General features: G+C 59.3%; 216 protein-coding genes, 1 pseudogene, 2 riboswitches and 1 other annotated feature. Of the genes and pseudogenes, 169 read left to right on the top strand and 48 right to left on the bottom strand.

Features of this window, described 5'->3' with window-relative positions:
* Nucleotides 1-131 precede the first annotated feature (131 nt).
* Both PV407_RS01085 and PV407_RS01080 read left to right on the top strand, forming a co-directional pair.
* Nucleotides 132-1,427 (top strand): amidohydrolase, encoded by a 1,296-nt coding sequence (locus PV407_RS01085; protein WP_332088001.1) that lies wholly within the window; start codon nucleotides 132-134, stop codon nucleotides 1,425-1,427.
* A 34-nt stretch (nucleotides 1,428-1,461) separates the two neighbouring features.
* Nucleotides 1,462-1,947: a cell wall elongation regulator TseB-like domain-containing protein gene (locus PV407_RS01080; RefSeq protein WP_332088000.1), complete on the top strand. Its 486-nt coding sequence runs from the start codon at nucleotides 1,462-1,464 to the stop codon at nucleotides 1,945-1,947.
* 59 nt (nucleotides 1,948-2,006) lie between these two features.
* On the opposite strand, the gene PV407_RS01075 is transcribed toward PV407_RS01080, so the two are convergent.
* Nucleotides 2,007-2,381, bottom strand: a complete 375-nt coding sequence (locus tag PV407_RS01075) for a cytochrome-c oxidase (protein ID WP_332087999.1) — start codon at nucleotides 2,379-2,381, stop codon at nucleotides 2,007-2,009.
* Between the two features lie 229 nt (nucleotides 2,382-2,610).
* Between PV407_RS01075 and PV407_RS01070 the strand changes: the two genes are divergently transcribed.
* The 6 genes from PV407_RS01070 to PV407_RS01045 all read left to right on the top strand — a co-directional run bounded on the left by PV407_RS01070 (nucleotide 2,611) and on the right by PV407_RS01045 (nucleotide 8,990).
* Complete coding sequence (locus tag PV407_RS01070) at nucleotides 2,611-3,144, top strand: hypothetical protein (RefSeq protein WP_332087998.1); 534 nt, start codon at nucleotides 2,611-2,613, stop codon at nucleotides 3,142-3,144.
* Nucleotides 3,137-4,645 carry an AAA family ATPase gene (locus PV407_RS01065; RefSeq protein WP_332087997.1) on the top strand — a complete coding sequence of 503 codons (1,509 nt, stop codon included), beginning with the start codon at nucleotides 3,137-3,139 and terminating at the stop codon, nucleotides 4,643-4,645. Before PV407_RS01070 ends, PV407_RS01065 begins: the two co-directional genes overlap by 8 nt.
* Nucleotides 4,646-4,845: 200 nt before the next feature.
* On the top strand, nucleotides 4,846-5,715 hold the full coding sequence (locus PV407_RS01060) for a 3-hydroxyacyl-CoA dehydrogenase family protein (protein WP_332087996.1): 870 nt from the start codon (nucleotides 4,846-4,848) through the stop codon (nucleotides 5,713-5,715).
* Entirely contained in the window at nucleotides 5,712-6,932 is a 1,221-nt protein-coding gene (locus tag PV407_RS01055; RefSeq protein ID WP_332087995.1) for an acetate/propionate family kinase, read from the top strand. Before PV407_RS01060 ends, PV407_RS01055 begins: the two co-directional genes overlap by 4 nt.
* A 62-nt stretch (nucleotides 6,933-6,994) precedes the next feature.
* On the top strand, nucleotides 6,995-8,287 hold the full coding sequence (gene asnS, locus PV407_RS01050) for an asparagine--tRNA ligase (protein WP_332087994.1): 1,293 nt from the start codon (nucleotides 6,995-6,997) through the stop codon (nucleotides 8,285-8,287).
* Between the two features lie 19 nt (nucleotides 8,288-8,306).
* Nucleotides 8,307-8,990, top strand: a complete 684-nt coding sequence (locus PV407_RS01045) for a DnaD domain-containing protein (RefSeq protein WP_332087993.1) — start codon at nucleotides 8,307-8,309, stop codon at nucleotides 8,988-8,990.
* 145 nt (nucleotides 8,991-9,135) lie between these two features.
* Here the strand turns inward: PV407_RS01045 and PV407_RS01040 are convergent, their stop codons facing one another.
* From PV407_RS01040 to PV407_RS01000, 9 genes are all read right to left on the bottom strand, one after another.
* Complete coding sequence (locus PV407_RS01040) at nucleotides 9,136-9,780, bottom strand: methylthioribulose 1-phosphate dehydratase (RefSeq protein ID WP_332087992.1); 645 nt, start codon at nucleotides 9,778-9,780, stop codon at nucleotides 9,136-9,138.
* A gap of 3 nt (nucleotides 9,781-9,783) precedes the next feature.
* Nucleotides 9,784-10,446, bottom strand: coding sequence for a 2-hydroxy-3-keto-5-methylthiopentenyl-1-phosphate phosphatase (locus PV407_RS01035; protein WP_332087991.1), 663 nt, complete (start codon nucleotides 10,444-10,446; stop codon nucleotides 9,784-9,786).
* Nucleotides 10,443-11,732 (bottom strand): 2,3-diketo-5-methylthiopentyl-1-phosphate enolase, encoded by a 1,290-nt coding sequence (locus PV407_RS01030; protein ID WP_332087990.1) that lies wholly within the window; start codon nucleotides 11,730-11,732, stop codon nucleotides 10,443-10,445. The genes PV407_RS01035 and PV407_RS01030 overlap by 4 nt, the downstream gene beginning before the upstream one ends.
* Before the next feature lie 4 nt (nucleotides 11,733-11,736).
* Complete coding sequence (proC, locus tag PV407_RS01025; protein ID WP_332087989.1) at nucleotides 11,737-12,609, bottom strand: pyrroline-5-carboxylate reductase; 873 nt, start codon at nucleotides 12,607-12,609, stop codon at nucleotides 11,737-11,739.
* Nucleotides 12,610-12,677: 68 nt separating this feature from the next.
* Entirely contained in the window at nucleotides 12,678-13,925 is a 1,248-nt protein-coding gene (locus PV407_RS01020; protein WP_332087988.1) for a glutamate-5-semialdehyde dehydrogenase, read from the bottom strand.
* 44 nt (nucleotides 13,926-13,969) lie between these two features.
* Nucleotides 13,970-15,691: a proline--tRNA ligase gene (locus tag PV407_RS01015; RefSeq protein WP_332087987.1), complete on the bottom strand. Its 1,722-nt coding sequence runs from the start codon at nucleotides 15,689-15,691 to the stop codon at nucleotides 13,970-13,972.
* 6 nt (nucleotides 15,692-15,697) lie between these two features.
* Nucleotides 15,698-16,804 (bottom strand): glutamate 5-kinase, encoded by a 1,107-nt coding sequence (gene proB / locus PV407_RS01010; protein ID WP_332087986.1) that lies wholly within the window; start codon nucleotides 16,802-16,804, stop codon nucleotides 15,698-15,700.
* A gap of 704 nt (nucleotides 16,805-17,508) precedes the next feature.
* Nucleotides 17,509-19,311 carry a glycosyl hydrolase family 28-related protein gene (locus tag PV407_RS01005; RefSeq protein WP_332087985.1) on the bottom strand — a complete coding sequence of 601 codons (1,803 nt, stop codon included), beginning with the start codon at nucleotides 19,309-19,311 and terminating at the stop codon, nucleotides 17,509-17,511.
* 485 nt (nucleotides 19,312-19,796) lie between these two features.
* A complete protein-coding gene (locus tag PV407_RS01000) occupies nucleotides 19,797-20,999 on the bottom strand; it encodes a pyridoxal phosphate-dependent aminotransferase (RefSeq protein ID WP_332087984.1) in 1,203 nt (400 codons plus the stop codon).
* Between the two features lie 160 nt (nucleotides 21,000-21,159).
* On the opposite strand from PV407_RS01000, the gene PV407_RS00995 reads away from it, so the two are divergent.
* The 5 genes from PV407_RS00995 to PV407_RS00975 all read left to right on the top strand — a co-directional run bounded on the left by PV407_RS00995 (nucleotide 21,160) and on the right by PV407_RS00975 (nucleotide 25,648).
* Complete coding sequence (locus PV407_RS00995) at nucleotides 21,160-21,960, top strand: carbon-nitrogen family hydrolase (RefSeq protein ID WP_332087983.1); 801 nt, start codon at nucleotides 21,160-21,162, stop codon at nucleotides 21,958-21,960.
* A 212-nt stretch (nucleotides 21,961-22,172) separates the two neighbouring features.
* A complete protein-coding gene (locus PV407_RS00990; protein ID WP_332087982.1) occupies nucleotides 22,173-23,393 on the top strand; it encodes an aminotransferase class III-fold pyridoxal phosphate-dependent enzyme in 1,221 nt (406 codons plus the stop codon).
* Nucleotides 23,394-23,435: 42 nt separating this feature from the next.
* A complete protein-coding gene (locus PV407_RS00985; RefSeq protein ID WP_332087981.1) occupies nucleotides 23,436-24,185 on the top strand; it encodes an amidohydrolase family protein in 750 nt (249 codons plus the stop codon).
* A 35-nt stretch (nucleotides 24,186-24,220) separates the two neighbouring features.
* The gene (locus PV407_RS00980) at nucleotides 24,221-24,985 is read left to right on the top strand and encodes an amidohydrolase family protein (protein WP_332087980.1); all 765 of its coding nucleotides are present in this window, start codon (nucleotides 24,221-24,223) and stop codon (nucleotides 24,983-24,985) included.
* Between the two features lie 231 nt (nucleotides 24,986-25,216).
* Nucleotides 25,217-25,648 (top strand): methylglyoxal synthase, encoded by a 432-nt coding sequence (locus tag PV407_RS00975; RefSeq protein WP_332087979.1) that lies wholly within the window; start codon nucleotides 25,217-25,219, stop codon nucleotides 25,646-25,648.
* A gap of 72 nt (nucleotides 25,649-25,720) precedes the next feature.
* Here the strand turns inward: PV407_RS00975 and PV407_RS00970 are convergent, their stop codons facing one another.
* Nucleotides 25,721-26,497 (bottom strand): MBL fold metallo-hydrolase, encoded by a 777-nt coding sequence (locus PV407_RS00970; RefSeq protein WP_332087978.1) that lies wholly within the window; start codon nucleotides 26,495-26,497, stop codon nucleotides 25,721-25,723.
* A 5-nt stretch (nucleotides 26,498-26,502) separates the two neighbouring features.
* Entirely contained in the window at nucleotides 26,503-27,417 is a 915-nt protein-coding gene (locus tag PV407_RS00965; RefSeq protein ID WP_332087977.1) for a LysR family transcriptional regulator, read from the bottom strand.
* Between the two features lie 362 nt (nucleotides 27,418-27,779).
* On the opposite strand from PV407_RS00965, the gene leuC reads away from it, so the two are divergent.
* Nucleotides 27,780-29,201, top strand: coding sequence for a 3-isopropylmalate dehydratase large subunit (gene leuC, locus PV407_RS00960; protein ID WP_332087976.1), 1,422 nt, complete (start codon nucleotides 27,780-27,782; stop codon nucleotides 29,199-29,201).
* Nucleotides 29,202-29,237: 36 nt separating this feature from the next.
* Nucleotides 29,238-29,837 (top strand): 3-isopropylmalate dehydratase small subunit, encoded by a 600-nt coding sequence (gene leuD / locus PV407_RS00955; protein ID WP_332087975.1) that lies wholly within the window; start codon nucleotides 29,238-29,240, stop codon nucleotides 29,835-29,837.
* Between the two features lie 108 nt (nucleotides 29,838-29,945).
* On the opposite strand, the gene PV407_RS00950 is transcribed toward leuD, so the two are convergent.
* Nucleotides 29,946-30,731 (bottom strand): aminoglycoside 3'-phosphotransferase, encoded by a 786-nt coding sequence (locus PV407_RS00950; protein ID WP_332087974.1) that lies wholly within the window; start codon nucleotides 30,729-30,731, stop codon nucleotides 29,946-29,948.
* Nucleotides 30,732-31,193: 462 nt separating this feature from the next.
* Here PV407_RS00950 and PV407_RS00945 point away from each other — a divergent pair, with 462 nt between their 5' ends.
* From PV407_RS00945 to PV407_RS00870, 16 genes are all read left to right on the top strand, one after another.
* A complete protein-coding gene (locus tag PV407_RS00945; protein ID WP_332087973.1) occupies nucleotides 31,194-33,071 on the top strand; it encodes an N-acetylmuramoyl-L-alanine amidase family protein in 1,878 nt (625 codons plus the stop codon).
* An 80-nt stretch (nucleotides 33,072-33,151) separates the two neighbouring features.
* A complete protein-coding gene (locus tag PV407_RS00940) occupies nucleotides 33,152-33,691 on the top strand; it encodes a GerMN domain-containing protein (protein ID WP_332087972.1) in 540 nt (179 codons plus the stop codon).
* A gap of 128 nt (nucleotides 33,692-33,819) precedes the next feature.
* Complete coding sequence (locus PV407_RS00935; RefSeq protein WP_332087971.1) at nucleotides 33,820-36,564, top strand: S-layer homology domain-containing protein; 2,745 nt, start codon at nucleotides 33,820-33,822, stop codon at nucleotides 36,562-36,564.
* 111 nt (nucleotides 36,565-36,675) lie between these two features.
* Complete coding sequence (gene nth, locus PV407_RS00930) at nucleotides 36,676-37,338, top strand: endonuclease III (protein ID WP_332087970.1); 663 nt, start codon at nucleotides 36,676-36,678, stop codon at nucleotides 37,336-37,338.
* Nucleotides 37,339-37,358: 20 nt separating this feature from the next.
* On the top strand, nucleotides 37,359-37,631 hold the full coding sequence (locus PV407_RS00925; protein ID WP_332087969.1) for an NAD/NADP transhydrogenase alpha subunit: 273 nt from the start codon (nucleotides 37,359-37,361) through the stop codon (nucleotides 37,629-37,631).
* A 132-nt stretch (nucleotides 37,632-37,763) separates the two neighbouring features.
* Entirely contained in the window at nucleotides 37,764-41,432 is a 3,669-nt protein-coding gene (locus PV407_RS00920; protein ID WP_332087968.1) for a dynamin family protein, read from the top strand.
* A 136-nt stretch (nucleotides 41,433-41,568) separates the two neighbouring features.
* Complete coding sequence (locus PV407_RS00915) at nucleotides 41,569-42,633, top strand: hypothetical protein (protein ID WP_332087967.1); 1,065 nt, start codon at nucleotides 41,569-41,571, stop codon at nucleotides 42,631-42,633.
* A 317-nt stretch (nucleotides 42,634-42,950) separates the two neighbouring features.
* Nucleotides 42,951-44,723 carry an ABC transporter ATP-binding protein gene (locus PV407_RS00910; protein ID WP_332087966.1) on the top strand — a complete coding sequence of 591 codons (1,773 nt, stop codon included), beginning with the start codon at nucleotides 42,951-42,953 and terminating at the stop codon, nucleotides 44,721-44,723.
* On the top strand, nucleotides 44,720-46,579 hold the full coding sequence (locus PV407_RS00905; RefSeq protein WP_332087965.1) for an ABC transporter ATP-binding protein: 1,860 nt from the start codon (nucleotides 44,720-44,722) through the stop codon (nucleotides 46,577-46,579). Before PV407_RS00910 ends, PV407_RS00905 begins: the two co-directional genes overlap by 4 nt.
* A gap of 164 nt (nucleotides 46,580-46,743) precedes the next feature.
* Entirely contained in the window at nucleotides 46,744-48,027 is a 1,284-nt protein-coding gene (locus PV407_RS00900; protein ID WP_332087964.1) for a glycoside hydrolase family 18 protein, read from the top strand.
* A 158-nt stretch (nucleotides 48,028-48,185) separates the two neighbouring features.
* A complete protein-coding gene (locus tag PV407_RS00895) occupies nucleotides 48,186-48,986 on the top strand; it encodes a GDSL-type esterase/lipase family protein (protein WP_332087963.1) in 801 nt (266 codons plus the stop codon).
* A gap of 14 nt (nucleotides 48,987-49,000) precedes the next feature.
* The gene (locus PV407_RS00890) at nucleotides 49,001-49,978 is read left to right on the top strand and encodes an ABC transporter ATP-binding protein (RefSeq protein WP_332087962.1); all 978 of its coding nucleotides are present in this window, start codon (nucleotides 49,001-49,003) and stop codon (nucleotides 49,976-49,978) included.
* A complete protein-coding gene (locus PV407_RS00885) occupies nucleotides 49,971-50,972 on the top strand; it encodes an ABC transporter permease (RefSeq protein WP_332087961.1) in 1,002 nt (333 codons plus the stop codon). Before PV407_RS00890 ends, PV407_RS00885 begins: the two co-directional genes overlap by 8 nt.
* Before the next feature lie 133 nt (nucleotides 50,973-51,105).
* Nucleotides 51,106-53,181 carry a DNA topoisomerase IV subunit B gene (gene parE, locus PV407_RS00880; protein ID WP_332087960.1) on the top strand — a complete coding sequence of 692 codons (2,076 nt, stop codon included), beginning with the start codon at nucleotides 51,106-51,108 and terminating at the stop codon, nucleotides 53,179-53,181.
* Nucleotides 53,182-53,224: 43 nt separating this feature from the next.
* The gene (gyrA, locus tag PV407_RS00875) at nucleotides 53,225-55,669 is read left to right on the top strand and encodes a DNA gyrase subunit A (RefSeq protein WP_332087959.1); all 2,445 of its coding nucleotides are present in this window, start codon (nucleotides 53,225-53,227) and stop codon (nucleotides 55,667-55,669) included.
* A 404-nt stretch (nucleotides 55,670-56,073) separates the two neighbouring features.
* Nucleotides 56,074-56,478, top strand: a complete 405-nt coding sequence (locus PV407_RS00870) for a MarR family winged helix-turn-helix transcriptional regulator (RefSeq protein WP_332087958.1) — start codon at nucleotides 56,074-56,076, stop codon at nucleotides 56,476-56,478.
* A 66-nt stretch (nucleotides 56,479-56,544) separates the two neighbouring features.
* Here the strand turns inward: PV407_RS00870 and PV407_RS00865 are convergent, their stop codons facing one another.
* Nucleotides 56,545-57,411, bottom strand: coding sequence for a class I SAM-dependent methyltransferase (locus PV407_RS00865; protein WP_332088204.1), 867 nt, complete (start codon nucleotides 57,409-57,411; stop codon nucleotides 56,545-56,547).
* A gap of 146 nt (nucleotides 57,412-57,557) precedes the next feature.
* Between PV407_RS00865 and PV407_RS00860 the strand changes: the two genes are divergently transcribed.
* From PV407_RS00860 to PV407_RS00850, 3 genes are all read left to right on the top strand, one after another.
* On the top strand, nucleotides 57,558-58,178 hold the full coding sequence (locus PV407_RS00860; protein ID WP_332087957.1) for a phosphatase PAP2 family protein: 621 nt from the start codon (nucleotides 57,558-57,560) through the stop codon (nucleotides 58,176-58,178).
* A 102-nt stretch (nucleotides 58,179-58,280) separates the two neighbouring features.
* Nucleotides 58,281-58,985 carry a response regulator transcription factor gene (locus PV407_RS00855; protein ID WP_332087956.1) on the top strand — a complete coding sequence of 235 codons (705 nt, stop codon included), beginning with the start codon at nucleotides 58,281-58,283 and terminating at the stop codon, nucleotides 58,983-58,985.
* Complete coding sequence (locus tag PV407_RS00850) at nucleotides 58,982-60,361, top strand: sensor histidine kinase (RefSeq protein WP_332087955.1); 1,380 nt, start codon at nucleotides 58,982-58,984, stop codon at nucleotides 60,359-60,361. The genes PV407_RS00855 and PV407_RS00850 overlap by 4 nt, the downstream gene beginning before the upstream one ends.
* 85 nt (nucleotides 60,362-60,446) lie before the next feature.
* On the opposite strand, the gene PV407_RS00845 is transcribed toward PV407_RS00850, so the two are convergent.
* Nucleotides 60,447-60,950 carry a C40 family peptidase gene (locus tag PV407_RS00845; protein WP_442951613.1) on the bottom strand — a complete coding sequence of 168 codons (504 nt, stop codon included), beginning with the start codon at nucleotides 60,948-60,950 and terminating at the stop codon, nucleotides 60,447-60,449.
* 215 nt (nucleotides 60,951-61,165) lie between these two features.
* Here PV407_RS00845 and PV407_RS00840 point away from each other — a divergent pair, with 215 nt between their 5' ends.
* The 7 genes from PV407_RS00840 to PV407_RS00810 all read left to right on the top strand — a co-directional run bounded on the left by PV407_RS00840 (nucleotide 61,166) and on the right by PV407_RS00810 (nucleotide 69,411).
* Complete coding sequence (locus PV407_RS00840) at nucleotides 61,166-61,789, top strand: serine/threonine protein kinase (RefSeq protein WP_332087953.1); 624 nt, start codon at nucleotides 61,166-61,168, stop codon at nucleotides 61,787-61,789.
* 55 nt (nucleotides 61,790-61,844) lie between these two features.
* Nucleotides 61,845-62,597 (top strand): type I methionyl aminopeptidase, encoded by a 753-nt coding sequence (gene map / locus PV407_RS00835; RefSeq protein WP_332087952.1) that lies wholly within the window; start codon nucleotides 61,845-61,847, stop codon nucleotides 62,595-62,597.
* A gap of 142 nt (nucleotides 62,598-62,739) precedes the next feature.
* Entirely contained in the window at nucleotides 62,740-63,528 is a 789-nt protein-coding gene (locus PV407_RS00830; RefSeq protein ID WP_332087951.1) for a DUF4184 family protein, read from the top strand.
* A gap of 304 nt (nucleotides 63,529-63,832) precedes the next feature.
* On the top strand, nucleotides 63,833-64,933 hold the full coding sequence (locus PV407_RS00825) for an alcohol dehydrogenase catalytic domain-containing protein (protein WP_332087950.1): 1,101 nt from the start codon (nucleotides 63,833-63,835) through the stop codon (nucleotides 64,931-64,933).
* A gap of 49 nt (nucleotides 64,934-64,982) precedes the next feature.
* Nucleotides 64,983-65,825 (top strand): glycerophosphodiester phosphodiesterase, encoded by an 843-nt coding sequence (locus PV407_RS00820; RefSeq protein ID WP_332087949.1) that lies wholly within the window; start codon nucleotides 64,983-64,985, stop codon nucleotides 65,823-65,825.
* Between the two features lie 316 nt (nucleotides 65,826-66,141).
* Nucleotides 66,142-67,485, top strand: a complete 1,344-nt coding sequence (locus PV407_RS00815) for an ABC transporter substrate-binding protein (protein ID WP_332087948.1) — start codon at nucleotides 66,142-66,144, stop codon at nucleotides 67,483-67,485.
* A 57-nt stretch (nucleotides 67,486-67,542) separates the two neighbouring features.
* Nucleotides 67,543-69,411, top strand: a complete 1,869-nt coding sequence (locus PV407_RS00810) for a discoidin domain-containing protein (protein WP_332087947.1) — start codon at nucleotides 67,543-67,545, stop codon at nucleotides 69,409-69,411.
* A gap of 161 nt (nucleotides 69,412-69,572) precedes the next feature.
* Here PV407_RS00810 and PV407_RS00805 read toward each other — a convergent pair whose 3' ends face one another.
* A complete protein-coding gene (locus PV407_RS00805; RefSeq protein ID WP_332087946.1) occupies nucleotides 69,573-70,295 on the bottom strand; it encodes an SOS response-associated peptidase in 723 nt (240 codons plus the stop codon).
* Nucleotides 70,296-70,515: 220 nt separating this feature from the next.
* Between PV407_RS00805 and PV407_RS00800 the strand changes: the two genes are divergently transcribed.
* Nucleotides 70,516-70,728, top strand: coding sequence for a WYL domain-containing protein (locus PV407_RS00800; protein WP_332087945.1), 213 nt, complete (start codon nucleotides 70,516-70,518; stop codon nucleotides 70,726-70,728).
* A 151-nt stretch (nucleotides 70,729-70,879) separates the two neighbouring features.
* Nucleotides 70,880-71,215, top strand: coding sequence for a YolD-like family protein (locus tag PV407_RS00795; RefSeq protein ID WP_332087944.1), 336 nt, complete (start codon nucleotides 70,880-70,882; stop codon nucleotides 71,213-71,215).
* A 1,187-nt stretch (nucleotides 71,216-72,402) separates the two neighbouring features.
* Here the strand turns inward: PV407_RS00795 and yqeK are convergent.
* Entirely contained in the window at nucleotides 72,403-73,065 is a 663-nt protein-coding gene (gene yqeK / locus PV407_RS00790) for a bis(5'-nucleosyl)-tetraphosphatase (symmetrical) YqeK (protein WP_332087943.1), read from the bottom strand.
* Nucleotides 73,066-73,285: 220 nt separating this feature from the next.
* Here yqeK and PV407_RS00785 point away from each other — a divergent pair, with 220 nt between their 5' ends.
* The 9 genes from PV407_RS00785 (at nucleotide 73,286) to PV407_RS00745 (ending at nucleotide 80,585) form a co-directional block, all read left to right on the top strand.
* Nucleotides 73,286-74,590, top strand: coding sequence for an arsenic transporter (locus tag PV407_RS00785; RefSeq protein ID WP_332087942.1), 1,305 nt, complete (start codon nucleotides 73,286-73,288; stop codon nucleotides 74,588-74,590).
* Between the two features lie 166 nt (nucleotides 74,591-74,756).
* Nucleotides 74,757-75,617: an aminoglycoside phosphotransferase family protein gene (locus PV407_RS00780; protein ID WP_332087941.1), complete on the top strand. Its 861-nt coding sequence runs from the start codon at nucleotides 74,757-74,759 to the stop codon at nucleotides 75,615-75,617.
* A gap of 28 nt (nucleotides 75,618-75,645) precedes the next feature.
* Nucleotides 75,646-75,978, top strand: a complete 333-nt coding sequence (locus PV407_RS00775) for a DUF3024 domain-containing protein (protein ID WP_332087940.1) — start codon at nucleotides 75,646-75,648, stop codon at nucleotides 75,976-75,978.
* 43 nt (nucleotides 75,979-76,021) lie between these two features.
* The gene (locus PV407_RS00770) at nucleotides 76,022-76,447 is read left to right on the top strand and encodes a GNAT family N-acetyltransferase (RefSeq protein ID WP_332087939.1); all 426 of its coding nucleotides are present in this window, start codon (nucleotides 76,022-76,024) and stop codon (nucleotides 76,445-76,447) included.
* 403 nt (nucleotides 76,448-76,850) lie between these two features.
* Nucleotides 76,851-77,459, top strand: a complete 609-nt coding sequence (locus PV407_RS00765) for a transglutaminase-like domain-containing protein (protein WP_332087938.1) — start codon at nucleotides 76,851-76,853, stop codon at nucleotides 77,457-77,459.
* A 93-nt stretch (nucleotides 77,460-77,552) separates the two neighbouring features.
* Complete coding sequence (locus PV407_RS00760) at nucleotides 77,553-77,978, top strand: MarR family winged helix-turn-helix transcriptional regulator (RefSeq protein WP_332087937.1); 426 nt, start codon at nucleotides 77,553-77,555, stop codon at nucleotides 77,976-77,978.
* 189 nt (nucleotides 77,979-78,167) lie between these two features.
* Entirely contained in the window at nucleotides 78,168-79,538 is a 1,371-nt protein-coding gene (locus PV407_RS00755) for an MFS transporter (protein WP_332087936.1), read from the top strand.
* A gap of 253 nt (nucleotides 79,539-79,791) precedes the next feature.
* Nucleotides 79,792-80,109 (top strand): thioredoxin, encoded by a 318-nt coding sequence (gene trxA, locus PV407_RS00750; protein ID WP_332087935.1) that lies wholly within the window; start codon nucleotides 79,792-79,794, stop codon nucleotides 80,107-80,109.
* A gap of 74 nt (nucleotides 80,110-80,183) precedes the next feature.
* The gene (locus PV407_RS00745; RefSeq protein WP_332087934.1) at nucleotides 80,184-80,585 is read left to right on the top strand and encodes an Rrf2 family transcriptional regulator; all 402 of its coding nucleotides are present in this window, start codon (nucleotides 80,184-80,186) and stop codon (nucleotides 80,583-80,585) included.
* A gap of 121 nt (nucleotides 80,586-80,706) precedes the next feature.
* On the opposite strand, the gene PV407_RS00740 is transcribed toward PV407_RS00745, so the two are convergent.
* Nucleotides 80,707-81,471, bottom strand: a complete 765-nt coding sequence (locus tag PV407_RS00740; RefSeq protein WP_332087933.1) for an exodeoxyribonuclease III — start codon at nucleotides 81,469-81,471, stop codon at nucleotides 80,707-80,709.
* 127 nt (nucleotides 81,472-81,598) lie between these two features.
* Here PV407_RS00740 and PV407_RS00735 point away from each other — a divergent pair, with 127 nt between their 5' ends.
* The 13 genes from PV407_RS00735 (at nucleotide 81,599) to PV407_RS00675 (ending at nucleotide 90,274) form a co-directional block, all read left to right on the top strand.
* Nucleotides 81,599-82,384: a sugar phosphate isomerase/epimerase family protein gene (locus PV407_RS00735; protein WP_332087932.1), complete on the top strand. Its 786-nt coding sequence runs from the start codon at nucleotides 81,599-81,601 to the stop codon at nucleotides 82,382-82,384.
* Between the two features lie 513 nt (nucleotides 82,385-82,897).
* Nucleotides 82,898-83,032 carry a hypothetical protein gene (locus PV407_RS00730; RefSeq protein ID WP_332087931.1) on the top strand — a complete coding sequence of 45 codons (135 nt, stop codon included), beginning with the start codon at nucleotides 82,898-82,900 and terminating at the stop codon, nucleotides 83,030-83,032.
* Nucleotides 83,033-83,056: 24 nt separating this feature from the next.
* Nucleotides 83,057-83,644: a hypothetical protein gene (locus tag PV407_RS00725; protein WP_332087930.1), complete on the top strand. Its 588-nt coding sequence runs from the start codon at nucleotides 83,057-83,059 to the stop codon at nucleotides 83,642-83,644.
* On the top strand, nucleotides 83,641-84,369 hold the full coding sequence (locus PV407_RS00720) for a nucleotidyltransferase domain-containing protein (RefSeq protein ID WP_332087929.1): 729 nt from the start codon (nucleotides 83,641-83,643) through the stop codon (nucleotides 84,367-84,369). Before PV407_RS00725 ends, PV407_RS00720 begins: the two co-directional genes overlap by 4 nt.
* A 29-nt stretch (nucleotides 84,370-84,398) precedes the next feature.
* Nucleotides 84,399-84,833 carry a GNAT family N-acetyltransferase gene (locus PV407_RS00715; protein WP_332087928.1) on the top strand — a complete coding sequence of 145 codons (435 nt, stop codon included), beginning with the start codon at nucleotides 84,399-84,401 and terminating at the stop codon, nucleotides 84,831-84,833.
* Nucleotides 84,834-84,894: 61 nt separating this feature from the next.
* Nucleotides 84,895-85,602 (top strand): class I SAM-dependent methyltransferase, encoded by a 708-nt coding sequence (locus PV407_RS00710; RefSeq protein ID WP_332087927.1) that lies wholly within the window; start codon nucleotides 84,895-84,897, stop codon nucleotides 85,600-85,602.
* Between the two features lie 40 nt (nucleotides 85,603-85,642).
* Entirely contained in the window at nucleotides 85,643-86,182 is a 540-nt protein-coding gene (locus tag PV407_RS00705) for a DUF402 domain-containing protein (RefSeq protein ID WP_332087926.1), read from the top strand.
* Nucleotides 86,183-86,213: 31 nt separating this feature from the next.
* Entirely contained in the window at nucleotides 86,214-86,735 is a 522-nt protein-coding gene (locus tag PV407_RS00700) for an NUDIX hydrolase (RefSeq protein ID WP_332087925.1), read from the top strand.
* Nucleotides 86,736-86,775: 40 nt separating this feature from the next.
* Nucleotides 86,776-87,372 carry a GyrI-like domain-containing protein gene (locus PV407_RS00695; protein ID WP_332087924.1) on the top strand — a complete coding sequence of 199 codons (597 nt, stop codon included), beginning with the start codon at nucleotides 86,776-86,778 and terminating at the stop codon, nucleotides 87,370-87,372.
* 231 nt (nucleotides 87,373-87,603) lie between these two features.
* Nucleotides 87,604-88,227 carry a hypothetical protein gene (locus PV407_RS00690; RefSeq protein ID WP_332087923.1) on the top strand — a complete coding sequence of 208 codons (624 nt, stop codon included), beginning with the start codon at nucleotides 87,604-87,606 and terminating at the stop codon, nucleotides 88,225-88,227.
* A gap of 4 nt (nucleotides 88,228-88,231) precedes the next feature.
* A complete protein-coding gene (locus PV407_RS00685) occupies nucleotides 88,232-89,179 on the top strand; it encodes a phosphotransferase family protein (protein ID WP_332087922.1) in 948 nt (315 codons plus the stop codon).
* Nucleotides 89,180-89,308: 129 nt separating this feature from the next.
* Nucleotides 89,309-89,794, top strand: a complete 486-nt coding sequence (locus PV407_RS00680) for an NUDIX domain-containing protein (protein ID WP_332087921.1) — start codon at nucleotides 89,309-89,311, stop codon at nucleotides 89,792-89,794.
* A 48-nt stretch (nucleotides 89,795-89,842) separates the two neighbouring features.
* A complete protein-coding gene (locus PV407_RS00675) occupies nucleotides 89,843-90,274 on the top strand; it encodes an NUDIX hydrolase (protein ID WP_332087920.1) in 432 nt (143 codons plus the stop codon).
* A 360-nt stretch (nucleotides 90,275-90,634) separates the two neighbouring features.
* Here the strand turns inward: PV407_RS00675 and PV407_RS00670 are convergent.
* Nucleotides 90,635-90,808 (bottom strand): annotated as a pseudogene (locus PV407_RS00670) (GNAT family N-acetyltransferase); the annotation flags it as partial.
* Between the two features lie 87 nt (nucleotides 90,809-90,895).
* Between PV407_RS00670 and PV407_RS00665 the strand changes: the two are divergent.
* Complete coding sequence (locus PV407_RS00665; RefSeq protein WP_332087919.1) at nucleotides 90,896-91,435, top strand: hypothetical protein; 540 nt, start codon at nucleotides 90,896-90,898, stop codon at nucleotides 91,433-91,435.
* Nucleotides 91,436-91,490: 55 nt separating this feature from the next.
* Nucleotides 91,491-92,030: an AAA family ATPase gene (locus PV407_RS00660; protein ID WP_332087918.1), complete on the top strand. Its 540-nt coding sequence runs from the start codon at nucleotides 91,491-91,493 to the stop codon at nucleotides 92,028-92,030.
* A gap of 4 nt (nucleotides 92,031-92,034) precedes the next feature.
* Here the strand turns inward: PV407_RS00660 and PV407_RS00655 are convergent, their stop codons facing one another.
* On the bottom strand, nucleotides 92,035-92,436 hold the full coding sequence (locus PV407_RS00655) for a YmaF family protein (RefSeq protein ID WP_332087917.1): 402 nt from the start codon (nucleotides 92,434-92,436) through the stop codon (nucleotides 92,035-92,037).
* 167 nt (nucleotides 92,437-92,603) lie between these two features.
* Between PV407_RS00655 and PV407_RS00650 the strand changes: the two genes are divergently transcribed.
* The 8 genes from PV407_RS00650 (at nucleotide 92,604) to PV407_RS00615 (ending at nucleotide 100,931) form a co-directional block, all read left to right on the top strand.
* Entirely contained in the window at nucleotides 92,604-93,335 is a 732-nt protein-coding gene (locus tag PV407_RS00650) for an ABC transporter ATP-binding protein (protein WP_332087916.1), read from the top strand.
* Nucleotides 93,319-94,341, top strand: coding sequence for an efflux RND transporter periplasmic adaptor subunit (locus PV407_RS00645; RefSeq protein WP_332087915.1), 1,023 nt, complete (start codon nucleotides 93,319-93,321; stop codon nucleotides 94,339-94,341). The genes PV407_RS00650 and PV407_RS00645 overlap by 17 nt, the downstream gene beginning before the upstream one ends.
* A gap of 87 nt (nucleotides 94,342-94,428) precedes the next feature.
* Nucleotides 94,429-97,323, top strand: a complete 2,895-nt coding sequence (locus tag PV407_RS00640) for an ABC transporter permease (RefSeq protein WP_332087914.1) — start codon at nucleotides 94,429-94,431, stop codon at nucleotides 97,321-97,323.
* 2 nt (nucleotides 97,324-97,325) lie between these two features.
* Nucleotides 97,326-98,219 carry an ABC transporter ATP-binding protein gene (locus tag PV407_RS00635; RefSeq protein ID WP_332087913.1) on the top strand — a complete coding sequence of 298 codons (894 nt, stop codon included), beginning with the start codon at nucleotides 97,326-97,328 and terminating at the stop codon, nucleotides 98,217-98,219.
* 138 nt (nucleotides 98,220-98,357) lie between these two features.
* Nucleotides 98,358-98,996 (top strand): peptidylprolyl isomerase, encoded by a 639-nt coding sequence (locus PV407_RS00630; RefSeq protein ID WP_332087912.1) that lies wholly within the window; start codon nucleotides 98,358-98,360, stop codon nucleotides 98,994-98,996.
* A 43-nt stretch (nucleotides 98,997-99,039) separates the two neighbouring features.
* Nucleotides 99,040-99,576, top strand: coding sequence for a DUF402 domain-containing protein (locus PV407_RS00625; RefSeq protein WP_332087911.1), 537 nt, complete (start codon nucleotides 99,040-99,042; stop codon nucleotides 99,574-99,576).
* A 20-nt stretch (nucleotides 99,577-99,596) separates the two neighbouring features.
* Nucleotides 99,597-100,274: an alpha/beta hydrolase gene (locus PV407_RS00620; protein ID WP_332087910.1), complete on the top strand. Its 678-nt coding sequence runs from the start codon at nucleotides 99,597-99,599 to the stop codon at nucleotides 100,272-100,274.
* A gap of 12 nt (nucleotides 100,275-100,286) precedes the next feature.
* Nucleotides 100,287-100,931, top strand: coding sequence for a YdcF family protein (locus tag PV407_RS00615; protein ID WP_332087909.1), 645 nt, complete (start codon nucleotides 100,287-100,289; stop codon nucleotides 100,929-100,931).
* A 104-nt stretch (nucleotides 100,932-101,035) separates the two neighbouring features.
* Here the strand turns inward: PV407_RS00615 and PV407_RS00610 are convergent, their stop codons facing one another.
* Complete coding sequence (locus tag PV407_RS00610; RefSeq protein WP_332087908.1) at nucleotides 101,036-102,322, bottom strand: polysaccharide deacetylase family protein; 1,287 nt, start codon at nucleotides 102,320-102,322, stop codon at nucleotides 101,036-101,038.
* Between the two features lie 240 nt (nucleotides 102,323-102,562).
* On the opposite strand from PV407_RS00610, the gene PV407_RS00605 reads away from it, so the two are divergent.
* From PV407_RS00605 to glnA, 8 genes are all read left to right on the top strand, one after another.
* Nucleotides 102,563-103,519, top strand: coding sequence for an AAA family ATPase (locus PV407_RS00605; protein WP_332087907.1), 957 nt, complete (start codon nucleotides 102,563-102,565; stop codon nucleotides 103,517-103,519).
* A gap of 149 nt (nucleotides 103,520-103,668) precedes the next feature.
* Nucleotides 103,669-104,352, top strand: a complete 684-nt coding sequence (locus tag PV407_RS00600) for an HAD family hydrolase (protein ID WP_332087906.1) — start codon at nucleotides 103,669-103,671, stop codon at nucleotides 104,350-104,352.
* On the top strand, nucleotides 104,349-105,188 hold the full coding sequence (locus PV407_RS00595; RefSeq protein WP_332087905.1) for an SPL family radical SAM protein: 840 nt from the start codon (nucleotides 104,349-104,351) through the stop codon (nucleotides 105,186-105,188). Before PV407_RS00600 ends, PV407_RS00595 begins: the two co-directional genes overlap by 4 nt.
* Before the next feature lie 115 nt (nucleotides 105,189-105,303).
* A riboswitch (cyclic di-GMP riboswitch) is annotated at nucleotides 105,304-105,390 on the top strand.
* A gap of 215 nt (nucleotides 105,391-105,605) precedes the next feature.
* A complete protein-coding gene (locus PV407_RS00590) occupies nucleotides 105,606-107,603 on the top strand; it encodes an ATP-binding protein (protein WP_332087904.1) in 1,998 nt (665 codons plus the stop codon).
* 114 nt (nucleotides 107,604-107,717) lie between these two features.
* Nucleotides 107,718-109,034: a GTPase HflX gene (gene hflX / locus PV407_RS00585; protein ID WP_332087903.1), complete on the top strand. Its 1,317-nt coding sequence runs from the start codon at nucleotides 107,718-107,720 to the stop codon at nucleotides 109,032-109,034.
* A gap of 1 nt (nucleotide 109,035) precedes the next feature.
* A complete protein-coding gene (locus PV407_RS00580; RefSeq protein ID WP_332087902.1) occupies nucleotides 109,036-110,289 on the top strand; it encodes a methionine gamma-lyase family protein in 1,254 nt (417 codons plus the stop codon).
* A 78-nt stretch (nucleotides 110,290-110,367) separates the two neighbouring features.
* Entirely contained in the window at nucleotides 110,368-110,781 is a 414-nt protein-coding gene (locus PV407_RS00575) for a MerR family transcriptional regulator (RefSeq protein WP_332087901.1), read from the top strand.
* 20 nt (nucleotides 110,782-110,801) lie between these two features.
* Entirely contained in the window at nucleotides 110,802-112,139 is a 1,338-nt protein-coding gene (gene glnA, locus PV407_RS00570; RefSeq protein WP_332087900.1) for a type I glutamate--ammonia ligase, read from the top strand.
* Nucleotides 112,140-112,220: 81 nt separating this feature from the next.
* On the opposite strand, the gene PV407_RS00565 is transcribed toward glnA, so the two are convergent.
* Together PV407_RS00565 and lexA are read right to left on the bottom strand one after the other, a co-directional pair.
* On the bottom strand, nucleotides 112,221-113,354 hold the full coding sequence (locus tag PV407_RS00565; protein WP_332087899.1) for an RCC1 domain-containing protein: 1,134 nt from the start codon (nucleotides 113,352-113,354) through the stop codon (nucleotides 112,221-112,223).
* Nucleotides 113,355-113,536: 182 nt separating this feature from the next.
* Complete coding sequence (gene lexA / locus PV407_RS00560; protein WP_332087898.1) at nucleotides 113,537-114,157, bottom strand: transcriptional repressor LexA; 621 nt, start codon at nucleotides 114,155-114,157, stop codon at nucleotides 113,537-113,539.
* Nucleotides 114,158-114,362: 205 nt separating this feature from the next.
* Here lexA and PV407_RS00555 point away from each other — a divergent pair, with 205 nt between their 5' ends.
* From PV407_RS00555 to PV407_RS00540, 4 genes are all read left to right on the top strand, one after another.
* A complete protein-coding gene (locus PV407_RS00555; RefSeq protein ID WP_332087897.1) occupies nucleotides 114,363-114,776 on the top strand; it encodes a LysM peptidoglycan-binding domain-containing protein in 414 nt (137 codons plus the stop codon).
* A gap of 185 nt (nucleotides 114,777-114,961) precedes the next feature.
* Nucleotides 114,962-115,168 carry a DUF896 domain-containing protein gene (locus PV407_RS00550; RefSeq protein WP_332087896.1) on the top strand — a complete coding sequence of 69 codons (207 nt, stop codon included), beginning with the start codon at nucleotides 114,962-114,964 and terminating at the stop codon, nucleotides 115,166-115,168.
* A gap of 16 nt (nucleotides 115,169-115,184) precedes the next feature.
* Nucleotides 115,185-115,589, top strand: coding sequence for a hypothetical protein (locus PV407_RS00545; RefSeq protein ID WP_332087895.1), 405 nt, complete (start codon nucleotides 115,185-115,187; stop codon nucleotides 115,587-115,589).
* A 133-nt stretch (nucleotides 115,590-115,722) separates the two neighbouring features.
* Nucleotides 115,723-116,511, top strand: a complete 789-nt coding sequence (locus tag PV407_RS00540) for an HAD family hydrolase (protein ID WP_332087894.1) — start codon at nucleotides 115,723-115,725, stop codon at nucleotides 116,509-116,511.
* Between the two features lie 80 nt (nucleotides 116,512-116,591).
* Here PV407_RS00540 and PV407_RS00535 read toward each other — a convergent pair whose 3' ends face one another.
* Complete coding sequence (locus PV407_RS00535; RefSeq protein ID WP_332087893.1) at nucleotides 116,592-117,134, bottom strand: 1,2-dihydroxy-3-keto-5-methylthiopentene dioxygenase; 543 nt, start codon at nucleotides 117,132-117,134, stop codon at nucleotides 116,592-116,594.
* 206 nt (nucleotides 117,135-117,340) lie between these two features.
* Between PV407_RS00535 and metH the strand changes: the two genes are divergently transcribed.
* Together metH and rnz are read left to right on the top strand one after the other, a co-directional pair.
* Nucleotides 117,341-120,781 carry a methionine synthase gene (metH, locus tag PV407_RS00530; RefSeq protein WP_332087892.1) on the top strand — a complete coding sequence of 1,147 codons (3,441 nt, stop codon included), beginning with the start codon at nucleotides 117,341-117,343 and terminating at the stop codon, nucleotides 120,779-120,781.
* Between the two features lie 65 nt (nucleotides 120,782-120,846).
* Nucleotides 120,847-121,764: a ribonuclease Z gene (gene rnz / locus PV407_RS00525; protein WP_332087891.1), complete on the top strand. Its 918-nt coding sequence runs from the start codon at nucleotides 120,847-120,849 to the stop codon at nucleotides 121,762-121,764.
* Between the two features lie 119 nt (nucleotides 121,765-121,883).
* Here the strand turns inward: rnz and tlp are convergent, their stop codons facing one another.
* A complete protein-coding gene (gene tlp / locus PV407_RS00520; protein ID WP_332087890.1) occupies nucleotides 121,884-122,105 on the bottom strand; it encodes a small acid-soluble spore protein Tlp in 222 nt (73 codons plus the stop codon).
* A gap of 234 nt (nucleotides 122,106-122,339) precedes the next feature.
* On the opposite strand from tlp, the gene murC reads away from it, so the two are divergent.
* The 4 genes from murC to PV407_RS00500 all read left to right on the top strand — a co-directional run bounded on the left by murC (nucleotide 122,340) and on the right by PV407_RS00500 (nucleotide 125,870).
* Nucleotides 122,340-123,635, top strand: coding sequence for a UDP-N-acetylmuramate--L-alanine ligase (murC, locus tag PV407_RS00515; RefSeq protein WP_332087889.1), 1,296 nt, complete (start codon nucleotides 122,340-122,342; stop codon nucleotides 123,633-123,635).
* A gap of 202 nt (nucleotides 123,636-123,837) precedes the next feature.
* A complete protein-coding gene (locus PV407_RS00510; RefSeq protein ID WP_332087888.1) occupies nucleotides 123,838-124,611 on the top strand; it encodes a methyltransferase domain-containing protein in 774 nt (257 codons plus the stop codon).
* Nucleotides 124,608-125,552 (top strand): hypothetical protein, encoded by a 945-nt coding sequence (locus tag PV407_RS00505; protein WP_332087887.1) that lies wholly within the window; start codon nucleotides 124,608-124,610, stop codon nucleotides 125,550-125,552. The genes PV407_RS00510 and PV407_RS00505 overlap by 4 nt, the downstream gene beginning before the upstream one ends.
* A 75-nt stretch (nucleotides 125,553-125,627) precedes the next feature.
* A complete protein-coding gene (locus PV407_RS00500) occupies nucleotides 125,628-125,870 on the top strand; it encodes an NHLP leader peptide family RiPP precursor (protein WP_332087886.1) in 243 nt (80 codons plus the stop codon).
* Nucleotides 125,871-125,874: 4 nt separating this feature from the next.
* Here PV407_RS00500 and PV407_RS00495 read toward each other — a convergent pair whose 3' ends face one another.
* Nucleotides 125,875-127,752 (bottom strand): ATP-binding protein, encoded by a 1,878-nt coding sequence (locus PV407_RS00495; protein WP_332087885.1) that lies wholly within the window; start codon nucleotides 127,750-127,752, stop codon nucleotides 125,875-125,877.
* A gap of 247 nt (nucleotides 127,753-127,999) precedes the next feature.
* Nucleotides 128,000-128,314, bottom strand: a complete 315-nt coding sequence (locus PV407_RS00490) for a heavy metal-binding domain-containing protein (protein WP_332087884.1) — start codon at nucleotides 128,312-128,314, stop codon at nucleotides 128,000-128,002.
* 105 nt (nucleotides 128,315-128,419) lie between these two features.
* Between PV407_RS00490 and PV407_RS00485 the strand changes: the two genes are divergently transcribed.
* Together PV407_RS00485 and PV407_RS00480 are read left to right on the top strand one after the other, a co-directional pair.
* Nucleotides 128,420-128,788 (top strand): CidA/LrgA family protein, encoded by a 369-nt coding sequence (locus tag PV407_RS00485; RefSeq protein ID WP_332087883.1) that lies wholly within the window; start codon nucleotides 128,420-128,422, stop codon nucleotides 128,786-128,788.
* Nucleotides 128,763-129,455, top strand: coding sequence for an LrgB family protein (locus tag PV407_RS00480; RefSeq protein ID WP_332087882.1), 693 nt, complete (start codon nucleotides 128,763-128,765; stop codon nucleotides 129,453-129,455). The genes PV407_RS00485 and PV407_RS00480 overlap by 26 nt, the downstream gene beginning before the upstream one ends.
* A gap of 79 nt (nucleotides 129,456-129,534) precedes the next feature.
* Here PV407_RS00480 and sufU read toward each other — a convergent pair whose 3' ends face one another.
* On the bottom strand, nucleotides 129,535-129,969 hold the full coding sequence (gene sufU, locus PV407_RS00475; protein ID WP_332087881.1) for a Fe-S cluster assembly sulfur transfer protein SufU: 435 nt from the start codon (nucleotides 129,967-129,969) through the stop codon (nucleotides 129,535-129,537).
* A 426-nt stretch (nucleotides 129,970-130,395) separates the two neighbouring features.
* Between sufU and PV407_RS00470 the strand changes: the two genes are divergently transcribed.
* The 10 genes from PV407_RS00470 to PV407_RS00425 all read left to right on the top strand — a co-directional run bounded on the left by PV407_RS00470 (nucleotide 130,396) and on the right by PV407_RS00425 (nucleotide 141,658).
* Nucleotides 130,396-132,684: a DEAD/DEAH box helicase gene (locus PV407_RS00470; protein ID WP_332087880.1), complete on the top strand. Its 2,289-nt coding sequence runs from the start codon at nucleotides 130,396-130,398 to the stop codon at nucleotides 132,682-132,684.
* 7 nt (nucleotides 132,685-132,691) lie between these two features.
* Complete coding sequence (locus PV407_RS00465; RefSeq protein ID WP_332087879.1) at nucleotides 132,692-134,197, top strand: ribonuclease H-like domain-containing protein; 1,506 nt, start codon at nucleotides 132,692-132,694, stop codon at nucleotides 134,195-134,197.
* Nucleotides 134,194-135,003 carry an HAD-IIA family hydrolase gene (locus tag PV407_RS00460; protein ID WP_332087878.1) on the top strand — a complete coding sequence of 270 codons (810 nt, stop codon included), beginning with the start codon at nucleotides 134,194-134,196 and terminating at the stop codon, nucleotides 135,001-135,003. The genes PV407_RS00465 and PV407_RS00460 overlap by 4 nt, the downstream gene beginning before the upstream one ends.
* 86 nt (nucleotides 135,004-135,089) lie before the next feature.
* Nucleotides 135,090-135,899, top strand: a complete 810-nt coding sequence (locus PV407_RS00455; protein ID WP_332087877.1) for an Fpg/Nei family DNA glycosylase — start codon at nucleotides 135,090-135,092, stop codon at nucleotides 135,897-135,899.
* 22 nt (nucleotides 135,900-135,921) lie between these two features.
* Nucleotides 135,922-136,761, top strand: a complete 840-nt coding sequence (locus tag PV407_RS00450; RefSeq protein WP_332088203.1) for a deoxyribonuclease IV — start codon at nucleotides 135,922-135,924, stop codon at nucleotides 136,759-136,761.
* Nucleotides 136,758-137,129, top strand: coding sequence for a cyclic-phosphate processing receiver domain-containing protein (locus tag PV407_RS00445; RefSeq protein WP_332087876.1), 372 nt, complete (start codon nucleotides 136,758-136,760; stop codon nucleotides 137,127-137,129). Before PV407_RS00450 ends, PV407_RS00445 begins: the two co-directional genes overlap by 4 nt.
* Nucleotides 137,130-137,175: 46 nt before the next feature.
* The gene (locus PV407_RS00440) at nucleotides 137,176-137,940 is read left to right on the top strand and encodes an ABC transporter ATP-binding protein (protein WP_332087875.1); all 765 of its coding nucleotides are present in this window, start codon (nucleotides 137,176-137,178) and stop codon (nucleotides 137,938-137,940) included.
* A gap of 45 nt (nucleotides 137,941-137,985) precedes the next feature.
* A complete protein-coding gene (locus tag PV407_RS00435) occupies nucleotides 137,986-139,032 on the top strand; it encodes an SAM-dependent methyltransferase (protein ID WP_332087874.1) in 1,047 nt (348 codons plus the stop codon).
* Nucleotides 139,033-139,074: 42 nt separating this feature from the next.
* Nucleotides 139,075-139,338 (top strand) — a binding site (T-box leader).
* A 95-nt stretch (nucleotides 139,339-139,433) separates the two neighbouring features.
* The gene (ilvA, locus tag PV407_RS00430; protein ID WP_332087873.1) at nucleotides 139,434-140,366 is read left to right on the top strand and encodes a threonine ammonia-lyase; all 933 of its coding nucleotides are present in this window, start codon (nucleotides 139,434-139,436) and stop codon (nucleotides 140,364-140,366) included.
* 77 nt (nucleotides 140,367-140,443) lie between these two features.
* Nucleotides 140,444-141,658: a C40 family peptidase gene (locus tag PV407_RS00425; protein WP_332087872.1), complete on the top strand. Its 1,215-nt coding sequence runs from the start codon at nucleotides 140,444-140,446 to the stop codon at nucleotides 141,656-141,658.
* 534 nt (nucleotides 141,659-142,192) lie between these two features.
* On the opposite strand, the gene PV407_RS00420 is transcribed toward PV407_RS00425, so the two are convergent.
* Nucleotides 142,193-143,386, bottom strand: a complete 1,194-nt coding sequence (locus tag PV407_RS00420) for an oxalate decarboxylase family bicupin (protein WP_332087871.1) — start codon at nucleotides 143,384-143,386, stop codon at nucleotides 142,193-142,195.
* Between the two features lie 201 nt (nucleotides 143,387-143,587).
* On the opposite strand from PV407_RS00420, the gene PV407_RS00415 reads away from it, so the two are divergent.
* From PV407_RS00415 to PV407_RS00365, 11 genes are all read left to right on the top strand, one after another.
* Complete coding sequence (locus PV407_RS00415) at nucleotides 143,588-145,246, top strand: serine/threonine protein kinase (protein ID WP_332087870.1); 1,659 nt, start codon at nucleotides 143,588-143,590, stop codon at nucleotides 145,244-145,246.
* A gap of 251 nt (nucleotides 145,247-145,497) precedes the next feature.
* Nucleotides 145,498-146,673 carry a nucleotide-binding protein gene (locus tag PV407_RS00410; protein WP_332087869.1) on the top strand — a complete coding sequence of 392 codons (1,176 nt, stop codon included), beginning with the start codon at nucleotides 145,498-145,500 and terminating at the stop codon, nucleotides 146,671-146,673.
* Nucleotides 146,627-147,850 (top strand): CpaF family protein, encoded by a 1,224-nt coding sequence (locus PV407_RS00405; protein ID WP_332087868.1) that lies wholly within the window; start codon nucleotides 146,627-146,629, stop codon nucleotides 147,848-147,850. The genes PV407_RS00410 and PV407_RS00405 overlap by 47 nt, the downstream gene beginning before the upstream one ends.
* Before the next feature lie 37 nt (nucleotides 147,851-147,887).
* Nucleotides 147,888-148,787 carry a type II secretion system F family protein gene (locus PV407_RS00400; RefSeq protein WP_332087867.1) on the top strand — a complete coding sequence of 300 codons (900 nt, stop codon included), beginning with the start codon at nucleotides 147,888-147,890 and terminating at the stop codon, nucleotides 148,785-148,787.
* Between the two features lie 10 nt (nucleotides 148,788-148,797).
* Nucleotides 148,798-149,559 carry a type II secretion system F family protein gene (locus tag PV407_RS00395; RefSeq protein ID WP_332087866.1) on the top strand — a complete coding sequence of 254 codons (762 nt, stop codon included), beginning with the start codon at nucleotides 148,798-148,800 and terminating at the stop codon, nucleotides 149,557-149,559.
* 18 nt (nucleotides 149,560-149,577) lie between these two features.
* The gene (locus tag PV407_RS00390) at nucleotides 149,578-149,808 is read left to right on the top strand and encodes a Flp1 family type IVb pilin (protein WP_332087865.1); all 231 of its coding nucleotides are present in this window, start codon (nucleotides 149,578-149,580) and stop codon (nucleotides 149,806-149,808) included.
* The gene (locus tag PV407_RS00385; protein ID WP_332087864.1) at nucleotides 149,805-150,863 is read left to right on the top strand and encodes a hypothetical protein; all 1,059 of its coding nucleotides are present in this window, start codon (nucleotides 149,805-149,807) and stop codon (nucleotides 150,861-150,863) included. The genes PV407_RS00390 and PV407_RS00385 overlap by 4 nt, the downstream gene beginning before the upstream one ends.
* 64 nt (nucleotides 150,864-150,927) lie before the next feature.
* Nucleotides 150,928-153,162 (top strand): hypothetical protein, encoded by a 2,235-nt coding sequence (locus PV407_RS00380; RefSeq protein ID WP_332087863.1) that lies wholly within the window; start codon nucleotides 150,928-150,930, stop codon nucleotides 153,160-153,162.
* 42 nt (nucleotides 153,163-153,204) lie between these two features.
* Nucleotides 153,205-153,942 (top strand): TadE/TadG family type IV pilus assembly protein, encoded by a 738-nt coding sequence (locus PV407_RS00375; RefSeq protein WP_332087862.1) that lies wholly within the window; start codon nucleotides 153,205-153,207, stop codon nucleotides 153,940-153,942.
* A gap of 71 nt (nucleotides 153,943-154,013) precedes the next feature.
* Nucleotides 154,014-154,529, top strand: a complete 516-nt coding sequence (locus tag PV407_RS00370) for an A24 family peptidase (protein WP_332087861.1) — start codon at nucleotides 154,014-154,016, stop codon at nucleotides 154,527-154,529.
* A gap of 10 nt (nucleotides 154,530-154,539) precedes the next feature.
* A complete protein-coding gene (locus PV407_RS00365; protein ID WP_332087860.1) occupies nucleotides 154,540-156,399 on the top strand; it encodes a DUF6382 domain-containing protein in 1,860 nt (619 codons plus the stop codon).
* A 72-nt stretch (nucleotides 156,400-156,471) separates the two neighbouring features.
* Here the strand turns inward: PV407_RS00365 and PV407_RS00360 are convergent, their stop codons facing one another.
* Nucleotides 156,472-157,902 carry an NAD-dependent malic enzyme gene (locus PV407_RS00360; RefSeq protein WP_332087859.1) on the bottom strand — a complete coding sequence of 477 codons (1,431 nt, stop codon included), beginning with the start codon at nucleotides 157,900-157,902 and terminating at the stop codon, nucleotides 156,472-156,474.
* 195 nt (nucleotides 157,903-158,097) lie between these two features.
* Here PV407_RS00360 and PV407_RS00355 point away from each other — a divergent pair, with 195 nt between their 5' ends.
* The 6 genes from PV407_RS00355 (at nucleotide 158,098) to PV407_RS00330 (ending at nucleotide 162,363) form a co-directional block, all read left to right on the top strand.
* Nucleotides 158,098-159,714, top strand: a complete 1,617-nt coding sequence (locus PV407_RS00355) for an ABC-F family ATP-binding cassette domain-containing protein (protein WP_332087858.1) — start codon at nucleotides 158,098-158,100, stop codon at nucleotides 159,712-159,714.
* A gap of 144 nt (nucleotides 159,715-159,858) precedes the next feature.
* Nucleotides 159,859-160,380: a hypothetical protein gene (locus PV407_RS00350; protein ID WP_332087857.1), complete on the top strand. Its 522-nt coding sequence runs from the start codon at nucleotides 159,859-159,861 to the stop codon at nucleotides 160,378-160,380.
* Nucleotides 160,381-160,382: 2 nt separating this feature from the next.
* Complete coding sequence (locus tag PV407_RS00345; RefSeq protein ID WP_332087856.1) at nucleotides 160,383-160,721, top strand: thioredoxin family protein; 339 nt, start codon at nucleotides 160,383-160,385, stop codon at nucleotides 160,719-160,721.
* A complete protein-coding gene (gene kapB, locus PV407_RS00340) occupies nucleotides 160,718-161,134 on the top strand; it encodes a sporulation phosphorelay system protein KapB (RefSeq protein ID WP_332087855.1) in 417 nt (138 codons plus the stop codon). The genes PV407_RS00345 and kapB overlap by 4 nt, the downstream gene beginning before the upstream one ends.
* A gap of 91 nt (nucleotides 161,135-161,225) precedes the next feature.
* On the top strand, nucleotides 161,226-161,840 hold the full coding sequence (gene udk, locus PV407_RS00335) for a uridine kinase (protein ID WP_332087854.1): 615 nt from the start codon (nucleotides 161,226-161,228) through the stop codon (nucleotides 161,838-161,840).
* Between the two features lie 34 nt (nucleotides 161,841-161,874).
* Nucleotides 161,875-162,363, top strand: coding sequence for a hypothetical protein (locus tag PV407_RS00330; protein WP_332087853.1), 489 nt, complete (start codon nucleotides 161,875-161,877; stop codon nucleotides 162,361-162,363).
* A gap of 85 nt (nucleotides 162,364-162,448) precedes the next feature.
* On the opposite strand, the gene PV407_RS00325 is transcribed toward PV407_RS00330, so the two are convergent.
* Nucleotides 162,449-164,200, bottom strand: a complete 1,752-nt coding sequence (locus PV407_RS00325; protein WP_332087852.1) for a sensor histidine kinase — start codon at nucleotides 164,198-164,200, stop codon at nucleotides 162,449-162,451.
* A gap of 273 nt (nucleotides 164,201-164,473) precedes the next feature.
* Here PV407_RS00325 and PV407_RS00320 point away from each other — a divergent pair, with 273 nt between their 5' ends.
* Nucleotides 164,474-166,156 carry a long-chain-fatty-acid--CoA ligase gene (locus PV407_RS00320; RefSeq protein WP_332087851.1) on the top strand — a complete coding sequence of 561 codons (1,683 nt, stop codon included), beginning with the start codon at nucleotides 164,474-164,476 and terminating at the stop codon, nucleotides 166,154-166,156.
* A gap of 73 nt (nucleotides 166,157-166,229) precedes the next feature.
* Here the strand turns inward: PV407_RS00320 and PV407_RS00315 are convergent, their stop codons facing one another.
* Nucleotides 166,230-166,463, bottom strand: a complete 234-nt coding sequence (locus PV407_RS00315; RefSeq protein ID WP_332087850.1) for a hypothetical protein — start codon at nucleotides 166,461-166,463, stop codon at nucleotides 166,230-166,232.
* A gap of 249 nt (nucleotides 166,464-166,712) precedes the next feature.
* Here PV407_RS00315 and PV407_RS00310 point away from each other — a divergent pair, with 249 nt between their 5' ends.
* Entirely contained in the window at nucleotides 166,713-167,984 is a 1,272-nt protein-coding gene (locus PV407_RS00310; protein WP_332087849.1) for an MFS transporter, read from the top strand.
* 71 nt (nucleotides 167,985-168,055) lie between these two features.
* On the opposite strand, the gene PV407_RS00305 is transcribed toward PV407_RS00310, so the two are convergent.
* The 3 genes from PV407_RS00305 to PV407_RS00295 all read right to left on the bottom strand — a co-directional run bounded on the left by PV407_RS00305 (nucleotide 168,056) and on the right by PV407_RS00295 (nucleotide 170,772).
* On the bottom strand, nucleotides 168,056-168,751 hold the full coding sequence (locus tag PV407_RS00305) for a DUF2238 domain-containing protein (protein ID WP_332087848.1): 696 nt from the start codon (nucleotides 168,749-168,751) through the stop codon (nucleotides 168,056-168,058).
* A gap of 152 nt (nucleotides 168,752-168,903) precedes the next feature.
* The gene (locus tag PV407_RS00300; RefSeq protein ID WP_332087847.1) at nucleotides 168,904-169,854 is read right to left on the bottom strand and encodes a zinc dependent phospholipase C family protein; all 951 of its coding nucleotides are present in this window, start codon (nucleotides 169,852-169,854) and stop codon (nucleotides 168,904-168,906) included.
* A 51-nt stretch (nucleotides 169,855-169,905) separates the two neighbouring features.
* Nucleotides 169,906-170,772, bottom strand: a complete 867-nt coding sequence (locus tag PV407_RS00295) for an amidohydrolase family protein (RefSeq protein ID WP_332087845.1) — start codon at nucleotides 170,770-170,772, stop codon at nucleotides 169,906-169,908.
* A gap of 351 nt (nucleotides 170,773-171,123) precedes the next feature.
* On the opposite strand from PV407_RS00295, the gene PV407_RS00290 reads away from it, so the two are divergent.
* The 3 genes from PV407_RS00290 (at nucleotide 171,124) to PV407_RS00280 (ending at nucleotide 173,286) form a co-directional block, all read left to right on the top strand.
* A complete protein-coding gene (locus PV407_RS00290; protein WP_332087844.1) occupies nucleotides 171,124-171,792 on the top strand; it encodes a nitroreductase family protein in 669 nt (222 codons plus the stop codon).
* Between the two features lie 127 nt (nucleotides 171,793-171,919).
* Nucleotides 171,920-172,351, top strand: a complete 432-nt coding sequence (locus tag PV407_RS00285; protein WP_332087843.1) for an RrF2 family transcriptional regulator — start codon at nucleotides 171,920-171,922, stop codon at nucleotides 172,349-172,351.
* A gap of 182 nt (nucleotides 172,352-172,533) precedes the next feature.
* Nucleotides 172,534-173,286, top strand: coding sequence for an alpha/beta hydrolase (locus PV407_RS00280; RefSeq protein ID WP_332087842.1), 753 nt, complete (start codon nucleotides 172,534-172,536; stop codon nucleotides 173,284-173,286).
* Nucleotides 173,287-173,347: 61 nt separating this feature from the next.
* On the opposite strand, the gene PV407_RS00275 is transcribed toward PV407_RS00280, so the two are convergent.
* A complete protein-coding gene (locus PV407_RS00275) occupies nucleotides 173,348-173,500 on the bottom strand; it encodes a hypothetical protein (protein WP_332087841.1) in 153 nt (50 codons plus the stop codon).
* 226 nt (nucleotides 173,501-173,726) lie between these two features.
* On the opposite strand from PV407_RS00275, the gene PV407_RS00270 reads away from it, so the two are divergent.
* Nucleotides 173,727-174,761: a M42 family metallopeptidase gene (locus PV407_RS00270; RefSeq protein WP_332087840.1), complete on the top strand. Its 1,035-nt coding sequence runs from the start codon at nucleotides 173,727-173,729 to the stop codon at nucleotides 174,759-174,761.
* Nucleotides 174,762-174,788: 27 nt separating this feature from the next.
* On the opposite strand, the gene PV407_RS00265 is transcribed toward PV407_RS00270, so the two are convergent.
* Nucleotides 174,789-175,952: a M20 family metallopeptidase gene (locus PV407_RS00265; protein ID WP_332087839.1), complete on the bottom strand. Its 1,164-nt coding sequence runs from the start codon at nucleotides 175,950-175,952 to the stop codon at nucleotides 174,789-174,791.
* Between the two features lie 160 nt (nucleotides 175,953-176,112).
* Between PV407_RS00265 and PV407_RS00260 the strand changes: the two genes are divergently transcribed.
* Nucleotides 176,113-176,742 (top strand): GDSL-type esterase/lipase family protein, encoded by a 630-nt coding sequence (locus PV407_RS00260; RefSeq protein WP_332087838.1) that lies wholly within the window; start codon nucleotides 176,113-176,115, stop codon nucleotides 176,740-176,742.
* On the opposite strand, the gene PV407_RS00255 is transcribed toward PV407_RS00260, so the two are convergent.
* Both PV407_RS00255 and PV407_RS00250 read right to left on the bottom strand, forming a co-directional pair.
* Nucleotides 176,731-177,735 (bottom strand): electron transfer flavoprotein subunit alpha/FixB family protein, encoded by a 1,005-nt coding sequence (locus PV407_RS00255; protein WP_332087837.1) that lies wholly within the window; start codon nucleotides 177,733-177,735, stop codon nucleotides 176,731-176,733. The two genes, PV407_RS00260 and PV407_RS00255, sit on opposite strands and share 12 nt — an antisense overlap.
* 200 nt (nucleotides 177,736-177,935) lie before the next feature.
* Nucleotides 177,936-178,715, bottom strand: coding sequence for an electron transfer flavoprotein subunit beta/FixA family protein (locus PV407_RS00250; RefSeq protein WP_332087836.1), 780 nt, complete (start codon nucleotides 178,713-178,715; stop codon nucleotides 177,936-177,938).
* A gap of 180 nt (nucleotides 178,716-178,895) precedes the next feature.
* Here PV407_RS00250 and PV407_RS00245 point away from each other — a divergent pair, with 180 nt between their 5' ends.
* The 18 genes from PV407_RS00245 to PV407_RS00160 all read left to right on the top strand — a co-directional run bounded on the left by PV407_RS00245 (nucleotide 178,896) and on the right by PV407_RS00160 (nucleotide 201,535).
* A complete protein-coding gene (locus PV407_RS00245; RefSeq protein ID WP_332088202.1) occupies nucleotides 178,896-181,076 on the top strand; it encodes a (Fe-S)-binding protein in 2,181 nt (726 codons plus the stop codon).
* Between the two features lie 16 nt (nucleotides 181,077-181,092).
* On the top strand, nucleotides 181,093-183,486 hold the full coding sequence (locus PV407_RS00240; protein WP_332087835.1) for a 3-hydroxyacyl-CoA dehydrogenase/enoyl-CoA hydratase family protein: 2,394 nt from the start codon (nucleotides 181,093-181,095) through the stop codon (nucleotides 183,484-183,486).
* 12 nt (nucleotides 183,487-183,498) lie between these two features.
* A complete protein-coding gene (locus tag PV407_RS00235) occupies nucleotides 183,499-184,683 on the top strand; it encodes an acetyl-CoA C-acyltransferase (RefSeq protein ID WP_332087834.1) in 1,185 nt (394 codons plus the stop codon).
* A 16-nt stretch (nucleotides 184,684-184,699) separates the two neighbouring features.
* Nucleotides 184,700-186,475 (top strand): acyl-CoA dehydrogenase family protein, encoded by a 1,776-nt coding sequence (locus tag PV407_RS00230; protein WP_332087833.1) that lies wholly within the window; start codon nucleotides 184,700-184,702, stop codon nucleotides 186,473-186,475.
* 43 nt (nucleotides 186,476-186,518) lie between these two features.
* Nucleotides 186,519-186,944: a PaaI family thioesterase gene (locus PV407_RS00225; RefSeq protein WP_332087832.1), complete on the top strand. Its 426-nt coding sequence runs from the start codon at nucleotides 186,519-186,521 to the stop codon at nucleotides 186,942-186,944.
* A gap of 1,000 nt (nucleotides 186,945-187,944) precedes the next feature.
* Entirely contained in the window at nucleotides 187,945-188,124 is a 180-nt protein-coding gene (yhfH, locus tag PV407_RS00220) for a protein YhfH (RefSeq protein ID WP_332087831.1), read from the top strand.
* A 723-nt stretch (nucleotides 188,125-188,847) separates the two neighbouring features.
* Nucleotides 188,848-190,545: a hypothetical protein gene (locus PV407_RS00215; RefSeq protein WP_332087830.1), complete on the top strand. Its 1,698-nt coding sequence runs from the start codon at nucleotides 188,848-188,850 to the stop codon at nucleotides 190,543-190,545.
* A gap of 169 nt (nucleotides 190,546-190,714) precedes the next feature.
* Entirely contained in the window at nucleotides 190,715-191,674 is a 960-nt protein-coding gene (locus PV407_RS00210) for an ABC transporter permease (RefSeq protein WP_332087829.1), read from the top strand.
* A 12-nt stretch (nucleotides 191,675-191,686) separates the two neighbouring features.
* A complete protein-coding gene (locus PV407_RS00205) occupies nucleotides 191,687-192,574 on the top strand; it encodes a carbohydrate ABC transporter permease (RefSeq protein ID WP_332087827.1) in 888 nt (295 codons plus the stop codon).
* 147 nt (nucleotides 192,575-192,721) lie between these two features.
* Nucleotides 192,722-193,891 (top strand): alanine racemase, encoded by a 1,170-nt coding sequence (locus tag PV407_RS00200; RefSeq protein WP_332087826.1) that lies wholly within the window; start codon nucleotides 192,722-192,724, stop codon nucleotides 193,889-193,891.
* A gap of 39 nt (nucleotides 193,892-193,930) precedes the next feature.
* On the top strand, nucleotides 193,931-194,323 hold the full coding sequence (locus PV407_RS00195; RefSeq protein WP_332087825.1) for a RidA family protein: 393 nt from the start codon (nucleotides 193,931-193,933) through the stop codon (nucleotides 194,321-194,323).
* Between the two features lie 4 nt (nucleotides 194,324-194,327).
* Entirely contained in the window at nucleotides 194,328-195,644 is a 1,317-nt protein-coding gene (locus PV407_RS00190; RefSeq protein ID WP_332087824.1) for a M20 family metallopeptidase, read from the top strand.
* 3 nt (nucleotides 195,645-195,647) lie between these two features.
* Nucleotides 195,648-197,126, top strand: a complete 1,479-nt coding sequence (locus tag PV407_RS00185; protein ID WP_332087823.1) for a M81 family metallopeptidase — start codon at nucleotides 195,648-195,650, stop codon at nucleotides 197,124-197,126.
* A 39-nt stretch (nucleotides 197,127-197,165) separates the two neighbouring features.
* Entirely contained in the window at nucleotides 197,166-198,488 is a 1,323-nt protein-coding gene (locus PV407_RS00180) for an aspartate aminotransferase family protein (RefSeq protein ID WP_332087822.1), read from the top strand.
* A complete protein-coding gene (locus PV407_RS00175; RefSeq protein WP_332087821.1) occupies nucleotides 198,485-199,243 on the top strand; it encodes an SDR family NAD(P)-dependent oxidoreductase in 759 nt (252 codons plus the stop codon). Before PV407_RS00180 ends, PV407_RS00175 begins: the two co-directional genes overlap by 4 nt.
* 70 nt (nucleotides 199,244-199,313) lie before the next feature.
* Nucleotides 199,314-200,093: an IclR family transcriptional regulator gene (locus PV407_RS00170; protein ID WP_332087820.1), complete on the top strand. Its 780-nt coding sequence runs from the start codon at nucleotides 199,314-199,316 to the stop codon at nucleotides 200,091-200,093.
* Nucleotides 200,094-200,349: 256 nt separating this feature from the next.
* On the top strand, nucleotides 200,350-201,243 hold the full coding sequence (locus PV407_RS00165; RefSeq protein WP_332087819.1) for a fumarylacetoacetate hydrolase family protein: 894 nt from the start codon (nucleotides 200,350-200,352) through the stop codon (nucleotides 201,241-201,243).
* 127 nt (nucleotides 201,244-201,370) lie between these two features.
* A complete protein-coding gene (locus tag PV407_RS00160; protein ID WP_332087818.1) occupies nucleotides 201,371-201,535 on the top strand; it encodes a hypothetical protein in 165 nt (54 codons plus the stop codon).
* Nucleotides 201,536-201,740: 205 nt separating this feature from the next.
* Here PV407_RS00160 and trhA read toward each other — a convergent pair whose 3' ends face one another.
* Nucleotides 201,741-202,388, bottom strand: coding sequence for a PAQR family membrane homeostasis protein TrhA (trhA, locus tag PV407_RS00155; RefSeq protein WP_332087817.1), 648 nt, complete (start codon nucleotides 202,386-202,388; stop codon nucleotides 201,741-201,743).
* Between the two features lie 131 nt (nucleotides 202,389-202,519).
* Nucleotides 202,520-204,730, bottom strand: a complete 2,211-nt coding sequence (locus tag PV407_RS00150; RefSeq protein ID WP_442951609.1) for a HelD family protein — start codon at nucleotides 204,728-204,730, stop codon at nucleotides 202,520-202,522.
* Nucleotides 204,731-204,886: 156 nt separating this feature from the next.
* Here PV407_RS00150 and PV407_RS00145 point away from each other — a divergent pair, with 156 nt between their 5' ends.
* The 4 genes from PV407_RS00145 to PV407_RS00130 all read left to right on the top strand — a co-directional run bounded on the left by PV407_RS00145 (nucleotide 204,887) and on the right by PV407_RS00130 (nucleotide 208,863).
* A complete protein-coding gene (locus PV407_RS00145; protein WP_332087814.1) occupies nucleotides 204,887-206,155 on the top strand; it encodes an MFS transporter in 1,269 nt (422 codons plus the stop codon).
* A 102-nt stretch (nucleotides 206,156-206,257) separates the two neighbouring features.
* Nucleotides 206,258-207,121 carry a sugar phosphate isomerase/epimerase family protein gene (locus tag PV407_RS00140; protein WP_332087813.1) on the top strand — a complete coding sequence of 288 codons (864 nt, stop codon included), beginning with the start codon at nucleotides 206,258-206,260 and terminating at the stop codon, nucleotides 207,119-207,121.
* 18 nt (nucleotides 207,122-207,139) lie between these two features.
* A complete protein-coding gene (locus PV407_RS00135; protein ID WP_332087812.1) occupies nucleotides 207,140-208,006 on the top strand; it encodes a MurR/RpiR family transcriptional regulator in 867 nt (288 codons plus the stop codon).
* Between the two features lie 398 nt (nucleotides 208,007-208,404).
* Complete coding sequence (locus PV407_RS00130) at nucleotides 208,405-208,863, top strand: hypothetical protein (RefSeq protein ID WP_332087811.1); 459 nt, start codon at nucleotides 208,405-208,407, stop codon at nucleotides 208,861-208,863.
* Nucleotides 208,864-208,870: 7 nt separating this feature from the next.
* Here PV407_RS00130 and PV407_RS00125 read toward each other — a convergent pair whose 3' ends face one another.
* Entirely contained in the window at nucleotides 208,871-209,812 is a 942-nt protein-coding gene (locus PV407_RS00125; protein ID WP_332087810.1) for a helix-turn-helix transcriptional regulator, read from the bottom strand.
* Between the two features lie 179 nt (nucleotides 209,813-209,991).
* Here PV407_RS00125 and PV407_RS00120 point away from each other — a divergent pair, with 179 nt between their 5' ends.
* The 3 genes from PV407_RS00120 to PV407_RS00110 all read left to right on the top strand — a co-directional run bounded on the left by PV407_RS00120 (nucleotide 209,992) and on the right by PV407_RS00110 (nucleotide 211,763).
* Complete coding sequence (locus tag PV407_RS00120) at nucleotides 209,992-211,326, top strand: DegT/DnrJ/EryC1/StrS family aminotransferase (RefSeq protein WP_332087809.1); 1,335 nt, start codon at nucleotides 209,992-209,994, stop codon at nucleotides 211,324-211,326.
* A gap of 151 nt (nucleotides 211,327-211,477) precedes the next feature.
* Complete coding sequence (locus PV407_RS00115; protein ID WP_332087808.1) at nucleotides 211,478-211,603, top strand: DUF4023 domain-containing protein; 126 nt, start codon at nucleotides 211,478-211,480, stop codon at nucleotides 211,601-211,603.
* A gap of 25 nt (nucleotides 211,604-211,628) precedes the next feature.
* The gene (locus tag PV407_RS00110) at nucleotides 211,629-211,763 is read left to right on the top strand and encodes a hypothetical protein (RefSeq protein WP_332087807.1); all 135 of its coding nucleotides are present in this window, start codon (nucleotides 211,629-211,631) and stop codon (nucleotides 211,761-211,763) included.
* Nucleotides 211,764-211,861: 98 nt separating this feature from the next.
* Here the strand turns inward: PV407_RS00110 and PV407_RS00105 are convergent, their stop codons facing one another.
* Nucleotides 211,862-211,981, bottom strand: coding sequence for a DUF6254 family protein (locus PV407_RS00105; RefSeq protein ID WP_332087806.1), 120 nt, complete (start codon nucleotides 211,979-211,981; stop codon nucleotides 211,862-211,864).
* 100 nt (nucleotides 211,982-212,081) lie between these two features.
* Here PV407_RS00105 and PV407_RS00100 point away from each other — a divergent pair, with 100 nt between their 5' ends.
* The 9 genes from PV407_RS00100 (at nucleotide 212,082) to nrdF (ending at nucleotide 221,112) form a co-directional block, all read left to right on the top strand.
* Entirely contained in the window at nucleotides 212,082-212,765 is a 684-nt protein-coding gene (locus PV407_RS00100) for a metal-dependent hydrolase (protein WP_332087805.1), read from the top strand.
* 170 nt (nucleotides 212,766-212,935) lie between these two features.
* Nucleotides 212,936-214,027, top strand: a complete 1,092-nt coding sequence (locus PV407_RS00095) for a Gfo/Idh/MocA family protein (RefSeq protein ID WP_332087804.1) — start codon at nucleotides 212,936-212,938, stop codon at nucleotides 214,025-214,027.
* A 175-nt stretch (nucleotides 214,028-214,202) separates the two neighbouring features.
* Nucleotides 214,203-214,934: a phosphonate ABC transporter ATP-binding protein gene (locus PV407_RS00090; protein ID WP_332087803.1), complete on the top strand. Its 732-nt coding sequence runs from the start codon at nucleotides 214,203-214,205 to the stop codon at nucleotides 214,932-214,934.
* Nucleotides 214,935-214,964: 30 nt separating this feature from the next.
* A complete protein-coding gene (locus PV407_RS00085; RefSeq protein WP_332087802.1) occupies nucleotides 214,965-215,753 on the top strand; it encodes an SDR family oxidoreductase in 789 nt (262 codons plus the stop codon).
* A gap of 100 nt (nucleotides 215,754-215,853) precedes the next feature.
* A complete protein-coding gene (locus PV407_RS00080) occupies nucleotides 215,854-216,510 on the top strand; it encodes a hypothetical protein (RefSeq protein ID WP_332087801.1) in 657 nt (218 codons plus the stop codon).
* A 94-nt stretch (nucleotides 216,511-216,604) separates the two neighbouring features.
* Nucleotides 216,605-217,099, top strand: coding sequence for a cysteine dioxygenase (locus PV407_RS00075; RefSeq protein WP_332087800.1), 495 nt, complete (start codon nucleotides 216,605-216,607; stop codon nucleotides 217,097-217,099).
* Nucleotides 217,100-217,301: 202 nt separating this feature from the next.
* A riboswitch (cobalamin riboswitch) is annotated at nucleotides 217,302-217,501 on the top strand.
* A gap of 168 nt (nucleotides 217,502-217,669) precedes the next feature.
* Complete coding sequence (nrdI, locus tag PV407_RS00070; protein WP_332087799.1) at nucleotides 217,670-218,029, top strand: class Ib ribonucleoside-diphosphate reductase assembly flavoprotein NrdI; 360 nt, start codon at nucleotides 217,670-217,672, stop codon at nucleotides 218,027-218,029.
* Nucleotides 218,016-220,100, top strand: coding sequence for a class 1b ribonucleoside-diphosphate reductase subunit alpha (gene nrdE / locus PV407_RS00065; protein ID WP_332087798.1), 2,085 nt, complete (start codon nucleotides 218,016-218,018; stop codon nucleotides 220,098-220,100). The genes nrdI and nrdE overlap by 14 nt, the downstream gene beginning before the upstream one ends.
* 37 nt (nucleotides 220,101-220,137) lie before the next feature.
* Entirely contained in the window at nucleotides 220,138-221,112 is a 975-nt protein-coding gene (gene nrdF, locus PV407_RS00060; protein ID WP_332087797.1) for a class 1b ribonucleoside-diphosphate reductase subunit beta, read from the top strand.
* A 79-nt stretch (nucleotides 221,113-221,191) separates the two neighbouring features.
* On the opposite strand, the gene PV407_RS00055 is transcribed toward nrdF, so the two are convergent.
* Together PV407_RS00055 and PV407_RS00050 are read right to left on the bottom strand one after the other, a co-directional pair.
* A complete protein-coding gene (locus PV407_RS00055) occupies nucleotides 221,192-221,497 on the bottom strand; it encodes a TFIIB-type zinc ribbon-containing protein (RefSeq protein WP_332087796.1) in 306 nt (101 codons plus the stop codon).
* Nucleotides 221,498-221,586: 89 nt separating this feature from the next.
* Nucleotides 221,587-222,015 carry a CBS domain-containing protein gene (locus PV407_RS00050; protein WP_332087795.1) on the bottom strand — a complete coding sequence of 143 codons (429 nt, stop codon included), beginning with the start codon at nucleotides 222,013-222,015 and terminating at the stop codon, nucleotides 221,587-221,589.
* 140 nt (nucleotides 222,016-222,155) lie between these two features.
* Here PV407_RS00050 and PV407_RS00045 point away from each other — a divergent pair, with 140 nt between their 5' ends.
* The 5 genes from PV407_RS00045 (at nucleotide 222,156) to PV407_RS00025 (ending at nucleotide 226,406) form a co-directional block, all read left to right on the top strand.
* On the top strand, nucleotides 222,156-222,449 hold the full coding sequence (locus PV407_RS00045) for an alpha/beta-type small acid-soluble spore protein (RefSeq protein ID WP_332087794.1): 294 nt from the start codon (nucleotides 222,156-222,158) through the stop codon (nucleotides 222,447-222,449).
* Nucleotides 222,450-222,664: 215 nt separating this feature from the next.
* Complete coding sequence (locus tag PV407_RS00040) at nucleotides 222,665-223,876, top strand: DegT/DnrJ/EryC1/StrS family aminotransferase (protein WP_332087793.1); 1,212 nt, start codon at nucleotides 222,665-222,667, stop codon at nucleotides 223,874-223,876.
* Nucleotides 223,877-224,047: 171 nt separating this feature from the next.
* Nucleotides 224,048-224,923, top strand: coding sequence for a sugar phosphate isomerase/epimerase family protein (locus PV407_RS00035; RefSeq protein WP_332087792.1), 876 nt, complete (start codon nucleotides 224,048-224,050; stop codon nucleotides 224,921-224,923).
* 116 nt (nucleotides 224,924-225,039) lie between these two features.
* Nucleotides 225,040-226,044, top strand: a complete 1,005-nt coding sequence (locus PV407_RS00030; protein ID WP_332087791.1) for a LacI family DNA-binding transcriptional regulator — start codon at nucleotides 225,040-225,042, stop codon at nucleotides 226,042-226,044.
* 53 nt (nucleotides 226,045-226,097) lie between these two features.
* Nucleotides 226,098-226,406 (top strand): hypothetical protein, encoded by a 309-nt coding sequence (locus PV407_RS00025; RefSeq protein WP_332087790.1) that lies wholly within the window; start codon nucleotides 226,098-226,100, stop codon nucleotides 226,404-226,406.
* 3 nt (nucleotides 226,407-226,409) lie between these two features.
* On the opposite strand, the gene PV407_RS00020 is transcribed toward PV407_RS00025, so the two are convergent.
* The 3 genes from PV407_RS00020 to PV407_RS00010 form a co-directional block, all read right to left on the bottom strand.
* Entirely contained in the window at nucleotides 226,410-228,080 is a 1,671-nt protein-coding gene (locus PV407_RS00020) for an ABC1 kinase family protein (protein ID WP_332087789.1), read from the bottom strand.
* 33 nt (nucleotides 228,081-228,113) lie between these two features.
* A complete protein-coding gene (locus PV407_RS00015) occupies nucleotides 228,114-228,407 on the bottom strand; it encodes a phasin family protein (RefSeq protein ID WP_332087788.1) in 294 nt (97 codons plus the stop codon).
* Between the two features lie 143 nt (nucleotides 228,408-228,550).
* The gene (locus PV407_RS00010) at nucleotides 228,551-229,021 is read right to left on the bottom strand and encodes a PilZ domain-containing protein (protein ID WP_332087787.1); all 471 of its coding nucleotides are present in this window, start codon (nucleotides 229,019-229,021) and stop codon (nucleotides 228,551-228,553) included.
* Between the two features lie 179 nt (nucleotides 229,022-229,200).
* Between PV407_RS00010 and hrpB the strand changes: the two genes are divergently transcribed.
* Nucleotides 229,201-230,686: ATP-dependent helicase HrpB (gene hrpB / locus PV407_RS00005; protein ID WP_332087786.1), on the top strand; the 1,486-nt coding region annotated here is incomplete at its 3' end.

Below are 230,686 nucleotides of genomic sequence, written 5' to 3'. Positions count from 1 at the left end.
ACGAAAATCGCGCGGCGGCTCTCGCCGATTTCGACCCGCGGACCTTCGCCAAGCTTGATTTTGTGCGAACGACGCGGTACTATTTGAAACGAACGCTATGATTCGAATTATAATCGGAAAGGCTGATAGCCATGGCAAAACTGTTAATCCGGAACGGCACGTTCGTCACCGTTACCGAGGAAGCCCCGATCGTCCGCGGATATATGGCGATCGAAAACGATACAATCGCTTATATCGGAACGGAACAACCGGAGCCGTCCGAATCGTACGATACTATTATGGACGGAACGAACAAATTGTATATGCCGGGCTTGGTCAACACGCATTGCCATGCCGCCATGTCGCTGCTTCGCGGATACGGGGACGATTTGGCGCTTCAGGTGTGGCTTCAGGAAAAAATGTGGCCGAACGAAGCGAAGTTTACCGGCGAAGACGTCCAGTGGGGGACGCTGCTTTCGATTCTCGAAATGATCAAAGGCGGCACGACCAGCTTCGTGGACATGTACGACCATATGGACGAAGTCGCGCAGGCGGTCGAGCAATCCGGAATGCGCGGCTGCCTGACCCGCGGTGCGATCGGACTTTGTCCGCCCGACGTGCAGCGGCAGAAGCTGCAGGAGGCGATCCAATTCGCCAAAGATTGGCACGGCAAAGCGGACGGCCGCATTACGACGATGATGTCACCGCATGCGCCGTATACGTGTCCGCCCGATTTTATCGAAAAATTCGTGCAAGCCGCGCACGACCTGGACTTGCCGATGCATACCCATATGTCCGAAACGCTGCACGAGGTGCTGGAAAACGAGAAGCAGTACGGCCTGCGTCCGGTCGACCATTTGGCGAAGCTCGGTCTGTTTTCGCGGCCGTCGCTCGTCGCTCACGCCGTTCATTTGACCGACGCCGAAATCGAAACGCTTCGCGCGCATAACGTGCACGTATCGCATAACCCGGGCAGCAACCTGAAGCTGGCCAGCGGCGTCGCGCGCGTGCCGGACCTGCTGAAGGCGGGCGTGCTCGTATCGCTCGGCACGGACAGCTCGGCCAGCAACAACAATCTCGACATGTTCGAGGAGATGCGTCTTGCGGCGCTCATTCATAAAGGGGTATCCGGCGATCCGCTGGCGGTTCCGGCCAAGGAAGCGCTGAAGCTGGGCACCGTAAACGGCGCGAAATCGATATGGCTGGACCGCGTCGGAACGCTCGCGCCAGGCATGAAAGCCGATTTTATCGCGCTTAACGTCGATCAGGCGCACTTTTTGCCGAAGAGCGATTACGTGTCGCATATCGTCTATTCCGCTTCGGCCGCTGACGTGAGCGACGTGTTCGTCGACGGCAAACAGCTCGTCAGGGACAAACAATGCTTGACGCTTGACGAGGAGCGGATCAAATTCGAAGCCCAGCGCCGCTTCGAGCTTCTGACGAATTGAGCGAAAGCATCGGACGGAGGGAGAGAAAACGGCGATGGCCAAAAAAATCGGTTACGGCTTGGCGGCGGCGCTGGTGCTAATCGCGGCCGCGCTCGTTCTTCTCTACCGGACGATTCACGGCGAAGAGTGGGACAAGCGGGCCGACGCGGTGACTACCGTTACGTACAGCACGTACATACGGACCGTGGACCGGGTCGAAACGTTCGTCGGCGACGCCCCTTACCGGATCGTTTTCGGCAAAGACGCCGAGGGCAGGCCGGCGATCGCCTGGGTCGGCGATGACGGAACGCATATGGAATACGAAAGCGCCGGCGTCTCGGAGGCCGCCATTCGCGAGAAGGTGATGGCGCAAAACGCGGACAACGACATATTGCGCATCCTGCCGGGCGTGCTGGACGGTACGTACGTCTGGGAGGCGCTGTATAAGCGGAAGGAAGAGGACGGTACCCGCTATTATTACGGGTATTACCGGTTCGACAACGGCGCCGAAATCGATACGTGGCGCATGACCAAACGATAGCGCAAAAAAAGCCGGTTCCAGGCAAAGCTTCGGAACCGGCTTTTTTTGTTTTTTGCATGTCACGCGCGCGCCTTTACGTTCCGGAACGCGTTGATCAGAAACAGGACGACCGACGCGATCACGAGCAGCCCGCCGATCGAAGCAAGCGGAATGCCGACGCCGATCACCCCGTTCGCAAACAAAATCATGCTGACGATCAGCAGCGGAAGGCCGATATTGTGCAGCCAAAACTGCGCGTTCGCAAGCTTCGTTTTGCCCGCTTCCGGATAAATCGAATAAATGACCCCGACAATCGCCAAAGACGCCCAACCGAGCAAGTTGATGTGGGCGTGCGCGGACGTATATTGAAAAGCTTCCGCGATTCCCATGACGAGCCCGACGACGACTCCGATCAAAAAGTAAACGGCCGATACTTGAATAAAGCGAGCGCCCATTTGCGTCTCTCCTCCTCGAATCATTCGACAAAATCCACTACGATATACCTATTCGCCAAGACCCATAATATTCCCTTTTTATTCCTGCCAATCAAATAACGGGTGCGAATCGCGCAGCCGTGGCAGCTTTTCCACACATTGCATCGGAATTGAGGCTGCGCTATGTGATATACTTGAATATATCAAACGGATTATACAAATTTTATATATATGAAAGGGGGACGTCCGAGTGAAATTGCGTCTCTTGCCGATCGTAACGAGCGTAATCGTATCTTCGGCCGTATTGTTCGGCGGTTGGTTTCTATACGACAGCCTGGCGATGGAAAATCCTCTTTCCCGTATCGTACAGGAGCAGGCCGGCGTCGATCATTCGCAGATCAGCATCGGCAGCTCGAAAGTGACGATTGAAATTACGCCGAAGCCGGATGCGAGCTTGCGCGAAATTTATAAATCGATTACGGAACAAGGCGGTTCGATTATCGGCAATCGCGAGGTCGAACTGGTCGTGAAAGATACGAGCACGCCGGAGCTGGACCGCTGGTGGTCGGACGCGCTGTTCGACGTGGCGGAAGCGATGGAAAGCAAACGTTACGCCGCCATTCCGATGGCGCTGGAAGCGAAAAAGGCGGCATTTCCGGGCTTGCAGGTCACGACGGAAATGGACGAACGGTACGTGTACGTTCATATGACCGACGGCACCAACCACAAGTTCAAGCTGCTGCCCCGCACCTCGCCGAAGATGGGGGTGTGGCCGAATGAGTAAGCTGGGCAAAGAAATGCTCGTTGGCTTCGTGCCGGTACTGATCGTTTTTTTGATCTTTTTGGGCGTGAACGTCGTTCCGGTCGTCCTGGCCGGCGTCATTTTGTTCTCGCTGCTATATTTGACCCGCATGCGCGGCAATTTGGGGGTGTCCTCCTCCGAGCGCAAAGGAAAAAACCGGGCGCCGTCTTATTTGACGTTCGACGACATCGGCGGCCAGGAGCGGGCGAAAAACGAGCTGATCGAAGCGCTCGATTTTTTGATCAAGCATGAAGAAATAAGCAAATTCGGCATTCGTCCGCTGAAAGGCATCCTGCTGACGGGGCCTCCGGGAACGGGGAAAACGCTCATGGCGAAGGCGGCGGCCCATTACACGAATTCGGCGTTCGTCTCCGCCTCCGGTAGCGAATTCGTCGAAATGTACGTGGGCGTCGGCGCCAGCCGCGTGCGCGATCTGTTCAAGGAAGCGCGCAGTCGCGCCGCGAAGGACGGCAAAGACAGCGCGATTATTTTTATCGACGAAATCGACGTCATCGGCGGCAAGCGGGAGGGCGGCCAGCATCGCGAGTACGATCAGACGCTCAACCAGCTGCTGACCGAGATGGACGGCATCCATACGGCCGACACGCCGCGCATTTTGATGGTCGCGGCCACGAACCGCAAAGAAATGCTGGACAGCGCGCTGCTCCGTCCGGGACGGTTCGACCGGCACATTCAAGTCGATTTGCCCGACAAAAAAGGGCGCATGCACATCCTGCAAATTCACGCCAAAAACAAGCCCGTTGCGGACGAAGTCAGTCTGGAGCGGGTCGCCGGCGAAACGTTCGGCTTTTCCGGCGCCCAGCTGGAAAGCGTCATGAACGAGGCGGCCATATACGCGATGCGGGACGGCCGGCCGGATATCGGGCAGCATCATTTTTCGCAGGCGATCGATAAAGTGATGATGGGCGAAAAAACGGACCGCGAGGCGACGATGGAGGAGCGGAAGCGCGTCGCGCTTCACGAGCTCGGACACGCCATCGCGGCGGAGAAGGTAAGGCCCGGCACGGTGTCGATGGTGTCGCTCAGCCCGCGCGGACAAGCGCTCGGCTACGTGCGGCACAACCCGCAGCAGGATCAGTATTTGTATACGAGAGCGGAGCTCGAGCAGCAAATCATGATCGCGCTCGGCGGCGCCGTCGCGGAGGAAATGTTTTACGGCGGACGGAGCACCGGCTCGCGCAACGACTTCGAGCAGGCGCTTCAGCTCGTGCGCACGATGATGGACTCCGGCCTTACCGCGCTCGGCATTATCGACCGCCAAATGGTGACGAAAGAAGAGCTGATGAAAGAAAATTCGGCCATTTTGGACGAGCTGCATGCGAAAACGCGGGATATGCTGGAGGCATATCGGCCCGCGTTCGAGCAATCGCTCGACATTTTGATCCAGGAAGAGGTGCTGACGGGGGATCAGTTCCGCGCGCTGCTCGCATCCGTCGAAACGACGGCGCAGACTTCGGCGTAGCTTGCTCGGGCGATTCGCGCTGCGCGCCGATCATGCACGAATGGAAGAGGCTATCCGGCCGGGCTTTGGACGCCCGGGGGGTAGCTTTTTTTGTTTTGCGACCTTTTTGTGACGGCGGATGAAATCTTTCGCCGTTCGGTGTATCATTTGTAGTAGACAGTTCAGTCATCAACAGGTTTAGGCCGCAAAGGAGAAGGACCGTGCAAATTGCGAAAATCGGGGTCGTCGGCGCCGGCACGATGGGGCAGGGCATCGCCGAAATGCTCGCCGCCAAAGGCATCGACGTGCTGCTGCTGGAAGCCGGCCCGGAGCAGCTGGAGCACGCCTGGCGGAGCATCGAGCTCAGCCTGCTCAAGCAGCTCGAGAAATGGGCGATAACGGAAGCCGAGCGGCGGCAAACGCTCAGCAAAATTCATAAAACGCTCGCGATCGAGCAATTGGCTTCCTGCGATATGGTCATCGAAACGGTAACGGAAGATTTGGACGTCAAAAAAGCGGTGTTCGCGCGGCTCGACGCCGTTTGTCCCGACGCCATATTGGCGAGCAACACGTCGACGCTGAGCCTGACCGAGCTGGCCGGGGAAACGAGCCGCCCGGAACGGGTGATCGGGCTCCATTTTACGTATCCGGCCGGCAAAAGCCCGCTCGTCGAAATCGTGCGCGGGTTGAAAACGTCCGCCGAAACGTACGACATCGTGCGCCGGTTCGTCGAGCAAACGATTCAAAAAACGGGCATCATGGTATACGAATCGCCCGGCTTCGTGACGACCCGGCTCATCTGCACCCTGATCAATGAAGCGATGCACGCGCTGTCCGAAGGCGTCGCCTCCGCCGAAGACATCGACACGGCGATGCGGGTCGGCTACGAGTTTCGTTACGGTCCGTTCGAGATGGCCGACCGGTTCGGACTGGACGCGGTGCTGGCGGCGATGGAGCGGATGTTCCGGGAATACGGCGACCTGAAATACCGGCCGTCGTTTATGCTGAGGCAGATGGTGCGCGCCGGCCATCTCGGCGTCAAAACGGGCGAAGGCTTTTTTCAATACGACGAGGACGGCGACAGATTATGAACATACTGGTCATCAACGCAGGAAGCTCGTCGCTCAAATACCAGCTGTTCGACATGGTGCGGGAACGCGTCCTGGCCAAAGGGAAGGTCGAGCGCATCGGCATGGAGACGGCCATGCTGACGCACGAGCCGGCGGATCGGCCGGAGCTGCGCGAGGTGAGCGAAATTTTGGACCATACGGCGGCGATCCGCAAAGTGCTGCGCATTTTGACCGATCCGAAGGAGGGCGTCCTCCGGTCGATCGACGACGTTCACGCGGCGGGCCATCGCGTCGTGCACGGCGGCGAGACGTTCTCGGGCTCGGTGCGGATCGACGACGACGTGAAGCGGGAAATACGCCGTTTGTACGATTTGGCGCCGCTGCATAATCCGGGAGCGCTGACGGGCATTCTAGCGGTAGAAGCCAACCTGCCGCACATTCCGCAGGTGGCGGTGTTCGATACGGCGTTTCATCAGACGATGCCGCCGGCGTCGTTTCGGTATGCGATTCCGCACGTCTTTTACAAAAAGCACGGCGTCCGGCGTTACGGGTTTCACGGCACGTCCCACCAATACGTAAGCGAGCGGGCCGCGGAGCTGAGCGGGAAACGGCCCGACGAGCTGAAAATCGTTTCGTGCCATATCGGCAACGGGGCGAGCGTAACGGCGATCCGCTGCGGGAAGTCGTTCGATACGAGCATGGGGATGACTCCGCTCGAAGGATTGATGATGGGGACGAGAAGCGGGGACATCGACCCGGCCATCGTGCCGTTTGCGATGGACAAGGAAGATTTGTCGGTCAGCGAAGTGAATTCGATGCTGAACAAGCACAGCGGGCTGTTCGCCGTCTCCGGGGGACTCGGCGACATGCGCGAAGTGCTGGAAGCCGTTCAGGACGGAGACCGCAGGGCGAAGCTCGCGTTCGACATGTACGAATACCGGCTCCGCAAATATATCGGGGCCTATGCGGCCGCCATGAACGGCTTCGATACGCTGATCTTTACGGCCGGCGTCGGGGAAAACAGCGCGCTGCTGCGCAAAACGGTTTGCGAGGGGCTGACCTTCCTCGGCCTGAGGCTGGATGCGGAAGCGAACGAGCGAGGCGGGGGCGGGGAACGGAAAATATCGACCGCCGATTCGGCCGTCGACGTCTGGGTCATCCCGACGAACGAGGAGCTGATGATCGCGCGGGATACGTTCCGCATAAGCGGAGGCCGTCCGTTGCAAGAAAACCCGTAAACCGTCCGCCGGGCACGGCGGCGAAGGCGGCAACGATCATTATTCGACAGGGAGGAACGAGGATGGAGCTGACTACGATTCGGGAAGTAAGCCGGCATGTCGGTCAAACGGTACGGATCGGCTGCTGGCTGCACAACAAACGGTCGAGCGGTAAAATTCAGTTTATGCAGCTGCGCGACGGAACCGGATTCATCCAGGGCGTCGTCGTCAAAAACGAAGTCGCCGAACCGGTATGGGACGAGGCGTCCAAGCTGACGCAGGAAAGCTCGCTCTACGTCACCGGAACGGTGCGGGAGGACGCCCGCAGCCAAAGCGGCTACGAGCTGACCGTAACCGGCGTCGAACCGATTCAGGTGGCGGTCGATTACCCGATTACGCCGAAGGAGCACGGCGTCGATTATTTGATGGACCATCGCCATTTGTGGCTTCGTTCCCCGCGGCAGCGGGCGATCATGGTCGTCCGCTCGCACATCATTCGCGCCGTGCAGCAATTTTTCGACGAGAACGGCTTCTATCTCGTCGACCCGCCGATTTTGACGCCTTCGTCGTGCGAAGGGACGACGAATTTGTTCCATACGAAATATTTCGACGAGGACGCCTATTTGACGCAAAGCGGCCAGCTTTACATGGAAGCGGCGGCGATGGCGCTCGGCAAGGTGTATTCGTTCGGCCCGACGTTCCGCGCCGAAAAATCGAAGACGCGCCGCCATCTGATCGAGTTTTGGATGATCGAGCCGGAAATGGCGTTCGTCGATCACGAGCAAAATTTGATCGTGCAGGAGCGTTTCGTTTCGTTCGTCGTACAATCGGTCTTGGCGAACTGCCGCAAGGAGCTCGAAACGCTCGGCCGCGATCTTTCGAAGCTGGAAAACGTCAAGGCGCCGTTCCCGCGCATCACGTACGACGAAACGATCCGGCGGCTGCAGGAAAGCGGTCACGAGATCGCCTGGGGCGAAGACTTCGGAGCGCCGCACGAGACGGAAATCGCGCGGCAGTTCGACAAGCCGGTATTTATCACCCATTACCCGACGGACATTAAAGCGTTCTACATGAAGCCCGATCCGAACCGGCCGGAAGTCGTTCTGTGCGCGGATATGATCGCGCCGGAAGGCTACGGGGAAATTATCGGGGGCAGCCAGCGGATCGACGACCCGGACTTGATGCAAGAGCGCTTTGCGCAGCACGAGCTGGGCGAGGAAGCGTACCGCTGGTACTTGGATTTGCGCAAATACGGCACGGTGCCCCATTCCGGCTTCGGACTCGGGCTGGAGCGGACGGTCGCCTGGATTTGCGGGCTGGAGCACGTCCGGGAAACGATCCCGTTTCCGCGGCTGCTGAATCGGCTGTATCCATAATTGCGAAAGGGGCGTTTGCATGGCGAGAGGGGAACAACGCGGGCCGCTCGAAAGCGAGCTGGCGGCGGCGCTGCAAGCCGGCAGCGCATCCGTTTCGATGCTGCTGCTGCGGCTGTACAAGCGGCTGGACATTTCCGATACGGAAGCGATGCTGCTCATTCATCTGATCGCGTTCAAGGAGAAGGAAGGGAAGGAGTTTCCGACTCCCCAGGAGCTGCAGAGCCGCATGTCGGCGCCTCCGGAGGCGGTCATCAAGGCGCTGCAGCGGCTGCTGAAGGAGGAGCTGCTGCAAATCGACGAGGCGATCGATCCGTCGACGGGCGTGCTCAGCGAAACGTACAATTTGTCGCATTTGTACCGGAGGCTGGCGGGCGCATGGCTTGAGGAGACGGGCGCAGCGGGGAAGGCGCCGGCCGCGGCGAAAGCGGCTCCGGCCAAGGCGGGCGAAAGCGACATTTTCACCATGTTCGAGAAAGAATTCGCCCGGCCGCTCACCCCGATGGAATGCGAAAACATATCGCAGTGGCTCGACCGCGACCGGTATCCGGAGGAGCTCATTTTGCTGGCGCTGAAGGAGGCGGTATTCGCCGGCGTCGTCCATTTCCGGTATATCGACCGCATCCTCCTCGAATGGAGCCGCAACCGGGTGCAGACGCCGGAGCAGGCGAAGCAGTATACGCAAAAGTTCAGAGGGGCCCGTTAGCCAATCGCGGGCCGAAACAAAATAGCGGACTTTGGGACTTCTTTCTTTCGCGAATCGAACCCGACAAACGGTCGGATCGAGCGTGCGAAAGAAAAGCGTCCCATCGTCCGCTATTTTTGCATCCGCTCCGTAAGCGGATTGACGGTCAAAGGCGCAGCGCTTTCCAGCGGTACGCGTACTCGAACAAAAATTCGAAAGCTTCCAAATGCCGCTTCGCCTCGAACACGTTCGCTCCCCAGGCGTATATGCCGTGATTGCGCAGCACGATGCCCGGAACGTCCGGCCGGAGCCGCTCCTCGACAAGGGCGGCGATCCGCGGAATTTCCGCGTAGTTGGGCAATATCGGCACTTCGATCCGCGCGTTTTCTTCCCATATGTTGAACGCTTTGATCAGCTCGACTCCCTGGAACGGCACGCTGCCCTGCTCCGCGTACAGCTCCGAGACGATGTTGTTGAAAACGGTGTGGACGTGAAAGACGGCGCCGCAGCCGGTCAGCCGGTATAGTTCGCAATGGATGAGCGTTTCGGCCGAAGGCTTCAGCTTCGTCGGCTCGATCGGGCGGCCGGCGCCGTCGACGATCAAATAATCGTCCGGCGTATGCTTCGATTTGTCTTTGCCGCTCGACGTGACCGCGAAGGCGAATCGGTCCGCCGCGAAGGCGCCGACGCGAACGGACAAGTTGCCGCTCGTCGCGGGAAACCAGCCGCGCGCCGCCAGCTCGGCTTTCGCTTCGCGCAGCTCGGCGAACGCTTGCTGGCGCTGCTCCAGCGTATAGATCGGATCGTTCAAAAGTTACACCCTTTCCTGGATCGTTTGCAAATGGCGGACAACGTCGAGGAACGTTTCGAACGGGACGAACGGCAAGCCGAGCTGCTCGCATTTCGCGATCAGATGCGACCTGGCGAATACGAGGTCGGCCAGCTGCGCCCCGGCGAAGTCGGTGACGCTGTCGCCGATCAAAATGCGGAAATAATCCGTTTGCGGGTAACGGCGAATAATCGTCGTCTTGCACATGCCGCAATCGTTCGCGCAATGTTCGTCGCACCGATGCGGCCAGACGATGCGGATGCGTTCCCCGGAAAAGTCGCTCGCGTTGCAGTAAATGCGGCCCGGATCGATCGGAAACGGCGCCAGCAGCGGCAGCAGGAAAAAGTCGATGCCGCCGCTCGTGACGAGAAACTCGATGTCCCGCTCCCGGCAAAACTGCAGCAGCTCCGGAAAGCCGGGTCGAATGTTCGCGGTCCCGAAGACGAATTGCGCCACTTCTTCCTTGCTCGAAGACGGGAGAAGCTCGAACATGCGGCCTACGCCTTCCCGGATGCTGATCTTGTTCGTAACGACCTGTTCGACGAGCGGCTCCCAGCCCGGCGGATCGAAATGCTTCATGATCGCGACGATATTGTCGCTCTCCGTAATCGTCCCGTCGAAATCGCAGAAGATGACAGGCCGTTTCATTGCTTCGCCCCCCATAGCCGGATCGCATCGGCGAGCTCCGGATGCGTTTCCGCGTAATCGGCCAGCGTCCGGCCGCCCATGACCGCGTCGATCGCCTGGCGGAACGCTTGTCCGCCCGCGGCCGTGCCTTGCGGGTGACCGTGTATGCCGCCGCCGGCGTTGACGACGACGTCGACGCCGAAGTCGCGCACGATCCAGGGGACGAGCCCCGGGTGAATGCCGGCGGACGGAACGGGGAAGCTTTCGCGCAGCGCGAACGGCGCCGGCGTCTCGCCGCCCTCCGATGCATCCGGCCCCCTGTACACATAGTCGTCCTCCAGCCGATCGGTGACGAGGGCGCGGCGGATCGCCATGTTTTCCTCCTTCGGCATGACGACGGAGCCGTACGGGGAAGGGAACAGGACGAGATCGGCGCCGCACAGCCGCATCAGCTTGCCGAGCAGCACGGAGGCGGCGATGCCGTAATGCGGCGACGGGTACATCGCGCCGGACAGCGCGGGATGCGCCGCGATCGGGACGCCGATCTCCGGATCGGCGCTCAGCTCGCGCAGCGTATCGAAGCCGTAGGCGAGCACGTTGAACAGAAGCGCGTTCGCTCCGGCATCGATCGCCTTCTTCGCCTGCTCGGCCAGCTTGGACGCCGGCCCCGTCACGTTGACGGCATAGAGCAGCTTTTGCCCGGTCCGTTGTTTTGCGCGTCCGGCCGCCTTCATGCAAGTTTCGACCCGCTTCTCGATCGGGGTGAGCGGATTTTCGAACAAAATTTCGTCGTCCTTGATCAGATCGACCCCGCCCGCGGCCTGTCCGTAAAACTGCTCGCCCAGCTCGTCCAGATCGTGCCCGACGACCGATTTGAAAATGCTCATGAGCAGCGGGCGGTCGTGAACGCCGAGCCAGTCGCGCACGCCCCGGATGCCGAACTTCGGACCGGCGAAGCCGCTTAAGAAGGCGGGCGAAAATTGCAGGTCGATCAGCTTGATTTTGCCGTCCATCGACAGCTTGCCGAACACGGTGACGAGCAGCGCCGGAATATCCCGGCTGAAGTTGATGTCCGGATAGGCGATGCGGATATCGGCGTACCGATCGCCGGAAGCTCCGGCGGTTTCGGACGGTTCGTGCACTTCGACGGAGAGGACGACGCCGAGGTGCTTCTCCATCTGCTTCTGCTTCGCCGCCGGCAGCTCGGTCCAGCTGCCGACCGTCAAGCCGATGGCGATCGACTGCGCCTTCTTATGAAAATCCGCTTTCTCGTCATGACAGCGGTATGTGGCGACGCAATAACTCATGGGGCTACACCTGCTTTCCGCTTGCAATCGTTTGTTCGGCCAAATCCCGGCCGATTTCGCGCGCGCGCTCGGCGGCGCGCAGCACCGCGCGGCCGATATGATCGCCGACGCCGTTTGCCTCCAACAGCTCGATCGCGGCCTGCGTCGTGCCGTTCGGCGACGTCACTTTCCGCCGCAGCGCTTGCGGCGTTTCGTTCGTCGCTTTGACCATCTGCGCCGCTCCGAGCACTGTTTGCACCGTCAGCGCCCGGGCCGTTTCCTCGGTCAAGCCGCCTTGGACGCCGGCGGCGATCATTGCTTCCATGACGTAATAAATGTAAGCCGGACCGCTGCCCGACACGCCCGTCACGATGTCGAGCCGGTCTTCGTCGACGACGCTCGCTTCGCCGATCGCCCGGAACAGGCTCAGCGCCGATTCGCGCTGCGAAGGCGCGACGCCGTCCGAGAAGCTGACGCCCGCAGCCCCGAGCCCGATCGCGCTGGACGTGTTCGGCATCGTGCGGGCGACGGGGAACGAGCCGCCGAGCAAGCGGCGAATCGTCGCGACGGATAGTCCGGCGATCACCGAAACGATAAGCTGCTCCGGACGCAGCAGATGACGGTAGTCCGCGACGGCGGCCGCGGCATCTTTCGGCTTCATGTTCAGAACGACGATCGCCGCGCCGCGAATCGCCTCGTCCCGTTCCTCCGGCATGCGCGACGCGCGGATGCCGTATTTGCCGCGCAAATAGGCGAGCCGCTCGTCGTTTTGCCCGTTGACGGCGAATATTTGCTCGGGCGAGGCGATGCTTTTTTCGATCATGCCGCCGATCAACGCTTCGGCGATCGAGCCGGCGCCGATAAAGGCGATCGTCCCGTTTATTTTCGTATCCTGCATGTTCGGTCACTCCTTGCCGAGCGGTTCGGGTACGCCCGCTTGCTTAAAGGCAAGCGGGGCGCGCCGGTTCAACCGCGAATTTGTCCGCTTCCGCAGACGACGAATTTGGTCGAGGTAAGCGCCGGCAGCCCCATCGGGCCGCGCGCGTGCAGCTTTTGCGTGCTGATGCCGATTTCGGCGCCGTAGCCGAATTCGAACCCGTCGGTAAAGCGGGTCGAGGCGTTATGGTAAACGGCCGCGGCGTCGACTTCGCGCAGAAACCGTTCGGCGCGGTCCCCGTTTTCGGTGACGATGCATTCCGAATGAAGCGTGCCGTATGCGGCGATATGCTCAAGCGCTTCGTCCAGGCCGCCGACGACTTTGACGGACAAAATGAGGTCGTTGTATTCGGTGCGCCAATCGTCTTCCGTCGCTTCCGCCATCCAAGGCACGAGCGACCGGCTCCGTTCGCAGCCGCGCAGCTCGACGCCGAGCTCTTTCAATTTGTCCGCCAGCGGGGCCAGGCGAGTTTCCGCATAACGCTCGTGCACGAGCATCGTTTCCATCGCGTTGCAGACGGAAGGACGCTGCACTTTGGCGTTGATGACGATCGCTTCGGCTTTCTCCGGATCCGCTTCGTCGTCCAGGTACGTATGGCAAACGCCTTCTCCGGTTTCGATGACCGGCACCGTCGCGTTTTGGACGACGTTTTGGATGAGGGAGCGGCCTCCCCGCGGGATGATGACGTCCAGCAGCCCGTTCAGCTTGAGCATTTCGTCGACCGACGACCGGTCCACGCTTTCGATCAGCTGCAGGCCGTCGACCGGCAGGGCGGTGCGGGACAGCGCCTCGTGCATGATGCGCACGATCGCTTTGTTCGACTCCAGCGCGGCCGACCCTCCGCGCAGCACGACGGCGTTGCCGCTTTTCAGGCACAAGCCGGCCGCGTCGACGGTGACGTTCGGCCGCGCCTCGTACACGATGCCGACGACGCCGAGCGGAACGCTGTATTTGCGGATGACGAGCCCGTTCGGGCGCGTCGTTTCGTCCAGCAGCAGGCCGGTCGGGTCCGGCAGCTCGATAATTTGGCGCAGTCCTTCTGCGATCGCGCCGATCCGTTTGTCGGTAAGCGCCAGCCGGTCGAGCAGCGACTCGGAGGTGCCGTTTTGCCTGCCGTTCGCCAAATCGATCGCGTTCGCCTCCAGGATGGCGGAGCTTTCGGCGACAAGCCGGTCGGCCATCAAGGCGAGCGCTTCGTTTTTTTGCCCGGTCGTCACGCGGTTCATCGCCCGCGCGGCTTCCTTCGCCCGGGCCGCTTTTTCGCGAACTTCACTCATGTCAATTCCTCCCTCGGGGCGATCTGTATTTGTGAAAACCTTCTTCATGCATTCCGCACGAAATCGTACAGCTTCCCGGCTTCCAGCTCGAACGAATCCGGTTCGCTGCGCAGCCTGCATTCGACGATGCCGTCCGCCGCCCGCTTGCCGACGGTGACCCGGATCGGCAGCCCGATCAGATCGGCGTCGGCGAATTTGGCGCCGGCCCGCTCGTCGCGGTCGTCGAACAGCACGTCGACGCCGCTGCGGCGCAGGTCGCGGTACAGCTTCTCCGCCAGCTCCGCTTGAACCGGATCCTTTTTCTGGATGACGATCAAATGAACGCGATAAGGCGAAAGCTCCGCCGGCCATACGATCCCGGCATCGTCGCAGTGCTGCTCGACGACGGCGGCCACCAGGCGGGAGACGCCGATGCCGTAGCATCCCATGACGTACGGCAGCGACCGCCCGGTATCGTCCAGAAACGTCGCGCGCATCGAATCGCTGTATTTCGTGCCGAGCTTGAACACGTGTCCGATTTCGATGCCTTTGTCGAACGAAAGCGGCTCGCCGCAGCGCGTGCAGCGGTCTCCTTCGGCGGCGGAACGAATGTCGCCCCAAACGTCGACCCGGAAATCGCGCTCCGGCCTGACGCCGGTCCGATGACGGTCGGCGGCGCCGGCACCGACGACGGCGTGCGGCATGCCGCGAATTTCTTCGTCGGCTGCGATCGCGACGTTCCCCGGAAGACCGACGGGGCCGATGTATCCGGCGACCGAGCCGAGCTTTTCGGCGACGTCGGTTTCCGTCATCATATCCAAGCTATCGGCGCCCAGCAGCCGTTTCAGCTTCGTCTCGTTCAACTCGCGGTCGCCGCGCACGAGGGCGACGACCGGGCGCCCGTCCGCGACGAGCGCGATCGATTTGACGATTCGCCGCGATTCGACGCCGAGAAAACGCGTCAGCTCGGCGATCGTCCGCACGTTCGGCGTCTCGATCTCGCGGACGACGGGCGGGGCGCCTTCGCCGCTATCCGCGGCACCGGCCGGCGACGGAGACCCTTCGCCGCCGAGCGATACGGCAAGCTCCATATTGGCCGCGTAGCCGCATCCGCGGCAGTGGACGATCGTATCTTCGCCGACGTCGGACAGCGCCATGAATTCATGCGTGTCGGTGCCGCCGATCGAGCCGGAGTCGGCTTCGACCGCCCGGAACGTCAGCCCGCAGCGGGCGAAGATGGCGGCGTAGGCGTCGTACATCCGCTTATAGCTGCGGTCCAGCCCTTCCGCCGACGCGTCGAACGAATACGCGTCCTTCATTATAAATTCGCGTCCGCGCATCAGCCCGTACCGCGGCCTTCGTTCGTCGCGGAACTTCGTCTGGATTTGGTACAGCGTGAGCGGCAGCTTTTTGTACGACTTGACCTCGTCGCCGACGAGCGACGTGATCGCTTCCTCGTGGGTCGCTCCGAGCGCGAACGGCCGGCCGTGCCGGTCTTTCAGCCGCATCAGCTCGTCGCCGTACGCGTCCCATCGTCCGCTTCGCTGCCACAGCTCGGCCGGGTGCAGCGACGGCAGCAGCGCTTCGACGGCGCCGGCGTTATCCATTTCCTCGCGGATGATGCGTTCGACGTTGCGCAGAACGCGCAGGCCGAGCGGAAGGTACGAGTAGACGCCCGCGGCCAGCTGCCGGATGAGACCGGCGCGCAGCATGAAGCGGTGGCTGTTCGTCTCGGCGTCCGAAGGGTCGTCGCGCAGCGTCGGAATCAGCGTATCGTTCCATCGCATGCCCCGTCACCTCCCCGCAAATACGATCCATTCGTCGCGATGGACGACTTCGATGCGCGGCACGTCCACGCGCTTGCGCACTTCCTCGGTCGACAGACCGGCTACCGCTTTCAGCTGCCAGGAAGCATAGTTCACGACGCCCCGCCCGAGCGTACGGCCGTCGGCATCGGTCACTTCGACGACGTCGCCGGGATGGAAGTCGCCGTCGACCTCGGTGACGCCGGCGGGCAGCAAGCTTTTGCCGCCGTCGACCAGCGCCCGCTCCGCCCCGGCGTCGACCTTCACCTTGCCCTGCGGATCGGAATGGAAACCGATCCACTGCTTTTTCGTCGACAGCGTATGCGCGCTCGTATCGAAATACGTGCCTTTGCCTTCGCCCCGGACGGCGTGCAGCAAATCGTCCGGCTCGCTCGCCCTGCCGATGAATACCGGCACGCCGCAGCTCGTGGCGATGCGCGCCGCCTCGATTTTCGAGCGCATGCCGCCCGTGCCGACGGAAGAGCCCGAGCCGCCGGCGATCCGATAAATGTCCTCGCTGATTTCTTCGACCCGCTCGATGCGCCGCGCGCCGCTGTTTTTGCGCGGATCGTCGGTATACAGCCCGTCGGTGTCGGTCAATATGACCAGCTTTTGCGCCTTCAGCAAATTGGCGACGAGCGCGGAGAGGGTATCGTTCTCGCTGAACTTCAATTCGTCGACGGCGACCGTGTCGTTCTCGTTGATGATCGGAATCACGCCGCGGCTGATCAGCTCCTGCAGCGTCATGAGCGCATTATGGTTGCGCTGGCGGCTACGGAAATCGGAGCGGGTGAGCAATATTTGCGCGACCGTCAGCCCGTGCCGGGCGAACGCTTCGTTGTAGCGCTGCATGAGCAGCGCCTGCCCGACCGCGGCCGACGCTTGCTTCTCGTGCAGCGCCTTCGGCCGTCTGGCGTAGCCGATTTGGCGGAAGCCGGCGGCGACGGCGCCGGAGGTGACGAGCACGACGTTCCAGCCGGCGTGCTGAAGCCGGGACAGCTCTGCGGCGAAATATTCGATTTTGGCTCGGTTCAGGCCGCCTTCGTCGGACGTAAGCGAGCTGCTGCCGATTTTGACTACGATTGTTTGTTGCACGGTTGATCCCACCTTGCTTTCGCATAATGACGTCCGCCGGCGCTTCGCGCATAAAACAAAAAAGACTCTCATCCTTGTTAAGGACGAAAGTCCGGCTTCCGCGGTACCACCTTAATTAACGGGCGCGGGTAAAACGGCGCGCGCCGCCATCTTCAGTCCCTGGTAACAGCAGGGTGCTGTCCAACTCGTCGTTGGCCGTTCGGGGGTGGGGTTCGGCTCAGCCGCCTGCGGCGAATTCTCGCAGCCATCGGAATTCGCTCTCTGATCGCGCGGGCTGTGCGTACTGGTCCCGTCATCACGTTAAGTTCGAAATTGTTACTAACTAGAATAGCATCCCGCGTCGCGTTTGTAAAGACGTCGGCACGACGGCGAGTCGCTTTCGCCTCGGTGCGGACCGCCGCGCCGCATGTATAGTGCGCTTAGGAGCGCTAAAGCGGCCTAAACGTCGGGCTGTACGCGCGGATAACGCTCTTTTGCGCATTAACCGCCTGCATTCGCCATGATGCGGACGCCGCGCCGCATGTATAGTGCGCTTAGGTCCGCTTTAGCGGCTCAAACGTCGGGTCGTACGCGCGGATAACGCTCTTTTGCGCATTAACCGCCCGCATTCGCTTGAAGCGGGAGCCGCGCCGCAAGCATCCCGCCGGTCGGCGGAAGCGGTGCTCCCGATCCGAATCCGTCTCCGATCGCGGATCGGCGGCGGGCTATTTGGCCGCCCAGCCCGTATTGCCGACGCCGCTTTCCTTCACATACAACGTGGAGCCGGGACTCCCGTCGGCACGCAGGTAAAGCGATCCTACCGGTGCCGTTACGACTCCTTCCGGGCTGCCGGAACCGTGAAATAGGCCTTTGTTGTCGGCGCCGAGCATAAGGCGGTCGACTTTCAGCGGACCGATGCCGGCTCCTTTATAGACGGCCAGCGATTGCCCGTCCGCTCCAAGGCTTGGCGCGCTCGTATCGGCGCCGAAATATTCGCGTCCGTTTTTCAGGAACCAGCGGGTATGGCCGGTCGCCGTATCGACAGCCGTAATCGCATTGTAAGAGGGGACGCACTTGATTTTGGCCGCGCCCGTTTCGATGCCGAGCGGGGAATTGTTGATGAAAGTCTGCTTGCGTTCCGACTGGTCGTCGATCAGCGCGACGCCGGCGGTTCCGGACGGCTGGCGCACGCCGTCGATTGAAGTCAGCGGCAGGATGCCCGTTATTTTTACGGCGCTGCGCACGTTTCCGAATATTTGCACATTTCGGACGGAGCACAGTTTAATATTGGTGGAAACGACATCGATGGCGGTTTCTCCTTTGGCGGTGCCGTAATGAACGCCGTCGATCGTGACGGTCGTGCACGGGTCGGACAACGCCCATACGGCGCCGCAGCCGACGTTCGGCTTTTCGATATACGTATTTAAAAACGTCCATGCGCTGCCGCCGGACAATACGATCATCCCGGACGGACTGCCGCACCACTGGATGACATTGCCCGAGAAAAGAAGCGCCGCCGAGTTTGCCGCCTGCACGCCGCACGTAATTCCTTCGGCCTCGTGACCGCTGATGTAATTGCCGATAAACCGTCCGGCATACACATGATTGCCGATTTTGATGCCCTGCTTGCTGTTCCAAAATTCGCAGCCGATTACGGTCGGCGTCCATGCGGAAACGCGAAGAGCGGGTCCGGAGCCGATTCCCGTTACGCGAATGCCTTCGAGGATGCACGCTCGCGAAGCGCTTCCCCAAGTCGCAACATCGTCCAATATGCCGAGCAGACCGATTCCTTCCGCAGTTGACGGATTGCCCTCCAACGAGAAATCCCGGGCCGTGCATGATAACGCATAGCCGGTTGCCGCGCTGTCGGTCAGATCGCCGAAGTGCAGCAGCGGTTTTGCATTGGCCGAATTTTTGATCGTAGTACGAAAGCGTCCCGCTCCGCGGATCATTTGGCCGTTCTCCTTCAGACGCAGCGTATCCGTCACCTTGTACGTTCCGGCCGGCAAAAACACCGCTTGTCCCGTGTCAAGCGCCGCCTGAATGGCGGCGGTATCGTCCGTCGCCGAGTCGCCGGAAGCGCCGAACCATTTCACATTCAGCTCTCCCTGCACGATCCGTTCGAATCGGGCACCGCTCGCGGACACGATCACCGTTCCGGCATTGTCGGGCGCAGCCGTATCCGCAGGGTCGTATACAAAAAATCCTTCCCGTCCCGGATCCGAAACGAAATAGACGGTCGTCTCGCTCGGATTCGTAACGTTTCGCAGCTCCGCAATGGATATTCGGGTAACGCGGCAATTTTCTCCAAAAAGCTTTGAAGGAATATCCGGATGTCCTTTCTTGGCGCCATAAACGGCATCCGCTGCGGAAGCTTCGGCAATCGGATCTGCCAGAAACGCTCCTCCGGCAAAAAGGGCGGTGCCCGCAAAGCCGATGGTAGCCAGCATTTCTCTTCTGCTGAGCGGTTTTGCGTCTTTGCCGACTTCCGTTTCCTCCGGATCGTAACCGTTTTCATTTTGATCCATGAACAACTCCTCCTTATGGTTATACCTTTGTGATGGGCAGGATGATCGATTGTGTCGGCGGGACGAGCGGGTCAAGGCATAGCTGAAGGCAGCGGACGAGATCGAGGCGGCGGTTGTTGTTTATGAAGCGTCCGGATGATGAGCATGAACTTTAGTTCTTTATTGTAGAACGATGTTCTATAGATTGTCGACTCTATTATACAAACCCCGTTCGCGTTCAGTCAACACCGTATCGAAGGGGGCGGCCGATCCGTGTGAAAAAAGCTTTCCAAAGCAAATAAGCGACGGCTCGATCCGTCGCTTTGTCCATATCCCCGGGTAACGCTCTCTCGTACCGAGCAAGAGGGGGTGGCAACGGCAGGATGTATAGGAAGGCGACAGGCGAAGCGCCTGCCGGAAAACGACGAGCTGTAGGAGCGCATATCGCCCTTTCGCGCACGAACCGCCCGCATTCGCCTCGAAGCGGGCGGCGCGCGCCATATCGCCTAACCGAACAAGTTCAGCCGCCCGATGCGCCGCACCGCTTCCTCCAGCCGTTCCTCGGACGAGAGGAGCCCGACGCGGACGTAGCCTTCGCCGTGCGTGCCGAACCCGATTCCCGGCGCGACCATGACGTGGGCCTCGGTCAGCAGCAAGTCCGCGAATTCGGCGGACGTATACCGCTTCGGCACCGGCAGCCAGGCGAAAAACGAGCCCGCTGACGGCTTCGCTTCCCAGCCGATGCGGGAGAGGGCGCCGAATAAGGCGTTGCGGCGGCTTTCGTAGACGGCGTTCAGCTCCCGGACGCAATCCTGCGGTCCGGTCAACGCATGCGCCGCGGCCGCCTGTATGCCGCCGAACAAGCTGACGTAATAGTGGTCCTGGATCAAGTTGATGAGCCGCACGACCTCGGCGTTGCCGAGCGCGAAGCCGACGCGCCAGCCGGCCATATTGTACGTTTTCGACATCGTGTAAAACTCGACGCCGACTTCCTTCGCCCCCGGACGCTGCAGAAAGCTGACCGGCCGTTTGCCGTCGAAGCCGATCGCCCCGTACGCGAAATCGCTCGCCACCACGATGCCGTTCGCGGCGGCGAACCGGATCGTATCGTCGTAAAACGATTCGGGCGCGCAGGCGGCCGTCGGATTGTTCGGATAATTGACGAACATCAGCTTCGCCTTGTTCACGTCGTCCGGCGACAGGGCGGAATAGTCGGGAAGGAAGGCGTTGTCCTCCTTGAGCGGCATGAACGCCATGCGTCCGCCGGCCAGCTCGACGCCCGACCAGTAGTCGGGATAGCCGGGGTCGGGGACGAGGCAGACGTCGCCGGCGTTCAGCAGGCAGCCGCTGATTTCGACGAGACCCGTCTTGCCGCCGAACAGGATGGCGACTTCGGTTTCCGGATCGAGCCGGACGCCGTAATCTTCCCGATAACGGCTCGCGATCGCTTCCTTCAAAAACGAAAACCCGCTGAACGGGGAATATTTATGGTAGGCCGGGTCCGGCGCAGCCTCCTGAAGGGCGGTAACGATATGCCCGGGCGTCGGCCGGTCGGGGTTGCCCTGACCGAGATTGATCACGTCGTGCCCCATGGCGATTTGCCGGTTCACTTTGCTGACGAGAGAAGCGAAAAACTGCGTCGGCAGCCGCTTCAGCCGGTCGGCGGCTTCGATCGGGAAGGCGGACGCCTTCTGTGTCGGTAAATTCATCGTATTTCACTCCGAATGGTAGACTTATTTGACGATTACACTTGATTATACCTGTCGCGAGCGGCTTTTTCCATCGCATTTTTGCCGGAAGCCGTCGTTGCTTGGCGCCGTTCGATCGACTATGATAAATAGGAACCCAACGAAGCGGAGTGAAACGACCATGTCAGACGGACAAAAGCTGAACGTCGCCGTATTGCAGATGGACATCGCGATCGGCGAGCCGGAAACGAATTTCGCCAAGCTGGCGCAGCTCCTGGAACGAGCCGTGTCGGGGCCGCGCAAACCGGATCTGATCGTGTTTCCGGAAATGTGGAACACCGGCTATGCGCTGGACCGCATTCGCGACATCGCGGACCGCGAAGGGGAAAGGACGCGGGAGTTCGTATCCGCCTTTTGCCGCAAGCACGGGGTGAACGTCGTCGCCGGTTCGGTCGCCGAGCTGAACGGCGATCGAGTCCGCAACACGATTTACGCCTTCGACCGCGCGGGAACGAGGATCGGCGACTATTCGAAAATCCACCTGTTCCGGCTCATGGACGAAGAAAAATATTTGCACGCCGGCGACCGTGTCGGAGAGCTGAGCGTGGACGGCGTTCCGGCCGGCATGATGATCTGCTACGACATCCGATTCCCGGAGCTGACGCGCAAGCTCGCGCTCGGCGGCGCCAAGCTGCTGATCGTGCCGGCCGAATGGCCGCATCCGCGGCTGCACCATTGGCGCACGCTGCTGACGGCCCGGGCGATCGAAAATCAAATGTACGTCGTGGCGTGCAACCGGGTCGGCACGAGCGGAACGACGTCGTTTTTCGGCCATTCGATGGTCGTCGATCCGTGGGGCGAAATCGTCGCCGAGGGCGGCGAGGAGGAGGCGATTTTGACGGCGGAGCTCGATATGGCGGTCGTCGACCAAGTGCGCCGGACGATCCCCGTATTCGCCGACCGCAGGCCGGAGCTGTACTGAAGCGACGGCGCAACGAACATGCGTCTGCCCGGGCGGACGCATGTTTCGTTTTCGCTGCGCCTATCCCCGATATCGAAAGAGAACCGGAGCGACAGCGTCATTGGCGGCCGAAAAGGGAGCGTGACGCGCCTTGCCGGGAACGATCGGATATGATTGAATTTAGACAGGTCGTCAACATGTATGCAAATCGGACGAACGGGGGAAATGCGCGGATGACAACTTCCATGCAATGGCACGAACGGCTCGAAAAGGCGATCCCATGGGGATCGAGCACCTGCTCGAAGGCGCCTTCGCTGCTGCCGGAGGAACCGGCCGTCATCGTAAAAGGAAAAGGGTGCCGGGTATGGGATGCCGACGGCAACGAATATATCGATTTTCGCAACGGCCTCGGTCCGATTACGTTAGGCTACCAATATCCCGAAGTCGACGAGGCGATTCGCCGCCAGCTCGAATGCGGCATCGTCTTCGGCCAGCCCCATCCGCTCGAGGCGGAGGTGGCGGAGCGGCTGTGCGAGCTGATTCCATGCGCCGATCGGGCGCGATTTTTGAAAACGGGCGGAGAGGCGATCGCCGCCGCCATCCGGATCGCGCGCGCTTATACGGGACGCGACCGAATCATCCAGATCGGCTATAACGGCTGGGTGAACAGCTTGTCCGCAGGCGGCCAGACGCTGCCGGGGCAAGCCGTTTCGGGCCAAAAGGCGGCGGGCGTTCCCGCCGCGATGTCCGAGCTGCACCTGTCGCTGCCGTGGAACGACATCGCCACGCTGGAGCGGTGGTTCGACCATTGCGGGGACGAAATCGCCGCCGTCGTCATCGCCGCCGATTACGCCCGGATGGAGGAAGGCCGGACGTTTTACCCGGCCGTTCGGGAATTGACCCGGAAGCGCGGGGCGCTGCTTGTTTACGACGAAATCGTCACCGGCTTCCGCATCGCCGTCGGCGGCGCGCAGCAATATTTCGGCGCGGTTCCCGATCTCGCCGTTTTCAGCAAAGGAATCGCCAACGGCATGCCGCTTTCGGCCTATGTCGGAGCGAAGGAAGTGATGGACGCTTGCGATCGCGGCGGCACGGTCATCTCGAGCACGTTCGGCGGGGAAACGCTTTCGCTTGCCGCCTCGAAGGCGACGATCGAGGTTTACAAGCGGCACGACGTCGTCGGGCATTTGTGGCGGCAAGGGGAGAAGCTGTGGGGCGGACTGAACGCCGTCTTCCGCCGGACCGGCGTGCCGCTCGAGCTGAAAGGCTTTTGGCCGTGCCCGACGTTTACGCTCGCGCCGGGCGCGAAAGCCGAAATCCGCGAGCGCTTTTTCCGGCTCGCTTACCGCAACGGCGTTTCGCTGTACAACGTTTCATATGTCAATTTCAGCCACGGGGACGACGATGTCGCCGAGGCGCTGGAGCGGCTTGCCCGCGCGTGCGAACAGCTGTAAGCGCGCTGCAAGGCGGCCGATCCGATAGGAGGCGAACCTACGATGATTATTGACGCGCATACGCACATATGGGGCGGCGATTACGACGGCAGCGTGGAGACGCTTTTGCGCGCCTGCGACGTGTTCGGCATATCGAAGCTGCACGTGTCCGGGTTGAAGTCGCACTATCCCGACGAAGCCGAAATCGCCGCTCTCAACAAAGACGTATACCGTTTCATGAAGGAGCAGCCGGGGCTCGTCGAAGGGTATTGTTACGTCAATCCGGCGCACGGAAACGCCCTCGACGTCCTGAAGCGGGGCATCGAGCAGTACGGCATGAGCGGGATGAAGCTGTGGGTCGCCACGTTTTGCGACGATCCGCGCGTGTTCCCGCTCGTCGAGACGTGCATCGGCGCCGGCATTCCGATTTTGATCCATTCGTTTTACAAGGCGGTCGACCAGCTGCCGTACGAAACGACGGGCGTTCACGTCGCCCGGCTGGCGAAGCGCTACCCGCAGGCGAAGCTGCTTATGGCGCATTTCGGCGGAAACTGCTACCACGGCATCAAGGCGGTGCGCGATTGCCGCAACGTCTGGCACGACTTTTCCGGTTCGCCGTTTCGACGCGACGATCTCGATTATGCGGTCGAACGCGTCGGCGCGGACCGGATCGTCTTCGGCTCCGACATGCCGATTACGTACGTCGTCAATTACGGACAAGTCGAGGAGGCCGATCTGACGGCCGAGCAGAAGGAGCGCATTTACTATAAAAACGCGCTCGAGCTGTTCGATCGCAGCTTTACGATCGGGTGACGACGCCGATTTCGGCGTGCGAAGGAGGGGGACGCATGCATTTCGATGTGAACGCGCTGCTCGGCCATTGGCCGTTTCGAAAAATCCGCAAAAACACGCTCGACCATCTGCGTGCGGTACATCGCGACAACGGGATAACGGGAGGCTACGTCGCGTCGCTGAACAGCATTTTTTACAACGACCCGTTCGAAGGCGACGAGGAGCTGCACGAGACGATCGCAGGCACGGAATACAAGCATGTGCTGACCGTGAATCCGACGCTGCCGGGCTGGCGGCGCGACATCGAGGAGGGACTCGCCCGGTTCGATATTCGCGGGGTGCGCATTTACCCGACGTATCACGACTACGACCTGGCGAGCGAGCCGGTCGCCGAGCTTTGCGGCGTCTTGAAGCGGCACGGGCTTCCGCTGTTCGTGACGAAGCGGATGGAGGACGAACGGCTCGATTATATGATGAAGCCGAAGCCGCTCGATGTCGGCCGGCTGCGGGCGTTCGCGAACGCTCATCCGGATTTGGACATCGTCGTGCTCAATATCCGGTTCAATGAAATCGCCGCGATGAAGAACGAGGCGAACCGGCTGCCGCGTCTGTTTTTCGACACATGCGGGCTGAAGGACAAGGTGTTCGCCCTGGAGGAGCTGCTTCGGATCGTTCCGGCGAGCAAGTTTTTATACGGCTCCCAGCATCCGCTGTACTGCTTGAAAAGCTCCTACGGCATTGTGGCCATGACGGGGCTGCCGGAACGAACGATTCGGGACATTTTGGCCGAAAACGTCAAAGTTTTGTCAAAGGTTGAGTAGCTCCGGGGAGCGCTCGATGGTTTATAATGTAAACGAGAGGCTGCCTCCGAATGAGGGACAGTCTCTTTGTGTTATTTTATATAACAATAAGTGTTGTGTTTAAAAAATATTCGTGAGTTTGCGTCATAAAACATGACATAACTATTGCGTTCTCGGCGATCGTGGTGTAATATTCAGTCATAACCTAATTTGTACGTTATTAAATCTAACATTAATAAGGAGATGGTCCTGATGAACATCGCGTTAATCGCCCATGACGTGAAGAAGGATGAACTGGTCAATCTGGTGATCGCCTATCATAACGTGTTTTCGCAGCACACGCTGTTCGCGACGGGCTCGACCGGGCAAAAAATCGCCGAGGAAGCGAAGCTGACCGTCGTGAAGCTGAGATCGGGCCCGCTCGGCGGCGATCAGCAAATCGGCGCGCTCGTCGCGCAAAACGAAATCGACGCCGTCATTTTTCTCCGCGATCCGCTCGTCGCCCTCGCGCACGAACCGGACGTCACCGCGCTGCTCCGCCTGTGCGACGTTCAATGCGTGCCGGTCGCGACGAACGTGGCGACCGCCGAGCTGCTCGTCAAGTCGCTCGAACGCCACGATTTGGCTTGGCGGAACGTCGTGCACCGCTACCGGATGGAGCTTAGAAGCGGCACCGAAGGCTGAACCGGGCCGGCGATGTCCGACTCCGGCAATTCCGTAGGAGCGGACGGCGTTTCAAAACGGCGCATGCACGGCTCATCGGGCGCAAAGCGCAACGACATCGCCGTGCCGGGCCAGCTTTACGTTCCCGGGAAGCCCGTAATCGGCGTCGATGTCGACTCCGTGCGACATGTGCGTGAAATACGCCATGTCCGGCTTCACCTCCCGCAGAAGCTCGAACGCCTCCGTCATATCGTAGACGGAACGCGATTCCGGCTTCGCCTCCTCTTTGTAAAAATTCGTGCCGAGCACCAGCATGTTCAAGCCGTGAAGCGGCTTTTTTTGTTGCTCCGTAAGCCGGATCGCGTCGGAGCAGTACGCCCAGCGAAAGCCCGGCTTTTCGAACCGGTAGGCGAACGACGTGCCGTTCCGGCCGTGGCACACTTCCCACGGCGTGATCGACCAGCCGCCGAACGCGAACCCGCCGTCGTTACTCAGAAACGCGAGCCGCCTTTCCAGCCACGGATATTGCCTGCGGATCGTTTCGAACACGACGGCCGGCGCATGGACGGCGCCTTTCGTCTCCGTCCACCGGCAGGCGTCGAACCATTCGGGCAGTCCCGCGATATGATCGTGATGCGGATGCGTGACGAGCGCCCGCTCGACCGAGCGGACGCCGAGCAGCTCCATCTGGGCGACCCAGTCCGGTCCGCAGTCCAGCAGCAAATCGCCGGCTTCGGTATGGACGATCGCCGACGAGCGGTACCTGCGGTTGCGGCCGGACGCGCGCGCCTCTTCGCAGACGCGGCATTCGCAATATACGCGGGGAACGCCCATCGAATCTCCGGTCCCCAAAAACGTAAGCCGATCCATTCGTCTCATCCCCCCGTCTTCGGCGTTTTGCCCAGCAGCTCCAGCGCGGTGGCGATGAACGCCTCCGCCGCCTTCGAAACGTAGCGGCCTTTCCGCCTGGCGATGACGATCGTCCGGGTCGGCCTGCTGTCGATCGACAAATAGGCCGGCGCCAGCTCGCTCCATTTGCCCCGTTCGACCATCGCGGGCACGAACGCGCAGCCCATGCCGGCGGCGACGAGCGACTGGACCGTCTCGATATTGCTGCTTTCGAACACGATGCGCGGAGAAAAGCCGGCGTGAAGGCAAAAGTCGATCGCCGTCTGGCGCAAGCCTTGTCCTTTTTTCAGCACGATGAACGGCTCGTCCTTGAACCGGGCCAAATCGACGGTGCCGCCGCGGTCCGCGCTGCGCGCCTCGGGGTGGCCGGGCGGGACGGCCAGCCGTATCTCCTCCTCGATCAGCACGTCGTACTCCAGCGCCGACTCCTGCTGCGGAAGCGACAGGACGCTCAGATCGGTGCGGCCCTCCGCGGTGAGCTGCGTCAAGATGGCGGACGTTTCTTCGACGAGCACGATTTCGATTTCGGGATACCGTTCCCGGAACACGGGAAGTACGGACGGCAGCATATGGGCGCCGGTAATCGGCATGCTTCCGATAATGAGCCGGCCTTTGCGCAACTGCGAAATATCGTCCATTTCCTGGCGGATTTCGCCGACCATGTCGACGATTTGCTGCGCCTTTTCGACGAACAGGCTGCCCGCATGGGTCAATTCGACCGAGTTCGTATTGCGGTGAAACAATAGCACGCCGAGCTCCTTTTCCAGCTTGGACAATTGCTGGCTGAGCGAAGGCTGGGCGATATGAAGCTTCTCCGCCGCGCGCGAGAAGTTTTTTTCGGCCGCGATTTGGATGGCGTATTGAAGCTGTCTGAATTCCATGCGGGGTGATCCTCCTAATTGACCGCTTATGTTTGGCTCCATTATACGGCATATGATACGAAAGCTCACGCGGGATCGCATAAAGCCTCGTTTGCTTTCGTTATACGGATCGTTCCGCGAACCGGTACGCCGTTCGGGCTGCGGGCGCCGCCCGCGAACGAAGCGGCTGCCGCTGCATCCGAGCGACGTTTGCCGCGGGCTGCCGTTCCGAGGCGCGCAGCGGACAAGCGCATCGGCCCGCTCGCCGAGCGTCGGACGCGCTTTGGTCATAGCCGCAGCCTATCGCGTTTATAGAAATTATATCTTGGAGCAATGACGACAGCCGTGGTATGATTGTACCAAAGATCGGAGAGGTGAATGATATGGCAAAGAGAACGATGTTCGAAAAAATTTGGGATAATCACGTCATTTATCAAGAGCAAGGCAAGCCGAGCATTATTTACATCGACCTTCACCTGGTCCACGAGGTTACGTCGCCGCAGGCGTTCGAAGGGCTTCGCCTGGCGAACCGCAAAGTGCGCCGTCCGGACCTTACGTTCGCCACGATGGACCACAACGTGCCGACGAAGGACCGGTTCAATATCGCGGACCCGATTTCCAAGCAGCAGATCGATACGCTGTCGAAAAACTGCGCCGATTTCGGCGTCAAGCTGTTCGACCTGAACCATGTCGACCAAGGCGTCGTGCACGTCATGGGGCCTGAAGTCGGCCTTACGCACCCCGGCAAAACGATCGTTTGCGGCGACAGCCATACGTCCACGCACGGCGCGTTCGGCGCGCTCGCGTTCGGCATCGGCACGAGCGAGGTCGAACACGTGCTCGCGACGCAATGCTTGCAGCAGGCGAAGCCGAAAACGATGGAAGTGCGCGTCGTCGGCAAGCTGAAAGCCGGCATTACGGCCAAAGATTTGATTCTCGGCATCATCGCCAAATACGGCACCGATTTCGCGACGGGCTACGTCATCGAATATACGGGCGAAGCGATCCGGGCCCTCACGATGGAAGAGCGGATGACCGTCTGCAACATGTCGATCGAAGCGGGCGCGAGAGCGGGCATGATCGCTCCGGACCAAACGACGTTCGACTATTTGCGCGGCCGCGATTACGTGCCGCAGGGCGAAGCGTTCGACCGCGCCGTCGAAGAGTGGAAGCAGCTCGTCACCGACGAGGGCGCGGCATACGATACGGTCGTCGAATTCGACGCCGAATCGCTGATCCCGCAAGTGACTTGGGGCACGAGCCCGGGCATGGGCACCGACGTTACGGCGAACGTGCCGGACCCGGCCAGCTTCGCGACCGAAAACGAACGGAAAGCGGCCGAGAAGGCGCTTGAATATATGGGACTTACTCCCGGCACGCCGATGACCGAGCTGAAGGTCGACCGCGTCTTCATCGGTTCGTGCACGAACGGGCGGATCGAAGATTTGCGCGCGGCGGCGGAGGTGGCCAAAGGCTACAAAGTCGCGTCCCACGTGAACGCGATCGTCGTTCCGGGCTCCGGGCGGGTGAAGCTGCAGGCGGAGAAGGAAGGACTGGACAAAATTTTCACCGAAGCGGGCTTCGAATGGCGCGACGCCGGCTGCAGCATGTGCCTCGCCATGAACCCGGACGTGCTCAGCCCGGGCGAGCGCTGCGCGTCGACGTCGAACCGGAACTTCGAAGGCCGTCAAGGCCGCGGCGGACGGACGCATCTCGTCTCTCCGGCGATGGCCGCGGCCGCTGCGATCGCGGGACGTTTCGTCGACGTTCGCGACTGGAAATTCAAAGTCGAAGCGGGCGTTTAATTAGCGGAAGCGAGAAACGATAGGGAGAGGATTACGATGCAACCATTTAAAAAGCATACCGGTCTCGTAGGTCCCGTGGACCGGGTTAACGTGGATACGGACGCGATTATTCCGAAACAATTTTTGAAGCGGATCGAACGAACCGGCTTCGGACAATTTCTGTTCTACGAATGGAGATTCGACGAGCAGGGCAACGTCAATCCCGCCTTCGATCTGAACAAGCCGCGCTACCAAGGCGCCTCGATCTTGATTTCCCGCGCCAACTTCGGCTGCGGCTCGTCGCGGGAGCACGCTCCGTGGGCGATTATGGACTACGGCTTCCAAGTCGTCATCGCACCGTCGTTCGCCGACATTTTTTACAACAACTGCTTCAAAAACGGCATTTTGCCGATCAAGCTGAGCGAGGAGCAGGTCGAAGAGCTGTTCCGGCGCACGGCGGCGAACGAAGGCTACAAGCTGACCGTCGATCTGGAAAACAAAATGATCGCGGACGACAAAGGGCTGACCATCTCGTTCGACCTCGACGAGCATCGCCGCCAGTTTTTGCTGCTCGGTCTGGACGACATCGGCCTTACGCTGCAGCATGAAGATTTGATCTCCGCTTATGAAGCGAAGCAGGCGGCCCGCCTCGGCTGACAGCCGGCGATGGAACGCCTGATAAGCCCCGGAGCGGCCGGCAAGCGCGATGCTTGCCGGTACCGCCGCCGGGGCTTTTTTGATGCGCCATAGCGGGCGATTCGCGCCTCAATAGGCGAAATGCTCGAGGAGATCGTACAGCCGGAGCTTTCCTTCGTCCGGCTCGATCCCGTATTCGGCGTAAAACAGCGGCACATACGTTTCGCCGAAATTGCGGACGATGCTGCGGTGCGCCGCGGCGAAATCGCGATACGGGTCCGAACAGCCCGCGTCGGCCAAGTCGATAAATCCGCCGATCGCCTCGCCGTCGATCGTTATGTTCGGCACGCTGTAGTCGCCGTGGCAGAAGACGAGACGTTCCTCGTATTCGGCTATGCCCCTGCACAGCTCCTCGTACAGCAGCTCCATCCGTTCCCCGAAGCGCCGCTCCACGCTTTCGCGGTCGACCGCCCCTTCGGACAGCCGCCGCTCGATACGCCGCATTTGGACGGCAAGCGAGCAGTCGAACGGACAATGTTCGATGCCGACGCCGTGAATGCGTTTCAGCCCGTGCGCGAGCAGCGAGACCGTCCGTCCCGCGTCTTCCCGGAACGATTCGTGGGTGGCGTCCAGCCCTGGCGATTCTGTCATGTGCAAATATTCGTAGTCGCCGTCGGCCCCGTAAAACAGGACGGCCGGCACCGGCAGCTTGCCCCGCAGCCAGTCCAGCTTGTCGCGGTACGGGCGCAGCGGCTCGCCGCGGCCGATCGGCAATATTTTCAAATAGGATGCCCCTCGTTCCGCCTGAATATGATACGTAAACGCTCCCGAATACGGCGCGTCGACGAGACGATGCCGCGCGAAGGCAATCGACTCCCGCAGCCGTCCGGGCAGCGGAAATTGCTCCAGGTTCATGTCCGGTCCCCGCTTTTCGAATGATCTTTTTCCCGTATCGTAGCATAGTCCGGGCTCTCCCGCATTCGTAACGTTTGCTTAAAACCGATTTATCCGTTCTCCCGCTGTCATTTGCTGTGAAAATTGGCGAAAAAACGATCAAATGGCGGACGACTGCATTCTATCGCCGCCTTTGTTCGACTTTTTGTCAAATAGATATAGATTTTAGAACTTTTTTCGCAACTTTTGGTGCTTTTTCGGCGTCTAACCGTATGTCTGATGCTGGCAAATGTATGCAATGCGGCGTCCCTTTCTATCGAAAATTGCTGGAAACGAAATCCGGGCTTCGACTCGGGCATAAGGGTTGTCCGCGGGCCGATCGCCGATTCGGAATCGCCGGACTTTGCCGGCTGGAAAGGGACCGCGGCGGCTGCGTTTGCCGGAGCGGCTCTCCAAATTCGAAATGAAGCTCAGAGGTGTACGATGAAGTTCTTAAAACTGTTGCTGCCGGCCTTATGGATCGCCTTGATGCTGCTCGTGCCGAACGGTGCGTTCGCCGCGGAGGACGACATTCAGCTGTTCCTGAACGACAAGAAGCTGTCGCCCGAAGTGCCGCCTCGTATCGTAGGCGAAGGAACGACGATCGTTCCGGTACGGATCATTTCCGAAGAGTTGAAAGCGAAAGTGTCGTGGGACGAGAAGGAACGAAAGGTGAAAATCGAGCAGGACCGAACGACGATCGAGATGAAAATCGACGATCCGATCGCGACGGTAAACGGCAAGGCGCTGCCGAAGCTCGACGCGGCGCCGACGATCGTGGACGGCAGCACGCTCGTGCCGATCCGTTTCGTCGCGGAGCAGTTCGGTTTGAAAGTCGGGTGGGACGGAACGTCCCGGTCGGTGCTGCTGTATAAAATGGCGCAGGATTCGGCGACGGCGGGCGACGGCGGCGGACAAGCCGGCAACGGGACGAACGGCGCCGGAACGAACGGTTCGACGAACGGAAGCGGGAATACCGGCAAGCCGCCGGAATCGGGCGCCTCGGCGGGGAACGGCGGCAGCGCGGGCTCCGGCGGCGGCAAGCCGGGCGGAACCGACGGGAACGCCACCGGCGGCGGGGTCGGGTCGGGAACCGGCTCGGGCGCGACCGGCCAGCCGGGGAACGGGGCGGGCCAGACCGGAAGCGGCACAAGCCGGCCGGGCGGCGCGGCCGCCGGCGACAAGACGCTGCCGGCTCTGACGAAGCTCGAGGTCGCAGGCGAGGAGATCGTAATCCGGACATCGGCGGACGTCACGCCGAAGACGTCCACGCTGAACAATCCGTTCCGGATCGTAATCGATCTGCCCAATGCGACGCTCGGCGCCTTCGCCAAGCCGGGCAACGCGGGCTTGGGAGGGGAAATCGCGGTTCAACATCCGCGAGTCGAAAAAATCCGGTATGCGCTGTATACCGACAACCCTTCCACCGTACGCATCGTGCTCGATATGAAGCAAAAATCGGATTATCATTTAACGGAAACGAAATCGCTCAAGCAATGGTCGGTATCGCTGGCGGACAAGAAGTTTACGGTCGTGATCGACGCCGGACACGGAGGATCGGATCCCGGGGCCGGCTCCATAAGTTCGCGCAAGGAAAAGGATTTTACGCTCCCCGTGGCGAATAAAGTGTACAAGCTGCTGCAGAAGGAGCCGTCCGTCCGCACGCTCATGACGCGCACGGACGATACATATCCGACGCTCGACGAGCGCGTGGCGCTCGCGAACGACGCGAACGCGGACTTGTTCGTATCGATTCACGGCAATTCGTTCAAGCCTTCGATCAGCGGGACGGAGACGTATTACAGCCGGACGGACAGTCTGCCTTTCGCCAAGCTGATGCATAAATGGCTCGTTCAGGCGACGATGCTTCCGGACCGGAACGTTCGTCAATCGGACTTTAAGGTCATTCGCGAGACGACGATGCCGGCCGTTTTGCTCGAGGTCGGGTATTTGAGCAACGCGAACGACGAAGCCCAAATGTATACCGAGCCGTTCCAGGATCGGGTGGCGAACGCGATCGTGAACGCGATCAAGGAGCAGCTGCAAATCGCCGGCAATCCGGCGGCCCAAACGCCGCAAACGCCGCAAACGCCGCAAACGCCGTCACAATCGAAGACGCAAACGCAAACGCAAACCCAGTCGGAGCAGACGTCCAAGCAAACGGCGGCCCAGCCGGACAAAACGTCGGGCGCCGGTTCGGTAACGACGGCTTCGGAAGCCGCGAAGCCGGCCGGCACGATTTCGCCCTCGCAGACGCAGACGGCGGACGGCGCCAAGCAAGCCGGAACGGGAACGGACAAAACCGTCCAACAGGCGAAATAAGGTGCCTTTGCCTTCGGCAAAGTTCGGCAGTGCTTACGAAGTAAACTTTGCCTTCGGCAAAGTTCTTAGGAGTGATTACGATGGAGCGAAAGTTCGGTTACAGGCAACTACTTCTCGGTGTGACGCTCGCCCTTGCGGTGACCGGCTGCGCGAAAGCAAAAACTCCCGATTCCGCGGCGAACGGCTCGGGATCCGGAACCGGACCCGGAGCGCAAACGGAAGCGCCGTCGGTCAAGCAGCTCAAAGTGAAGACGTATTACGCCGACGACAATCTCGACAAGCTGATCGAACGCGAAGCGACGGTATCGATCAAGGACGACGCCGATAAATACGCCGCGGCGCTGAACGCCTCGAAAACGCCCCCCGAAGCGACGTTGTCGTCGCTCAGCAAAGGGATTACGTACCGTACCGTCAAGTACGACGGCGGCGGCGTCACGCTCGACATTTCGATCGCCGACTCCGGGCGTCTCGGCGCGCCGGGCGAAGACTTGCTCGTGCAGTCGATCCGCAAGTCGCTGTTCCAGTTCAGCGAAGTCCAGTCGATCGAGGTGCTCGTCGACGGCAAGAAGACGGAAAGCCTGATGGGCCACGTAAGTCTTCCGCATCCGATGAAACGATAACCGACGACTTAGCGAGGATGACGGCGAAGCCGAACCGGTCCGGGATCGATCGTCCGACCGGCTCGTTTCGCCGGACATGCTCCTGCAGGCGACCAAGACCACTATAGGAATGGCGGGGGAGAATCGGAATGAAACGAAAGATGAGAAAAACTTTGAAGCTGGCCGCAACGTATTCGCTCGTATCCACGATGCTGCTTGCCGCGCCGGTTTATGCGGAGCCGACGGGAGGAACGGGGACGTCCGGCTCGAATACGTCCGGGACGTCGCAAACGGCGTCGAACGTGCGCGTTTCGTTCCCCGACGTTCCGGCCGCTCACTGGGCCGTCAAGCATATTACGCGGCTGGCCGTCGAGGGCATCGTCCAAGGGGACGATCTGGGACGGTACAACCCGGACAGCTCGGTCAGCCAGCAGGACGTCATCATTATGGCGATCCGCATGATGGGGCTGGAAAACGCGGCGCTGCAAAGCAAGACGAACGTCGCGCTGCCGTTCGGCGAGGACGACGTCCGGAAGGACGCGCGCCCGTACGTCGCCTACGCGATCGATCAAGGGCTGATCGACCTGCAGGAAGAGTATACGGCCGGCAAAAAATGGGGGACGAAGGAAGCGCCGCGCGAATGGGTTGCCAAAGTCGTCGTCCGCGCGATCGGCAAAAAGCAGGAGGCCCAAAACCGGGCGGGGACGCCGTCGTCGTTCGCCGACAACGGCAAAATCACGCCGTCGGCCGTAGGCTATGTCAATGCCGCCGTCGCCCTCGGCCTCGTCAACGGCTTCGAGGACAACACGTTCCGTCCCGACGGCAGCGTAACGAGAGCGCAAATGGCAACGTTTTGGAGCCGCGCCGAGAAATATTTGGCCAATCCGTCCAGCCGCATTTTGAAAGGGACGGTCATGGCGCAAAACGGCAACAAGCTGACGATCCGCGACGCCGGCGGCGCGACGAAGGACGTCCAGCTGAGTGCGAACGCCTTGTTTTTCACCTACAAGGACGATACGACGCGGTTGTCGCCGTCGGACATCAAGCTGTACAACGAAGTGTACGTGCTGCAAAATCAAGGCGTCGCCTATTTCGTCGAAGTGACGAACGACGAAATTCCGATGAAGAGCATCGAAGGGACGCTCGTCAGCGTGAACGTCAACGACTTGACCGCGTCGGTTCAAGTCGACGGCAAATATTATACATACGAACTGTCCTCCAACGTATCGGTGCTGGATGTGAACGGAGGCGGCCTCAGTCTCGGCTCGCTGGCCGAAAACTCGATCGTGGAGCTGCGGAAGCACGCGATGATCGAGGATGCCAAAGTGTCGCAAATTATCGTCAAAAAAGCGCCGGTCAACAAGACGGTAACCGCCGCCTTCCAATCGTTCGACATCGCGGCGCTGACCGTGGCGGTGAAGGACCGGGAGACAGGGGCCGTCGAAACGTATCCGATTACCGACAAGTCCGTCTTTAAGCAGGGCGGCAACTATTTCGACCCGGCCAATTTGTTCGAGGGCGATATCGTGCGCGTCGTCGTCAAAAACGACAAGGTGACGGAAATCGAAGTCGTCCAGCAAATCGTCGAGAAGCGCGACTCCGGCAAGCTGCTCTCCATCAGCGACGACAAAACGATCATTACGATCCAGAAGGCGGGAGACGAGCTTTCCTCGTACCGCGTATCCGAGAAGCTGCTCGTCGTCCTCGGCGACAACCAGTACGGCTCGGTTCGCGACCTGATGCCCGGCGACGAAGTGAAGCTCGAAATCAACCAGAACAAAGTCGACAAAGTGACGGTCGGCAGCCGTACGATCGAAAATTTGACGCTGGCGACGATCGAAGATTTCAACGCCGAGAAAAAGTATTTGATTTTGAAGGACGATTTGGGCAAGCTGAAAATTTATACGATCACCGATACGACGACGCTCAAATACGACGACAACGCCCTTCCGTACGACTCGTTCAAAAGCTATTTGGTCAAAGGCAAGCGCGTCAACGTCGTCGCCTCGCAGGACAAGTTGATTTCGGTGCAATATGCGTCTAAAATGGAAGGAACGATCGTTTCCGTCAGTACGACGACCGGCGAAGTGACGATCAAAACGGCTAGCGGCGTGAACCAAACGTACAAGACGGCAAGCAGCGTCTACGTGAGCCGATACAGCCAATCGATCGGAAAGCTGGCCGATCTGAAGGCCGGCGATTACATTCGCGGGTTTTTCGACGGCTCCCAGGACACCGTCATTTCGATTTCGGTCCGCGAGACGCAGCTCGTCCATACGACGGGGATCGACGCGTCGACGAACACGATCACGGTGCAGGACTTGGCGGGCGCCAGCCGCTCGTTCTCGCTGTCGTCAATGCCGGTGCACAAGAACGGCACCGCGGTCGGGATCGGAAGCATCCAGCTGGACGAGCCGCTGTTCGTGACGTTCGTCGGCAGCTCGCAGGAAAGCGTGCAGGTCGTCGACGCGGTTCGCGGCAAAGTGTCCTCGGTCGATGCCGCGACCGGCAAAATTACCGTCGTCGATTACTCGAACAACAGTCAGACGATCGAGACGGGCAACAAAGTGACCGTCAAGAGCGGGACGACGACGCTCGCGTCGATTGCGGTGCTCAACCCCGAAGACCGGGTCGAAATCGCGAAGGACGCAAGCGGCCATACGACCGTGCTCGTACTCGCAGCCGAAAAATGGTCGTATTTGTCTTACGACGCGAATCTCAAGGAAATTACGTTCATGCGCCGCACGATCGCCGACAAGCCGAACTATTTGCTGCACAGCAAAGCGTACGTGCATCAAGGGACGCAAACGGTGGCGCCGAACTCGTTTGCGCAAGGCGAAGAGCTGACCGTCTATTTCTTGAATGGCAAAGTGTTGGAAATCGTAAAGCCGTAGCGTGCAATACCCATACGTTCGGTTTATCGTCGCCGGTGCAGCAACTCGCTGCCCCGGCGACATTTTTGCGCGACTAACCGACAGACGAATCGCTGACGCGAGGTGACCCCCATGACTGCGAAAAGAACGCGGCGCATTCTCGACACGATCGCCGAGATGTTCCCGGACGCCCATTGCGAGCTGAACCATTCGAATCCGTTCGAGCTGACGATCGCCGTGCTGCTGTCGGCGCAATGCACGGACGAAACGGTCAATAAGGTGACGGCCGATCTGTTCCGCAAATACAAGACGCCGGACGATTACTTGTCCGTCCCGCTCGAGGAGCTCGAGCAGGACATTCGCCGCATCGGCCTGTTTCGCAATAAAGCGAAAAACATTCAAAGCTTGTGCCGCATTTTGCTCGACAAGCACGGCGGACAAGTGCCGGACAAGCACGAGCTGCTTACCGAGCTGCCGGGCGTCGGCCGCAAGACGGCGAACGTCGTCGTCTCGAACGCTTTCGGCGTTCCGGCCATCGCCGTCGACACGCACGTGGAGCGGGTATCGAAGCGTCTCGGCCTGGCCGGCGAGGACGACACGGTGCTGCAGGTCGAGCAGAAGCTGATGAAGCAGGTGCCGAAGGACGAATGGACGCAGACACATCACCGGCTCATCTTTTTCGGAAGATACCACTGCAAGGCGCAAAACCCGCAGTGCGTCGTTTGCCCGCTCGCGGACGTGTGCAAGGAAGGCAAGCAACGTATGAAAATGCCCAAAAAGAGGAAATCTGTATAAAAACGAAGGTGGGGATCAGCATGAAATGCATAGCCGTCTATACGAACGATTTCGAATTGTTTTCCGACATTTACGAGAAAGTGCTCAGCACGCCGCTCGCCGACAACGAAGAAACCGAAATCGAAGGCGTCACGATCAGCGAATCCGGCGACGTGCCGGAGCATTACATCGAGCGGATGCGGGTCAAGCCCGACGTCGTCGTCATGAAAGTAAAAGAACAAAACATTACGATTTTGCAGCACGGCGAAGTGTTCGAAATATTTATACCTGAAAATGAAAATGTGTTACACTAGAAACCGGAGAAATTCGGTTTTTTTCTTTTTATCCGATCGGGAAGCGGGGAACTTCCCGTACGGGACGGTTCGGAATATACTGAACATCATCCATCGTTTTCATCATCATCAGATATGGGGAGAGCTTTGTTCATGACTACGACGCAAACCCGGGGACCTGCCGACGCCAAAGAAGCGATCGCTTCGGTCGGACGGTCGGTAGCCGAGACCGGGGATCATAAACACGCGGTGAAGCTGGCGCAGCTGGCCGAGAAGGCGGGCGAGCCCGTGCTGAACGTCGCGTTTTGCGGCCATTTTTCCGCGGGAAAATCGAGTTTGATCAATCGGCTGTGCGGGCATCCGCTGCTGCCTTCGAGTCCGATCCCGACGAGCGCCAACGTCGTGACGATCCGCAGCGGTCCGGCCGGGGCGATCGTCCGTTCGGCGCATCGCGAGCCGGGCAAGCCGGCCGCTGCCGAGGTGCCCCTCGATCGTCTGGACGAATATTGCAAAAACGGCGAAGAGATCGAATCGGTTTCCATCCGCTACCCGATTCCGCTGCTCGATCGCGGAGTGGCGCTGCTCGATACGCCGGGCATCGATTCGACCGACGACGCACATATGATGGCGACGGAATCGGCGCTGCATATGGCCGACGTCGTGTTTTACGTGATGGATTACAACCATGTGCAGTCGGAAATCAATTTCGCGTTTACGAAGCGGCTCCAGGATTGGGGCAAGCCGCTTTATCTCATCGTCAACATGATCGACAAGCACCGGGAGCGCGAGCTTTCGTTCGCCGAATACCGCGAAAGCGTGCGCCGCTCGTTCGCGAGCTGGCATATCGAGCCGGACGGCATTTTATTTACGTCGGTAAAGCATCCCGAGCTGCCCGAAAGCGATTGGGAGAAGCTGCCGGAGCTGATCCGGCGTCTGGCGGACATGGCGAAGCCGCTCACCCGGAACAGTCTGGTCCGGTCGGTCGAGCATTTGCTCCGCGAGCATGCGGCCTGGGCGGCCGAACAGAACGAGGAAGAGAAGGCGCGCCTGCGCGCCCGCATCGAGCAGGAGGGCGGCGCCGACCTGCCCGAGCGGTACGAAGCCTTGGTCGCCCGGATCGAAGAGCGGAAGCGGGCCGCCGACCGGCTGCCGGACGAATGGCGAAGCGAGGCGGTCAAGCTGCTCGACAATGCGAACATAACGCCCGCTTCTACGCGCGATTTGGCCGATCACTATTTGCAAAGCCGCAAGCCGGGCTTCAAAGTCGGGCTGTTCGCGCGCGCGGCGGCGACGGCGAAAGAATCGGCGAACCGGCTGTCCGCGTTCGCGGCCGATTACGCCGAGAAGGTGGAGGCGAATATCGTCTGGCATTTGCGCGCGCAGCTGATGAAGGCGGCGGAAAGCTGCGGAGCGGATACGGCGCCGATCGACGAAGCGCTGTCGCGGACGCTGGGCCGGGTCGGCGGGGAGTGGCTGGCCGAGCAAGTGCAGAACGGGGCCGTCGTTTCGGGCGAATATACGTTGAACTATTCGAAGCTAATTGCGGCCGAGACGAAAAGCATGTTTCGCCGGACCGCGTTCGAGCTGATCGATTCGATCGCAACCGTCGCCGGCGCCGCCGCGGATCGCGAAGTGGCGGAGCTGATCCGCGAGAAGGAGACGATGGCCGGGCGGCTCGGCGCCTATCGCGAGCTGCAGTCGATCGAACAGGAGGAGAAGCGAAGCGAGCGGGAGCTGCGCTCGCAGTTTCCGTTCGAAGCGCCCGACTTGGCGGGCAAGCTTCCCGATCCGGACCGGATTGACGCGCGCAAGGATACGGGCGCCGCCCGCGATGCGGACGAAGCCGCGCCGGCCAAGCCGTCCGCGGGGTTGCCGTTCTCGCTCGGCGTTTCGGACCGGGACGCCGATGGGGCGGACGCAGCGCGGCCTTCCAGCTTCCGCTCGACGATGTCGAAAACGGCGGCGAAGCTGGAGGACGCCTGCGGGCTGCTCGCGCCGATTCCGTCGATGCAGCAGATCGTCCGCTCGATGCAGGACAAGGCGCAGCGGCTCGCGCAAAGCCGGTTCACGATCGCGCTGTTCGGGGCGTTCAGCGCCGGCAAGTCGTCTTTCGCGAACGCGCTGATGGGCGAATCCGTCCTGCCCGTATCCCCGAATCCGACGACGGCGGCGATCAACAAAATCATGCCGCCAACGGACGAATGGCCGCACGGCTCGGTGAAAGTGAAAATGAAAACGGCCGAAGCGATTCAAAGCGACGTCCTGTACTCGCTGGACGCGCTTGGCGACCGGGCGACGGACATCGAAGCGGCGCTCGGCTTCATCGAGAAGCTGACGCCGGAGCGCGTCGGCCCGAGCGGCAAGCCGCATTACGCCTTTTTGAAAGCCGTGCGCAAAGGATGGGACGACGCGAAAGACGTCCTGGGCCGCGAGCTGCGGGTCGATATCGAGCTGTTCCGCGGCTTCGCGGCGGAGGAAAGCAAGTCGTGCTTCGTCGAATATATCGAGCTGTATTACCGGTGTCCGTTAACGGAGCAGGGAATGATTTTGGTCGATACGCCGGGAGCGGATTCGATCAACGCGAGACATACGGGAGTGGCGTTCAACTATATGAAGAGCGCCGACGCCATTTTGTTCGTTACGTATTACAACCACGCCTTTTCCCAGGCGGACCGCGAATTTTTGCTGCAGCTCGGCCGGGTGAAGGACAGCTTCGAGCTCGATAAAATGTTTTTCCTCGTCAATGCGGCCGATTTGGCGGCGAGCCGCGAAGAGCTGGACGGCGTCACCCGTCACGTCGAAGCCAATTTGCTGAAATTCGGCATTCGCCGTCCGCGCATTTATCCGGTGTCGAGCTTGCTGGCGCTGGACGGCAAGTCGAGGCGGGACGGGACGCTGGTCGAACAGAGCGGCATCGCCGGCTTCGAACGCGATTTCGTCCGGTTCGCCGTCGACGAATTGGCGGGCATCGCCGTCCGGTCGGCCGGCCAGGAGCTGGAACGGTCGGCGGCGCTGCTGAACCGGTGGATCGCCGGATCGCAGGACAGCGAGGAGCAGCGCAAGCGGAACGTGCTCGCCGTACGGGAAGCGCGCGGGCAAGCGGAAGCGCTGCTGCGGGATACGGATACGTCGGCGGACGAGCGGGAGGCGGACAAAGAAATACGCGAGCTGCTTTATTACGTGAAGCAGCGAATCGGCTACCGGTTCGGCGAGCTGTTCCAGTATGCTTTCAATCCGGCGCAGCTTCGCGAGGACGCGGGAACGATCCGCGGCTCGATGCGCGCCGCCTGGTTCGAGCTGATCCGTCTGATCTCCTACGATTTGTCGCAGGAGCTGTACGCGACGACGCTGCGCGTCGAAAACGCGCTGAACCGTCTCGCCGGCGAGCGGTACGAGGAGAAGCAGCGAGCGATCGGACGGCTGCTCGACGGCTTCGAAGCCGGAGCTTACGAGCCGGAGCCGTTCCGCACGCCGGCCGTCTCCGAAACGATCGAGGCGCCGGTCGACGACAAATGGCTCGCTTCGTTTTACAAAAACGGCAAACATTTTTTCGAAGGCCCCGGCAAAAACCAGCTGAAGGAAGCGGTGGAAAAAACGCTTCACGAGCCGATCGCCGAATACGTCGAACGGCATTCCGCCTCGTTCGTCGCGGAATATACGGCCGGCTACCGGGAGCGCGTTTCCGCTTTGCATGAAAAGCTGCATCGCCGCATGGCCGAGCACGCGGACGGCATGCTGGCCGCTCTCGAAATGAAGGTCGATCTCGGGCAGCTCGCCGCCACGCGCGAGAAGCTGCAGGCGTTGATCGGCGATGCTTCGTAAAACATTGCGACAGGTTCAGGGCGATCGGGACGTTCTTCGCTTCAGGCGGGGAGCGTCCGTTTTTTTCGTGAAACGCTGACGAAAATTCGCAACAATTGCCGATTTTTTCCGTCTAATGATTGGGAGGAGAAAGTCGATGATTCGTGAATGGTACGTACGGGTCGGCACCGTTTCGACACTCGCGGCCGTGCTTGCGGCCGGCTTTTTCGGATATTACAATTGGAACCCGGATGCGTTCGCCGCTTCGCCTTCACCGGCGCAGGCCGCCCCGCTCGCGCCGCCCGAGCGCGACCAGCTGTTCGATCCGGGAGCGGTCCGCCCCGGGGACGTCGTCGCCGGCATGTCGGCCGCGAGCGTCTCCGCAGGCACGCACGGCGTTCGATCGGTGACGGTCCGGTTCGAAGGCGCGAAGACGGTCAGCGGCCGGTTCGAGGTGATGGGCCGGGAGACGGAGCCGTACAATCCCGGCGACGTTATTTTTACGGTCGACGACAGGTCGGCTTCGCTGCTGCCGAAAGCGAAAACGTTCCACGAAGTGCCGAACCGGTTCTCGCTCCGCTTCGCGAATCCGGACGACAGGGCGAAATTCGGCGACGCGGGCTCGACCGGAACCGGCTCGATCGTCGTAACCGACTATACGGCCGTTTATGCGGACATCCTCGAAGGAACGTCGGATACGGCGACGCTCGGCGAGATCAGAACGCTGCACGTCATACCGCCGAAAAGCCCGGAGGAGAACAATCCGGACTTCGACAAGGCGATGCTGCCGTTTCCCGCGCTGAAGCTCGAGCCGAAACGGGCGGTCGCGAATCCGCTCGCCGTTTACGAATGGCTCGAAAGCGTGGAGAAGTCGTTTTACGGGCTCGCGTACAACGGCAAACCGATCAGCGCCGCGCAGCGCGACAAAGTTCGCCTCTGGCTGCTCGGAGCGTTTACCGAAAGCCGGGCCGAACGGCTGCTGCTCTCGCACGTCCCCGAGACGGAGGGAGGCTATCTGATCAACGGAGCTTCCTCGGGGCTCATTCCGCCCGTTATCGTGAAGGATGTCGCCGAGCCGAAGCTGACGGCCGCCGCGGACGGGACGTACGAATTCGCGGTTACGCTCGTCGTATCCGGCACCCGGGACGCGAAGCTGACGTGCACGCTGCAGTACGGCAAGAACGGATGGAAAATCGACGATTACGCATACGTGATGATGTAACAACCGGACCGCGGGTCCGGTTGTTTTTTTTGCGGTTTTCGCCTTCCGTTTCCATTTTCAGGAGATCGGACGGCGCTTCCAATCCCGCTCCTGTCAAGGGTTGTCACCCAATTTTCATAAGTTTCGTGAAAACGCATCCATGGCCGGGTAATTTGATGATTTGGAAGAATCGCATGGATTCCTTCCCGTTTTCGTCTTATTTTGTGTGTATTAGCGGGATATTGAACGTTTCTCCCGATTCGCCCGATTGCTCGAACCAGGGGATGGTGATAAGATTCATTAAGAAAATTGGAAAGCAGCCGGCTAGGAGGGCGACAATGAACGTTTTAAAGCAGTTGAAGCAATTTTACTGGAAAGACCGGTATTTGCTGTTCATCTCGATTGTCTGTTTGATGTGTTCCACCGCACTCGGGCTCGTGTACCCGCACTTGCTCCGCTTCCTCATCGACGACGTCATCAAGGAGGAACAATTCGAATGGGTGCCCTATCTAGCGCTGCTTGTCGTCGGAATCGTAGCGGTTAAAGCGTCGTTCGCGTATACGCACGGGTTTACGGGGGGCCGGCTCGGCAACCGGGTCGCCTTCAATATGAGGGGCGCCCTGTACGAGAAGCTGCAATATTTATCGTTTCAGTATTACGACCGGGCCAAAACGGGCGACCTCATGTCCCGACTGACCGCGGACCTCGAAGGCATCCGGCAGTTTATCGGCTTCGGCTTCGCCCAGCTGCTCAACGTATTTCTCATGTTCATCTTCGGCTCGATCATGATGTTTACGATGAACTGGAAGCTGACGCTCGTCACGTTCGTCACGATGCCGTTTCTGGTCGTCACGGCGATGAGGCTGGAGCGGAAAATTCACCCCGGCTTCCGTTCGGTTCGCCAGGCGAACAGCAACTTGACGACGGCGGTGCAGGAAAATATCAACGGCGTGCGGACCGTCAAGGCGTTCGCGCGGGAACCGTTCGAAATCGAGAAATTCGCGGTCCGAAGCGCGGAGTTCAAAGAAAGCAACATCAGCTTGTCCTACACATGGTCCCGCTTTTTCCCGACGCTCGAGCTGCTCTCGTCCGTTTGCGTGGCGATTTTGCTGGCGACCGGCGGCATGTTCGTCATCAACGGGTCGATGAAGCTCGGCGAGCTGGTCGCGTTTTTCAGCTTCATCTGGTACATTATCGCGCCGATGCGGGATATCGGCTTCCATATTAACAACTACACGCAATCGAAAGCGTCCGGCGAGCGCGTGCTGGAAATATTGAACCAATACGTACACGTAAAAGACAAGGATGGCGCGGTCGCGCTGCAGCGCAGCGACGTGCGCGGCTCGGTCCGCTTCGAAAACGTCACGTTCGCTTATCCGGAAAAGCAGCCGGCGCTTCGCGAGTTCAATCTGGACGCTCCGGCGGGCTCGGTCATCGGGCTGCTCGGGGGAACCGGCTCCGGCAAGTCGACCGTCATCCAGCTTTTGCTGCGCGCCTACAATATCAAGGAAGGCCGGATCACGCTCGACGGCAAAGACATTCGCGACATCAAGCTCGAAAGCTTGCGGCAGCAAATCGCGCTCGTCTTTCAGGAAACGTTCCTGTTCTCCTCGACGATTCGCAACAACATTTCGTACGGGCGCAAAGACGTGACGGACGAAGAAATCGTTCGCGCCGCCAAGCTGGCCAAAGCCCACGACTTCATCATGGAGCTGCCGCTCGGCTACGATACGATCGTCGGCGAACGCGGCATGGGGCTGTCCGGCGGACAGAAGCAGCGGATCGCCATCGCCCGCGCGCTGATCAAAGATCCGAAAATATTGATTTTGGACGACGCCACGAGCGCGGTCGACATGGAGACGGAGCACGAAATTCAGGCCGGCTTCCGGGAGCTGATGAAAGGACGGACGACGTTCATTATCGCGCACCGCATCTCGTCGCTGAAGCATGCCGACGAAATTCTCGTTCTGGAAGGCGGACGCATCATTCAACGCGGCACGCACGAAGAGCTGCTCCGCCAGCCCGGCCATTATTACGATACGTATAAAATCCAGTATTCGGATCATCCCGATTTCGCGCAGCATCAGGAAGAACGGAGGGTGGTAGGATGAGCCGGTCCGACAAAATGTCCGAGAAGGACCAGAGAAGCAACCAGGCCGGAGAAGCGGCCAAATCGCAGGAGCGTTTCGTCTACCAGGACGACGACAAAATGGAGAAATCGTTCGACTGGGGGCAGGTCAGGCGGATGGGCTCGTACTTGAAGCCTTACCGCAAGCAGCTGCTGCCGATCATTCTCGCCACGATGCTGCTCGGCACGTTTTCCAAGCTGGCGATCCCGTTCTTGATCGCCAAAGCGATCGACGAGGCGATTTTCAAGGGCGACGGCGACCTGCTGATCATTTACGCGTCGACGATGCTGGCGCTGTACATTTTGCAGTGGCTCGTCAACAATTACCGGATTCGCTATATTAACGTCATCGGCCAAAAGGTGCTGTACGATTTGCGTTACGCGCTGTTCAGCCACATTCAGCAGCTGTCGTTCCGCTTTTTCGACAAACGTCCGGCCGGTTCGGTGCTGGTGCGCATTACGAACGACGTCAACTCGCTGCAGGACTTGTTCACGAACGGCGTCGTCAACCTGATGATCGACTGCGTGCAGCTGATCGGGATCGTCGTCATCCTGCTGTCGCTCAATCCGAAGCTCGGCCTCGCCATTATTGTTACGGTACCGCTCATGTTTATCGTTTCGGGCTCGCTGCGGAAACGGATCCGCATCGCCTGGCAGGACGTCCGGATGAAGCAGTCGCGCATCAACTCGCATTTGGCCGAATGCATTCAGGGCATTCGCGTGACGCAAGCGTTCACGCAGGAGAAAGAAAACATCAACTATTTCGAAGGCATGAACACGATCAACAAAAAATCGTGGGACAAGGCGTCCGCGCTCAACCAATCGTTCGGACCGATCATCGAGCTGACCGGGGCGGTCGGCACGTGCATTTTGTTCTGGTACGGGGCGCATCTGATCGAGAGCAAGGAGCTGACGGTCGGGATGCTCGTCGCCTTCGCGAACTACATCGGCAACTTCTGGGAGCCGATCAACCGGCTCGGCCAAATGTACAACCAAATGTTGGTGGCGATGGCGTCGTCCGAGCGCATCTTCGAATTTCTCGACGAGAAGCCGACCGTCAGCGAGAAGGAGAAGCCGGAGACGCTGCCGCCGATCCAGGGCCACGTCCGCTTCGACAACATCGTGTTCGAATACGAGAAGGACCGCCCGGCGCTGAAAGGAATCAGCCTGGAAGCGAAAGCCGGAGAATCGATCGCGCTCGTCGGCCATACCGGCTCGGGCAAAAGCACGATCATCAACCTGCTGTGCCGGTTTTACGATCCGGTCGAAGGCCGCGTGCTCGTCGACGGCTACGACATCCGCGACGTGACGCTGCAAAGCTTGCGGTCGCAGGTCGGCATCGTGCTGCAGGATACGTTCATTTTCTCCGGCTCGATCCGCGACAATATCCGCTTCGGCCGTCTGGACGCGACGGACGAAGAAATCGAAGCGGCCGCCAAGGCGGTTCACGCGCACGACTTCATCGTGGCGCTGCCGGACGGGTACGACACGCAGGTCGAGGAGCGGGGCAGCATGCTGTCGATGGGGCAAAGGCAGCTGCTGTCGTTCGCCCGGGCGCTGCTCGCCAACCCGCGGGTGCTGATCCTGGACGAAGCGACGGCCAGCATCGATACGGAGACGGAGCAAAAAATCCAGCAGGCGCTCAAAACGCTGCTCGTCGGCCGCACGTCGTTCATGATCGCGCACCGGCTGTCGACGATCCGCAATGCCGACAAAATCGTCGTCCTCGACCACGGCAACATTATGGAGACGGGAACGCACGACGAGCTGATGCGCCTTGGCGGCATTTATCACGGCCTGGTCGAAGCGCAGTACAAATTTTTAAGCGAAGCGGTTTAATCGGTTTTTATCGGAAAGCTTTTCCGGCGCCTTCGGGCGTCCGAAAGGCTTTCTTTTTTTACGGGGGATTTTTGGGCGGGACTGGCAACTAACGGGGAATGGGCGAATACGCTTGGAACGAGGAACGCATAGGCTTCAAGCCTTGTGCGGGAAGGAGGACAGCGATGCAAATCGAGGTGGTGCAACCCGGCGATTCGCTATGGGCGATCGCGAGACGATACGGCGTTGCGGTCGACGATATCGTGCGCATCAACGAAATCGACGAGCCGACGCGGCTCGCGGTCGGTCAGGCGATCGTCATTCCGACGGCCGATACGACGCATATCGTTCGCCCGGGCGAGTCGCTCTGGTCGATCGCGCGCCGATACGGAGTGACGGTGGAGCAAATCGCGCAGGCGAACGGCCTTGCCGATCCGTCCAGACTGTACGTCGGCCAGAGGCTGCGCATTCCGCGGCAAGGGGAGAGGCCGACGATCGAGGCGAACGGCTATTTGCAGCCGGGAACGGCCGAGGCGGATCGCGAAATCGTCCGCGATACGGCGGCCTATTTGACTTATTTCAGCATTTTCCAATACATCGCCCGGCGGGACGGCTCCTTGCAGCCGCCGCAGGACGAAGCCGCGCTCGAGGCGATCCGGAACACCGACGCGGTGCCGATGATGGTCGTCACCAATTTCGAAAACGGGACGTTTTCGTCGGAAGTCGCCCGCGCCGTATTCGACAACGCCGAAGCAAGGGCCCGTTTGATCGACAATATCGTCGCGACTTTGCGCGACAAAGGCTTTTACGCGCTGAACGTCGACTTCGAGCACGTGTTTCCGGAGGACCGGGAAAAGTACAACGCCTTTTTGCGCGACTTGACGGCACGCGTCCATGCGGAAGGGAAGCTCATCTCGACCGCGCTCGCGCCGAAGACGAGCGGCACCCAGGCCGGTCGTTGGTACGAAGCGCACGACTACCCGGCTCACGGCGAAATCGTCGATTTCGTCATTATTATGACGTACGAATGGGGCTGGTCCGGAGGGCCGCCGATGGCCGTCGCGCCGATTCCGCAGGTGCGGCAGGTGCTCGACTACGCCGTATCGGTCATTCCGCCGCAAAAAATATTGATGGGCGCGCCCTTGTACGGCTACAACTGGACTTTGCCGTACGTGAAAGGCGGAAAATTCGCCCCGACGCTCAGCCCGAAGGCGGCCGTCGAGCTGGCCCGCGACGTCGGCGCGTATATCCGGTTCGATCCGACGTCGCAGGCGCCGAACTTTTCGTATTTCGATCACGAAGGCAGGGAGCATATCGTCTGGTTCGAGGATGCGCGCAGCATGCAGGCGAAGTTCGATCTCATCAAAGAGTACGGCCTGCGCGGCATCAGCTATTGGGTGCTCGGACAAAGCTTTCCGCAAAACTGGGCGCTGCTCGAGGCGAATTTCACGATCAAAAAGCTGAAATGAACGAACGCCGCGCTCGGACCGCAGAACGAATCCGTTCCGAGTCGGGCGTTTCTTTTTTTTGCCTTCGTCCCGCGGCCTTGCGGCTTCCGCGTATTTGCAAATTGCGGGCCGAACCTTTACTCTAGAATTAGATACGATGCCTAGGGGGCGCTCTTTCGGTGAAATCGACTCGAACGTTATGGAGGACGGTCGGAGGGGCGGCGCTGCTCGCGACGCTGCTGCTTATCGTCGGACTCGTCTACGCGGTCGCCGACGTGATCAATCCGAAGCCGGCCGAATGGGCCCGGCCGCCCGATACTCCGCCCGCGGAACAAACGAAGTCGTCGATCGACATCGTCGCGCTCGGCGATTCGCTGACGGTCGGAACGGGCGACGTGACCGGCAAAGGGTACGTGCAGCGCGTGCGGGAGAAGCTGGCGGCTTTGACGAAGAAGCAGGTGAACGTCATCGGCAATTATGCCGTTAACGGAAACCGTACCGACGGGCTGCTCGCGGCTCTGCAAAACAAAAGCGGAATTCCGTACGGGATCGAGAAGGCGGACGTCGTGCTGTTCACGATGGGCGGCAACGATTTGTTCGCGATCGGACAAGACGTCATGAACTCGCAGTCGGAGCAGCTCGATCCGGCGATGGTGCGGGTGCGGCTGCCGGAGCCGCTCAAGCGGCTCGAGCAAATTATGGCGAAGCTGGCCGAATTGAACCCGCGGGCGAAAATCGTCTACGTGGGCGTTTACAATCCGTTTTACGATATTCCGGACATGCGCCCGGCTACCGTTTACGTGCAGGAATGGAACGACGAAGCGTTCCGCATCGCAAGCCGCTATCCGAATATGGCGGTCGTGCCGACGATCGATTTGTTCCAGCTCAATATCGGGAAATACATGTACAGCGACCATTTCCATCCGAACGGGGAAGGGTACGAGCGGATCGCCGATCGCGTCGTTCAGGCGCTTGAATAAGGGAGGGTGCGAGCTTGACCGCACATTCGAACATCGTCTTGTCCGTCCGCGACGTGAAAAAGAAGATTAAGGACCGGCTCATCATCAAAGGCGTTTCGTTCGACGTGCGCCGCGGCGAAATATTCGGCTTTCTCGGCCCGAACGGCTCCGGCAAAACGACGACGATCCGCATGCTCGTCGGCCTCGTCAAACCGACGGAAGGCACGATCACGCTCGGCGGGCACGACATCGCCAAGAAGCCGAACGAGGCGCTTCGCCATGTCGGCTGCATCGTGGAAAACCCGGAGCTGTACTCGTACTTGACCGGCTGGGAAAATCTCGAGCATTTCGCGCGGATGATTCCCGGCGTCGGCGAGCGGCGCATACGCGAAGTGACGGAAATCGTCGGACTCGGACAGCGCATTTTCGACAAAGTGAAGACGTATTCGCTCGGCATGCGGCAGCGGCTCGGCATCGCGCAGGCGCTGCTCGGCAGCCCGAGCCTGCTCATTCTCGACGAGCCGACGAACGGGCTCGATCCGCAGGGCATCAAAGAGATGCGCGATTTTATCCGGAGGCTGGCGTCGGAAGGGTTAAGCTTGTTCGTGTCCAGCCATCTGCTCAGCGAAATTCAGCAAATGTGCGACCGGGTGGCGATCATCAGCCACGGCACCGTCATCGCCGTCGGCGAGGTGGACGAGCTGCTGCGGGAAGCGGGCGGCATCGTCAAATGGAGCGTGGAGCCGTACGACCGCGCCAAGGAGCTGCTCTCCCGGACGGAAGGCGTGCGGCTTCTCGATCCCGCCGAGGACGGTTCCGGCGAGGATGCGGCCATAAAGGCCGGGACGGAGGCGGGCGGACGGACGATCGCCGTCCGGATGGAGCGGGAGGCGATTCCCGGGCTGAACGAGCGGCTGGTGGCGGCCGGCATTCGCGTATACGGCGTCCAGACCGTCAATCCGACGCTCGAGGAGCTGTTTTTGCGCGTGACGGAGGGGGAAACCATTGAATAACAGCGTCGGCCTCTATCCATTGGTGCAAAACGAAACGATCAAAATATGGAAGAAGAAACGGTTTCTCGTCATTTTGCTCATCCTGGCCGCCTTGATTCCGATGTTCACGTACGCGCAGCTGAAGGTGGCGCAAAACAACAAGAAGCAGTTCGGCACGCAGGACTGGCGGCTGGAAACGCAGCAGCAGATCAACGATTACACGAACCGGCTGGCGAGCAACCGGGTGCCCGAAGAGTGGAAAAAAGTGATGCGCGTCCAGGTGAAGGTGCTGCAATATTATTTGGACCAAAACGTCGATCCGAAAGCGCCGAACGGGGTTACGTTCACGAGAACGTTCATGGCGAACGCGATCGGCCTGTTCATTCCGCTCATGGTGATGGTCATCGCCTCCGACCTCGTGTCGTCCGAGCATTCGACGGGCACGATCAAGCTGCTGCTGACGCGGCCCGTTCGGCGCTGGAAAGTGCTGGCAAGCAAATATATCGCGCTGCTGTTCTACATATCGCTCACCGTCGTCGCGACGACGGCGCTCGCCTACTTGATATCCGGACTCGTGTTCGGCTACGGAGGCTGGACGCTGCCGGCTTTTACCGGCTTCAAGATCGTCGGCTCCGAGGTCGACCTGACGTACGTCCACCCCGTTCCGCAATGGCTCTATTTGCTCATGGAGCTCGGCCTCGTCTGGTTCGCCGCGCTGATCGTCGGGCTCATGTCGCTCATGGTGTCGGTGCTCGTGCGGAGCACGGCGGCCGGCATGGGCATCATGCTCGCGGTCATTATCGCCGGCACCATTTTGACGAACATGGTGTCGTCGTGGCAGACGGCCAAATATTTGTTCATGGTCAACTTGACGCTGACCGACTATTTGTCGGGGCGGCTGCCGCCGATCGAAGGGATGAACCTCGCCTTCTCGATGACCGTTTTGGCCGTATGGGGACTCGCTTCGCTCGTCGTTTCGTTCGTCGTCTTTACGAGGAAGGACATCCTTCAATAGCTTCGCCCGGCGCCGCACGGCGGACCGGCATTTCTGACGGGGCATGGTAAAAACAGACCGCATTGAGTATAATGCTAGATAGTTGTGGGCAGTTTGATTTACAAATTCGTTTTCGTAACAGGGGGCACGCGGATTGGCAGAGCAGCTGGACTTGTTTTCGGGACCTTCCTTATCAGACGGCAAAAAAACGGCGAGTCCGCCATCCGGTGGCAAAGGGGCCGGCGCCGGGACCGGCGAACGGCAGGCGGCCGCTTCGGCGCAGCCGAGCGGCGGAACGGCGGCCGGGTACGGCGCCGACGACATTCAAGTACTGGAAGGCTTGACGGCCGTCCGCAAACGGCCGGGCATGTATATCGGCAGCACGAGCGCATCGGGCCTTCATCACCTCGTCTGGGAAATCGTCGACAACGCGGTCGACGAGCATCTCGCCAAATATTGCACGAAAATCGACGTCATCATACATAAAGACCAATCGATCACCGTTCGCGACAACGGCCGGGGAATACCTACCGGGATGCACAAGACGGGCGTTCCGACTCCCCAGGTCGTCTTCACGATGCTCCACGCCGGAGGCAAGTTCGGCGGAAACGGGTACAAAAAATCGGGCGGCCTGCACGGCGTCGGCGCCTCGGTAACGAACGCCTTGTCGGAGTGGCTCGAGGTGGAAATATGGCAGGACGGCAAGACGCACCGGCAGCGGTTCGAATATTGGGTGGACGCGGACGGCAAGGAGCATGTCGGCGAGCCGGTGACCGGGCTCGAAGTGCTCGGCAACACGAACCGGACCGGCTCGCGCATTACGTTCAAGCCGGACAAGCGCGTGTTCCAGAGCGGCACGACGATCAACTACGATACGCTGTCGGAACGGCTGCAGGAAATCGCCTTCCTCAACTCGGGGCTGAAAATTACGCTCAAGGACGAGCGCTCGGACAACGAAGAAACGTTCGAGTACGAAGGCGGCACGAAGCAGTTCGTCCAGTTTTTGAACGAAGACAAGACGGTGCTGCACGACGTCATCCACTTTATCGCGGAGAAAGACGACATCGAGGTCGAGGTGGCGTTCCAATATAACGACGGCTATACCGAGACGATCGCCTCGTTCGTCAACTCGATTCCGACCCGCGGAGGCGGAACCCACGAAACGGGGTTTAAGACCGCTTACACGCGCGTGATGAACGAATACGCGCGCAAAGCCGGCCTGCTCAAGGAAAAAGACAAAAACCTCGAAGGCGTCGATTTGCGCGAAGGCATGATGACCGTCATCAACATTAAAATGGGCGATGTCGAATTCGTCGGCCAAACGAAAGACCAGCTCGGCAGCGCCTCGGCGCGCAGCGCGGTCGACGCGGTCGTCTCCGAGAAAATGTCCGTCTTTCTCGAAGAAAATCCGCAGGTCGCGCAATTGCTGCTGAAAAAGGCGGTACAGTCGGCGAAAGCGCGCGAAGCGGCCCGCAAGGCGCGCGAAGAAGTGCGCAACGGCAAAAAAGGGAAGAGCGAAAGCTCGAACCTCGGCGGCAAGCTGACGCCGGCGCAGTCGAAAGATTATATGCGCAACGAGCTGTTCATCGTCGAAGGCGACTCGGCGGGAGGCTCGGCCAAGCAGGGGCGCGATTCGCGCCACCAGGCGATTTTGCCGCTGAAAGGGAAGCCGATGAACCCGGAGAAGGCGAAGCTCGCCGACATTTTGAAAAACGACGAGTATAAAGCGATCATCACCGCGATCGGAGCGGGGGTCGGCTCGGAGTTCGAAATCGACGAAATCAATTACGGCAAAGTGATCATCATGACCGACGCCGACACGGACGGCGCGCACATTCAGGTGCTGCTGCTGACGTTTTTTTACCGGTACATGAAGCCGCTCATCGATGCGGGCCGCGTCTATATCGCCCAGCCGCCGCTTTACAAGGTGACGAAAAAATCGGGCAAAAATACGACGGTCAAATACGCCTTCTCCGACGAGCAGCTCGGCGCGATCATGAAGGAGCTGGGCAAATCGGTCGAGCTGCAGCGCTACAAAGGGCTCGGCGAAATGAACCCCGAGCAGCTGTGGGAAACGACGATGGACCCCGAGGCGCGCGTGCTGCTGCAGGTGCAGATCGAGGACGCCGCCAAGGCGGAACGGCGGGTTTCGACGCTGATGGGCGACAAAGTCGATCCGCGCAAACGGTGGATTATCGAGAACGTCGATTTTACGGAGCTCGCGGAGTAGCTCGTACCCGCGAGTCCGAACCCTATACTGAGGTGACTTGAGCTTGAGCGTATCGGAGCAGCATTTGCCTGCGTTTCTGGAAGAAGTGGTGGGAGACCGATTCGGACGCTATTCCAAATATATTATCCAAGACCGGGCGATCCCCGACGTCCGCGACGGCCTTAAGCCGGTGCAGCGCCGCATATTGTACGCGATGTACGAATCCGGCAACACGCCGGATAAGCCGTACCGCAAGTCGGCGAAGACGGTCGGGGACGTCATGGGCAATTACCATCCGCACGGCGACGCTTCGATTTACGACGGCATGGTGCGGATGGCCCAGCCGTGGAAAATGGCGCACGTCCTCATCGACGGACACGGCAACTGGGGCTCGATGGACGACGACCCGCCCGCGGCGATGCGGTATACGGAAGCGAAGCTGTCGAGCATCGCGATGGAGCTGCTGCGGGACATCGACAAGCGGACCGTGCTGTTCAAGGACAACTTCGACAATACGGCGAAGGAGCCGGTCGTTCTTCCGTCGCGCTACCCGAATTTGCTCGTCAACGGCGTCAGCGGCATCAGCGCCGGCTTCGCGACCGAAATTCCGCCGCATAATTTGCGCGAAGTGATCGATGCGTGCATCGCCCTGATCGACAACGCGGACATTACGGTCGAGCAGCTGATGCAGGTCGTCAAAGGGCCGGATTTCCCGACCGGCGGCATCATCATGGGCGAGGAAGGCATCCGCGAAGCGTACCGGACCGGCAAAGGCCGCATTTATTTGCGCGCCCGGACGGCCATCGAGGACATGAAGGGCGGCCGCCAGCAAATCGTCATCAGCGAAATCCCGTACCAGGTCGTCAAGTCGAAGCTGGTGACGGCGATCGAGATGATCCGCATCGAGAAGAAGGTCGAAGGCATCGCGGAAGTGCGCGACGAAAGCGGCCGCGGCGGACTGCGCATCGTGATCGAGCTGAAGAAGGACGCCGACGCGCAGGGCATTTTGACGTATTTGCTGAAAAAGACCGACATGCAGGTGGCGTACAGCTTCAACATGGTCGCCATCGTCAACAAGACGCCGAAGCAGTTCGGCATCAAAGGGCTGCTGGAGGCGTACGTCGAGCATCAGAAAGACGTCGTCACCCGCCGCTCGCAGTACGAGCTGGAGAAGGCGGAGGATCGCGCCCACATTTTGGAAGGGCTCGCGAAGGCGCTGAATATTTTGGACGAAGTGATCGCCACGATCAAGGCGTCGAAAAACCGCCAGGACGCGCAAAAAAACCTCGTCGACCGATTCGGCTTTACGGAACGGCAGGCCGACGCGATCTTGACGCTTCAGCTGTACCGGCTGACGAACCTGGAAATTACGTCGATCGAGAAAGAATTGAAGGACATCCGGAAAACGATCGCCTATTTGCGCGGCATTTTGTCCAGCCAGGCGAAGCTGATGGGCGTCATCAAGGAAGAAATGCGCGACATCCGCGACCGGTTCGGCATCGACCGGCGATCGACGATCCAGGAGGAAGTCGAAGAGCTGAAGGTGAACCTGGAAGTGATGGTCACGCCGGAGGACGTGCTCGTCACGCTGTCGCACGACGGCTATTTGAAGCGGACGAGCATGCTGTCGTACACCCGCTCGGGAGGCGAGATCGAAAGCTCCGGCGTGAAGGAGAACGACTTTATCCGGCATCTGCTCGAGGTGAACACGATCGACAACCTGCTTCTGTTTACGCAGAAAGGTTTGTCGTTCCTGCTTCCCGTCCACCAAATTCCGGAGTTCAAATGGAAAGAGAACGGAACGCCGATCGTCAACGTCATCCCGATCGCCAAGGAAGACCGCATCGTCAGCGTCATCCCGATCAAAACGTTCGACGAGCCCGGCAAGTCGCTCGTTTTCGTGACGAAGCGCGGCCAGGTGAAGCGGACCGAGCTGAAGGAGTACCAGACGAACCGGTCGACGGGGCTTGTCGCGATCAAGCTCGGCGACCAGGACGATGTGGTCGACGTTCGCCTGAGCGACAACACGAAAGAAATTTTGCTCGTTACGAAGCTCGGGATGAGCATCCGGTTCAAGGAAATGGAAGTGAACCCGATGGGCCGGGCGGCCGGGGGCGTACGGGGCATTCAGCTGCGGGACGAGGACGAGGTGGTCGCCGCCGAGTGGGTCGAAGGCGAGGAAGGCGAAGTTTGGGTCGTTTCCGATTACGGCTATGCGAAAAGCTCGCTGCTGCTCGATTATCCGGTGCAGGGGCGCGGCGGCAAAGGGATCATCACGTTCGAATTCAAGGAAGGCAAGCGCGTCAAGCCGAACGGAACGGCGCTGCAGGAAGCGTTTTTCGTCAAGCATGCGCTGCGCCTGACCGCCGTCATGAAGAGCGGCGCGCAGCATACGTTCACGACGGAGGAAGCGCCGATCGAAGACCGCAAATCGCCGGGCAAGCCGATCGTCCCGCTGGCGAAAGGCGATACCGTCCTCGCGATCGTCAAGCGGCCCGCACCGGTTTAAGGGGCCGGCGCGGTTGATCGCCATAAGATACACGCCCGCCGCGGCGCCGCAGGCCGGTCCGAACCCGGCCCGCTCAGCCGCGCGGGCTTTTTTGCTTGCGCCGGTACGATCAGGCTGGCTGCTGCACTGGCTGGCTCCGCATCCTCCGCGGCTGCACGTTGGCTGCGGATTGGGTTTCTTAGCGGTCTTCGCGCCCTGTCGTCAACTTCCGCACAGGCTGTTTTGCAATTTATGTTGAAACGTATCGGATCGTTAAACCGGCCCCCGCATTGTGTTGCAAAATATTAATAGGATTAACCTTTAATCCGACATGCGCGATTGTTATAATAGAAACCAAGAGCGACGCTCGTCTCAGGGCAACGATGCCCGTTTGGTTCCAAAGCTTTTTACGGGAGGTGATCGGGTTGTATTCCAATCAATTCGCGAAACTGTGGAGCAAAATCAGCAAAGATTTGAAGTCGCACATGGAATCGGAGCTTGCGCCCGCGTTGACGGAAGGGCAGCTCAACGTGCTGGAGCTATTGTCGACGCAGGACCGGATGAAGCCTTCGGACTTGCTCGAATTTCTGAATACGACGCCTGCGGCGGTAACGACGCTGCTCGACCGGATGGAAAAAAACGAGCTGATCGTGCGGCAGCGCGACGAGAACGACCGCCGCATCGTCTGGATCATTCCGACGGAGAAAGGGAAAGCGGAGTGCGAGCGGGGCGTCGCGATTCGCGAAGCGTTCATCCATTCGCAACTGGACCGCATTTCTTCGCACAATCAGCAGCTGCTCCTCTACCTGCTCGGCAAAGTGGCGGGCTGACCGCCCGGTCTACATAAAAACGAAGCGCAGAGATCGCTCTCTGCGCTTCGTTTTGGCTTCGGCCGCTTATTCGCTTTCCCAGCGGCTCAATATGCCGGCGGGCAGAAACAATCCCGAGGACGTTATCGGCAGGCCGATTTCGCCGCACGTAATCGTGCCGCCGTATTTGCGTCCGATCGTCATCGCCAACAGGTTGTGCATCACCGTAGGCGACAATCCGGTCGTATACGAATTGATCAGCATAAACAAAGGGTTGTCCGTCAAAATGCCGGCGCAAAACTCGACGAACGGGTACAAATTCGTTTCCAGCTTCCACGTTTCCCCGTTCGGTCCGCGTCCGTACGAAGGCGGGTCCATAATGATGGCGTCGTACTTGTTGCCGCGCCGCTGCTCGCGCTGGACGAACTTGAACACGTCGTCGGTGATGAACCGGACGGGCCGGCTTCCGAGCCCGGACAGCTGCAAGTTTTCTTTCGCCCACTGAACGACGCCCTTCGACGCGTCGACGTGGCATACTTCGGCTCCGCTGCTGGCGCAAGCGACCGTGGCGCCTCCCGTGTAGGCGAACAGATTGAGCACTTTGACCGGCCGGCCGGCCGCGGCGATTTTGTCCATCATCCACCGCCAATTGACCGCCTGCTCGGGAAACAGTCCGGTATGCTTGAAGCCGGTCGGCTTGATATAAAACGACAGCTTGTCGTAGCCGATCACCCAGCGCTCGGGCAGCTCCCGCTTCATTTCCCAATGTCCGCCACCCGACGAGCTGCGGTGATAATGCGCGGCCGCCTGCTTCCAAGCTCCCGTTTCTTTGCGGATCGGCCATATGATTTGCGGGTCGGGCCGCCGCAGAACGACGTCTCCCCATCGTTCCAGCTTGTCGCCGTCTCCGGTATCGATCAATTCGTAGTCTTTCCAGTCGCTGGCGTAAAACATTCGCTCTAATCCTTCCTTCGTGTCGGTATCCATTCTATTCTACATGCTCCCGCACCGGATATCCACTTTTATGCAACGAAATGTATTCAACCGTTCCGGTTTATGGTAGCATAAATTTGGCATGATTCGTCGGGAGGGGCTGTATGATGCGAAAGTTACCATATGCAGCGGGCGTCGTCGCGCTGCTCGCCGCATTCGCCTGGCTGGCTTGGACGGTCAAAGGCGGCGGACCGACCGCCTTCGACGACGCGGTCGGGAGCCGGCTGCGAGGGCTGCGCTCGGACGGGCTGACAGCCTTTTTCGAGGCGCTGTCGCCGCTCGTGTCGACGACCGTTTTCGCCGTTTTGCTCGTGCTGTTCGCGGCGCTGTTCGCCTTCGTTTTCAAAAAGCGGCTCGAGCCGCTGCTGCTGATCCTGAACCTGGCCGTCGCCTTCGGCTTGTACAAAGGGCTGAAAAGCGTCTTCGAGCGTCCGCGTCCGAGCGCCGACGCGCTTATCCACGCGAGCGGCTCCAGCTTTCCGAGCGGCAATGCGCTCATGTCGGCTTCGTTTTACGGCCTGGTCGCGTATTTGCTGTACCGCCAGCTGAAAAGAAGCGCTCCCGGACTCGCTTGGACGATCGCCCTGCTCGGGATCGCGCTCGTACTGCTGATCGGCGTAAGCCGCGTTTATTTGGGCGTTCATTATCCGACCGACATTTTGGCCGGGTACGCCGTGGGCGGAGCCTGGACGATCGTTTGCGCCGCGCTGGCCGCCAAACGCGCTTGATCGGAGCGGCGCCGCGCCGCGAATGAGGACCATAAGCGACGGGCTATACTAAAAGGGTACCCCAAACGAATTTTACTTACGATTTCCGTCGCGGAGGACCTAATGAGCGGTAAAGTGCTGCTGGTGGAGGACGAGCGCAAAATCGCCCGCGTACTCGAGCTGGAGCTTCGCCACGAAGGCTACGAGGTGACGCTCGCCGAGAACGGTCCGGACGGACTGGAGCTTGCGCTCGGGGACGACTGGGACGTCATTCTGCTTAACATTATGCTGCCCGGGATAACGGGACTCGAAGTGCTGCGGCGAATCCGCGAGACGAACCGGACGGTCCCGATCATTTTGTTGACCGCGCGCGATACGGTTCCCGACAAAGTGACCGGGCTCGACCTCGGCGCCAACGATTATTTGACGAAGCCGTTCGCGATCGAAGAGCTGATGGCGCGCATACGCGGTTTGATTCGCACGTCCAAGCTGCTGTCCGGCGACGACGAAAGCGTATACCAGGTCGACGATCTGAAGCTGGACGCCAAATCGCGTTCCGTCGAGCGGGAAGGCGTTGCGATCGACCTGACGCCGCGCGAATTCGAGCTGCTGCTCTTCTTCATGAAGCATCCCGGCGTCGTGCTGTCGCGGGAGCAAATTTTGTCCGACGTCTGGGGCTACGATTTTGCCGGCGATACGAACCTGGTCGACGTGTACGTCCGGTATTTGCGCCAAAAAATCGACGAAGGGTTCAAGACGAAGCTGATTCAGACGAGCCGGGGCGTCGGCTACTACTTGAAAGGGATCGCCGGAGACAAGCCGACATGAGCTTGCGCATCCGTCTTATGGCGCTGTCCTCGGCATGGCTCGTCTTTATCCTCGTCTTGTTCAGCACGCTGCTTTACTCGTTTATCGCCTCCACGACCGTCAAAAGCGAAAAAGAGCTTCTGTTCGGCAAGGCGCAGTCGATACTCGAGAACAAAAAAGTTCATAACCCCCGCAGCTGGAGCGATACGGACCTGCTTGACGAATTTCTCGTCAGCGACGAAATGATCCGCATCATCGGCATGGACGGCCTGGTCAAGCTGGAGCTGCAGAGCAACGAAATATTGGTCGTCGAGCCGCCGCACATTACGACCCGCGAAAGCTATTCGATCAAACGAATCGATCAGACGCGCTACTTGTACGTGCAGGTGCCGATTATGGCCGGCAGCGATCAGATCGGCGTGCTCGAAATCGCCCGCAAGCTGACGAAATGGAGCTTGTACATCAACGTCCTGACGACGGCGCTCGTGCTCATGTCGATCGGGGCGGTCGTCATTTCGGCGCTCGGCAGCCTGTTTTATTCCAACTTCCTGTTCCAGCCGCTGCGCCAGCTCAATTCGACGATGCAGCTCATTCAGCAAAGCGGGACGTTCCGCAAGCTCGATGACGCATTCACGGCGAGAGGCGACGAGCTGGGCAAGCTCGGCGTCACGTTCAACGAGATGATTTCCCGGTTGGAGGAAATGGTTCGGAAGCAGAAACGGTTCGTGGCCGACGCGTCGCACGAGCTGCGGACGCCGCTGACGATTATCGAAAGCTATGCCGGCATGCTGAAACGGTGGGGGAGCGAAGACCCGGAGCTGCGAAAAGAAGCGATCGAGGCGATTATGGAGGAGTCGAACCGGTTAAAAGGTCTTGTAGGCTCGCTCATGCAGCTTGCGGAGTCGGAGCAGGAGGATTGGCTGAAAACGGATCCGGTCGAGCTCATGGCCATCATCCGCTCGGCGGCCTCGCAAATGCAAGTCGCCTTCAACCGGACGATCCGCGTCGAAAGCCGGCACGATGCCGTTCCGATTACCGGCGACACCGAGAAGCTGAAGCAGCTGCTCATCATTTTGCTCGACAATGCGATCAAATACAGCTCCAAGCCGATCCGCATTCGCGTCGGCGTTCAGGACGATTTGGTTCGGGTGAAGGTGATCGACCAGGGCATCGGCATGGAGGAGAGCACGCTTCCGTTTTTGTTCGACCGGTTTTTCCGCACCGACCTGGCCCGCACGCGGCAAACCGGCGGGTTCGGACTCGGGCTGTCGATCGCGAAGAGCATCGTCGAGCGGCACGGGGGCGCCATCCGGATCGAAAGCCGCGAAGGGCGGGGCACGACCGTCATCGTTACGCTGCCGCGTTCGTCCGACTCGCCGCTGGATGAAAAAGGATGAAACATTTTCGCGCCGAAAAGCGTATGATAGGCAAACAGCCCTTCCTTTCGGAAGGGCGCTGCAAACTGTATGGAGCCGGCTCTCGTTACAGGACGCGGCGAGCCGTCATATAGTGGGATTTCCAGTACGACGAGTTCAGGTTGGACGTCGTGACGCCGATTCCTTTTTTGTACGTGTGCAAAATTTTGCCGTTGCCCATGTAGATCGCTACATGTCCGACGTTGCCTTTGCCCGTACGGCTTGTCCAGAAAAAGACGAGATCGCCCTTTTTCAAATTGCTTTTGGAGACGTACGTGCCGACTTTGGCTTGCTGTCTGGACGTGCGAGGCAGCGAAATGCCTTGCTTTTTGTACAAATATTGGACGAAGGAAGAGCAGTCGAACGCGCTCGTTCGTCCCGACTTCGCCCCGAACACGTACGGGGTGCCCCGGTACTTGAGACCCGTCGAAATGATTTTGTCCGCGCGCGTAGCGGATATGGAAACGGTTTCGGCATGAGCCGGCGTCGACATGAAGCCGAGGTTACCGGACAGCGCGATCGTCAGTGCAACCGTAGCGCCGATAACGGGCTTGTACCATTTGGTTTTCAGTTGTTTCAACATTAGAACCTCCTGATGTCTGATCTGGGTTGATTTGGCGTCTGCCTACAAACAAGTATAGCAGAGTAAAATATGGATATTAATTACAGAAAACGGGCAAAGCCTACAGCCGCAACGGTTGCGGCGCTTTTATTAAAATAACATTAAAAAATGTCGGCAACGCGCGTCCGGCGCGGCTGGAAGTGGGTGGCGGGGTGCAATCCTACATGAAAAGGGTGCGCGGCGAGCTGCTGCCGCACCTTGCGATTCAAAGCGAAGACCCGCACGAGCCCGTGAAAGTGCTGCACGTTCCGAAGCCGTGGAAGCTGATCGGTGCCGGGAACTACGCGGCCGTCGTCATGCACCCGGACGAACCCGACAAAGTGGTGAAAGTGTACGCGGAAGGCAGGCCGGGGCTGGAGGACGAGATCGCGGTATACCGCAGGCTGGGGCGGCATCCGGCTTTTTCGGAATGCTACGGGAGCGGGGATTCGTTTCTCGTGCTGAAGCGGCTCGCCGGCGTTACGATTTACGAATGCTTACGGCGGGGCATACGCATCCCCGAACGGGTGATCGAAGATATCGACGGAGCGCTGAAGTACGCCCGGGAGCGGGGGCTCAACCCGCACGACGTACACGGCAAAAACGTCATGATGATCGACGGGCGCGGCGTCGTCGTGGACGTCTCCGACTTTTTGAAAAACGAGCCGTGCTGCATGTGGGACGATTTCAAAAAATCGTATTACGCGCTGTACAAGCCGGTGCTGCTGCGGTTCACGTTCCCGATCCCGAACGCGCTGCTCAACCTGATGCGCAAAGCGTACCGGCTCGTGCGAAAAAGAGAGTCGTAACCGCGGCTGCTTCGCCGCTATCGAATCATTGGAGAGAAGAAGGAGGACGGAAAGCTTGACGATCGAAAACGAAAAAGATTGGGAAGGGCTGCGCCGGATCGGCCGGATCGTGGCGCAGGCGCGGGATACGATGATTCGCCGCCTCGAGGCGGGAATGACGACGAAGGAGCTGGACGAAATCGGGGAAGCGGTGCTTCGCGAACACGGAGCGATCCCGGCGCCGAGCAAGGAGTACGGGTTTCCGGGAGCAACGTGCATCAGCATCAACGATGTCGCCGCGCACGGCATTCCGGGCGGCCGGAAAATTCGTCCCGGCGATATCGTCAACGTCGACGTGTCCGCCGAGCTGGACGGCTACTATGCCGATACCGGCGCAACCGTCTTCGTGGAAGGCGGCACGAAGGATGCGGAGCTGAAGCGGCGGCTCGTGGACAGCTCGCGCAAGGCGCTCGCGGCGGGCATTGCCGAAGCGCGCAGCGGAGCCAAGCTGAACCGGATCGGCAAAGCGATCGAGCGGGAAGCCCGCTCGTGCGGATTCGCGGTCATTCGCAATTTGGCGGGCCACGGCATCGGCAGGAAGCTGCACGAAGAACCCGGCGACATTACGAATTTCGAAAACAAGCGGGATTCCCGGCTGCTCCGTAACGGAGCGGTGCTTGCGATCGAATCGTTTTTGTCGACGGGCGCCGAGTATGTCGACGAGGAGGCGGACGGATGGACGATTCGAACGCCGGACCGCAGCCTGGTTGCGCAATTCGAGCATACGGTCGTCGTGACGAAAGAAGGCCCGGTCGTTTTGACCGTTTGACAAACGGAATCGTCCGCTGATACAATTTGTATCGGCGGATCTTTTTTTGCGCCGAAACCGTTCGCCCGGCACGAAGGCGGACCGAACGCGCTTGAACGACGAACAAGCTGCCGCATAAAGGGGTCTCGATTGGAGGTGACCTGTGCCCTATACGCCCGCACACCCGATTACGGCGATCGCTCTGATCAAGCTGTTTCCGAACAAATTCAACAAAACCGGTCTCGTGCTCGGCACGATGGCCCCCGATTTGCAAAATTTCGTCGCGCTTCGCCCGACCGATACCGATTTCGGCCATTCCGCGCTCGGCATGCTCACGCTCGGACTTCCCGCCTCGATCTTGCTCGCGTTCGCTTTTCACCGTCTCGCGCTGCCGGCTTTCGCCGCCTATGCGCCCGCGCCGCTGAATCGGATCGCCGGCAAGTACGCGCGGCGAGGCTGGCGCGTGTCCGGCTTCCGGGGATGGGCGACGCTCCTCGTCTCGATCGGACTCGGCATGTACAGCCACCTGTTTCTGGACGGGTTCTCGCATCGGGGCGGCTTGATGTACCCGTTCGCGACCGGAGCGGTCGGGTGGCTGTTCCCCGGCGTTCGCTCGCCCGCCGCGCTGCTGCAATTCGGCCTGTCGATCGTCGGGATCGCCGTCGAGCTGGCCATGCTGGCCGTTTTGGCGTACCGCGGACGAACGGAGCCTGCGGAATCGCAGGGCGAGCCGGCGTTCGCCAAAGGGACGTTTTGGCTGATCGTCGCGGCCGCGGCCGTTACGGTAACGGCGCTCGGTCTGCTGATGCACCGGTTTCCCCATTATCGCTACACCCTTTTCGTTATCCCGGTCGCTCCGATTTCGGGAGCCGTCGCAGGGCTGCTCGCCGCGTCTGCGCTTCATGCGGTTTGCCTGCGCGTCAAAAAACGGGCGGCCGCGAAAACGCGATAGCCGTCTTGCTTTGCGAAGGTGCGTACGGAAAACGCGCCGGTTGCTGTCCCCGCTGCCGCGGCTGCGCGGCAGTCGGGGGCTTTTTTTTTCGCCTGCCGGACGTTTGTGCGGCAAATGCGCATGATGCCTATAAAATCGGACAAGCGAATTCAAAATATTTTTATTATATGTTCGTATTGACAACGATTTCGTCGTGGTCGATAATAAAAACGAACGCAAACGAGCGAAAATGAACATACGTATGCCGCATTTCGGGCGTTCGCCGACATCTTGCGTACTTTACCGGGAAGGGTGTGCCCTAACATTGAAAGCGGAAGCATCGACGTACACGGTCGGCTCCAGAAATTACAGGCTGCTTCGGCCGCGCGAATTGACCGATGTCGTTCTGGAACGCGACGTTCGGGAAGGCGAGGTCGTCGTGGAGCCGACGCTGGCCAGCATTTGCCACGCGGATTTGCGCTACTATACGGGTCAGCGGCGAGCGGAGGCGCTGGCGCGCAAACTGCCGCTCACGCTTATTCACGAAGGGATCGGCCGAATCGTGTCGAGCCGGTCGGCGGAAATCGGGCCGGGGGCGCGCGTTACGATCGTCCCGAACATTCCGGGCTTTTTGCGGGATCGCGTGCCTCCCGAGCAATGCTGCCCGGCTTGCCGCGGCGAGCCCGGGGAAAATTATTGCCATAACGGCCGGTTTCTCGGCAGCAGCATGGACGGCATCGCCCAGCACCGGCTGGTCGTTCCGGCGGAATGCGCCCTTCCGATTCCGGACGGGGTGCCGGACGAGATCGCCGTCTTGGCGGAGCTGTGCTCGGTCTCGTACCGGGCGATATCCGGCGTCCGGGACCGTATCGACGCCGGCGCGAGCGTCGCCGTTTTCGGCGACGGGCCGGTCGGCTATTTCACGGCGGCCGTGCTTCACCACGTTTTCGGTCTGCAGCGCGACCGGCTGCTCGTCTTCGGGGCGATTGCCGACAAGCTCGGCCAGTTCGAGTTCGCGAGCCGGGCGTTGGTGCACGATTACGATTTCGCGTCCGCCGACGGAACGGACATCGCGATCGAATGCACGGGCGGCCGGTTCAGCGAGAGCGCGATCAACCAGGCGATCGATCTGCTGAAGCCGGGAGGAGCTTTGATTTTGATGGGCGTGACCGAGGAACGTGTCCCGATCAATACGAGGGACGTGCTGGAGAAAGGCGCGACGCTGCTCGGCTCGAGCCGCAGCTCCCGGTCCGATTTCGCCGCCGTGCTGCAAGCGATGAAAGCGCCCGCCTTCCAGCAAACGCTGCGGCGCATATTGCCCGACCGCCTTACGCCCGTCCGTTCGGTCGAGGATTACCGGGCGGCGCTCGAGGAAACGGCGGAGCATCGCGGGTGGAAGAAGACGGTCATGCAATTTCATTGGTAGGCGGCTGCCTGCGCGCACTTATCATTCTTTTCGACGGGAGAGGGCTAAGTTGGCGAAACGAAGCGACAACATTTATTGGCAAGCGCATCGCGGCGGCGGCGCGTACGAAGCGCCGGACAACACGATGGGCGCGAACCGGTACGCCTGGAGCCTGGGCGGCATTCCGGAAGCGGACATCCGGACGACCCGGGACGGCGTCATCGTCTGTCTGCACGACAGCACGCCGGCAAGAACGACGACCGCTCCCGACGCGGTGAAGGACCGGCCGATCTCCGATTTCGACTTCGCGGAAACCGCCGAATGGGACGCGGGCGTCAAGTTCGACGCCAAATTCGCCGGCGAGCGGATTCCGTCCGTCGAGCAGCTGTTCGCCGACATGCAGGGGCGGCCGGAGCGTTTGGTTTATTTGGATTTGAAAAGCGTCGATTTGGAGCAGCTCGGCCGATTGATCGACCGGTACGGCGTGAACGGGCAAGTCATTTTCACGCACAACGTTCAGGCGAATTGCCGGCAGATGAAGTCGATCGCCGCCGGCGTGAGGAGCATGCTGTGGATCGGCGGCAGCGCCGAGCGGATCAAGCGGACGTACGCGGAGCAAGCCCGCGATCTGCGCTTCGACGGGCTCGATCAGGTGCAGCTGCATCTGAACGGCAAACGCGGCGATCCGAACGGCGACGAATGGCCGTACGACCTCGACCCGGAATTCGTGAAGCAGGCGCTCGCCGAGACGAGCGATGCGGGCGTCGACCTGGAAGTGCTGCCGTTTTCGTTCGACGACCGATCGATCCACATGCTGCTCGACTTGGGCGTTCGCTGGTTCGCGACCGACGAGCCGGCGCGTTTTTTGAGCTGCATCCGGTCGTGGCCGTCTTCGAAGGAAACGGTCCGATAGTTGGAATGTCATCGGAAACAAGGAGCCGGAGCGAATCGCGCGTTCCGGTTCCTTGTCGCGTTTTCCGCCGGCTTCGTTCGGTCGGATGATTGCACGTATTTGTTCGATATAGTCGATGTCTTTTTTATTTATGTAAATATATTTACAGATTTAGGAGGCGAGTATACAATATCTAAAGGAATATCGTACATATTCGAGCTGAATAATAAAGGGGCGTGTTGACAAACGAGCATGAATGAACATGGTGATCGCGGAGAAGTCGGTTAGTCGATTTTCGATTTTTGCCTCAAATTCCGATTGGAAAGGAACTGGTGTAATGAACAAGTATCGTTACGCAAAAGTCGGCTTGACCGTTATGGTTGCGCTTTCAATGGCCGCCTGCGGCAAGAGCTGCGGACAGCCGGCCCCGAGCGGCGCCAACGCGCCGGCGGCCGATAGCGTGGACAGCTTCACCAAGGAGCCGGTCAAGCTCACGATCGTCAACCATGGAGCGGGCATCAATCACGAAACGGATTTGGAGAACGTCATTTTGAAGCCGATCCGGACGATGTACCCGAATATTTCGATCGAGTTGATCAAAGGAAAGTCGCTGAACGACATTATCGCGGCCGGGGATACGCCGGATTTGATCGCGACGAGCAACTTTTATTTGGACCTGCTGCTCGGCATGGGACTGGCGACCGACTTGAACGAATTCGTCAAAACGTTCAAAATCGACCTGACCCGTCTCGAGCCGGAAACGATCGCCACGCTGAGCCGGTACGGGAAAAAAGGCGAGCTGTACGGGATGCCCTATTCGATGAACTACGGCATTATGGCGTACAACAAAGACATTTTCGACAAGTTCGGCGTAGCGTATCCGAAGGACGGCATGAACTGGGACGAAGTGATCGAATTGGCCAAAAAGCTCACCCGCAAGTCGGATTCGACCCAGTATCTCGGCATCGACCCGGGACTGCCGCAGGTGATGACCCGTCCTTATTCGCTGCCGGTAACGGATGCGAGCGGGGAGAAGGCGGCGCTGACGACCGACGGCTACAAGATGGTATTTTCGAAGCTGCGGGCCATTTACGACATTCCCGGCATGATCGATCCGAAGACGAACTACCTGAAGGACAATATCGATTTCTTCCTGAAAGATCAGCGCGTCGCGATGGAGCCTTACTGGATTTCCGCCTTGTCGACCCGCGTTCTGCCGCTGGCGCAGCAGGGACAAAATTTCAACTGGGACCTCGTGTCGTTCCCCAGCTATCCGGACAAGCCCGGTCTCGGGCGGGAAGTCGACTTTCATCTGCTGATGGTGACGCCGTCGAGCAAAAACAAAGATGCGGCGTACCGCGTTCTTCAAGCGCTGCAAAGCACCGAGGCGCAAGTGGTCATGAACAAGGGCGGGCGGCTAACCGCTCTGAAGGATCCGGCGATCCGCAAAGACTTCGCGGTCGACCTGAACATTTTCGAGGGCAAAAATTTGGCGGGGGTGTTTTCCGTCAAGCCGGCTCCGGCTCCGCGAAGCAGCATGTACGACTCCAAAGGGTACTCGTACTTGAACGAAGCGCTGAAAAGCATGATTTTGTCGAGTACGGACATCAATACGGCGCTGCGGGAAGCCGAGGAGAAAACGAACAAATATATCGAGGAAGAAAAGCAGAAGCAAAAGTGAGCGTAACCGCATGCCCGGGTACTGCGGCATCGCAACCATCGAAGGAGGATTACGCCGATGTTGGAATGGATACGTTGCTTCGCCGTCCGCTTGACGGCGGCCGCTCTGCTGTTCGGAGGACTGGCTTGGGATGGCCGGATCGTCGACGCCGAAGCCGGCAAAGGGCGCGGGGAGAAGGGGACGGTCACGTTTTCCGCGTATGCGTTCGGCGACGACGCTCCGCGCGAGCCCCGGATTCGGCTGGAACTGTCGTGCGGGAACGAGGCGGTTGCCGAAGCTTCCCTGAAGCCGGACCCGAAGGATGCGAAGACGCTCCCGTATCGCGCGGACGAAGGCGAACGCTGCGAGGTTCGGGCAAGCGGGTGGAAGGGGGCTTCGATCGGCGCGGAAGTCGTTTTGACGATTCGCCATGGAGATGACGTTTTGGGTCGGCGCATCGCGCATCCGGGCGAAGGCGCGGCCGTTTCGGCCGAATTCCATGCTCCGGCCGGAGCGCTGGACGTCGAGGTGACTCAGGAATTCACGCGGCAGCCTCTCGGAACCCGCTTGCGGGTCATGGAATGGAACATATGGGGCGGCGGCCGGGAAGCCGGCGGGGCGCAAAACGTCGACTACCTGATCGAAGCGATTCGGCATCACGATCCCGACATTTTATTCGTGGTCGAGACGTACGCGTCGGGCGAAACAATCGCGAACGGACTGAACGCCGGCCTGCCCGAACACCGGCGGTACGAGGCGATCAAAGTGAGCGTCGACCCGGCGCATTTGCCGGACAAGGACAATTTGTGGATTTTCAGCCGGTACCCGATGGTCAAGCGCTACCCCGTCATCAAACATTCCGGTTTGATGGGAGACTTTCACTTCGGCGGAGCGAAGGTGCGCCTTCCGGACGGTCAAGAGGTGAACGTATTCGATACTTGGCTGTACCATGAAGGCGGGGCGTGGGGATCGGTGAACCGGACGGTCGGGGAAGCGACTTACGGATTGCCGCGCACGTTTACCGACGCCGAGCTGTTGGCCACGGACCTGGTACGACGGCTTCAGATGACCCGAAAAATTGTGGACTACAATCTTCCGACCCTTCTGCGGGGAGACGATTCGCCGATCATCATGGCGGGAGATTTCAATACGCTTTCGAACGAAGACTGGAGCGCCCGGTTTGCGGATGCGCCCGGACACGGCGGTCTCGCTTTGCAATGGCCGGTGACGCAGCTGATTCGGGAAGCCGGATTTACCGATACGTACCGATGGGCCAACCCGGATGCCGGCCGACATCCGGGCAGCACCTGGAGCCCTTATTACGGATACGGCATGGCGCCGGGTCGCATCGACTATATTTGGACAAAAGGCGAGCAGATGCGCGTACTCGGATCGTTTACGTTCGACCGGAGGTTGCCCGGACACGAAATTCCGGGACATCCGTTCTATTCCGACCATGCGGCCGTCATCACGGATTTGATGGTCCGCAGCGCCGCCAGCTGGCCGGCGAAGCCAAAACCGGCGGAGCTGGTCGTGCCGGCAAGCGGCGTCAAAGCGGTCTCGACGAGCCAGCATGCCGGCTACGAGGCTTCCAAAGCGACGGACGGCAGCTTGCAGACGATGTGGCATTCGGAATGGGCTCCGCTCGCTCCGCTGCCCCAATCGATAACGCTTGATCTCGGCGCGGCTTACGACGTGGTCGGACTCGATTACCAAACCCGGACCGATTTCAAGCCGGACGGACTGATTACGTCGTACAGCGTATACGCCAGCTCCGACGGGGCGAAATTCGTCAAAGTCGCGGACGGAAACTGGGAGCGGGACTATTACCGGAAATCGGCGAATTTTCGCGCGCCGGCTGCCCGCTATATCAAGCTGGAGGCGACGGCCGGCAGCGGCGGGGTCGCATCGGCCGCGGAAATCGCGATCCGTTACGCCCCGCGGTAAGACGAGCCGGAATCGCCGCCGAACCGAGCCGGATTTGCAAACGAAAGACGCCTCCATTTCCGCTTGGCACGGCGATGCCGGAGGCGTCTTTGTTCGGGTTCGGGCGGGCGCCTCCCGGGAGTCCGTTCCCGTTTCCGTTTCGGATCGAAGCGGCCTGCCGTTTATTCGCCGGTTTCCGGAACGGCTCCGAACGACGGCGCTGCGCCGACGGCGACTTCGCGCACCAATTCCGGACCGTCGTTGTTGACGTTGCCTACGCCGGGGGCGACCGGATACGCCCTCATCAGCTCGGCCGGAAACGGCTTCAGCATGTCCAGCAGCAGGGCGGCGTCGCGGGTGCCGCGGTCGAGCCAAACCGCCTCGTGCTCCGGCCGCAAAATGACCGGCATCCGGTCGTGAATATCGGCCATCAGCCGGTTCGGCGTCGTCGTAATGATCGTGCACGTGCTCACTTTTCGCCCGTCCGGAGCCGTCCACGTATCGTACAGGCCGGCCATGGCGAACGGCGCCTCGTCCTTTCGCGTAATGCGCATCGGCTGCTTGCTCTTGCCGCCGTTCGTCTTCTTCCATTCGTAAAATCCGTCCGCCGGGACGAGGCACCGTTTGCGTTCGAACGGAAGCCGGTAAGCCGGCTTCTCGGCGACCGTCTCGGCGCGGGCGTTGATCATTTTCGCCGCGCCCGATTCGTCCTTGGCCCACGACGGGACGAGCCCCCATCTCAGCTCGCCGATCCGGTTGCGCCGCCCGTCGTGAATGACGGCCGGGATGAGCTGCCCCGGCGCGACATTATACCGGGGGCGATGGTACAGCGTAAATTCGCCGTCGATATGAAAACGGAGCAGCAGCTCCTCGATCGAAATGGTGATCGTATATCGCCCGCACATATGCGTTCCTCCCCGTGCGCTCAACGTTTCTCTCAGCTCCATTGTACGCTTTTCCGGCCGGCGATTCCACCGGGGAGCGGGCCGGCCGCTTCCCGGCATCCCGCCGGGCGGAGCGCACGCATGGAGGCAGCAAAATTTTACCTCTTGAAACAGGAATATATGTTCGCTTATTGTATATACTATTAGGGAACAAATGTTCCTATATCGGGGAGGGGTGCATATGGCGTCGGGCATGGAGCGATACGTAGGCCGGACCGTCGAGATCATTTATATGGACGGAAGCGGCCTGTTCACGCAGCGCACGATCGTGCCGCTGGCCGTTCGGGGCGATGCGGCTTACGCCTATTGCTGCCGGAAACGGGCGCCGCGTCTGTTTAAGCTCGATCGCATCCTGGCCGTCGCGCCTGCGTCGGGCGGGCGAACGACCGGATGAACGGCGGCGGCCCGACGTCGAACGCCGCGTTTTCGCGCCGACTCCGCGGACATCGTCTGCGACATACGCGGCCTCGCCGTCGATCGCGGAGGCTCCGCGTGCGGCGCGCGCGCGTAAAACCGGGCGGATGAACAAGATCGGAGGTGCGTATATGGGCAAGAAGCTGGAAGGGAACGGTCTGTTCGAATCTTCGCGGATGATGCTGCCGGAACATCGGGAGCAATTGGTGCGCAGGCGGGACGAGAGCGGCTGCAGGCGGCGTCCGTCGCTGGACGACCAGCTGCTGGAGCAGTTCGCGCTGCTGCTGCTCGAATCGCTCGAAGGACATGGGGAAGTGGCCGTCGGCGTATTCGATCCGGTGCGCGACGACGTCGTTCGGGGGCGCGTCGTCCAAATCGATTTTACGCTTCGGCGGATCAAAATGGCGAACGATACGGAGACGGTGTCGATCCGGTTCGCCGACATCGTCAACGTGGCGCGGGTGTGAACCGCGCTTTTTTTGTCCCATGGTCCGATGCAGGCGGATCTTTTTCTTTCGTTTCTCTGCGGAAGCGCGTCATACAGGGGATCCGCGGCAACCGGGCGGATCCGGGCGGATCCGGGACCGGTTGCTAACGAATCGTACGATGCTTATTGGCGGAAAAACGATCGTTTTTCAAGGCTAACGAACCCATGTATCGTTATCGAGCCGAAAAGGGACAAAATCGATCCGAATCGCGGGTATTAACGTTACTAGAGTTCGTTACAATTTCAAACCGCCGCATTCGGCTCCGATAACGATCGCTCGATTCGCTAGATTGCGTTGGAGCCTAATCCCCGTTCCCTCCCCATGGCCAGGCGTATCGGTTTGCGCGCCAAAGATTTTTTGATTATCTCGCGGTATGGATGCGAGCCTTTTGAACGCTAAAGCATGGGGCGGGCAGCGCCTTTCGTTTCCACGTCCGGCGTATCCGAATCCTGCGGAGCCATTTGGAATAAAACCGAACGGGAAAACCTCCTGTTAACTCGCTCTCCTATAGGCGTCGTTTCGAAATACCGGGAGAAGCTCCCGGTAAAATGGCGTCGAATCGGCAAAAAGCGCGGTTTGGATGAATGTAGCGGGATGTTTTCCCGTTTGTTTTGCCCGGAAACGGGAATCGACCGAAAATAGCGGGAACATTTCCATCTCGTTCCCCGCTCCGCTGCCGTTTCGGCACAGCCAACAAGGTTCGGTGTGCGCAGAAAAAATCGTCCGTCCCGACCTTCGCTAAGCCGGAGCGGGTTTCCTGCTGCCGGCGGAGGGAGATGGCGATACCGGCTGTATGACCTGCGCCGGCGTCGTCGAGAGCTGGAACGGGGGGGGCGAGCATGGGGCGGCGGGACGGGCCTCAAGTTCCAAGCGTCTAACGGACATGGCGGCCGCTAATGAGCCTCATTTCAGCTTATTTGTTTTGTAACGGACACAGGCGCAGCTATTTGGCGAAAAGCCCCCTTTTGGACGGCGGTTCGGAGCAAATAAGCGCAGGTGGTGTCCGTTACGCTTGGAAAACGGCCGATTTTCGCGAAATAAGCGCCGTGGCGTCCGTTACGTTTCGGAGGCCGGCTGTTTTCGCGCATCCTTGAGATACGTCGATAGACGGTTTTCCGAATCGCGCGACGGGACAGGGCGCCGCGGAGGCCGGAGCGCGAACGCCGTCAGCGATCCGTTTCGGAAGCGGGCCGAACCGGTGCCGTAACCGCCGAGCGCTCGATCGCCTGAAGCAAATCGGCGCGAGCGTCCGCCAGCCAAGGGTGAACGACTTTGAGCGTCTCTTTGCGCTCCCACAAGTAACCGATGTACGCCATGGCTCCGTGCTCCAGCGACCGCTCCAGCTGCGCATTCAAATCGGACAAATACGGCGGCGTCCCCGGCTGATCCCACGCCACCTTGTCCGCGACGAAGACGACCCGGTCCAGCAGCGTGGAAGGCGCCTTCAGCGTCGTATGGCAGCCGATGGCGTCCAGCACGTCCCGCTGCCCGATGCCGAACCGATGCCGGGCAATTTCCACGGACAGCTTCTGGTGGACGATCATCGGAAACGTTTCTTCCTCCGGCAGCACGTCGACGCCAAGCTCGCGGGCGACGCGTATGCGCTCGGCGTTCGGGTAAATCGCGCTGATGTCGTGCAGCCAGCCGGCGATTTCCGCTTTGTCCGGATCGGCGCCGAAGCGGATCGCCAGCGCGCGCGCCTCGGCGCCGACGGCCATGCAGTGCTCCGCCGTTTTCGGGCAGCCGCGCTCGACGAGAAAACGGCGAACGTCCGCGGCCAAATTTCCGCCGGGGCGGAACGCAGATTCGTTTGCAAACGATGGATGCATAATCGGCATCTCCTTAAGGGGGCTGTATACTACGGACATTCGATTCCATTATAACCGGCCGGCTTTTCGGAAGATAGACGAAGTGCATTCGACCGAGTACGCTTGATTCCTCTTTACGCGGCGGCTCTTTGAACTTATAGTAGAAGTTGCGAAAAAATCGTGCCTGTCAGCGCAGCTTGCAAAACGACTGCCGCTGCAGGATTCGGGGGGACTTGCCGAAGTGGTCGCGACGATATCGGCCCTGGCGCTTTTTTTGTTTACGATGACGCTCGTCATATGGCAGCCGAAGCGGCTCGGCATCGGTTGGTCGGCGTCGGCGGGCGCCCTGCTCGCGCTGCTGCTCGGCGTCGTCGGCTGGCACGACGTGGCGACGGTAGCCGGCATGGTTTGGAACGCGACATTGACCTTCGTCGCGCTCATTATCATTTCCGTCATCTTGGACGAGATCGGATTTTTCGAATGGGCCGCGCTGCATATGGTCCGGCTCGCCGGCGGGGACGGCCGGCGGATGTTCGTCTATATCGTGCTGCTCGGGGCGGGCGTATCGGCCTTGTTCGCCAACGACGGGGCGGCGCTGATTTTGACGCCGATCGTGCTGGCCCAGGTGCGGGCGCTCGGGCTGCAGGAAGCGCGCCTGCTGCCGTTCGTCATGGCGAGCGGCTTTATCGCGGATACGACGTCGCTGCCGTTTATTATCAGCAACTTGACGAACATCGTGACGGCGGACTATTTCGGCATCGGCTTCGTGGAGTATGCGACCCGGATGTTCGTCGTCAATTTGTTTTCGCTGGCGGCGAGCTTGGCCGTGCTTTACGTCGTGTTTCGGCGTAGCGTTCCCGACCGGTACGACATCGCCGGAGCGCGACCGCCGGCCGAGGCGATCCGCGACGCGAAGCTGTTCCGGCTTTCGTGGGCGATATTGGGCATTTTGCTGGCGGCGTACTTGCTTAGCGAATGGATCGTCGTGCCGGTATCGTTCGTCGCCGGCGGGGTGGCGCTGCTGTTTTTGCTCGCGGCGCGCGGCAGCCCGGTCGTTCGGGCGAAAAAAGTGATCGTCGAGGCGCCCTGGTCGATCGTCGTCTTTTCGCTCGGCATGTACGTGGTCGTATACGGACTGCGCAACGCGGGGCTGACGGAGCTGCTGGGCGCCGCGCTGGAGCGGCTCGCCTCCGCCGGCTTGTTCGCGGCGACGATGGGCATGGGCGTGATCGTCGCGGTGCTTTCCTCGATCATGAATAACTTGCCGACCGTGATGATCGGCGCGCTCGCGATCGACGAGACGACGACCGACGGCATCATGCGGGAAGCGCTCATTTATGCGAACGTCGTCGGCACCGACCTCGGGCCGAAGATGACCCCGATCGGCTCGCTGGCGACGCTGCTTTGGCTGCATATTTTGTCGCGTAAAGGGGTCCGCATCACGTGGGGCTACTATTTCAAAATCGGCGTTCTGCTGACGGTGCCGACGCTGCTCGTCACGCTCGGAGGGCTGTACGTCTGGCTTCGGGCGCTTTATGGCGGATGAAAGGCGAGCCGGACGGCCCGCAAGATTTGCAAACAAGGAAGGCGGCAGAGGCGGTTCTCCGAACGGAGGCCGCCTTTCTTTTTTTGCGGGAAGCAGGTATTGCCGGGGCGATATAGAACTTAGTGGTAGGGCCGGCGCGCACCGCGAGCGAAAGGTAGATTTCCTTATGATCCATCCTGTCACGGAAATAAACTGGAGAGAGAAAAGCGAAGCGATCGATCTTCTTTTGGATAATAGCGGTTCCGTAACCGTCGTTCCGCTCGATTCGGGGCTTGAAGCGGAGGTTGCGAAAATCGGTCTGCAAGAAACTAGCTTCGCGCTCAAAGTTTGGAATAAAGCTTCCAAGCCGCATGTGGAAAGTCAATATAAGCTGCTGAAGGCGTTGTACGATAAAGGGCTGCCCGTTTCGCAGCCTTTGGGGTGGGGAACGGATCGGGAGGCGAATCCGGTATTGCTCACAAGCTTCGACGGAACGCCGGTGACGAAAGTCGATCGGTCGGTGCTCGCTTTGCTGGCGAAGACGTTATCCGAAATTCACAGGTTTCCGACGGAGCCATTGGACGGTTCCATACTTCGCCAATACGACTTTATCGATTACTTTTATCCGAATATGGAGCGGCATGAAGATCTGCACAGGCTGCTTGCCCGGCTTGTCGCTCTTGGCGATATGCGGCAAACCAAGCTCATTCACGGCGACTTCAACCTGGGCAATGTTTTGGAAGCGGAAGGAACGTACACGGTTATCGATTGGACGAACGGACAATACGGCGATCCGAGGTACGATATCGCCTGGTCGATCGTATTGGTCCGGATTTACGTCGGTCCGAAGTACGGCGATATGTATAAGGCCGCGTTTTTGTCGGAACACCCTTATACGCCGGACGAACTCGAATTATTCGAGGCTATCGCTTGTTTGCGATGGATTTTGCTGAACCGAATCGCCGATCTGCCCAAAGGCAAGCAAACAATCGCGAGAGTAACAAGCATCTTGAAAAGCAACATCCATTTGCACGAGAAGCTGCTTTAAAACCATACATCCGAAGGAGTGACGCGACGTGCTGGACGCGTTTACGAAAAAAAGAGTTGAGAAAATCATGAGCGATTACACCGAGCAAAAAATACCGAAGCATCTTAAAAACCAGATCAAACTAAACTACAAGATCCGAGGCAACAATGTAACCCTGGTTGAAGAAAGGCCGGCCTTTCGGGGCGATCAATGGGTCCAGCTGGACATCGCCCAATTCCGCATGGAGGAAAACAAGTGGAAGGTGTACTGGCGCGACAGCAAAGAGAAATGGCATTTCGTCGAAGACATCGTTCCCGACGAAGACTTTGTCAAACAGCTGAAAATCGTCGATGAAGACAAACGAGGGCTTTTCTGGGGATGAGCGCGGTTCGGCCGAACTTGACTAACGGAGCGGAGCGGATAGTATGACGGCAAATACGGATCAGGAACTAATTATCAGCGACGATAAATCGTTACTCGACCTGGATACGATTTTCGAATTTTTGTCGAAAAGCTATTGGGCGAATAAACGCTCCAAAGAAACGATCGAGAAATCGATACGAAATTCGATTTGTTACGGGGCATACTTTCAAAACAAGCAGGTCGGCTTCGCGCGCGTCGTAACGGACGGGGCGACCATGTATTGGCTCTGTGACGTATTTATCGACGAAACGTGCAGAGGCAAAGGAATCGGAAAGAAACTGGTCGAAACGATCGTGAATTCGGAGCCGCTGCGAAACTTGACGGGATTGCTGGGGACGAAGGATGCGCACGGTCTGTACGAACAATTCGGCTTTCAGTCGGATCGGGAAAAAATGATGAGACGGCTGCCCGATTTTTTAAGGAAATGAACGGAGGGGGGCCGGCAGATGAAGAGCCCGGAATGGGACGCGGCTCGTTACCCGATCGGTCATTTTGCGCCGATCCCTCGGCTGTCGCCCGACGAGCGCAATCGTTTCATCGAGCAAATCCCGGACTTTGCCACAAGGAGCGCTCGTCGATCATCTTAGTCCGGCTCGGCTGCAAACCCCGTATCGTCCGGAAGGCTGGACGATTCAGCAAGTGGTGCACCCTATCGCGGATAACGATATGAATGCCTGCATCTCCGGTTGAAAGCGGATGGGATGGACATAGGGGGCGGCGCCGGACGACGATCGTCAGCACGCGCGAAGAAACGAGCTGAAAAAAACGATTGATTTAACATACAACATGATGCATTATAATACATAAATCGATAAAGCGGAGCGATGCATCATGATAGGGACGATCGAGTCGAACGATCTTGGCGACTATTTGCACGAAACGGAAGAATTGGATTTCGGCCATCCGGTCATTCAACGGAAGGCGGCCGAACTGAAAGCTAAATCGCTGCCGGACATCCAGCTCATCAAAGAAGCGTTCGAATACGTACGCGACGAAATATCCCATTCTTGGGATATTCAGAGCAAGCGAATAACAAGAAAAGCTTCGGAAGCGTTGATACATAAAGAAGGAATTTGCTACGCGAAATCCAACTTATTGGCCGCTCTGCTTCGCTGCCTCGGAATTCCGACGGGCTTCTGCTACCAGCGGCTGACGATCGGCGATCACCCGGATACGGGGTATTGCATTCATGCGTTGAACGCCGTGTACGTACCGAGCCTGGCCAGATGGATCCGTCTTGATGCGCGAGGCAATAAAGCGGGAGTGGACGCGCAATTTTCCGTCGATGAAGAGCGGCTCGCTTTTCCGGTGCGGGATTATTACGGCGAAATCGATTATCCGACCGTGTATTCCAGTCCGAATCCGAAAACGATGCGGGTGTTACGGGAGCATACGGATTGCTTGGCGATGTACCGCCATGGTTTGCCGACGGAGCTATAACCGCCGGGCAAATGCGGGAATTGACAACGGAAAAAGATGCGAATATAATGGCCGTAGCAACTATAATCATGTCAATTATAAGGGAGTACGGCCTTGGAATTAGAAAAATATATCGGCGTCAATGTGCAGCGCGCGGCTCTTAAGCTGAATAACTATTACCAAAAAGTGGTGAATCCGTTCGATATTACAGTGGATCAGTGGGAGATCCTGGTCGTCCTGTGGGAAAAGGAAGGGATTACCCAGAAGGAGCTTGCCGAAAGGCTGCACAAGGATCAGACGAACATTGCGCGAATGTTGTTCAAATTGGAGAAGAAAGGGTTTATTTATCGCGTGATCCATGAAACGGATCGCAGGTCTTTGCGCGTCTATTTGACTCCCAAAGGCCGCGAAATGAAGGACGAAATCCTTGCTCCGTCCATCGAGGCGTACAAAAATACAATCAAAGGCTTGACGGAAGAGGAGGTAGAAACGTTTCGGAGAGTTCTTACGGTCATGTATAACAATGTCAAAGACTTATAGCCGGTTGGAAAAGGAAATCCGGGGAAGCGAAAGGTCGGACTCCCTGCAAACGGGCGGGATATATAGTTGCTGCGACCATTATGGTCAAGACTGTTTAATAAATGCTTTATTTAAGAAAGCAAATGCAATAACGGCCCATATACTTGCTGTGACAAGTAATGTCATGGCAAATAATTAGGAGGATGCACCATGGACAGATCCGAGCAAAAGTTCGGAATTTTTCACGCCCCGTACCGAGCGTTGACCGTCGGGATCATTCTGGCCGTGACGACCGTGGCGTTCGAGGGATTGGCGATCACCACTATCGCGCCGAGTTTGGCGCAAAAGCTGCAAGGGCTGCATATGTACGGATGGATATTCAGCGCTTTTCTTTTGGCGCAAATCGTCGGAACGATGGTCATCGGTCAACGGATCGGCAAAAACGGCGTGTTTGCATCGTTTGTGGCGTCGATTGTTTTTTTCGTGATCGGCATCGTTATTGCGGCCGCTTCCGTGAACATGGGGATGCTGATCGCGGGGAGAGCGCTTCAAGGGTTTGGCGCGGGGGCCATCGTTACTTGCGTTTATTACAGCATTACTGCGGGCTATCCCGATCGTTTGAGAACGAAAATACTTGCCATGTTTTCAGGCGCCTATATTTTGCCTGCGTTAATCGGTCCTTATGTTGCCGGGCTTTTGGCCGAGTCCTTGTCCTGGCGGTTCGTTTTTTGGCTCGTGCTTCCTTTCATCGGCCTGGCTGTCGTGCTGACGCTTCCCGCTTTTCGCAAATTTTCGGCGCAAGGGAAAGGCAGCGCCGGAAACGGCGGCAAAGAAGGATATGCGGTGCTGCTGGCCGTCGGAACGGGCATGCTGCTGACCGGATTAAGCTGGATTACCGAATGGAAAGGGATGGCGCTTACGGCGGCAGGAGCGGTGATTATGGTTCGGCCTTTGCGCAAGCTTCTGCCCGAGGGCACTTTCGGCGCCAGAAAAGGCTTGCCCGCGACCATCGCTTCAAGAGGTTTGTTTGTCGCATGCTACAGCGCCACCGAAAGCCATGTGGTTCTGGCATTGACGGAAGTGAAGAAGCTGCCTGCGGATTTGGCCGGGCTTATTGTGGCCGCGGGGGCGTTAAGCTGGTCGACGGCGGCTTGGCTTCAGTCGAAACTTGACGCCAAAGACCGCGGGGCGGGCCGACGCAAACGGGTGATGGCCGGTATCGGTTTCATGATCGTCGGTGTTGCGGCGGTAATGCTGGCCGTAGGTATTCCCGAGGGCGGAATCGTATTGGCGATTAGTTCGCAGCTATTCACCGGGTTCGGTATCGGCCTGGCACATCCGACTACCGGAGCGATTGCGCTGCAGCATGCGAATGCGGGCGAAGAAGGAGAAATATCGGCGAGCCTTCAGTTTACGGATGCGTTCAGTCCGGGGTTAAGCATCGGGATCGGCGGCGCTTTCATTGCCGTAAGCGAAACGTTGGGCCCGGGATTGCTGACGGGAATCGTATCGGCTTTGTCTCTGCAGTTGCTTTTCGTGATTCAGAGCATCGCGATTTCGTTTCGCATCCGTCAAGCATAAGTACGGATGCCTGCGAAACGATGATCGCCCAACCGCCTTCCTTGAACGTCGGGGACTTGACTCCGGCCAAATTGGTCGCTATTATAGATATGTAAAGTCTTTTATTGAATCGGTTATTTTTTTTTTGTTCAATCACAGACACTGAATGTCTTTAATATCTTTTAATGAACGAGGAAGGAGGAATGTCGGTGCAGCGCAGCTAGCGAAATGTATTGTAAATAGCCGTTATCCAATCAAAAAGGAGAAGATACCGATGACCGTTTGCCATTCGTCAGACAGCACGTTCCGGCACGATATGCGAAAGGAAGGATACACGATCGTCAACTTTTGGGCGCCTTGGTGCAGTCCTTGCCAACTGTTTGCCCCCGTGCTCGAAGCCTACGACTCGGATCGGCGGGACGATGTGAGAATTGTGAAAATAAACGTGGATGAGAACGCGGAAACCGCGTCCTTCTTCGGAGTGATGTCTCTTCCAACGACTCTTTTATTCAAAGACGGAAAGCCCGTCGATAAGAAAATCGGCTATATGTCCAAAGAAGCCTTGACAAAGTGGGTTTCCGCAAACCGTTGAGACGGCGGCCGCTTGACTGCGGCACGTTCATGCCTGTATCATGGATATAAGGAGTCTATGATAGAGGTGAAACAATGAAATTTTCCAAGGCCACCAACTACGCTCTCCACACGATGCTCTTCTTGGTTGCCGAAGCGCCGAACAAGCCGGTAGGCGTACAATATTTGGCGGAGAAGCAGGGCGTATCCCCCGCTTATTTATCGAAAATATTGACGAAGCTGGTGAAGGCCGGGCTGATCGATTCGATATCCGGAGCAAACGGCGGTTATACGCTCGGGGCGCATAAAAAGGAGATATCGTTTTTGGACGTCATTCATGCGATCGAAGGGACAGCCTCTTTGTTCAATTGCTGTCTGGACGGCGAAACGGAATGTTTGATTCAGAAGGCAATGGTTTCCGCCGAGCAGGCGATGGAGGAAACATTGAAGAAGCAAAAGCTGGCAGATCTTGCGGACCAAATCGCGGTGAAAAAGTAACGGTTTGCTCTCGTTGGAAGGCGATGCGAAGGCCGATGAAGGGACGGCCATACGCATCGCGCACGAATGTCCGCTTCCCGGGAAGCGGACATTCGCTTTTTTTTGCGCGGAACCTAAGACGTCAGCCGTCCAACCCGGCCATCTCGAGCGTGATCGGGCAATGGTCGCTGCCCAATACCGCGTCTTCGATGCCCGCATCGGTCACGCAGTCGGCCAGTCTTTCGGAAACGAGGAAGTAGTCGATCCGCCATCCGATATTACGCTCCCTGACCTTGGGCATATAGGACCACCACGTATAAGCGTCCGTCCGGTCCGGGTAGCGATGCCGGAACGTATCGATGAAGCCGGCGTCCAGCAGCCGGGTCATTTTCTCCCGTTCTTCGTCGGTAAAGCCGGAGTTGCCGCGATTGCTCTTGGCGTTTTTCAGATCGATGTCCCGATGTGCCACGTTCAGGTCGCCGCAGGCGATCACGGGCTTGTCCCGGTCCAGCCGCTGCAAATAGTCGCGGAACCGTTCCTCCCATTCCAGGCGATAGCCGAGCCGGGACAAATCCCGTCTGGCGTTCGGCGTATAGACGTTGACGAGATGGAACGCTTCGTATTCCAGCGTAAGGATTCTGCCTTCGGGCTCCCGGTCTTCCTCCATTCCGTACCGTACCGACAGCGGCTCGATTTTCGTAAATACGGCCGTGCCGGAGTACCCTTTCTTCTCCGCGTAATTCCAATATTGCGCATACGCTTCCCCGTGCTCGAGAACGAGCTGTCCTTCCTGAAGCTTCGTCTCCTGAACGCAAAAAATATCGGCTTCCGCTTCTTTGAAATAGTCCATAAATCCTTTGTTCACGCAGGCTCTCAAGCCGTTTACGTTCCATGACACCAGCTTCATGACGATATATGTTCCCCTCTCCTTCGATCGACTCTATTATAGCAAGCCGATACGGGAAATGGACAGAGCCGGTTGCTCCGGCAAACGGCGGCGGTTATCCTTAAGGAGGAGGAGGGCGAATCGCGCCATGAAGCTGGGAATGCCGACTTTGGTCGAATATGAAGCCGTCGAGAACCATATCGCGTTATGCAAGGAGCTCGGGCTCGATTTTATCGAGCTGAATATGAATTTGCCCTTTTGCACGCCGGAAGTATGGAACGGCCGGGATTTGGCGCGGCTGAAGGAGCGGCACGGCATCGATTTCACCGTTCATTTGCCCGAGGAGCTGGACTTGTCTTCGTTTCATCCGTCCATCCGGCGAGGTCATCTCGAACGGTGCAAAGAGACGATGGAATGGGCCAAGGAGGCCGGGATCGCCACGATCAACATGCATCTGAACAACGGCATTTATTTCACGCTGCCGGACGCCAAAGTATGGATCAACGAAGCGTACAAGGAGCGGTTTACGGAGCTGCTGCTCGACTCGTACGAAGAGCTGTACCGGCTGGCGTCGGCATATCGTATCGAATTATGCATCGAGAATACCTGCAACTTTCATTTGCCGTTTGTTCAGGAAGCTTTGGCGAAGCTGGACAGCCGGTTTCGCCAATTTTACTTGACGTGGGACGCCGGCCACGATGCGAAAGCCGGGTTCCGGGAAGAGCCGGTGCTGATGAGATACGCGGAGCGGATCAAGCCTATGCATGTGCACGACTATAACGGCAAATCCGATCATCAGCCGCCGGGCAGCGGGCTTGTGCCGATCCGGGAAAGACTGCGGTTCGCGCGCGAGCGCCGCCTGTCCGTCGTCATCGAAGTCAAGACAAGCGAATCGCTGCGGCATTCGCTGCGCAGCTTGCGGACGTTTCTCTGATTTTCGAAACTCGCGAAATCGGGAGGCGGCAGGACGGGGACGGCGCAGAGAACGGAAGCGATCCGCAGCTATTTCAAAAGCTCAACCGTCAGGACGATTTGAACTGCTTCCTGGCTGTTTTGGTGGGCGACGGCTAACGAACCGTATCGTTCTTATTGGCGGATATCCGATCGTTTTTCCAATCTTACGAATCGGTGTATCGTTATCGAGCCGAAAATGGAAAAAAAGCGATCCGATTTGCCGGAAATAACGATATGGGAGTTCGTTACGAATTCAGAACCTCCGTATTCGGCCCCGATAACGATTGCAGGGTTCGTTACCCGTATAATCGTCCGTCGGTTTTGCTCAAGCGTTCGCCCCCTTTTCGTCTGGCGCCGATTCCAATTAAACTAATAGAAACCATATCCGGGAATCTATGAAACCGTACCCTGTTGGTCTCGAGCTTGCGGTTTGACAAAATTCGGAAAACGAATGACAATGGTTTCACGATCCATAAGGTTGAGGGCGAAAAGAATGGCCGAACCGATTGCCGACCGGTTTCTGCGGGCGGCCGGCTTGCTGGCGGTTATCCCGTCGGACCGTCTGCCGGAAATCGGTTGCGGACGCGGAGATAAGGGGATTCAGCAGCAGCGACAGCTGCGAGCATAAGGAAAAAAACGATGCGAGGTGCCGATGGACGTCCAGCGCTTGTACCACTACTACGAACGGAAAACCGGGCCGTTCAAAAACTTGTCGGATTTAAGCTTGGAAGAGGCCGCGATCATCCAAAACCGGTTGAAGCATGAACAAGTATTTGCCGGCAAACGGTCCGACGACTATTTGCTTATCCGCGCCGAATTGGAAAGCAAGGCAAGAGAGCTGTTCGTCCGCAAAGGAGGAAAGCCGGTTCGGAAGCGGCCGCATTACATGACGTTGGGGGAATGCCCGTGGATCAAAAGCTGGTACAGGAACGGCTGCGAGCTGAGTATCCCAATCGATCGTTTTGATCCCGCCGCAATAAGCTTTACGTACGGCGATTTGTTCCCGACGATGCGGGTCGATGACGGAACCATTTACAGAGGGCAAGTTTACACGAAAAGCGAAATATTGGAGCTGATACATACGTTCGGAATGCCGCAGCAATGGAACAAGGACGGGAGCCAAGGACCGGAGCGTTATATTGAAGCGCAAATTTGGGACGATAAGCCGCTGAGCCCCTATATCGGACGGAAAGATGCATCATTCCAGCATATGCCGGCGGATGGCGGGGGAGGATCATGACGATTTCCAAAGAAGAAGCGCTACGGATCGTAAACGAATTCGCCGAAGAAGCCGTAACGCTGCTGCCGAATCGCATCATAGCCGTATTCCTGGTCGGTTCCTTGGCAACGGAAGAATATGTTCCCGGTCGAAGCGATATCGATACGATTCTCATGGTGAGCCGTCGCATCCGGCAGGAGGAAAAAACGCTTATAAAAGAAATCGCGCGAAAGTATCGGATGAAGTATCGGATCCCGAAAGGGTTCGGAAGCGTCCTTCTGACGGAAGACGACGTGGCGGGACGCGGAGAAAACGGAGATCCCGAGCTTGTTCCCGAGCTCATGCGTCTTCAAAAACAAGGCGTTTTGGTTTGGGGAAGCTGTGACGTTTCGAGCGTACAAGAACCGACCCGCGAAGCGTTTTTGCGGTATGCGAAGCAGTTCCATAGCTGGCTGCGAGAAAACTACATCGATATTCAGCCGGAAACGATGACGTTCGACGCGAAAGTGAATACGCTTTTATACGAGATCAGGCTGTACGTCTGGTCGAAAACGGGAGACTATTTATTTTCGAAAAGAAAGGCGCTCCATCGCTTTATCGAAATAGCCGAATTCGGAAGCCGAACGGAACTGCTCGAAATGGCCGCTTACTTGGAGGCCGGCAGCTGCGACCGTTCCCTGGATATCGGAGCCCTGCTGAAGGACGTGTCCGATTACGTAAGGAACGCAATCGACCTGGATCGATGACGGAAGGAAGTAGGGAGGGAGCGACTGGCATGAACGATAACGAGATCATCATTCGTCATGCGGAGCCGGACGATATCGCCGGGATGTGGCCCATCATCGAGTCTGACTCGGACCGGAACGAACGGCTGTTTATAAAGCGAGTGGCGGAAAAGCGGCTGCTGAGCGATCATTTCATTCCCGTCGCTCGGCTACGTTCGGAGGTGCTGGGCTATGCGTGGGTGCACGACTATGGTCCGCACATACGCGTCGGACATCGGACGGCGCGGCTGAACGATTTATTCGTTAGCGAACGGCACAGAAGATCGGGAATAGGCAGACTGCTGTTCATGGCGGTTACGAGCTGGTGCGAAGCCCGAAACGTCAGATGGCTGCAGTGGCAGTCGAGCGAGAAAGCGATCCAAGTTCTACGAAAGCTTCGGGCTCAAGGGCGAGCGGTGTCCGGATCCCGGTCATCCGTTTTTTGAAATCGATTTCGGCGAGAAGAAGACGCAATAGCCGCAGGTTGGAGATAGGGAGGCGGTCGATATGGATACGTCCGAGGAACGCCGTTTTTTGCTCGAATCCGTCAAAAGCTGGTTTCAACGCGACGAGCAGGTTCGGCATTATGCGAACGAGTGCGGAGAAGGACCGACGGCGGCCGAGCGCTATTTGCTCGACGCATTGCCGGCTGGCGTCTCCGTGTTGGATGCAGGCTGCGGCGCGGGAAGAATCAGCGTCGTTTTGGCCGAAAAAGGGTACCGGGTAACCGGCATCGATGTGAGCGAACCGCTGCTGGACGCCGCCCGGGCATGGTCCGAGAAGCGAAAACAGGACGTGCGTTTTGTTCGCGCGGACGGACTCGCGCTGCCGTTTCGGGACGAGCAGTTCGACATCGTCGTTGCGTTCAAGCTATTAAGCTACATCCCGACGGAGCGGCTGCGCAACGAGTATTTGGCGGAGCTTCACCGCGTGCTCAAACGCGGCGGGACTTGTATCATGACCCAGCATACCGTGCCTGACGAATGGATCGACGACGCCGAAGACGAGCATTTCTTCGGCAGTCCTGCGTCGCAATTCGGCATTGTGGAGAAAGGCGATACGTTTCCTTCCGGGGTCGGTTACGCGCATTGGTTTACGGCGCGGGCGTTGGCGGACGAACTGGGGCGTACGGCGTTTGAAATCGAACTGTTCGCGGACGACTCGGACCATGGAGGTGCGGGGCTGATCCGCCTGATCAAGCTGAAAAAGAGATAAATACATTTGCCAAGGTCCGCAAATCGGGGAGTGCGTAGAGATGAAACGGAAAATCGCCGATCGTCCGAACTGGACCCGTATCGTCCGAAAACGATATTACCAGGAAGACGTGCGGGATGATGTATTTGAAGGGAAGCTGGCTTTGCTCCGTCTTGACGAAGTCAGGGAGCCCTTATACGTAACGTACGGGGAGCACCGGGTTTGCATTGTCGACCATGGCCATGCCTGGCTGATGTTTTTCCCGGAGCATGGCCGATACAGTTTGACGGTGATGCTCGACCGGAACAATAACGTGCTGCAATCGTATTTCGATATCGTGCGCTCGATTCAAACGACGGAGGATGGAATCCCCGTAATCGAGGACTTGTACCTGGACTTGGTCGTCTTGCCGTCTGGACAATATTTCATTTTGGACGAGGACGAGCTGGCGGCGGCTTTGGCGGAAGGCGCAATCGACGAGCAGCTGTTTCATAGGGCGACGAACGAGCTGGAAATGCTGAGAGTAAGCATCGCTGGAGGCGAACATGAATTAATCGCGAATATGCGGCGATATTTACGCTTTGTCGAGAAATACAAATGAACGAAAATTGCGCGAAAAGGATGATGCGGACATGTTCTTTGTAAATGCGAGAGCGATCGTCGAACGGGAGCGTGACGGGAAAATCGAGATTGTCGTCCAAACGCGAAACAAACCGAACGAACCGGCCCGGCTCGAGCTTCCCGGGGGGAGAATCGAACCGTTCGAGTCGCTCACGGCCGCGCTGCGACGGGAGGTCAAGGAAGAAACCGGACTGGATGTCACCTATATCGAGGGGGAAGAGACACGACTCGATACGGCCGGTTCCAACCCCGATTTCGTCGTGGAATGCGTCCGGCCTTTCGCCGCTTACCAAACGATCAAAGGTTCGTTCGATTCCGTAGGGTACTACTTTATATGCAAAGCCGAGGGGAACTTGTTGCAGGAAGGGGACGGTACGATAGGCATTCAGTGGATCGAGATCGGCAAGCTGGCGGACATGATGCGGGAAGATCCGCTTCAGTTCATAAATGTCGATCGCGCGGGCATCATGTTCTATTTGAAGCACCGGGGATGGTTGCAGGTCATTCCGACACAAACCATCGAACCGGAATGAAGCGCCGAACCAAATCAATGAGGAAAGCTATGGTGAGATTATGCCTATCGTCGACAATCGCAAATCGTACGGTTCCGTTTACCGGATGAAGCCGGACGCCATCGAAGTGGTGCAAGTGCCTCCGATGCAATTTATCGTGCACGAGGGTAAAGGCAGGCTGAGCGGAACGGGGCGTCCCGAACAAGATTGCTGGGCGATCTGGAAGACGGTCAATCAGCTCAAGCGAATATCGAAAGAACGGGACGGCTACCAGTTTATGCTGATGCCGCATGAGATCGTATGGCATGAACAAATCGGCGACGACGAATGGACGTTCACGGAAATGATGCATGTCCCCGATCGGATCACGATCGACATGTATGAAGAAGCGAGAAGGAACGTCGAGAAACGGTATCGGAACGAAATCGTGCCCGACACCCGATTCGTCTCCATCAATCAAGGCTTGTGCATCCAGAAGCTGCATGTCGGACATTACCGCGAGTCGGCCAGAACGGTCGAGCAGTTGTACCGGTTTGCGGAAACGGGGGGCTACAAAATAACCGGCGACAGAAGAGAAGTGTACGTAAATCCTCCGTTATGTTACCCGACTCCCGACAGGTGGGAGACGATCGTCCGGCTTCAGGTCAGCGAAGCTTAGTTTGGAATATGCGGATCGAAGAAATCGAACGGCTCAAACGCGAAGGTTCGGAGTCGAACAAAACGTTACAGGACCAAGCAAACCGGATCGGCATTATCGATCAAACGAAGAACGAGCATCGGTTAAAACTATTTTTCAGCATAGACGATGTCGACAATGTGGAGTTCGGCAAATACGGAATTCCGGAATCATGGAAATCCAAGTGCAGCAGCGCAGATTCGGAGGAAACGAGTGGGAACGAAATTTGGAAACGTTCATGTAAAATCGGATGATCTGAACGAAATAACGTCGGCATTGCGGGAAATCGCCTCGGCTCGCGTGAAGGAAGGAACTCCCAAGCACGATTTGACCGGATTCGAGTCAATCGTTCAGCGAGCCCGCCAACTGGAAAACGTGTTTTACATCGGCGAATGGGGGAACGGGTGGATCAGCATTCTTAACGATTGTTTCGGCTGGGGGAAAGCCGAGTCGTTCGGGGAAGTTCTCTCCGGTATGATATCGTCCCCGGTTTTCACAGTCTCCTGTTTCGATGACGATGTGTTGGAGATGAACGTATACAGGAATGGCGAGGAGGTCACGGGACATGTATGGTGTTCCGGTTACGTCCGGGCGGATTACGGTCTCGACGAGAAGGAGGCGGATATAAGCGTTCTCTCCCGACTGTTAGGCCACGAGCATACCGCGACACTAATATCCATTCTGGATACCGAAGATCGGGAAAAGGCCGTCGAAGAAATGGAGTCCGTTATGGGAGTGCCGCTCCGAATCCATTCCGATTGGTTCGGGGAAATGGGGGACGACCCGTTCATACGTAACTATGTGAAGTACGACTTTAATCAGGATTCGAGAGGCTAACCCATTGACCCCCAAAAATGCTCCGCATATCGATGCAGTCGCACAAATCGTAAGCAAGTGTCTCCATACGTCCGCTTTTCAAATCGAGAGAGTGTTAAGCGGCGTATCTACTTACGTATATCGAATACGGTTATACCGAGATATCCTCTATGTTCGCATCCTGCCGGAACAAGGCAAAAGCCTCGGCGTGGAAGCGCGCGTCCATTCGCTTTTGAGACAACAAGGCGTTCGGGTGCCGGAAGTCGTATATTTTGAACATGTTAACGAAGCTACAGGGTTGTCGTTGATGATCGTGAACGAAATCCCCGGCTCCGATGCTGGTCGCTGTTCGTCGATGAACGAATACGGGAATATTGTTGCGGAGGCGGGGAAACAAATTGCAATCGTGAACCAAGTAGCGGTTAACGGCTTCGGTTGGATCAAAAGAGAAAAGGAAGAAAGCGGTTCGGACCTGCAGGGCGAGAAAAGTTCGTTGCACGATTGCATAAATGAATGTTTGGAGCAGGACTTGCTCGCATTATCGGAATATCGCTTTACCGGAGAAGAAACGACTCGGATCCTTAGGATCCTGGATGCCGGAGTTCCTTTGATGGCGAGACATCGAGCCCGCTTGGTCCACGGGGATTTCGACGACTCGCACATTTTTCAGCATGACGGAAGCTACACGGGCATGATCGATTTCGGTGAAATGCAGGGGAGCAGTCCCTTGTACGATTTGGGACATTTCAAACTGCATGACGGCCAGCGTTTCATTGGTTTTCCTTCGTTAGCCAGGGGATATAACGAAGTGAGGGACCTTTCCGACGAGGACCGTATTGAAATCGATCTTTGGGCATTATGGATCGGCATAAGAAGGCTCGGAATGATAAGCAAAAGGATGCGGGGGCCCTATCATGAACATTTGGTTCGAACAGTAAAGACGGAGTTGGATGTATTGAATCGAAGCCTGTAAGGAATTCGACAATCGACGCCTTTTTGCGTTCCATAGGAAATCCCGATCAAGTCGATCGATAATCGGTATTGGCCCGATTTTCCCTATATATGGTATCGTTGCTGTAATCATGTATAGGGGGGAAGCAGCGTGAATCAAGTTACGATGAGCGTCGGCGCGGTTTATTTTCGGCACGATGAAGCGCTGTTGGTCCAAGTCGGGTATGGCGCCAACCGCGGCATGTGGATGATCCCGGGCGGACTCGTGGAACCGGGCGAATCGTTGGAGCAAGCCGTTTCAAGAGAATTGCGGGAAGAAACCGGGCTGATTGCGGAGCCGACCCGAATCGTCGGCTTGCGATCCGGAACGCATCGGTCTTATGAGGGGACGCAAACGTCCGTTTACGTCGCGTATGAAATGGAATACCGGTCCGGCGTCCTGCAAAAAGACGATAGCGAGATTACGGATATCCGGTATTGGAGCCTGGACGATCTCGCACTCGCCCAAGACGTCGTCGAGCTGAGCCGAGAGCTCGTGATGGCTGCGGCGTCGGCCAAGGAAGGCGGACTTTATCCGGGAAATTCGATTCGGACGAATACGAAGTACCTCTCTTACCATTATTATGCGGCCAAGTGAACGGGGAGCGGGAACGAGCGCGTTTGGGACTCGAAAAGGAGGAGAGCTATGCAGCGAGGGCAAGATGCGTCGGGCGTCATCGTGATCAATGAGCAAAATCGAGTTTTGCTCGTTCATCAAACCTACGGGAAACAAGTATGGGCGCTGCCCGGCGGCATGGTCGAGGACGGCGAATCGGCTTGGGAGGCGGCGTCGCGGGAGCTTCAGGAAGAAGCGAGCATTAGCGCACCCGGAATGGATCTGGCGGGGTTGTACTACCAGCCGCATAAAAAACGATATATTTTCACGTTTAAGGCTCGTGGCTATGAAGGCCGGATCGAAGTGGACAACAAAGAAATCGACCGGTACGGCTTTTTTGACTTGGAGCATCTGCCCAAGCCGATATCCAGCTTTACGGTTCAGCGAATCGTCGATGCTTTGACCCATTCGGGTACCGTTTATAAAGAGGAAACGTTGGATCGTTATCGCATTATCGTGTAAACGTTCGGGGCGAAGGGCAATCGCGCTGGACTTTTGAAGCAGTATCGGCGAAAACCTGCTGCAGACGGGAAGAACGAGCGGGAAAACCTCCCGGTAATGATGATGAAATATCGCTATAGGGGCATTTTGGAGGGAAAACCTCCCGGTAATTTGCCCGGACCGCGCTTTTTCGCCTCGGCGCAGCTGATTTATCGGGAGCTTTTCCGCTTATTTCCAATCGCAGCCTGGACAGGAGCAGAGTAACGGGAGGAATTCCTGTAAAAAACGTATACCCAGGATCGCTCTCATGCGATTGCCATGGATCGGGGCGGAGGAGGACTTCCGCCCTATTCTAATTTCTGGTAATGTTAGCGTAAGAAAGATATATCCGAGCGAACGATACAGCGAATTGGAAGGGGCGCCGGCTCTCGTATCGAGCACCAGCAAGCTTCTCCCTTCCGATCGCGCCGTCCGCTCCGCTTGCCGCATAAGCATCGTCGCGATCCCATTTCTCCGTTCTCCCGGGCCCACCATCAGCTTGGCCATTTCCGGGCGAGATATGACGGGAGCGACGGCGGCTTATGGACATCAAGGCGCTTTTTGTCCTGAAAGAAACGCGGATCGAAAGGAGGCGGACCGATAATGATCGATATGGACAGCTTGCTCGCTTTTGCGGCGCCGTACTATGCGGACAAAGATATTATGCACGATTTAAGCCATATCGAGCGAATGCTCCGATCGGCTAACAAGCTGCTGCAATATTATCCGGAAATGGCCGACCGGGATTTGATCGTATACGGATGTTACTTTCACGGCTTTATTTATATCGAAGAAGACGGAATTCGGCGCTATTTGGAAGGGCAAGGCTTAAGCCGCGATTATATCGACAAAGCGATTCGGGTAGCGTGGGAGTCGCAGAAGGACGAGGTTCCGTCGACGCTGGAAGGGAAGCTGCTGCACGACGCCCATATGATCGAGGGCGGCAAAACGTACTTGATCGTCAAATCGCTTTGTACCGGAACGGCGAGAGGGCAGACGCTGGAGCAGACGCTGGATTATTTCGAAGCCTACGTGCTCGGGAAAGGCGAATGCTATTTGCCCGAAGCGAAGACCGTGTATAAGGAGATGCAGCAGTTCGCCGAGCAGTTTGTAAAAGAGCTGAGGGCGGGACTCGGAGATTAGCCCGATGGTTCGCCCGATCGTTCAAGCGCGCGAAAGAGAAAGAGGGAGGGGCACCATGTTTTTTTTGCAAATGGCCGGGTACCCGGGTTCGGGAAAATCTACGCTCGCCAGGCGGATCGCCAAGCGGACGGGCGCCGTCGTCATCGATCACGATATCGTCAAATCGGCGCTCGTGGAAGGCTGGGAAGGCCCTATCGACTCGAAGGCGGCCGGCAAACTGTCCTACCATATCGAATGGTCCCTGATCGATTTCCATTTGTCGCAGGGTCACAGCGTCATTTTGGACAGCCCGTGCCTGTATACGGAGCTCGTTCGGAACGGAACCGCTCTGGCGAGCAAGCATAAAGCCCGTTACAAGTATGTGGAATGCTATGCGAACGATGCGGACGTCATCAACGAACGGCTGCGGACGCGCGAGCGAAAGCCGACGCAGATTCAAGAAATTCCTTCGATGGAATCGTTTTTGAAGCTGGTCGACGGCAGCCAAAAGCCCGCCGGCGTCGATTGTCTCGTCGTCGACTCGACGAAGCCGCCGGACAGCTACATTGACGAAGTGATCGAATACATTCGCCGCGGATCGGCCGAGTCGGAATAATCCGTTACCAGCCCGGAGGCTCGTAGCCGATCCCGGTGCCGGTCGGTCCCGAGAACGAATGGGGATGGCGCGGAATGGTCAATACCGTCTTGTAGCTGCCGCCTTCGAATTGAAACGGCTCGTCGTTCAAACTTCCTTCGACGAGATGGTAATGAGAGCCGTCGGGCAGTGGGACGGCCGGACCGGTTTCGCCGACGATGCGATGAAAATGGCTTTGGGTCCCGTAATTCGCCACCCGGCTCACGCCCTGGTAATCGTGGGTATGGCCGTCGGTGGCGGTTCCGTTTACCGGATAGGTGAAAAAGTCGACGATATGCGAATGCCCCGCAACGGACGACGTCCGGTACGCCGCATAATGCGCGTGGGACGGTCCGCGAATTTGGCAAGCCTGGTCGAATGGCTTCAAGGCGTTCCCCTCCTCGATGCTAGCGTATGCGTCGCGCACCGTTCGTACGACCGGCGCTCTCGCGATCGAACAAATCCCCCCCTTTTTCTAACAAAAAGGCTCTATTCGAATGACTTGAAACCGATTACAGTAGTACCATCGACGCTTGTGTTAAATGGGGTGGAAAGATGGAGACGATTCGCAAATCCGACCTGGCTTTGTACGACCCGACCCGCGAAAGCGAACCGATCTTGAAGGCGGTCGGGATCAAGCGGGTGTTCGGACGAGGCGGGGCTGCCGTTCATGCGCTGAAGGGAGCCAATTTATCGATTCCGTACGGCCGCTTGGTAGCGCTGAAAGGCCGGTCCGGCTCCGGGAAAACGACGCTGATCAACCTGCTCGGGGCGCTCGACGTGCCGACCGAAGGCGCGATTTATTTTTGCGGGCAAGAAATTACGACACTGGGGGAAAAGAAGCGCAACGAGCTGCGGCGCATCCAAATGGGCTTCATTTTTCAGTCGTTCGCCCTAATGCCGCTGATGTCCGCTTACGAAAACGTGGAATTCGGCCTGCGCATCGCCGGCGTGCCGACGAAAAAGCATAAAGAGCTGGCCGAGCGGGCGCTCGAAAGCGTCGGTCTCAAGGCGCGGATGAATCACCGCCCGTTCGAGCTGTCGGGGGGCGAACAGCAGCGCACCGCCATCGCCAGAGCGATCGCCCACAGGCCGAAGCTGCTGCTCGCCGACGAACCGACGGCCGAGCTGGACAGCAAAATGGGGCTGCAAATCATTAAAATTTTCAAAGACTTGGTCCAGCAGGAAGGGATGACGATCGTCATTACGACGCACGACCCGGCGATCATGGAAATCGTCGACCAAGTATACGCATTGGAGGATGGGCAAATTGTCGATCAAGGGTAAACCGCTTGCCGCTCGCGCGCTAATCGCCGCTCTTCTCGTCGCCGGTACGGGCTGCTCGCTCCTCCCGAAGGAAGACGAGGCGCTGAAGCCTCCGCTTGTCAAACCGGTCAAGGAAAATTACGAAATCGCCGAGGTGAAGGTCGGATCGGCGACGAAAGCGATCAAGGGCGTGGCGACCGTCGAATCGACGAACGTGAAAAACCACGAATTCACGGGCACGACCGGCAAAATTCAGGAAGTGCTCGCCGTCAAAAACACGGCGGTCAAAAAGGGCGACCCGCTCATCATTTTGGACGCCGGCGATTCCGCGATCGTGCTCAAGGAGAAGCAGCGGGACTACGAGCAGGCGAAATACAATCTCGACCAGGCGAAGCTGACGCAGGACCCGAACAAAATGAAAATCCGCATCATGGAGCTGGAAATCGCGCAGCTTCGGCTGAACGACGCCCAGAAGGCGCTCGAAGGGAAAACGATGCGGGCGCAAATGGACGGCATCGTCACGTTCGTCGAAAACGTCAAGCCGGGCGATACGATCCAGCAAAACAAAACGTACGTTATCATCTCCGATCCGCAGTCGTTCCAGCTCACCTACAGCTCCGGCAATACGAGCGATTTGCTCGAGGTGCAGGTCGGCGTACCGGTCGATATTACGGCGAAAGGGAAGAAGCTGACCGGAAAAGTGGTGCAGTCCCCTTCCAACACGCCCGCGACCGACAACAAGCAGCTCGCGGACAAATACGCGAAGACGGTATATATCTCGGTGGACAATCCGATACCGGAAATGACGCTCGGGTCGACGGCCGACATCAATATCGTGACGAGGAAAAAGGACAACGTGCTGATCATTCCGCAGCGCGCGCTGTCCCAATATTTGGGCCGAAATTACGTCAAAGTGCTGGAAGGCGACAGCATCAAGGAAGTCGACGTGGAGAAAGGGCTGGAAACGGCGGACGGCGTCGAGATCGTGAAAGGCCTGAAGGAAGGGCAGAAGCTGATCCTGCAATAAGCCCGCGATCGCCGATCGTCCGTTCGGGCAACCGACGGAAGCGAACACCATTCATTGCCGATCTCCTCGAAAGGAGGAACCGTATTCGTGGCCATTCTAGTGATGATTTTTCGCAAAATGCTGAAAAATAAATGGCTGGAGCTCAGCCTGCTGTTCGGGCTCGTCCTTTCCGTCGCGCTCGTGAGCAGCATGCCGATCTACACCGAAGCGATTTTGCAGCGCATGCTCGTCAAGGAGCTGGAAAACTACCAAGTGACGTCCGGCGCTTACCCGCTTACGCACCGCACCGGCATATTCCTGACCGGCGAAACGGCCAAGGAAAACGGGGACAGCGCCCGCAGCGTCGACCAGTTCATGCAGTCGATCGCCGGCCGGTTCGATTTGCCGATCCGCGAATACGTTCAGGAGCGGGGAACCGATACGTTCAACTTCACTCCGAAAGACAAAGAACGGGTCGACGCGACCGTCAAGCGCAACGTGGACATCGTGGCGCTGTCGAATTTGGAGCAGCACGTCAAGCTGGTCGACGGCGCGATGCCCGCCAAGGAGCCGGTGAACGGCGTTTTCGAGGTGCTCGTCGTCGAAAGCGCTTTGACGCAGCTGAAAATGGTGCTCGGCAACGAGTTCGTCATCGAGGACGAACGGGTGAAAAATCCGATCACGGTCAAACCGGTCGGGGTCATCAATCCGAACGACGAGCACGACCTGTTCTGGAATACGCCGCTGGAAAGCTACGGCCGATCGTTCATCATGAACTACGACACGTTCGAGACATACATTACCGGCGGCGCCGACATCACCGTCCGTGCCGGCTTCTGGTATTTCGCGATGGATTATTCGCGGATGAACATGTCATCGATCGAGTCGTTCATTCGGACGCACCAGCGGATCGAAAATTTCGTCTCGAACACGTTTACGAGCCAGGCGATCAAAGCACCCGCATTGGGCGTCATCTCGAAATATTTGGACAGACAGGAGCAGCTGCGCGTCATGCTGTGGTCGCTCAACGTGCCGGTAATGATCATGCTCGGCTTCTACCTGTTCATGGTTTCGAACCTGATCGTCGACCGGCAAAAAACCGAAATCGCCGTGCTCCGGAGCCGCGGCGCCAGCCGGCTGCAGGTGCTGCTCAGCTACGTAATCGAAGGGCTCATGCTCGGGGCGGTCGCCTACGCGATCGGACCGTTCGCGGGCAAGCTGCTGACGAACATGCTCGGCGCATCGAACGGCTTTCTGGAATTCGTGCAGCGGTCCGCGCTCATCGTCGAAGTGAACGCCACCGCTTACAAGTACGCGCTGTACGCGGTCGCCTTTTCGCTCGTCATGACGTTAATCCCGGCGTTCCTCGCCACGCGCACGTCGATCGTCGGACATAAGCAGCAAATGGCGCGCATGGCGAAAATGTCGTTCTGGCACAAATATTTCATCGACGTGCTGCTGCTCGGCGTGGCGATCTACGGGCTGCAAAGCTTCAAGCGGCGCATGTCCGACCTGCAGTCGCTCGGACTCGACTCGGCCAACTTCAAGGTCGATCCGCTGCTGTTTCTCGTGCCGGCGCTGTTCACGCTCGGTCTCGGCTTGCTTCTGCTGCGGGTATATCCGCTGTTCATCCGGCTCGTGTACTGGCTCGGTCGCAAGCTGTGGCCGCCGTCGCTCTATTCGACGCTGATCCAGGTCGGGCGCTCCAGCAACCAGTACAGCTTTCTGATGGTGTTTCTGATGATTACGCTCGCCACCGGCTTGTTCAGCGCAAGCGCGGCGCGGACGATGAACAGCAATACGCTGGAAAAAGTGAAGTACAAAAACGGCACGGACATCATCCTCAACGTCAAATGGGAAAACGACGCTCCGCCTCCGATGATGGGCGGCGGGGAAGAGATGGGCGGCGAGGAAGAGGAGGAGCCGTCCGCAGCGCCGGTGCTGCCGATCGCCGGGCCGAAGCGGATTCAATATACGGAGCCTCCGTTCCAGCTGTACAGCGAGCTTCCGGGCGTCGCCCACGCCGCCAAAGTGTTCGTGAAGGACGACGCGGTGGCGCAAATCGGGAAAACGTCGTCGAAAATCAAGCTGATGGGCATCGATACCGACGAATTCGGCCGGACCGCTTATTTCAAAGACCGGCTGCTCGAACATCATTTCTACGACTATTTGAATTTGATTTCGACCGAGCCGTCCGCCGTGCTCATCTCGAGGACGATGGCCGACGAGATGGGACTGAAGGAAGGGGACTCGATCAACGTCGGCTGGAACAACGTCTCCTACAAGCCGTTTACGATCTACGGCATCGTCGATTATTGGCCGACGTTCAATCCGAACCCGCAGCAGCCGCCGAGCGGCAACAAAAAACCGGATTTGCCGAAGCTGGTCGTCGGGCATTTGAGCTACATTCAAAGCGCCATCGCGCTCGAGCCGTACCAGGTCTGGATCGACCTGAAAGACGAGCCGACGGCGAAGCAGACGTTCAACGACGCTTTGAACGCGAAGGAGCTGCCGATCGAAAGCTTCGTCGATACCGGCTACGAGCTGACGCAGGCGAAAAACGACCCGTTCCAGATGGCGATCAACGGCGTCATGACGCTCGGGTTTTTGATCAGCGTCGTCATCAGCTTTTTCGGATTTTTGTTGTATTGGGTGCTTTCGCTGAACGGCCGGGTGCTCCAGTACGGCATTTTGCGCGCGGTCGGCATCTCGTTCGCGCAGCTGATCGGAATGCTCGTTACGGAACAGGTGCTGACGTCGGGAGCCGCCTTTTTGCTCGGGGCCGGCATCGGCAACGTCACAAGCCTGCTGTACGTTCCGCTGTTCCAGCTGTCGTTCAATCCGACGACGCAAGTGCCGCCGTTCCAGGTTACGTTCGATCCGGCCGATTCGCTGCGCCTGTACGCCATCGTCACGGTAATGATCTTGATCGGCTTGTGCATCCTCGGCTATCTTCTCTCGCGCATCAAAATTCATCAAGCGGTCAAGCTCGGGGAGGACTAACGATGATCCATTGCGACAATTTGGTGAAAATTTATAAGGTGGCCGATTTGGAAGTAGTGGCGCTGCAAGGGCTCGATCTGCACGTCGAGCCCGGCGAGCTGATGGCGATCATCGGCAACAGCGGCAGCGGGAAATCGACGCTGCTCAATATGCTCGGCGGTCTCGATCGTCCGTCCGCGGGCAATCTGGTCGTGGACGGCAAAGATTTGCTGAAATTTACGGAGAAGGACATCGTCAAGTACAAGCGGGAGACGGTCGGATTCGTCTGGCAAAACAACGCGCGCAACTTGATTCCGTATTTGACCGCGCTGGAAAACGTCGAGCTGCCGATCCTGCTGCAGGGCCGCCGAAAACGGCAGCGCGCGCTCGAGCTGCTGGAGGCGGTCGGTCTCGGCCATCGCACCCGCAACAAGCTGAACCAGCTGTCAGGGGGCGAGCAGCAGCGCGTCGCGATCGCGATCGCGCTGGCGAACCATCCGCGCCTGCTGCTGGCCGACGAACCGACGGGCTCGCTCGATACGAAAATGTCGAACCAAATATTGGACCTGTTCCGCGAGCTGAACCGCTCGCTCGGGCTGACGGTCGTCATCGTCACGCACGATCCGCTGCTCGCCAAAAAAGTCGACCGCGTCGTCGCCATCCGCGACGGCAAAACGTCGTCGGAATTTATCCGCAGCAAGTCGTACGCCGACGAGCTGGCGGAGCTGGCGCAAGGGATGGCGGCCGAAGAGGAGACGCATGTCGAATACGCGATATTGGACAAAGCGGGGCGGCTGCAAATTCCGTCCAACTTTCTCGACGCGGTCGGCATGAAAAATTCGAACAAAATGGTCGTCACCGTCGAAGACGGCAAAATTATACTGCTGCCGCCGGAAGCGGAGAAAGTCGCCAAATAACGGTTTGCCCTCGCACCGGAACCCCGCCTCGGCGGGGTTTTATGCGTTCGGACGCGGCGCGGGCCGGTTCATTTGATCGCCGCGGCGAACGGGTGGTATAATTTGGCGAGAAAAAAGGAAGCGAGGGGGAAGTTCGGTATGAAGCGGCAGTGGCATAAATCGGTATGCGCGCTGGCGGTCGCGACGGCGGTTGCGCTCTCTCTGGCGGGCTGCGGAAGCGCGCCCGGGAAAACAGGCGACAAGAGCTGGAGCGCCCCGCCGCCGATGCAGCTGAAGGCGGACAAAGCGTACGAAGCGGTGTTCGATACGACCGAAGGCAAGTTCACCGTCCATTTGTTCAAAGATTTGGCGCCGAAGACGGTCAACAATTTCGTCTTTTTGTCCCGGCAAGGCTACTACGACAACGTCGTGTTTCACCGGATTATGAAGACGTTCATGATCCAGACGGGCGATCCGACGGGAACCGGCATGGGCGGACCGGGTTACACGATCGAGGACGAGCTGACGACGAAATACAAATACGATCCGGGCATCGTCGCCATGGCGAATACGGGAGCGAAAAATTCGGGAGGCAGCCAGTTTTTCATCTGCACCGGCCCCGACTGCGCGGCGAGCTTGAACAAAAATCCGTTCTACACGATTTTCGGACAAGTATCCTCGGGCATGGACGTCGTACAGAAGATCGCGGCAACGCCGGTCAAGCAGGACGCCAGGGGAGAGCCGAGCTCTCCGCTCAAAGAAGTGAAAATCAATAAAATCGAAATCGCGGAAAAATAGAGATGCGTCGTTCATCGAACGGGCGGAGGAGGAGCGAACCGAATTGATTCGAAAATATGCGGATCGTACCGATTGGGGGAGAATCGTCGAGAAGGAATTTACCGTCATCCCGGTCAAAACGATCGGCTTTTCCGGGACGGTTACGCTGGTCGAGCTGTTGAAGGTGAAGGAGCCGCTGTACAAGCAGTACGAAGGGCGGCAGGTCTGCATCGCGGACAACGGCTACAAATGGCTGCAGCTGTTTCCCGAGCATGCGCATTATACGGTTACCGCCATGTACGACGAGCATAATCGGGACGTCCAGCGCGTCGTCTCGATATGCAAATGCCAAGGCGTCTCGGACGGCGGCATTCCGTGGTACGAGGATTTGTTTTTGCATTTGGTCATCCTGCCGAGCGGAGAGCTGTACGTAATCGACCAGGAACGGCTGGAGGAGGCGGTGCGCGGCGGCGTTCTGACGCAGGAGGACGCCGAGCTCGCCTGGAAAACGGCGAATCACGTGATGGACGAATACCGGACCGGCTCGTTCGATTTGCTGGTCGTGGCGGACAAACATATGCAGGCGCTAGTCGAAGAATAATCCGTCAGCGAGGAATGGCGATGGACCGCAAAATATGTTTGGGGATTCACGGTTTTACGGGAGGGCCGTTCGAGCTCGAGCCGCTCGCCCGGCATTTGGAAGGCTGCGGGTATCGCTGCGTGCTTCCGACGCTGCCGGGTCACGGCGACCCGGAAAAGCTGCGGCGGGTAAGATGGTACGACTGGGTCGAGGCGGTCGACGCGGCGGCGGCGGCCATCGCGAAGCGATACGGTTCGTTCGATTTGGTCGGTTTCTCGATGGGAGGGGCTCTGGCCGCCCACGTTGCCGTCCGGTATCCGGTTCGACGGCTCGTCCTGCTGAATGCGGCGGTCATCTACGTCAGCCCGTACCGCCTGCTGCAGGATATCGGATCGGCGCTCAAGGTCGGCGACTGGAACCGGTTCGTCAAGGTGCACCATACGCCGATTCGGGCGACGGTGCAGTTCATGCAGCTGATCCGTTCGACGAAGCCGATCTGGAGCGGCATACGCGCCCCAACGTTCATCGCGCAGAGCGGCCGGGACCCCGTCGTCCATCCGTACAGCGCGAACGTGCTGGCGCACGCGATTCCGTCGGTCGTGCGCGTCGAATATTTTCCGAACTCGAAGCACATGATTTGTCTCGACCGGGAGGCGGACGCGCTGTTCGCGGCGGTGGAGTCGTTTTTGACGGAAGGCGGTACGACGGATGCGCCATAAGGAGAGCAGGGGATGAAACCGATGACGAATGCCGTGTCGATGCCGCGGCGCCGCAGACGAAGAAAAGGATGGGGAATCGTCCTGAGCGCGGCGGCCGCCGCGGGCCTGCTGTGGATCGGATACATCCAGTGGCTGATTCATTCCGTGGAGCAGAGCGCCCCCGCTTCGAAGGCCCAGGTCGCCATCGTGCTCGGGGCGGCGCTATGGAACGACCGACCCAGTCCCGGACTGAAGGAACGGCTGGAGAAAGCTTACGCCTTGTACGAGAGCGGAGTCGCGGATCGGCTTATCGTATCCGGCGGGCTCGATAACAACGGCGCCACGATCACCGAGGCGGAGGGAATGAAGCGTTACTTGGTCGAACGAGGCGTACCGGAGGAAGCGATTATCCGGGAAGACGAAGCGACGAGCACGTACGAAAATTTGCTGTTCAGCAAGCGGATCATGGACCGCGAAGGATGGACGCGGCCGATTATCGTCACGCACCGATATCACGGCGCCCGCTCGATCGATATCGCCGAATTCGTCGGACTGGACGGAGCGACCGTGGCGTTGACCGATTCGCAAACGATGTGGATGCCGTGGCACAAGTTCAGAGAGACGCTCGCGTATACGAAGTGGCTCGGAGTCAAGCTGATGCTGACCGTGAAAGGGTAAAAGGAAGACGCCCGCTGCGATTTTTCGGATCGCCCGGGCGTCTTTTTTTCGTCATGCGGGAAAGAGAAGTGCGGATATCGGCCGGTTCGTCCGGTTTCCGCGGGTTAAGCGATGTATCGGGTTTTCAGCTCGTTTTTGGAAATCGCCACGATTTTCGGTTCGAGCAGATCGGTTTTTTCCTTCAACCGTTCCTTGCCGTTCGGATGTACGACGTACAGCAGCAGCCGCAAATAGGTGCGCGTCATCCGGGCGAACAGTCCTTCGGGCAGATCGAACACGGCGAAGCCGAGCTGCTTCGAGCCGCGATGGATCATCGTGATGCCGTACAAGCCTTTCACGTTCTCGTACTGCGGATCGGTCAGCAGCAGCTTGCTGATGGCCGGCATGAGCGTTCGCGTCCGGCGGATCAGCTGCGTCGCCAGCTGCACGGTGCTGCGCGAATCGATGCCGAGCTTGAACAGCGTGTAGTTGTCCAGATGCATTTCCGCAATCAGGTCGCCTTTGCGAATTTGTTCCCCGTCCGGCAGCACGATCGACTGTCTGCCTTGATATTCGCGAACGCGCAGCTTGACGAGCGGGTTATCCGAATCGACCGATTTCAGGTGGAACAGCTTGACGAAGCAGCGCTCCCAAGCCATCCAGGCGTTGACGAGCACCCGCTTGAACAAACCGAGCCGATACTTCATCGAAGCTTGCAGCAGCTCGTCGACTCGCACCGTCACGAGACCCCGCTCCTTCATATGCGACAATACGTCGTCCAACGCATCCAGCATATGGGACGGAGCGTCGCGATCGGCGCCGAACGTTTCGCCGCTGTCGTGCAGCAGTACGACCGACCCGGGCACGATCGTGTTCAGCAGCCTGGACTTCAGCTTGTTCCGTCCGACCCGGCTCCGCCAATCTTTCGGCATAACCGACCAGAGCACGACCGTATAATGTTTCAGGAAAAACAGGTCGAATACGTTCAAAATCCCCCACGGCGGACGATAATAATCGGGCTTCGTGCCGGTTATGGAAGCGACGATTTCGGCGGAACGATCGGCTTGCTTGCTCCGGACGGACCACGGAGACATGAACCAGTTCGACTTGTGCGAGTAATTATGAATGCCGATCTGATGTCCTTCCCGGTGCATTCGCTCGATCAATTCGGGATGGCGCTCGGCCTTGGCCCCCAACACAAAAAAAGTCGCTTTCGCCTTATGCTTCTGTAGCAGATCGAGCAGGAGCGGAGTATAGACCGGATCGGGACCGTCGTCGAACGTCAGGGCAACCTGATTCGTAACTTTCCCTCTGCGAAATACGCCGATAGCAAATATGCGCGTCGCCACCCACGGTACGATCGTATAGATCGCCACAATCAGCAAAAAAGTGAATAGGAGACGCTCCTTCATGGTCATCACTCCTAGTCCGGATGAAAAAAAATTAAACTCCTACTCCTCATTTTGGGGCTTTTTGCCGGCCGATTCAAGCACAAAATTTCATAAGAAATTCGACTCCGCGATCATAGGACAACTTCTCGCTTTGTACATTATAGGCAGAGGTTATTCGGCCGCCGTGCGGTTCGCTCGCGACGCCGCACGGCGGGGCCAAATTATCGAAGCCCGCATATCCAAAAAAACGAGGTGATTCCGGTGAGCATTCGAGTCGTTTCCGGCGAAACGCCCAAATCTTCGCGGCAAATCAATGTCGTGCTGCGCACTCCAGAGCCGGTGTCCGTATCGGAAGCCGAGCCGCAGACGGGCGGAAAAGCGGTTCCGTCGCAAGGGCCCTTCGCCGAAATTATGAAAGAATTGGACCAGATGGTCGGCTTGGAAAACGTCAAGGAACTCGTCTATGAAATATATGCGCTGCTGCAGATCGGCCAGTACCGGGTCGACGCGGGGCTGGCGACGACGCAGCAGGTGTACCACATGGTGTTTAAAGGGAATCCGGGAACCGGCAAAACGACGGTCGCGCGAATCGTCGCGAAGCTGTTTCACGCGATGGGCTTGCTGCAGAAAGGACATTTGGTCGAAGTGGAGCGCGCCGATTTGGTCGGCGAATATATCGGCCATACGGCCCTGAAAACGCGCGAGCTGATCAAGAAGGCGATGGGCGGCATTTTGTTTATCGACGAAGCGTACAGCCTGGCGAGAGGAGGCGAAAAAGATTTCGGCAAAGAAGCGATCGATACGCTCGTGAAAGCGATGGAAGACTATAAAAATCAGTTTGTACTCATTCTGGCAGGCTATTCGGATGAAATGGATTATTTTTTGGCGACGAATCCGGGTCTTCCGTCGCGCTTCCCGATCATGATCGACTTCCCCGATTATGCGATCGACCAGCTCGTGCAAATCGCCGAATGGATGGTCAAGGAGCGGGACTATACGCTCATCCCCGCAAGCGTCATGAAGCTGCGCCAGTTGCTGGCGGCGGAGAAAAGCCAGTATCCGTCCGCGTTCAGCAACGCCAGGTTCGTCCGCAACCTGATGGAAAAGTCGGTTCGCCATCAGGCCGTCCGCCTGCTCGGACAGTACGCGAATTCGTCGCCGGGGCGGCACGAGCTGATGGCCATCCGGCCGGAAGACATGCGCGTCGACCGCCGATAGCGAACGAAGTCCGCAACCGTACGGAGCCGCCGGAAAAGCGGCTTTTTTTTCGTTTGCCCGGATATCCCGAAATGCACGACGATGCCGATTCCTGTATAATACGTACATCGGCTGTGAACGATTTTTCGCCATGGAGGGCTGAAACGATAATGATCAAAGCGCTCGTGTTCGACTTCGACGGACTCATTCTGGATACGGAAACGAACGAATATCACGCCTACGCGGAAGCTTATCGGCATCACGGCGCCGAGCTGCCGCTCGAGCGATGGTCGAAGGTGATCGGGACGGACATGCTGTCCGTATTCGATCCGCTCGACGATTTGGAGCAGCGCGTCGGCAATCCGGTCGATCGCGAGCGGTTCCGCGCAATGCGCCGCAAGCTGTTCGAAGAGCGGATGGAGCGCGAGCAGCTGCGGCCCGGCGTCGTCTCCACCTTGGAGCAGGCCCGGCGATTGGGACTCGCGATCGGACTCGCTTCGAGCTCGTCGAGCGAGTGGGTGATCGGCTATTTGGAGAAGTTCGCCATCCGCGACTATTTTTCCGTCATTCGCACGCGGGATTACGTCGCGAAGGTGAAGCCCGATCCGGAGCTGTACGTGCAGGCCGTCGATCGGCTGGGCGTCTTGCCGGAGGAAGCGCTGGCGTTCGAGGATTCGCCGAACGGAGCGCTGGCGGCGCGGCGCGCCGGGCTTCACTGCGTCATCGTCCCGAACTCGGTGACGGAGTCGCTCCCGTTCGGCGAGCACAGCAAACGAATCGCGTCGATGGAAGGGCTCGATTTGAGCCGCTTGCTCGAGGAGCTGGCGTCCGGCCGGACGGAGGGGGAGCGATGATCGAAATCCGCCGCACGCAGCCGAAGCGGCTGCTCAACCCGGCTTCGGGATATTTGACCGGCTACAGCCATACGCTCAATCCGTACGCAGGCTGCGGGTTCGCGTGCTCGTACTGCTACGTCCGCAAAATGCCGGTCGCGTTGTTCCGCCGGGAGCCGTGGGGCGAATGGGTCGACGTGAAGGTCGGCTCGGCGGAGCTGCTCGCCGGCGAGCTGGCCAAGGCGAAACGGAAAGGGCCCGTAACGATCTTCATGTCGTCGAGCACCGATCCGTACCAGCCGCTGGAGGCGAAGGAGCTCGTGACCCGTTCGCTGCTTGCCGCGATGGCGGACGAACCGCCCGACTTTTTGTTCGTGCAGACGCGCAGCCCGCTCGTGACGCGAGATATCGATCTGCTTCTGCGGTTGAAGGATCGCGTTCGGATCAGCATGACGGTAGAAACCGACATGGAATCCGTACGGAAGGCGTTCACTCCGTCCGCCCCTCCGATCGCCGCCCGTTTGTCCGCCTTGCGCAAGCTGACCGAGGCGGGCCTTCGAACGCAGGCCGCCGTTTCGCCGGTGCTGCCGAGCAGCCCGCAGTTCGCCGGGACGATCGCCGCGGCGACCCGGCGGGTTTGCGTCGACGATTTTTTCATGGGAGACGGCAGCTCCGGAAGGCGGACGGAGCAGCTCGGCATCCGGACCTTGTTCGAGAAGACCGGTTATACGGAATGGTACGATCGCGAACGGTACAAGGACATCGTCGAAGCGCTCGGCCGCCATTTCCCGCCGGAACGGGTCAAAGTGAGCCAGAGCGGATTTTTGCCCGATTCGTCCGATACGAATGTGTTGTAAAATGTTCGAACATTCGGGATTTGCAGAAAAATTAGAATCGTTCGATTTTTAGTTTCGTTGAAAGAAAAGGTATGGTATATTAAGGTTCAGGTAGACTACCAGCAAATAATTGGAAATGGAAGTTTGGCAAACTTGCCGAAAGGCAGGGACGCAAAGCCACAGGTCTAAGGTTCGGCAGAACTATGACAGCTGGGTTGCTGAAACGCTCGCGTTCGCGTTGATCGTATCATGCCATCGGCCGTCCCTGAATCCGGGTACGGCTTTTTTTAGCTTGCAGAGCTAATCGTCCCCCCGGGTCGCGGCAAAGTATCGGAATCGAGCCTCGAAAGCCCTCGCCGCGCCTCCGCAGCTGTCTCTCATCGCTCACGTCCGCATAAACGACGCATACCGACAAACCTAACGGAAGGGAAGAACCATATGCACATAACCCGCGCGTTTCGGTCGTTCCGCTTGTCCGTCTTCCGGAGAAAGGAAGCGCTGCTTGCCGCTCTCGCGCTGCTCTCGGGCGTCGGCGCGCTCATCGACGCGATTCCGGATGCTGCCCGGTCGCTCGCTTCGCTTCTGTTTACATTGTCGCTTCTGGCGGCCGCGGCGCTGAACAAACGCCGGAAAGCCGCATACGGCCTGTCCAGCCTCGCCCTGCTGGCGTACATCGTCTTTATGCGGCCGGACGGCTTGTTCGCCCTGCTCTTAACCGCCTATCCGCTATTGCTGTTTTACGCGCTTCTTCTGCCGAGTCCGCTGTATACGCTCGCAGCGGCGCTGGCGATCGGTCTCAATTTGTATGCGTACGCCGACACGCCCGAAGGGCAGCAATGGCTGACGCATCTGTTTTTTATCGCGCTCCATGCGATGGCTTACACGATAGTGGCGCATTACACGCGAAAGCTCGAACGGGAGCGAAACGAGTACCGCCACCTCAGCATGATCGATTCGCTCACCGGGCTTGCTTCGCTGCAGCAGACGCTGCTGTTCGGGCAGCGGCTGATCGACGAAGGCAAGGCGGTCCGCGTGCTGCTGATCGACCTTAATTTTTTCAAGCAAATCAACGATACGCACGGGCATATGGTCGGGAATAAAGTCATTCTGCACGTCGCGGACTATTTGCGCGGGCTGGTCCATAATGTGAACGGAATCGCCGGCCGATTGGGCGGGGACGAATTCGTCCTCGTCGTCGAAGATTCGCCTCCTTTCGAAGGCATTCGCGAGCGGCTGCTCGGCGAGCTGAACGGTCAATCGTTCGCGATGGGCGACGGGACGCCGCCGGTGTCGCTTTCTTTTTCCGTCGGCGTCGCCGCCTCGAAGCCCGACCGGAGCGTACGGATCGAAGATTTGCTCCATGACGCCGATTTGAACATGTACGAATTCAAATTGCATCACCGGCTGCCGACGTTCCACGGGAAGACGGCGGATTTGATCGAGCATAATCCCGATCCGATCTGCACGTTCGACCGCAAAGGCAAGCTCATCGCCGTCAATCCGGCCGCCGCCGACCTGCTCGGCTATACCGCCGAGGAAATGACCCGCAGGCAGTTCGTGGCGCTCATTCATCCGGACGACCGTCCGAAGGCGCTGAAGTCGTTTCTGGAGACGATGAAGGGCGGCTCGATCCATTTCGAGCTGCAGCTGCTGCATAAAGAGGGGCATACGATCATCGCCGACGTAACGAACATTCCGATCATCGCCGATCATCAGATCGTAGGGATTTACGGCGTCGCCAAAGATATTACCGACAAGAAAAAAGCGGAGGAGCTGCTTCGCAACTCCGACCGGCTTGCGGTGACCGGACAGCTGGCCGCCGGACTGGCCCACGAAATCCGCAACCCGCTTACGGCGCTGAAAGGCTTCATACAGCTGCAGCAATCGGCTCCGACCGAGAACAAGGCGTACTATCCGATCATGCTGAACGAGCTCGAGCGGATCAATTTTATCGTCAACGAGTTTTTGCTGCTGTCCAAGCCGAAAGAGGCGAGCTTCCGCGATACCGATATTCGCACGGTACTCGATCACGTGGTGACGCTGCTCGATACGGAGGCGATCATGAACAAGGTGCGGCTCGTCACCGAAGAGATGGCCAACATTCCTCCGATCCGATGCGATGAAAACCAGATGAAGCAGGTGTTCGTCAACGTGCTGAAAAACGCGATCGAGGCGATGCCGGACGGAGGAGAAGTGAGAGTGCGGACGGAGACGTCCAAAGGCTCGTTCATCGTGCGCATTACCGATCAGGGCGGCGGTATTCCGGAGGAGCTGATCCCGAAGATCGGCCAGCCGTTTTTCACGACGAAGGAAAACGGGACCGGTCTCGGCCTGATGATCTGCCACAATATAATGGAGACGCACGGCGGCAGGCTGTCGATCGAAAGCGTTATGGGCTCGGGAACGACGGTCGAAATCGAGCTGCCCTTTTCGTGAGGGCCATTTTGCGGACGGCGGGGTTTGGATATAATAGAACTGCTTTATCCCGGAAATATGTTACAATGATCCGTATGTACGCATAACGTACCGATGCGATAAAGGAGTTCCCGCATGAAGCAAACGACGCACGAGGTCGGCGGCGGCATTTCGGATAAAGCCGTCGTCGTCAGCTTGGTATTGAAGAGCGACAGAGCCGGCGAGGAAGCCGTGCGCTATTCGCTCCAGGAATTGATCGGACTCGCGGAAAGCGCGGGCGTGCTGGTGCTGCATGAGTCGGTGCAGACGAGAGAGTCGGTCGATCCGAAATGGTTTATCGGCAAAGGGAAGGTCGAGGAAATCCGCGAAATCGCCGAGCGGCTCGGCGCCAATACGGCGATATTCGACCAAGAGCTGTCCGGCGCGCAGGTCCGCAATCTGGAGCGTGCACTCGATTTGAAAATCATCGACCGAACGCAGCTCATTCTCGATATTTTCGCGCAGCGGGCGAAAACGCGGGAAGGCTTTCTGCAGGTCGAGCTGGCCCAGCTCAGCTACTTGCTCCCCCGTCTGTCCGGACACGGGGTGAATTTGTCGCGTCTCGGAGGCGGCATCGGCACGCGCGGTCCGGGCGAGACGAAGCTGGAAACGGATCGCCGCCATATCCGCAATCGGATAACCGAGCTGCGCCACGCCTTGCACGAGGTGAAGCGCCATCGGGCTCTGCACCGGGAGCGCAGAAAAAAAACGGGCGTGCTCCAGGTCGCGCTCGTCGGCTATACGAATGCGGGCAAATCGACGCTGCTGAATCGGCTGACGCAAGCGAACGTGTACGCGGAAAATCAGCTGTTCGCCACGCTCGACCCGACGACCCGCACGCTGCGGCTGCCGAACGGTCAGGAAGTCGTGCTGACCGACACGGTCGGCTTCATCCAGCATTTGCCGCATGATCTCGTCGCGGCGTTCCGGGCGACGCTGGAGGAAGTGTGCGAGGCCGATCTCATTTTACATGTGGTGGACGGCTCGAACGAGATGGCCGAGCAGCATATCCGGGTCGTCGTCGACATTTTGCAGGAGCTCGGCGCCGGGGGCACGCCGACGATCACGGTGTTGAGCAAAGCCGATCTCGTGCCGGACGGTCAAGCCGAGCTGTGGAACGCCGAAGGGGACTCGATCCGGATATCCGCCTTCTCGGACGCCGATCTGGAAACGCTGAAGCTGGCCGTGCAGGAAAAGCTGACGGGCGAATCGATGCGCTTCGTCATTCCGGCCGACCGGGGCGACCTGATCTCGCTCGTTTACCGGGTCGGCGACGTGCTCGATCAGCAGGTGGACGGAGAGACGATCCGGTTCGACGTGCGCGTCAAGCAAAACGAATTCGACAAACAAGGATACAAGCTTCGATCGTTTGCGGCGAACGAAGCGATACAGCACGAGGGAGAGAGCGATTAAGATGAACGTACCGGATAAAATCGCCCGGCTCATGGAGCAAGCGGAAGCTTTGGCGGCGCCGAAGCTGAGCGAAATCGACAGACGGGTGGACCGCAATCAATGGAAGGTGATCGCCGCCTTTCAGAAGCATAAAGTGAGCGACTATCATTTCGGAGGGTCGACCGGCTACGGCTATAACGACCGGGGCCGCGAGGTGCTCGATCTCGTCTATGCCGACGCGTTCGGGGCCGAAGCGGGGCTCGTTCGCCCGCATTTCGTTTCCGGCACGCATACGATCGGGACCGCCTTGTTCGGCGTGCTCCGACCGGGCGACCGCTTATTGTACATCACGGGCAAGCCGTACGATACGCTGCACAAAGTGATCGGCAAGCCCGGAGACGGAACCGGCTCGCTGCAGGACTGGGGCGTCCGCTACGACGAGCTGGCTTTGGCGGACGACGGGATGCCGGATTGGGACAAGCTTCGGGCTGCGATTGCGGAACAACCGCCGAAGGTAGTCGGCATTCAACGGTCGCGCGGCTACGACTTGCGACCTTCGTACTCGGTCGAGCAGATCGGGCGGATGGTCCGGTTCGTGAAGGAGCTCGCGCCGGAGACGATCGTATTCGTCGACAACTGCTACGGCGAATTTACGGAAGAGACGGAGCCGACCGAAGTCGGCGTCGATTTGATGGCCGGTTCTTTGATCAAAAACCCGGGCGGAGGATTGGCCCAAACGGGCGGCTATATCGTCGGCCGAAGCGATCTCGTCGAGCTGGCCGCGTTCCGGCTTACGGCGCCGGGCATCGGGGGAGAGGTCGGAGCGATGCTCGGGACGACGCGCGGCATTTTCCAAGGATTGTTCCTTGCCCCCCATCTCGTCGGTCAGGCGCTGAAGGGCAGCGTCTTCGCCGCCGCGCTGTTCGAGCTTCTCGGCTTCGATACGCGGCCGGGATGGCGGGACGAACGATGCGATCTCATTCAGGCGATCCGCTTTACGTCGGCGGACCATCTGATCGCGTTCGTGCAGGGCATCCAAAAGGCGGCGGCCGTCGACGCGCACGTCGTGCCGGAGCCTTGGGAGATGCCGGGCTACGAGGACCCGGTCATTATGGCGGCGGGAACGTTCATTCAGGGGGGGAGCCTGGAGCTGTCCGCCGACGCGCCGATCCGTTCCCCGTATATCGCCTATATGCAGGGCGGGCTGACGTATTCGCATGTCAAATGGGGTGTCGTCATGGCGCTGACGAATATGATGGACAAAGGACTTCTGTGATTAAATCTTACATGGATTGACATGTTTATGTCCGATATGTACAATTAAGGTATCCTCTACATGTTGGAGTGGTGTGAAGTGAGCGACGAAATCCGCCGCAATATGGCCTTGTTTTCGATAGGGACCGTCATGAAGCTGACCGATCTGACGGCAAGGCAAATTCGGTATTACGAGCAGCACGAATTGATCGTTCCGGCGCGAACGAACGGCAATCAGCGGCTGTTTTCGTTCAACGACGTCGAGAGGCTGCTGCAGATCAAGGCGCTGATCGAAAAAGGCGTCAACATCGCTGGCATCAAGCAGGTGCTCAATCCGGTATCGAAAAATTCCGAGGACGCGACCGTCATTAACGAACAGACCGAAGTGAGGCGCAAGGAGCTGGACGACGTTCAGCTGCACAAAATGCTGAAAAGGGAACTTCTTACCGGAGGACGCCGGGGCAAAGTATCCCTCATTCAAGGGGAGTTATCCCGATTTTTCAATAAACAGTAAATTAGGGAGGAGTTCCTTTTATGTCCCAACCGAGCTATACGAAGGAAGATATTTTGCGCATCGCGAAGGAAGAGAATGTCCGCTTTATCCGACTGCAATTCACCGATTTGCTCGGTACGATCAAAAACGTCGAAATTCCGCTCAGCCAGCTTGAAAAGGCGCTCGACAACAAAATGATGTTCGACGGCTCTTCCATCGAAGGCTACGTGCGGATCGAAGAATCCGATATGTATTTGTATCCCGACCTGAACACATGGGTCATTTTCCCGTGGGTGACCGAGGATCGGGTGGCGCGGCTCATTTGCGACATTTATTTGCCGGACGGGCGTCCGTTCCCGGGCGATCCCCGCGGCATTTTGAAGCGCGCGTTGAAGGAAGCCGAAGAAATGGGCTACTCGGCGATGAACGTCGGCCCAGAGCCGGAATTTTTCCTATTTAAAACCGACGAGAAGGGGAATCCGACGACGGAGCTGAACGACCAGGGCGGCTACTTCGACTTGGCTCCGACCGACCTTGGCGAAAACTGCCGCCGCGAAATCGTGCTGACGCTCGAGGAAATGGGCTTCGAAATCGAAGCGTCTCACCATGAGGTAGCTCCCGGCCAGCACGAAATCGACTTCAAATATGCGGACGCGATCAAGGCGGCCGACCAAATTCAAACGTTCAAGCTCGTCGTCAAGACGATCGCGAGACAGCACGGGCTGCATGCGACGTTTATGCCGAAGCCGCTGTTCGGCGTGAACGGTTCGGGGATGCACTGCCATATTTCGCTGTTCCAAGGAAACGAGAACGCGTTTTTCGACGACAGCGACAAGCTCGGTCTCAGCGAGACGGCTCGCCATTATATGGCGGGCGTCCTGAAGCACGCTCGCGCGTTCGCGGCGATCACGAATCCGACCGTGAACTCGTACAAGCGGCTCGTTCCCGGCTACGAGGCGCCGTGCTACGTTGCCTGGTCGGCGAGCAACCGCAGCCCGATGATCCGCATACCAGCTTCGCGCGGCCTCAGCACGCGCGTCGAGGTGCGCAATCCCGATCCGGCGTCGAACCCGTATTTGGCGCTCGCCGTCATGCTGAAGGCGGGGCTGGACGGCATTCGGAACAAGACGCCGCTGCCGGCGCCGGTCGACCGCAACATTTACGTGATGACTGAGGAAGAGCGGGAAGAGCAGGGCATCCCGAGCTTGCCGGCCGATTTGCGCGAGGCGCTCGTCGAGCTGCTGAACGACGAGATCATTTGCGATGCGCTCGGCGACCATGCGCTGGCCCATTTCGTGGAGCTGAAAGAAATTGAATGGGACATGTACCGCACGCAAATTCACCAATGGGAACGCGATCAATATTTGACGCTGTATTAAGGAAAAGCAAAGAAGCCATGGACCCGGTCCGGCAAAACGCCGGAACCGGTCCATGGCTCTTTTTTTTCGCAGAAAAGACGCTTATTTCAAGTCGATCCGAATCGGCTTGTCGCTCGAACGGAATGTGCCGTCGCCCAATTGGCCGTTTTCGTTCGAACCCCATGCCCAAAGGGTGCCGTCGCTTCGGATCGCCAAATGATGAGCCCCGCCGCTTGCGATCGCGGCTATGTTGTCCAATCCGGCCACTTGATGCAGGTTCGGATCGATTTTAGCGCCATACTCCGGAAATTTGTCGAGCGTAATTCCCCAAGACCAGACCGTGCCGTCCTTTTTCAAGCCTAACGAGCGGTCGAAGCTGCCTTGGATGGCGACCATGCCGTCCAGCGCCGATAGCCTCACCGGGGATTCGACGATTTTTTGCTCGTCCAGTCCGAGCTGGCCGCGGAGATTGCTTCCCCAGCCCCAAACGGAGCCGTCCTTCCGAATCGCAAAAAAGCATTCGTCGCCGGCAAATACGCTCGCCACGTCCGACAAACCGTCCACCCGCTTCGCCTTGACCGGAGCGATGCCCCCGAAAGCCGTTGCGCCTTCCCATGTCCAAACGGAGCCGTCTTTCCCGACGATCGTCAGCTTGGACTGTCTGGACCAATTGGCGAAGGCGATATCCGCCGCGTCGGAAATATTGGGAATTTGTACGGGAGTATCCCCGTATCCGTGCGGCACGGGGCGCCATACCCAGACGGAGCCGTCCTTCTTGACGGCGGAATGAAACGAATCGCCCGCCGCCACCTTGACGACATCGGCAAGATCGAGTTGAACGGGATCCTGGATTTGGAACTGCAAGCGGCGGTCGGAGCCGCCGACCGGGGCCGGGCCGGCCGACCAAGTCCATACCGTTCCGTCTTTTTTCAAAAACAGGTTGGACGACACTTGCGCAATGTGCTTCATCGTCCCCATCCGGATCGGAGTATTGTCGCGAAGCTTCCAGTCCGGAAATTCAAAATCTCCCATACCGCCCCAGTACCAAACGTCGCCTTGTTCGTTATAAGCGATGTTGTGCACGCCGTCCGCCGATATGTACAGCTTCGGCTGCGGCGTAGTGCCGTTTGTCGGCGATTCCGCATAGGCGAAAGTTCCGGATGCCACCATCAACACGGCGACCCAGGCGAAGACGCGAAATCGGACGGTTTTCAGTACAGCGGCAAATCGAATCAAGCTAACTCCTCCCATTCTTTATATTTGGGTTTCCTGCCATCATTCCTAATATGTGGCAGGTTTTGCCTATTGTATAGACGACAACAAACGGGAATTGGTTTCAAGGTTGCCGAACGAAATGAACGAAAAAACAGCCTTTCGGCGGTTGTGCCGGAAGGCTGCTTGGTTAGGGGTGGACGATATTAGTGAATGTCGCGGAACAATCCGATCACTTTGCCGAGGATCGTTACGTTGCGGAGGCGAATCGGCTCCATGGACGGATTTTCCGGCTGGAGGCGAATATGGTCGCGTTCCTTGTAAAACGTCTTGACGGTCGCCTCGTCGTCCTCGGTCATGGCAACGACGATATCGCCGTTGCTGGCGGTCGGCTGCTGCTTCACGATGACGTAGTCGTTGTGATGGATGCCCGCATCGATCATGCTCTCGCCGATGACGCGCAGCATGAACACGTTATGATCACCGACGAAGTGGCTCGGGAGCGGAAAATATTCCTCGATGTTTTCCGTTGCCGTAATCGGCATCCCCGCCGTCACTTTGCCGATCAGCGGGACGCGCGCGATCGAGAACGAGAATGCGGACAACGAGTCGTCGTGGCCCAACACTTCGATCGCTCTCGGCTTCGTCGGATCCCGGCGAATGAGGCCTTTCCGCTCGAGACGGTCCAGATGGCCGTGCACCGTGGAGCTGGACGCAAGCCCTACGGCTTCGCCGATTTCCCGCACGGAAGGAGGATAGCCTTTATCGCGCACTTCGTTCTTAATAAATTCGAGTATCGCTTGTTGGCGATTGGAAACCTTGCTCACGATGATCACTCCAGTACGGACATGTTATTTGGGTAAATTATACCACAGAACTCGAGTTCGCACAAACATAAGTTCGATTTTTTTGGCCGAATGGCTTCAAAAAAGAAGGCGAAAAAAATAGCGAACATCCGTTCGAAAATCGTTGACGCGAATATGTGTTCGTGTTATTCTGATACCAGAACAAATGTTTGGGAGGAACGATACCATGTCCGCTTCCGCATATTACAAACCAAGCGAATATCAAGGCCGCTTTCATACATCTTCTTCCGCCGCCCCGGCGTCTTCGGCGCATCGGCCGAGTGCGGGCAGCGGCGACGTCGAACGGACTCGTTCGTCGGCCAAGCTCCGTCTTGCGATGATCGCCGCGGTCATGATGATCGGCTGCTTCGGTCTCGGCGCCCTCGTTCACGCTTTCGCCGGAGACGGCGAAGTGCAGGCGGCCGGCATTCCGGCGGTCCGCGATACGGTCGTTGTCAAGCCGGGGGATACGCTTTGGTCGATTTCCGAGCAGCGCGTCTCGAAAGGCGACGATATTCGGGCTTACATCGTGAAATTGAAAAAAGCGAACGGACTGTCGTCGTCGTCCATCCAAGCCGGCCAAGTGCTGCAACTGCCGTAAGCCGCACGTCCGCTTCCCGCCGTGCCGGGATCCGTCGGAACGCCGATGGCTAATACGCATTCGCCCTTACATAGATTCGCCCGGAGAGCGCGCTCCCGGGCTTTTGGCCGTTTCCGGCGGCGTTCCTTGACAAGCGGCTCCGAACCATGTCAAAGTAGGAGATAACCGACAGAAGGAGGCCGCCGATGATTACCGAACAAATGATCGCGCGTATAAACGAATTGGCCAAAAAAGCGAACACCGTCGGGTTGACCGACGAGGAGCTGGAAGAGCGCAACGATTTGCGGAAAAAGTATATCGAAGCGTTTAAAACGTCGCTTCGGGCGCAGCTCGATTCGATCGAGCTGGTTGACGACGAAAGCAAAGACGGCTCGACCAAAAAGCCTCATTAAGAACGGAGGATTTGGAATGTCCCGCAAATGGGAACGGATGGTTTACAAAAACAGCAAGGAGCTAAACGCGAAGCGGAAAAAGGCGGGGCACGCGCCGATATCGGTTTCTGCCGAGGAGCAGATGGACGTGTTCAAAGGCAGAAGCTGGTTTTTGCCGGCGCTGCTCGTCGCCTGTTCGCTTTTTTTCGCCATCGTCTCCGTCGCCCTGTACGAAACGCAGACGCTGTACTGGATTACCGTCATCGGGTACTTGGCGCTCGGGGTCATGTATTTTTTGCGCCGCCCGTACATTAAAATCGGCAAGCAAAAGCTTGCGACCCGGCGCATGGGCGTAGACAAAGTGTTCGACGCCGGCGAGATCGAATCGATCACGGTGCAGTCCGGCAGCATCGCCATTCAGATCAAGGGGAAACGGACGTGATGGGTGCTGTCCAAATTTCAAAATTTGTACGACATACCGGCGATATCCGAAAGGCTGAAAAAGTTCGCGGCGCATAACGGCGTCGCTTATAAAGAAGAAACGGCGTAACGAATACCGGGGGGAGAAACGGATTATGGCTATCCAGGCAGTTTTGTTCGATTTGGACGATACGTTATTGTGGGACGACCGGAGCGTGAAGGAAGCGTTTCAGGCAACTTGCCGCGCCGCCGCGGAGCAAGCCCCGGTCGACCCGGACGCGCTGGAGGAAGCGGTTCGCCGGGAAGCGCGGGCGTTGTACGAATCGTTCGATACGTTCCCGTTTACGAAGCAGATCGGCATCAATCCGTTCGAAGCGCTGTGGGCGCGGTTCAGCGGAGGGAGTCTGGAGCCGTTTCGCAAGCTGGAGCAGCTCGCTCCGGGCTATCGGACCGCATCGTGGACGAGAGGGCTGAAGGCGCTCGGCATCGACGACGAGAAACTCGGCTATACGCTCGGGGAGCTGTTTCCGCAGGAACGGAGAGCCAGGCCGCTCGTCTATGAGGAAACGTTCGAGGTGCTGCGCGATTTGAAAGGAAAAGTGAAGCTGCTGCTGCTGACGAACGGAGCGCCCGACCTGCAGCAAGAAAAAATCGCCGGAGTGCCCGGTCTTGCGGACTTTTTCGACCATATCGTCATCTCCGGCTCGTTCGGGCTCGGCAAGCCGGCGCCGGACATTTTCCGCCACGCGATGCAGCTGCTTGCGATCGGCCCGGAGGAAGGGATCATGGTCGGGGACAAGCTGACGACCGACATCCTCGGCGCGAACGGCGTAGGGATGAAGTCGGTTTGGATCAACCGTCACGGCGTCGCCCGCGGCGACGACATCGTGCCCGCCTGCGAGATCGATAACTTGCGTCAATTGGGCGCCCTGTTGGACCGCTGACATCCGCTTCGTACAGCAAAGCCCGACGCCTTCCCCGGAACGGGAGGGCGCCGGGCTCATTTTGCGGCAAGAGGACGGCTTTAAGCTTTCCGGAACGCGGGATCGTCGTACGGATGCGCGATCCAGCCTTCGGTTTCGATGAACAGGCGGACGGCGACGATTTTGCGGTTTTCCATCAGCGTGAAGAAGTGGGCTTTGTTTTCCGGGACGGAGATGACGTCGCCGGCTTCCAGTTCGACGTCGAAGTAGCCTACGTCGTCCGAGCCTTTAATGATGAAAATCCCTTTGCCCGCCGTGATGGCCCGCACTTCGTCCTCGGTGTGCGTATGCACCTGCTCGAACTTTTTCAGCAGCTCGTTGAGATTCGGGGTGGCGTCGGACAGGGCGATGACGTCCCACGTTCTGTAGCCGCGGCGTCCGGCCAGGTCGCGAATTTCGGCGTCGAACGTGGTCAAAATTTGCTGCTTTTCGTCGTCGGACAGGACGAACTTCTCGCGGAGCCCGGCGGGAAGCTTGTCGGGATTCCAATGCTCGTACAGCACTTCCTGCTTTTCCAGAAACGATCTGACGTTCTCCTCGCCTTTGATGCGCTCGTTCGTATTGCGAATGCGAATTTCTGCCATCGGTTTCCCTCTTTCCTATAGATGGATGAATGCTTGTTATTACGTATTATATGCGAAAACGGTACGCGTGTCGATGGAACGGCATCTATAATTTTGTTAATTCCGATAAGAAAACTAGATAATGACACTCTTTCGTAAACCGGTGTATTCTGGTAGACTAAATCTCATAGAAAAAACGGATGGCTAATTGAAGGGGTGGATCGCATATGCAAAAACCGGCTTTGGCCGAACGGCTCAAGCATAAAATATTGATTTTGGACGGCGCGATGGGCACGATGCTCCAGCAAGAACAGTTGACCGCTTCCGACTTCGGGGGGGAGGAGCTGGAAGGCTGCAACGAAATGCTGTCCGTGACGAGACCGGACGTGCTGAGCAAAATCCATGAGGCGTATTTGGAGGCCGGCGCCGATATTTTGGAGACGAATACGTTCGGCTCGACGAGCGTCGTTCTCGCGGAGTACGATATCCCCGAGCGGGCGCGCGAGCTCAACCTGGCCGCCGCCAAGCTCGCGGTCGATGCGGCGAACAAATATTCGACGCCGGAGTGGCCGCGGTACGTCGCCGGGGCGATGGGACCGACGACCAAGACGTTGTCCGTCACCGGCGGCGTGACGTTCGACGAGCTGGTCGACAGCTATTACGAGCAGGCGCTCGCCCTGATCGAAGGAGGCGTCGACGCGCTGCTGCTCGAGACGTCGCAAGATACGCTCAACGTGAAAGCGGGCAGCATCGGCATTCGCAAAGCGTTCGAAACGTCGGGCGTCACGCTGCCGATCATGATATCCGGCACGATCGAGCCGATGGGCACGACGCTCGCCGGGCAAAACATCGAATCGTTTTACATTTCGCTCGAACATTTGAAACCGATCTCGATCGGCTTGAACTGCGCGACCGGACCGGAATTTATGAAGGATCATATCCGTTCGCTGTCGTCGATCGCGAAGGCGGCCGTAAGCTGCTACCCGAACGCCGGGCTGCCGGACGAGAACGGCCATTATCACGAATCCCCCGCATCGCTGGCGAAAAAGCTCGGCGACTTCGCCGAGCAAGGCTGGCTGAATATTGCCGGCGGCTGCTGCGGCACGACGCCGGACCATATTCGCGCCATCGCCGAAACGCTCGGGCGGATGAAGCCGCGCGCGGTGTACGGCGATCACCCGGCAGCCGTATCGGGCATCGAGACGGTGTACGTCGAGCCGGAAAACCGACCGCTTATGGTCGGGGAGCGAACGAATGTTCTCGGTTCGCCGAAGTTTAAACGGTTGATCGCCGAAGGCAAGTTCGAAGAAGCGGCCGAAATCGCCCGCGCCCAGGTGAAGGGCGGGGCTCACGTGATCGACGTCAGCCTGCAGGACGCGGAACGGGACGAAGCGGAAGACGTGAAACGGTTTATGACCGAGCTCGTCAAAAAGATCAAAGCGCCGATCGTAATCGATACGACGAACCCTGCGGCGGTGGAAACGGCGTTAAAATATTCGCAAGGGAAAGCGATCATCAACTCCGTCAACTTGGAGGAAGGCGAAGAACGGATCGAAAAGATCGTGCCTCTCGTCCATCGGTACGGGGCCGCCCTCGTCTTCATGACGATCGACGAGGAAGGCCAGGCGGTATCGAGCGAGAAACGGTTCTCCGTCGCGAAGCGGGGATACGAGCTGCTGACGAAAAAGTACGGCATCGCGCCCGAGGACATTATTTTCGACCCGATGGTATTCCCGGTCGGAACCGGCGACGCGCAATATTTGGGATCGGCCAGCGAAACGATCGAAGCCGTGCGGAAAATTAAAGCGGCTTTCCCGCAAAGCCATACGATCATGGGCGTAAGCAACGTGTCGTTCGCATTGCCGCCGGCCGGGCGCGAGGTTTTGAACTCCGTTTATTTGTATCATTGCACGAAAGCGGGACTCGACTACGCGATCGTCAATACGCAGCGTCTGCAGCGGTACGCTTCGATTCCGCCGGAAGAACTGCGCCTGACGGAAAATCTTATTTTCAACACCAACGACGAAACGCTCGCCGAATTCGTAGCCTATTTCCGCGACAAGAAAGTCGAGAAGAAAGAAAAGGCGACGAACTTGACGCTCGAGGAAAGACTCGGCTCGTACGTCGTGGAAGGCACGAAGGAAGGACTCATTCCCGATCTGGAAGAAGCGCTCAAGAAGTATTCGCCGCTTGAAATCATTAACGGGCCGCTCATGAAAGGGATGGAGGAGGTCGGCCGGCTGTTCAACAACAACGAGCTGATCGTCGCCGAGGTGCTGCAGAGCGCCGAAGTGATGAAGGCGTCGGTCGCGTATCTCGAGCCGTTCATGGAGCGGACCGAGAGCGCGGTGAAAGGGAAAATTTTGCTGGCGACCGTCAAGGGCGACGTTCACGACATCGGCAAAAACCTGGTCGAAATCATTTTGTCCAACAACGGGTATCAAATCATTAACCTGGGCATCAAGGTCCCGCCCGAGCAGCTGATCGAAGCGTACCGCAAAGAAAAGCCGGATGCGATCGGCTTGTCCGGCCTGCTCGTCAAATCGGCGCAGCAAATGGTCGTAACGGCGCAGGACTTGAAGGCGGCCGGCATCGAAGTGCCGATTCTCGTCGGCGGCGCCGCCTTGACCCGGAAATTTACGCGGACGCGGATCGCGCCGGAATACGACGGGATGGTGCTGTACGCGAAAGACGCGATGGACGGCCTCGACCTCGCCAACAAGCTGAGCGACGCGGAACAGCGGCAAAAGCTCATTCAAGAGCTGCGCGACAGCATGGATTCGGTCGTGATGGAGACGGGGAAAACGATCGACGAAACGAAGCTGTCGCGCGCGGCCAAATCGACCGTTTCCCGGGACGTTCCGGTATACATTCCGCCGGATTTGGAAAGACATGTGTTAAGGGACTACCCGATCGACCATATTTATCCGTACGTCAACATGCGGACGCTGCTCGGCCATCATCTCGGCTTGCGCGGCAACGTCGACAAGCTGCTGGAGCAAAAAGACCCGAAAGCGATGCAGCTGAAAGAAACGGTCGACGGCCTGTTCGCGGAAGCGAAGGCGGAAGGGCTGATCAAGGCGAGCGGGATGTACCGCTTTTTCCCGGCGCAGTCGGACGGCAACGACATTATCGTGTACGATCCGGAAAATCAGCAAGCCGTGCTGCACCGGTTTTCGTTCCCGCGCCAGGAGGTGGAGCCGTACTTGTGCCTCGCGGACTTCCTGAAGCCGGTATCGAGCGGCGTCATGGACTATGTCGGCTTCCTCGTCGTAACGGCCGGTCAAGGCATCCGGGCGAGAGCGGAAGCGATGAAGGAGCAGGGCGACTATTTGCGCTCCCATGCGCTGCAGTCGTTCGCGATCGAGATGGCGGAAGGATTCGCCGAGCGGATGCATCATATGATGCGCGACATGTGGGGCTTCCCCGATTCGCCGGATTTGACGATGCAGCAGCGGTGGGGAGCGCGGTACCAAGGCATCCGCGTCTCGTTCGGTTACCCGGCGTGTCCGAACCTGGAAGACCAGGGACCGCTGTTCCGGCTCATGAAGCCGGAAGATATCGGCGTGGAGCTGACGGAAGGCTTCATGATGGAGCCGGAAGCTTCGGTGTCGGCGATGGTATTCGCCCATCCGGAGGCGCGTTATTTCAACGTAGACAAAGCGTAAGGAACTTCGCGCCGTTAACCAAATCCGTTATGGCGCAGGTTCCCGAGTCCGGCGGGAGGAAACGCATGGAGCTATATTTTCTAGGTACGGGGGCCGGCATGCCGTCGAAAGAAAGAAACGTCACGTCCGTCGCCTTGACGCTGTACGACGAACGCGGCACGATGTGGCTGTTCGATTGCGGCGAAGGAACGCAGCACCAGATGCTGCGTTCCCCGCTGAAGGCGAGCCGGCTGGAGCATATATACATTACTCATCTGCACGGAGACCATGTGTATGGGCTGCCGGGATTGCTGACGAGCCGCTCGAATCAGGGGGGCTCGTCTCCGCTTGTGTTGTTCGGGCCGCCGGGCATCGAGGCGATGCTGGAGCCGGTGCTGCGGCTGAGCCAGGCGCATTTGGCCTACGAGCTGACGATCCGGGAAGTGAGCGAAGGGACCGTTTTCGAGGACGACCGATTCGTCGTCGTATGCGGCAAGCTGGATCACCGGATCGACAGCTACGGCTACCGGATCGTCGAGAAGAACAAGCCGGGCAAGCTGGATGCCGAGAAGCTGAAGGCGCTCGGACTGCCGCCGGGCCCGCTGTTCGGGAAAATCAAACGAGGCGAAACGGTCGAACTGCCGGACGGCACGATCGTGGACGGAACGTCGTTCATCGGTCCGCCGATTCGCGGCAAAACGGTCGTCATTCTCGGCGATACGCGCAAGTGCGATACCGCCGTCGCGCTGGCCGAACAAGCGGACGTGCTCGTGCACGAAGCGACGTTCGACAGCTCCTTGAACGACCTGGCTCAAGCGTACTATCATTCGACGGCGAAGGACGCGGCGGAAACGGCCCGCAAAGCTGGCGCCAAATCGCTCCTGCTCACGCACATCAGCTCGCGCTATCAGGAGGAGGATGCGCTTCGCCTGCTGGACGAAGCGCGCAAGCATTTTCCGGAAACGAAGCTGGCGAAAGACCATTGGACGTTTCCGGTCGCGTAATCGGTTCGCGGCGGAAGCAGCAATAAGCCCGATTCAGCGCCGCTGAAAAGGGCTTATTGCGTCCGCCGCACGACTTTGCCGGGGAGCGGGTAAAGGCAAGAAGGCGGAAAACGGTGCGATTACTCGGCGTTGCCGCGCTCCTCCTGCGCTTCTTCTTCGAATCCGGCGATGCTGGAGCGGCGTCTTTCGTTTTTCGCAAGGATGTCGTGCTTCTCCGTCGCGGAGATTTCGTCGCCGTGTTCGTCCAAATACTGCTCGGCTTCTTCCAGATTGCCGGCCGTTTGTCGAGCCATGCGGTCCAGCTTCTCCGCGTTGTCGGAACGATCGTCCGGTTTGGCCATCGTCTATCCCTCCTTCCGCCATCGCTGAGGCGATACGAACATAACATTCCACGGGCGCGGCGATTTATTCGCGTCCGGCGAAGTCGCCTCCGGCTATACGGCGAACGATCGCGGGGAAAACTGGTGGGAGGGCGGCGGTACATAGGCGGGAGCACAGTCGTCGCCGCATCTTCATATACTGGACTGTGTGCTATTTATCAAGCAAGGGCTCCAGAAAAAGTAGGAGGGCTTCTCATGGAAAAATTCCACTTTATAGGCATAAAGGGTGCCGGAATGAGCGCGTTGGCGCAAGTGCTGCACGATTCGGGCTGCTTTGTGCAGGGCTCGGATACGGAAACCGAATTTTTTACGCAAAAGCCGCTCGAGCAAAGAGGCATTCCGATGTACCGGTTCGGCGAGAGCGTCATCGACGGAAGCGGCGTCAAAGTGATCGCGTCCAACGCGTTTCAGGACGACCATCCGGAAATCGCCCATTGCGCGAAAGCGGGCATTCCGGTCCAACGGTACCATCACTTTTTGGGCGAATGGATTAGCCGGTTTACGAGCATCGCCGTTACGGGCGCGCACGGCAAAACGTCGACGACCGGCATGCTGGCCCATACGTTCGGCGGACTTACCCGGGCCTCCTACTTGATCGGAGACGGTACCGGCTACGGCATGCCGGACAGCAAATATTTCATATTCGAAAGCTGCGAATACAGACGGCATTTTTTGGCCTACGAGCCGGACTATGCGGTCATCACGAACATCGATTTCGATCATCCCGACTATTATACGGGACTGGACGACGTCACGCTCGCCTTCCAGCAAATGGCGGACCGGGTGAAGAAGCATCTGGTCGCTTACGGCGACGACGAGCAGGTGCGGACGCTCAAGCCGAAAGTGCCCGTCCTGTATTACGGGCTCGGCGAGCGAAACGATCTGCGCGCGGAAAACATGAAGGCCGGCGAGGACGGCATGACGTTCGACGCGCTGCTTCGCGATACCCGGCTCGGAACGTTTACGATTTCGGCCTATGGCAAGCACAGCGTCCTGAACGCGCTTGCCGTGATCGGCGTAGCCGTGCTGGAAGATTTGAATTTGGACAGCGCGAGGCGGCAGCTGGCCACGTTCGGCGGCGTAAAGCGGCGGTTTTCGGAGAAAATGGTGCGCGGCAACGTGCTCATCGACGATTACGCGCATCATCCGACGGAAATATCCGCCACGCTCGATGCGGTTCGCTCCAAATATCCCGGGAAAAAAGTCGTCTCCGTGTTTCAGCCCCATACGTATTCGCGGCTGGAGGCGTTCATCGACGATTTTGCGCAATCGCTGTCGGGGTCGGACGAAGTTTACTTGTGCAACATTTTCGGCTCGGCTCGCGAAAACGGCGGCCGCGTCTCGATCGAAAACTTGATCGAGAAAATTCCGGCGTCCCGGCACATTTCCGAGCAGACGATCGGCGAGCTGAAGCAGTACAACGACTGCGTGCTGCTGTTCATGGGCGCCGGCGACATTCAAAAGTATCAGGCGCTGTACGAGCGCGTTTAATCCATAGAGGCTTAAGGCTCCCTTCTTTTTGCCGATTTCGGCGAACGAAGGGAGCTTTTTTCGGTTTGTCCCGGAACGCCGTGCCGATAACGTGGTTAATTTTGCGCATGTTTATCCATTTTATGGTGCAACGGCCTAGTGCTTTCGTGCTATAATAGGGACGTTTGTACAAGCGTCGCAACTGAATACGGGGGAATGCCGGATGCAAACGAAGGCGGAACGACTGGGACGGATGCTGACCGTCGGGGCCGATCTGATGTTCGGGCGGGAGCGCGAGCTGCTGCTTGCTCCCTTGATCGGCGCGAACGTCGCCAGCGCGCTCGATATCGGCTGCGGCAACGGAGCGTACATGGCGCGGCTGTCCGACGCGTTTCCCGGCGTGAAGCTGACGGGCGTCGAAATCGACGAAGCGATGTACAGGCAGGCGTCTGCGCTGAACGGGGAAAGCCGGCGATGGAATATCGTCCGCGGCGGCTACGAGAGTTTGACCGGCACCGGGCCGTATGACGCGATCATCGTCAGGCTGGTCGCTCCGCATATTCCGGACCGAGCGGAGTTCGCGCGATGGCTCGCGGCGCATACGCACGATCGTTCGCTCCTGTTCGTCATCGATTTCGACGACGGCCGTTATCGCGGGTGGGACGGCTTGCCGCTGTTTTCCTCGCTGTACGAAGATGCGCGGCGTCAGCTGAAAGGGAGGCGCGGTTTTTTGCAGCTGCCGGATCAGCTGAAGCTCGAATTCCGGCAGGCGGGATTCGAACCGATCCGCACGGAATCGTACGCGATTCGCGCCGACCGCCGCGAATCGCGCGAGAAATGCCGCGACTATATGCGATTCGCCACGGAATATTTGCTGGACGAGCCGATCGATCGGCTTCGGGAGCGGGAATTGGCCGACTGGCTCGAACGGCCGGATGCCGAGCTGGAAATTCCGATGTTCGGCATCGTCTTCGCCAAGACGGAGGAAACCGGATGAACTGGCTGCACGATTTCGAAGACGAGCTGACCGCCGTGTTCGCGGAGGCGGAGCGGCGGCTTGCATCGTTTCCGTCTCCGCTGAACGAGGCGGGGGAGCGATATTTGAACGCGTTCCATCCGCTTCGCCGGGAAAGCACGAAAAATTACATTTGCTACCTGCTTCCGTACTGGCTGCTCGGTTTGGCGGGCGAAGCCGAATCGGCGAAAACGGCTTGCAGACGGATGGCCGTCGCGAACGTCTTCGTCATGCTGCACTTTTTTTTGCTGGACGACGTGATGGACGAGCCGGGGGAAGGCGGGAAGGAGAAGCTGGCGCTGGCAAGCCTGATGCAGACGCAGTATATGGACGTTTACGTTTCGCTGTTCCGCGCCGATTCTCCGTTTTGGACGCTATACCGGCAGTACGTATCGGAATGGGCGGCGGGCGTATCGGGGGAGCGGCCGGACGGCGATCTTTTCGGCGATCCGGTGCGCATCGCGCATAAAGCGAGCCCCGTCAAGCTCGCCTCGAGCGGACTATTGCTGCTCGCCGGTCAAGGCGAATCGATCGGGCCGGTATCCGAGGCGATCGATCAAGTGCTCGTTTCGCTGCAAATGGCCGACGACCGAGCCGACTGGCGGGAAGATTTGCGGCTCGGCAACGCCAACTGCCTGCTGGCGCTCGTCCGCAAAGAACGGGGCGAGACGAACGGACGGGAGCTAACGGAAAAGGACGTCAAAGCGGCCATATACGTTAGCGGCTGCTTGGAGCGGTATGCGGAAATCGCGGCGGAGCGGCACAGACGGCTGCTGAAGGCGAAGCCGGCCGTCCCGCATTTGCTGGCGTTTCACGGGCATTTGGCGGACGCTCTCGCTCGCGACGCCGCAGCGGTCGTGAAAGAAAGATGGGCGCTCCTGGCAGGAGGATTTTCCTATATGCTGTCGAAATATGCCAAATAATTGTGGAATATGCGCCCATTTCATGATAAACTTGGTATGTTGCACTTATCCAAACTTTGGAAAGGGTGGTCGTTCATGTCGGCCGAAGAGCTGCTCAAGAAGCAAATTATCGAAAAAGCATGGGCTGATCCGGCATTCAAGCAGAAGCTGCTGGACAATCCGAAAGAGGCGATTCATGACGCGTTCGGGGTGAGCATTCCGGATAACATCCAGGTGAAGGCGGTCGAAGAAACGCCGACCGAGTTTTACTTGGTCATTCCGCCGAACCCGTCGGAGACGCTGGACGGCGGGGATTCCTCGGTTGACGCCGCTTGGTAGGACGCTAATCGGCAAGAACGGCGGGGAAACGGACGATCGCTTCGGTTCCGACTCCTTTTACGCTCTTGAATTCGATTTTGCCCTGCATCACCTCGATGATGCGGAACGTAACCATCAGGCCCAATCCGGTGCCTTTCGATTTGCTCGAGAAGTAGGGCTCTCCCAGACGGGAGAGCTCGTTTTCGTCCATGCCGGTTCCGTTATCCTTGATATGAATGACGACTTCGTCGCGTTCGCGGTATGCCCATATTTCGACGATTCCTTCGCCTTCGAGCGCCTCGATGCTGTTTTTAACGATATTAACGAACGCCTGCTTCAGCTTCGAGGAATTGCCCCGTATAAATAATTCACCCGGCAGCCGTACACGAATTTCCCCCCCTTGAATGTTCGCCATCGGCGCGAGAATGCCTTCGATATGCTCGAACTCGTCGGCCAGGCAGAGGATCGTCACGTCGTCCAGCTGCGGCTTGGCAAACGTCAAAAAGTCGGTGATGATTTCCGAGGCCCGATCCAGCTCGTCCATCGCGAACCCCAAATATTTTTTCGGCTTGCCTTCGGCCGTTTCCCTCAGCAGCTGCAAAAACCCGCGGGTGACTTGCAGCGGATTGCGCACTTCATGGGCGACCGAAGCGGCCAGCTCGCTGATGATTTCCATTTTTTCGTGACGCTGCAGCCGGTTGTTGTACAGCTCGAGCTCCCTGGAGTACAGGACGACCTGCTCGTGATCCCTGGCGAAGCCGCGGGCGAGGATGACGATAAAGGCGATGACGAAGCAGAGGACGCCCCATTTCCAAAAAAACAGCTCGTAATTTTTATTGTACGCGTAAAACCAGGATAGCTCGCCGACCGCCGTTATCGCGAACAAAGCGAAGCCGGTGGACAAAATGATCGCGTCCTTGTTCCCTTTCAGCGCGTGCGCGATCGTGGAACCGATCAATATAACGAACAAAAAAATCATGATGATTCCCAAAACGGACAGCGTAAAAAAGTAATAAATTTTAATGTAGCGGGAATGGGTCGCCAAGTTCGCCGCGAGCAGCGCGATGCAGAAGACGGAATAACCGATCGTGAACGAACGCGCGGTCGTAACGACTTTGTTCCGGGTATCCAGCGCTTTCTCGACGAATACGGCGAGCGCCGGCAAAAAGACGAACAGCGACAAATCGAACAGCGTCAGCCAAAGCTTCCCGTACGCCGCGTAATACGTATAGGGCAGCGGCGTGTACGTCGCGATCAAGACGCCGGTCGACATAATGACGAGCGACAGCGAAAGCCAGCGGACGAGATGGGATTTTTTCAAAAACGACGTGCAGACGAGCATGATCGCCCCGAAAAAGACGAGCGAACCGCCCAGCACGAGATCGAGCAGATCGGTTTTATAAAATTCGGACAAACGGTCCGCATATTCGCCCAGATCGATCTTCTTATGAATGCCGATCCGATCGCTTAACGTGTCGATCCGAATCGTCAGGCTTGCCCCCAGATCCGCCCGTTCGAGCGGGAGCGCGATTTTGTACACGTCGTACGTGTAATGGCGCGACGATTCGTAAATCGTCCGGCTTCCCGCCGTTACCCGGACGTGGTGGCCGTACAATTTGTCGATGAACAGTCCCGGCTGCTTCCATTCCGTACCCGACGGAGGCTGCGGCAGCTCGATTTTGATCGTCGCGGACGACGCCTTTCCGGGATTGTCGGGGAGCGGGCGATCGACGCCGGCTTTCGCCCAGTCTTGCGGCTCGCCGACGTCTTCCGTCTCCCAACGGAACTGCCATTCCGTAATCGCCACGGACGTCGCCGAGCCGCCGTAAGCGGAATGGGGCGAGAACGCGAAGCACAGAAGCAGAACGAATATGACGGAAACGATTTGGGAAAAGGTTCTCATTCCAGCACCTCTACATTTGCCGTATAGCTATCGAAGCAGGGATATTTTGGATGAAATTCGACGCGCTCTTTCAAAAATATGACATTTTCCGCGAAAAGGCAACAAAATTACGAGCAATTGTTTTTCGGCGTGTCGATTGCGCGATACGGCGTTCGAGACGGGGAGGCAAAAAAACGGCGTTCGCCCGCTTCGCACGATAACGAAGCCGGCGAACGCCGGAAAGACTGCCGCGCCAAGCGGCCGGGGTTTACTGCACGCGTACGGCGGTGCCGCTTACCGCCACCATCAGCATGCCTTCGCGAATCACTTCGTAATCGACGTCGATGCCGACGATCGCGTTCGCCCCGTACCGGGACGCCTGGGAGCGCATTTCCTCGAAAGCGACGTCGCGGGCTTCCTTCAGCTTGCTCTCGTAAGCGCCGGAGCGGCCGCCGACGATGTCGGTGATGGAAGCGAAAAGGTCGCGCATGATGTTGGCGCCCATAATGGCTTCGCCGGTGACGACGGATATGTACTCCACGATCGTTTTGCCCTCCACGGAAGGGGTCGTTGTCAAAATCATATTCATTCCTCCATTCGAATATCTTAAGGCCATCCTTATCTATGATATACTTTTCTTTGGCATTTCAAAAGCGAATCATTAGCGAAGGGGAAGGGTGGTCGCAGGGTGCGGGGATTGGCCGTATTGCTCTCGTTCCATTTTGCGGGCTTGCTGCTTCACCGGCTGCTTCATATCCCGCTGCCGGCAAACGTGATCGGACTTATTCTCTTTACCGTTGCGCTGTTCGCGGGATGGATCAAGCTGGAGCGGGTCGAGCAGAGCGCGCAGTTTTTGCTCCGCCATATGATGCTGTTTTTCGCGCCGTTTATCGTCGGCACGATCGTGTTCGTTCGGACGATCGGCGCAAACGCGGCCGGCATCGGACTGAGCTTGATCGTCGGCACGCTGCTCGTACTGCTCGTGACGGGGAAAACGACGGCGGCGTTTTCCGGAAAGGAGGGAGCCGAAAATGACGGGAAACGAATGGTGGAATGATCCGCTTTTCGGCGTAACCTCCACGGTCGTCGCTTATGTCGTCGCCCTCCGCCTTCATGAGCGCGTCAAATGGCTGCATCCGTTATTCGTCTGCTCGGCGCTGCTCATTATGCTTCTGGCGGTAAGCGGCATCGGGTACGAGTCGTACCGGGTCGGCGCCGATTTGCTCGTCTTCTGCCTCGGACCGGCTACCGTCGCGCTGGGGGTGCCGATGTACAAGCACGCCGTCCGGCTGAAACGGCAGCTCCGCGCGATCGCCGCGGGCGTCTTTGCCGGGAGCTTGTGCGGCATGACGAGCAGCGCTTTTTTCATCTGGGCGGCCGGAGGGACGAAGGAGCTGCTTCTGACGGCGCTTCCCAAATCGACGAGCTCGCCCATTTCGATCGAAATCGTCAGGCAGCTCGGCGGCATACCGGAGCTCGGCGCGGTGTTGACCGTGCTGACCGGGCTCGTCGGCAGCATGGTCGGCCCGGCCTTTTTGCGCGCCGTCGGCGTGCGGGACGACGTGGCGATCGGCGTCGCCATCGGCACCGCGTCGCACGGCATCGGGACCGCCCGGATTATCCGCGAGTCCGAGCTGCAGGGCAGCGCGGGCGGACTGGCGATGGGGCTGGCGGGCATCGTTACGTCCGTTTTGGCCGTGCCGCTGTACGCATTCATGCAGTAACGGGGAAGGGACCGCATAAGCCGAAAAAAAGCTCCCGATTCGCGATCGGGAGCTTGTACGTTATCGGCGGAGGAGCGTCTTAGTGCACATGCTGCTTGATCGCCCGTTCCAGGCCGTTCCAGCCGAGCAGCGAGCAATTGTGGCGGGCTCTCAGCTTGTGGATGCCGGACAAAGAGAGAGCGTCGCCGAGCTCGTCTTCGTCTTCCGGCAGGTCGCCTTTCTTGATCATGGCGGTAAACAATTCGATCAAATGCTCCGCCTCCTCGACCGTCTTCCCTTTGACCAAGTCGGTCATCATCGAACAGGAAGCCATGCTGATCGAGCAGCCTTCGCCTTCGAATTTGACGTCCTTAATTTTCCGGTTGTCGTCGATCGTCATGTACAGCACCATTACATCGCCGCAAGTCGGATTTTTGTATGGGAACTGGATCGAGCCCTCCCCATCGAGCTTGCCTTTGTTGCGGGGATTTTTATAATGATCCATGACGATTTGTTTGTACAGGTTTTCCAACACAGTCGATCACCTCGCGCAGAACATCAGGATGTTCGTTCATTCCCCTTATTTTACACCAATTATCCCCGAATGAAAACAGCGGCGTGTCGCGGAACGGTCGCGGGCGACGCGGCGGTCCTTCCATGGCCGGGGCGACGCGGGAAATTGGAACTTTTCCCGGGAAAGCGCAGGAACCGACAGAAGGCGAGCGATTTTTGTTCCGCACTGGTCGGAAAAAACGATCCGAACCGACAAAAAACAAGCCGGTCGGCTTCGTTTTTCGATATCCGGCATCGCGTTTGTCGACGCCGTACGGGAAACTCGCGACATGACCGAACGTCCATCCAATCGCGCCGTTTTTACGATGTTGTCATACGAACGTATATTCTGTACAATTGAAGGACGGAACCGATGTACGTGAATCGCGCGGAGGCAGGAGGGGTAACGATGAACCGGTTGACCGGTAAAGTTTCCGGGATCGAAGAAATGATCGAGCTTATTCGGAATACGCCTGAATTGATGAGCCAGGTGACGCATTGGCGGACGATCGCTCCGAGGCCGGCCAGCTATGCCGACTTTCCGGAAACGATTCGCCCGGAGCTGAAGGAGGCGCTCGCCCGCAAAGGGATCGCCCGGCTGTACACGCACCAGGCGGAAGTGTTCCGGGCCGCGGAAGAAGGCCGCAGCGTCGTTGCGGTGACGCCAACGGCGTCGGGCAAAACGCTGTGCTACAATTTGCCGGTGCTGAACCGGATTTTGCGGGACGACAGCTCGCGCGCGCTTTATTTGTTTCCGACGAAGGCGCTCGCCCAGGATCAGGTCGCGGAGCTGCACGAAATCGTCGATTGGCTCGGCGCGGACATCAAATCGCATACATACGACGGCGATACGCCGCCGACGGTGCGGCAGGCGATCCGCAACGCCGGGCACATCGTCGTGACGAACCCGGACATGCTGCATTCGGCCATTTTGCCCCATCATACGAAATGGGTGAAGCTGTTCGAGAACATCAAATTCATCGTCATCGACGAGCTGCACAGCTACCGCGGCGTGTTCGGCAGCCACGTCGCCAACGTCATCCGGCGGCTCAGGCGCATATGCCGGTTTTACGGCTCGGACCCGCAGTTCATATGCGCTTCGGCCACGATCGACAACCCGGGGGAGCACGCCGAACGGCTCGTGGGCGGTCCGGTGACGCTGGTCGACCGCAACGGGGCGCCGTCGGGGGAAAAGCATTTCGTTTTTTACAATCCGCCGGTCGTCAACAAGCAGCTTGGCATTCGCCGGAGCAGCGTGCTCGAATCGCAGAAGCTGGCCGCGTTTTTGCTCAAAAACGACATTCAGACGATCGTGTTCGCCCGCAGCCGCGTTCGCGTCGAGCTGCTGCTCACGTATTTGCAGGAGCTCGTAAAGCACGAGCTCGGAACGAAATCGATTCGCGGCTATCGCGGCGGCTACTTGCCGAAGCAGCGCAGGGAAATCGAGCGGGGGCTCCGCTCGGGGGACATTCGCGGCGTCGTCAGCACGAACGCGCTCGAGCTCGGCATCGACATCGGCCAGCTGCAGGCGTGCGTCATGAACGGCTATCCGGGCACGATCGCCAGCACGTGGCAGCAGTCGGGCCGGGCCGGCCGCAGGCAGGAAAGCTCGATCACGTTCCTGGTCGCGAGCAGCAACCCGCTCGACCAGTTCATGGTCGAAAACCCGGACTATTTTTTCGAACGGTCGCCGGAGCGGGCGCTCATTCAGCCGGACAATCTGATCATATTGCTCGACCACGTGAAATGCGCCGCCTACGAGCTGCCGTTCGAGGAGAACGAACGGTTCGGCGACGAGCCGCTCGAGGAGCTGCTCGAGTTTTTGGCCGAGGAAAAAATCGTGCACCGCGTCAAAGGTCGCTGGTACTGGATGGAGCAGTCGTTTCCCGCCCACGATATATCGCTGCGCTCCGCCGCCCAGGAAAACATCATCATTATCGACACGTCGAACGGAAGCCGCGTGATCGGCGAAGTCGACCGGTTCAGCGCGCCGACGCTCGTGCACGAGGAAGCGATCTACATCCACGAGGGCGTCCAGTATCAGGTCGAAAAGCTCGACTACGAGGAGAAAAAAGCGTACGTGCGCGAAGTGAGCGTCGATTATTATACCGATGCGAATTTGGCCGTGCAGTTGAAGGTGCTGCAAACGCACAAGGAAGGCCGGGCGGGCCGCGGCGCGGAGCGGCGGTTCGGCGAGGTGACGCTGAACGCGAAGGCGACGATTTTCAAAAAAATCCGGCTGCGCACGCACGAAAATATCGGCTCCGGCCCGATCCATCTGCCCGAGGAAGAAATGCATACAAGCTCGTACTGGATTACGTTCGGGGAGGAAGCGACGTCCGGCATGAGCGCGAACGATCTGCAGTACGCGCTGCTCGGACTGGCGAACGTCATGGTCCATTTGGCGCCGCTTTACTTGATGTGCGACCCGTTCGACATTCGCGTCGTGCCGCAGGTGCGTTCCGTTCACGATAAAATGCCGACGATCTTTTTCTACGACCGGTATCCCGGCGGCGTCGGGCTGAGCGAGCGGCTGTACGACGTCCACGACATGCTCGTCGCCGAGGCGACCCGGCACATTACCGGCTGCGGCTGCCTGAGCGGCTGTCCGGCCTGCGTCGGCCCGATCGAGGAGGTCGGCTTGACCGGCAAAGCGCTCGCCGTCAAGCTGCTCGCCGCGCTCGGGGAACGGGGGTGACGCCGCCGTGAGCACGCTGAAGGAACGGCTCGGCCGGTTGAAGAAAACCGCGGACGGCGCGGCGGCGGCGCAGACGGCTTCATCCGGCGACGCGAGGGCGGAGGAGGCGCAGATCGAGCGGCTCGGCGCTTCGTGGGAGCGGCTTGAGGCGCAAATGCACTTCAACGATTGGGGGCAGTTCATCATCCGGCGCCGGCGTTATCCGCTTCATTACGCGCACGGCACGTACCGGCTCGGAGAGCTGTGCGGGGAAGCGGAGCCGTTGTCGGTGCTAGCCGAGACGGGCGGAAAGCGAACCGGGCGGAAAGGGCGCGCGCTTGCCGGCGAGACGGAGGCGGGAACGGGCGGGCGGTTATCCTGCGTCTCGGTTCACCACAGCCGGCTGCTGTTTCTCGATACCGAAACGACCGGGCTCGGCGTCGGGGCGGGCAACGTCCCGTTCATGATCGGCATCGGGTTTTACGACGGGGACGGCTTCGTCGTCGAGCAGCTGTTCATCCGCAATCCGGCCGAGGAAGCTTCGATGCTGCACCATTTGCGCGAGCGAATGGCCGAACGCGACATGCTCGTGTCGTACAACGGCAAATGCTTCGACTGGCCGATTTTGAAAAACCGTTACATTCTGAACCGGCAAAAGGAGCATGCGGCGGATCCGGTCCATTTCGATTTCCTGTACCCGTCGCGCAGCTTGTGGCGCAATACGCTGCCGTCGTGCCGGCTCAGCTCGGTCGAACGGGAGCGTCTCGGTCTCAGGCGGACGGACGACGTGCCCGGCTCGCTGGCGCCGGCGCTTTATTTTCAATATTTGGCCGAAGGCGATCCGGCGCTGCTTGCCGGCGTGTTCGAGCATAACGAGAAGGACGTGCTGACGCTCGCCTGTCTCGCCGCCCATTTCGCGAAGCTGCTGCGCGGCGATATGCCGCTCGCCCGGCTGGAGGAGGAGGAGCTGTTCCGGCTGGCGCTGTGGCTCGACAAGCTCGGCCGCGCCGACGGGGCGGAGGAAGCGCTCCGCGAGCTGCTCGGGCGGGAGGCGGAGCGGACGGCGGACTACTGGCTGCCGGCGGCCGAGTTTTACAAGCGTCAAGGACGATTCGCGCCGGCCGTGTCGTTATGGGAGCGGGCGATCGAACGAAAGCGGCGTTCGCGCATCGCCTCGCTGGCGCCGTACGTCGAATTGGCGATGTATTACGAGCACCGGGATAAAAATTACGAGCGCGCCTTGTCCTATGCGGAAGAGGCGCTGGAGCGGGCGCGCGGAAGGCTGTCGGCCGCGCGCCTGGACGGGGCGGCCGGCGAGGAGCTGGAGGCGATCCGCAAGCGGGTCGACCGGCTGCGGGCGAAACGCGATGCGGCCGCGCGGAAGGAGCCGGCGGCCCGCGCCGCGGCCGCGCCGATTGCCGGCAAGCGCGCCGGAAGGCGGCAGACGGCCGGCGTCTGGCAGGAACTGCTGCCGATCGAGGGCGCGGACGGCGAAGCGACGAACGAACCGAAGCGGAGGATGGAAAGCCGATGAGCGCAACCGGAAAAAAGCCCGCCTTCCTGATCGATCTGGACGGCACGATGTATGCGGGGAATACCCCGATTCCGCATGCGGCCGAATTTATCGGCCGGCTGAGGGAGCTGTCGCTCCCGTTTTTGTTTGTCACGAACAATTCGTCCCGGACGCCGGAGGCGGTGGCGGATCATCTCGCCTCTCACGGCATCGCCGCCGAGCCGCGGGAAGTCGTAACGTCGTCGCAGGCGGCGGCCCGCTATGTGGCGGGCCGCGGGCGGGGACGGCGGGCGTACGTCATCGGAGAGGACGGCCTGCGGGAGGCGCTGCTCGATGCGGGCATGCAGCTTGTCGAGGAGCGTCCCGACTTCGTCGTGCAGGGGATCGACCGGGAATTTACGTACCGCAAGCTGGAGACGGCGGTCCGCTTCATTTCCGAAGGCGCGGAATACGTGCTGACGAACCCGGACCGGCTGCTGCCGGCGGACGGCAAGCTCGCCCCCGGCGCGGGCTCGATTTCCGCTTCGATCCGCGAGGCGCTGCAGATCGCGCCGACGGTGATCGGCAAGCCGCACGAGCCGATCATGCGCTACGCGCTGGAGCGGCTCGGAGCGGCGGACGGCGACGTATGGGCCGTCGGCGACAATCCGGCGACCGATGTCGGCGCGGGAATAGCGGCGGGACTGCGGACCGCGCTCGTCTTGACCGGCATCGCCACGCCGGCGAACGTCGAGTCGCTGCTGGAACGTTCGGGCGTACGTCCGGATGTCGTCTGCGGCGATTTGGCGGAGCTGCTGGAGCGATTGGGGCTGGCCGGGACGAAATAGGCGGACGGGGAGCGCGCATCGGGTATGAAACCGCTCCGGAAGCGGGCAAACTAGAAAGAAATGGATGGAAGAAGGAAGGGAACGACATGCCCGAAATTCCGGAAATGGAAACGTACCGGACGCTGCTCTCCCAGCGCATTGTGCGCCGGCCGATCACGGCGGCCGTCGTGGAACGGGAAAAGTCGATCAACGTGCCCGTCGATACGTTTCGGCGGAGCGTGGAAGGCCGCGCCATCGCAACCATTTCGCGGCGCGCCAAACATTTGCTGTTCCATCTGGACGACGGCGGCGTCCTGCTGCTTCATCTCATGCTCGGCGGCTGGATGTTTTACGGAACGGAACGGGAAAAGCCGGACCGCACGACGCAGGTCGTCCTGTCGTTCGGAGAGCGCAGCCTTTATTTTATCGGGCTGCGGCTCGGCTACCTGCACCTGCTGACTTCGGGCGAAGCGGAGAAACGGCTGGCGGAGCTCGGCCCGGAGCCGCTTGCGCCCGATTTCACGGAGGAGCGGATGACGCGGCTGCTGAAAAGCAGAAGGACCGTACTGAAGCCGACGATGACCGACCAGAAAACGATCGCGGGCATCGGCAACTGCTACGCGGACGAAATTTGTTTCGACGCCGGCATTTTGCCGACAAGAAAAATCGGTTCGCTTGCGGAGGAAGAATTCGCCAAGCTGTACCGATCGATGCGAAACGTGCTGCGCGAGGCGATCCGGTTCGGCGGCTATATGGAAAACCCGCTGTTTCCCGGCGACGCCTTGACAGGCGGCTTCGACTCCCGCTGCGCCGTGTACGACAGGGGCGGCGAGCCGTGCGTCCGGTGCGGCGGCCCGCTCGTTCAGGAGGAGCTCGCTTCCCGCAAAGTGTTTTATTGCACCCGCTGCCAGCGGTAACGAAGGAGGGGGACGGATGGGACTGCATTTCGGCGCCCATGTCAGCATTCGCGGCGGCTTTTTGGAGGCGGCGAAGCTGGCGTCGCATATCGGCGGAACGGCGTTCCAATATTTTCCGAAAAATCCGCGCAGCCTTGCGGTCAAAAAGCTGGATCGCCGCGATGCGGAAGCGTGCGCCGCCTATTGCCGCGAGCACGGCATGCTGTCGATCGCCCATACGCCGTATCCGACCAATTTGGCCGTCGATGCGGGCGATCGAAGGGAGGTCGTCGTCCGTTCGCTGCTGAACGACCTGGAAATCGCCGAAGCGTGCGGCTCGGTCGGCGTCGTGGTCCATTTCGGCGTCTACAAAGGGACCGAGCCGCTGAACGGGTACAAAAACATCGTGAGCACGCTGAACGAGGTGCTGAGCCGCTGGGACGGCTCCGCGCTGCTGCTTGTCGAGAACCAGTCCGGCGAGCACGCGCGGATGGGGATGACGTTCGAAGAGCTGGTAGGCATTCGCAATTTGTGCGTCAAGCCGGAATCGGTCGGCTTTTGCCTGGATACGTGCCATGCGTTCGCCAGCGGGCTGTGGAACGGCGCGGATTGGGACGTCGTGCGGGCGAAGGGCGAGTCGCTCGGCTATTTTCGGCTGCTGAAGGCGATCCATCTGAACGATTCGGTGTATCCGCACAAATCGTACAAAGACCGTCACGCGAACATCGGCAAAGGGGAAATCGGCGAAAACGCGTTTCGTTCCTTTTTGGCGTCGATGAAAGCGGCGCCGATCCCGGCGATTCTCGAGACGCCGGCCGGGCCGGCGTATACGCACGAGCAAGAAATCGCGCATTTGCATCGACTGACGGAGGGGAAGCGATGATCGATTTATATTTGGACGACGCCCGCGCTTGTCCGAAAGGATTCGTTTGGGCGAAAAACGCGGCCGAATGCATCGAGCTGCTGCTCGGCTGCGACGTTCGCGTGCTTTCGCTCGACTACGATTTGGGCTGGCGCGAGCCTACCGGGATGGATGTCGTCCGATTTATGATTTTGGAGAGGAAATATCCTGCGGTTATTTATTTGCATACGTCGAGCTCCGCCGGCCGCGCGGAAATGTACCAGGCGCTCTATATGAACAAGCCGCCGCACGTGCGCCTGTTCAACTACCCGATGCCGGATCGCGTTTTGCGGCAAATCGCCGAAGGACATTTCCAAGTGGAAAACAATGGCGAAACTGCGCTACAATGAGAAGGATCGCTACAGGCATTCGAATCGCAGGAAGGAGCTGCATAGCATGATCCGCTTGGAACACATTCGGTTTATTCGCGGCGAACGCACCATTTTGAACGATGTCAGCTTGCATATGAAGCAGGGGGAAAATTGGGTCGTTCTCGGCAAAAACGGTTCGGGCAAGACGTCCGTCCTGGAGCTGATTACCGGCTACCAATTCCCGAGCGAGGGCAAGGTGCGCGTGCTCGGACAGCCGTACGGCGAAGTCGATTTGCGTCTCGTGCGCAACAAAATCGGCTACATCAGCCAATCGCTCATGGAAAAGCTGACGATGCGCGACCCGGTATGGGAAGTGGTGGCGACGGGCGAGTACGGCTTTTTGCGCTTTTATCAGGACATCCCGGACGAAGTGAAGCGAAAGGCGATCGAGAAGCTGGAGCAGGTGCGGCTTCCGCATGTGGCCGAGCAGCCGCTCGGTACGCTGTCGCAAGGCGAGAGGAAAAAAATTATGCTCGCCCGCGCGCTTATGACCGACCCGTCCGTGCTCATATTGGACGAGCCTTGCTCCGGACTCGATCTGTTCGAGCGCGAGCAGCTTTTGCAGGATATTCAGGAGCTCGGCCGCACGGGGCTGTTAATGGTATACGTTACGCATCATATCGAGGAAATCGTTCCCGTCTTTACGCATATCGCCCTCATGGACCAAGGGAAAATCGTCGCCCAAGGGGAGAAAAAGCAAGTGCTCACGAAGGAGCTGCTTCGCGACGCGTACCAGGTGCCGGTCGAAATCGAATGGGTGAACGACCGCCCGTGGATTCATGTCGTTTAACGGCATTTATTATTCATCCTATTAACGATAATTCGAGGTGCTTCGATGAACGAACAAGCCGATTCCGCGGACGCAGCCTATCGCTTCGTCGTGACGTCCAACCGCGGATTCGCGGCCTACGCGCAGGACGAGCTGCGGGCGCTCGTGCCCGGTACGAAATTCGAGGAGCTTGCGGCGGGCGAAACGTACGTAATGCGCATTCCGCTCGGCCGCGACGAAGCGATTCGCCGCATCGTCCGGCACGAGCCGATCTTTTTGCGCCACATGCATCCGATCGACCGGACGGTGCCTTGCGGCGGAACGAATGCGGACATGCGGGCGATCGCGGATGCGATCGGCGACATGTTCCCTGCGGGAGAGCGGTCGGCAGCGATCCACATTCGCCGAACGGAAAAGTGGAAAGGCGGCTTCGAATCGGGCGAATTGCGAACGGCGATCGTCGAAAAGCTGCAATCGTTCGGAACGGAAACGGTCGTGAAAGACGCGAACCGGATCGTCTCCGTATTTTTGACTCCGGACGTCGCTTACATCGGCGTTTCCGCGCCTGCGGACAATTTGTCGGATTGGCCGGGCGGGGCGGTCCGCTTCCGCAAGGAGGAGGGGCAGGCGTCGCGCGCCAAGTTCAAGCTGCTGGAAGCCGAATACGCGTTCGGTCTCGATTTGGCCGACTACAAAAAAGCGCTCGATATCGGCGCCGCGCCCGGCGGGTGGACGTCGCTGCTGCTCGAACGCGGGGCGGAGGTGACGGCGGTCGACCCGGCGGATTTGCACCCGGAGCTGCTGAGCCATCCGAAGCTGACGTTTTTGAAGCGCAATGCGGGGGACGTCCAATTTCGCGAGCATTCGTACGATTTGCTCGTGTGCGATATGAGCTGGAGCCCGAGGCAGATGGTGAAGCTCCTGGTGCCGCTGTTGAACGCATTGAAGCCCGGGGGAGACGCGATCGTCACGCTCAAGCTGATGCACGGCAAGCCGTTTCAGACGGTGAAGGACTCCGTCAGGGCGATGCAGCCGACGATGGAGCTGCGCAAGGCGAAGCAGCTGTTTCATAACCGCGACGAGCTGACCGTTTATTTGCGCAAAAGCCGTTGATCTTCGTTGTTCGTTATGATATATTAAAAAACAACTATAGTAGCAAATTCGATGAAGAGGAAGAGTATTCGCTTCCCCTGTTCCCAGAGAGTCGGCGTTTTGGTGCGAGCCGATGTGCAGACGGCGAAGAAAATCACCTCGGAGATGGAACCCGAACGGAAGTAGGGAACACGGATTTCCACCGTTACAAGGAACGGCATATGATGGTATGCCGAATGAAGCGCCGACCGCTTCGTCTTGCTTGCATCTTGCGCTGGCGAACGTCGGAAGTAGGGTGGTAACGCGAGAGACGCTCTCGTCCCTTTGGGACGGGAGCTTTTTGCATTTCAAAACGACAATGAGGTGGTTTCGATGGGGATTACGAAGTAGCGTATCAAGATATCGTGCAGGCGAAGTTCAGATTGAACGGCCACGTGCACCGGACGCCGATCGTCCATTCGCAGACGTTCAGCCGGATGACGGGCGCGGAGCTGTTCCTGAAGCTGGAAAACATGCAGCGAACGGGAGCGTTCAAAGTGCGCGGGGCGATGAACAAAATCGCCACCTTGTCCGCGGCCGAGCGCGCCGCCGGCGTCGTCACCGCTTCCGCCGGCAACCATGCCCAGGGCGTCGCCCTTGCGGCGGCGCAGGCGGGCATCCCGTCGGTCGTCGTCATGCCGACCGGAGCGCCGGAAGCGAAAGTGATGGCGACGGAAGGCTACGGCTCCAAAGTGATTTTGCACGGCGCGAATTATGACGAAGCGTTCGAGGAAGCGAACCGGATCGCCCGATCGGAAGGCGCGACGCTCGTGCATGCGTTCGACGACCCGCACGTCATCGCCGGTCAAGGCACGGTCGGACTGGAAATATTGGACGATCTGCCGGACGTGGAGGCCATTCTCGTTCCGGTCGGCGGGGGCGGCCTTATTTCCGGCATCGCGCTCGCGGCGAAAACGGTCCGCCCGGATATCCGCATCATCGGGGTGCAGCCGGAAAACGCCAGCTCCGGCTACAGGTCGTGGCTCGGCAAAACGGTTGCTCCGGTCGACAAGCCGACGTCCGTAGCCGACGGCCTGCTCGTCAAAAAGCCGGGCAAGCTGACGCTGCAAATGATGCTGAAGCATGTGGACGATTTCGCGCTCGTATCGGAGGAGGAAATCGCCGCTGCGATGGTCATGCTGCTGGAACGGGCCAAAGTGCTTGCCGAAGGGGCGGGCGCGGTTTGTCTCGCCGCCGTCATGAACCGCAAGCTCGGACTCGAAGGGCGCAAGACGGCGCTCGTTCTGAGCGGCGGCAACGTCGATTTGCTGCGCTGGGCGCATACGATTTCGCCGAAGGCGATGCATCACGCCTGATCGGTCCGTTCGCCGGCATAAAAACGGCGGGAGCCGCATAACTGTGCAACAGACGAAGGCAAAGCGGGGAAACCGTCATGAACGTACGGAACGCGGCGATCGCCGTTGCGCTGCTGCTCGGTATGGCCGCGGCCGCAAACGGTCGGCCGGAAGCCGGCAAGGACGGCGGGAGGCCGCTTTCGGCCGCGGTTGTCGCCGGCGGGGGGAGCATTTTCGGCGGAAGCGCGGACGCGATCGGGGCCGAGGCCGCCGGCCCCGGCGAAGGGGCGCTCGCCGTGTCGGATTCGAGCGGGGAGGCGATCGAATTGTCTATGTTGCAGCAAAAAGTAGATCAGCATAAGGATGCGTGCCGGATCGAGACGCCGTCGCAAACGTCGCATGTCATAAATACGCCGGTCGCCACAATTTGGGCGGAGCCGAACAAGCATCGTTTGCTCGACGGCCCTGCCGTGTCCGCAGTCTCGGACGTCAAGTCTTGGGCCGCGGGCATGTCGACGGGGCAAAAGCTGTGGCTGGTCGGCAAGCTGGAAACGCAGGCGCTGTACGGCGATCCGGCAATCGTGCTCGGCACCGAGGGCGAATGGGCGAACGTGCTGCTGCCGGAGCAGCCGACGTCGCGAAACGAACGAGGCTACCCGGGCTGGCTGCCGCTCGGTCAGATCGCCGAAACGGCCGCGGTCGCGGACCTCGCGGCTTGTCCGACCGCCGTCGTCGCATCGGCGTCGGCTTGGTTGTACGACGATCCGGAACGAAGCTCGCCGTTTCTGGAGTTAAGCTTCAACACACGTCTGCCGGCCGTTCGGGAATCCGGCGAAAACGTCGTCGTGCTTACTCCGGCGGACGGCGAAAAGTATTTGCCGAAATCGGATGCGCGGGTTATCCGCGGCGCCGCCGACCAAGCTTCCGCAAAACCGGACGGCGGACAGCTGCTGCGGACCGCCGAGCGGTTTCTCGGACTGCCGTATTTGTGGGCGGGCGTTTCCGGCTTCGGCTTTGACTGCTCCGGCTTCACGTATTCGCTTTACCGCTATTACGGCATTTCCATTCCGCGCGACGCTTCGGATCAAGCGAAGGCGGGCGAGCCGGTCGGCCCGGACGGGCTGCGGCCCGGCGATCTGGTCTTCTTCGCGCGAGACGGCGGCAAGGGCAACGTGCACCACGTCGGCATGTACGCGGGCGACGGGCGAATGATTCATGCGCCGAACTCGGAGCGGAGCATCGAAATCGTTTCGCTCGGCACGCCGGCGTACGCGAAGGAATATGCCGGAGCCAGGCGGTATTTGCCGGAATAGGCGGTGCCGGTCAACCTTCGAAGGAAAACCGTCCGCTTCATCCAGGCGGCGAAACAAACGCGTTAGTGCGCTTAGGAGCGCGATCTGTGCCGAGGTGCTGCCTACGGCGCATAAAAACGCTCGGATAGTGTCCAAAGGAACACAATCCGCCTCGGCCAGGCGTCAAAACGCACGCGATAGTGTGCTTAGGAGCATTATCCGAGCTGAAATGCTGCCTACGGCGCGTAAAAATCACCGGATAGTGTTCAAAAGAACACAATCCGCCTCGGCCAGGCGGCGAAACACATGCATTAGTGCGCTTAGGAGCATTATCCGAGCTGAAATGCTGCCTACGGCGCATAAAAATCACCGGATAGTGTTCAAAAGAACACAATCCGCCTCGGCCAGGCGTCAACACATACGCGTTAGTGCGCTTAGGAGCACTAACCGAGCTGAAATGCTGCCTACGGCGCGAAAAAGCCTCCTCGTGGCACCGCCTTCGTTTTCGAGACGTGCTCTCCAGTTCAAAAGGGGAGCCTTACAAGGGCGAAATCCTTATCCGTCATGTTTTGGAGAATAAGAAAATCTCGGATTTTTCACTATATATTGCTTCTCCTTTTTCAATGCGTTCATGAGTTCCGGTCCTACATGTAAGTTCTGCTGTACGAGTTGATGTGGCGTGAGCGCCATCCACTGATTTAGAGAAACATCTTCAAAGCGGTCGCTCTTAAACATTTCCAAAGCCCATACGCTCTGATTACCCGTGTTTTGGATATAGTGTCCGAAGGCATGCGGCACATACCCCACATCCCCGGCGCGATAATCGAAAGTACGGGCCGTGCCATTGGGCGCCATAACCGTCATGCGTGCAGTCCCCGATATATAATACTGCCATTCATCGTTGTTCGGGTGCCAGTGCATTTCTCTCATTGCGCCCGGTTTGATTTCCAGCAACGATGCGGCGATTTGAGTCGAAACGGGAAAGTTGGTCGAATCCGCTATACGCACCGTACTCCCGCCCGGAGTTACAATCGGCTCTTGTGCAAGCAGTCGGTGTGTAAAGGTTTTTGGTACCGTACCTTGCGGGTCTGCCACCTGTTGACTTTCGAGCGGACCGGGAACGTTTGCCTGAAAAATGTACAACTGATGGGTCGGGATGCGGGCAAAAGCGCTTGCTGGAACGCCGAAATTCGCCGATAAGACGTCCTTTGGCGTATGTGCGAACCAATCGGAGATCGATAACGTATTGAGGTCGGAGAAGCTGCCGTCAGGGAAGACGAGCAAAAACTCGCAGCCTTCTTCAAGTCCTTGGATAGAATGCGGAATACCGGGAGGGAAGTACCAAAGATCGCCCACGCCAACGTCCGCAATGAAGTTCCTCCCGTCTTGGTCGACTGATGTAATACGCGCTCGCCCCACAAGCATGATCGCCCATTCCGCTTGCTGATGCCAGTGCAGCTCGCGCACGCCGCCCGGAGTCAAAGCCATATTCACTCCGGCAATTGTGGTCGCAATCGGCAGCTCTCTAACCGTCACTTCCCGCGACCATCCTCCGTGATTTAACTGCATATGAGTGTCCGAGAAAGAGAACTTCAGATTGGGCAACGACCCGGCGTCGGTGACAGGCGGAACCAGCATGTCGGGATTCTCAAGGTCTCTCATGACATCCCGCGGACCCAAATCCCACCAACCGGCGCCATCCTTTCTTATCGGTTGCGGAATGGATCCGTTCCGTTTTTCGTTTTCCAAAAATTTGCCCCCCTCGTTCCGTACATGTCGTACTCGTCAATGGTTAAGTGCCTATTTAAAGTTATGCACGAAGCAAAGCTTTCGAAATATGTCCCCCTCCTTATAGCAGCAAACGAGTTTGCAAAATAGGAAATAAATGGTGGAACGGTCCGGCTTCATCCGTTATAATGGGCGTACATTCCGTTGGAACGGGGGAAAACGATGGACCGTTTTTTTGACGAGTCGCACAGCCTCGGGCGGTTTGCCGGCACGGTGTTCGGAGGACGGTACCGGATCGTCCGTCCGCTCGGGGAAGGCGGCATGAGCGCCGTTTTTTTGGCCGACGATTTGAAGCTTCCCGGCAAAAAATGGGCGGTCAAGCGGACCCGCGAATACGGCATTTCCGAGCTGTCCGCCTCGCGCGAAGCGGCGGTGCTCATGAAGCTGAGCCATCCGTATTTGCCGCATGTCGTCGATTTTTTTCCGCCCGACGAAGAAGGCTACTCGCATCTCGTCATGGAATATATCGACGGCGTCACGCTGCAGCAGCTGTTCGAGCGAAACGGTGGGACGGTGCCGCTGCATTCGCTGATCCGTTATGCGATGCAGCTTTGCGAGCTTTTGCAATATTTGCACGAGCTCGATTCGGGCCCGGTCATTTTCCGCGATATTAAGCCGTCGAACATTATGATCGACGCGCAGGAGCATGTGCGGCTCATCGATTTCGGCATCGCCAGAAAGCAGTCGCCGGGCCGCGAAGCGGATACGGTGCCGCTCGGGACAATCGGCTTCGCCGCGCCCGAGCTGCTGAAGAGAGGATACTCCGACTGCCGGTCCGATCTGTATTCGCTCGGGGCGACGCTGTACTATTTGCTGAGCGAAGGACGGACGTACGGCGCGGTTCGCAAGCCGCTTGCCGCAACCGGTTCAGCCGCCGAAAGCACGGTCGCGGAGCTGGTCAACCGTCTGCTCGAAGACGATCCGCAGCGGAGACCTGCTTCGGCGTCCGACGTGCGGGCGGCGCTCGAGCATTGCCTCGATTCGGATAAAAACCGGACGCACGCCTCGGCGGTCAATAGCCGGGCTCCTCTCCGCGAGGTGCGCCGAATGCGCATCGTCGTCGGCGGCTTGTACGCCGGAGCGGGCGCGACGTTCGCGGCCGTTTCCATCGCCGCGCTGCTGGACGCGGCGGGCATCGCGAACGCGGTCGTCGAGCATCCGCACGCGCGGCCGGATTTGTACGGCCTGCTCGACGGGGAGCGCAACGCCCCGGCGAATTACGATTATTGGTCCGCCAGGCAGGACGACGGTAGGACGCAATGGCGTACCGGCCGTACGGAGTGGGTGGCGCTTCGCCCGGATCGGCCGGATCCGCCGCCGCATTCGCCGCTCGCGCTGGAGCAGCGGCTGTACCGGCTCAATGCGGCCGTTTCGATCGTCGATATCGGCGACCGTTGGCTGGACCCGGGCGTTTCGGAGCTGCTCGACGCATCGGATCTTCTTGTCGCCGTCGCCGACCCGATGCCGTCGCGCTGGATGCTGTCGACGACGTCGAAAAACGTCGAGGCGCTGCTGATACGGCACGAGACGGCGCATAACGTACATTTCATCGCCAATAAATCGGCATCGTTTGCGGGGCAGCACGATTGGCTCGCCTCTTTTCCGATCAAGCCGTCGGCCGTCGTGCCGGTCGTGCCGTACGAGGAAATCGTGCGCAGCGCCTGGAAAGGCGAACCGGTCCAGCGGCAGCCCGCGGTCAGGGCGTTGCTGCAAAAATCGCTCGGGACATGGCTCGGCGAATGCGTCGCGGCGGAGCTGCACGGCGGGAGCGGGCGATTCGGCAAACGGTGGCTCGGCAAATTTTTTTCCGTTCGCTCTTGATTGAAAGGAATTATATGGTATAATCAGGTTACATTTGAAAAGCATGCAAGCGGAAGCACCGCAAGCAACGGTACGTCGGTACCGTCGTTTGCGGTGCTTTTTTGCGTCGTTGCGGGGAGGGGTGACAGTGACTCGCAAGCAGGCCGCAGGCATCGCGATCGCCGCGGCGTTTGCCGGATTCGCGCTGATCGCGGCCGGACTATGGAGCTTGTACGGTCCGTAAAGCACCGTGACGAAAGGAGGAGAAGACGATGCCGGACAAGCTGGAGCTCGTTGTCGCGGATCGGGACGCGCGCTATTTGAAGCTGCTCGCGGACTATATCCGCGATACGGAATGGAGCCGGAAGCTGGCGGTACGGCAAATCACCCGCCCGGAGTCGCTGCGCGAATATGCGGAGAGCCGGCAGGCGAGGCTGTACGTGATTCACGACGACTTCGGCCCCGCGGAAACGAACGGGGGAATCCGGTTCCGTTTATGCGAAACGAAGCGGAGCGCCGAGGAGCGGGACGGAATCGCGCCGGGCTTGTATAAATACCAGCCGCTGCATCAACTGCTCGGCCGCATGCTGGAGCTTTACCGGGGGCAGGCCGTCCGCGAACGCGGGCGCGAAGGCGGCGCGGCGGCAGCCGTATACGCCGTTTATTCGGCGGCGGGCGGCGTCGGCAAGACGACCGTATCGCTCCATTTGGCCCGAACGTTAGCGGAGAGGGGAGATCGGTGCTTGTATTGGAACATGGAGCTGGCTCCCGGCTCGGTGCTGCCTAACGAAACGGACGCCGATCTGGCGGCGCGGTTTATATACGGGCTTCGCGCCGGCGCGCCGTGGACGGCGGAATGTTTGCCCGGGCTTATTTTTCGGGCGGAGCCGCACGGCTTCGACTATTTTCCGGGCATTCGGCGAATTCGCGAAACGTTCGAGCTGACGGCAGACGACGTCGGGAAGCTGGCAGGCTGTCTGAAGCGGACGGGGACGTACGACGCGATCGTTTTCGATCTGGACGGCTCGCTGCACGAACGAACGCTCGGTGCGCTGTCGCAAAGCGACGCGATCGCGTGGATCGTGACGGAGGACGGGGAATCGGCGGCAAGAAGCTTCAAGCTTCTCGCCGAGATGGAGCGGCTGTCCGGCGAGGCCTCCGCACCGGAGCTGCGGCGCATCCGCTTCGTTCTGAACAAGCATTCCGGATCGTCCGCGAATTCGTTATGGACGTCCGGCGCGGCCGCGCCGCCGACGGTTCGGATCGCCGTCAAGCTTCCTTACGTGGCGGCGTGGAAGCAGCTGCACGGCGGCGCGAGCAAGCCGCTCGCCGAGCCGATGTTCGCCGAGGCGGTCGCGAAGCTCGCGGACGTATTGCGGCCGTCCGAAGGAGGCGAAGCCGGTGTCGGTCGAAGCGATTACCCGTACGCTGCGCGAACGAATCCGTAACAAAATCGATTTGTCCGGCTCCCACTCGGACGAAAGCTTCATGCGCGTCATCGAGGAGGCCGTGTTCGACTATTCCGGCGACGCGTATTTGTCGGCCAACGATCGGCTGCGCGTCGTCAAGGCGATTTACAACTCGTTCCGCGGCTTGGACGTGCTGCAGCCGCTCATCGACGACCCGACGATCACCGAGATCATGATCAACGCCTACGACGAAATTTTTATCGAACGGAACGGCCGCCTCGAGCGGCACGACGGGACATTCGAATCGCCCGCGAAGCTCGAGGACGTCATCCAGACGATCGTCGCCAAAGTGAACCGGGTCGTCAACGAGTCGAGCCCGATCGTCGACGCGCGGCTCGTGGACGGCTCGCGGGTCAACGTCGTGCTGCCGCCCGTCGCGATGAAAGGGCCTGCGATGACGATTCGCAAATTTCCGGCCAGGCCGCTTATGATGGAAGATCTCGTCACGCGCGGAGCGATCGACGCGAACGCGGCCGATTTTTTGGCGAAGCTCGTTCGCGCGAAATACAACATGTTTATCGGAGGGGGGACCGGCTCGGGAAAAACGACGTTTTTGAACGCGCTGTGCGGCTTCGTCCCGTCCGACGAGCGTATCGTGACGATCGAAGACTCGGCCGAGCTGCAAATTCGCGGCGTGCCGAACTGGGTGCGGCTGGAGACGCGAAACGCGAATACGGAAGGGAAAGGCGCGATCACGATCCGCGATTTGATCCGATCGTCGCTGCGGATGCGGCCGAACCGGATTATCGTCGGCGAAGTGCGCGGCGCGGAGGCGTTCGATATGCTGCAGGCGATGAACACGGGGCATGACGGTTCATTGTCCACCGGCCATGCCAACTCGGTGCCCGACATGCTGAGCCGGCTGGAGACGATGGTGCTGGCCGGCGCCGCGCTTCCCGTCGAAGTCGTCCGCAAGCAGATCGATTCCGCGATCGACGTCATGATTCATCTGTCCCGGTTTCGGGACCGGAGCCGGAGAGTGACGGAAATTACCGAGCTCGCGGGAATCGAGCGGGGGGAAATCCGGCTGAACCGTCTCTATACGTTCGTCGAACGCGGGGAGGACGAATTGGGGAACGTCGTCGGCGGACTGGAGCCGACGGGAAGCCGGCTGTCGGGCGATATTAAGCTGAGGCTCGCCGGTATCGAGCTGTGACTTCGACTTTGACAACGGATGAAAGGAGAGGACCGATTTGCGGAGCGTCATAATCGCGCTCGTATGCGGAGCTGCGGCGTATGCCGCCTACTTGGTCGTCGTCAGGCTGAACGGGAAGATCGCCTTGGCGAACGTTCCCCGGATCGGCGCGAAACGGCCGCGCCAGGCCGAAAATCCGGGCGAACGGGAGGCGGATGCCGGCGATTACGGCCGGTATTCGATGTCGGCGAAGCAACGAGCGTTCGCCTGCGCGGCGGCGGGAGCGGTTTTGTTCGCGATCGGCTACTTGTTTTATCAAAACGTCGCGATATGCGCCGTTCTGTCGCTCGGCGGGCTTTATTATCCGCGAGCGAGGCGCAGACAGCTGATTCGCAAACGAAAGGACGAGCTGGGACGCCAATTCAAGCACGCCTTGTATTCGCTGTCGACGGCGCTGTCGGCGGGGAGATCGGTCGAAAACGCGTTCGCGGAAGCGGGGAACGATTTGCGCCTGTTATATCCCGACCGAACGGCCGACATGCTGCGGGAGCTCGACCGGATCAACCGGCTGACGGAAAACGGGGAGCCGATCGAGAGGTCGCTGCTCGATTTCGGCCGCCGAAGCGGCATCGCGGACGTGCAGCAGTTCGCGGAAGCGTTCGCCGCCTGCAAACGGACGGGGGGCGATTTGGTGGAGGTGATGCGCCGAACGTCGAACATGATCGGCGAAAAAATGGAAATCGAGCAGGATATTTCCGTCCTCGTGGCGCAAAAGCGGTTCGAGGCGAAGGCGCTCGGATTGATCCCGTTCGTCATCGTCGCCTTCCTCGCTTTCAGCTCCCCCGACTATATGGCGCCGCTGTACGGGGGCGCGGGACATCTCGTTATGACCGCGGCGCTGGCCGTGCTGGTGGCGAGCCAATGGCTGGCGCGCAAAATTATGGATATCGGGACGTGAGAGGATGGATATGCTCCGGATCATGGCCCCGTTCTCGGCGGCGGTCGCGGATCGATTGAGGCTGGCGGAACGGCTCTCCTCCGGGCGATGGAACGTATTGCAAAAAATGATCGCCTTGCACGGCGAGGACGCCGAAATGCGGCATACGAAACGATTCGTCGCCGACCTCGTTTCGGCCGTCGCGCTGGGGGCGTTCGGCGCCGTTCTGCTCGGCGCGTTAACGGGCGGGGACGTGTACGCGATCGTCTCGCTGCTCGCCTTCGTCGGCTTCATCCCGTTCGTCATGATGAAGCGGCTCGACCGCAGCTTGGCCCGCAAAAAAGCGAAGCTCGTGATGGAGCTCCCGGAATTTTTAAACAAGCTGACGCTCCTTGTGGGCGCCGGCGAAACGGTGCAGGGCGCGATCGTCCGCTGCGCGGACGCGTATGCGCACGGCGGCGCGGAAACTCCGCTGCAGGCCGAACTGGTCATGCTGGCGAACCGGCTGCGCAACAACGAATCGCTTCCGGTCGCCCTGGAGCGGCTCAGCAAGCGATGCGCCGTCGCGGAGGTGTCCGTTTTTACGACGACGGTGCTGATGAATTACCGGCGCGGGGGCGAAACGTTCGTTATTTCGCTCCGGGCGCTGAACCGGGATTTGTGGGAGAAGCGGAAGGCGATGACGCGCACGCTCGGCGAGGAAGCGTCGTCGAAGCTGATTTTCCCGATGTTGCTCATTTTGCTCGCCGTCATGGCGATCGTGGCGGCGCCGGCGATTATGCTGATGGATTAACGAAAGGGGCTGTGAACTTTGTCGATCGGATCGATCAGGCAACGAATCGGACAATTTGGCGAGGAAGAGGACGGCATCGGAACGCTCGAGCTGCTGCTCATCGTGGCGGTGCTCGTCATCGTGGCGGTTGCGTTCCGCAAATGGATATTGGCGTTCATCAAAAAGCTGTTCGGCGAGGCGAACGAGGAGCTGGGCAATACGGGTGCGAAAGATTGTTTGTCCGCGCCGGACGCCTGCAAAAATCAATGACGTCGGGCCCGGACTTGCGAGCCGCCCGAAGGCGCGCGATACGCATCGGTTTCCAAAAAGCGCTGCGTTTCGCCCGCTCGGAGTCGGGTAGCTATACGCTGGAATCGGCGCTTCTATATCCGACGCTCGTCGTCGCGCTCGTCTCGCTCGTCTTTGCCAGCTTGTTCATTTATAAGCATGCCGATTTGTACTATACGGCCGCGGCGACCGCCGAACGGGCCGCGTATACGTGGGACAACACGCATAAAGAGTTTTCGACCGGAAGCGTTATGCCGAACCAGCACGACGGCTTGTATTGGCGAACCGGCAGCGACGGACTTGGCGGCATGTTTTCGTTCGGAAGCGGCTTCGGCCAGAAGCGGGTCGAGTGGCCGGCGGCGGAAGGTGCGGGCGAAGCGGGAGGCGCCGGTCCGGAACGCAAGCTGCTCCGGGCCGCAGGCGGTCTGCCGGACGGGATCGAAGGAAAGCTGACGTACCGCCACGGCTTGATCGACCGCGAAGTGTCGGTCAAGCTCGGGCAGACGGGGCCGCTTCCGTTTATGGCGGGCAAATGGATGAATGCGCGCATGGAAGCCGAAGTGCGAACGGTCGTCACCGAGCCGGCGGAGTTGATCCGCAACGTCGATTTTGTGCGTACGTTCGTCGTCCGGGTGAAGGATTTGATCGGCAAGCCGCAGGCGGAGCGGACGGTGCCGGCGGAGCCGCCCGCCGAGCATCGGCGGCTCGTGTTCGCCCGCGCCGCGGAGGCGGCGGAATACGTGCGAAGCATTACCGGCGGGGTCCAACAAGACGTCAAGGCGCCGAGCGGCAGACGGCTGCTGGACGTTTTGGACGCCGACGGCCTGATGCACGAAGTGAAGCTCGGCTATACGGCCAAATCGAAAGACATCGAGTCGCAAATCGTCAAAGACGTCGAAATGATGCGGCAAAGCACGGAGGTGAAAGGCGTCGTTTGGCATTTTTTCCGCAAAGAAAAGGACGGCAAGGTCGGACCGTCCAAGCCGCTTCGGCAATATTTGGAGAACCAGGGCATCATCGTCGTCATCCATCAATGAAAAAGGCTTTGCCCGGCATTCGTCTGCGGCTGCGGGGTCGATTCGGGAAAGGAGGAAGCCGCGCATGTGGAAGTCGAAAGCCGGAACGGTTACCGTTTCGCTCGTGCTCATGCTCGCGCCGCTGTTTACGTTCCACGCGGCGTTGATCGACGCGGCCCGGGTGAAGATGGGCGAGCGCCAGGCGGAGGCGGCTACAAAGGTGGCGCTCCGTTCCGTATTGTCCGCCTACGATCCCGCTTTGCGCGATTACGGCCTGTTCGCGGTCGGAATCGATCCGAATGCGAGCCGGGAACTGTTTTCCGCCGTATTCAAGGAAAATTTGGGGCAAAGCGCCGACGGCGCGTTTCAGCTCGTCAAGCCGGTACCCGCGTCGGAAACGGTGCAGACGCTGCATACGCTCGGAAACCGGGCCGTGTTCGGACGGCAAGTGCTGGAGGAAATGAAATACCGCGCGCCCGTGGAATTCGCTTTAAGCGTAACCGACAAGCTGAAAACGCAATCCGGCGCCGCTTCCATGCTGAACGGGATGTCCCAATTCGCGGAACGGGCGGAGCAAATCGAGTCGCTTATCGCGCAGCGGGAAGACGAGCTCGATTCGGCGTGGGCGACGGCGCAGGAGATGAGCCGGAAGGCGGGGCTTTTTCGAGACTATTACGCGAGGAAATTGGCCCGGTTGGACGAGCTGTGCGGACTGATCGGCTTGCGCAGCGCCGAAGAGGTGAGGCGCTCGATCCAATCGCTGCAGGCGCAAGCCGGCTCGATCCGGCAGACGATACGGGAACGGCAGGAGACGATCGCCGGAATGCTCCGGGCGGGCGTGCAGGCCGCCGAGCAAATCATGGCCATCCAGCAATCGATCGGCGATTTGGAGCGCAGCTTGAACGAATTGAACCGGGAGATCGGCGAGCTGGAGCAAATTTTGCAATATATCGCCGAATATACGCTGCTGATGAGCGCAACGAAGCTGGAGGCGGAGCGCGACCGAACCGTTCTCGCCGGGATGTCGCAATCCGTATTCGAGCGGCTGGACCGCGCCAAGTCGCTGGACGAGCAAATCCGGTCCGGGCCGGCCGCGCCGGCCGATTCGGGCATACCGCCGGAAACGCTGCAGGCGCAAACGATGCCGGACAGCTATTACGTCACATACAAAACGGGCGTCGGCGCCATCGGCGCACTATTCAGCGGCTTCGAAACGGCGCTGTCGGCAACGACGCTTTTCGTCGGCGACAACAAATTCGACTCGGTCCGCATGCAGCTGCTGAGCGCATCCAACGAAGCGTACGGCGATAAAGCCGCCCAGTTTGCGAGCGAGCAAAAAGCCGAGGAGGACAAACGGGCCGCGGCGGGCGACAGCATCTCGAAGCGCAAGCGCGAAGAAAAGAAGCGTTTCGCCGGGCTGTGGGACGAAGTCCGCAAAATGTGGGCGGAATGCGGCGGCGATTCGTCCGAAACGTACAAGCTGCTCGAAACCGGCGATGCGGAGGCCGGAACCGTTTCGCTGTACCGCAAATATGCGGATTACAACCGGGTTGAGACGGTCCCGGCCCCGGAAGGCGGCGAGCTGGGAGACGCCGAGACGGCGATTCGCCGAACGACGGGGATGATCGACAAGCTGCTGGACGGGATCGCCGCCGCCGCGGGCCAATTCCGCGACGAGCTGTATTACAACGAATACGCGCTGACCAAGTTCAATTATCGGACGTACGGCAAAGAAAAAGGGCCGGACGGCAGCCCGAAGCCGGATTACGAGAGCTCGCGGCGCGGCGGTCACCGGCTGCAGGGACAGGAAGCGGAATATATTTTGTACGGATTGAATTCCTGCCTCCAAAACCAATCGGCCGCGTTTACGGAAATGTTCTCCATCCGGCTCGCCGTCCGAACGGCGGAAGCGTTGCTGTCGCCCGATTCGAAGGTGGTGGCGATGGGAAATCCGATGCTTACGCTGCTGTGGGCGCTCGCCGAAGGAGCGGGACGCGCTTTCGTCGACATGACGAAGCTCGTCGACGGCGAAGAGGTGCGGGTGACGGATAAAGCGCCGGCGTCGGTGACGATGGGCTACAAAGACTATTTGCGGCTGTTTTTGCTGCTGCATACGAAGCGCGACCCGATGACGGCGCGCATGCAAAGCTTGATCGATTTGAATACGGGAACGGATTTGCGGGAATCGGCCGTTTATGTCCAAGCCCGCACGGAGACGAAAGTTCGGCTGTGGTTTATGCCGTTCACGCTGGCGGCGTTCGGTTATCCGGTTCAGGGCAACGGGGCGACGGTGACGAAAACGGCCGTATTATCCTACTGACGGATGCTTCAAGGAGCATCCCGTCGGAGCGAAACGGAGGGGATGATCATCGACGAAACGGCGGGAAGCAACGAAGCGCGTCCCTTTCGCGGATGCCGCCGCCGCAACGGGCCGGACAGCCGCCGCTTTGCGCGCGGAGAGCACGGCGGCGTCGCCCTGGAGGCGACGGTCGCGTTTCCTTTTTTTCTCGCGTTCGTGCTCGCGCTCGTCTGCCTGATCAAGCTGACCGTCGCCGATATGGCGCTGCAAAACGCCGTCGCGGAAACGGCTAAGCAGATGGCCGCCAGCGCTTATCCGGTCGAGTTGCTGGCGAACGAGGCGATGCAGGCGTACTCGCAAAGCAAGGTCGGGACGACGGCGGACGAATGGCTTGGCAAAATAAGGGCGGCGCGCGACAAGCTGACGCAAGGCGAGCAATGGGTCGAAGATTACAAGGCGTTCATTCCCGACTTTCTCGTACGTCTCGTCGAATGGGAGCAGATGAAACGGGAGCAGGCGGAACGGATGGCGGGGGACGAAGCGGACCGGTTCGCGGAAGAGCATATCGCTCCGCTCGTGAAAGCCGCGTTCAAGGAAGCGGTGATGCACTATGCCGATACCGGCGTATTGAAGGAGGACCGGCTGTCTGTCCACGAAGTCGAGCTGCCCCGCTTAGCGGATTCCGGCAAGCGATTCGTCGGCATTACGGCGCAGTATACGGTAAAGCTGCCGATTCCGTTCGTGAACAAATCCGTGACGATACGCAAGAAGGCGTACGAACGCATCTGGACCGGGGCGTAGCCGGCCGGTGGCATGAGCCGCACCGCGACCGCGCGGGAACGCTTGATGAAATCGATAAGGGGAGGCGCCGCATGGTTGCTTGCGGATTGGCGATATTGCTCGTCCTGTCTTTTTACCACGATCACAAGGAACAAAAAATTCCGAACCGGTATACCGTCACCGGCACCGCCTACGGGTTGATTTGCCACGGCTGGAACGGCGGATGGAGCGGACTGGCCGGAGCGGCGATCGGCTTCGCGGCCGGATTCGGTATCATGCTCGTTCTGTATGCGTGCAGAGCGGTCGGGGCCGGCGACGTCAAATTGTTCGGCGCGATCGGCTCGATCGCCGGCGGGACGTTCGTCGTGAACGGCGCCGTCAATTCGATCCTGTTCGCGGCCGTTATCGGAATCGCGATCGTGGCGGTTCGGCGGGAACTGGCGGCGCGCATGCGCAATACGTTCGCGCTTCTGTTCAATTTGCTGCTGCTGCGCGATATAGCCGGACTAGCGGCCTATCGGGACAAAGCGGCGACGTTCCCGTTCATGTACGCCGTCTTTCCCGCGATGGCGTTCACCTGGACGTATTGCGCACCCGGCTTGACGTAAGGAGGAACGCATGGAACATTCGATGTACGGCTTTCACTACGACTATATTCGGCATCGCGGCACCTGCCTCGTCTTGTCGGGGGTAAACCCGCTTACCCGCGACGGGATGGAGAAAATCGAGCTGCTCATGATGGAAGCGAACGAAATCCCCGGCCTGCTTCCGTTCGAGACCGAGGAGGTCGATTTGAACGTGAAGCTGCGCTACGACATTTCGGGACATAAAATGTTGTCGCACTGGATGAAGACGCAGCGGCTGTCGCTTCCTTCCTACTATAGGCTGCTGCTCCGATGCGCCGGAACGATCGACGACGGCAAAACGTACATGCTGCGCGAAGAAGGCTTTTGGCTGCACGAAAATTTCATGTTTATCGACGACGAAAACGAGCTCGCGCTTTCGCTGCTGTACGTGCCGGTCGACGTCGGAGGAGAAAAGCCCCCGGTGCGGGAGCAATTCAAGGAGGTCGCGCTGCGCCTTTCGGCGTGCATCGGGCAAATCGAAGGCGGGGGCTTCTCCTCGCTGATGGCCGCGCTTCATCGGGAACGGTTCGAATTTGCGGACATTCGCCGGCTGCTCGGAGCGCTGCTCCGTCCGGAACGGGAATCCGCGGTAAAACCGGTCCGCCGGTCGGAAACGCCGCCGGCGTTCGCCGAATCGGGACTCGAGTCCGACGCGCGGGGGAACGAAATCGGATGGCCGCCGCCGGTCGGTCGGGACGCGACAACGCGCGAAGCCGTCCCGAGCTGGATTCCGCTTGGCGGAGAAGCCGGGACGAATGGGCGAGAACGGGCTTTCGCAGCGGATGCTGCGGAGGATGAAGACGTAGTCGGACGACGGACGACGGAGCCAGCGGACGCGGCTGTAAACGCAAGCGCGAACGCGAATACGAATGCGAATGCAAACGCGAATGCAAACGCGAATGCAAACGCGAATGCAAACGCGAATGCAAACGCGTTAACGACCAAGCAAAAGCTGCTCGGCTTTGCGGCGGCGATCGCCGTACTGCTGCTGCTTTGGAGCTTTTACCCGGAAAAAGCGCCGGAAGGGATGCTCAGCATATGGGGAGGAATGACGCTGCTGATCGTCGACGTCGTTTTCGTATGGGTTCGGCTGCGGCCCGAAGCGATACCGACCGGAGGCTTGCAGTCGCTCGCCCGAGCGTACAGGGAAATGGAGGAACGGGACATGACCGGACTTACCGGCCTGCTTCCCGTCAAGCCATCGAAAAAAGGGGCGTTTCCGGAATTCGCCGCACCGAAGGAAACCGCCGCGTCGAGGTCAGCCGCTGCGACTCGGGCTTCCATCATGCCACAGACTGCCGGATTTCCGGCGGCACATGGGCGGTCCGCCGATGTCCGGCCGTCGGCGTTCATGGCCGCGAACGGCGAAGCTCCTCCAGCCGAAGCCGAAGTTGAGGACGCAGCCGCTTACGCCGCTTCTTCTCCGATTCCGGCGCCTTCCGACAAAACGACGCTGCTCAGGCCCGCCGACGCGACGGTGCTGCTGCGACCCGAATCGGCGAATCCCGACCCGGCGCCGGAGACCGTTTGGGAGAAGAGGCGCGTGCCCGTGCTGGAGGTGGACAAAAACGGAGCGGCGCGCCGCATCCCGATCGTCGGCGACCGGTTCGTCGTCGGGAGGGAGACAGGCGCCGTCGATTACGCCGACGACGCGGCGGGCGTCTCGAAGCTGCATCTGGAGATCGTACGCGAGCGGGAGACGTATTACGCCAAAGATTTGGGGTCGAAAAACGGGACGTACTGGAACGACGAGCCGATGGTTCCGTACAAAAGCTACCCGCTCGCCGACGGCGACACGCTGCAAGTCGTCCATACCCGGCTCGTATTTCGGCTGGGCGCGCAACCCGCCTGAATGCCGGCAACGCGACAAACCCCCGTCCGCAGGACGAGGGTTCGGGTTCGTTTGGCCTGAAACAGCGAAGCGTCAGCGATATTCCCGCGGTATGCGGCGGGCGACGCCCGTACGGATGGCCGCTTCGACGACCCGGTCGCGAACGAGCTTGGACACCTTCTGGTTGAACACGCTCGGAATGATGTACAGCTTGTTTCGTTCGTCGTCGGAGATGACGGAAGCGATCGCCTCGGCGGCGGCCAGCTTCATCTCCTCGTTGATCGTCGTCGCCCGGCAATCGAGCGCGCCGCGGAACATGCCCGGGAAGCAAAGCACGTTGTTGATCTGGTTCGGGTAGTCCGAACGTCCGGTCGCCACGACGGCGGCGATATCTTCGATTTCCTCCGGAAGAATTTCCGGATTCGGGTTCGCCATGGCGAAGACGATCGGCTTGTCGGCCATGCTCATGACGTCCTCGCGTTTAAGCAAGCCCGCGGCGGATACGCCGATGAACACGTCGGCGCCCGCCACCACGTCGCGCAGCGAGCCGGTCACCCGGTTCGGATTCGTATGCTCCGCATACCAGTTCCACATCGGGTTATCGTACGTTCGTCCGGCGACGAGTGCGCCTTCCCGGTCGACCCCGATCAGTTCCTTCACGCCGGCCGCGAGCAAAATTTTGCTGCAGGCGATGCCCGCCGCGCCGACGCCGCATACGACGACTTTAACCGAATCGATCGTTTTCCCGACGAGCTTCAGCGCGCTGATCAGACCGGCGTACAAAACGACGGCCGTTCCGTGCTGATCGTCGTGAAAAACCGGGATATCGAGCTCGCTTTTCAGCCGCTCTTCGATTTCGAAGCATCGCGGAGACGAAATATCTTCCAGATTGATGCCGCCGAAGCCGGGAGCGATCGCCTTGATCGTTCGAATGATTTCTTCCGTATCCTGCGTATCGAGACAAACCGGAAACGCGTCGACGTCGGCGAGCTGCTTGAACAGCATCGCCTTGCCTTCCATGACCGGCATCGCGGCGTACGGTCCGATATTGCCGAGTCCGAGCACGGCGCTTCCGTCGGAGACGACCGCCACCGTATTTCGTTTGATCGTCAAGGAGTACGCTTTGCGCTGCTCCTCGTGTATCGCCATACAGACGCGCGCGACGTCCGGCGTATAGACGCGGGACAAGTCGTCCCGGTTTTGAATCGGCACTTTAAGCTTCGTTTCGATTTTGCCGCCCAGATGCATCAGGAACGTGCGGTCCGACACGTTGACGAGCGTGACGCCCTTCAAGCTTTTGACTTTGTCGACGATTTTGGCGGTGTCGAGCGTATCGGCGACATTGACCGTCAAGTCGCGAATCGACAGCTCCTGCTTCGTTTGAATGACGTCGATGGCGACCAAATCCCCGCCCTCGTCGGCGATCGCAGCCACGATGTCGCTGAATCGTATGCTGTTCGTATCGATCTCCAGCCGCAATATGATACTTTTCCCCGTAATCAGCTGCCTGTTTCCTTCATTCATTTTGCGAGCCTCCTTGACGAGCGGTAATAGGAATGGATGGACCGAATCCATAATCCAGTGTAACCGATCATTTATAAAAATCCAAGATGCTGCATATTATTGCTGCGCAAAAAGTTATCTTCCCTTTGAAGCCGCACCAAATTATGCTATACTAACAATTTGATAGCAAGAATCTATTAGGGGGAATGTGGGTCCATGATCAGCACGAGCAACGTAACGCTTCGCTACGGCAAACGCGCCTTGTTCGAAGACGTTAATATAAAGTTTACGCCCGGCAACTGCTACGGTTTGATCGGAGCGAACGGGGCGGGCAAATCGACGTTTTTGAAAATTTTGTCCGGCGAAATCGAGCCGAACAGCGGCGAAGTGTTCGTCACGCCCGGCGAGCGAATCGCGGTGTTAAAGCAAAACCATTTCGAGTTTGACGACGTTCCGGTTTTGAAAACGGTCATCATGGGCCATAAAGAGCTCTTCTCTATTATGGAAGAGAAGGATGCGCTGTATGCAAAGCCCGATTTTTCCGAAGAGGACGGCATGCGGGCCGCCGAGCTGGAAGGCGAGTTCCAGGAGCTGAACGGCTGGGAAGCGGAGTCGGATGCGGCTTCGCTGCTGCTCGGCCTCGGCATCGGCACCGATCTGCACGACAAGCAGATGAAGGAGCTCGGCGGCAACGAGAAAGTGCGCGTGCTGCTTGCGCAAGCGTTGTTCGGCAATCCGCAAAACTTGCTGCTTGACGAGCCGACGAACCATTTGGACATCGACTCGATCAACTGGCTCGTCAATTTTCTCGGCCGGTTCGAAGGCACCGTCATCGTCGTCTCCCACGACCGTCACTTTTTGAACGAAGTGTGCACGCATATCGCCGACATCGATTTCGGCAAAATCCAATTGTACGTGGGCAACTACGACTTCTGGTACGAATCGAGCCAGCTGGCGCTCAAGCTGATGCGCGACGCGAACAAAAAGATCGAGGAGAAGCGCAAGGAGCTTGAAACGTTCATCGCGCGCTTCAGCGCCAACGCGTCCAAATCGAAGCAGGCCACCTCGCGCAAAAAACAGCTCGAGAAGCTTACGCTCGAAGACATCAGGCCGTCCAACCGCAAATATCCGTATATCAACTTCAAGCCGGAGCGGGAGGCGGGCAAAAACATTTTGTCCGTCGACCGGATCGGCAAGACGGTCGATGGGGAGCCGGTGCTGAAGGACGTCAGCTTCGTCGTGAACAAAGGGGACAAAATCGCGCTCGTCGGTCCGAACGGAGCGGCGAAAACGACGCTGTTCCAAATACTCGCCGGCGAAATCGAAGCGGATCAAGGCGAATTCGTTTGGGGCGTCACGACGACCCAGGCGTATTTCCCGAAAGACAACTCCGCCTACTTCGACGGCGTGGAGCTTACGCTCGTCGATTGGCTCCGCCAATATTCGAAAGATCCGGACGAGACGTTCATCCGCGGCTTCCTCGGCCGCATGCTGTTCTCCGGCGAAGAATCGCTGAAGAAAGCGTCCGTTCTGTCCGGGGGCGAGAAGGTGCGCTGCATGCTGGCGAAAATGATGCTCAGCGGAGCGAACGTGCTCATGCTCGACGAGCCGACGAACCATCTCGACCTCGAGTCGATTACGGCGCTCAACAACGGGCTGATCGATACGGACGCGACGATGCTGTTCGTTTCGCACGACTGGCAGTTTATCCAGACGATCGCGAACCGGATTATCGAAATTACGCCGAACGGCTTGATCGACCGGCAAATGACGTACGAAGAATATTTGAACAACGAAGACGTAAAAAGGCTTCGCGAATCGTTGTACGCCTAAACGGCTGAAGCAGCGGGGGGACGGCGGCATCGTTCCCCCGCCTTTCGGGTTTGATTGCGAAACGAAAAAAGGGTTGATCCGCGGCTGTGTCGAATGGATATAGGGCAAGTTAAGGCCGTACCAGTACCGGGCGGGAGGGAGCGCATGTTTGATCCGACGATATTCGAAAACCTGAAAGTCGTGTTCGAGGGAGCCGTATACGATCTCGATTTGGACGGTCAAATCGTCGTCGTTCATCGCTCCGACCTGATCGATCTGGCGGCTATGTCGCGCAGCTACATGGTTCGTTACCGGATGAAGGAAGGAAGAAGCCCCGCGGAAATCCGGCTGTCCGCAGGCTTGCTCGATTTGGCCGGGGAAAAGCTCGAATGGCGCAACGCGCTGCCGGGCTGCAAGCTGGAAATCGCGTTTTCGCTGCTGCTGCGCAATCCGGTGACCGCCTGTAAAAACATCCAAGACATTTTGGAGCAAATATGGGGCGCGGAAACGACGATCGTCCAAACGTTGTCGTTCCGCTACGGCGACGACGGCTCCCGCTGTCATAACGAAATCGTCGTTCAATTCGAACGGAAAATCGGAGAAGGCCAAGTCGGGGACATCCCCGATTTGCTCGAACATACGGTGCGTACGCTGCGGCAGCTGGAACCGTACAACATGGAGGAATGACGATGCCGGATCGGACGGAAGCGGAGCTGATACAAAGGTCGGACGACGGCGACACGTTCGCCGTCTTTTTATATACGCCGCTTTGCGGCACTTGCAAAGTCGCGGAACGGATGCTGGACGTCGCGGCGGCGATGCGGCCGCGGCACGCTCCGCTGAGGGCGAACTTGAACGCGATGCCGCGCCTGGCCGCCCGCTGGCGGATCGAAAGCGTCCCCTGCCTCGTTCATGTGCGGGGAGGCGCGATCAGCCGCAAGCTGTACGCATTCGCCTCGGTCGAAAACGTCGTCCGTTTTCTCGAATCTGTTGATTCCGGGACGGAAGGAAAGGAAGGAAGCCCATGAATACGAACGATTATGTAACGGTCGATTATAAAACCGGCGTCTATATCGCCAAAATCGTCGAAGCGGCGCCGGCCCGAACGCTCGTGGAAATCGCCGCCGTCATCCGCCATCCGCTGCAGGGCGACCTGCACCGCCCGTACGAGCCGGACGTGCCGATGTTTCACGAGCGAAGAGCCGCGGCGCACCGCGAGAAAGTATGGGTGCCGTCGTCGTCGGTCGAACGGTACGAAGGCGGCGTGCCGGACTATGGCGGGTCGCTCAGGCAAGCTTTGGACGATGCCATGCGAGCCATGACCGGATTGGCGGAAGGAGAGGGCGATTCCGCCGGCGCGAACGACCGTCCCGGACTCTCGAAATGGGCGGAGCGTGCGCTTGCCAATTTGCGGCGGCTGGAGCGCGATTATTTCGGCTGACCGTCGAGGTTGAAATTGCCGTTTCTCCGATCGAACGAGAGATGGTACAATAAAGCGAAAACGCGAACGATGTCGAACTGGAGGAACTGACATGCTGACGATAGGAATTGCCGGAGGCACCGGCTCGGGGAAAACGACGGTCGCGGAACGGCTCGTCGAAGCGCTCGGGCCGCAGCAGGTCGTGCTGCTGTCGCAAGATTCGTATTATGCCGACAACCGGCATTTGCCTATGAAAGAACGCGAACGGATGAATTACGATCATCCGGATTCGGTGGACGGCGAGCTGCTGCTCGATCATTTGCGGAAGCTGCGCCGCCGCGAGCCGATCGAGATGCCGATTTACGACTTTACGACCCACAGCAGGGAAGACCGGACGATCGCCGTGCAGCCGAAGCCGGTCGTCATTTTGGAAGGCATTCTCATCTTCGCCGACCCGGCGATCCGGCAGGAGCTCGACATTAAAGTTTTCGTCGATACGGATGCGGACGTACGCATCCTGCGCCGGCTGTCGCGGGACATCCAGGAGAGGGGCCGCACGGTCGAATCCGTCTTCCATCAGTATTTGAATACGGTCAAGCCGATGCACGACGCGTTCGTCGAGCCTTCCAAACGATTCGCCGATCTGATCATACCCGAGGGCGGCCGCAACGATATCGCGATCGGCCTGCTGACGTCCCGCATACAAACGTATTTGGCGATGGGCTGACGGCGCGATGCCGAACGGAAAGGGGGAGTGACGCGTGAGCGACTCTTGGACCGCAATGCGGAAAGTGCCGCAAAGCAGCCTGCAGGAACGGCTGGAAACCGTAAAGCATTTGGCCGGCGACGACGCGCAAACGGAGCTGTACGAAATCGTCAAAGATACGCGCACGGGCGACCATTATTTGCATTACGCCTACTTGCATTTGACGGTGGCGGACGGATCGACGGAATCGTTTCACCAGCTGCTGCCGCTCGAAAGCGACGACGTGCTCGCCATTTTATTCGGGGAGCAGCCGTATGCGTATCCGGACCATTGGCGTCGTCCGTTTTTGCGAAACGGGCCGGACGGAACGTACGTCTGGTTCGATCCGGAAGAAAATTTGCACGGAGCGGACGACGAGCACGAGAGGCTCGCCGGGGAAATCGCCGGCATGCTCGGCGCGTGGAAGCAGGCCGGACAGTACGATTCGGAGTCGGCGAAAGCGCTGCTGGAGCGGATCGAGCAGGCGATGAAGCGCAAAGGATGAGTAGCAGGCCCGCGATCGTTCGCGGGCTCGAACAGAAAAGGACTTGGCGGCACCGCATCCGCCAAGTCCTTTTCGTTTCCCCGGACTACGAAGATTTGACGAACCGCTGCAGCGGCATCGATACCGTAAAGACGGTGCCGTGCAGCTCGTCGCTTTGTACCGTAATCGACCCTTTGTACGCGTCGACCCGCTTTTTCGTTATCGCAAGCCCGAGCCCGGAATGATCGCCCGACGGCTTCGTACTGTAGCCGGGGATGAACAGCTTCGCCTTCTCCTCGTTCGGGATGACCGGCCCGGGGTTGCGGACCGAGATAAGCAGATGCCCGGCCTGGTGCCAGCATTTCAGCTCGACGACACGTTCCGCCACGGGCAGCTTGACGACTTCGTCGAAGGCGTTGTCGACCAGATTGCCGATAATGATGACGATGTCGACGGACGTGATCCCGAGGTTCAAATTGCCGATCGGAGCGAACTCGTGGCGGAAGTCGATTTTTTTGTCCATCGCCGTGACGACCTTCGATTGAACGATGGCGGCGACGGCCGGATGGCCGATCTGGATAATGTCGTTCACCTGGCGTATTTCGCCCATCAGCTCGCCCGTATACCGGTGCAGGTCGTCGTATTTTTTCATTTGCAGAAACGATTGGATCGTCTGCACGTGGTTGAGAAAATCGTGCCGCTGGCCGCGTATCGTCGTGAACATGTCGTTCACTTCGTCGATGTACGCCTCCTGCGTGAACCGAATCGCCTCGTCCTTGTTGCGCTTGATCAAATGAAACACGATCGCCAGCACGACAAGACTGACGAACGTCAGGACGAGTACGCGGTTGATCAGCGAGCGCGCCTGGTCGTTCAGCATGCGTTCCAGCGAGTCGTAGTCGAATACGACCCCGATGACGTACGGATACTGTTCCTCCGGGTTGCTTGTCCCGGCCTGGACGGGAATAAAGCTTTTGATCACTTTATGCCCGCCGATGACCGACACTTTAGTAATCGATTTATCGGTTTCGATGGCGGCCCGCACGTTTGCGATATCGCTTTCCCGGTCCGAATACGAATACGTTCCGAACGGAATCGGATTGTTCAGCAGCGAAACGTAATAGTCGCCGCTTTGCGATTTCGATACTTTGAGCGGTTTGCCGAACGTGTTGTAGTTGAAGCCGGTCATTTCCAACAGGCTCGGGTTGTCTTCGATCATTTTGTTCAAAATGACGTCGGGCCCGGCCAGCGCGTCATACTGCTTGATTTGGATGTCCTCGACGTACGGGTTGATGATGTAGTCGGTCGTCCCGTCGTAGTAATAGCCCCACTTGTCGATTTTGGCCGGATCGCTGTCGGCGTGGGCGATCGGTCCGGACCAGTAATTCGGAAGCTTCTGTCCTTCCGGAATCGTCACTTCCCGACCGGCCAGCATTTCCTGAAAGGCCGTAAACCAGAAGCCCCATTTTTTCGTGCTCAAGCCGATTTCTTTCGGATCGGAGGAACGGACGCCGACGATGTCGTCTCCCTGCCGCTGCAGCAGCGTAATGTGGGAAATGCCCAGCTCGCGGCTGATCTCGGCGAGCTCGTCGTTCGTCACGTTGGCGGCTTTCGGATCGAGACGGTCCTTGGCGGCGATGGCGGCGATTCGCAGCTGCTGGCCGATCATGTCCTCGACGTAACGGACGCTCGTCCGGTATCGGTCGATCGCGTTCCGCAAGTTGCCGGCGGCCATTAACGACTGCTGCTCCACATTGCCGACGAGCCTGTCTTTGGTCGTCCAATAAAACATGATGTTATTGAGTACGAGCATCGATACGACGCAAGCGATTACGATGAAAAAAAAGCGGGATCTCACCGGCCTTATCACCCCGTAAGCGGTCACTGCGGACGAAGCTCCGGAAAGCGATGGCGATCGGGGCTGCACGTCTGCATACTCCCATTATAGCCGAAAAGATATACGATTGTTATTGTTATTTCGACTTATTTCGATAATATTTTCATGCTTCGGTCGCATTTTGTCATAATCGAGCGCGAACGTTGATGGCCGTTCCGGCATGTTGAACAAGCGTCGCCCCATATCATGTAGTAACGTCTTCGCGTTCAAACCGCAGAGGAAGGTGAATGGTGCATGGATCCGCGACCTTGGCATCGCGATTACCCGCTGGATGTGCCGCTGCAGCTCGAATATCCGTCGATTCCGTTAACCGATCTATTGAAAGAGGCGGCTCAGCTGTATCCGGAGCGGACGGCCGTCACGTTTTTCGGCAAAACAACGACCTACCGGCAGCTGCTCGACCGAACGTACCGGTTCGCCGACGCGCTCATCCGGCTCGGCGTGCGCAGCGGCGATCGGATCGCGCTGCTTCTGCCGAACGTGCCGCAGTATATCGTCGGTTATTACGGAGCGCTGTTCGCCGGCGGGATCGTCGTCCAATTGAACCCGCTCCATGTCGAACGGGAGCTGCTGCGCCACTTGACCGATTCCGGCGCCGATACGCTCATTTGCCTCGATTTGCTGCTGCCGAGAGTTCGCAGCATTCGCGAGAAGGCCGGCCTGAAACGGGTCATCGTCGCCTCGATCGGCGACGAGCTGCCTTTCGTCAAGAAAGCGCTCTATCCGCTCGTGCAAAAAAGACGCGGCTCCTCCGGCTCCTTCGATGCCGAAGCGGAGCGGCTGTTTCGCTTCGAGCGGCTCGTCCGGGACGGGAATCCGGCGCCGCTCGAGCCGCAGCCCGATCCGGAGGCGGATGTCGCCGTGCTGCAATATACGGGCGGGACGACCGGCATCCCGAAGGGGGTTATGCTCACCCACGCGAATTTGACGGCGAACGTGCGCCAATGCTTCGCCTGGATGTATAAGCTGAAACGCGGCGAAGAAACGGTTCTCGCCGCCGTTCCGCTGTTCCACGTCTACGGCATGACCGTCTGCATGAATTTCGGGTTGGCGATCGGCGCCAATTTGCTGCTCGTGCCGAAATTCGAAATCGAGCCGCTGCTGAAAACGATCGACCGTTACAAGCCGACCATTTTCCCCGGAGCGCCTACCATGTACATCGCCATCAACAATCATCCGAAGGCGGCCCGAACCTACGACCTGTCGTCGATCCGCTGCTGCATAAGCGGATCCGCGCCGCTGCCGCTCGAAGTGCAGCAGCGGTTCGAAGCGTTGACCGGAGGGCGGCTCGTCGAAGGGTACGGCTTGTCGGAATGCTCGCCGGTCACGCACGCGAACCCGATTTGGGAGCGGCGCAAGACGGGCAGCATCGGACTGCCGTGGCCGGATACCGACTGCAAAATCGTCGATCCGGAAACCGGCGAGACGCTGGATACGGGCCAAATCGGCGAGCTGCTCATCCGCGGCCCGCAGGTGATGAAAGGATATTGGAACAAGCCGGATGAAACGGCGGAAGCGCTTTCGGACGGCTGGGTCCGCACGGGGGATATGGCGTACATGGACGAAGACGGCTACTTTTTTATCGTCGACCGGAAAAAAGACATGATCATCGCCGGCGGGTTCAACATCTTTCCGCGCGAGGTCGAGGAGGTGCTGTTCGAGCATCCGGCCGTGCTGGAGGCGGCGGTGATCGGCGTTCCCGACGATTACCGCGGCGAGACGGTAAAAGCGTTCGTCGTGCGCAAAGCCGGGGAAGACGTCACGGAAGCCGAGCTGAACGCGTTTTGCCGCTCCAAGCTGGCGCCCTACAAAGTGCCGCGAATATACGAGTTTCGCGACGAGCTGCCGAAATCGATGGTCGGCAAAGTGCTGAGGAGGGAGCTTAGAGAGCCGGACGGGCGGGAGCAATCGAAGTAAAACGGGCAAAACGAAGGCCGCCGTTTCGAACGCGAACGGCAGCCTCGTTTCGTCTTGCCGTACCGTTTCCGGTTCAGCGGCCTCGACGATACGGCATATACGGAGTCGGGCCCGCCCCCTGCGGGTACACATGGCTTTCGGAGAAGCAGTAAACGTGTCTCGGCACGGGCACGCAATGATGACGATTCACAATTTGCACCGGATGGATGACGTTGACGATTTGCGGATGGTAATGATCTTTGTAAATGACTCTCGGCGGATCGACGACATCGCTTGCCGGGCAAACCGGTTTCGGGCAATCGGACATTATTAATTCATCTCCTTTGCGGCTGGTATACGATATGATATGAGCGCCAGGCAAAGGCCGAATGGATGGAAGCCTACTCCTTGTACGGTTTTTACGCCCATCTGAAGGCGGGATGTCCGCAGGCCGCGACTTGCCGGAGGACTCGCGCGATCGCGCAAAAATTGTCGTGGTCGGCCTTTCGAACCGGTGATACAATGTAGATGGATTGCAGCCGGCAACTCGGGCGGCTCGCCGGAAAGGGGATTTCCGATGGATCGGCAATCGGTGCGGGCTTGGGTGATGTACGATTGGGCCAACTCCGCGTTCGCGACGACGATGATGGCGGCGGTGCTGCCGATTTTTTACAGCGACGTGGCGGCTTCGACGCTGCCAAACCAGCAGACGGCGACTTCGTATTGGGGGATGACGCAATCGATCGCGATGCTGATCGTGGCGGTCCTTACGCCGGTATTGGGAGCGGTGGCGGATTATACGGGATATAAGGTCCGGTTTTTGCGATTGTTTTCGTATTTGGGCATCCTGGCGTCGTTTTGCTTCGTGTTCGTCGGCAGCGGCGACTACGTGCTGGCTTCTTTTTTGTTTATTCTCGGCACGATCGGGTTTTCCGGCGGCAACGCGTTTTACGATTCGCTGCTGAACGATCTCGTCGAGCCGGAACGAAGGGACGCCGTTTCCTCCAAAGGCTACGCGTTCGGCTATATCGGCGGCGGCGTGCTGCTCGTCGTCAATTTGCTGCTTATCCGGATGCCCGGCTGGTTCGGCTTGCCGAGCAGCTTGGCCGGCACCTATGTTTCGTTCGCCTCGGTGGCGCTGTGGTGGTTTCTGTTTTCGCTGCCGCTGTTTCGCCGGGTGAAGGACAAGCGAAACGGAACGCGGCATACGGCGCTCCAATACGCGGCTATCGGGTTTTCGCGCATTTGGAGCACGTTCAAGCGGATTACGAAATATCCGGAGCTGCTCAAATATTTGATCGCATACTGGTTTTTCAACGACGGCATCAGCACGATCATTACGATGGCGACGATTTACGGCACGGAGATCGGTCTCGGCTCGTCGCATTTGATCGCCGCGCTCGTCATTACGCAGTTCGTCGGCATCCCGTTCACGCTGCTGTTCGGCAAAATCGCGGACCGGCTCGGGTCGAAGCAGTCGCTCTACATATCGCTCGCCGTGTACGTGCTGATCGTCGTGTTCGGATTTTTCATGACGGAGACGTGGCAGTTTTACGCGCTCGCGTTCGTCGTCGGGATGGTGCAGGGGGGAAGCCAGGCGATCGCCCGGTCGATCTACAGCCGGCTCGTGCCGGCGGACCGTCCGGCGGAGTTTTTCGGCTTTCTGAGCGTATCGAGCAAATTTTCCGCCATCGTCGGGCCGTTCGTCTTCTCGGTCGTAGGACTCGCGACCGGGTCTAGCCGTCTCGGCATATTGGCGCTCGTCGTATTTTTCATCGTCGGCATCGCGCTGCTGGCGAAGGTCGACTTGCGCAAAGGGGCGGCGGAAGCGGAAGCGTCGCACGCGTAAACGTAGACGACCGTCAACCCATGGATGAAAAAACGCCGTTTCCCGCGAAGCGGCGTTTTTTTAGTCCGATTTTATTTTCGCGGCAGCGCGAAAGCCGCCAATTGCGGCTCCTCCTGTTTTCTTCGTCGGCGCCAGGCAAGCAGTCCGACCGCAAGCAGCGCTCCGGCGAGATTGGCGAACATATCTTTTTGCGTGTCGAAAACGTCGCCCTGCATCCCGACGAATTCGCCGTCGTTTTGCCCTTGTCCGGTTAGGAGGGCGCCCGCCGCTTCGATTATTTCGAATACGGCGCTCAGCCCCATCGCGATTGCGACCGGAACGATGTAAGGCCATGCGCCGCGCCTGCCGGCCAGGCGGACGTACAGCTCGCCGATCGGGTATATCCAGAGCAAGCCGAACGCGAAATGAACGAACCGGTCGTAATAGCTTCGTTTCGTATGAAACGTCGTTTTCAGCCAATCGTCGATCGGCGTCGTCGCGTACGAATAATGGGTCGCATACGTGTGCAGGACGAGGAACAGCATAATGAACAAGTACGACTGGTTGGAAAAACGGAACGCCCGGTACGTCCAGACGAGAACGACGGCCAGAACGACGACGAGCAAGTTTTCGACAAGCCACAGCGACCGCTGCACCGGCCATATGCCCATGAAAATCCAATTCAGCGAAAAAACGGCGGCGGATAACTGGAGCAGCCGGTTGCGCCGGAACGGGATATCGGGACCGAGCAGTGTGCGGCCGGGCCGGTATAACCTAGGCTCGCTCATCCGGGACGTTCGCTCCTTTCGGACGGAAATCCGTTAACATCGGTTAGCGACATTGTTTCCGATAACGTTCCGGACTATGCTTCGACTCGGCAAAATAAAAGAAAACAGAACGAGTCGGGAGAAGGCGCCCGGCGCGTCCTGTTCAGGTCTTTTCATATGATCGGGTCGACATGGACGATGCGATGTCCTTCGGCGCACGGCTTGCCGGTTTCGTAAGAGCGGTCGCCGAGGCACGCTTCGAGCCGGCTTCGCCGGTCGGCGGCTTCCGCTCCATCCCCGGCCGCATCGGCCCAATAAGCGAGCGCGGCGCTCATGACGGCCATGCCGTCGTCCATCGCCTGATCCCACAGCTCCCAAAAGCTCTCGGTATGCTTCTCTTCGGCTACGGACGGATGAAGCCATTCCCGCTTGGACTCGTTCAAATAATCGATCGGAGGCAGGCGCCGCTTGAACCGGAACGGCTCGATTTTGCCGAAGGTTAAAGCCGTTTTCAGTCCCGTCGGATCGTGAAACAGCTTTTGGGCGCGAATCATGTCGGTATAAGCGTCGTTCCAGTCGTCCGGCCCGAACCGCCCGGCAAGCTCGGGATAATGGCGGCGCGCGAGCGCGTCGAGGATGAGAGCCGTTTCGCCCGGCAAACGGTCGCCGACGTATATTTCTTTCCAGACCGGCGTATTCCAGGTGCCGATACCGAGCAGCTTGCGGGCGACCAGCGTGTCGACGATCATTTCAAACCGCTGGTGGTTCCACTTTTTGAAGCCCGATGCATAAAACACGTACGGATGAGCGTTGCGGTCCAACAGGTGATGGGTCAAAAATCCGAGCGCGTAAACGGCCTCCGGCGAGCGCAGCGGCTTGCTCCGCACGGCGTCCAGCAAATCGAGCAGAAACGGTCCGCAGCCGCGGCTGTGCATGGCGCCGCCAAGCTCGGGCATGCCGGCTCCGGACTGCCACGGCAAAAACCGGTGATAAAACAAGAAGTCCGGCCCTTGGCAGCCGAATTGGTATATCCGAAGCAGCTCCGGCGTAGCGGACGCTTCCTGGAAACCGACCCGGTCCGCCAATTCGCGGCCGAACAAAAAGTGAGTCCAGATGTTGGGCATCGGGCCTTCGAATCTCCTTTGTCCTGTACGTAACGGTATAACCGTATTGTATTAGGATAAAGGAACGAGCTTCAAGGCGTTGCCGGAGTATATTTTGGCCAGCACGTCCTCGGGCAAGCCGAGCGACTCGAGCACTTCCTGGTGCACGTTGTCGAAATAGTCGCGTCCGTACAAGATGCGGTCCTGGAATTCCAGCACGAACGACTTCGCGAATTCGGGATCGCGGCTGAACGCCCGGGCGCCCGAGCCGGCCGAAATGTCGCAGTACAGGTTCGGATATTTCCGCAGCAATTCGATCACTTTGCCGCCCGGAACGACTTTGCCGGTCGGATACGGCACCTTGTCGTACTGGTCGTCGCCGGAGATATGGGCCCAGAAGCCCGGCGCATGGCCTAGAAACGTCGTGTCCGGACAAGCTTTGACGGCCCGCTCGAACGCTTCGATGCCGCCGCCGTACCACCAGTTCGGACGCGGGTAAGAGGAGCCGGTCGCAAATTCGTAATCGATATGGACCGTGACGGGCAGCCCTTTCTCCCCGCAGAAGCGGAACAGCCGGATGGCGTCGGGGTTATCATACATCATGCGCAGCTTGATTTCGCCGTAAACGCGCACGCCGTACAGCCGAATCGCGTGATCGAGCTTGTCGATCGCGTCCGGGCGGCGCGGATCGGGGGCGTAGCCGAGGATGAACTTGTCCGGATATTGCTCGGCATAGGCGACGCAGCGGCGGAACGAAATCGGACCGTCCGGAAGCGAAGCGTCGGGCACGTTTTTTTTGTAGGCCGGATTGTATTCGTCGTCCGGACATTCCCAACTGAGCAGCCACGTTTTGTCGATGTTGTACTGCTTCATGTTTTCCAAATAGCGGGTGATGTTATAGCCGTACCAGTCGGGATGGTTATGGCAGTCGATAATCATGGACGGACCCCTCGCTTTGCGGATGATGGAAATCGATAACAAGGCTATTGTACAGGCTAAATACAGGTACGGCAATCCTTATCCGAAAAGCGGACGAAAAACGAAAGGCGAATTTGTGAATTACTGTGATTGACAAAGAAACAGTTTATGCGTATACTGTGCTTAGATTTGTTCAGTATAATCGGAGGCCGATTCGGAAACAATAAAAGATCGGCAAGAACCGGTCGCATTCGACCGGCCGATGAGCCGGGCCGATCTTCATAGTTTTCATCAATAATGCGGGAAAAAAGGCCTGCTTGTCGGTTTTACTGTAACAAAAAAATGCATAGTAAAGTTCGGGAGGAATGGAAGATGACGACTCAAATGACGACGGACGGCCAAGTCCGGGCGGATGCCGATTTTTTTCAAGTAGTAAAGGAAAGACGGTCGGTTCGGGTATATGACCCGAATTGGACGATTCCCGAAGACGAATTGCGCGACATTTTGCAAACCGCGATATTGGCGCCTTCTTCGTCCAACCTGCAGCCGTGGCGTTTTCTCGTCATCCGCGACGCCGAGCTGAAACGGAAGCTGCTGCCGATCGCGAACAACCAGCAGCAGGTCGTCGACGCCTCGGCCGTAATCGCCGTATTGGGCGATTTGAAAAGCTACGAGAAAGCCGAGTCGATTTATGCGAGTGCGGTTGCGGCCGGATATATGAGCGAGGAAGTGAAGTCGGATTTCGTCAAGCGTACCGTTCAAATATACGGCTCGCTCCCGGAGCCGGTCGCCAAAAGCATCGTACAGGTCGACGGAGGTCTCGTCTCGATGCAGCTGATGCTCGCCGCCAAGGCGAAAGGGTACGATACGGTGCCGATGGGCGGCTATAACAAGGAAAAATTCGTCGAAGCGTTCGGCGTTCCCGACCGTTACGTGCCGGTCATGCTGATCGCGCTCGGCAAAGCGGCCAAGGAAGGACATCCGACGACGCGGCTGCCGCTCGACGAGGTCGTTTTCTGGGATTCGATGGAACAGCGATAAGTTTTTTTCGAAACGGGATCAAGCTCCGCGAAGCTTGCCCGTTTTATTGTTTTAAGCGGCTTCCGGTCCGTTACGGATTGCAAAACCGCACCAAAACAGGCAATATAGGAAGAAGGAGGTGGCGAAGATGGAAGCGAATCGGAAAGACAGTCCGAGCGCAAAATGGTTCGGTTACGCGCTGCAATCGCTCGCCGTCTTGGCGATTCACGACGGCGTCTGTCCGAGCTGCGAAATCGCCGTCAAGATGGATTCTCAAGCGACGATGCTGCGGCGCATTATGGCCCAGCTGGCGAAATACGACCTCGTCGTCGCCAAGGAAGGGCGTGACGGCGGTTATTTGCTGGCGAGGCCGGCGAATCGAATTACGTTTGCGGACGTGTACGAGGCGCTCCAGCTGTCCGAGCCTCTTTCGCAGGCGCTGCTCGATTCGACGTCGGACGGCATTTTCGGGAAAGAGATGCAGTGCTATTTTACGAAGTTCGCCGGAGAATGGCAAAAGCGGGTCGTATTCGAGCTTCAACAGCGCACGATCGCCGATTTGATCGCGGGCTACAAGTGAGCGGCCGGTCCGTCCGGCCGCGACTTTTTTGCTAGAGCGAACCTGCCGGCGTTTCGCATACGCAGTCTTCCGCGTTCCAACGGTTAAGCGTTTTCATTCCAATTAACGATGGCGCGCCGCCCGTTTCGAATTTATAATGAGAGAGGATCGGAACGAACAGAGAGGCTGGTGCATTTTCGAAGATGGCTTTCATTCAATGCAATTTTTCGTCCAAAACGCTTGCGATCGGGGCGTCGATGAACGTCCTGCTGCCGGAGCCGAAGCCGGGGCAGCAGCCCGGCCGGAAATATCCGACCGTTTATTTGCTGCACGGGCTGTCCGACGACCATACGGCCTGGATGCGCTGGACTTCGATCGAACGGTACGCGCGGTCGAAAGAAGTCGCGATCGTCATGCCGGCCGTCAACCGAAGCTTTTACACCGACATGGCGGGCGGTTATCCGTATTGGACCTTTATAAGCGAAGAGCTGCCCGAAATCGCCAGATCGTTTTTCCCGCTGTCCGACAAACGGGAGGAAACGTTTGCCGCCGGGCTTTCGATGGGCGGTTACGGCGCCTTCAAGCTGGCGCTGAGAAGACCGGATTTGTTCGCCGCGGCCGCAAGCTTGTCCGGCGCGCTCGACATTAAACGTTCGAAGCCGCACTGGCAAAAAGATTTCGGTTACATATTCGGCCCTGAAGCGGACATACCGCCGGAGGACGATCTGTTCGCGCTTGCGGAAAAAGTCGCCGCGTCCGAAGGGCCGAAGCCGGCGCTGTATCAGGCATGCGGCACGGAGGATTATTTGTACGGCTCGAACCGCGACTTTTTGCAGCACGCCCGCGCGCTCGGGCTCGATCTGCAGTACGAGGACGGTCCCGGAAACCACAATTGGGAGTTTTGGGACGAATACATTCGCAAAGTGCTGGACTGGCTGCCGATTCGGTCCGCCTGACGGCAAGCGCAAAAGAGTGCCCCGATCGATCCGGGTCACTCTTTTTTTGTTCGGGGGAACGTTACATCGTGAAGCGTGTTTGATCTTTGCGCTCCGCTTCGTTTTGTTCCGGCTTCTCGGACAAGTCCACGTTAAAATGTTCGCGGTATTGGTCGATTTGCGAAGGATGTCCCGCGGGACCGTTGTTTTTCGGACGGTTGTTGCGCCCGCTCATCGATAATCACCCCCATGCCGAATCCCGGAATCCGGGCGCGGATGTCGCCGGAGGGACGCATCGATTCCCGCTCCGCCGCGTTCCGGCGCCCGGCAAAGGATCGCACCCGTAGTGTGCGCCGGCGGCCGCGCCGCCATTCGAGCGGCGATGCGAATTTATCTGGAAGCGCGAATGCGATATAATGAACGTTATGGCATGAAAACGCATGACGAAAGGATGATGTTCGATGATCTCAATCGCCCGCGAATATATGACCGATTTTTTGATGAAGCTTTTGGCGACCCCGAGCCCGTCCGGATTTTGCGAACGAATCGCCTCCGTCGTCGAAGACGAGGCGGCGACGCTCGGCTACAAAACGGAACGGACGCCGAAAGGCGGCGTCATCGTGACGGTGCCCGGCAAGAGGGGCGATATTCTCGGCATATCGGCGCATGTCGATACGCTCGGGGGGATGGTGCGGGCGATCAAGCCGAACGGCATGATCCGGTTTACGCCGATCGGCGGTTACATGATGCAGTCGGTGGAAAACGAATATTGCCGCATCCATACTCGCGACGGACGCGAATACGAAGGGACGGTGCTTCCCGTCAAGCCGTCCGTCCACGTGTACGGCGATGCCCGCGACATGAAGCGCGAGGAGGCGAACATGGAAATTCGCATCGACGAAATCGTCGCGTCGAAAACCGATACGCTCGCGCTCGGCATTTCCGTCGGCGATTTTATTTCGTGGGACCCGCGCACGCGCCGCCTGGAAAACGGCTATATCAAATCGCGCCATCTCGACGACAAGGCGGGAGTCGCCGCCGTTTTCGGGCTGCTGCAAGGACTGAGCGTCTCCGGCAGGCTGCCCGAAAGGACGTTGAAAATCGTCATTTCCGTATATGAGGAAGTCGGCCACGGTGCGTCGTACATTCCGTCCGACATCCGGGAATTGATCGCCGTCGACATGGGCGCAATGGGCGACGATTTGAGCGGCACGGAAAAGGACGTATCGATCTGCGCCAAAGATTCGTCGGGCCCTTACGATTACGGGATGACCTCGAAGCTGATCGAGCTGGCCAAACGGGAACGAATTTCGTATGCGGTCGACGTTTATCCGCAATACGGCTCGGACGCTTCGGCGGCGCTGCGCGGCGGGAGCAACATTCGGGCCGCGCTGATCGGACCGGTCGTCCACGCTTCCCACGGCATGGAGCGGACGCATGTGCAGGCGATCGCGGGTACGGCGTCGCTGCTTGCCGCTTACGCGATGCAGGCTTAGGCCGGGATACGAAGGCCTGTCTTCGTCTTAGTCGCGTTGCCGAAACGCACGTTTGATCGCCTGCAGCAGCGAGGGCTCCGCGATGACGTCGAAGGCCGTTGCGGCGAGCGCCTTCGCGCCGAGCAGCATCCCTTCGAGGGCGCGTTCCGTCATGGCGAGATCGCGAAATTCCGGCGTATGCAGCATATGCGGCTCGTCGATCACCTGAACGTACGGATGGATCGCTGGACATCGCCGCGACACGTTGCCGAGATCGAGCGACCCGTGATCTTGACCTTCCCCGATCCGATCGGGGTCGACGCCCAGGGCGATCAAGTTTTTCGTGAACGTTTCCGAAAGCGGCTCGTTCGTCCTCAGCTCGTCGTACGAGTATTCGTAATTGCTCGTCTTCAGCGTGCAGCCGGTTTGCAGCGCCGCGCCTTCCGCGCATCTCAGCACCTTGCGCACCGTCTCGTCGGTATAGGGACGGTTTGCCGACCGAACATAAAAGCGGGCCGCCGCATAATCGGGGATCATGTTCGGCGCTTTGCCGCCTTCGGTAATGACGCCGTGGATGCGCACGTGCGAGGCGAGCTGCTGCCGAAGCGCGTTGACGCCGTTAAACAGCTGCAGGACGGCATCCAGCGCGTTGACGCCGTCTTGCGGATTCGCCGCGGCGTGCGCCGCCTTGCCGACATATTCGAACTGCAGGGCGTCCATCGCGAGCGACGAGCCCGATTTTTCGAACCGGTGAAACGGGTGAGCCATCAAGGCGACGTCGACGTCGTCGAACAAACCGGCTTCCGCCATCGGCACTTTCGCGCCCGTCGTTTCCTCGGCGGGCGTTCCGTACACGCGGATCACCCCGCCGACGGCGTCGATCGCCGCTTTCAGCCCGACGGCCGCTCCCAGCCCCATCGTGCAAATCAGATGATGTCCGCAAGCGTGCCCCAGCCCGGGAAGCGCGTCGTATTCGCACAAGAAGGCGACGGTCGGCCCCGGTTTCGGCGACGCGTACGATGCGATGAACGAGGTCGACAGTCCGAGCACGTTCGATTCGACGCGAAAGCCGTGCCGCTCCAGCTCGGCCTTGAGCTTGCCGGACGCAAGCTTTTCCTCATGGCCGAGCTCGGGATGATGGCCGATAAACAGGGCGAGCTCCTTCAGTCTCTCTTCCTCTTGATGAATGGCGTTAACGAGATGTTCCTTCATCCGCTGTCCCTCCGCGAGTAAACGTGGTTTAGCCCCATTGTACCGAACCGCGGAGCGGATTGCGAACGGAAAGGAAAATAATGCGGCCGGGATATGGGCCCAATCCGGGCGCTCGTGAATATGCTGATACTACCCGAAAAAACGAGCGGAGGTTGGTATCATGCAGCGGGAACTCGTCTATTTGGCACTCGGCGATTCGTTGACGGCGGGAAAAGGGGCGCCTTACGAAAGCAGCTTCGTGCGGCAGTACGCGCGGCTCGCCGAATCGAGCCTCGGCTTGCCGATCGTCGCCGAAAACGCGGGCAAGAGCGGAGCGACGACGGCGGACATTTTGCAAACGATCAAAACCGTCGATCCGGTGCGCGCGGCCGCCGTCCGCTCGGACATCATTACGGTCACCGCCGGCGGCAACGACCTGATCCGTGCGGCCAAAACGTTTTTTTACGATAACGACGTTCGCCATCTCATGTCCGCGCTGAAGCAGTTCGATCGCAACATGACGCATATTTTGGAGACGATAAGCGCGTTGAAGCAAGGGAGCGGACCGTACGCCGTCAAAGTCGTCGGACTGTACAATCCGCTCCCCGAGTTCGAGGAAGCGATTTTTTGGGTGAACAAATTCAACGAGCATTTGCGTTCGCTGCACGGCGGCTCCGTCGCCGTCGTCGACGTGTACGATCTGTTTCTGGGCAAAGAGGACGACCTGCTGAGCGACGACCGGTTTCATCCGAACGCCGAAGGCTACCGGCTTATCGCCGAGCGCGTTCACGTCTCCGGGCTAATTCGGTGACGCGAGCCGGCGGAATTGCTCGGTCAGCAGCGGAACGATTTCGAACAAATCGCCGACGATGCCGTAATCCGCGATTTTGAAAATGGGCGCCTCCGGATCTTTGTTGACGGCGACGATGACGCGCGACCCGCTCATTCCGGCGACATGCTGGATGGCGCCGCTGATGCCGCAGGCGATGTACAGCTCCGGCGTGACGACTTTGCCGGTTTGCCCGATCTGCATCGAATAGTCGCAGTATCCGGCGTCGCAGGCGCCGCGCGATGCGCCGACCGCGCCGTTCAACACGTCCGCGAGCTCGGCGAGCGGCTTGAACCCTTCCGCGCTTTTCACGCCGCGGCCGCCGGAGACGATCACCTTCGCTTCGGACAAATCGGTTCGTCCGGCCGCGCGCTTGACGACCTGCCGGACGACCGTGCGCAAATCGGCCGCGGCCGGCTGCACGTCCTCGACCTCATCCGCCGCCCCGACGGCGGCAGTTTCGCCGACCGGGGTCGGCTGAAAGTTGTTCGGCCGGATCGTGACGATCCACGGGACGTCCGGCCCGCTGACGAAGACGCGCTTCTCGAACGCTTTGCCGGCGTAGATCGGCCGGGTGAAGCGAAACGTCGAGTCTGCGCCCGCTTCGATCGCGACGACGTCGGACATTTGCCCCGCGCGCAGCGAGGCGGCCAGCCTCGGCGCGATATCTTTGCCGAGCGCCGTATGGCCGAGCAGGACGGCCGTCGGTCGGACTCGCTTGACCGCTTCCGAAACGGCCCGGAACAGCCGCTCCGCGTTCGCCTGCTCCAGCTCCGGATCGGCGGCTTTGACGGCGCGGTCCGCGCCGGCCGCAAGCAGCAGCCGCGCATACGGCTCCGGATCGCCTCCGGCGACGAACGCCGTGACGGTTCCGCCGTCCCCGGCCAATATGCGCGCGGCCGCTACCGCCTCGAACGACACTTTCCGCAGCGTTCCTTCCCTTAATTCGGCTACGACGAGCACATGATGGTTCATGATTACCTCCTAAAAGCTTTGCGAAGCAAAGCTTGCTTCGAAAGGATAAGCTTGGGCTTCATTTTCGCGAAATAGAGTAATTGCTTTCCACTATCGATAGCTCGGTGTCATTGCATTGCGCGCGGCAAGCTCGCTCGCCTGTTCGGGCGGGTCGCCCGCGACGGGCGCCCCGCTTCGCGAGGCGGGGCGGCGGCGCGCCATTACGGCAGCGTCAGCTTGGCGTCGTCGCGCAGCGCGCGGACAAGCTCGCTCGCCTGCTCGGCCGGATCGCCCGCGATGAGGCGCCCCGCTTCGCGCGGCGGCGGCGCGGCGAGCTCGACGACGCGCGTCTTGGCAAGCAGCCGGTCGTCCGTCAAGCCCAAATCGCCGGCGCTCAGCCGGGCGAGCGGCTTTTTCTTCGCCTTCATAATACCCGGCAGCGTCGGATAGCGCGGCTCGTTCAAGCCTTGCTGCGCGGTGAAGCACGCCGGGAGCGACGTCTCGACCGTCACCTCGTCGCCCTCCGCATCCCGCACCGCAACGGCCGATCCGGTCGCGGCGTCGACGTCGAGCTTCGTAATCGCGCCGACATGCGGAATGTCCAGCAGAGCGGCGACGCGAATCGCCACCTGCCCGGAGCCGCGGTCGACAGAGAAATGGCCGCCGAGCACGATATCGTACGGCGCGCTTCCGATATACGCGGCAAGCAGCTCGGCGATGGCCGCTTCGTCCGCGCCGCCGGACGGCTCTTCGAGCAGCGCCGCCTCGTCGGCCCCCATTGCGAGCGCCGTCCGCAGCGCCTCGACGCTCCGTTCGCCGCCGACCGTTACGACCGTCACCCGGCCGCCGTGCGCGTCGCGCAGCCGGAGCGCCTCCTCGATCGCATATTCGTCATACGGGTTGATGACGAATTTGACGTCCTCCTCTTCGACCGTTCCGTCCCGGATCCGGATTTTTTCCTCCGTATCGAACGTTTGCTTGACCAATGCGACGATATGCATATGAAGCCTCTCCTTTCCGTACGGGGATTGTTGTCATGGGACCAGCCTTCCCGGTAATACAATGCAAGTAACGCGGGGCTCGATTCAAACGGGTACGTCCGTCACTCATGTATATGACGGGGGAGACCGGATTATCCGATGGGCGGCGCCCGCGGAAGCGGAAGGGGGCGGGCGCTTTTGATGTGGAAGGCGGTCAACATCGCTTTGTTCCTGTGTGCGGCGGGGTGCGGCTTATTTTGGTTCGGTCAGGCGGTGCTGCGGAGGGCGGCGTATATCAGGCTCGGGCAAAAGGAAGATCGGGTACCGTTTGCGCGGGACCGTCTTCGCGATTGGGCGGGGCACGTGTTCGGGCATAAAAGGCTGCTCCGCGACCCGCGAAGCGGCGCGATGCATCTCGCGATCTTTTACGGCTTTATCGTCGTGCAGTTCGGCGCGCTGGACATCGTGGTCAAAGGACTGTTCGGAGTCCGTCTGCCGCTGCCGGCATACGATTGGTTCGTCCTCTCCCAGGAAGTTACCGTCGTCGTCATTCTCGCCGCCGTCCTGTACGCCGCCTATCGGCGGTACGCGGAAAAGCTGGCCAGACTGAAGCGCGGCTGGAAGCCGAGCGTCGTGCTGTTTTTTATCGGCTCGTTGATGGCGTCGGTGCTGCTGACGTCCGCCTTCGAGCGAATATGGAAAAGCGAGCCGTTTTCGCCGCTCGCGCCGATCGCTTCCGTTCTCGCCGCCGGCATGGACGGCTTTATCGGCAAGGCTGCCGGGGAAGCGCTCTATTACGCCGCCTGGTGGATCCATTTGCTCATTTTGCTCGCCTTTCTCGTCTATGTGCCGCAATCGAAGCATCTCCATCTGTTGACCGCTCCCGTCAATCTGGCGCTCGGCCGTCGCGAACCGGGCAAGCTTCGCACGCTGGACCTCGAGGACGAAGGAGCGGAAACGTTCGGAACGGGCGCGATCGAGCAATTTACGCGCAAGCAGCTGCTCGATTTGTACGCCTGCGTCGAATGCGGACGGTGCACGAACGTTTGTCCCGCGGCGGGAACCGGCAAGCTGCTGTCGCCGATGCATTTGATCGTCAAGCTGCGCGACCATTTGACCGAAAAAGGGGCGGCCGTCACCTCGAAGCGGCCGTGGGTGCCATCGTTCGTTTTTCGCGGCGGCGGCGATCACGCTTCCGTCTTTCGGCCGCGCGATCCGGCCGATCGGGCGGGCTGGCAAGGATCCGGGGTGACCGACATCACACCGACGATGGGATGGCAGAAGGATGGCTGGGTTCGCCCGAAAAGCGCCGCGGCGGGGAGCGGGGAAGCCGAGCTAGTGCCGATCGCGTCCGCGAAGTTGATCGGAGACGTCGTGACGGAGGAAGAGCTGTGGGCCTGCACGACGTGCCGCAACTGCGAGGAGCAGTGTCCGGTCGGCAACGAGCACGTCGATAAATTGATCGATATGCGCCGTTACTTGGTGCTGACCGAAGGGATGTTGCCGGCCGGCGGCGCCAGAGCGCTGCACAATATCGAACGGCAAGGCAATCCGTGGGGCATCAGCCGGGGCGACCGGACGAAATGGCTGGACGATTTGGACGGGATCCGGGTACCGACCGTGCGGGAGGAGCCCGATTTTGATTATTTGCTGTTCGTCGGCTCGATGGGCTCGTACGACAACCGGACGCGCAAGGTGACGATCGCGCTCGTCAAGCTGCTGGCGCATGCCGGCGTACGGTTCGCCATTCTCGGCGCCGAAGAAAAAAATTCCGGCGATACGCCGCGCCGGATGGGAAACGAGCTGCTGTTCCGCGAATGCTGCGAGGCGAACATCGCGCTGTTCCGCAAATATAACGTGCGCAAAATCGTGACCGCCTGCCCGCATACGTACAATGCGATGAAGCGGGAATACCCGGAGTTCGGCCTCGAAGCCGAAGTCGTGCACCATACCGAGCTGCTGGCGCGGCTGCTGCGCGAAGGGAAGCTGTCGCCGTCGCATCCGGTCGAGGAGAGGACGACGTACCACGACTCCTGCTACTTGGGCCGGTACAACGGGGAATACGACGCGCCCCGGGCGATTTTGCGCGCCATTCCGGGCTTGCGGCTCGCGGAAATGGAGCGGTCCGGCGCGAACGCGATGTGCTGCGGCGCGGGCGGCGGACTGATGTGGCAGGAGGAGACGGCCGGGAAACGGGTAAACGTCGCGCGCGTGGAGCAAGCGTTGGCGGTCGCGCCGACGGTGATCGCGAGCGCTTGTCCATACTGCCTGACGATGATGGAGGACGGAACGAAATTGGCGGACACGGAAGGCGTGGCCGCCCGCGACGTGGCGGAGCTGCTGGCGGCGTCGGTGTTCGGGCCGCCCCGCATAGACGGATAAGGAAGGAGATGTTCGCGTGAGAACGATTCGTACGGCGGCCGTCATCGGCTCCGGCGTGATGGGGGCCGGCATCGCCGCGCATTTGGCCAACGCGGGCTTGCGCGTCCTGCTGCTCGATATCGTGCCGGACCGGCCGACCCCGCAGGAGGAAGCGGCCGGCAAAAGCTTGAACGACCGGGACGCCAGAAACCGTCTGGCCGTCGAAGCGATAGCGCGGCTGAAAAAGACGAATCCCGCGCCGTTTTACGAGGAAAGCCGCGCGGACCTGATCGAGCCGGGCAACGTCGAGGACGATTTCGAACGGCTGCGGGAAGCCGATTGGATCGTCGAAGCGATCACGGAGCGGCTCGATTTGAAGCGGCGGCTGCTCGCTCGCGTCGCAACGGTTTGGAGCGACGGCGCGATCGTCAGCTCCAATACGTCCGGTATCTCGATCGCCGCGATGGCGGAGGCGATTCCGTCCCCGATGAAAGAGCATTTTCTCGGGACGCATTTTTTCAATCCGCCCCGCTACATGCCGCTCGTCGAGCTTATTCCGGGACCGTCGACGAAGGGAGAAGTCGCCGCCCGGATGACGGAATTTCTCGAGCGCCGTCTCGGCAAAGGCGTCGTCGTCGCCAAAGATACGCCGAACTTTATCGCGAACCGGATCGGCACCTACGGCCTGCTGTCGACGCTGCGCATTATGGCCGAGGGCGGCTATACCGTCGCGGACATCGACGCCGTCACCGGTCCGGCGCTCGGCAGGCCGAAGAGCGCCACGTTCCGGACGCTCGATCTGGTCGGTCTCGACACGTTCGTCCATGTGGCGAACAACGTCTTCGAACGAACGGACGACCCGGTCGAGAAGGAGGCGTTCGCCGTACCCGAGCTGCTCGCCGATATGGTCCGGCGCGGCTGGCTGGGCGAGAAAAGCGGGCAAGGCTTTTACAAAAAAATAAAGGACGCCGAAGGCAGCCGCATTTTGCAGCTGGACCCGACCGCGATGGAGTACGTCCCGTCCGCCGCCCCCCGATCGGCGTCGCTCGACGCGGCGAAAGCGGCGAAAGGAGCCGCCGCCAAATGCAAAGCGCTGCTGGCCGCCGGCGACCGCCTTTCGCGGCTTGCCTGGGACATCCTCGCGCGGATGCTGCTGTACGCGGCCGAGAAGGCGGAACACATCGCCGATTCGATCGCGGACGTCGACAAGGCGATGCGGCTCGGCTTCAACTGGGAGCTCGGCCCGTTCGAAACGTGGGACGCGATCGGGCTGCGGCAGTCGGTCGCCCGGATGGAAGCCGAAGGGCTCGCCGTGCCGGAATGGGTGAAAAGCTGGCTCGCCGCCGGTAACGAAACGTTTTACGACAGACGGCAGGGGAAGACGTTTTACGTACGGGCGGGGCGGCATACGGAGCTTGAGCAGCCGCCGGAGCGCCTGTCGCTGCGGGCGCTGAAGGCGGCGAACCGGACGATCGTATCGAACGCCGGCGCCAGCCTGATCGATATCGGGGAAGACGTCGCCTGTCTCGAATTTCATTCGCCGAACAACGCGATCGGCGCCGATATTTTGACGATGATCCGCAGAAGCGCCGACTACGTCCGCGATCACTGCCGCGGGCTCGTCGTGGCCAACGAGGGCCGCAACTTTTGCGTCGGCGCCAACCTGATGCTGCTGCTGATGGAAGCCCAGGAGGAGGAATGGGACGAAGTCGATCGGATCATCCGCCTGTTCCAGACGTCGATGCTCGAGCTGAAGCGGCTGGAAAAGCCGGTCGTGGCGGCGCCGCACCGGATGACGCTCGGCGGGGGCGTCGAAGTGTGCATGGCGGCGGACCGCGTCATCGCCCATGCCGAGACGTACTACGGCTTGGTGGAAGCCGGCGTCGGCTTGATCCCGGCGGGAGGCGGCACGAAAGAAATGGCGATTCGCGCCGCGGAGTCGGCGCTCGAGGCGGATGCCGATCTGCAGCTTGCGGTGAACCGCGCGTTCGAGACGATCGGCATGGCGAAAGTGTCCGGCAGCGCGGCGGATGCGGTGCGGCTCGGGCTGATGCGCCGCGGAGACGTCCCGGCGATGAACCGCGACACGCATTTGTTCGAGGCGAGGCGCGCCGTTCTCGAGCTTGAGCGCGGCGGGTATGCGCCGGCCGCGGGCAAGCCGGTCAAAGTCGTCGGACGCGACGGAAAAGCGGTGCTGCAGCTCGGCGCGCAAACGATGCGCGAAGGCGGGTACATCTCGGACCACGACCGCAAAATCGCCGCGAAGCTCGCTCACGTCCTGTCCGGCGGCGACGTTCCCGCCGGGACGGAAGTGTCCGAGCGCTATTTGCTCGACCTGGAGCGCGAGGCGTTTCTCAGCCTGTGCGGCGAACCGAAGACGAGGGCGCGCATGGAGCATATGCTGAAAAACGGCAAGCCGCTGAGGAATTAGGGGGTGACCAGGGTGGAGGAAGCGGTTATCGTATCGGCCGTCCGCACCGCCGTCGGGCGGGGGCGCAAAGGGAGCCTGGCGCAAACGCGGGCCGAAGATTTGGGCAAAACCGTCCTGCGGGCGGCGGTCGACCGGGCTCCCGGCCTGGCCAAGGACGATGTCGACGACATTATCGTCGGCTGCGCGATGCCGGAGGGCGAGCAAGGGCTGAATTTCGCCCGGACGATGGCCGTGTACGCCGGGTTTCCGGTTTCCGTTCCGGCGATTACGGTCAACCGGTTTTGCTCGTCCGGCTTGCAGGCGATCGCCTACGCGTCGGAGCGCATCATGCTCGGAAGCGCGAACGCCGTTATCGCCGGCGGCGTGGAAAGCATGAGCCATGTCCCGATGACGGGCTTCAAGCTGTCGCCCCATCCGGACATCGTCGAAACGATGCCGGAGCTGTACATGAGCATGGGCCATACGGCGGAAAAAGTCGCGAAGCGCTACGGCATTTCCCGCGAGGAGCAGGACCGGTTCGCCGCGGAAAGCCACCGCAAGGCGCACGCCGCCCGAACGGAAGGAAAGTTCGCCGACGAAATCGTGCCGGTCGCCGCGTCGTTCGGCGGCTTCGATCCGGCCGAAGGCCCGTGGACGAAAACGTTCGAATTCGCGGCGGACGAATGCATCCGGCCGGATACGACGGTGGAGGCGCTCGCGAAGCTGAAGCCCGCTTTTTCGGCGGGCGGGACGGTGACGGCCGGCAACGCATCGCCGATCAGCGACGGGGCGGCGGCCGTGGCGGTCATGAGCCGAAGCAGGGCGGAAGCGCTCGGGTTGAAGCCGCTAGCCGCCTTTCGCGCTTTCGCGGTCGCGGGCGTCGAGCCGGAGGTGATGGGCATCGGCCCCGTGGAGGCGATTCCGAAGGCGCTGCGCATGGCCGGCCTCGGCAAAGACGACATCGCCCTGTACGAAATCAACGAAGCGTTCGCCTCGCAGTGCATCGAAGTGATACGCCGGCTCGAGCTCGACGAAGCGAAGGTGAACGTGAACGGCGGCGCGATCGCGTTGGGCCATCCGCTCGGCTGCACGGGCGCCAAGCTGACCGTTACGCTGCTCGGGGAGCTTCGCCGCCGCGGCGGCGGCTTCGGCGTCGTCTCGATGTGCATCGGCGGAGGGATGGGCGCGGCCGGCATTTTCGAAGTCTATGCCGATTGAAAGGAGGAAGGCGTTTATGGCAGCGATAGTGAAAGGCGGAAGCTTCGTGATCGATTCGACTTCGTGGCGGGACGTCATGACGCCGGAAGATTTCACGGAGGAGCAGACGATGATCGGGGATGCGGCGGAGCATTTCGTCGAGCACGAGGTGCTGCCGCACGACGCGGAGCTGGAAAAGCTCGATTACGGGCTGACGGTGCGATTGATCCGCAAAGCCGGGGAGCTCGGCCTGCTCGGCGTCGACGTCCCGGAACGGTACGGCGGACTCGGACTCGATAAAGTGAGCTCGACGCTCATCAGCGAAAAGCTGGCCAAAGGCTCGTCGTTCGCCTTGTCGGTCGGCGCCCATGTCGGCATCGGCACGCTGCCGATCGTTTTTTTCGGCACGGCTGAGCAGAAGCAAACGTATTTGCCCGATTTGGCCGACGGCACGAAAATCGCCGCGTACTGTCTGACCGAGCCGTCGTCCGGGTCGGATGCGCTCGGCGCGAAGACGACGGCGACGCTGTCCGAGGACCGTTCGCACTATGTGCTGAACGGCGCGAAGCAGTTCATAACGAACGCGGGCTTCGCCGACCTGTTCATCGTCTATGCGAAAGTCGACGGCAAACATTTTTCCGCCTTTATCGTCGAACGGACGATGGAAGGGGTCGGCATCGGTCCCGAGGAAAAGAAGATGGGGATCAAAGGCTCCTCCACCTGTCCGCTTATCCTCGACAACGTGAAGGTACCGGCCGCCAACTTGCTGGGCGAGCCGGGCAAAGGGCATGTGATCGCCTTCAATATTTTGAACATCGGGCGTTTCAAGCTCGGCGCGGGTTGCATCGGAGCCGCCAAGGAAGCGATCGCGCTCAGCAGCAGCTATGCGAATGCGCGGCACCAGTTCGGCAAGCCGATATCGTCGTTTCCGCTGATCGGAGAAAAGCTGGCGGCGATGAACATCGTGACGTACGTGCTGGAAAGCATGGTGTACCGGACGGCGGGCCTGATCGACGGGATGCTGCAAACGATCGACCCCGGAGCCGATTCCGCCGGCGTCCTGTCGGCCAAAGGGATCGCCGAATACGCGCTGGAATGCTCGATCAACAAAGTGTTCGGCACGGAAGCGCTCGACTTCGTCGCCGACGAAGGGGTGCAAATTCACGGCGGCTACGGTTTCATCCAGGAGTATAAAATCGAGCGCATTTACCGCGACTCGCGGATCAACCGCATTTTCGAAGGGACGAACGAAATCAACCGGCTGCTCATTCCCGGAACACTGCTGAAAAAAGCGATGAAGGGCGAGCTGCCGCTTATGGAGCGCGCCGGGAGCGTGCAGGAAAAAATGCTCGAGCCGGCGGAGCGGGAGGAGGACGATTCGGCGTTCGGCGCGGAGAAGCGGCTGCTCGCCACGGCGAAGCAAATCTTCCTGCTCGTCGGCGGGCAGGCGGCCCAGACGTACGGCCTGCGACTGGAAGACGAGCAGGAGGTGCTCGCGCTGCTGTCGGACATGATGATTCGCATCTATGCGATGGAAAGCGCGCTGCTGCGGGCCGAGAAATTGGCGGCAGCGTCCGGCGAAGAGCGAGGCCGGCTCGCCTCGATGATGACGACCGTCTACGTGCACGAGTCGTTTGCGCAGATCGAGCTCGATGCGAAGCGGGCGGTGGCGGCGATGGCGACGGGCGACCTGCTCGCGCTGCAGCTGTCCGTCCTGCGCAAGTGGACGCGGCATACGCCGCCGGACACGATCAAGCTGAAGCGGCACATCGCCGACAAAGTGAAAGCCGCCGAGCGATACGTCGTCGTATGATCGCGGCAAATCGCCGCGGACGGAACGGGAGGGAACCGGCATCATGGAGGGCGAGATCGATCTGGACCGTTTCGTGCGCAGCATGGAGGAAGCGGCCAAAGGAACGTTCTGGGAGGAGCTCGGCTGCTCGCTCGAGCGCGTCGAACCGGGGCTTACGGTCGTAACGCTCGACGTGACGGGCCGGCATTTGAACGGCATCGGCATTTTGCACGGCGGCGTCCATGCGTCGCTGCTAGACAACGCGATGGGCATTACGGCGATGGTGGCGAGACCCCGCGACAAAGTGGTGACGACCAATTTGAACGTCCACTATTTGTCGCCGCTCGTGCCGGGGAAAGTGACGGTGACCGCCGAGCTCATCCATCAGTCGCGGAAAATGGTGACCGTATTCGGCAAAATCGAAGACGCGCAAGGCCGCCTCGGCTCGTGGGGAAGCGGCTCGTTTCGGGTGCTGGCGGCGGACGGGTAAAAGCTCGCCGGAGGCGCGGGGCCGGTGCGTTCCTCGCCGCCGGTTCCGACTGCGCAGCCGGGACGCTTGCGCGGGTAAGTTAACCCGCAGGCGCGCCGTTGTACTTCGCGGTAGGCGGGCAGTACGCGCAATCCGCACCAGCATGCTCGCAGAATGCAGAAACAATGTTCGCAGTACATCACAGTACACACGCGGTACATGCGCGCACAATCCGCACGCAATCCGCACACCAATTCACATGCTATACGCGCAATCGCACGCTATACAGGCAATACAGGCAGCATCCGCTGTACCTACTTACGCAACTCAACTATTTAAGCAAATGCCGCCGATTCGCTTGGATGGACCCTATGACTGACCGCAAACCGTGCCGATCGGCACGGTTTTTTCGCGTCAGAGGCTCCGAAAGCCTGCGTATCGCCGATTTGACGGAAATCGGCGTGCCGCCCGCCAATAAGTCAAATAAATAGAAGACGTTCGGGTCCGCTATTCGAGCGGAATCGGCTTGCATCGAATATTAGCGGACGTTTGAGGCTGCTAATTTCGGTCGACGGGCCGCGTTTGGGTCATTTTTGGTTGAAGCTGCACCAATTAGCGGTCCGTCTTCTATTTTCGAATTTTGCGTCAATATCGCCGAAATAGGAGTCCCCAGGAGCTTTTAACGATCCGGGCCCGGCCTGTCGGCAGTAGTCGACGATTACTTGTCCATCGAATATGCGACAGGAGGGACCGGATGTCAAGGAACGACCGCGCCGTGCTTCGACCAACCGCATGGCGCCGACGATACGCGGCCCGGAACCGTAAATTGCCATCTCGCCGTGAGGTTCCTCCCTGCGAATGAGCTTGTTTTCACCTAACATACCGACCGTCGACCTGTGGATCGGAACGATGATGTGATCTCCGCAAAAAAACGTTCGCAATCGGCAACTTGTTGTTATATAATAATCGTACAATTTATAAACTGTAGTAGTACAATTGTCGAAGGATGTGACCGTCTCGCATGCTGCCGAACGTTAACCAGTTTTTCGATTCGCTTCCGAAGAAGCAATGCTCGAGGTGCGGCTCCGTTATGGAGGAGCTTTCCGAATGCTACACGCACGTATGCGACGAGTGCAGCTCGCACGCCGTATTCCCGCTGGCGTTCAAGCCCGAACCGAAATACAGTCCGAAGGCGGGATAATTGCCGGCTCCGGCGAAAACGGTGTGCCCGATAAAGACGTTTCCGGTCCGCCTGACGCGGCGGTATTGGAGGCGTCTTTGCGGCCTTCTCGGGGTCTGCGGCTGCTGAACGCTATAGTGCTTGGCCTAAAGTTTCCGCGAAGTTTGTGCTCTTTGCGGAATGTGCTCTCTTTACGAGCTCTGCGGTCTTTACGCTCTTTGCGGTCTTTGCGCTCTCTGCGGGCTCTGCAGCACTTTGTCCATACCCCGCACTCTTTGCGAAGTCTGCAGCTCTGCGGAAACGGCGAATCGTTGCGGACGCTGCGAGATGAGTTGACAGTTGTCCCGTTTTCGCGATGGCTGAAAATGTTGACGTTTCGTTCTCCTCCTCGATCTACCGGTGCTCGAATCTTTCTGATTCCTTCGCAATTTTCGAGATATTGCGCATTACCTGATCTTCCGCCCGAATGGCTTTTGTCCTTTCCAATTCCCGCCACTCCGCTTTTACCGCCTAACCCGGTTATCCCCGTCTCAACGCCAAGTTAACGATGCATTCGAAGAGACCCGACCTGTCCCGTACGACTGTTGTTTTTGCGATTGCCAAACTTCTTCATTGCCGAACGGGGCAACTTGTGTTACCATCGGAATGGCTTCTTAAATACATGTATAATACAGATGATTAATTATTGAAGCCGGTCTGCACCGTAGAGTCCAGTACATTTTCACGACACAAGGAGAGGGTATCATGACGAAAATGGCGAACGTTGCCGTATTGAACGATCGGAAAGCGATAACAAAGCTGCATGCGTACGGGTTGAACGCGTTCGGTTTATATGCGTGCGAAGTGCTGTCGCATGCCGGCATAACGTATACGGAGCTTGCAAGCGTCGACGAGATCGCGGAAGGCGCTTACGACGTCGTGATCGCGGCGGTATGCGGGGAGGACGAACGGACGGCGGCAGCGTTGACGGCCTATATGGAACGAGGCGGCATCGTCGTCAACTGCGCCGGACTGAATAAAGTCGGGGCGAAGCTCGGCTATGCCAAAGACGAAGAGGTCGGCGTCGGATACGCGTATTTGGACGAAGCGGAAGACGGGGATGCGCCTTTGCGCTTTTTGGCCGCCGTACCTTGGCGGCAGGCCGGTCCCGAGCCGAAGGCTTCGCCGACGGCAAGCGGCCGCATCGTGCGCGAACGGCCGGACGGACAAGCCGCGGCGCCGGCGCTGCAGTCGTTTCGGGTCGGAAACGGCTCTTTGCTCCGCTGGACCGTCGACATTTGGAGCACGATCGTCAAGCTGCAGCAGGGGCTCGGGCCGGTGCTCGAGGACGGCGTTCCGGCCGAAGACGGAACCGGCGCGGTCAACGACGGCATATTGAAGGCGGACGACCTGGCAGCGGTCGATTGGCGGTTGGACCGGTTGACGACCGAGACGGGGATGCCGTACTTCCCGTACCCGTACGCCGATTTGTGGCGCGAGGCGTTCGTCGGCACGCTGCTTCGGGCGATCGTCGACCGCGGCATGACGCTGCCGTTCGTCGCCTATTATCCGGACGGCGTTTCCCATGTGCTGATGATGTCCCACGACAGCGACGGCAACAAAGACGAATACGCCGTCAAAACGCTCGAGCTGCTCGCCGAAGTCGGGCTGAAGACGACTTGGTGCATGCTGGAACCGGGGTACGGGAAACCGGTCTACGAGCGGGTGAAGGCGGCCGGACACGAGCTTGCGTTCCATTACAACGCGCTCGATTCGCAAAAAGGATTTTGGGCGGAACCGGAATTCGCCCGTCAGCTGCAATGGCTGAAAGACGCGGCCGACATCGCCGAAGTCACCTCGAACAAAAACCATTACACCCGCTTCGAAGGCTGGGGCGAGCTGTTCGAATGGTGCGAGCGCTACGGCATCGCCGCCGACCAGACGCGCGGCCCGAGCAAAAAAGGCAACGTCGGCATGCTGTTCGGCACGTGCCATCCGTACTTTCCGATCGCCTGGTCGACGGACGGCAACCGGATGTACGACGTGCTGGAAATGAGCTTTCTGACCCAAGATTTGGAGTTGTCGACATTGTCCGATAATTCCGTCATTCGCCCGTTTTTGGAGCAGGTGAAGCGGGTAAGCGGCGTGGCCCATTTCTTGTATCACCAGGTTCATATTTTCAATCACGAGGCGGTGCGCGATTCGATCCGGAAGCTCGTTCGCGAGGCGCGTCAACTCGGTTTCGAATTTTGGACAGGAAAAAAAGTGAACGATTGGGAACGGTATCGGAGAACGCTGAGGGCGGCGGTCGCGGAAGACGGAACGGTTTCCCTCGAAGGGTCTTCCTCGTCCTACGACGTGGTTGTATATATTCCCGCAAATCCAGGCGCCACGGGCGATTTGGGCTCCGGAACGGAGAAGCGGTTCGGCGTTTCCTGTCACAAAAAGGTAATCCGATTGTAAGGGCTCCCCATGCGTTACCGGTTGCATAATAAAGACCTTTTAAAGACATATTTTGCGTCATGCAAACCTTGTAATCGCAAAACATTACGAATATGATTGGTGTATGGGGTAGTCTTGTACACGCTCAACCGTTTCGACATGAAATGCAGATCAAACAGGAGGTATGAGAGTGAAGACAGGTCATGTTGCTACAGGGAGCGCGAACAACGGCATTGGACAACGCTTTCGCAATCTGGGCAAAACGGTGGCGCGATACAAGTGGTTTTACTTGATGATGCTGCCCGGCATTTTGTATTTCATCATCTATCATTACATTCCGATGGGCGGATTGTTGATCGCATTCCAGAAATACAATTTGGCCAAAGGCATCTTCGGCAGCGAATGGGTCGGTTTCGACAATTTTCGCACGGTTTTTACGTCTCCGGACTTTCCGGACTTGATACGGAATACGCTTATCATTAGTTTGTACCGGATCGTATTTAATATGATTCCGGACGTCATGCTCGCGCTCATTTTGAACGAAATTCGTCTGCAATGGTTCAAGCGCGCGATTCAAACGATTACGTACGGTCCGTATTTTCTTTCGTGGATTATCGTGTACGGGCTCGTTTTCTCGTTCTTGGCTCCGGATTCGGGTCTGATCAGCACGTGGTGGCGGGATCATATGGGCGAAACGCTGAACTTGCTGACGGACAAGGACTGGTTCCGTCCGATTTTGATTTTGACCGACATTTGGAAAAGCACGGGGTACGGGGCGATCATTTATTTGGCCGCTTTGGCGACGATCAACAACGAGCTGTACGAGGCCGCCGTCGTGGACGGCGCCGGCAGGTGGAGACAGCTTTGGCACATTACGCTGCCGGGAATCCGCGAAGTGTTCGTGCTTCTGCTTATTCTCCGGATCGGCCACATTATGGATGCCGGTTTCGAGCAAGTATACATTTTCTTGAACGCTCGCGTTTACGAGGTCGGTGACATTATCGACACCTGGGTGTTCCGGCGCGGGATCGAGAATTTGGAATTCAGCGTCGCGTCCGCGGTCGGTTTCTTCAAATCGGTCATCGGATTTGTGCTGGTCGTGGCGGCGAACAAGATTTCCAAAAAACTCGGCGGATCCGGGATCTGGTAGGAGGTCGAAACTATGTCATTCATCCTTAAGAAAACGAAATCCGATTACGTCGTCGATTTTTTCATCTACTTGGCCATGACTTTGTTCGGCCTCGCAACCTTGTTCCCGCTTTACTACGTCATCGTCATGTCGATTACGCCGATCGCGGAGGTGCTCCGCAACGGCGGGTTCGTCATCTGGCCGAACGAAATTACGCTCGAGGCGTATAAATTCATTTTCAGCAGCAACCGGATTCCGACCGCGCTGTGGGTCACGATTCGGGTGACGGTCATCGGGACGTTCTGCAACCTGCTCGTCACGACGTTTCTCGCCTATCCGCTGTCGAAAAAGTTTTTGCCGGGACGCAATCCCGTCTTGATGGGAATCGTCTTCACGATGCTGTTTTCCGGCGGTCTCATTCCGCTTTATATCGTCGTCAAAGCGACGGGCTTGCTGAACTCGATCTGGGCGCTCATCATTCCGGGGCTCGTGTCGGCGTTCAACCTGCTCATCATGAAAACGTATTTCGAAAACTTGCCGGCGGAAATCGAAGAAGCGGCCAAAGTGGACGGCTGCGGCGACGTCCAGACGTTGTTCCGCATCGTCATGCCGCTGTCGATGCCGATTATCGCGACGCTCGGCCTGTTTTACGGGGTCGGCCATTGGAACGCGTATTTTGCCGGTATCATGTATTTGACCGACAAAGAATTGATGCCGATTCAGGTCGTCCTGCGGAACATGATCGTGACGCCGAGCGTCAGCTCGGAGCTGAACGTCAACGCCAGCGAAATCAATCAGCTGCCGCCGGAAACGATCAAGATGGCGACCGTCGTCGTCGCCACGCTTCCGATTTTGATCGTTTATCCGTTTTTGCAAAAATATTTCGTCAAAGGGATGTTGCTCGGTTCCGTCAAAGGATAATCGGCTATCCAGACATCGAGAAAGGGGCCGAGCGCCCCTTTTTTTCGTTACCATCTTGAAGAAGATTTCGTCCGGGAACGCGATTCGTTTTCGGTCGGAATCTTTTTTCTATTAAGAAAAACTTTTTCTTGATGTGAATAGTGCCCTATGTTACGATGGTCGCGAAAAGCGTTTCCGGCGAGCCAGCGGGAGCGCGTCAAACTATTCGGGGAGTGGATCGAAGCGATGCAGCAGTGGGATACTCCATCCGTCCTGATCGATCTGGACGTCTTGGACCGAAATTTGCGGGATACGGCGAATGCGGCGGCAAAGGCGGGCGTCAAGCTGAGGCCGCATACGAAGACGCACAAGAGCGTCTGGATCGCGAAGGAGCAGCTTCGTTACGGCGCGTCCGGCATTACGGTCGCGAAGCTCGGCGAAGCCGAGGTGATGGCGGAGGCGGGAATCGACGACATTTTGATCGCGTACCCGGTGTTCGGGGCGCCGAAGCTCGAACGTCTCGGGCGCCTGCTGGACAAAGCGAAAATTACGCTGAGCACGGACGATCTCGACGTGGCGCGCCGGCTATCCGCGTTCGGACAAAGCATCGGCCGCGACATTTTGCTTTATATCGACGTCAATACCGGCTTGAACCGGATGGGCAAAGAGCCGGGCGAACCGTCCGCCGAGCTCGTGAAGCGGATTTCCGACCTGCCGAACGTGCGGGTCACCGGACTGATGACGCATTCGGGACACGCCTACGGCTATAACGAGAGCGAGGCGATTCGCGAAGCGGCGAAGCGGGAGGCGGAAAGCTTGCTGCGGACGAAGCGGATCGTCGAGGAGTCGGGCATCGCGATCGAGGAAATCAGCGTCGGCTCGACGCCGACATCGAAGTTCGTCGCCGACGTGGCCGGAATCGGCGTGACGGAAATGCGTCCCGGCGCATACGTGTTCGGAGACGGCACGCAATGGTCGATGGGGCTGATCGGCTCCGACCGGCTGGCGATGTCGATCGTGACGACCGTCGTCGGCCGTCCGCGCCCGGGCACGATCATTATCGACGCCGGCTCGAAGACGCTGAGCAGCGACGTCAGCAAGTTCCATGCCGGCTACGGCCATATCGTCGGCCACGACGAAGCGGTCATCGAGCGGCTCAGCGAGGAGCACGGCATCGTCAGCGTCCCGGACAGCGGCAAGTTCGAGATCGGACAGCAGCTGCGCATCGTGCCGAACCATTGCTGCGTCGTCGCCAATTTGCACGACCGTCTCGCCGGCGTAAGAGGCGACCGGCTCGAGAAGTGGCTGTCCGTCGACGCCCGCGGGCAAGTCCGCTAGTCATCATTCATTTATTCATTCGAGAGGATGGGATCCGAAATGTCCAAAGAAATCAAAGCGCCGAACGCTCCGCAATTTCCGCTGCCGTTCTCGCACGCCCTGCGCGCGGGAGACTTCGTGTACGTCTCCGGTCAAGTCGGCGTCGATCCGCAAACGCGCGAAGTCGTCGGACCGACGATCGAGGAACAGACGGCGCAGTGCATCCGCAACATCGAAACGATTTTGCAAGCCGCCGGCTTGACGCTCGATCATGTCATCAAAGCGAACGCGCATTTGTCCAACGCGGCCGACATTCCCGCCTACAACAAAGTGTACGAAACGATGTTCGCGAAGCCGTACCCGACGCGTACGACGGTGCAAAGCGGAATCGGCAGCTATTTGATCGAAATCGACGTGATCGCTTATGCGCCGAGCCGCAGAGGAGAGGGCTGATTCGATGGACAGAAGCGCGATGTCGGGACGGATCGGGCGATGGATCGAGGAGCACAAGGCGGAATCGGCCGCCTTGGCCGCCGACATGGTCCGCATTCCGAGCGTCAACCATCCGCCCGTCGGAAATGAAGCCGCTTACCAGTTATTTTTTGCCGAACGGCTGCGCGAGCTCGGTAGCGACGTAACCGTTTACGCTTTGGACGACGTTCCCGGATTGACCGACCATCCCGCGTTTATGAAAGGCCGGCAGTATGCGAATCGGCCGAACGTGCACGGACGGTTCGCGGGAAGCGGGGGCGGCCGCTCGCTCGTCTTTTCCGGCCATGCGGATACCGTCTACGAAGGCGTGGAGCCTTGGCAGGACGGGCCGTTCGAAGGTGCGATCCGCGACGGCAAGCTGTTCGGACGCGGCTCCTACGATATGAAAGGGGGCATGGCCGCCGCACTGGAAGCGGTCCGATGCTTGAAGGAGTCGGGCATACGGCTCCGCGGCGACGTCTATATCGAAAGCGTCGTCGACGAGGAGCACGGCGGGGCGAACGGAACGCTGGCCGGCCGGCTGATGGGCGTCAACCCCGATATGGCGATCATTCCGGAGCCGACGAATCTCGTTCCGTACCCGGCGCACCTCGGCGGCGGCATATGGAAGGCGGAGTTTTCCGGCAAAAGCGGAATCGGCTTCAACGGCGAAGAGCTCGTCAGCGCGCTCGACGCGACCGTTTCGTTCGCCATGCTGCTGCAGAAGTTCGGATCGAGGCTGAACGAGCTCGTGAAGCCGCATCCGTTTTGGAGCGATTCGGGGCGCGGCCTGGAGGTCGTCGTGCTGTCGATCGTTTCGGGCGATACGCGGCGCGAGCTGCAGGAGAAGCTGCCGGCCGACGGCAAGCTGAACTTTTGGATCGAAGGCTATCCGGGCATAACCGGCGCGCAACTGCTCGACATGCTTTGGGCGTTTTACGAAAGCGAGCTGCCGAATTATCCGATTTTGGCGAAATGCAAGCCGCGCATCTCGCCGCTCATTCGCTATTTGGACGGCAGCGAGATGAAAGCGGGCGAGCCGACCGACCGGTTTCTCGAAACGGTGAAGCGGTCCGGCGCGCTCGCGCTCGGACGCGAGCCGGCGAAGCCGACCGGATCGCCGTTCGCGTGCGACGGGTTTATGTTCAATCTGCACAGTCCGACGCCGGCGCTACTTTTGGGACCGTCGGGCGCCAACGCGCACGCCGCGGACGAATATATGGATTTGGACAGCTATTACGGGCTGATTCGCTGGTTTGCGGAAATCATGATCGATTGGTGCGCAGCGGAAGGGGACTTGTAACTCATGGTGGAACGGGGTAATCATCGTCCGAAATCGATCGGCGTCATCGGCGTCGTTCACGAAACGAATACGTTCGCGCCCGGAACGACGGGGCTGGATGCGTTTCGGAGCAGCTGGGTCGTCGGAAAAGAAGCGTTCGTCGACCGGTACGCCGGAACGAAAACGTCGATGGGCGGCGTCATCGACGCCGCCGCGGAGCTCGGGCTGGAGCTGCGGCCGGGCTTCTATACGCAAGCGACGCCGAGCGGGATGGTCGAGGACGAGGCGTTCGAGCGGATCGCGGACGGCTTGGCCGATTCGATCGCGGCGGACATCGACGGGCTTGTCGTCATTTTGCACGGCGCGATGGTCGCGCAGTCTTATCCGGACGCCGAAGGCGAAATATTGCGGCGGGTGCGGGCCAAAGTCGGAGACGGCTTCCCGGTCGCCGTCACGCTCGACCTGCATGCGAACATCAGCCCGGAGATGGTGGAGCGCTCCGATCTGATCGTCGCCTACGATACGTACCCGCACATCGACATTTACGAACGGGCGGTCGAAGCGACGCATTTGCTCCACGACTATTTGCACGGCCGCATCAAGCCGGTGCAAAAGCTGTTTCATACCCGGATGCTGGTCGCGCCGCAGGCGATGCTGACCGATTCCGGCGTCATGAAAGAAATGATGGATCTCGCCTTCGCCCTCGAGAAGGAGGACGGCGTCCTGAATATTTCGGTCGCGGGAGGGTTCCCGTACAGCGACGTCGAAGACGCCGGCATGACGTTCGTCGTCACCGTCGACGGCGACCCGGCTTTGGCGGACCGATGCGGCGAGCGGCTGGTCGCCGCCGCCTGGGAGCGGAGGGAGCGGTTCGTCGTCAAGCAGGCCGGAGCGGCGGAAGCGGTCGAGCTGGCCGTTCGCCGGGCGGAAGGCCCGGTCATTTTGATCGAAAGCTCCGACAACGTCGGGGGAGGCTCGCCGGCCGACGCGACGCACTTGCTGCCGCATTTGCTCGCCGCCCCGAAAAAAAGCCTGATTGTCATTTGCGATCCGGAGGCGGTCCGGCTGGCCGCGAAGCTCGGGGTCGGGGCGCGCTTCAGCTGCGCGATCGGCGGCAAAAGCGACGGGCTGCACGGCAGCCCGGTTCCGGTCGAGGGCAACATCCGGACGCTGTTCGACGGCGAATACAGGCACGTCGGCGCCTATATGACCGGGCAGTACGCCCGGATGGGGCTGACCGCCGTCGTCGAATGCGGAAACGTGACGGTCATATTGACCGAGGAGCGGGTCGCGCCGTGGGATCCGGGCCATTACCGGTCCGTCGGTCTGTACCCGGAGCAGTTCCACATGATCGTCGTGAAGGCGGCCATCGCATGGCGCACCGCATACGGCGACGCGGCGAAGCATACGATCGAGGTCGACACGCCGGGATGCTGCACGGCCAACTTGCACCGCTTCCGCTACGAGGCGCTGCGGCGGCCGATTTATCCGCTCGATCGGTAACGAAGCGATTGACGGCAACAGGAGAGGAGATTGAAAACGATGAGAACGTTCGAAAAGTCGCGGGCGAAGCTTGCGGAAGCGAAGCAGGTGCTGGCGGGAGGCGTGGCCAGCACGCTGCGGGGCTCGATGAAGCCGACGCCGCTTTACGTGGAATCGGCCTCGGGCGTTACGGTCAAGGACGTCGACGGCAACGAATATATCGACTACCAGCTTGCGTACGGTCCGCTCATCCTCGGACACGCGCATCCGGGCTTCAACGAAAAGGTGAGCCGGGCGATGGCCAAAGGCATTACGTACGGGCTGCAGCACGACGGCGAAATCGAGCTGGCGCGACGGCTGACCGAGCTGCTGCCGTGCGCGGATAAAGTCGTGCTGAGCGGCTCCGGCACGGAAGCGGTCATGCTCGCGCTGCGGCTGGCGCGCGCGTATACGGGCAAACGGAAGGTCGTCCGATTCCACGGCCATTATCACGGCTGGTCGGACTCGATCTTTACGTCGTTTCCGAGTCCGGACATGATGCAGAAGGCGACGTCCGCCGCGGCGGACAGCGTCCCTCCCGGCACGAAGGGGCAAAGCGAGCAAAGCTTGTCGGATATCATTTTGCTGCCGTGGAACGAGCCGGATACGCTCGAAGCGGCGCTGCGGGCGCATGCGGGTGAAATCGCCGCCGTCATTTCCGAGCCGGTCATGTGCAACTCGGGCTGCATCATGCCGCTGCCGGGCTATTTGGAGCGCATTCGCGAGCTCACTCGCGAGCTGAACATCGTGTTCATTATGGACGAAGTCATTACCGGCTTCCGTCTGAGCCCGGGCGGCGCGCACGCGCGCTTCGGCATCCTCCCGGACCTCGTTACGGTCGGGAAGGCGCTCGGCGGCGGCATCGCGGTCAGCGCGGTCGGAGGGCGGAAAGAGCTGTTCGAGCTGATCGATTCGGAGCAGGTGAGCCATCTCGGCACGCTGAACGGGAACGGCGTAGCGACCGCGTCCGCGCTTGCCGTGCTCGAGCTGTTGACCGAGAACGATGCCGCCGTTTATGGTAAAATGGAAAGCAATATGATCCGGCTTGCGGAAGGGATCCGCTCCTTGCTGGCGAAGCGCGGCGTTCGCGGCGTCGTCAACCAGATCGGCCCCGTATTCCATTTCATGTTCATCGATGAAGACGTAGTCGCGCATTTCGATACGTTCCAGAAGCGCGACTCGGCGAAATACGCCAAATTCGCCGAGCTGATGCTGCACGAAGGCGTGCTCGTCCGTCCGAACGGATTGTGGTACGTGTCCGCCGTTCACGAAACGTCCCATATCGACGCGACGCTGCAGGCGATCGACCGCGTGCTCGTCCGCATGACGGAGGGGAACCGATGAGGCTCGCAGGCAAAGTCGCGCTCGTCACGGGCGGATCGCACGGCATCGGCCAAGCGGTGGCGATCCGGTTCGCGCAGGAAGGAGCGAAGGTCGCGCTGTGCGGCCGGGGCAAAGCGGCGCTCGACGAAACGGTGCGCCAAATCGAGGAAGCCGGGGGAACGGCGCTGGCGTTCGAGGCCGACGTCTCCGACAAAACGCAGGTCGACCGGATGATCGACGGGATTGCGGAGCGTTGGGGGCGGCTCGATATCGCGGTCAACAACGCCGGCATTTGCGAAGTGGCGCCGTTTCTGAACATTACCGAGGACCAATGGGACCGGCATATGAACGTCAATTTGAAGGGCGCGTTTCTCGTCAGCCAGCGGGCGGCCCGGGAGATGGTGAAGCGGGGAACCGGCGGCTCGATCATTCAAATGTCGAGCGTCAACGGCCTGCTCGCCGAAGCGGAGCAGGCGCATTACAACACGACGAAGGGCGGCATGATCAACCTGGCGATGTCGATGGCGCTGGAGCTGGCGGAGCACGGCATTCGCGTGAACGCGCTTTGCCCGGGCTTCATCGAAACGAGGCTGACGAAGCCGCTCATCGACAATCCGCCCGCGATCGCCGATTATTTGCGCACCGTGCCGATGAAGCGGGTCGGGCAGCCGGAGGAAATCGCGGCGGCCGCGCTGTTCCTCGCCTCGGACGAAGCGTCCTACGTAACGGGTACGTCGATGGTCGTCGACGGCGGCCAAGTGATCAAGCTTTCGTAAGCAGGGCCGAAGGCGCGCCGCGCCGCCGTCGAGCGTTTCGCGTAAGCCGGCGCCCGGAAAGGGGAAAGAGATGAAAGAGACCGAAAAACAAACCGCAACCGTAAAATCCGCCGACCGGGTGCTCGACATATTCGAACTGTTTGCCGAGCGGCGCGAGCCGATCAATTTGACCGAGCTGTCCCGGGAGCTGGACATGCCGGCCAGCAGCGCCCACAAGCTGCTGCAAAATTTGCTCGCGCGCGGCTATCTCGAATCCGACAAGCAAGGAAAAACGTTCCGCCTCGGCTACAAGCTGTTCGAAATCGGCAGCAAATACGCCCAACGCACCGACCTGGCCAGCGAATTCCAGCTGGCCGCGCAAAAAATCGTCGACGAGCTGAACGAGTCCGTATTTTTGACGATCCGCAACGGCGAAATGGCTCTATATATCGCGGAAAAGCAGAGCACCCACCCGGTTCGCTTCGTCTCCCATCTCGGCATGCAGCTGCCGCTTCATGCGACGGCGATGGGAAAAGTGCTGCTCAGCGGAATGACCGACGAAGAGATCGCGAAGCTGTACCCGGATCGTCAGCTCGGCAGGCTGACGGACACGACGATCACCGACTTCGGGGAGCTGATGCGGCAAATCGGGCAAATTCGCCGGGACGGCATCGGCTACAGCATGGGCGAATCGGTTCACGGCATACGGTGCGTGGCCGCTCCGGTCATCGGGGCGCAGCGGCAAATCGCGGCCGCGCTCGGCGTCTCGATCCCGGTGGCGAGATGGGAGCCGGCGCTGTGGGAGCGGGTCGAGCAAGCGGTCGCGCAGGGCGCCAAAGAAATGAGCACGAAGCTGTACTATGTTCCGTAACGCATTCGAGGCCCGGGCATATTCACGGAATCGTAACATATGGCGAAAAATATCGTTTACAGGCCGACCGTTCTTCGCTACCATATAGATTGGACCCGGCTTGGACCCGATTACTTCGATCGGGACAGAGGGAAAAACGACAACCGACATAACACGCAATTCGGCTGTTCCATACGGCGCGCTTTTCGGTTTTCGGACAACTTCCGGACGAGCGCCGGTCGGACAGCCCTTTTGCCAAAACGGGGAGGAACCAACGGTGAAACTCGTCACCATCCAACTGAACAACGAGAACCATTTGGGCGTGAAAACCGATCGCGGCATTTTGAACGTAACGGCCGCAGCCCGTACGGGCAAAGGAAGCTCGCTCCCGGAAACGATCCACGAGCTGATCGAAGGCGGAGCGGCCGCCCGGCAGGCGGTCGAAGCGTACGTGCGCGAAGCGGAGGCGGATTCCTCCGCATGGCTCGACGCCGCTTCGGTCGTTTACGGACCGTGCGTTACCCGTCCGGAAAAAATCATTTGCGTCGGCTTGAACTACCGGAAGCATGCGGAAGAAACGAACGCGAAAATTCCGGAGTACCCGATCCTGTTCAACAAGTTCAACAATACGCTGAACGGTCACGGCCACGACGTCGAGCTGCCGGTAACCTCGAAGGAAGTCGATTACGAGGCCGAGCTCGCCATCGTGATCGGCCGCAAGACGAAGCACGTGAGCGAGGAGCAGGCGCTGGACAGCGTGTTCGGATATTGCACCGCCAACGACTTGTCCGCGCGCGATTTGCAGCTTCGCACGAACCAATGGATGCTCGGCAAAGTGTGCGACGGCTTTACGCCGCTCGGGCCGACGCTCGTGACCGCGGACGAAATCGCCGATCCGAACAATTTGCGGATTTCCTGCACGGTCAACGGGGTGCAGCGGCAAAACTCCAATACGTCCGACATGATTTTCAACTGCAAGCAAATTATCAGCTATATTTCCCGGCATTTTACGCTCATGCCAGGAGACGTCATTTTGACCGGAACGCCGGAAGGCGTCGTGCTCGGCTATCCGCCGGAGAAGCGCGTCTACCTGCAGCCGGGCGACGTCGTCACGGTCGAGATCGAGAAGCTCGGCAGCATTACGAACAAAATGGTCGCCGAAACCGTATAAGACGGTCCGAACGCGGCGGCAACAGCAAAGAAAGCGCCTTCTTGCGGAGGTGCTTTCTTTCGTTTTCCGGCATATATATGGTAGCGAACGATCGCGCACGACGAATCCGGAAGGAGACGATGTTCCCGTGGTTGCGTTTCTGCTGCTGATGCTTGGCTGTTTCGCGTTTTTCGGCGCCGTCATCGCGCTCATTTACCGCTGGATTCAAAAAGACACGTACGAATACGACATGGAATTCGTCTGGGATCGCTATACGGCGACGCTGGAGGGGATGGGGTTCAGGAAGGGCTAGGCGGCGTCATGTTTCGGTCGGAGCCGTTGATTCGAACCTGAACCGATGCCGAATATCGTCGAGTTGGCGGTCGCTTTAAAAATGAGGTTCCCATTTAGCCGGATTTTCTCCAGATCTTTGAAAAGGAACGGCACATAAAAAGCCGTCGGCTCATCGCAAGCCGTCGGCTTTTTTCAACGGCGCCGAACGGCGCCTGAAACGGCTGTCACGCCGCCGTCCCCGGCATCGGCAGCACGTAAAACAAAATCGCGATGAAGTGGCAGACGCTGCCGCCGATGACGAACGTATGCCAGATGGCATGATGGTACGGAATTTTGCGCCACAGGAAGAAGACGGTGCCGACCGTATACAGCAGGCCGCCGCCGACAAGCCAGAGCAGGCCGTTCCAGGGCAGCTGCTCGTACAGCGGCTTGATGGCGAACACGATCAGCCAGCCCATGGCGATGTAGAACAGGGTGGACAGCATAATGAACTTGTTGGCGAAATACGCCTTGAATGCGATGCCGGCCGCGGCGAGCCCCCAGATGATGCCGAAAATCGTCCAGCCGAGCGGTCCGCGCAGCGTCACGAGCAAAAACGGGGTGTACGTGCCGGCGATCAGCAAATAAATGGCGGAGTAATCGAGTATTTCGAAAATATCTTTCACTCTGCCTTCGCGGAAGCTGTGCAGCAGCGTGGAGCACGTATATAGCAGCACGAGCGTCGTGCCGAAAATGCTGAAGCTGACGATATGCCAAACGTCGCCGTGCAAGCAGGCGAAAATAACCAAAACGGCGAGCGCCGCGGCGCTCAGCATCGCGCCGATGCCGTGGCTGACCGCGTTCGCGATTTCTTCGCGTATCGAATATCTCATAACCGACCCCCGGAGTTCATACTGATGCTTCCATTGTAGCGCATATGCGGAGGAAACGGCAAATACGCTTAGGGGACCGTTCCGATCGCCCTAAGCGTCTTATCGTAGTGCCGCCGGCTCGAACCGGCGTTTCAAGCATCGATAACTTTTGCGAATTCGCCGTCCGCTCCCGCCGCGAGCGGCGACGGCGAGCCGGAATAAAGCACCCACAAGTCGTGCAGGGCGCGGGTGCAGCCGACGTACATCAGCTTGGCGTCGTGCTCGTTCGCGCCGTAATGGTCGCGGTCCGCATCGATCAGCACGACCGCGTCGAATTCGAGCCCTTTGGCCAAATAGACGGGGACGACGGACAAGCCGCCCTCGTACTTGTGCTGCGCGGCGTCGATCAGGACGGCGGATACGTCCGCGTGCAGCAGCGCCGTATGCAGCTCGCGGCATTCGCGCTCGGTGCGGCCGATGACGGCGATCGTCGAGGCGGGGCCGCTTTTCAGCTTGCTCAGCACCCGAACGATCGTATCGACGCGTTCGTCCGGATCGTGCCGCAGCACCTTCACTTTATCGCCGCTGCGGAAGACGGGCACCGCCTGCATCGCGCCGGGCACGCCGGCGGCGAGCACGCCGTTCGCGAACCGGATAATTTCCATCGTCGACCGGTAGCTGCGTTCCAATTGGAAAAAGGCGCGCGCCTGAGCATCGAACAGCTGCAAAAATTCGTCCCACGAGCGGATTCCTTTATACGCGTGAATGCCTTGGGACAAATCGCCCAAAATCGTAAACGAGCCGCTGCGCGCGTGACGGTTCAGCAAAGCGACCTGAAACGGCGAAAAGTCTTGCGCTTCGTCGATGACGATATGATCGAACATTCGTTCCCCTTCGATGCCGTACATCCGGTCATGAATGAGCAGAAGCGGCGCCAAGTCTTCGGGAAACAGCTTGTTTTTCCCGAGCGTCTTCGCCGATTCCTCCGCAACCGGAGCCGGGATCGCCAGCTCCGGCAGCTGTCTTGCCGCGGGGGCGCCGGCCGGGGCAGGGAACAGCGAACGGTAAAACTCGAAAGGCGTTTCCGACGGCCACGACTTCATATACGCTTTCAGCTTTTGCGCCGCTTTTTTCTTCCGGTCCTTGCGAACGTTCGGGTCGCGCGTTTCGCCGAGCTCCATCTCGATCCATCGTTTGATTCTCGCCTCGACGCGCTCTTTCCGCTTCATCACCGGATAGTGGCGATATTCGCCGTAAAACCATTCGCCGACGCTGCGCGCGGGAAGCTTCCCGCCGGGCCACGGCTCGAAATCTTCGATCGGCACGAAACGGTCCTCGTATTCGTTCAGCGCGGCTTCGATCGCCCGCATAAACCGGATCGACCCTTTAAACCGGCCGGGCGCCTCGTCGTCGATCGCCGGCTTGTCGGCGCCGTAGGCGAACAAGCGCTCCCTTCGTTCCGTTTCGTCCGCCGGCGTCAGCTTGCCGCCGATCGTCCCGAGCGCCCAATCCTCGAACGTCGTTTGCCCGATATGGCCGACTCCGAGCTCCGGCAGCACCGAAGAAATGTAGTCGAGAAACATCCGGTTCGGCGCGAATATGATCATTTTTTCGGCGCGGATTTGGTCCCGGTATTGATATAGCAAGAAGGCGAGCCGGTGCAGCGCGACGGTCGTCTTGCCGCTGCCGGCCACCCCCTGGATGACGAGCGCCGCATTTTTCGCGGAACGTATAATTCGATCCTGCTCGGCCTGAATCGTCGAAACGATGTCGCGCAGCTTGTTGTCCTTGTTCTCGCCGAGCCGGTACAGCAAAAATTCGTCGGTCACGGCGGGATTGTCGCCGTTCCGGTCGTACGTGTCCACGACCCGCTGCAACAATTGCTTGCGGATGACGAGGTTGCGCTTCAAATAGACGAGCCCTTCGATGACGCCGTCCGGCGCTTCGTACGACGCGGGGCCGTCGCCGCCGGCGAACGAATAAAACAAGCTGGCCACCGGGGCGCGCCAATCGATGACGAGCGGCTCGCCGGTCGTTTCGTTGTCGACTCCGAATTTGCCGATATACAGCCTGCGCGGGGCATCTTCGCCGGTTTCGCCGAAATCGAGCCGGCCGAAGTACGGCTCGTCCACGGCGCCGGCCAAATTGCGGCGCGCGTTTTCGCGAATCGATTCGAGCACCTGCTCGGTCAAGTTGTCGCCGAAGTAGCGCGGCACCGCCTGCAGCTCCTTCAGCTTGCGGTCGATCCAGCCCGAGATGCGGTCCAGCTTTTCCGATTCCTCTTGATAGGCACTTTGAATATCCAATTCAGTTACCTCCAGGCGGTTGAATGGGTGATGCGTCCACGAAAAACAGATATTCATAGTACCATACGGCGCCGCAAAAAGAAAATCCGACTTTCGTTATAGCGGAACTGTCCGGCCGCAAACAAAAATCGCCGGAGATCGCTATTGAACATTTCGCCGATTCCGCTACAATGAATCATATTGCGAACGCAAACGAACGGATGGAGGATCGATGTGAATCGGCTGCTGCTCATGGGATGCATCTGTTACGTATTGACCGGCTTTACGCTCGTCATCGTCGGCTCGGCGCTGCCGGAGCTGCTCGCCTTTTACGGGAAAGGCTACGACGACGGAGGGCTGCTCGTCTTCGTCCAGTTCGTCGGCTTGCTGTGCGGCGTGCTCAGCATGCCCTCGCTGATCCGGCTCGCGGGGCGCAGACGGACGATCGTCGCCGGTTTGCTTTGCCTGTCGGTCGAAACTTTGTTCCTGCTCGCGCCGCCATGGGAGGCGACGCTGCCGATTTTGTTCGTCGCCGGCTTCGGCGCAGGCCTCGTGGAATCGAGCATCGGCGCGCTCGTGCTTCTCGCCGCCGCGGACCGTCCGGCTTCGGCGATGAGCAAGCTGGAGGTGACGTTCGGGCTGGGGGCGCTCGCGATGCCGTTTCTCGTCAGCCTGCTCATCGCGAAGCAGGCGTGGATATACGCGTTTCCCGTGCTGGGGCTCAGCTCCCTGCTCGTTTCCGTCGCATGGATGGTTTTGTCGTTCGGACCGCTTGACGGACCGCTCCGGCAAAAGGGAAACGCCGCAACCCGCGAGCGCGCGAGCGGCGTAGACACGGACGGGCTTTGGCGTCCCGACGCCGAACCAACCGCCGCCGCCGCGGCTCCGGCCGGCGAAAAAAAGCGCGCCGGGGGCGGCGGCCTGTACGTCTTTTTGCTGTGCGCCTTGTTCTTCTCGCTGTACGGCGGGTCCGAAGCGTCGCTCATCCACTTTCTGCCCTCCGTCTTTATGGAAGACCGGCACGCCTCCGCGTCCGTCGCTTCGCTCGTCGTCAGCGTTTATTGGACCGGCATGGTCATCGGCCGGGCGGTTACCGGCGTGCTGGCCGACCGGTTCGGGTATTACCCGTTTCTGCTCGCCTCGACGGGGGGCGCCGCCGTCATGCTGGCGCTGCTCGCCGCGGGAGGCGGGCTGCAGGTCGGCTTCGCGCTCGTATTTTTCGTCGGGCTGTTCATGTCCGGAATGTTCGCGATCGCCCTCATCTTCGCCAACCGGCAGCTGCCGGGACGAACGGACCGGACGACGAGCCTGCTTATGGCCGTCAACGGGCTGGGCGGGGCGCTGTTGCCGTACGCGGCGGGCTGGACGATGGAGACGTTTCCCGTCAAGGCGACGGTATGGCTGCTGGCGGGCAGTCTCGGAACGATGCTGCTGTTTCTCGTTTTCGCGCGCGAAAACGCCTTTTCGACCCTGTTTAGGCGGAGGACGGCCGGAAAGCGGTAGCGGCGGGGCCGCCGGATGCGAGGCAAAAAAATGGCAGACAAACCGGCATGGTCCGGTTACAATGAATAGGGAGCAGCACACCATTCGGGAGGGATTTCCATTATGAAAATCGGAGTAAGTACGTATAGCTTGTCGAGAGCGATGAACGCGGGAGAATTCGACGTCTTGGGCGCCATTCAATGGATCGCCGACAACGGCGGCCAACATGTCGAGATCGTGCCGATCGGCTTTTCCTTGGAGCAGGACCCGGCATTAACCGACGCGATCGTGAGCAAGGCGGCCGAAGTCGGCATCGAGATTTCCAACTACGCGATCGGCGCCAAATTCATCGATCTGGACGAAGCCGGATACCGTGCCGAAATCGAGCGCGTCAAAAAGCACGTCGACGTGGCGAACCGGCTCGGCGTGAAACGGATGCGCCACGACGTCGCGTCGCGTCCGATTCCGGAAACGGGAACGGCCCGTTTCGAAGCCGACTTCGACGTGATCGTCAAAGCGTGCGTCGAAATCGCCGAGTATGCCGAGCAGTACGGCATCGTGACGAGCATCGAAAATCACGGCTTCCTCGTGCAGGCGACCGAACGCGTGCACCGGATTATCGAAGCGGTGAACCGTACGAACTTCCGCCACACGATCGACATCGGCAACTTCCTGTGCGCGGACGAAAATCCGGTTTCGGCCGTCAAAAAGAGCATGCCGTACGCGTCGATGGTTCACTTCAAGGACTTTTACGTGCGTCCTTCGTACCGGAATCCGGGCGACGGCTGGTTCCGCTCGACCAGCGGCACCTATTTGCGCGGCGCGGTCGTCGGCCAAGGCGACATCGACATGTACGAGGTTGTCCGCATCGTGAAAGCTTCCGGGTATGACGGTTACATCTCCATCGAATTCGAAGGCAAGGAAGAATGCAAATGGGGGACGAAGACGGCTCTCGACAATGCGATCCGAATTTGGAACGAAGTGTAAGCCGAGCGAAGATCTCCTATGAAACAGACGAAAATTCCCGACTTGAACAATACGCTGCTGAAAATATCGAGCATTTACACGTCGCTGACGAAATCCGAGCAGAAGGTGGCCGACGTCGTCATGAAGGAGCCGGCGGCGGCCGTCTTCTATACGATCACCGACTTGTCGGAGAAGGCGGGCGTCGGCGAAACGTCGGTCATCCGGTTTTGCCGCAAGCTCGGCTTCAAAGGCTATCAGGAATTCAAGCTGTCCGTCGCGCAAAACTTGTCGACGCCTTCGCAAAACATTCACGGCAACATTCAGGACGATGACGAGCTGACCGTCGTCGTGAAAAAGATTAGCGCCATGAACGCGCAAAATATCGAAAACACGACGACGCTGCTGGACGAGGACAGTTTGCGCAAGGCGATCGCGATCATTCGCGAGGCGAACAAGCTATATTTTTTCGGCGTCGGATCGTCCGGCATCACCGCGCTCGACGCCAAATACCGGTTCATGCGGCTCGGCTACGACTGTTCGTCCGAGAACGACGCCCACATTATCGCGATGAACGCGGCGCTGCTGAACCGGGGCGACGTCGTCGTCGGCATTTCCACGTCGGGCAGCACGAAAGACCTCGTCGACGCGATGGAAATCGCGAAGGGAAGAGGGGCTCGCATCGTCTGCCTGACGAGCCATGCCCGGTCGCCGATCACGCAGTTCGCCGACGTCGTGCTGCTGACCGCGTCCAAGGAAAGTCCGTTGCAGGGCGGCTCGTTTTCGTCGAAGCTGTCGCAAATTCATGCGCTTGACGTGCTGTCGACCGCGGTCGCGCTCGGATCGAAGGAGCGGACGTACGAGGCGCTCGAGATGACGGCGAAAGCGGTATTGGACAAGCTGTATTGACAATATGGTCGGCGTGAAGGAAAAGCGCACTGCTCGTTTCATACGAGAGTGCGCTTTTTTTATTCTACAGCAAAGGGATAGCGGTCTTATGGACCCCTTCTTATTATCGGAAAACGCATTTTCGAGAAAATAGCGGATGTTTGGGACGCTTGTTTTCTCCGAAATCGACCGAAATCGTCTCCGCGTTGCGATAACTGCTATTTCGAGTCAACTGGCGGAATCCGGCTTCGCAACCATACGTTTGCATAAATAGATTAAACCATATGATCTATTCCAATTCCTGTATTTACCTATTATAGTAACAGTATTCTAATAAGTTGCGGGAGGTGACTCCATGCCGGTTCATTAAATCAAGCCATTTCGGAATCATGAAGCGAAGCGGGGGAGGTGCGATAAAATTGAAAATCGTTCGTATTACGGTCGTTTCGCTGCTTTTGCTGTGGTTCGCCGTCCTCGTCGTGCACGCCGCTCAAATCGCGCTGAAACGGAAAGCCGCCGAAATGAGAACGACGTCGTTTCTGATGGCGATGCAGGCGCAGCGCTTCGACCTCGCGTCGGAGCGGTATGCGGGCGAGATCGATACCGAGCGGCTGGAACGTCTTCACGACGATGGTTTTCGGCTCGTGTCGTATTCGGCGGTGAAAGCCGAGTACGACGACGGCTGCGTATGCGGCGGACATGCCGATCTGACGTTCGAGGCGAACGGCAAGCCGCTGCACGCGACCGCCGTATTCACGGTCGGCAGCGGCTATAGACCGAAGCAGGTATGCGTGTTGACTCCTTCCGGCAGCGAGCGCGGCCCGATTCCCGAGCTGTCGGAGTGGAACATGCTCGTTTGCGGCGGCGATTCGTTCTGACGCGGCTTTACTTGCCGGATTCCTTGCGGTCGCGCATCGCGCTGCGGAACTCGCTCGCCGTCCGTCCGTGCTGCTCGCGGAACGCCCGCGCGAACGTGCGGAACGAATCGAAGCCGGCCGCCGCCGCGATGTCGGTGACCGACATGTTCGTATGCAGCAGCATCGTAACGGCGCTGTCCATCCGCAGCTGGCGGACGTATTCGTGAAACCGTTTGCCCGTATGCTCCTTGAACGAGCGGCTTATATGCGGCACGCTGTAATGGAATCGGTGGGCCAGCTCCTCGAGCGTAATTTTCTCGGAATAGTGCAAATGGACGTACTGCAGCAGCGGCGACATCCGGATCGTTCCGCCCGGCTCGCCCGCCGCGTCGCACGACGGGGCTCCGCCATTTCCGGCGCGAATGAACAGCAGCATCGCTTCGCTCAGCTTGATTCGGATCATGTGCCGTTTGCCGGGGCCGTCCGGCATCGCGTATTCCTCGCGAAGCAGCTCGAGCGTCGTCCGCATCCGCTCCGCCCCCGCTTCGTCGAATTCGACGAACGACGGCGCCGACGTGCCGATCGCGTAGACGAGCCGGGAAAACTCCGCATCCTCGCGATCCCCGAACAGCAGTTGCAAATCGAACATGCAGCGGTATTTGCGCATCGTTTGCCCGGGGTCGCTTTCCAGCATGTGCATATGGTGAGGGAGCAGAAACGAAGCCGTTCCGGGGCGAATGCGGTGCGTCACGCCGTTGATCGACTCCGTGCCGGTCCCTTCGACGAAATAGGACAGCTCCGCATAATCGTGGTGGTGCAGCGGCGAGCCGGTCAAAGTGCCGATATTGATGAAAAAGCGATGCCGCCCGTCCGCCGCCGCCGGCAGTCCGCCGATATGCTCCTGATATTCCGGAAATATTTTTTTCGTCACCGACCGTTCCCCCGTCCAAAAGCTTCCGATCGAAACCATTCCCAACCGTCCGCCGCGATAAAAAATGGCATATTACGATGGCGGTAATGTCATATGCGTTCCTCATCTTTATTATATAGTTACTTACGAGAAAGGAAAGTACCGCCCGTATAACGGCGTTACCCGCCTGTCGGATAAAGTTCCGGCCGGCCAGAACCAGGGTAAAGGAGAGAACGATCATGATCGGAACGGAAAAGCTGTCTTTGTTCGGGGGACCGAAAGCGGTGCAGCTCGCGCCCGGCGATTTGTTCAAATGGCCGATCATCACCGAGGAGGACGAAGCGGCCGCCGTGCAGGTGCTTCGCGACGGCGCCATGTCCGGGACGGACATCACGCGCAAATTCGAGCAGGAGTTTGCCGCATGGCTCGGCATGGACTACGCGCTCGGCTTCAATAACGGCACGAGCTCGCTGCTCGGCGCGTTTTACGGCTGCGGAATCGGCGTCGGCGACGAAGTGATCTGCCCGAGCGTGACGTATTGGGCGTCCGCCTTGCCGGCTTACTCGCTGGGTGCGTCCGTCGTTTTCGCGGAAATCGACCCGGTTTCGCTTTGTATCGACCCGAACGACATCGAGCACCGCATCACCGATAAAACGAAAGCGATCGTCGTCGTCCATTATTTGGGCCATCCGGCCGACATGGACCCGATCATGGCGATCGCCAGAAAGCATAACCTGAAAGTGATCGAGGACGTATCGCACGCCCAGGGCGGCTACTACAAAGGACGCCGGGTAGGCACGATCGGCGACGTCGGCGCGATGTCGCTGATGGCGGGCAAGTCGTTCGCGATCGGCGAAGGCGGCATTTTCGTCACGAACGATCGGGAAATTTACGAGCGCGCCATCGCGTTCGGCCATTATGAGCGCTACAACGGGGACATTCAGACGGCGAACCTGCAGCCGTACGCCGGACTTCCGCTCGGCGGCTATAAGTTCCGGATGCATCAGGTGAGCTCCGCGGTCGGCCGCGTGCAGCTGAAATATTACGATCAGCGGATCGCCGAAATCGACAAGGCGATGAACTATTTCTGGGATCGGCTCGAAGGCGTGCCGGGTCTCCGGGCGCACCGTCCGCCGAAAGGCTCGGGCAGCACGATGGGCGGCTGGTATGCGACCCACGGCCATTACGTGCCGGAGGAGCTCGGCGGGCTGTCGGTCACCCGGTTCTGCGAGGCGGTTCGGGCGGAAGGCGTCGGCATCGCCCCGGGCTGCAACCTGCCGCTTCATCTTCACCCGCTGCAGCATGACGCGGACGTGTACGGCCACGGCAAGCCGACGATTATCGCGAACGCGGCGCGCGACGTGCGCCAGCCGAAAGGCAGCTTGCCGATATCCGAAGGGATCGCCGCCCGCGTCTATTCGCTGCCGTGGTTCAAGCATTTCCGTCCGGAGCAGATCGACCAATACGTCGAAGCGTTCCGCAAGGTGGCGCTCCAATACGAAGCTTTGCTTCCGGACGACAAAGGCAATCCCGAAAAGCTCGGCGGCTGGAACTTCTTCCGCCAGCAAGCGTAACCCGGCCAAGCGCCGCGAAACTCCTTCCGCAACCGGCGGAGGGAGTTTCTTCGCGTTGACGGAAATTGTCAAGCCGGCATTCGCCGTTTCCGGCCCGCGTTTTGGATAACCTAAAGGCGAAGTCTTTCCGAAAGGGAGGAGGAAGCCGCATATGGACGATACGACATCGTATGTGAACAAGCTGCGCGATACGCAGGCGAAGGACGAAAAAAATCGCAGAACGCACGGCAAAGGCGATCCGGACCGGAAGCTTCCGGGCAAGCAAAAGGAAAGATAATCGACCACACGGGAGGTGCGATCGGATGCCCCATCATCGGCGCAAAGCGTACAAGGAGCAGCAAAACATGTCGAGCCTGAAGGAAGAGGCGCGCACGCTGCATGCCGACAAGGCGAAGGATTACCCTGCCTCGGCCAACAACATCGGCAAAAACGGCTGACGGCGGCCGGGCCATAACGGAAACGAACCCCGAAGGAACCGGGCGCCGCAGCGGCCTGCGTTCCGGCATCGGGGTTTCGTTATGCTGCTGAGAGGGGTTTAATATCCTTGATCGTAACGATCCGACAATTCCTTGAGCGAAGTAATTTTCCCGTGCGGCTGCTGATTTTGTTTGCGCATTTTCCACGCGTTCTCTTTACGGCGCTTGGACGTTGTCATCGGAATTACACACCTCCATTCCGTAGCGTTGGCTTCCCGGGCCGATATTATGTACAATGGAATTGTGTCGCGAAAATTGGAGGAAAGAGGGAATTTGGACATGAACATTACCTATTTCGGTCATTCCTGCCTGTTCGTGGAGAGCGGCGGCAAAAAGGTGATTATCGATCCGTTTTTATCCGGAAATCCGGCGTCCGGCGTTTCCCCGAACGAGATCGAAGCGGATGCCGTCCTGCTGACCCATGCGCACGACGATCATTTCGGCGACAGCATCGAGATCGCGAAGCGGAACGACTGCCCGATCGTCGCCGTCTTCGAGCTGGCGATGCATTGCGTTCGGCTGGGCGCCCGCGCGCACGCGATGAACATCGGGGGAGCGTACGATTTCGACGGCTTTCGCGTCAAATATACGCAGGCGTTTCACGGTTCGTCGCTGCGGGAAGGCGATACATACCATTATGCAGGTCAGCCCGCGGGCATTTTGCTGACGATGGACGGCAAGACGATATACCATGCGGGAGATACGTCGCTGTTCGGCGACATGAAGCTGATCGGGGAAATGAACGACATCGCCCTTGCGGCTCTGCCGATCGGGGACAATTTCACGATGGGTCCGGAGGACGCGGTCCATGCGGCCAGATGGCTGCGCGCGAAACGGGTCGTTCCGCTTCATTACGATACGTTTCCGGTCATCCGCCAAGATACCGGCAAGTTCGCGGCGATGCTGGGCGAGCACGACATCGCTTGTTTTCCGCTCAAAAGCAAAGAAACGATTTCGATATGACCGATCGTCGCGGCCAGCGAATGCGGCGTTCGAGCGCAAAGCAGCCTTTTCGGAGGCTGTTTTTTATGCAAATAAAGCGTTTAACAAAATAAGGAAGGGTAGTATAATGACAATGGAAAGCGGGCATTCTAATCGATTCGCGAGCATACCGCGAGAAGGAGTGAAAGCGTTTGATTTCGAATCCGGTTAAAGTAGGCATTATCGGACAAGGGCGGAGCGGCCGCAACATTCACGCCGAAACGTTGAAAAAGTTGGGCGACAAGTACGTCATCGCGGCCGTTTCCGACGAGCTGGAGGAGCGGCGCAGCAGGGCGATCGCCGATTACGGCTGCGACGCGTACGGCGACTACCGCGAGATGATGAAGCGGACCGATCTCGATCTGATCGTCAATGCGACGCCGAGCCATCTGCACGTCCCCGTCTCGATGGAGCTGCTCGAAGCGGGCTTCCACGTGCTTTGCGAAAAACCGCTGGCTCGCACGATCGGAGACGTGGACCGGCTGATCGCCGCATCGAAGCGCGCGGGCAAAGTGCTCGCCATTTTTCAGCAATACCGGTATTTTCCCGTCATCCAAGAAATCAATAAAGTGCTCGACTCCGGCGTGCTCGGACGCATCGTGCAAATATCGATCGCCGCGAACGGCTTCTCCCGCCGCTGGGACTGGCAAACGCTCAAATCCCGAAACGGCGGCAATTTGCTCAATACCGGCGCACATTTCGTCGATTTGTCGCTGCAGTGGCTGGGCACCGAAAAGCTGCCGGGCATCCTATGCCGTATGGACAGCGCGAACAGCTTCGGCGATGCGGAAGATTACTGCAAATTGATATTGAACAGCCCCGGCAAGCCGCTGTTCGATATCGAAATTTCCAGCTGCTGCGCGTATCCGGGCCCCACGTATTCGATTCAGGGGAAAAACGGCGGGCTGAAGGCGACCAATTCGGCGATCGAGTGGAAATATTTCAAGCCGGAGGAAGCGCCGCACCGTGAGCTCGATTTGCAGCCGCTCAGCAACGAGGACGGCATGCCGGTCTACTGCAAGGAAGAGCTGACCTGGTACGCCGGAAGCTGGAAATCCGGCGAAGGTCCGGCTTATCCGGCGCCGGCCGTCGCATTTTACCATATGCTGTACGATACGCTGACCGAAGGGAAGCCGCTAACCGTGACGCCGGAGCACGTCCGGCAGCAAATGGCGATCATGGAAGAAGCGTTCCGGCAAAATCCGCAGTTCGCTCCGGACGAAATGCTGGCTTCGAACGGTTGACCGATGACGAATAACGCCGTCCGCATCGCATCGCGGTGCAGGACGGCTTCTTTGTGGCGTTGCGCTACCGCCCCCGTTCTTCATCGTCCGGCAAATCGTGATATAATGGAACGAAAGACGATTTCATCCGGCCGAACGAAGGCCATCGCCGGGCAGAAGGAGCCATGATATTGCAATGATCATCGTACGCAACTTAACGAAAACGTTGACGGACGGCCAAACCGTTTTGTCCAAAGTCAGCTTTCAGGTCGACAAGGGCGAATTCGTCGTGCTGATCGGAGCGAGCGGGAGCGGCAAATCGACGCTGCTGAGCTGTCTCGCGCTGCAGCAGCGGTGGACCGAAGGGCAGCTTATCGTCGACGGCACGGAGCTTTCCGACAAAAAGTGGGGGGACAAGCTCAAGCTGCGCAAGGAATGGGCGTTTCTCGAGGAGCGGCCCGCGCTGCATCCGAAAAAGAACGCGCTGAAAAACGTGTTCAGCGGCCGTTTTTACCAGGTGCCGATTTGGCGCAAGCTGACCGGAACGATGTCGACGAGCGAGCATATTTTGGCGATGGATTATTTGGAGCGGGTCGGACTGCTCGACAAGGCGAAAATGCTGCCGGCCGACAAGCTGAGCGGGGGCGAGCAGCAGCGCGTCGCCATCGCGAGAGCGCTTGCGCAGGGAGCGAAAGTCATTTTGGCGGACGAACCGACGAAAGGACTCGATCCGGAGTCGGCGACGAAGGTGCTGCAAGATTTGCGGGCACTTTGCAAGGACCAGAACATGATCGTCGTCGCGGCGATGCAAAATCTCGAAATGGCCGAACGGAACGCGTCCCGCATCTGGGGACTGGCCGGAGGCAGGCTGGTGCTCGATATTCCGGCGCGCAAATTGACGCAGCAAGAGAAACATGCGATCTTTTAACCGACACGAAGACAAAGGAGCGAACGCGAAATGGATTTGCAGCTGCAAAATAAAACGGTCGTCGTGACGGCGGGAAGCAAAGGGCTCGGCAAAGCGAGCGCCATCCAGTTCGCCCGCGAAGGCGCGAACGTCGTCATCGCCAGCCGCAATGGCGACCATCTGGCCGCGGCGAAAGCGGAAATCGAGCGGCTGACGGGTCGCGAGGCGCTGACGGCGGTCGCCGACGTAAACCGGAAGGACGACATCGCCGGACTGATCCGGGCGGCGGTCGAATGGACCGGCCGGTTGGACGTGCTCGTCACGAACGCCGGCGGTCCTCCCGGAGGAGGCTTCGATCAGTTCGACGACGACGCGTGGGAGGCGGCGTTTCAACAAAACTTGATGAGCGTCGTCCGGCTCGTTCGCGAATCGCTGCCGCATATGCGGAAGCAGGGCGGAGGACGGATCGTCAATTTGACGTCGGTATCGGTCAAGCAGCCGATTCCCGATTTGATTTTGTCCAACGTATTTCGGGCCGGCGTATACGCGCTCACGAAAAGCTTGTCCGCCGAGCTCGGCAAAGACGCGATTCTCGTCAATACGGTAGGGCCGGGTCGGATCGAGACGGACCGCATCGTGGAGCTGGACCGCCGCGCGGCCGAACAAAGGGGCGCGTCGGAGGAGCAAATCCGGATGCAGCATTTGCAGCAAATTCCGCTCGGCCGGTACGGGACGCCGGAAGAGTTCGCCAGAACGATCGTCTATCTCGGCTCGTTCGCCAATACGTACGTTACCGGACAAGCGGTGCTCGTCGACGGAGGCATGGTTCGGGCGCTGTAAGACGAACGACATCGCTCCGGAAGGAAACGCGGGGCGCTTCGCCGGTGCGGGGCGCCCTTTTCGCACGCAAATGGAATGTCGAACAGGAGGGGGACGCCGAATGTGGAGCTTGGCGCAAACGTTGGCGGCCCGGAGGCCGCTTCAATCGCTCAAGCCTGCGGCCGTCTGGAACGCGGAGCTGGATGCCGCGATCGCCGCGCAGGCGGACGAATGGGTCGGCCGGCTTGCCGTCGGAAGCAAGTCCGACGCGCTGTCTTTTATCGCGGGGCTGCATGCGTGGAACGACAGCCTGGACGCTTCCCATGATATCTCGCAAAACGTCGAGACGGAAACGGGCAGCTATTGGCACGGCATCATGCACCGGATGGAAGGCGACTATTGGAACTCGAAATATTGGATGAAACGCGTCGGCCGGCACCCGATCTTTCCGGAGCTGCACCGGGCGGCCGCCGAGCTGTTGTCGGGACCGTCGGGGCTGGCGGCGTTGGACGAAGGCCCGGGCAAGGATTTGTTGAAGGCGCTTGCGAAAGCCGACGGCTGGGATCCGTACTTGTTCGTCGATGCCGTGGAACGGCAGACGGAGCGGGAGCGGGACGAACGGACGGCTTATTGGCTGCGGAGCGTGCAGTGGCACGAGATCCGCCTGCTGCTTCGCCACTGCTACCGCGGCGCGACAGGCGAAGAACCGCCCGCGCTCGGAGCCGGAAACGTCGGCACGACGGTATTCAAGCCGATTGGGACCGATCGAGAAGAATAGGCGCGGCCGAAGCGCGCCGCCCCGAACCGTTCGGGCCATGGGCACATATAGATGGGTAAGGCGGTAAACGCCCTGACTTCGGGGAGGGTGTCCCATGCTGTTCAAACAACGGGTTGACGACGTGCTGTCGTCGCTGCGGCAGCCGTCGCTGCGGGAGCTGCACGAGGCGCTGGACGCGATCGGCGCGACGGCCGAGCTGATCGCCCCGTACGTGACCGAGCCCGACCGGCTGCCTTACGGCCGCAACGTGCTGTTCCGTTCCGATCACGTCGAGGCGATCGTCGTTCATATTCCGCCCGGGAGCGAAACGTTCGTCCACGATCACGGCCGTTCCGTCGGCTGCGCCCTGCTGCTCGAAGGCGCGATGCTCAATGCGACGTACCGGACGGGCGGCGGCGGGGAAGCGTTCCTCGTCGCGCAATGCCGGGTGCCGGAAGGCCGGCGCATCGAGGCTCCCGCCAAGCAAATTCACCGGATGAGCAACCCGGGCGTCCGGCGCGCCGTTTCGCTGCATTTGTACGCCCCGCCATTGGCGGAGACGAACACGTATAAGCCGGTCGAGGAATATGTGCTCGACTATGTCATCTGAAGGCGCCGGTTCCGGCCGATCCTCCTCTTCGCGGGGAGGTCTTTTTTTGTCGCTCTATGAAAAAAGCTGTCGGCGATTTTCATAGAGCCGAAACGCCAAGCCGTTGGGCCGTTCCCGAAATGTCTACCCCTATTCGCATAAAAATAGAGGGCCGCTTGCATTGACAAGCACAACATATTGATATAAATTATTACATACAAACTACATATTGTTGTAACGGGTGCTTTTCCGTCTAGCGGACGGATAAAGCTTAATAGGGAAGTCCGGTGCGAAGCCGGCGCGGTCCCGCCACTGTAAGGGAGTAGATTTCGTCCGATTAGGCCACTGGCTCTTATGCCGGGAAGGCGGACGCGAGTCGCCCGATTCCCGAGCCAGGAGACCTGCCCGTTATCGACACAAGCCCTACGGTCGATAGGCACGGTGTCCGTTTCGTCGTTAAGCTGCCAGCTTCGCTTTTTTAGGCTGCACGCATTCGGCGCATCCGGCCGTATCGCCGATGCGCTTTTTTCATGCGGCCGAAAAGCGTCGTGTTGGGGGCCCCGGGTAGTTGGAAAGGGGATATTGCACATCATGTTGATCGTTTACGACTCCAAAACGGGGAATGTGAAACGGTTCGTCGGCAAGCTGAACATGCCGGCCGTCCCGATCGAGAGCGAGATGACCGTCGACGAGCCGTTCGTGCTCGTCACGTATACGACCGGCTTCGGCCAAGCGCCGGAGAAGACGCTGTCGTTTCTGAAGCGCAACTATCGCAGGCTCGTCGGCGTGTCCGCCAGCGGCAACCGCAACTGGGGCGAAGGGTTCGCGCGCAGCGCCGACCGGATCGCGGCGATGTACAACGTGCCGATACTCGGCAAATTCGAGCTGGCCGGCACATCGGCCGACGTCGAACGATTCGTACGGGAGGTGAACGCGGTTGCGGCACATTGAATTGAACAATATGCTGATGCAGCGCGACGAAGAAGGATTTTTCCAACTGGACAAAGACCGTGAGGCGGTAGACGCCTTCATGGAGGAAGTGGAGCGCAAAAGCGTCCGTTTTCCCGACACGGCGCATAAAATCCGCTACATGATCGAGAACGATTTTTACGAAAACGTGCTCGAAACCTATACAATGGAACAAGTGGAATACATATACGGCATCGCCCACGGCTATCGTTTCGAGTTTCCTTCCTACATGGCCGCGTCGAAATTTTATACGGATTACGCGTTGAAAAGCGACGACCGTTCGCAGTATTTGGAGCATTTTCCGGATCGGGTCGCCATCGTCGCGCTGCATTTGGCGCGGGGCGATATGGAGTCGGCCCGCGCGCTGACGGAATCGATGATGGAGCGCAGGCTGCAGCCGGCGACCCCGACGTTTCTGAACGCCGGCAAAAGCCGCAGAGGCGAGATGGTGTCGTGCTTCCTGCTCGAGCTCGACGATTCGCTCAATTCGATCAATTACGGCATCGGCACGTGCATGCAGCTTTCGAAAATCGGCGGCGGCGTCGCCGTCAACCTGTCCAAGCTGCGCGGGCGCGGCGAGCCGATCAAAGGCGTCGAAGGCGCGGCCAAAGGCATCATGCCGGTATTGAAGCTGATGGAGGACGCGTTCTCGTACGCCGACCAGATGGGGCAGCGCAAAGGCTCGGGCGCCGGCTATTACAACATTTTCGGCTGGGACGTCATGGAGTTTCTCGACAGCAAAAAAATTAACGCCGACGAGAAGACGCGGCTCAAGACGCTGTCGATCGGCCTGATCGTGCCGGGCAAATTTTACGAGCTGGCCGAACGGAACGAACCGCTGCACGTCTTCGCGCCGTATTCCGTGTACCGCGCTTACGGCGTCCATATGGACGATTTGAACATGGACGACATGTACGACAAGCTGCTGGCCGACGACCGCGTACGCAAAAAGATCGTCATGAGCGCCCGCGACATGCTCGTCAAAATCGCCACGATCCAGCTCGAATCCGGCTATCCGTACATCATGAACCGCAGCAACGCGAACCGCGTCCATGCGCTGAAAGATATCGGCTCGATCAAAATGTCGAACCTGTGCACGGAAATTTTCCAGCTTCAGGAAACGTCGGAAATCGGCGATTACGGCGCGGCCGATACGATTCGCCGCGACATCAGCTGCAACCTCGCTTCGCTGAACATCGCGAACGTGATGGAACGGCGCAAAATCCGCGAATCGGTGCACGAGGGGATGATCGCCTTGACGGCGGTCAGCGACATGACCCATATCTCGAACGCTCCGGGCGTCGCGAAGGCGAACCGCGAGCTGCACTCGGTCGGGCTCGGCGCGATGAACCTGCACGGCTATCTCGCCAAAAACAAAATCGCCTACGATAGCGCGGAAGCGATCGAATTCGCGAGAGCGTTTTTCATGGCGATGAACTATTACTCGATCGAGAAGAGCATGGACATCGCCCGCGGGCGCGGGATCGTCTTCGACGGCTTCGAGCGTTCCGAATATGCAAAGGGAACCTACTTCGAACGGTACGAGCGCGAAGATTTCCGTCCGGCGTCGGACAAAGTCAAGGCGATGTTCGAAGGGATCGACCTTCCGTCGCCGGAAGACTGGAGCAGGCTGAAGGCGGAGGTCGCGCGTCACGGACTGTACCATGCGTACCGGCTGGCGATCGCGCCGACGCAAAGCATCTCGTATATCCAAAACGCGACGTCGAGCGTCATGCCGATCGTCGAGCAGATCGAGACGCGGACGTACGCGAATTCGACGACGTATTACCCGATGCCGTATTTGAATCGCGACAACTTCTTTTACTACAAATCCGCTTACAATATGGATCAGTTCAAGGTGCTCGATCTGATCGCGGAAATCCAGACGCACGTCGACCAAGGCATTTCGACCGTTCTGCACGTGAACAGCGACGTGACGACGAGGCAGCTGGCCCGGTATTACATATACGCGGCGAAAAAAGGGCTGAAGTCGCTGTATTACACGCGGACGAACCGGCTGTCCGTCGAAGAATGCGTCAGCTGCTCGGTCTAAGGAAGTCGGGCGCGCCAGAGCGAGAGGGGAGAACACGATGAACGAAGGCGGAAAAGGGCCGCTCCGTGCCGTCAACTGGAACCGGCCGGACGACGACTTTACGGCCGCGTTTTGGAGCCAAAACATTATGCAGTTTTGGACCGACGAAGAAATTCCGTTGTCCGACGACAAAATGTCGTGGATGACGTTATCCGACAGCGAGCGGGAGCTGTACATGAAAGTGCTCGGCGGCCTGACGCTGCTCGATACGGTGCAGGGCGGCGTCGGCATGCCGAAAATGATGGAGCACGTCGACGGCTTGCAGCGCAAGGCGGTGCTCGGCTTCATGGGCATGATGGAGCAAATTCACGCGAAGTCGTACAGCAGCATTTTCACGACGCTGGCGACGACCGAGGAAATCGACGGGGTGTTCCGCTGGGTCGAGAACAACCGCTGCCTGCAAACGAAGGCGGAGACGATCGCGGCCTATTACCGCTCGATCGAGACGCCCAAAGACTTGTATTTGGCGATGGCCGCCTCCGTTTTGCTGGAAAGCTACTTGTTTTACAGCGGATTTTTTTACCCGCTTTATTTGGCCGGGCAGGGGAAAATGACGAGCAGCGGCGAAATCATCGATTTGATTTTGCGCGACGAAAGCATTCACGGCTTGTACGTCGGCGTGCTCGCCCAGGAGGTATACGGCTCGCTGGAGCCGGACGAACGGAAGGAAGCGCTCGAGACGTTCCACGGGCTGCTCGATTATTTGCATCGCAACGAGGAGCGGTACACGGCCGAGCTGTATGCCGACGTCGGCTTGGCGGGCGAGGTGATGAAGTTCGTCCGCTACAACGCCAACAAGGCGTTAATGAATCTCGGGCTCGATCCGACGTTTCCGGAGGAGGACGTCAACCCGATTGTGTTCAACGGCATCAGCACGCGGACGAAGCAGCACGACTTTTTCTCGAAAAAAGGAAACGGGTACGTGCGCGCGACGAACGTGGAGCAGCTGACCGACGACGACTTCAAGTTTTGAGTCGGCCGGCGAAAAATGAAAAACGGGCCGAACGGCAGCTGCCGTCCGGCCCTTCTTATGCCTCTGAGATCGACTCGGCTTAATCGAACAAATCGCCGAAAATGTCCAAGGCGTTTTTCTTCTTCTTGTGCTTCGGATATCTCGGATCGTGCGAATCATGCTTGCCGTACGAGTGGGAACGATCGTCGTAGGACGGCTGGCGGTACTTGTCCTGGTCCTCGTACCATTTGCCGAACGGCTCCCGCACCTCGCGGACGCCCTCCATCAGCTTGTCGAGCTCTCCGCGGTCGAGCCAAACTCCTTTGCAGGAAGGACAAATGTCGATCATGATGTTGTCCTTCTCCACTTCGCGCATTTTCACGCCGTCGCATACCGGGCAATTCATAGGCAGGCATTCCTCCTTATCGCTTCGGTGGTCCGATCTTTCACGTTAACGATACCATGCCGGAAGCCAGATTGCAAAAATCGCCGGGCTTATTCCTTCGCCGCCGCGGCCGAACCGGCGAACAGCCGGCTCGAGCAATATTCGATAATGGAGCTTCTCGGCACGATGCCGATAAACTGCTCGCGATCGTCGATGACCGGGACGAAATTTTGCACCTTCGCCTTCGAAATGAGATCGGTCATATTGGCGTCGATATAGACCGGCTTGTTCTGCATGCGCATCGGAACGGCGGATACATGATGGCGGTGCGCATTGTCGAACGTAACGTCCGGGGCGTTTTTGAGAAACCAGAGCAAATCGCCTTCCGTGATCGTCCCGATATAATGGCCTTCCTCGGACAATACCGGAACGGCCGTATAACGGTGATATTCCATACGTTCGAGCGCCTGGCGCAGCGTCGATTGCGCCGTCAAATAAACAACCTCGTGCTTCGGAATGAGGAAAAATGCGATATTCATCCAGTTACCCCTTACCGTCTTATATAGTCTCTGTTTCCATTATACTAGGAAAACCGATACTTATCGAGCAGAAGCAAATGGATGCCGGAAAGCCGAATAGGCCGGCGGACCGCTGGACATGTTACAAATGAGGTGATGATATGGCCAGAAGACGCGGCAGAAATTCGCTTGTCGTTCCGGGAGCCGGTCCGGGCCTCGACTCGCTCAAGGTGGCGGTGATGCAGAAAGAAGGATATGCCGTCAACCCCGCGCAGCCGGACAACGTCAAATTCGAGGTGGCGCGAACGCTCGGCATTCCGTTGTCGCCGGGAAACAACGGCCAGCTGAAAACCGAGGACGCCGGCAAAATCGGCGGACAAATCGGGGGCAGGATGGTCCGCGAAATGATCCGGATGGCGCAGCAGCAATTGGTCGACAAGCAGAGCCGGCCGTAATAACGTTACGATTTTGCAAAACGATCGATATTGGGTGTCAAACGAACGTCCGACCCGAGGCGATTTCTGCGGAGGACGTTTTTTTTGCGTTGGCGGGTGGCGACAAAAAATGTCCGGCGCGGGTTACATATTGGCATACGCCGCTCTTCGGTTTCTTCTAAACTGTACGTAAAGCCGCATGACGACAAAAGGCGGCTGCGACAGGAGAGGATCGCTTGGAGAAGCTGGCAATTGACGGGGGAACCCCGGCGCGGAGAACGCCGCTGGCCGAATGGCCGATATACGGCGAGCTGGAATTGAAGCTGCTGAAGGAAGTGCTGGAATCGGGCAAATGGGGCGGAGCGGGCGCGGCGGCCAAAGCCGGCTATGAGCCGAAGCTGCCGCTGCTCGAACGCAAATTCGCCGAGCTGCAAAACGCCGCACATGCGGTCAGCGTCGTCAACGGCACCGTCGCCATTACGGTGGCGCTGCAGGCGGCCGGCCTGAAGCCGGGCGACGAAGTGATCGTGCCGCCCTATACGTTCATCGCGACCGCGTCGGCCGCGCTGGCGTACGGCATTATTCCGGTGTTCGCCGACATCGAGGAGCATACGCTGCTGATCGACCCGGAAAAGGTCGAAGAACGCATCACGCCGAAGACGAAGGCGATTATCGCCGTCCATTTGGCCGGGGCGCCGGCGAATATGACGCGGCTCGGGCAAATCGCCGCGAAGCACGGCTTGAAGCTGATCGAAGACGCGGCGCAGGCGGTCGGCGCGTCCTGGGAAGGAAAGGGCGTCGGGGCGATCGGCGACTTGGGCACGTTCAGCCTGCAATCGAGCAAAAACTTGAACGCCGGCGAAGGCGGCATCGTTACGACGAACAATCGCGAGTATTGGGAGAACGCCTGGTCGATCTGCAACGTCGGCCGCATTCCTTCGGGAGGGTGGTACCAGCACGAGCGGTTCGGACAAAATTACCGGATGACCGAGTTTCAGGCGGCGATCGCGCTCGCGCAAATGACGCGCCTCGAAGAGCAGATGGCGAGACGCGAACGAAACGCGAAGCTGCTGACCGAGCTGCTCGCGGACGTCGAAGGCATCCGCCTGCTTGAGGACGATCCGCGCATAACGCGTCACGCCTACCATTTGTACATGTTCAAGCTGGAGCGCTCGTTCGCCGAGCGGGTCGACAAAGCCGACTTCGCGCGCAAGGCGGCCGCCGAAGGCGTCCCGATATCGACCGGCTACATCCCGCTCAACCGCAACGTTTCGATTGTGGAGACGACGAAAATGTGGACCGGGGAAGAGCGCGTCTACGAATGCCCGGTTTGCGAGCGGATCTGCGAGAAGGAAGCGCTGTGGCTGACGCAAAACGTGCTGCTGTCGGACGAGGCGGCGGTTCGGGAAACGGCGCACGCGCTCCGCAAAGTGGCCGAATCGTATTGATCGTTCAAGCCGGTCCCCTTCGCGGCTGGAGGGGGACTGGTTTTTTTCATGCGAAATCTAGTACAATGGAAACTAGCTTCTATCTATCGTTCGAAAAAGGAAGCTTTTGCCGAACGCATCGGCCATGCCGGCCGCGGCGGCGAATTCCATATCAAGAAGGAGAGATTTCGGTTGAAATTGTCGAACAAAATCGGCGTCATCGTCGACAGCTTCGGGATCGGCGTTCGCGAAGGGTTGAAAAAGGCGAAGGAGGTCGGCGCGGAAGGCGTCCAAATTTACGCCGTCAGCGGCGAAATGGATCCGGCCCATTTGACGGCGGCCGACCGTCGCGAGCTGAAATCGTACATCGAATCGCTCGGCCTGGAAATTTCCGCGCTTTGCGGCGACCTGGGCGGCCACGGTTTCCAGGACAAGTCGGCGAACGCGGCGAAGGTGGAAAAGTCGAAGCGCATTCTCGACCTGGCCAAAGATTTGGGCACGAATATCGTGACGACGCATATCGGAATCGTTCCGCAAGATCCTAATAGCGAAGTGTTCGAGACGATGCAGAAGGCGTGCGAGGAGCTGAGCCAATACGCGAGCAGCATGGAAGGCTATTTCGCGATCGAGACCGGCCCGGAAACGTCGGCGCATTTGAAAAGCTTTCTCGACACGCTGTCCAGCAAAGGCGTATCCGTCAATTTCGACCCGGCCAACATGGTCATGGTGACCGGCGACGATCCGGTCCAAGGCGTACATACGCTGAAGGACTACATCGTCCATACGCACGTGAAGGACGGCATCCGCTTCAAGGAAGTGGATCCGCGCGAAATATACGGCGCGCTCGGCTACGAGCCGATGGATCACGGCAAAATCGCCGAAATGGTCCGTTCCGGGGAAATTTTCAAGGAAGTTCCGCTCGGCGAAGGGAAAGTCGACTTCGACGCGTATTTCCAGGCGCTTGTCGACATCGGCTACAAAGGCTACTTGACGATCGAGCGCGAAGTCGGAGACCAGCCCGAAATCGACATCCGCAAAGCGGTCGAATTCATCAAACGGTATAAATGACGAACCGGGGGGCTCGGGCGACGATCAAACCGTCGACGGCGCCCCCGCCGGCGAACAAGGCTGCTTCCGGAATGCCGGCGGCGGCCTGTTCGATTTTCACGCGGAGGAGGGCGCCTTTGTCCGTTACGAAAAAAGAGATAGCCGACTACCTGGGCATTTCCCGCACGGCGGTTTCGCTCGTGCTCAATAATACGCCGAACAGCACCGTCTCCGAGGAGACGCGAAACAACATATGGCGGGCCGCCAGGGAGCTCGGTTACCGCGACGCCGAATCGTCGCCGAAGCTGTGCTACATTTTGTGCAACCGCGCCTCGGACGATCCGCTGTACGCGACCGATCTGAAAATGATCGAAAACGTCGCGAACCGTCTCGATTACCGGCTGCTGTTCATGAACATAAGCTCGACGAACAAAGATTACGCCCGGCTGGACAAATGTCTGGGCAACAAGGAAATATGCGGCGTCGTGCTGTCGGGCGATATCGACGAGCGGATGCTTGCCGTAATGGAGCGGTCCGGCGTGCCGTACGTCGTGTTCAGCAGCACGGATCGCGAACGGATCAACGTGGTGGAGCCGGACGTCGTCCGGATCGCGTACGAGGCGACGCGTTATTTGATCGGGTACGGTCATCGCCGGATCGCGCTGTTCAGCGGCAAAATCGACAACCCCGTACACCTAAAAACGCTCGAAGGGTATAAGAAGGCGCTGGCGGAAGCCGGGCTTCCGTTCGACAAGTCGCTCGTGCAGGTCGGCAAAGACGAGGACGGGTACGAGCTGTGCGCCCGAATGGACGTGCTCGGCATCGGATACACGGCGGCCTTCTGCGCCAATACGCTCATCCAGTTCGGGGCGCTGCTGCGGCTTAAAGATCAAGGGATCGGCGTGCCGTCGGAGAAAAGCCTGATCGGCTGGGGGATGACCGATTTCGTCCGCATGAGCGTGCCGCAGCTGACGACGTTCCATATCGACTTGTCCGAGAAAGAGTCGGTCGTGTATCGGCTGCTCGAGGTGATCGGCAACAAGGACGACGAGCGCAAAGCCGTCCGTTTGAACGAGGTGCGTTTGTTCGAGGGGGGAACCGTATCGCGGCCTCCCGATTCGTCGCCGGCGGTGCAGGAGTAGCGCGGTTACGCGTCGAAATGGATAGGATCAGCGGAAAGGATGATCGAGAAGCGATGGGAAACGTATATCACACTTTTGACCACCGGTACGAGCTGTACGTAGAGGAAACCGCGGGAGGGCGATATCATGTCGTCATCAACCTGTATTCGGAACGCGAGCCGATCGTCCTGCACGCGTACGCCGGCAAGACGGAGGCGATCGCCGCCGCGCAATCGTTCCCGAAGCTGTACCGGATCGCGGAGCAGCGCGGATTCGAGCTGGCCGGGCAATATTTCGAGCATCCCGACGGCAAATCCGTTCACGTCTCGTTCGCGATGGAGCCGGGGACGACGCCCGATCGGTTTATGAAAGTGCTGCTGTAGCCGCTAAAACCGCCCCGATTTGAAAATGGAATGGATCAGCCAGACGAACAGGAATATCGCGATCAAGAAGCCGATCTCGAGCGCGGGTATATGCCACAGCATGCTCGCCTGCCGGTTCAGCGACGAGCCGATAATGAGCCCCGACATGATGATGCTGAACGAGAGCAGGACGATGCTGAACGAGATCCGGTTAATGATCCGGTCCAGCTTGCGGAGCAGCTTGTCGGAGTCGGGGAGCGCGAGCTCGATCTTGTTCTTTTTGAGCGACGACACGATGTCGTTCAAGTGCTTCGGCAAATGTAACAGCAGCTTGGCGAATTCGGACAGCTCTTCCTTCACGTTCTCGACGAGCTTGCCGGGACGAACGCGCTCCAGCAGCAGCCGTTTGCCGAACGGTTCGGCGATGCGCATGATGCTGATGTCCGGGTCGAGCTGCTTGACAAGCCCCTCGACGGTGACGAGCGTTTTGCCGACGAGCACGAAGTCGGTCGGAATCCGGATGCGATGCCGATAGGCGACGCTCAGCAGGTCGTTCGCCGCCTCGCCGATGCTGACGTCGCGCAGAGGCACCGTAGCGTATTTGTCCCGCAGCTGGTCGACGTCGCGACGCAGCCGCTCCATATCCACATCCTCGTTCACGATCCCCATGCGCATAATCGCGCGGATGACGCCGGGAGAGCTTTGCCGCATCAAGGCGATAATCAGGTCGGCGAAATGCTGCTTCGTCTCCGGCGTGAGCCGCCCCGTCATGCCGCAGTCCAAAAAAACGACCGCATCGCCGGGCAGCGCCATCAAGTTGCCGGGGTGAGGGTCGGCGTGAAAGTAGCCGTCGATAAAAATTTGCGTCAGCACGGCTCCGAGCAGCCGCTCGGCGATCCGTTTCGGGTTGCCGCCGATATCGCGCAGCCGTTCGGGCGCATTCAGCTTCGCCCCGTCGACGAACTCCGTCGTCAGCATCCGCTTCGTGCTGTATTCGGCGAACACGCGGGGAAAGCGGATATGCGGATCGTGCCGGAACCGGCTGCCGAGCGCCTCCGTATGCTTCGCTTCGGTCGCATAATCGAGCTCGTCAAGCAGCGCGCCGCCCCACGTATCGATCATTTGGCGAATTTGCGCATGCTTCGCCCAGTCGAAGCGCGCTTCGGCGAGAACGGCCAAATTTTGCAAAATGGCGAGATCGGTGCGGATCGTTTCGGCGACGGCCGGACGCTGCAGCTTGACCGCGACGCGCTCGCCGGTGCGGAGCGTGCCGATATGCACCTGCCCGATCGAGGCCGCGGCGACCGGAACCGGATCGAACGATTCGAACGCGTGTTCAAGCTCCATGCCGAGCTCGGCTTCGATCGTGTCCCGGACGTCGTCGAACGGAAACGGCGCAACGTCGTCTTGAAGCTTTTCCAGCTCCTTGACGATCGATTGCGGGAACAGATCGGAACGGGTGCTGGCGATCTGGCCCAGCTTGACGAACGTCGGCCCGAGATCTTCAAGGACGCCGCGCAACCGTTCGCCGACCGATTTTTTGTCGGTTCTCGGCGAAGCGAGACCGAGCCGCCCGGGAATGGACAGCAGGTGGAAGATGTCCATTTCTTCGACGACGAAGCCGAAGCCGTGGCGGGTCAAGGCGAGGGCGATGTCCCGATACCGATTGATATGGCGAAGCCGCTGGCCGATCATGTGCGCAACAGTCCCTTCAAACGTTGTCGGCGGTTACGACGGCGGAGCTTCGAGCCGGTCGAGCCGCTGCTCCAGCCGTTCGATGTCCTGCTTGGTCGCGACGTCCAGCTCGGCGAGCAGCTTCTGCATCGTCTCGCGCATCGTTCGCCCCATTTCCTGCCGGCTTTCTTCCCCTTTTTCGATCAGCCTCGCCACCAGCTCCTTCGACTCGGCGGGGGCGACTTCCCCTTTTTTGACCAGCTCGTCGACGACGCTTTCGATTTTCTCTTTGCTGGCGACCGTGATGCCGATGCCCAGTGCCAACATTTTTTTGACGATTTCGTTCATCGCTTCGACCTCCGCATAACATGGTTGTTCCTACCTCTTATGGTTACCCATCATATGCCGAATCTATGAACGATTATGACGAAAAGGCGGACGAACGCGAACAAGCGCGCCCGGGACGGGACGCGCTTGATGCCGGAGAAGGCTTATTTCGCGGACGGAACGCCCGAGTCCGGCTTTGCGCCGGCGGACAGCGGCGTCCGGTAAAACGACTCGTATTGCTCGTCGGTGCAAAAGCTGCAGCTCGGCAAAATCGCCGAAGCGCGAAGCCTGACATGCAGCCGGTTCAAATGCTGCAGCAGCTGCCGCCGTTCGTTTTCGTCCAGGGAAAAGACGATGCCGTATTCGGAAACGTCGCCGGCAAGGATCGATTTCCGGACGATCGTGCCCAAGCATTTATGCTCCGCATGGAACAGCACGAACCGGAATTCGAGCAGCAGGTCCGGCGAGACGGGAAACTGCATCTTGGCGTGCATGCGCATGCCGCCCGCCCCGATATCGCGGATGAGAACGGGCGCGAGCTTCGAATCGAGCTTTTGGCGGCCCATGCCGATTATTTTCAGCGTGCCGGACAAAGGGACGGGCAGCGTCATTCGGTAAAAGCTGCGTTTGTTCATGGAAGTCGTCACGGTCGTTCCCTTTCTTCTCGTTAACGGTACGACCATTATACTACGGCCGGGTCCGGTTATGAAACGGTTGAAGCGCGCGGCCCGGCTTCGGTATACTGAAACGGGACAACAATACGAAGCCGCGGCGCGGTCGTTTTGCGACGCGCCGGGCGATGGGGGAAACAGACGTGAACGAGCTGCCGATCGAATCCGCGCTGCCGGAGCTGCGCGAGGCGCTGGCCGGAAGGCGGAGCGCCGTACTCGTGGCGCAGCCCGGCGCCGGAAAGACGACGCGCGTGCCGCTCGCTTTGCTCGATGCGCCGTGGCTGGCGGGACGAAAAATCGTCATGCTGGAGCCGAGACGATTGGCCGCCCGTTCGGCGGCGGCTTATATGGCTTCCCTGCTCGGGGAGGAGGTCGGTCGGACGGTCGGCTACCGGGTCCGAACGGATACGCGCGTCGGACCGCGGACGCGAATCGAAGTGATTACCGAGGGCATATTGACCCGCATGCTGCAGTCCGACCCGATGCTGGCGCAAGTCGGACTCGTCATTTTCGACGAATTTCACGAACGGAGCGTTCACGCCGATCTCGGACTTTCGCTCTGCCTGCAGTCGCGCGAGCTGTTCCGCGAAGATTTGCGGCTGCTCGTCATGTCGGCGACGATGGACGCGGCGCCGGTCGCGGCTTTGCTGGACGACGCCCGCATCGTGGAATGCGGAGGACGGGTTTTTCCCGTCGAGACGCGCTATTTGCCGCGAAAGCCGGAAGGCCGGCTGGAGCATGCGGCGGCGCGGGCGGTTGTTCGGGCGCTCGGCGAGGAGGAGGGCGACGCGCTCGTATTCCTGCCGGGTACGGGCGAAATTCGGCGAACGGCGGAGGCGCTTGCCGAGCTCGGCTTGCCGGGCGACGTACAGGTGCTGCCGCTGCACGGCAATTTGCCGCAGGACGCGCAGGACCGGGCGATCGCGCCGGCGAAGCCCGGCGTCCGGAAAGTCGTGCTCGCCACGTCGATCGCCGAGACGAGCTTGACGATCGAAGGGACGCGCATCGTCATTGACGGCGGATGGATGCGCGTTTCGAAATTTTCGCCGCAAACGGGGATGAGCCGGCTCGAAACGGTGCGCGTGACGATCGCCTCGGCCAACCAGCGCCGCGGGCGGGCCGGCCGGCTCGGACCGGGCGTCTGCTACCGGCTCTGGACGGAGCAGGAGGAGGCTTATTTCGCGGCGCACGGAACGCCGGAAATGCGGGAAGCCGACCTGGCGCCGCTCGCGCTCGAGCTGGCCGTCTGGGGAACGGCCGACCCGGCCGAGCTGCGCTGGCTCGACGTCCCGCCGGCGCCGGCGTACCGTCAGGCGCGGGAGCTGCTGGCGCAATTCGGAGCGCTCGACGCCCGGGGCGCGATTACCGCGCACGGGCGGGCGATGGCGGAGAGCGGGCTGCATCCGCGGCTCGCCCATATGGTCATCGCCGCAATCCCGCTCGGTCTCGGCGAAACGGCGTGCTGCCTCGCCGGGCTGCTGGAGGAGCGGGAGCTGTACCGGGGGGCGGCCTCCGGCCCGCACGCCGCCGATTTGCGCCCGCGGCTGGATGCGGTCGGCCGAATGCGGCCCGGTCGCGGCGGCAGCGGGCGCGCGGCGGACGACGAGCGGGCGGATCGCGCTGCGGCGG

This window comes from Paenibacillus sp. GYB003, from assembly GCF_036577625.1.
Lineage (GTDB): Bacteria > Bacillota > Bacilli > Paenibacillales > NBRC-103111 > Paenibacillus_AB.
The sequence above is the reverse complement of the archived record's forward strand: the minus strand, read 5'-3'. Positions and strand labels throughout refer to the sequence as shown.

Bases quoted from the DNA above. Each gene is read 5' to 3' on its own strand.
- PV407_RS00150 (WP_442951609.1), bottom strand. From the start codon at position 204,730: ATGAATATCTGTTTTTCGTGGACGCATCACCCATTCAACCGCCTGGAG.
- PV407_RS00630 (WP_332087912.1), top strand. From the start codon at position 98,358: ATGAAGCGGCAGTGGCATAAATCGGTATGCGCGCTGGCGGTCGCGACG.
- PV407_RS00175 (WP_332087821.1), top strand. From the start codon at position 198,485: ATGAGGCTCGCAGGCAAAGTCGCGCTCGTCACGGGCGGATCGCACGGC.
- PV407_RS00280 (WP_332087842.1), top strand. From the start codon at position 172,534: ATGGCTTTCATTCAATGCAATTTTTCGTCCAAAACGCTTGCGATCGGG.
- PV407_RS00170 (WP_332087820.1), top strand. From the start codon at position 199,314: ATGAAAGAGACCGAAAAACAAACCGCAACCGTAAAATCCGCCGACCGG.
- PV407_RS00795 (WP_332087944.1), top strand. From the start codon at position 70,880: ATGGGCAAGAAGCTGGAAGGGAACGGTCTGTTCGAATCTTCGCGGATG.
- PV407_RS00650 (WP_332087916.1), top strand. From the start codon at position 92,604: ATGGAGACGATTCGCAAATCCGACCTGGCTTTGTACGACCCGACCCGC.
- PV407_RS00610 (WP_332087908.1), bottom strand. From the start codon at position 102,322: ATGAAGGAGCGTCTCCTATTCACTTTTTTGCTGATTGTGGCGATCTAT.
- nrdI (WP_332087799.1), top strand. From the start codon at position 217,670: ATGTTGATCGTTTACGACTCCAAAACGGGGAATGTGAAACGGTTCGTC.
- PV407_RS00195 (WP_332087825.1), top strand. From the start codon at position 193,931: ATGTCCAAAGAAATCAAAGCGCCGAACGCTCCGCAATTTCCGCTGCCG.
- PV407_RS00480 (WP_332087882.1), top strand. From the start codon at position 128,763: ATGACGGGAAACGAATGGTGGAATGATCCGCTTTTCGGCGTAACCTCC.
- PV407_RS00360 (WP_332087859.1), bottom strand. From the start codon at position 157,902: ATGAATGAAGGAAACAGGCAGCTGATTACGGGGAAAAGTATCATATTG.
- PV407_RS00415 (WP_332087870.1), top strand. From the start codon at position 143,588: ATGGACCGTTTTTTTGACGAGTCGCACAGCCTCGGGCGGTTTGCCGGC.
- PV407_RS01015 (WP_332087987.1), bottom strand. From the start codon at position 15,691: ATGCGATGGAACGATACGCTGATTCCGACGCTGCGCGACGACCCTTCG.
- PV407_RS00940 (WP_332087972.1), top strand. From the start codon at position 33,152: ATGGAGCGAAAGTTCGGTTACAGGCAACTACTTCTCGGTGTGACGCTC.
- PV407_RS01065 (WP_332087997.1), top strand. From the start codon at position 3,137: ATGAGTAAGCTGGGCAAAGAAATGCTCGTTGGCTTCGTGCCGGTACTG.
- metH (WP_332087892.1), top strand. From the start codon at position 117,341: ATGCAAAAACCGGCTTTGGCCGAACGGCTCAAGCATAAAATATTGATT.
- tlp (WP_332087890.1), bottom strand. From the start codon at position 122,105: ATGGCCAAACCGGACGATCGTTCCGACAACGCGGAGAAGCTGGACCGC.
- PV407_RS00985 (WP_332087981.1), top strand. From the start codon at position 23,436: ATGATTATTGACGCGCATACGCACATATGGGGCGGCGATTACGACGGC.
- PV407_RS00230 (WP_332087833.1), top strand. From the start codon at position 184,700: ATGGCAGCGATAGTGAAAGGCGGAAGCTTCGTGATCGATTCGACTTCG.
- PV407_RS00045 (WP_332087794.1), top strand. From the start codon at position 222,156: ATGGCCAGAAGACGCGGCAGAAATTCGCTTGTCGTTCCGGGAGCCGGT.
- PV407_RS00555 (WP_332087897.1), top strand. From the start codon at position 114,363: ATGTCCGCTTCCGCATATTACAAACCAAGCGAATATCAAGGCCGCTTT.
- PV407_RS00260 (WP_332087838.1), top strand. From the start codon at position 176,113: ATGCAGCGGGAACTCGTCTATTTGGCACTCGGCGATTCGTTGACGGCG.
- PV407_RS00665 (WP_332087919.1), top strand. From the start codon at position 90,896: ATGATCGATATGGACAGCTTGCTCGCTTTTGCGGCGCCGTACTATGCG.
- PV407_RS00350 (WP_332087857.1), top strand. From the start codon at position 159,859: ATGTTTGATCCGACGATATTCGAAAACCTGAAAGTCGTGTTCGAGGGA.
- PV407_RS00980 (WP_332087980.1), top strand. From the start codon at position 24,221: ATGCATTTCGATGTGAACGCGCTGCTCGGCCATTGGCCGTTTCGAAAA.
- PV407_RS00110 (WP_332087807.1), top strand. From the start codon at position 211,629: ATGCCCCATCATCGGCGCAAAGCGTACAAGGAGCAGCAAAACATGTCG.
- PV407_RS00305 (WP_332087848.1), bottom strand. From the start codon at position 168,751: ATGAGCGAGCCTAGGTTATACCGGCCCGGCCGCACACTGCTCGGTCCC.
- PV407_RS00695 (WP_332087924.1), top strand. From the start codon at position 86,776: ATGCCTATCGTCGACAATCGCAAATCGTACGGTTCCGTTTACCGGATG.
- PV407_RS00700 (WP_332087925.1), top strand. From the start codon at position 86,214: ATGTTCTTTGTAAATGCGAGAGCGATCGTCGAACGGGAGCGTGACGGG.
- PV407_RS00100 (WP_332087805.1), top strand. From the start codon at position 212,082: ATGAACATTACCTATTTCGGTCATTCCTGCCTGTTCGTGGAGAGCGGC.
- PV407_RS00600 (WP_332087906.1), top strand. From the start codon at position 103,669: ATGATCAAAGCGCTCGTGTTCGACTTCGACGGACTCATTCTGGATACG.
- PV407_RS01045 (WP_332087993.1), top strand. From the start codon at position 8,307: ATGGCGAGAGGGGAACAACGCGGGCCGCTCGAAAGCGAGCTGGCGGCG.
- PV407_RS00310 (WP_332087849.1), top strand. From the start codon at position 166,713: ATGGATCGGCAATCGGTGCGGGCTTGGGTGATGTACGATTGGGCCAAC.
- PV407_RS00535 (WP_332087893.1), bottom strand. From the start codon at position 117,134: ATGGCAGAAATTCGCATTCGCAATACGAACGAGCGCATCAAAGGCGAG.
- PV407_RS00995 (WP_332087983.1), top strand. From the start codon at position 21,160: ATGTCAGACGGACAAAAGCTGAACGTCGCCGTATTGCAGATGGACATC.
- PV407_RS00730 (WP_332087931.1), top strand. From the start codon at position 82,898: ATGGCCGAACCGATTGCCGACCGGTTTCTGCGGGCGGCCGGCTTGCTG.
- PV407_RS00550 (WP_332087896.1), top strand. From the start codon at position 114,962: ATGATTACCGAACAAATGATCGCGCGTATAAACGAATTGGCCAAAAAA.
- PV407_RS00425 (WP_332087872.1), top strand. From the start codon at position 140,444: ATGAACGTACGGAACGCGGCGATCGCCGTTGCGCTGCTGCTCGGTATG.
- PV407_RS00115 (WP_332087808.1), top strand. From the start codon at position 211,478: ATGGACGATACGACATCGTATGTGAACAAGCTGCGCGATACGCAGGCG.
- PV407_RS00370 (WP_332087861.1), top strand. From the start codon at position 154,014: ATGGTTGCTTGCGGATTGGCGATATTGCTCGTCCTGTCTTTTTACCAC.
- PV407_RS00920 (WP_332087968.1), top strand. From the start codon at position 37,764: ATGACTACGACGCAAACCCGGGGACCTGCCGACGCCAAAGAAGCGATC.
- PV407_RS00270 (WP_332087840.1), top strand. From the start codon at position 173,727: ATGATCTCAATCGCCCGCGAATATATGACCGATTTTTTGATGAAGCTT.
- PV407_RS00765 (WP_332087938.1), top strand. From the start codon at position 76,851: ATGATAGGGACGATCGAGTCGAACGATCTTGGCGACTATTTGCACGAA.
- glnA (WP_332087900.1), top strand. From the start codon at position 110,802: ATGTCCCAACCGAGCTATACGAAGGAAGATATTTTGCGCATCGCGAAG.
- PV407_RS00410 (WP_332087869.1), top strand. From the start codon at position 145,498: ATGCCGGACAAGCTGGAGCTCGTTGTCGCGGATCGGGACGCGCGCTAT.
- PV407_RS00915 (WP_332087967.1), top strand. From the start codon at position 41,569: ATGATTCGTGAATGGTACGTACGGGTCGGCACCGTTTCGACACTCGCG.
- PV407_RS00010 (WP_332087787.1), bottom strand. From the start codon at position 229,021: ATGAACAAACGCAGCTTTTACCGAATGACGCTGCCCGTCCCTTTGTCC.
- PV407_RS01080 (WP_332088000.1), top strand. From the start codon at position 1,462: ATGGCCAAAAAAATCGGTTACGGCTTGGCGGCGGCGCTGGTGCTAATC.
- asnS (WP_332087994.1), top strand. From the start codon at position 6,995: ATGGAGCTGACTACGATTCGGGAAGTAAGCCGGCATGTCGGTCAAACG.
- PV407_RS00810 (WP_332087947.1), top strand. From the start codon at position 67,543: ATGTTGGAATGGATACGTTGCTTCGCCGTCCGCTTGACGGCGGCCGCT.
- PV407_RS00715 (WP_332087928.1), top strand. From the start codon at position 84,399: ATGAACGATAACGAGATCATCATTCGTCATGCGGAGCCGGACGATATC.
- PV407_RS00395 (WP_332087866.1), top strand. From the start codon at position 148,798: ATGCTCCGGATCATGGCCCCGTTCTCGGCGGCGGTCGCGGATCGATTG.
- PV407_RS00265 (WP_332087839.1), bottom strand. From the start codon at position 175,952: ATGAAGGAACATCTCGTTAACGCCATTCATCAAGAGGAAGAGAGACTG.
- PV407_RS00865 (WP_332088204.1), bottom strand. From the start codon at position 57,411: ATGTTTTACGCCAGCGACTGGAAAGACTACGAATTGATCGATACCGGA.
- nrdF (WP_332087797.1), top strand. From the start codon at position 220,138: ATGAACGAAGGCGGAAAAGGGCCGCTCCGTGCCGTCAACTGGAACCGG.
- PV407_RS00135 (WP_332087812.1), top strand. From the start codon at position 207,140: ATGAAACAGACGAAAATTCCCGACTTGAACAATACGCTGCTGAAAATA.
- PV407_RS00500 (WP_332087886.1), top strand. From the start codon at position 125,628: ATGTCGGCCGAAGAGCTGCTCAAGAAGCAAATTATCGAAAAAGCATGG.
- nth (WP_332087970.1), top strand. From the start codon at position 36,676: ATGACTGCGAAAAGAACGCGGCGCATTCTCGACACGATCGCCGAGATG.
- PV407_RS00315 (WP_332087850.1), bottom strand. From the start codon at position 166,463: ATGTCCGATTGCCCGAAACCGGTTTGCCCGGCAAGCGATGTCGTCGAT.
- PV407_RS00440 (WP_332087875.1), top strand. From the start codon at position 137,176: ATGATCCGCTTGGAACACATTCGGTTTATTCGCGGCGAACGCACCATT.
- PV407_RS00455 (WP_332087877.1), top strand. From the start codon at position 135,090: ATGCCCGAAATTCCGGAAATGGAAACGTACCGGACGCTGCTCTCCCAG.
- PV407_RS00245 (WP_332088202.1), top strand. From the start codon at position 178,896: ATGTGGAAGGCGGTCAACATCGCTTTGTTCCTGTGTGCGGCGGGGTGC.
- PV407_RS00770 (WP_332087939.1), top strand. From the start codon at position 76,022: ATGACGGCAAATACGGATCAGGAACTAATTATCAGCGACGATAAATCG.
- PV407_RS00595 (WP_332087905.1), top strand. From the start codon at position 104,349: ATGATCGAAATCCGCCGCACGCAGCCGAAGCGGCTGCTCAACCCGGCT.
- PV407_RS00490 (WP_332087884.1), bottom strand. From the start codon at position 128,314: ATGATTTTGACAACGACCCCTTCCGTGGAGGGCAAAACGATCGTGGAG.
- leuC (WP_332087976.1), top strand. From the start codon at position 27,780: ATGGCAAAGAGAACGATGTTCGAAAAAATTTGGGATAATCACGTCATT.
- PV407_RS00190 (WP_332087824.1), top strand. From the start codon at position 194,328: ATGGACAGAAGCGCGATGTCGGGACGGATCGGGCGATGGATCGAGGAG.
- PV407_RS00860 (WP_332087957.1), top strand. From the start codon at position 57,558: ATGCGAAAGTTACCATATGCAGCGGGCGTCGTCGCGCTGCTCGCCGCA.
- PV407_RS00125 (WP_332087810.1), bottom strand. From the start codon at position 209,812: ATGGTTTCGATCGGAAGCTTTTGGACGGGGGAACGGTCGGTGACGAAA.
- PV407_RS00185 (WP_332087823.1), top strand. From the start codon at position 195,648: ATGGTGGAACGGGGTAATCATCGTCCGAAATCGATCGGCGTCATCGGC.
- PV407_RS00375 (WP_332087862.1), top strand. From the start codon at position 153,205: ATGATCATCGACGAAACGGCGGGAAGCAACGAAGCGCGTCCCTTTCGC.
- PV407_RS00950 (WP_332087974.1), bottom strand. From the start codon at position 30,731: ATGAACCTGGAGCAATTTCCGCTGCCCGGACGGCTGCGGGAGTCGATT.
- PV407_RS00380 (WP_332087863.1), top strand. From the start codon at position 150,928: ATGTGGAAGTCGAAAGCCGGAACGGTTACCGTTTCGCTCGTGCTCATG.
- PV407_RS00740 (WP_332087933.1), bottom strand. From the start codon at position 81,471: ATGAAGCTGGTGTCATGGAACGTAAACGGCTTGAGAGCCTGCGTGAAC.
- PV407_RS00345 (WP_332087856.1), top strand. From the start codon at position 160,383: ATGCCGGATCGGACGGAAGCGGAGCTGATACAAAGGTCGGACGACGGC.
- PV407_RS00385 (WP_332087864.1), top strand. From the start codon at position 149,805: ATGACGTCGGGCCCGGACTTGCGAGCCGCCCGAAGGCGCGCGATACGC.
- PV407_RS01075 (WP_332087999.1), bottom strand. From the start codon at position 2,381: ATGGGCGCTCGCTTTATTCAAGTATCGGCCGTTTACTTTTTGATCGGA.
- PV407_RS00510 (WP_332087888.1), top strand. From the start codon at position 123,838: ATGCAAACGAAGGCGGAACGACTGGGACGGATGCTGACCGTCGGGGCC.
- PV407_RS00020 (WP_332087789.1), bottom strand. From the start codon at position 228,080: ATGATCGGCCAGCGGCTTCGCCATATCAATCGGTATCGGGACATCGCC.
- rnz (WP_332087891.1), top strand. From the start codon at position 120,847: ATGGAGCTATATTTTCTAGGTACGGGGGCCGGCATGCCGTCGAAAGAA.
- PV407_RS00120 (WP_332087809.1), top strand. From the start codon at position 209,992: ATGATCGGAACGGAAAAGCTGTCTTTGTTCGGGGGACCGAAAGCGGTG.
- PV407_RS00850 (WP_332087955.1), top strand. From the start codon at position 58,982: ATGAGCTTGCGCATCCGTCTTATGGCGCTGTCCTCGGCATGGCTCGTC.
- PV407_RS01000 (WP_332087984.1), bottom strand. From the start codon at position 20,999: ATGAATTTACCGACACAGAAGGCGTCCGCCTTCCCGATCGAAGCCGCC.
- PV407_RS00445 (WP_332087876.1), top strand. From the start codon at position 136,758: ATGATCGATTTATATTTGGACGACGCCCGCGCTTGTCCGAAAGGATTC.
- PV407_RS01030 (WP_332087990.1), bottom strand. From the start codon at position 11,732: ATGAGTTATTGCGTCGCCACATACCGCTGTCATGACGAGAAAGCGGAT.
- PV407_RS01055 (WP_332087995.1), top strand. From the start codon at position 5,712: ATGAACATACTGGTCATCAACGCAGGAAGCTCGTCGCTCAAATACCAG.
- PV407_RS00635 (WP_332087913.1), top strand. From the start codon at position 97,326: ATGATCCATTGCGACAATTTGGTGAAAATTTATAAGGTGGCCGATTTG.
- PV407_RS00805 (WP_332087946.1), bottom strand. From the start codon at position 70,295: ATGTGCGGGCGATATACGATCACCATTTCGATCGAGGAGCTGCTGCTC.
- PV407_RS00910 (WP_332087966.1), top strand. From the start codon at position 42,951: ATGAACGTTTTAAAGCAGTTGAAGCAATTTTACTGGAAAGACCGGTAT.
- PV407_RS00975 (WP_332087979.1), top strand. From the start codon at position 25,217: ATGAACATCGCGTTAATCGCCCATGACGTGAAGAAGGATGAACTGGTC.
- PV407_RS01085 (WP_332088001.1), top strand. From the start codon at position 132: ATGGCAAAACTGTTAATCCGGAACGGCACGTTCGTCACCGTTACCGAG.
- trhA (WP_332087817.1), bottom strand. From the start codon at position 202,388: ATGAGATATTCGATACGCGAAGAAATCGCGAACGCGGTCAGCCACGGC.
- PV407_RS00435 (WP_332087874.1), top strand. From the start codon at position 137,986: ATGAACGAACAAGCCGATTCCGCGGACGCAGCCTATCGCTTCGTCGTG.
- PV407_RS00295 (WP_332087845.1), bottom strand. From the start codon at position 170,772: ATGATTATCGACTGCCATAACCATCCCGACTGGTACGGCTATAACATC.
- PV407_RS00090 (WP_332087803.1), top strand. From the start codon at position 214,203: ATGATCATCGTACGCAACTTAACGAAAACGTTGACGGACGGCCAAACC.
- PV407_RS00970 (WP_332087978.1), bottom strand. From the start codon at position 26,497: ATGGATCGGCTTACGTTTTTGGGGACCGGAGATTCGATGGGCGTTCCC.
- PV407_RS00275 (WP_332087841.1), bottom strand. From the start codon at position 173,500: ATGAGCGGGCGCAACAACCGTCCGAAAAACAACGGTCCCGCGGGACAT.
- yhfH (WP_332087831.1), top strand. From the start codon at position 187,945: ATGCTGCCGAACGTTAACCAGTTTTTCGATTCGCTTCCGAAGAAGCAA.
- PV407_RS00710 (WP_332087927.1), top strand. From the start codon at position 84,895: ATGGATACGTCCGAGGAACGCCGTTTTTTGCTCGAATCCGTCAAAAGC.
- leuD (WP_332087975.1), top strand. From the start codon at position 29,238: ATGCAACCATTTAAAAAGCATACCGGTCTCGTAGGTCCCGTGGACCGG.
- PV407_RS01005 (WP_332087985.1), bottom strand. From the start codon at position 19,311: ATGGATCAAAATGAAAACGGTTACGATCCGGAGGAAACGGAAGTCGGC.
- PV407_RS00745 (WP_332087934.1), top strand. From the start codon at position 80,184: ATGAAATTTTCCAAGGCCACCAACTACGCTCTCCACACGATGCTCTTC.
- PV407_RS00545 (WP_332087895.1), top strand. From the start codon at position 115,185: ATGTCCCGCAAATGGGAACGGATGGTTTACAAAAACAGCAAGGAGCTA.
- PV407_RS00225 (WP_332087832.1), top strand. From the start codon at position 186,519: ATGGAGGGCGAGATCGATCTGGACCGTTTCGTGCGCAGCATGGAGGAA.
- murC (WP_332087889.1), top strand. From the start codon at position 122,340: ATGGAAAAATTCCACTTTATAGGCATAAAGGGTGCCGGAATGAGCGCG.
- PV407_RS00935 (WP_332087971.1), top strand. From the start codon at position 33,820: ATGAAACGAAAGATGAGAAAAACTTTGAAGCTGGCCGCAACGTATTCG.
- udk (WP_332087854.1), top strand. From the start codon at position 161,226: ATGCTGACGATAGGAATTGCCGGAGGCACCGGCTCGGGGAAAACGACG.
- PV407_RS00200 (WP_332087826.1), top strand. From the start codon at position 192,722: ATGTTACGATGGTCGCGAAAAGCGTTTCCGGCGAGCCAGCGGGAGCGC.
- PV407_RS00025 (WP_332087790.1), top strand. From the start codon at position 226,098: ATGGGAAACGTATATCACACTTTTGACCACCGGTACGAGCTGTACGTA.
- yqeK (WP_332087943.1), bottom strand. From the start codon at position 73,065: ATGCATCCATCGTTTGCAAACGAATCTGCGTTCCGCCCCGGCGGAAAT.
- PV407_RS00205 (WP_332087827.1), top strand. From the start codon at position 191,687: ATGTCATTCATCCTTAAGAAAACGAAATCCGATTACGTCGTCGATTTT.
- PV407_RS00900 (WP_332087964.1), top strand. From the start codon at position 46,744: ATGCAAATCGAGGTGGTGCAACCCGGCGATTCGCTATGGGCGATCGCG.
- PV407_RS00075 (WP_332087800.1), top strand. From the start codon at position 216,605: ATGCTGTTCAAACAACGGGTTGACGACGTGCTGTCGTCGCTGCGGCAG.
- PV407_RS00460 (WP_332087878.1), top strand. From the start codon at position 134,194: ATGAGCGCAACCGGAAAAAAGCCCGCCTTCCTGATCGATCTGGACGGC.
- PV407_RS00660 (WP_332087918.1), top strand. From the start codon at position 91,491: ATGTTTTTTTTGCAAATGGCCGGGTACCCGGGTTCGGGAAAATCTACG.
- PV407_RS00780 (WP_332087941.1), top strand. From the start codon at position 74,757: ATGATCCATCCTGTCACGGAAATAAACTGGAGAGAGAAAAGCGAAGCG.
- PV407_RS00255 (WP_332087837.1), bottom strand. From the start codon at position 177,735: ATGAACCATCATGTGCTCGTCGTAGCCGAATTAAGGGAAGGAACGCTG.
- PV407_RS00990 (WP_332087982.1), top strand. From the start codon at position 22,173: ATGACAACTTCCATGCAATGGCACGAACGGCTCGAAAAGGCGATCCCA.
- PV407_RS00540 (WP_332087894.1), top strand. From the start codon at position 115,723: ATGGCTATCCAGGCAGTTTTGTTCGATTTGGACGATACGTTATTGTGG.
- PV407_RS01035 (WP_332087991.1), bottom strand. From the start codon at position 10,446: ATGAAACGGCCTGTCATCTTCTGCGATTTCGACGGGACGATTACGGAG.
- PV407_RS00705 (WP_332087926.1), top strand. From the start codon at position 85,643: ATGAAACGGAAAATCGCCGATCGTCCGAACTGGACCCGTATCGTCCGA.
- PV407_RS00855 (WP_332087956.1), top strand. From the start codon at position 58,281: ATGAGCGGTAAAGTGCTGCTGGTGGAGGACGAGCGCAAAATCGCCCGC.
- PV407_RS00300 (WP_332087847.1), bottom strand. From the start codon at position 169,854: ATGCCCAACATCTGGACTCACTTTTTGTTCGGCCGCGAATTGGCGGAC.
- PV407_RS00215 (WP_332087830.1), top strand. From the start codon at position 188,848: ATGACGAAAATGGCGAACGTTGCCGTATTGAACGATCGGAAAGCGATA.
- PV407_RS00365 (WP_332087860.1), top strand. From the start codon at position 154,540: ATGGAACATTCGATGTACGGCTTTCACTACGACTATATTCGGCATCGC.
- PV407_RS00055 (WP_332087796.1), bottom strand. From the start codon at position 221,497: ATGAATTGCCCGGTATGCGACGGCGTGAAAATGCGCGAAGTGGAGAAG.
- PV407_RS00080 (WP_332087801.1), top strand. From the start codon at position 215,854: ATGTGGAGCTTGGCGCAAACGTTGGCGGCCCGGAGGCCGCTTCAATCG.
- PV407_RS00050 (WP_332087795.1), bottom strand. From the start codon at position 222,015: ATGAATATCGCATTTTTCCTCATTCCGAAGCACGAGGTTGTTTATTTG.
- PV407_RS00675 (WP_332087920.1), top strand. From the start codon at position 89,843: ATGCAGCGAGGGCAAGATGCGTCGGGCGTCATCGTGATCAATGAGCAA.
- PV407_RS00470 (WP_332087880.1), top strand. From the start codon at position 130,396: ATGAACCGGTTGACCGGTAAAGTTTCCGGGATCGAAGAAATGATCGAG.
- PV407_RS00725 (WP_332087930.1), top strand. From the start codon at position 83,057: ATGGACGTCCAGCGCTTGTACCACTACTACGAACGGAAAACCGGGCCG.
- PV407_RS00615 (WP_332087909.1), top strand. From the start codon at position 100,287: ATGAAACCGATGACGAATGCCGTGTCGATGCCGCGGCGCCGCAGACGA.
- PV407_RS00925 (WP_332087969.1), top strand. From the start codon at position 37,359: ATGAAATGCATAGCCGTCTATACGAACGATTTCGAATTGTTTTCCGAC.
- PV407_RS00840 (WP_332087953.1), top strand. From the start codon at position 61,166: ATGAAAAGGGTGCGCGGCGAGCTGCTGCCGCACCTTGCGATTCAAAGC.
- PV407_RS01020 (WP_332087988.1), bottom strand. From the start codon at position 13,925: ATGAGTGAAGTTCGCGAAAAAGCGGCCCGGGCGAAGGAAGCCGCGCGG.
- PV407_RS00015 (WP_332087788.1), bottom strand. From the start codon at position 228,407: ATGAACGAAATCGTCAAAAAAATGTTGGCACTGGGCATCGGCATCACG.
- PV407_RS00495 (WP_332087885.1), bottom strand. From the start codon at position 127,752: ATGAGAACCTTTTCCCAAATCGTTTCCGTCATATTCGTTCTGCTTCTG.
- PV407_RS00285 (WP_332087843.1), top strand. From the start codon at position 171,920: ATGGAAGCGAATCGGAAAGACAGTCCGAGCGCAAAATGGTTCGGTTAC.
- PV407_RS00735 (WP_332087932.1), top strand. From the start codon at position 81,599: ATGAAGCTGGGAATGCCGACTTTGGTCGAATATGAAGCCGTCGAGAAC.
- PV407_RS00905 (WP_332087965.1), top strand. From the start codon at position 44,720: ATGAGCCGGTCCGACAAAATGTCCGAGAAGGACCAGAGAAGCAACCAG.
- PV407_RS00290 (WP_332087844.1), top strand. From the start codon at position 171,124: ATGACGACTCAAATGACGACGGACGGCCAAGTCCGGGCGGATGCCGAT.
- proC (WP_332087989.1), bottom strand. From the start codon at position 12,609: ATGCAGGATACGAAAATAAACGGGACGATCGCCTTTATCGGCGCCGGC.
- trxA (WP_332087935.1), top strand. From the start codon at position 79,792: ATGACCGTTTGCCATTCGTCAGACAGCACGTTCCGGCACGATATGCGA.
- PV407_RS00945 (WP_332087973.1), top strand. From the start codon at position 31,194: ATGAAGTTCTTAAAACTGTTGCTGCCGGCCTTATGGATCGCCTTGATG.
- PV407_RS00755 (WP_332087936.1), top strand. From the start codon at position 78,168: ATGGACAGATCCGAGCAAAAGTTCGGAATTTTTCACGCCCCGTACCGA.
- PV407_RS00105 (WP_332087806.1), bottom strand. From the start codon at position 211,981: ATGACAACGTCCAAGCGCCGTAAAGAGAACGCGTGGAAAATGCGCAAA.
- PV407_RS00505 (WP_332087887.1), top strand. From the start codon at position 124,608: ATGAACTGGCTGCACGATTTCGAAGACGAGCTGACCGCCGTGTTCGCG.
- PV407_RS00965 (WP_332087977.1), bottom strand. From the start codon at position 27,417: ATGGAATTCAGACAGCTTCAATACGCCATCCAAATCGCGGCCGAAAAA.
- PV407_RS00355 (WP_332087858.1), top strand. From the start codon at position 158,098: ATGATCAGCACGAGCAACGTAACGCTTCGCTACGGCAAACGCGCCTTG.
- PV407_RS00620 (WP_332087910.1), top strand. From the start codon at position 99,597: ATGGACCGCAAAATATGTTTGGGGATTCACGGTTTTACGGGAGGGCCG.
- PV407_RS00800 (WP_332087945.1), top strand. From the start codon at position 70,516: ATGGCGTCGGGCATGGAGCGATACGTAGGCCGGACCGTCGAGATCATT.
- PV407_RS00815 (WP_332087948.1), top strand. From the start codon at position 66,142: ATGAACAAGTATCGTTACGCAAAAGTCGGCTTGACCGTTATGGTTGCG.
- PV407_RS00580 (WP_332087902.1), top strand. From the start codon at position 109,036: ATGAACGTACCGGATAAAATCGCCCGGCTCATGGAGCAAGCGGAAGCT.
- hflX (WP_332087903.1), top strand. From the start codon at position 107,718: ATGAAGCAAACGACGCACGAGGTCGGCGGCGGCATTTCGGATAAAGCC.
- PV407_RS00180 (WP_332087822.1), top strand. From the start codon at position 197,166: ATGAGAACGTTCGAAAAGTCGCGGGCGAAGCTTGCGGAAGCGAAGCAG.
- PV407_RS00720 (WP_332087929.1), top strand. From the start codon at position 83,641: ATGACGATTTCCAAAGAAGAAGCGCTACGGATCGTAAACGAATTCGCC.
- kapB (WP_332087855.1), top strand. From the start codon at position 160,718: ATGAATACGAACGATTATGTAACGGTCGATTATAAAACCGGCGTCTAT.
- PV407_RS00140 (WP_332087813.1), top strand. From the start codon at position 206,258: ATGAAAATCGGAGTAAGTACGTATAGCTTGTCGAGAGCGATGAACGCG.
- PV407_RS00250 (WP_332087836.1), bottom strand. From the start codon at position 178,715: ATGCATATCGTCGCATTGGTCAAGCAAACGTTCGATACGGAGGAAAAA.
- PV407_RS00085 (WP_332087802.1), top strand. From the start codon at position 214,965: ATGGATTTGCAGCTGCAAAATAAAACGGTCGTCGTGACGGCGGGAAGC.
- PV407_RS00590 (WP_332087904.1), top strand. From the start codon at position 105,606: ATGCACATAACCCGCGCGTTTCGGTCGTTCCGCTTGTCCGTCTTCCGG.
- PV407_RS00320 (WP_332087851.1), top strand. From the start codon at position 164,474: ATGGATCCGCGACCTTGGCATCGCGATTACCCGCTGGATGTGCCGCTG.